235 protein-coding genes, 5 tRNA genes, 9 pseudogenes and 1 riboswitch (2 of these 250 only partly in view) are annotated in these 220704 nt (G+C 68.1%); of the genes and pseudogenes, 147 read left to right on the top strand and 102 right to left on the bottom strand.

Annotation, left to right across the window (positions count from 1 at the left end; genetic code table 11):
* A protein-coding gene (locus tag QFZ67_RS25350; RefSeq protein WP_307663375.1) for a hypothetical protein crosses the window boundary here: on the top strand, positions 1–316 show its final stretch. 374 nt of this gene lie to the left of the window's left edge; 316 of the gene's 690 nt are visible here — the last part of the coding sequence; its start codon lies beyond the left edge, outside the window; it ends in the stop codon at positions 314–316.
* Positions 317–362: 46 nt separating this feature from the next.
* Here QFZ67_RS25350 and QFZ67_RS25345 read toward each other — a convergent pair whose 3' ends face one another.
* A complete protein-coding gene (locus QFZ67_RS25345) occupies positions 363–1796 on the bottom strand; it encodes a S28 family serine protease (RefSeq protein ID WP_307663374.1) in 1434 nt (477 codons plus the stop codon).
* 108 nt (positions 1797–1904) lie between these two features.
* Entirely contained in the window at positions 1905–2249 is a 345-nt protein-coding gene (locus tag QFZ67_RS25340; protein ID WP_307665955.1) for a hypothetical protein, read from the bottom strand.
* Positions 2250–2356: 107 nt separating this feature from the next.
* Here QFZ67_RS25340 and QFZ67_RS25335 point away from each other — a divergent pair.
* Positions 2357–2659, top strand: a pseudogene (locus QFZ67_RS25335) (ATP-grasp domain-containing protein); the annotation flags it as partial.
* A 72-nt stretch (positions 2660–2731) separates the two neighbouring features.
* Here QFZ67_RS25335 and QFZ67_RS25330 read toward each other — a convergent pair.
* The 5 genes and pseudogenes from QFZ67_RS25330 to QFZ67_RS25310 form a co-directional block, all read right to left on the bottom strand.
* Positions 2732–4000 carry a hypothetical protein gene (locus QFZ67_RS25330; RefSeq protein ID WP_307663373.1) on the bottom strand — a complete coding sequence of 423 codons (1269 nt, stop codon included), beginning with the start codon at positions 3998–4000 and terminating at the stop codon, positions 2732–2734.
* Positions 4001–4126: 126 nt separating this feature from the next.
* On the bottom strand, positions 4127–4342 hold the full coding sequence (locus tag QFZ67_RS25325) for a hypothetical protein (RefSeq protein WP_307663372.1): 216 nt from the start codon (positions 4340–4342) through the stop codon (positions 4127–4129).
* 213 nt (positions 4343–4555) lie between these two features.
* Positions 4556–8275, bottom strand: a complete 3720-nt coding sequence (locus tag QFZ67_RS25320; protein ID WP_307663371.1) for an ABC transporter ATP-binding protein — start codon at positions 8273–8275, stop codon at positions 4556–4558.
* Between the two features lie 86 nt (positions 8276–8361).
* The gene (locus QFZ67_RS25315) at positions 8362–9330 is read right to left on the bottom strand and encodes a serine hydrolase (protein ID WP_307663370.1); all 969 of its coding nucleotides are present in this window, start codon (positions 9328–9330) and stop codon (positions 8362–8364) included.
* A 92-nt stretch (positions 9331–9422) separates the two neighbouring features.
* Positions 9423–10109 (bottom strand): annotated as a pseudogene (locus tag QFZ67_RS25310) (esterase-like activity of phytase family protein); the annotation flags it as partial.
* A gap of 78 nt (positions 10110–10187) precedes the next feature.
* Between QFZ67_RS25310 and QFZ67_RS25305 the strand changes: the two are divergent.
* Positions 10188–10694 (top strand): hypothetical protein, encoded by a 507-nt coding sequence (locus QFZ67_RS25305; protein ID WP_307663369.1) that lies wholly within the window; start codon positions 10188–10190, stop codon positions 10692–10694.
* A gap of 845 nt (positions 10695–11539) precedes the next feature.
* Here the strand turns inward: QFZ67_RS25305 and QFZ67_RS25300 are convergent.
* From QFZ67_RS25300 to QFZ67_RS25260, 9 genes are all read right to left on the bottom strand, one after another.
* Positions 11540–11662 (bottom strand): hypothetical protein, encoded by a 123-nt coding sequence (locus QFZ67_RS25300; protein WP_307663368.1) that lies wholly within the window; start codon positions 11660–11662, stop codon positions 11540–11542.
* A 4-nt stretch (positions 11663–11666) separates the two neighbouring features.
* Positions 11667–12356 carry a contact-dependent growth inhibition system immunity protein gene (locus tag QFZ67_RS25295; protein ID WP_307663367.1) on the bottom strand — a complete coding sequence of 230 codons (690 nt, stop codon included), beginning with the start codon at positions 12354–12356 and terminating at the stop codon, positions 11667–11669.
* Positions 12357–12368: 12 nt separating this feature from the next.
* Positions 12369–12674 carry an RNase A-like domain-containing protein gene (locus QFZ67_RS25290; RefSeq protein ID WP_100111247.1) on the bottom strand — a complete coding sequence of 102 codons (306 nt, stop codon included), beginning with the start codon at positions 12672–12674 and terminating at the stop codon, positions 12369–12371.
* A gap of 10 nt (positions 12675–12684) precedes the next feature.
* Positions 12685–13290 (bottom strand): hypothetical protein, encoded by a 606-nt coding sequence (locus QFZ67_RS25285; protein ID WP_307663366.1) that lies wholly within the window; start codon positions 13288–13290, stop codon positions 12685–12687.
* Positions 13291–13301: 11 nt separating this feature from the next.
* Positions 13302–15050, bottom strand: a complete 1749-nt coding sequence (locus tag QFZ67_RS25280; protein WP_307663365.1) for an RNase A-like domain-containing protein — start codon at positions 15048–15050, stop codon at positions 13302–13304.
* Positions 15050–15352, bottom strand: coding sequence for a WXG100 family type VII secretion target (locus tag QFZ67_RS25275; protein ID WP_307663364.1), 303 nt, complete (start codon positions 15350–15352; stop codon positions 15050–15052). The genes QFZ67_RS25280 and QFZ67_RS25275 overlap by 1 nt, the downstream gene beginning before the upstream one ends.
* Before the next feature lie 40 nt (positions 15353–15392).
* Positions 15393–15797 (bottom strand): WXG100 family type VII secretion target, encoded by a 405-nt coding sequence (locus QFZ67_RS25270; RefSeq protein WP_307663363.1) that lies wholly within the window; start codon positions 15795–15797, stop codon positions 15393–15395.
* A gap of 796 nt (positions 15798–16593) precedes the next feature.
* Positions 16594–16884, bottom strand: a complete 291-nt coding sequence (locus tag QFZ67_RS25265; RefSeq protein ID WP_307663362.1) for an ATP-binding protein — start codon at positions 16882–16884, stop codon at positions 16594–16596.
* Between the two features lie 241 nt (positions 16885–17125).
* Positions 17126–18310, bottom strand: coding sequence for a helix-turn-helix transcriptional regulator (locus QFZ67_RS25260; RefSeq protein WP_307663361.1), 1185 nt, complete (start codon positions 18308–18310; stop codon positions 17126–17128).
* A gap of 134 nt (positions 18311–18444) precedes the next feature.
* Here QFZ67_RS25260 and QFZ67_RS25255 point away from each other — a divergent pair, with 134 nt between their 5' ends.
* Both QFZ67_RS25255 and QFZ67_RS25250 read left to right on the top strand, forming a co-directional pair.
* The gene (locus QFZ67_RS25255) at positions 18445–19002 is read left to right on the top strand and encodes a flavoprotein (RefSeq protein ID WP_307663360.1); all 558 of its coding nucleotides are present in this window, start codon (positions 18445–18447) and stop codon (positions 19000–19002) included.
* Positions 19003–19020: 18 nt separating this feature from the next.
* Positions 19021–19263, top strand: a pseudogene (locus tag QFZ67_RS25250) (DUF4291 family protein); the annotation flags it as partial.
* A 7-nt stretch (positions 19264–19270) separates the two neighbouring features.
* Here QFZ67_RS25250 and QFZ67_RS39150 read toward each other — a convergent pair.
* From QFZ67_RS39150 to QFZ67_RS25235, 4 genes and pseudogenes are all read right to left on the bottom strand, one after another.
* A pseudogene (locus QFZ67_RS39150) lies at positions 19271–19462 on the bottom strand (sulfatase-like hydrolase/transferase); the annotation flags it as partial.
* 169 nt (positions 19463–19631) lie between these two features.
* Positions 19632–21314: a thiamine pyrophosphate-binding protein gene (locus tag QFZ67_RS25245; protein WP_307663359.1), complete on the bottom strand. Its 1683-nt coding sequence runs from the start codon at positions 21312–21314 to the stop codon at positions 19632–19634.
* Positions 21311–22273, bottom strand: coding sequence for an agmatinase (speB, locus tag QFZ67_RS25240; RefSeq protein ID WP_307663358.1), 963 nt, complete (start codon positions 22271–22273; stop codon positions 21311–21313). Before speB ends, QFZ67_RS25245 begins: the two co-directional genes overlap by 4 nt.
* 53 nt (positions 22274–22326) lie before the next feature.
* Positions 22327–23796, bottom strand: a complete 1470-nt coding sequence (locus QFZ67_RS25235; RefSeq protein WP_307663357.1) for a sodium:solute symporter — start codon at positions 23794–23796, stop codon at positions 22327–22329.
* A gap of 123 nt (positions 23797–23919) precedes the next feature.
* On the opposite strand from QFZ67_RS25235, the gene QFZ67_RS25230 reads away from it, so the two are divergent.
* The 3 genes from QFZ67_RS25230 to tesB all read left to right on the top strand — a co-directional run bounded on the left by QFZ67_RS25230 (position 23920) and on the right by tesB (position 27624).
* Complete coding sequence (locus QFZ67_RS25230; protein ID WP_307663356.1) at positions 23920–25389, top strand: PucR family transcriptional regulator; 1470 nt, start codon at positions 23920–23922, stop codon at positions 25387–25389.
* Between the two features lie 192 nt (positions 25390–25581).
* Positions 25582–26739 (top strand): acyl-CoA dehydrogenase family protein, encoded by a 1158-nt coding sequence (locus tag QFZ67_RS25225; RefSeq protein ID WP_307663355.1) that lies wholly within the window; start codon positions 25582–25584, stop codon positions 26737–26739.
* A gap of 9 nt (positions 26740–26748) precedes the next feature.
* A complete protein-coding gene (gene tesB, locus QFZ67_RS25220; protein ID WP_307663354.1) occupies positions 26749–27624 on the top strand; it encodes an acyl-CoA thioesterase II in 876 nt (291 codons plus the stop codon).
* A 64-nt stretch (positions 27625–27688) separates the two neighbouring features.
* On the opposite strand, the gene QFZ67_RS25215 is transcribed toward tesB, so the two are convergent.
* Both QFZ67_RS25215 and QFZ67_RS25210 read right to left on the bottom strand, forming a co-directional pair.
* On the bottom strand, positions 27689–28477 hold the full coding sequence (locus QFZ67_RS25215) for a phosphatase (protein WP_307663353.1): 789 nt from the start codon (positions 28475–28477) through the stop codon (positions 27689–27691).
* A 90-nt stretch (positions 28478–28567) separates the two neighbouring features.
* Complete coding sequence (locus QFZ67_RS25210; RefSeq protein ID WP_307663352.1) at positions 28568–29161, bottom strand: TetR/AcrR family transcriptional regulator; 594 nt, start codon at positions 29159–29161, stop codon at positions 28568–28570.
* Between the two features lie 107 nt (positions 29162–29268).
* On the opposite strand from QFZ67_RS25210, the gene QFZ67_RS25205 reads away from it, so the two are divergent.
* From QFZ67_RS25205 to QFZ67_RS25160, 10 genes are all read left to right on the top strand, one after another.
* Entirely contained in the window at positions 29269–30885 is a 1617-nt protein-coding gene (locus QFZ67_RS25205) for a carboxyl transferase domain-containing protein (RefSeq protein ID WP_307663351.1), read from the top strand.
* Positions 30886–30899: 14 nt separating this feature from the next.
* The gene (locus QFZ67_RS25200) at positions 30900–32864 is read left to right on the top strand and encodes a biotin carboxylase N-terminal domain-containing protein (RefSeq protein ID WP_307663350.1); all 1965 of its coding nucleotides are present in this window, start codon (positions 30900–30902) and stop codon (positions 32862–32864) included.
* Entirely contained in the window at positions 32861–33802 is a 942-nt protein-coding gene (locus QFZ67_RS25195) for a hydroxymethylglutaryl-CoA lyase (protein WP_307663349.1), read from the top strand. Before QFZ67_RS25200 ends, QFZ67_RS25195 begins: the two co-directional genes overlap by 4 nt.
* Positions 33803–33804: 2 nt before the next feature.
* A complete protein-coding gene (locus tag QFZ67_RS25190; protein WP_307663348.1) occupies positions 33805–34965 on the top strand; it encodes an acyl-CoA dehydrogenase family protein in 1161 nt (386 codons plus the stop codon).
* A 122-nt stretch (positions 34966–35087) separates the two neighbouring features.
* Positions 35088–36113: an ABC transporter substrate-binding protein gene (locus tag QFZ67_RS25185; protein ID WP_307663347.1), complete on the top strand. Its 1026-nt coding sequence runs from the start codon at positions 35088–35090 to the stop codon at positions 36111–36113.
* A 2-nt stretch (positions 36114–36115) separates the two neighbouring features.
* Complete coding sequence (locus tag QFZ67_RS25180; protein WP_307663346.1) at positions 36116–37030, top strand: siderophore-interacting protein; 915 nt, start codon at positions 36116–36118, stop codon at positions 37028–37030.
* A gap of 145 nt (positions 37031–37175) precedes the next feature.
* Positions 37176–38618 carry an aspartate aminotransferase family protein gene (locus tag QFZ67_RS25175; protein ID WP_307663345.1) on the top strand — a complete coding sequence of 481 codons (1443 nt, stop codon included), beginning with the start codon at positions 37176–37178 and terminating at the stop codon, positions 38616–38618.
* Entirely contained in the window at positions 38602–39867 is a 1266-nt protein-coding gene (locus tag QFZ67_RS25170; protein WP_307663344.1) for a lysine N(6)-hydroxylase/L-ornithine N(5)-oxygenase family protein, read from the top strand. Before QFZ67_RS25175 ends, QFZ67_RS25170 begins: the two co-directional genes overlap by 17 nt.
* A complete protein-coding gene (locus QFZ67_RS25165; protein ID WP_307663343.1) occupies positions 39864–40418 on the top strand; it encodes a GNAT family N-acetyltransferase in 555 nt (184 codons plus the stop codon). Before QFZ67_RS25170 ends, QFZ67_RS25165 begins: the two co-directional genes overlap by 4 nt.
* Positions 40415–42196, top strand: coding sequence for an IucA/IucC family siderophore biosynthesis protein (locus QFZ67_RS25160; RefSeq protein WP_307663342.1), 1782 nt, complete (start codon positions 40415–40417; stop codon positions 42194–42196). Before QFZ67_RS25165 ends, QFZ67_RS25160 begins: the two co-directional genes overlap by 4 nt.
* Before the next feature lie 295 nt (positions 42197–42491).
* On the opposite strand, the gene QFZ67_RS25155 is transcribed toward QFZ67_RS25160, so the two are convergent.
* A complete protein-coding gene (locus tag QFZ67_RS25155) occupies positions 42492–44099 on the bottom strand; it encodes a beta-N-acetylhexosaminidase (RefSeq protein WP_307663341.1) in 1608 nt (535 codons plus the stop codon).
* A gap of 177 nt (positions 44100–44276) precedes the next feature.
* Between QFZ67_RS25155 and QFZ67_RS25150 the strand changes: the two genes are divergently transcribed.
* The 3 genes from QFZ67_RS25150 to glmS all read left to right on the top strand — a co-directional run bounded on the left by QFZ67_RS25150 (position 44277) and on the right by glmS (position 47405).
* Positions 44277–45158 (top strand): DUF4429 domain-containing protein, encoded by an 882-nt coding sequence (locus QFZ67_RS25150; RefSeq protein ID WP_307663340.1) that lies wholly within the window; start codon positions 44277–44279, stop codon positions 45156–45158.
* A gap of 66 nt (positions 45159–45224) precedes the next feature.
* Complete coding sequence (locus tag QFZ67_RS25145) at positions 45225–45503, top strand: hypothetical protein (RefSeq protein ID WP_307665954.1); 279 nt, start codon at positions 45225–45227, stop codon at positions 45501–45503.
* Between the two features lie 84 nt (positions 45504–45587).
* Positions 45588–47405, top strand: coding sequence for a glutamine--fructose-6-phosphate transaminase (isomerizing) (gene glmS, locus QFZ67_RS25140; protein WP_307663339.1), 1818 nt, complete (start codon positions 45588–45590; stop codon positions 47403–47405).
* Between the two features lie 138 nt (positions 47406–47543).
* Here the strand turns inward: glmS and QFZ67_RS25135 are convergent, their stop codons facing one another.
* Positions 47544–48119 carry a GPR1/FUN34/YaaH family transporter gene (locus QFZ67_RS25135; protein WP_307663338.1) on the bottom strand — a complete coding sequence of 192 codons (576 nt, stop codon included), beginning with the start codon at positions 48117–48119 and terminating at the stop codon, positions 47544–47546.
* 242 nt (positions 48120–48361) lie between these two features.
* Complete coding sequence (locus tag QFZ67_RS25130) at positions 48362–48883, bottom strand: universal stress protein (RefSeq protein WP_215088845.1); 522 nt, start codon at positions 48881–48883, stop codon at positions 48362–48364.
* Between the two features lie 465 nt (positions 48884–49348).
* Between QFZ67_RS25130 and QFZ67_RS25125 the strand changes: the two genes are divergently transcribed.
* The 5 genes from QFZ67_RS25125 (at position 49349) to QFZ67_RS25105 (ending at position 53504) form a co-directional block, all read left to right on the top strand.
* A complete protein-coding gene (locus QFZ67_RS25125; RefSeq protein ID WP_373430123.1) occupies positions 49349–49717 on the top strand; it encodes a hypothetical protein in 369 nt (122 codons plus the stop codon).
* Positions 49718–50103: 386 nt separating this feature from the next.
* Positions 50104–51321: a GlxA family transcriptional regulator gene (locus QFZ67_RS25120; RefSeq protein WP_307663337.1), complete on the top strand. Its 1218-nt coding sequence runs from the start codon at positions 50104–50106 to the stop codon at positions 51319–51321.
* Positions 51322–51366: 45 nt separating this feature from the next.
* Positions 51367–51969, top strand: a complete 603-nt coding sequence (orn, locus tag QFZ67_RS25115; protein WP_307663336.1) for an oligoribonuclease — start codon at positions 51367–51369, stop codon at positions 51967–51969.
* Positions 51970–52061: 92 nt separating this feature from the next.
* A tRNA-His gene (locus QFZ67_RS25110) sits at positions 52062–52134 on the top strand.
* A gap of 110 nt (positions 52135–52244) precedes the next feature.
* Positions 52245–53504 carry a site-specific integrase gene (locus tag QFZ67_RS25105; RefSeq protein ID WP_307663335.1) on the top strand — a complete coding sequence of 420 codons (1260 nt, stop codon included), beginning with the start codon at positions 52245–52247 and terminating at the stop codon, positions 53502–53504.
* A 2-nt stretch (positions 53505–53506) separates the two neighbouring features.
* Here QFZ67_RS25105 and QFZ67_RS25100 read toward each other — a convergent pair whose 3' ends face one another.
* Positions 53507–53980 (bottom strand): hypothetical protein, encoded by a 474-nt coding sequence (locus tag QFZ67_RS25100; RefSeq protein WP_307663334.1) that lies wholly within the window; start codon positions 53978–53980, stop codon positions 53507–53509.
* Between the two features lie 162 nt (positions 53981–54142).
* Positions 54143–54553: an XRE family transcriptional regulator gene (locus QFZ67_RS25095; RefSeq protein WP_307663333.1), complete on the bottom strand. Its 411-nt coding sequence runs from the start codon at positions 54551–54553 to the stop codon at positions 54143–54145.
* A gap of 258 nt (positions 54554–54811) precedes the next feature.
* Between QFZ67_RS25095 and QFZ67_RS25090 the strand changes: the two genes are divergently transcribed.
* The 28 genes from QFZ67_RS25090 to QFZ67_RS24955 all read left to right on the top strand — a co-directional run bounded on the left by QFZ67_RS25090 (position 54812) and on the right by QFZ67_RS24955 (position 68708).
* The gene (locus tag QFZ67_RS25090) at positions 54812–55099 is read left to right on the top strand and encodes an XRE family transcriptional regulator (RefSeq protein WP_307663332.1); all 288 of its coding nucleotides are present in this window, start codon (positions 54812–54814) and stop codon (positions 55097–55099) included.
* On the top strand, positions 55096–55362 hold the full coding sequence (locus QFZ67_RS25085; RefSeq protein WP_307663331.1) for a helix-turn-helix domain-containing protein: 267 nt from the start codon (positions 55096–55098) through the stop codon (positions 55360–55362). The genes QFZ67_RS25090 and QFZ67_RS25085 overlap by 4 nt, the downstream gene beginning before the upstream one ends.
* Positions 55363–55453: 91 nt before the next feature.
* Entirely contained in the window at positions 55454–55672 is a 219-nt protein-coding gene (locus QFZ67_RS25080) for a hypothetical protein (protein ID WP_307663330.1), read from the top strand.
* Positions 55669–56238 carry a hypothetical protein gene (locus QFZ67_RS25075; RefSeq protein ID WP_307663329.1) on the top strand — a complete coding sequence of 190 codons (570 nt, stop codon included), beginning with the start codon at positions 55669–55671 and terminating at the stop codon, positions 56236–56238. Before QFZ67_RS25080 ends, QFZ67_RS25075 begins: the two co-directional genes overlap by 4 nt.
* Complete coding sequence (locus tag QFZ67_RS25070; RefSeq protein WP_307663328.1) at positions 56238–56381, top strand: hypothetical protein; 144 nt, start codon at positions 56238–56240, stop codon at positions 56379–56381. Before QFZ67_RS25075 ends, QFZ67_RS25070 begins: the two co-directional genes overlap by 1 nt.
* Positions 56378–56791 (top strand): hypothetical protein, encoded by a 414-nt coding sequence (locus QFZ67_RS25065; RefSeq protein WP_307663327.1) that lies wholly within the window; start codon positions 56378–56380, stop codon positions 56789–56791. Before QFZ67_RS25070 ends, QFZ67_RS25065 begins: the two co-directional genes overlap by 4 nt.
* Entirely contained in the window at positions 56788–57519 is a 732-nt protein-coding gene (locus tag QFZ67_RS25060) for a hypothetical protein (RefSeq protein WP_307663326.1), read from the top strand. The genes QFZ67_RS25065 and QFZ67_RS25060 overlap by 4 nt, the downstream gene beginning before the upstream one ends.
* Positions 57516–58553, top strand: coding sequence for a YqaJ viral recombinase family protein (locus QFZ67_RS25055; RefSeq protein WP_307663325.1), 1038 nt, complete (start codon positions 57516–57518; stop codon positions 58551–58553). Before QFZ67_RS25060 ends, QFZ67_RS25055 begins: the two co-directional genes overlap by 4 nt.
* Positions 58553–59335, top strand: a complete 783-nt coding sequence (locus QFZ67_RS25050) for an ERF family protein (RefSeq protein WP_307663324.1) — start codon at positions 58553–58555, stop codon at positions 59333–59335. The genes QFZ67_RS25055 and QFZ67_RS25050 overlap by 1 nt, the downstream gene beginning before the upstream one ends.
* A complete protein-coding gene (locus QFZ67_RS25045; RefSeq protein ID WP_307663323.1) occupies positions 59332–60042 on the top strand; it encodes a 3'-5' exonuclease in 711 nt (236 codons plus the stop codon). The genes QFZ67_RS25050 and QFZ67_RS25045 overlap by 4 nt, the downstream gene beginning before the upstream one ends.
* A complete protein-coding gene (locus QFZ67_RS25040; RefSeq protein ID WP_307663322.1) occupies positions 60039–60347 on the top strand; it encodes a hypothetical protein in 309 nt (102 codons plus the stop codon). The genes QFZ67_RS25045 and QFZ67_RS25040 overlap by 4 nt, the downstream gene beginning before the upstream one ends.
* 2 nt (positions 60348–60349) lie before the next feature.
* Positions 60350–60760 carry a DUF6205 family protein gene (locus QFZ67_RS25035; protein WP_307663321.1) on the top strand — a complete coding sequence of 137 codons (411 nt, stop codon included), beginning with the start codon at positions 60350–60352 and terminating at the stop codon, positions 60758–60760.
* Positions 60757–61257 carry a hypothetical protein gene (locus QFZ67_RS25030; protein ID WP_307663320.1) on the top strand — a complete coding sequence of 167 codons (501 nt, stop codon included), beginning with the start codon at positions 60757–60759 and terminating at the stop codon, positions 61255–61257. Before QFZ67_RS25035 ends, QFZ67_RS25030 begins: the two co-directional genes overlap by 4 nt.
* Entirely contained in the window at positions 61254–61976 is a 723-nt protein-coding gene (locus QFZ67_RS25025) for a WhiB family transcriptional regulator (protein WP_307663319.1), read from the top strand. The genes QFZ67_RS25030 and QFZ67_RS25025 overlap by 4 nt, the downstream gene beginning before the upstream one ends.
* Positions 61973–62227, top strand: a complete 255-nt coding sequence (locus tag QFZ67_RS25020) for a hypothetical protein (protein ID WP_307663318.1) — start codon at positions 61973–61975, stop codon at positions 62225–62227. Before QFZ67_RS25025 ends, QFZ67_RS25020 begins: the two co-directional genes overlap by 4 nt.
* Positions 62220–62591: a hypothetical protein gene (locus QFZ67_RS25015; RefSeq protein WP_307663317.1), complete on the top strand. Its 372-nt coding sequence runs from the start codon at positions 62220–62222 to the stop codon at positions 62589–62591. Before QFZ67_RS25020 ends, QFZ67_RS25015 begins: the two co-directional genes overlap by 8 nt.
* A complete protein-coding gene (locus QFZ67_RS25010) occupies positions 62591–62878 on the top strand; it encodes a hypothetical protein (RefSeq protein ID WP_307663316.1) in 288 nt (95 codons plus the stop codon). The genes QFZ67_RS25015 and QFZ67_RS25010 overlap by 1 nt, the downstream gene beginning before the upstream one ends.
* Complete coding sequence (locus QFZ67_RS25005; protein WP_307663315.1) at positions 62878–63165, top strand: hypothetical protein; 288 nt, start codon at positions 62878–62880, stop codon at positions 63163–63165. The genes QFZ67_RS25010 and QFZ67_RS25005 overlap by 1 nt, the downstream gene beginning before the upstream one ends.
* Entirely contained in the window at positions 63141–64958 is a 1818-nt protein-coding gene (locus tag QFZ67_RS25000; RefSeq protein ID WP_307663314.1) for an AAA family ATPase, read from the top strand. The genes QFZ67_RS25005 and QFZ67_RS25000 overlap by 25 nt, the downstream gene beginning before the upstream one ends.
* 19 nt (positions 64959–64977) lie before the next feature.
* On the top strand, positions 64978–65361 hold the full coding sequence (locus QFZ67_RS24995) for a hypothetical protein (RefSeq protein WP_307663313.1): 384 nt from the start codon (positions 64978–64980) through the stop codon (positions 65359–65361).
* A gap of 58 nt (positions 65362–65419) precedes the next feature.
* On the top strand, positions 65420–65650 hold the full coding sequence (locus QFZ67_RS24990) for a hypothetical protein (RefSeq protein WP_307663312.1): 231 nt from the start codon (positions 65420–65422) through the stop codon (positions 65648–65650).
* A gap of 85 nt (positions 65651–65735) precedes the next feature.
* Positions 65736–66188 carry an XF1762 family protein gene (locus QFZ67_RS24985; RefSeq protein ID WP_307663311.1) on the top strand — a complete coding sequence of 151 codons (453 nt, stop codon included), beginning with the start codon at positions 65736–65738 and terminating at the stop codon, positions 66186–66188.
* Positions 66185–66463, top strand: coding sequence for a hypothetical protein (locus QFZ67_RS24980; protein ID WP_307663310.1), 279 nt, complete (start codon positions 66185–66187; stop codon positions 66461–66463). The genes QFZ67_RS24985 and QFZ67_RS24980 overlap by 4 nt, the downstream gene beginning before the upstream one ends.
* Positions 66460–66981, top strand: a complete 522-nt coding sequence (locus QFZ67_RS24975) for a hypothetical protein (RefSeq protein ID WP_307663309.1) — start codon at positions 66460–66462, stop codon at positions 66979–66981. The genes QFZ67_RS24980 and QFZ67_RS24975 overlap by 4 nt, the downstream gene beginning before the upstream one ends.
* The gene (locus tag QFZ67_RS24970; protein WP_307663308.1) at positions 66978–67247 is read left to right on the top strand and encodes a hypothetical protein; all 270 of its coding nucleotides are present in this window, start codon (positions 66978–66980) and stop codon (positions 67245–67247) included. The genes QFZ67_RS24975 and QFZ67_RS24970 overlap by 4 nt, the downstream gene beginning before the upstream one ends.
* 97 nt (positions 67248–67344) lie before the next feature.
* Positions 67345–67491 (top strand): hypothetical protein, encoded by a 147-nt coding sequence (locus QFZ67_RS24965; protein ID WP_307663307.1) that lies wholly within the window; start codon positions 67345–67347, stop codon positions 67489–67491.
* A 181-nt stretch (positions 67492–67672) separates the two neighbouring features.
* Positions 67673–68470 carry a hypothetical protein gene (locus QFZ67_RS24960; RefSeq protein ID WP_307663306.1) on the top strand — a complete coding sequence of 266 codons (798 nt, stop codon included), beginning with the start codon at positions 67673–67675 and terminating at the stop codon, positions 68468–68470.
* A 61-nt stretch (positions 68471–68531) separates the two neighbouring features.
* Positions 68532–68708 (top strand): hypothetical protein, encoded by a 177-nt coding sequence (locus QFZ67_RS24955; protein ID WP_307663305.1) that lies wholly within the window; start codon positions 68532–68534, stop codon positions 68706–68708.
* A 66-nt stretch (positions 68709–68774) separates the two neighbouring features.
* Here the strand turns inward: QFZ67_RS24955 and QFZ67_RS24950 are convergent, their stop codons facing one another.
* Positions 68775–69071, bottom strand: a complete 297-nt coding sequence (locus QFZ67_RS24950) for a hypothetical protein (RefSeq protein ID WP_307663304.1) — start codon at positions 69069–69071, stop codon at positions 68775–68777.
* A 202-nt stretch (positions 69072–69273) separates the two neighbouring features.
* Between QFZ67_RS24950 and QFZ67_RS24945 the strand changes: the two genes are divergently transcribed.
* The 33 genes from QFZ67_RS24945 (at position 69274) to QFZ67_RS24785 (ending at position 92409) form a co-directional block, all read left to right on the top strand.
* Positions 69274–69438 (top strand): hypothetical protein, encoded by a 165-nt coding sequence (locus QFZ67_RS24945; protein ID WP_307663303.1) that lies wholly within the window; start codon positions 69274–69276, stop codon positions 69436–69438.
* A gap of 74 nt (positions 69439–69512) precedes the next feature.
* Positions 69513–69899, top strand: coding sequence for a helix-turn-helix domain-containing protein (locus QFZ67_RS24940; protein ID WP_307663302.1), 387 nt, complete (start codon positions 69513–69515; stop codon positions 69897–69899).
* Positions 69896–70066 carry a hypothetical protein gene (locus QFZ67_RS24935; RefSeq protein ID WP_307663301.1) on the top strand — a complete coding sequence of 57 codons (171 nt, stop codon included), beginning with the start codon at positions 69896–69898 and terminating at the stop codon, positions 70064–70066. The genes QFZ67_RS24940 and QFZ67_RS24935 overlap by 4 nt, the downstream gene beginning before the upstream one ends.
* Entirely contained in the window at positions 70063–70611 is a 549-nt protein-coding gene (locus tag QFZ67_RS24930) for a hypothetical protein (RefSeq protein ID WP_307663300.1), read from the top strand. The genes QFZ67_RS24935 and QFZ67_RS24930 overlap by 4 nt, the downstream gene beginning before the upstream one ends.
* Before the next feature lie 56 nt (positions 70612–70667).
* Positions 70668–71267 carry a hypothetical protein gene (locus QFZ67_RS24925; RefSeq protein WP_307663299.1) on the top strand — a complete coding sequence of 200 codons (600 nt, stop codon included), beginning with the start codon at positions 70668–70670 and terminating at the stop codon, positions 71265–71267.
* Between the two features lie 78 nt (positions 71268–71345).
* Positions 71346–71480 (top strand): hypothetical protein, encoded by a 135-nt coding sequence (locus QFZ67_RS24920; RefSeq protein ID WP_307663298.1) that lies wholly within the window; start codon positions 71346–71348, stop codon positions 71478–71480.
* A gap of 653 nt (positions 71481–72133) precedes the next feature.
* Positions 72134–72268: a hypothetical protein gene (locus QFZ67_RS24915; protein WP_307663297.1), complete on the top strand. Its 135-nt coding sequence runs from the start codon at positions 72134–72136 to the stop codon at positions 72266–72268.
* A gap of 50 nt (positions 72269–72318) precedes the next feature.
* Positions 72319–72843, top strand: a complete 525-nt coding sequence (locus tag QFZ67_RS24910; RefSeq protein ID WP_307663296.1) for a helix-turn-helix domain-containing protein — start codon at positions 72319–72321, stop codon at positions 72841–72843.
* Positions 72833–74116: a PBSX family phage terminase large subunit gene (locus QFZ67_RS24905; protein WP_307663295.1), complete on the top strand. Its 1284-nt coding sequence runs from the start codon at positions 72833–72835 to the stop codon at positions 74114–74116. Before QFZ67_RS24910 ends, QFZ67_RS24905 begins: the two co-directional genes overlap by 11 nt.
* On the top strand, positions 74116–74319 hold the full coding sequence (locus QFZ67_RS24900; RefSeq protein WP_307663294.1) for a hypothetical protein: 204 nt from the start codon (positions 74116–74118) through the stop codon (positions 74317–74319). The genes QFZ67_RS24905 and QFZ67_RS24900 overlap by 1 nt, the downstream gene beginning before the upstream one ends.
* Positions 74306–75847: a phage portal protein gene (locus QFZ67_RS24895; protein ID WP_307663293.1), complete on the top strand. Its 1542-nt coding sequence runs from the start codon at positions 74306–74308 to the stop codon at positions 75845–75847. The genes QFZ67_RS24900 and QFZ67_RS24895 overlap by 14 nt, the downstream gene beginning before the upstream one ends.
* The gene (locus QFZ67_RS24890) at positions 75847–76986 is read left to right on the top strand and encodes a phage minor capsid protein (protein ID WP_307663292.1); all 1140 of its coding nucleotides are present in this window, start codon (positions 75847–75849) and stop codon (positions 76984–76986) included. Before QFZ67_RS24895 ends, QFZ67_RS24890 begins: the two co-directional genes overlap by 1 nt.
* Positions 76987–77028: 42 nt before the next feature.
* Positions 77029–77799, top strand: a complete 771-nt coding sequence (locus tag QFZ67_RS24885) for a hypothetical protein (protein WP_307663291.1) — start codon at positions 77029–77031, stop codon at positions 77797–77799.
* Positions 77800–77815: 16 nt separating this feature from the next.
* Positions 77816–78820 (top strand): major capsid protein, encoded by a 1005-nt coding sequence (locus QFZ67_RS24880; RefSeq protein WP_307663290.1) that lies wholly within the window; start codon positions 77816–77818, stop codon positions 78818–78820.
* Positions 78821–78834: 14 nt separating this feature from the next.
* Complete coding sequence (locus QFZ67_RS24875) at positions 78835–79251, top strand: hypothetical protein (RefSeq protein WP_307663289.1); 417 nt, start codon at positions 78835–78837, stop codon at positions 79249–79251.
* The gene (locus QFZ67_RS24870) at positions 79248–79835 is read left to right on the top strand and encodes a hypothetical protein (RefSeq protein WP_307663288.1); all 588 of its coding nucleotides are present in this window, start codon (positions 79248–79250) and stop codon (positions 79833–79835) included. Before QFZ67_RS24875 ends, QFZ67_RS24870 begins: the two co-directional genes overlap by 4 nt.
* A gap of 15 nt (positions 79836–79850) precedes the next feature.
* The gene (locus QFZ67_RS24865) at positions 79851–80360 is read left to right on the top strand and encodes a hypothetical protein (RefSeq protein ID WP_307663287.1); all 510 of its coding nucleotides are present in this window, start codon (positions 79851–79853) and stop codon (positions 80358–80360) included.
* Positions 80361–80369: 9 nt separating this feature from the next.
* Complete coding sequence (locus QFZ67_RS24860; RefSeq protein WP_307663286.1) at positions 80370–80789, top strand: hypothetical protein; 420 nt, start codon at positions 80370–80372, stop codon at positions 80787–80789.
* Positions 80786–81100: a hypothetical protein gene (locus tag QFZ67_RS24855; protein WP_307663285.1), complete on the top strand. Its 315-nt coding sequence runs from the start codon at positions 80786–80788 to the stop codon at positions 81098–81100. Before QFZ67_RS24860 ends, QFZ67_RS24855 begins: the two co-directional genes overlap by 4 nt.
* Positions 81101–81111: 11 nt before the next feature.
* Positions 81112–81468, top strand: coding sequence for a hypothetical protein (locus QFZ67_RS24850; protein WP_307663284.1), 357 nt, complete (start codon positions 81112–81114; stop codon positions 81466–81468).
* A complete protein-coding gene (locus tag QFZ67_RS24845; protein WP_307663283.1) occupies positions 81461–81886 on the top strand; it encodes a minor capsid protein in 426 nt (141 codons plus the stop codon). Before QFZ67_RS24850 ends, QFZ67_RS24845 begins: the two co-directional genes overlap by 8 nt.
* 67 nt (positions 81887–81953) lie before the next feature.
* Entirely contained in the window at positions 81954–82412 is a 459-nt protein-coding gene (locus QFZ67_RS24840) for a phage tail tube protein (protein WP_307663282.1), read from the top strand.
* Complete coding sequence (locus QFZ67_RS24835; protein ID WP_307663281.1) at positions 82409–82897, top strand: hypothetical protein; 489 nt, start codon at positions 82409–82411, stop codon at positions 82895–82897. Before QFZ67_RS24840 ends, QFZ67_RS24835 begins: the two co-directional genes overlap by 4 nt.
* Positions 82898–83042: 145 nt before the next feature.
* Positions 83043–85571, top strand: coding sequence for a hypothetical protein (locus QFZ67_RS24830; RefSeq protein WP_307663280.1), 2529 nt, complete (start codon positions 83043–83045; stop codon positions 85569–85571).
* 15 nt (positions 85572–85586) lie between these two features.
* Positions 85587–88322, top strand: a complete 2736-nt coding sequence (locus tag QFZ67_RS24825; RefSeq protein ID WP_307663279.1) for a hypothetical protein — start codon at positions 85587–85589, stop codon at positions 88320–88322.
* Positions 88323–88332: 10 nt separating this feature from the next.
* Positions 88333–88776: a hypothetical protein gene (locus QFZ67_RS24820; protein WP_307663278.1), complete on the top strand. Its 444-nt coding sequence runs from the start codon at positions 88333–88335 to the stop codon at positions 88774–88776.
* A gap of 65 nt (positions 88777–88841) precedes the next feature.
* Positions 88842–89597 (top strand): PIG-L family deacetylase, encoded by a 756-nt coding sequence (locus tag QFZ67_RS24815; protein WP_307663277.1) that lies wholly within the window; start codon positions 88842–88844, stop codon positions 89595–89597.
* Positions 89598–89652: 55 nt separating this feature from the next.
* Positions 89653–89898, top strand: a complete 246-nt coding sequence (locus QFZ67_RS24810; RefSeq protein ID WP_307663276.1) for a hypothetical protein — start codon at positions 89653–89655, stop codon at positions 89896–89898.
* Positions 89898–90740: an N-acetylmuramoyl-L-alanine amidase gene (locus QFZ67_RS24805; RefSeq protein WP_307663275.1), complete on the top strand. Its 843-nt coding sequence runs from the start codon at positions 89898–89900 to the stop codon at positions 90738–90740. The genes QFZ67_RS24810 and QFZ67_RS24805 overlap by 1 nt, the downstream gene beginning before the upstream one ends.
* Positions 90741–90797: 57 nt before the next feature.
* Positions 90798–91055 (top strand): hypothetical protein, encoded by a 258-nt coding sequence (locus QFZ67_RS24800; RefSeq protein WP_307663274.1) that lies wholly within the window; start codon positions 90798–90800, stop codon positions 91053–91055.
* A gap of 30 nt (positions 91056–91085) precedes the next feature.
* Entirely contained in the window at positions 91086–91352 is a 267-nt protein-coding gene (locus tag QFZ67_RS24795; protein ID WP_307663273.1) for a hypothetical protein, read from the top strand.
* Positions 91353–91372: 20 nt separating this feature from the next.
* On the top strand, positions 91373–92026 hold the full coding sequence (locus QFZ67_RS24790; RefSeq protein ID WP_307663272.1) for a collagen-like protein: 654 nt from the start codon (positions 91373–91375) through the stop codon (positions 92024–92026).
* 101 nt (positions 92027–92127) lie between these two features.
* Complete coding sequence (locus QFZ67_RS24785) at positions 92128–92409, top strand: hypothetical protein (RefSeq protein WP_307663271.1); 282 nt, start codon at positions 92128–92130, stop codon at positions 92407–92409.
* Positions 92410–92516: 107 nt separating this feature from the next.
* On the opposite strand, the gene QFZ67_RS24780 is transcribed toward QFZ67_RS24785, so the two are convergent.
* Positions 92517–92666 carry a hypothetical protein gene (locus QFZ67_RS24780; RefSeq protein ID WP_307663270.1) on the bottom strand — a complete coding sequence of 50 codons (150 nt, stop codon included), beginning with the start codon at positions 92664–92666 and terminating at the stop codon, positions 92517–92519.
* Between the two features lie 390 nt (positions 92667–93056).
* Entirely contained in the window at positions 93057–93812 is a 756-nt protein-coding gene (locus tag QFZ67_RS24775; RefSeq protein WP_307663269.1) for a GntR family transcriptional regulator, read from the bottom strand.
* A 171-nt stretch (positions 93813–93983) separates the two neighbouring features.
* On the opposite strand from QFZ67_RS24775, the gene QFZ67_RS24770 reads away from it, so the two are divergent.
* The 4 genes from QFZ67_RS24770 to QFZ67_RS24755 all read left to right on the top strand — a co-directional run bounded on the left by QFZ67_RS24770 (position 93984) and on the right by QFZ67_RS24755 (position 95513).
* Positions 93984–94313, top strand: a complete 330-nt coding sequence (locus QFZ67_RS24770; RefSeq protein ID WP_307663268.1) for a hypothetical protein — start codon at positions 93984–93986, stop codon at positions 94311–94313.
* Positions 94310–94516 carry a hypothetical protein gene (locus QFZ67_RS24765; protein WP_307663267.1) on the top strand — a complete coding sequence of 69 codons (207 nt, stop codon included), beginning with the start codon at positions 94310–94312 and terminating at the stop codon, positions 94514–94516. Before QFZ67_RS24770 ends, QFZ67_RS24765 begins: the two co-directional genes overlap by 4 nt.
* A gap of 128 nt (positions 94517–94644) precedes the next feature.
* Positions 94645–95073: a hypothetical protein gene (locus tag QFZ67_RS24760; protein ID WP_307663266.1), complete on the top strand. Its 429-nt coding sequence runs from the start codon at positions 94645–94647 to the stop codon at positions 95071–95073.
* Between the two features lie 65 nt (positions 95074–95138).
* Positions 95139–95513, top strand: coding sequence for a hypothetical protein (locus QFZ67_RS24755; protein ID WP_307663265.1), 375 nt, complete (start codon positions 95139–95141; stop codon positions 95511–95513).
* 121 nt (positions 95514–95634) lie between these two features.
* Here the strand turns inward: QFZ67_RS24755 and QFZ67_RS24750 are convergent, their stop codons facing one another.
* Positions 95635–95871: a helix-turn-helix domain-containing protein gene (locus QFZ67_RS24750; RefSeq protein WP_307663264.1), complete on the bottom strand. Its 237-nt coding sequence runs from the start codon at positions 95869–95871 to the stop codon at positions 95635–95637.
* A 475-nt stretch (positions 95872–96346) separates the two neighbouring features.
* On the bottom strand, positions 96347–97396 hold the full coding sequence (locus QFZ67_RS24745; protein ID WP_307663263.1) for a LacI family DNA-binding transcriptional regulator: 1050 nt from the start codon (positions 97394–97396) through the stop codon (positions 96347–96349).
* Between the two features lie 225 nt (positions 97397–97621).
* Between QFZ67_RS24745 and QFZ67_RS24740 the strand changes: the two genes are divergently transcribed.
* The 4 genes from QFZ67_RS24740 (at position 97622) to QFZ67_RS24725 (ending at position 102393) form a co-directional block, all read left to right on the top strand.
* Positions 97622–98935 carry an ABC transporter substrate-binding protein gene (locus tag QFZ67_RS24740; RefSeq protein WP_307663262.1) on the top strand — a complete coding sequence of 438 codons (1314 nt, stop codon included), beginning with the start codon at positions 97622–97624 and terminating at the stop codon, positions 98933–98935.
* A 5-nt stretch (positions 98936–98940) separates the two neighbouring features.
* Positions 98941–99945, top strand: a complete 1005-nt coding sequence (locus tag QFZ67_RS24735) for a carbohydrate ABC transporter permease (RefSeq protein WP_307663261.1) — start codon at positions 98941–98943, stop codon at positions 99943–99945.
* A gap of 11 nt (positions 99946–99956) precedes the next feature.
* Complete coding sequence (locus QFZ67_RS24730; protein ID WP_307663260.1) at positions 99957–100886, top strand: carbohydrate ABC transporter permease; 930 nt, start codon at positions 99957–99959, stop codon at positions 100884–100886.
* A gap of 88 nt (positions 100887–100974) precedes the next feature.
* A complete protein-coding gene (locus QFZ67_RS24725) occupies positions 100975–102393 on the top strand; it encodes a GH1 family beta-glucosidase (RefSeq protein ID WP_307663259.1) in 1419 nt (472 codons plus the stop codon).
* Here QFZ67_RS24725 and QFZ67_RS24720 read toward each other — a convergent pair.
* Positions 102383–102826: an HAD family phosphatase gene (locus QFZ67_RS24720; RefSeq protein ID WP_307663258.1), complete on the bottom strand. Its 444-nt coding sequence runs from the start codon at positions 102824–102826 to the stop codon at positions 102383–102385. The two genes, QFZ67_RS24725 and QFZ67_RS24720, sit on opposite strands and share 11 nt — an antisense overlap.
* A 150-nt stretch (positions 102827–102976) precedes the next feature.
* Between QFZ67_RS24720 and QFZ67_RS24715 the strand changes: the two genes are divergently transcribed.
* The gene (locus tag QFZ67_RS24715) at positions 102977–103471 is read left to right on the top strand and encodes a hypothetical protein (protein WP_307663257.1); all 495 of its coding nucleotides are present in this window, start codon (positions 102977–102979) and stop codon (positions 103469–103471) included.
* Here the strand turns inward: QFZ67_RS24715 and QFZ67_RS24710 are convergent.
* The 3 genes from QFZ67_RS24710 to QFZ67_RS24700 all read right to left on the bottom strand — a co-directional run bounded on the left by QFZ67_RS24710 (position 103462) and on the right by QFZ67_RS24700 (position 107278).
* Entirely contained in the window at positions 103462–104946 is a 1485-nt protein-coding gene (locus QFZ67_RS24710; RefSeq protein WP_307663256.1) for a cellulose binding domain-containing protein, read from the bottom strand. The genes QFZ67_RS24715 and QFZ67_RS24710 overlap by 10 nt on opposite strands.
* A gap of 202 nt (positions 104947–105148) precedes the next feature.
* A complete protein-coding gene (locus QFZ67_RS24705) occupies positions 105149–106549 on the bottom strand; it encodes a HAMP domain-containing sensor histidine kinase (RefSeq protein ID WP_307663255.1) in 1401 nt (466 codons plus the stop codon).
* Positions 106550–106579: 30 nt separating this feature from the next.
* The gene (locus QFZ67_RS24700; protein ID WP_307663254.1) at positions 106580–107278 is read right to left on the bottom strand and encodes a response regulator transcription factor; all 699 of its coding nucleotides are present in this window, start codon (positions 107276–107278) and stop codon (positions 106580–106582) included.
* A 65-nt stretch (positions 107279–107343) separates the two neighbouring features.
* Between QFZ67_RS24700 and QFZ67_RS24695 the strand changes: the two genes are divergently transcribed.
* Positions 107344–107889, top strand: a complete 546-nt coding sequence (locus tag QFZ67_RS24695; RefSeq protein WP_307663253.1) for a hypothetical protein — start codon at positions 107344–107346, stop codon at positions 107887–107889.
* A 42-nt stretch (positions 107890–107931) separates the two neighbouring features.
* On the opposite strand, the gene QFZ67_RS24690 is transcribed toward QFZ67_RS24695, so the two are convergent.
* Together QFZ67_RS24690 and QFZ67_RS24685 are read right to left on the bottom strand one after the other, a co-directional pair.
* The gene (locus tag QFZ67_RS24690; RefSeq protein ID WP_307663252.1) at positions 107932–108807 is read right to left on the bottom strand and encodes a spermidine synthase; all 876 of its coding nucleotides are present in this window, start codon (positions 108805–108807) and stop codon (positions 107932–107934) included.
* Between the two features lie 48 nt (positions 108808–108855).
* Complete coding sequence (locus QFZ67_RS24685; protein WP_307663251.1) at positions 108856–109320, bottom strand: hypothetical protein; 465 nt, start codon at positions 109318–109320, stop codon at positions 108856–108858.
* 240 nt (positions 109321–109560) lie between these two features.
* On the opposite strand from QFZ67_RS24685, the gene QFZ67_RS24680 reads away from it, so the two are divergent.
* Positions 109561–110949: a tetratricopeptide repeat protein gene (locus tag QFZ67_RS24680; RefSeq protein ID WP_307663250.1), complete on the top strand. Its 1389-nt coding sequence runs from the start codon at positions 109561–109563 to the stop codon at positions 110947–110949.
* A gap of 76 nt (positions 110950–111025) precedes the next feature.
* On the opposite strand, the gene QFZ67_RS24675 is transcribed toward QFZ67_RS24680, so the two are convergent.
* A complete protein-coding gene (locus QFZ67_RS24675) occupies positions 111026–111622 on the bottom strand; it encodes a histidine phosphatase family protein (protein WP_307663249.1) in 597 nt (198 codons plus the stop codon).
* Positions 111623–111808: 186 nt separating this feature from the next.
* On the opposite strand from QFZ67_RS24675, the gene QFZ67_RS24670 reads away from it, so the two are divergent.
* The 7 genes from QFZ67_RS24670 (at position 111809) to QFZ67_RS24640 (ending at position 118139) form a co-directional block, all read left to right on the top strand.
* Entirely contained in the window at positions 111809–112687 is an 879-nt protein-coding gene (locus QFZ67_RS24670) for a phosphatase PAP2 family protein (RefSeq protein WP_307663248.1), read from the top strand.
* The gene (locus tag QFZ67_RS24665) at positions 112617–113750 is read left to right on the top strand and encodes a hypothetical protein (RefSeq protein WP_307663247.1); all 1134 of its coding nucleotides are present in this window, start codon (positions 112617–112619) and stop codon (positions 113748–113750) included. Before QFZ67_RS24670 ends, QFZ67_RS24665 begins: the two co-directional genes overlap by 71 nt.
* Positions 113741–115327 carry a hypothetical protein gene (locus tag QFZ67_RS24660; protein WP_307663246.1) on the top strand — a complete coding sequence of 529 codons (1587 nt, stop codon included), beginning with the start codon at positions 113741–113743 and terminating at the stop codon, positions 115325–115327. The genes QFZ67_RS24665 and QFZ67_RS24660 overlap by 10 nt, the downstream gene beginning before the upstream one ends.
* The gene (locus tag QFZ67_RS24655) at positions 115324–116673 is read left to right on the top strand and encodes an AAA family ATPase (RefSeq protein WP_307663245.1); all 1350 of its coding nucleotides are present in this window, start codon (positions 115324–115326) and stop codon (positions 116671–116673) included. Before QFZ67_RS24660 ends, QFZ67_RS24655 begins: the two co-directional genes overlap by 4 nt.
* Positions 116674–116934: 261 nt before the next feature.
* Positions 116935–117273 carry a hypothetical protein gene (locus QFZ67_RS24650; RefSeq protein ID WP_307663244.1) on the top strand — a complete coding sequence of 113 codons (339 nt, stop codon included), beginning with the start codon at positions 116935–116937 and terminating at the stop codon, positions 117271–117273.
* A 142-nt stretch (positions 117274–117415) separates the two neighbouring features.
* Positions 117416–118075 carry a bifunctional DNA primase/polymerase gene (locus QFZ67_RS24645; protein WP_307663243.1) on the top strand — a complete coding sequence of 220 codons (660 nt, stop codon included), beginning with the start codon at positions 117416–117418 and terminating at the stop codon, positions 118073–118075.
* A tRNA-Lys gene (locus QFZ67_RS24640) sits at positions 118066–118139 on the top strand. The genes QFZ67_RS24645 and QFZ67_RS24640 overlap by 10 nt, the downstream gene beginning before the upstream one ends.
* A 114-nt stretch (positions 118140–118253) precedes the next feature.
* Here the strand turns inward: QFZ67_RS24640 and QFZ67_RS24635 are convergent.
* On the bottom strand, positions 118254–119510 hold the full coding sequence (locus QFZ67_RS24635) for a M6 family metalloprotease domain-containing protein (protein WP_307665952.1): 1257 nt from the start codon (positions 119508–119510) through the stop codon (positions 118254–118256).
* A gap of 385 nt (positions 119511–119895) precedes the next feature.
* Here QFZ67_RS24635 and QFZ67_RS24630 point away from each other — a divergent pair, with 385 nt between their 5' ends.
* Positions 119896–121713, top strand: a complete 1818-nt coding sequence (locus QFZ67_RS24630; RefSeq protein WP_307663242.1) for a bifunctional diguanylate cyclase/phosphodiesterase — start codon at positions 119896–119898, stop codon at positions 121711–121713.
* Positions 121714–121824: 111 nt separating this feature from the next.
* Here the strand turns inward: QFZ67_RS24630 and QFZ67_RS24625 are convergent, their stop codons facing one another.
* From QFZ67_RS24625 to QFZ67_RS24610, 4 genes are all read right to left on the bottom strand, one after another.
* Positions 121825–123525 carry a glycosyl hydrolase family 18 protein gene (locus QFZ67_RS24625; RefSeq protein WP_307663241.1) on the bottom strand — a complete coding sequence of 567 codons (1701 nt, stop codon included), beginning with the start codon at positions 123523–123525 and terminating at the stop codon, positions 121825–121827.
* Between the two features lie 271 nt (positions 123526–123796).
* On the bottom strand, positions 123797–124915 hold the full coding sequence (locus QFZ67_RS24620; protein WP_307663240.1) for an LLM class flavin-dependent oxidoreductase: 1119 nt from the start codon (positions 124913–124915) through the stop codon (positions 123797–123799).
* Positions 124916–124970: 55 nt separating this feature from the next.
* Positions 124971–125711: a decarboxylase gene (locus tag QFZ67_RS24615; protein WP_307663239.1), complete on the bottom strand. Its 741-nt coding sequence runs from the start codon at positions 125709–125711 to the stop codon at positions 124971–124973.
* Positions 125708–126505, bottom strand: coding sequence for a decarboxylase (locus tag QFZ67_RS24610; RefSeq protein ID WP_307663238.1), 798 nt, complete (start codon positions 126503–126505; stop codon positions 125708–125710). Before QFZ67_RS24610 ends, QFZ67_RS24615 begins: the two co-directional genes overlap by 4 nt.
* Positions 126506–126600: 95 nt before the next feature.
* Between QFZ67_RS24610 and QFZ67_RS24605 the strand changes: the two genes are divergently transcribed.
* On the top strand, positions 126601–127554 hold the full coding sequence (locus QFZ67_RS24605; RefSeq protein ID WP_307663237.1) for a D-2-hydroxyacid dehydrogenase: 954 nt from the start codon (positions 126601–126603) through the stop codon (positions 127552–127554).
* Positions 127544–128953, top strand: coding sequence for an amidase (locus QFZ67_RS24600; RefSeq protein WP_307663236.1), 1410 nt, complete (start codon positions 127544–127546; stop codon positions 128951–128953). Before QFZ67_RS24605 ends, QFZ67_RS24600 begins: the two co-directional genes overlap by 11 nt.
* 118 nt (positions 128954–129071) lie before the next feature.
* Here the strand turns inward: QFZ67_RS24600 and QFZ67_RS24595 are convergent, their stop codons facing one another.
* A complete protein-coding gene (locus QFZ67_RS24595) occupies positions 129072–129572 on the bottom strand; it encodes a DUF3830 family protein (RefSeq protein ID WP_307663235.1) in 501 nt (166 codons plus the stop codon).
* Positions 129573–129614: 42 nt separating this feature from the next.
* Here QFZ67_RS24595 and ehuB point away from each other — a divergent pair, with 42 nt between their 5' ends.
* The 6 genes from ehuB to QFZ67_RS24565 all read left to right on the top strand — a co-directional run bounded on the left by ehuB (position 129615) and on the right by QFZ67_RS24565 (position 133640).
* Positions 129615–130496 (top strand): ectoine/hydroxyectoine ABC transporter substrate-binding protein EhuB, encoded by an 882-nt coding sequence (ehuB, locus tag QFZ67_RS24590; RefSeq protein WP_307663234.1) that lies wholly within the window; start codon positions 129615–129617, stop codon positions 130494–130496.
* Complete coding sequence (ehuC, locus tag QFZ67_RS24585; protein WP_307663233.1) at positions 130493–131167, top strand: ectoine/hydroxyectoine ABC transporter permease subunit EhuC; 675 nt, start codon at positions 130493–130495, stop codon at positions 131165–131167. The genes ehuB and ehuC overlap by 4 nt, the downstream gene beginning before the upstream one ends.
* On the top strand, positions 131164–131814 hold the full coding sequence (gene ehuD / locus QFZ67_RS24580) for an ectoine/hydroxyectoine ABC transporter permease subunit EhuD (protein ID WP_307663232.1): 651 nt from the start codon (positions 131164–131166) through the stop codon (positions 131812–131814). The genes ehuC and ehuD overlap by 4 nt, the downstream gene beginning before the upstream one ends.
* 25 nt (positions 131815–131839) lie before the next feature.
* Positions 131840–132580, top strand: coding sequence for an ectoine/hydroxyectoine ABC transporter ATP-binding protein EhuA (gene ehuA, locus QFZ67_RS24575; protein WP_307665951.1), 741 nt, complete (start codon positions 131840–131842; stop codon positions 132578–132580).
* Positions 132581–132747: 167 nt separating this feature from the next.
* A complete protein-coding gene (locus QFZ67_RS24570) occupies positions 132748–133506 on the top strand; it encodes an IclR family transcriptional regulator (RefSeq protein WP_307663231.1) in 759 nt (252 codons plus the stop codon).
* 60 nt (positions 133507–133566) lie between these two features.
* Positions 133567–133640 (top strand) — tRNA-Lys (locus QFZ67_RS24565).
* Between the two features lie 105 nt (positions 133641–133745).
* Here the strand turns inward: QFZ67_RS24565 and QFZ67_RS24560 are convergent.
* The 5 genes from QFZ67_RS24560 to QFZ67_RS24540 form a co-directional block, all read right to left on the bottom strand.
* On the bottom strand, positions 133746–134420 hold the full coding sequence (locus QFZ67_RS24560) for a response regulator transcription factor (protein ID WP_307663230.1): 675 nt from the start codon (positions 134418–134420) through the stop codon (positions 133746–133748).
* Positions 134378–135655, bottom strand: a complete 1278-nt coding sequence (locus QFZ67_RS24555; protein WP_307663229.1) for a sensor histidine kinase — start codon at positions 135653–135655, stop codon at positions 134378–134380. The genes QFZ67_RS24560 and QFZ67_RS24555 overlap by 43 nt, the downstream gene beginning before the upstream one ends.
* Positions 135656–135875: 220 nt before the next feature.
* Positions 135876–136463, bottom strand: a complete 588-nt coding sequence (locus QFZ67_RS24550; protein WP_307663228.1) for a lytic polysaccharide monooxygenase — start codon at positions 136461–136463, stop codon at positions 135876–135878.
* A gap of 132 nt (positions 136464–136595) precedes the next feature.
* The gene (locus QFZ67_RS24545) at positions 136596–137738 is read right to left on the bottom strand and encodes an SPFH domain-containing protein (RefSeq protein ID WP_307663227.1); all 1143 of its coding nucleotides are present in this window, start codon (positions 137736–137738) and stop codon (positions 136596–136598) included.
* A gap of 151 nt (positions 137739–137889) precedes the next feature.
* Positions 137890–139443 (bottom strand): peptidoglycan-binding protein, encoded by a 1554-nt coding sequence (locus QFZ67_RS24540; protein WP_307663226.1) that lies wholly within the window; start codon positions 139441–139443, stop codon positions 137890–137892.
* Positions 139444–139593: 150 nt separating this feature from the next.
* Here QFZ67_RS24540 and QFZ67_RS24535 point away from each other — a divergent pair.
* From QFZ67_RS24535 to QFZ67_RS24525, 3 genes are all read left to right on the top strand, one after another.
* Positions 139594–139667 (top strand) — tRNA-Lys (locus tag QFZ67_RS24535).
* Between the two features lie 393 nt (positions 139668–140060).
* Positions 140061–142016, top strand: coding sequence for a cellulose synthase catalytic subunit (locus QFZ67_RS24530; protein ID WP_307663225.1), 1956 nt, complete (start codon positions 140061–140063; stop codon positions 142014–142016).
* Between the two features lie 35 nt (positions 142017–142051).
* Positions 142052–143953, top strand: coding sequence for a kelch motif-containing protein (locus tag QFZ67_RS24525; RefSeq protein ID WP_307665950.1), 1902 nt, complete (start codon positions 142052–142054; stop codon positions 143951–143953).
* A 237-nt stretch (positions 143954–144190) separates the two neighbouring features.
* Here the strand turns inward: QFZ67_RS24525 and QFZ67_RS24520 are convergent, their stop codons facing one another.
* The 6 genes from QFZ67_RS24520 to QFZ67_RS24495 form a co-directional block, all read right to left on the bottom strand.
* Entirely contained in the window at positions 144191–145198 is a 1008-nt protein-coding gene (locus tag QFZ67_RS24520; protein WP_307665949.1) for a glycoside hydrolase family 6 protein, read from the bottom strand.
* A gap of 418 nt (positions 145199–145616) precedes the next feature.
* Positions 145617–146285 (bottom strand): class F sortase, encoded by a 669-nt coding sequence (locus tag QFZ67_RS24515; protein WP_307663224.1) that lies wholly within the window; start codon positions 146283–146285, stop codon positions 145617–145619.
* A 1-nt stretch (position 146286) separates the two neighbouring features.
* Positions 146287–147150, bottom strand: coding sequence for a hypothetical protein (locus QFZ67_RS39145; protein ID WP_373430122.1), 864 nt, complete (start codon positions 147148–147150; stop codon positions 146287–146289).
* 93 nt (positions 147151–147243) lie between these two features.
* Complete coding sequence (locus QFZ67_RS24505) at positions 147244–148023, bottom strand: HAD-IIA family hydrolase (protein ID WP_307663223.1); 780 nt, start codon at positions 148021–148023, stop codon at positions 147244–147246.
* A gap of 302 nt (positions 148024–148325) precedes the next feature.
* On the bottom strand, positions 148326–149363 hold the full coding sequence (locus QFZ67_RS24500) for a hypothetical protein (RefSeq protein ID WP_307663222.1): 1038 nt from the start codon (positions 149361–149363) through the stop codon (positions 148326–148328).
* A gap of 129 nt (positions 149364–149492) precedes the next feature.
* The gene (locus tag QFZ67_RS24495) at positions 149493–150602 is read right to left on the bottom strand and encodes an ROK family transcriptional regulator (protein WP_307663221.1); all 1110 of its coding nucleotides are present in this window, start codon (positions 150600–150602) and stop codon (positions 149493–149495) included.
* 55 nt (positions 150603–150657) lie between these two features.
* Here QFZ67_RS24495 and QFZ67_RS24490 point away from each other — a divergent pair, with 55 nt between their 5' ends.
* Together QFZ67_RS24490 and QFZ67_RS24485 are read left to right on the top strand one after the other, a co-directional pair.
* On the top strand, positions 150658–151812 hold the full coding sequence (locus tag QFZ67_RS24490) for a Gfo/Idh/MocA family oxidoreductase (protein WP_307663220.1): 1155 nt from the start codon (positions 150658–150660) through the stop codon (positions 151810–151812).
* On the top strand, positions 151809–152315 hold the full coding sequence (locus QFZ67_RS24485) for a heme-degrading domain-containing protein (protein WP_307663219.1): 507 nt from the start codon (positions 151809–151811) through the stop codon (positions 152313–152315). Before QFZ67_RS24490 ends, QFZ67_RS24485 begins: the two co-directional genes overlap by 4 nt.
* Before the next feature lie 182 nt (positions 152316–152497).
* Here QFZ67_RS24485 and QFZ67_RS24480 read toward each other — a convergent pair whose 3' ends face one another.
* The 4 genes from QFZ67_RS24480 to QFZ67_RS24465 all read right to left on the bottom strand — a co-directional run bounded on the left by QFZ67_RS24480 (position 152498) and on the right by QFZ67_RS24465 (position 155566).
* Positions 152498–153358, bottom strand: a complete 861-nt coding sequence (locus QFZ67_RS24480) for a fumarylacetoacetate hydrolase family protein (protein ID WP_307663218.1) — start codon at positions 153356–153358, stop codon at positions 152498–152500.
* A 126-nt stretch (positions 153359–153484) separates the two neighbouring features.
* Complete coding sequence (locus QFZ67_RS24475) at positions 153485–154219, bottom strand: YidC/Oxa1 family membrane protein insertase (RefSeq protein ID WP_307663217.1); 735 nt, start codon at positions 154217–154219, stop codon at positions 153485–153487.
* Between the two features lie 89 nt (positions 154220–154308).
* Positions 154309–154611, bottom strand: coding sequence for a DUF6412 domain-containing protein (locus tag QFZ67_RS24470; protein WP_307663216.1), 303 nt, complete (start codon positions 154609–154611; stop codon positions 154309–154311).
* 64 nt (positions 154612–154675) lie between these two features.
* The gene (locus QFZ67_RS24465) at positions 154676–155566 is read right to left on the bottom strand and encodes a class E sortase (protein WP_307663215.1); all 891 of its coding nucleotides are present in this window, start codon (positions 155564–155566) and stop codon (positions 154676–154678) included.
* On the opposite strand from QFZ67_RS24465, the gene QFZ67_RS24460 reads away from it, so the two are divergent.
* The 3 genes from QFZ67_RS24460 to QFZ67_RS24450 all read left to right on the top strand — a co-directional run bounded on the left by QFZ67_RS24460 (position 155565) and on the right by QFZ67_RS24450 (position 158166).
* On the top strand, positions 155565–156578 hold the full coding sequence (locus QFZ67_RS24460; protein WP_307663214.1) for an SEC-C domain-containing protein: 1014 nt from the start codon (positions 155565–155567) through the stop codon (positions 156576–156578). The genes QFZ67_RS24465 and QFZ67_RS24460 overlap by 2 nt on opposite strands.
* Before the next feature lie 67 nt (positions 156579–156645).
* Entirely contained in the window at positions 156646–157626 is a 981-nt protein-coding gene (locus tag QFZ67_RS24455) for a NaeI family type II restriction endonuclease (RefSeq protein WP_307663213.1), read from the top strand.
* A 66-nt stretch (positions 157627–157692) separates the two neighbouring features.
* Positions 157693–158166, top strand: coding sequence for a very short patch repair endonuclease (locus QFZ67_RS24450; protein ID WP_307663212.1), 474 nt, complete (start codon positions 157693–157695; stop codon positions 158164–158166).
* On the opposite strand, the gene QFZ67_RS24445 is transcribed toward QFZ67_RS24450, so the two are convergent.
* Together QFZ67_RS24445 and QFZ67_RS24440 are read right to left on the bottom strand one after the other, a co-directional pair.
* Complete coding sequence (locus QFZ67_RS24445) at positions 158077–159312, bottom strand: DNA cytosine methyltransferase (RefSeq protein WP_307663211.1); 1236 nt, start codon at positions 159310–159312, stop codon at positions 158077–158079. The genes QFZ67_RS24450 and QFZ67_RS24445 overlap by 90 nt on opposite strands.
* Before the next feature lie 92 nt (positions 159313–159404).
* On the bottom strand, positions 159405–159959 hold the full coding sequence (locus QFZ67_RS24440; RefSeq protein WP_307663210.1) for an HNH endonuclease: 555 nt from the start codon (positions 159957–159959) through the stop codon (positions 159405–159407).
* 286 nt (positions 159960–160245) lie between these two features.
* Between QFZ67_RS24440 and QFZ67_RS24435 the strand changes: the two genes are divergently transcribed.
* Positions 160246–161334 carry a DNA cytosine methyltransferase gene (locus QFZ67_RS24435; RefSeq protein WP_307663209.1) on the top strand — a complete coding sequence of 363 codons (1089 nt, stop codon included), beginning with the start codon at positions 160246–160248 and terminating at the stop codon, positions 161332–161334.
* 642 nt (positions 161335–161976) lie between these two features.
* Here the strand turns inward: QFZ67_RS24435 and QFZ67_RS24430 are convergent.
* The 3 genes from QFZ67_RS24430 to QFZ67_RS24420 form a co-directional block, all read right to left on the bottom strand.
* Positions 161977–163803, bottom strand: coding sequence for a DEAD/DEAH box helicase (locus QFZ67_RS24430; protein ID WP_307663208.1), 1827 nt, complete (start codon positions 163801–163803; stop codon positions 161977–161979).
* Positions 163800–165230, bottom strand: coding sequence for a transcriptional regulator (locus QFZ67_RS24425; protein WP_307663207.1), 1431 nt, complete (start codon positions 165228–165230; stop codon positions 163800–163802). The genes QFZ67_RS24430 and QFZ67_RS24425 overlap by 4 nt, the downstream gene beginning before the upstream one ends.
* Before the next feature lie 91 nt (positions 165231–165321).
* Positions 165322–166005 (bottom strand): HNH endonuclease, encoded by a 684-nt coding sequence (locus QFZ67_RS24420; RefSeq protein WP_307663206.1) that lies wholly within the window; start codon positions 166003–166005, stop codon positions 165322–165324.
* Between the two features lie 231 nt (positions 166006–166236).
* Here QFZ67_RS24420 and QFZ67_RS24415 point away from each other — a divergent pair, with 231 nt between their 5' ends.
* Positions 166237–167040: a hypothetical protein gene (locus tag QFZ67_RS24415; RefSeq protein ID WP_307663205.1), complete on the top strand. Its 804-nt coding sequence runs from the start codon at positions 166237–166239 to the stop codon at positions 167038–167040.
* 19 nt (positions 167041–167059) lie between these two features.
* Here the strand turns inward: QFZ67_RS24415 and QFZ67_RS24410 are convergent, their stop codons facing one another.
* Positions 167060–167698, bottom strand: coding sequence for an ATP-binding protein (locus QFZ67_RS24410; RefSeq protein WP_307663204.1), 639 nt, complete (start codon positions 167696–167698; stop codon positions 167060–167062).
* Positions 167699–167914: 216 nt separating this feature from the next.
* Here QFZ67_RS24410 and QFZ67_RS24405 point away from each other — a divergent pair, with 216 nt between their 5' ends.
* From QFZ67_RS24405 to QFZ67_RS24395, 3 genes are all read left to right on the top strand, one after another.
* Positions 167915–168760 carry a helix-turn-helix transcriptional regulator gene (locus QFZ67_RS24405; protein ID WP_307663203.1) on the top strand — a complete coding sequence of 282 codons (846 nt, stop codon included), beginning with the start codon at positions 167915–167917 and terminating at the stop codon, positions 168758–168760.
* Positions 168760–168969, top strand: a complete 210-nt coding sequence (locus tag QFZ67_RS24400) for a DUF397 domain-containing protein (RefSeq protein ID WP_307663202.1) — start codon at positions 168760–168762, stop codon at positions 168967–168969. The genes QFZ67_RS24405 and QFZ67_RS24400 overlap by 1 nt, the downstream gene beginning before the upstream one ends.
* A gap of 514 nt (positions 168970–169483) precedes the next feature.
* Positions 169484–169819: a hypothetical protein gene (locus QFZ67_RS24395; RefSeq protein ID WP_307663201.1), complete on the top strand. Its 336-nt coding sequence runs from the start codon at positions 169484–169486 to the stop codon at positions 169817–169819.
* Between the two features lie 173 nt (positions 169820–169992).
* Here QFZ67_RS24395 and QFZ67_RS24390 read toward each other — a convergent pair whose 3' ends face one another.
* The 6 genes and pseudogenes from QFZ67_RS24390 to QFZ67_RS24365 all read right to left on the bottom strand — a co-directional run bounded on the left by QFZ67_RS24390 (position 169993) and on the right by QFZ67_RS24365 (position 173874).
* Complete coding sequence (locus QFZ67_RS24390; RefSeq protein ID WP_307663200.1) at positions 169993–170526, bottom strand: DUF6879 family protein; 534 nt, start codon at positions 170524–170526, stop codon at positions 169993–169995.
* A 195-nt stretch (positions 170527–170721) separates the two neighbouring features.
* Positions 170722–171573, bottom strand: a complete 852-nt coding sequence (locus tag QFZ67_RS24385) for a helix-turn-helix transcriptional regulator (protein WP_307663199.1) — start codon at positions 171571–171573, stop codon at positions 170722–170724.
* A gap of 20 nt (positions 171574–171593) precedes the next feature.
* Positions 171594–172121, bottom strand: a complete 528-nt coding sequence (locus QFZ67_RS24380; protein WP_307663198.1) for a DUF6879 family protein — start codon at positions 172119–172121, stop codon at positions 171594–171596.
* A gap of 142 nt (positions 172122–172263) precedes the next feature.
* Positions 172264–173112 (bottom strand): annotated as a pseudogene (locus QFZ67_RS24375) (helix-turn-helix domain-containing protein).
* A gap of 14 nt (positions 173113–173126) precedes the next feature.
* Entirely contained in the window at positions 173127–173648 is a 522-nt protein-coding gene (locus tag QFZ67_RS24370; protein WP_307663197.1) for a DUF6879 family protein, read from the bottom strand.
* Complete coding sequence (locus QFZ67_RS24365) at positions 173614–173874, bottom strand: hypothetical protein (RefSeq protein WP_307665948.1); 261 nt, start codon at positions 173872–173874, stop codon at positions 173614–173616. The genes QFZ67_RS24370 and QFZ67_RS24365 overlap by 35 nt, the downstream gene beginning before the upstream one ends.
* A 313-nt stretch (positions 173875–174187) precedes the next feature.
* Between QFZ67_RS24365 and QFZ67_RS24360 the strand changes: the two genes are divergently transcribed.
* The 4 genes from QFZ67_RS24360 to QFZ67_RS24345 all read left to right on the top strand — a co-directional run bounded on the left by QFZ67_RS24360 (position 174188) and on the right by QFZ67_RS24345 (position 176499).
* A complete protein-coding gene (locus QFZ67_RS24360; RefSeq protein WP_307663196.1) occupies positions 174188–174496 on the top strand; it encodes a hypothetical protein in 309 nt (102 codons plus the stop codon).
* A gap of 57 nt (positions 174497–174553) precedes the next feature.
* On the top strand, positions 174554–174958 hold the full coding sequence (locus QFZ67_RS24355; RefSeq protein WP_307663195.1) for a hypothetical protein: 405 nt from the start codon (positions 174554–174556) through the stop codon (positions 174956–174958).
* Positions 174959–174972: 14 nt separating this feature from the next.
* A complete protein-coding gene (locus QFZ67_RS24350) occupies positions 174973–175140 on the top strand; it encodes a hypothetical protein (protein ID WP_307663194.1) in 168 nt (55 codons plus the stop codon).
* 597 nt (positions 175141–175737) lie between these two features.
* Positions 175738–176499 carry an excalibur calcium-binding domain-containing protein gene (locus QFZ67_RS24345; RefSeq protein WP_307663193.1) on the top strand — a complete coding sequence of 254 codons (762 nt, stop codon included), beginning with the start codon at positions 175738–175740 and terminating at the stop codon, positions 176497–176499.
* A 164-nt stretch (positions 176500–176663) separates the two neighbouring features.
* On the opposite strand, the gene QFZ67_RS24340 is transcribed toward QFZ67_RS24345, so the two are convergent.
* Entirely contained in the window at positions 176664–177167 is a 504-nt protein-coding gene (locus QFZ67_RS24340) for a hypothetical protein (protein WP_307663192.1), read from the bottom strand.
* Between the two features lie 173 nt (positions 177168–177340).
* Between QFZ67_RS24340 and QFZ67_RS24335 the strand changes: the two genes are divergently transcribed.
* The gene (locus QFZ67_RS24335) at positions 177341–178309 is read left to right on the top strand and encodes a CHRD domain-containing protein (RefSeq protein WP_307663191.1); all 969 of its coding nucleotides are present in this window, start codon (positions 177341–177343) and stop codon (positions 178307–178309) included.
* 133 nt (positions 178310–178442) lie between these two features.
* Here QFZ67_RS24335 and QFZ67_RS24330 read toward each other — a convergent pair whose 3' ends face one another.
* Entirely contained in the window at positions 178443–179885 is a 1443-nt protein-coding gene (locus QFZ67_RS24330; RefSeq protein WP_307663190.1) for a DUF445 domain-containing protein, read from the bottom strand.
* A 91-nt stretch (positions 179886–179976) separates the two neighbouring features.
* On the opposite strand from QFZ67_RS24330, the gene QFZ67_RS24325 reads away from it, so the two are divergent.
* Complete coding sequence (locus QFZ67_RS24325) at positions 179977–181221, top strand: SGNH/GDSL hydrolase family protein (protein WP_307663189.1); 1245 nt, start codon at positions 179977–179979, stop codon at positions 181219–181221.
* A 161-nt stretch (positions 181222–181382) separates the two neighbouring features.
* Here the strand turns inward: QFZ67_RS24325 and QFZ67_RS24320 are convergent, their stop codons facing one another.
* Both QFZ67_RS24320 and QFZ67_RS24315 read right to left on the bottom strand, forming a co-directional pair.
* Entirely contained in the window at positions 181383–182063 is a 681-nt protein-coding gene (locus QFZ67_RS24320) for a DUF1707 domain-containing protein (protein ID WP_307663188.1), read from the bottom strand.
* Between the two features lie 63 nt (positions 182064–182126).
* A pseudogene (locus QFZ67_RS24315) lies at positions 182127–182801 on the bottom strand (ATP-binding cassette domain-containing protein); the annotation flags it as partial.
* Between the two features lie 58 nt (positions 182802–182859).
* Here QFZ67_RS24315 and QFZ67_RS24310 point away from each other — a divergent pair.
* Entirely contained in the window at positions 182860–184443 is a 1584-nt protein-coding gene (locus QFZ67_RS24310) for a recombinase family protein (RefSeq protein WP_307663187.1), read from the top strand.
* A 312-nt stretch (positions 184444–184755) separates the two neighbouring features.
* Here the strand turns inward: QFZ67_RS24310 and QFZ67_RS24305 are convergent, their stop codons facing one another.
* On the bottom strand, positions 184756–185148 hold the full coding sequence (locus QFZ67_RS24305; RefSeq protein WP_307663186.1) for an Lsr2 family protein: 393 nt from the start codon (positions 185146–185148) through the stop codon (positions 184756–184758).
* Positions 185149–186360: 1212 nt separating this feature from the next.
* Between QFZ67_RS24305 and QFZ67_RS24300 the strand changes: the two genes are divergently transcribed.
* A complete protein-coding gene (locus QFZ67_RS24300) occupies positions 186361–193254 on the top strand; it encodes a PA14 domain-containing protein (RefSeq protein WP_307663185.1) in 6894 nt (2297 codons plus the stop codon).
* A 392-nt stretch (positions 193255–193646) separates the two neighbouring features.
* Positions 193647–193928: a hypothetical protein gene (locus tag QFZ67_RS24295; protein WP_307663184.1), complete on the top strand. Its 282-nt coding sequence runs from the start codon at positions 193647–193649 to the stop codon at positions 193926–193928.
* A gap of 130 nt (positions 193929–194058) precedes the next feature.
* On the opposite strand, the gene QFZ67_RS24290 is transcribed toward QFZ67_RS24295, so the two are convergent.
* Both QFZ67_RS24290 and QFZ67_RS24285 read right to left on the bottom strand, forming a co-directional pair.
* Complete coding sequence (locus QFZ67_RS24290) at positions 194059–194253, bottom strand: DUF397 domain-containing protein (protein ID WP_307663183.1); 195 nt, start codon at positions 194251–194253, stop codon at positions 194059–194061.
* Between the two features lie 8 nt (positions 194254–194261).
* Entirely contained in the window at positions 194262–195137 is an 876-nt protein-coding gene (locus tag QFZ67_RS24285; protein ID WP_307663182.1) for a helix-turn-helix transcriptional regulator, read from the bottom strand.
* A 222-nt stretch (positions 195138–195359) separates the two neighbouring features.
* Here QFZ67_RS24285 and QFZ67_RS24280 point away from each other — a divergent pair, with 222 nt between their 5' ends.
* The 4 genes from QFZ67_RS24280 (at position 195360) to QFZ67_RS24265 (ending at position 197241) form a co-directional block, all read left to right on the top strand.
* The gene (locus QFZ67_RS24280; protein WP_307663181.1) at positions 195360–195551 is read left to right on the top strand and encodes a hypothetical protein; all 192 of its coding nucleotides are present in this window, start codon (positions 195360–195362) and stop codon (positions 195549–195551) included.
* A 147-nt stretch (positions 195552–195698) separates the two neighbouring features.
* Positions 195699–196265: an ATP-binding protein gene (locus tag QFZ67_RS24275; RefSeq protein ID WP_307663180.1), complete on the top strand. Its 567-nt coding sequence runs from the start codon at positions 195699–195701 to the stop codon at positions 196263–196265.
* Complete coding sequence (locus QFZ67_RS24270) at positions 196258–196593, top strand: hypothetical protein (RefSeq protein WP_307663179.1); 336 nt, start codon at positions 196258–196260, stop codon at positions 196591–196593. Before QFZ67_RS24275 ends, QFZ67_RS24270 begins: the two co-directional genes overlap by 8 nt.
* 453 nt (positions 196594–197046) lie before the next feature.
* Entirely contained in the window at positions 197047–197241 is a 195-nt protein-coding gene (locus QFZ67_RS24265; protein WP_307663178.1) for a hypothetical protein, read from the top strand.
* Positions 197242–198724: 1483 nt separating this feature from the next.
* On the opposite strand, the gene QFZ67_RS24260 is transcribed toward QFZ67_RS24265, so the two are convergent.
* The 13 genes and pseudogenes from QFZ67_RS24260 to QFZ67_RS24200 all read right to left on the bottom strand — a co-directional run bounded on the left by QFZ67_RS24260 (position 198725) and on the right by QFZ67_RS24200 (position 207859).
* Positions 198725–199150, bottom strand: a complete 426-nt coding sequence (locus QFZ67_RS24260) for a hypothetical protein (protein ID WP_307663177.1) — start codon at positions 199148–199150, stop codon at positions 198725–198727.
* Positions 199137–199895: a ParA family protein gene (locus QFZ67_RS24255; RefSeq protein ID WP_307663176.1), complete on the bottom strand. Its 759-nt coding sequence runs from the start codon at positions 199893–199895 to the stop codon at positions 199137–199139. Before QFZ67_RS24255 ends, QFZ67_RS24260 begins: the two co-directional genes overlap by 14 nt.
* A 409-nt stretch (positions 199896–200304) precedes the next feature.
* Positions 200305–200430 (bottom strand): hypothetical protein, encoded by a 126-nt coding sequence (locus QFZ67_RS24250; protein ID WP_307663175.1) that lies wholly within the window; start codon positions 200428–200430, stop codon positions 200305–200307.
* Positions 200427–200708: a hypothetical protein gene (locus QFZ67_RS24245; RefSeq protein ID WP_307663174.1), complete on the bottom strand. Its 282-nt coding sequence runs from the start codon at positions 200706–200708 to the stop codon at positions 200427–200429. Before QFZ67_RS24245 ends, QFZ67_RS24250 begins: the two co-directional genes overlap by 4 nt.
* The gene (locus QFZ67_RS24240) at positions 200705–201076 is read right to left on the bottom strand and encodes a four helix bundle protein (RefSeq protein ID WP_307663173.1); all 372 of its coding nucleotides are present in this window, start codon (positions 201074–201076) and stop codon (positions 200705–200707) included. Before QFZ67_RS24240 ends, QFZ67_RS24245 begins: the two co-directional genes overlap by 4 nt.
* 552 nt (positions 201077–201628) lie before the next feature.
* Positions 201629–202414 (bottom strand): replication-relaxation family protein, encoded by a 786-nt coding sequence (locus tag QFZ67_RS24235; protein WP_307663172.1) that lies wholly within the window; start codon positions 202412–202414, stop codon positions 201629–201631.
* Positions 202411–204525: a type IV secretory system conjugative DNA transfer family protein gene (locus tag QFZ67_RS24230; RefSeq protein ID WP_307663171.1), complete on the bottom strand. Its 2115-nt coding sequence runs from the start codon at positions 204523–204525 to the stop codon at positions 202411–202413. The genes QFZ67_RS24235 and QFZ67_RS24230 overlap by 4 nt, the downstream gene beginning before the upstream one ends.
* Positions 204526–204605: 80 nt before the next feature.
* The gene (locus QFZ67_RS24225) at positions 204606–204977 is read right to left on the bottom strand and encodes a hypothetical protein (protein WP_307663170.1); all 372 of its coding nucleotides are present in this window, start codon (positions 204975–204977) and stop codon (positions 204606–204608) included.
* 2 nt (positions 204978–204979) lie between these two features.
* Positions 204980–205309 (bottom strand): hypothetical protein, encoded by a 330-nt coding sequence (locus tag QFZ67_RS24220; protein ID WP_307663169.1) that lies wholly within the window; start codon positions 205307–205309, stop codon positions 204980–204982.
* Complete coding sequence (locus QFZ67_RS24215) at positions 205218–205517, bottom strand: hypothetical protein (RefSeq protein WP_307663168.1); 300 nt, start codon at positions 205515–205517, stop codon at positions 205218–205220. Before QFZ67_RS24215 ends, QFZ67_RS24220 begins: the two co-directional genes overlap by 92 nt.
* A 407-nt stretch (positions 205518–205924) precedes the next feature.
* Positions 205925–206224, bottom strand: a pseudogene (locus tag QFZ67_RS24210) (ATP-binding cassette domain-containing protein); the annotation flags it as partial.
* Positions 206225–206250: 26 nt separating this feature from the next.
* The gene (locus QFZ67_RS24205) at positions 206251–207066 is read right to left on the bottom strand and encodes an ABC transporter permease (RefSeq protein WP_307663167.1); all 816 of its coding nucleotides are present in this window, start codon (positions 207064–207066) and stop codon (positions 206251–206253) included.
* The gene (locus tag QFZ67_RS24200) at positions 207059–207859 is read right to left on the bottom strand and encodes an ABC-2 family transporter protein (RefSeq protein WP_307663166.1); all 801 of its coding nucleotides are present in this window, start codon (positions 207857–207859) and stop codon (positions 207059–207061) included. Before QFZ67_RS24200 ends, QFZ67_RS24205 begins: the two co-directional genes overlap by 8 nt.
* 127 nt (positions 207860–207986) lie before the next feature.
* On the opposite strand from QFZ67_RS24200, the pseudogene QFZ67_RS24195 reads away from it, so the two are divergent.
* Positions 207987–210266, top strand: a pseudogene (locus QFZ67_RS24195) (transglycosylase domain-containing protein); the annotation flags it as partial.
* A gap of 85 nt (positions 210267–210351) precedes the next feature.
* Here QFZ67_RS24195 and QFZ67_RS24190 read toward each other — a convergent pair.
* The 3 genes from QFZ67_RS24190 to QFZ67_RS24180 all read right to left on the bottom strand — a co-directional run bounded on the left by QFZ67_RS24190 (position 210352) and on the right by QFZ67_RS24180 (position 211527).
* Positions 210352–210672, bottom strand: a complete 321-nt coding sequence (locus QFZ67_RS24190; protein WP_307663165.1) for a multidrug efflux SMR transporter — start codon at positions 210670–210672, stop codon at positions 210352–210354.
* Positions 210673–210704: 32 nt separating this feature from the next.
* Positions 210705–210764, bottom strand: a riboswitch (guanidine-III (ykkC-III) riboswitch).
* Positions 210765–210821: 57 nt separating this feature from the next.
* Positions 210822–211163 carry a co-chaperone GroES gene (locus QFZ67_RS24185; RefSeq protein ID WP_307663164.1) on the bottom strand — a complete coding sequence of 114 codons (342 nt, stop codon included), beginning with the start codon at positions 211161–211163 and terminating at the stop codon, positions 210822–210824.
* Between the two features lie 43 nt (positions 211164–211206).
* The gene (locus QFZ67_RS24180; RefSeq protein WP_307663163.1) at positions 211207–211527 is read right to left on the bottom strand and encodes a DUF3618 domain-containing protein; all 321 of its coding nucleotides are present in this window, start codon (positions 211525–211527) and stop codon (positions 211207–211209) included.
* A gap of 127 nt (positions 211528–211654) precedes the next feature.
* Between QFZ67_RS24180 and bcp the strand changes: the two genes are divergently transcribed.
* The 3 genes and pseudogenes from bcp (at position 211655) to QFZ67_RS24165 (ending at position 212613) form a co-directional block, all read left to right on the top strand.
* Entirely contained in the window at positions 211655–212122 is a 468-nt protein-coding gene (gene bcp / locus QFZ67_RS24175) for a thioredoxin-dependent thiol peroxidase (protein ID WP_307663162.1), read from the top strand.
* Positions 212123–212205: 83 nt separating this feature from the next.
* Positions 212206–212480 (top strand): annotated as a pseudogene (locus QFZ67_RS24170) (HNH endonuclease); the annotation flags it as partial.
* Positions 212481–212530: 50 nt separating this feature from the next.
* Positions 212531–212613, top strand: a tRNA-Leu gene (locus tag QFZ67_RS24165).
* A 50-nt stretch (positions 212614–212663) separates the two neighbouring features.
* On the opposite strand, the gene rdgB is transcribed toward QFZ67_RS24165, so the two are convergent.
* The 4 genes from rdgB to QFZ67_RS24145 all read right to left on the bottom strand — a co-directional run bounded on the left by rdgB (position 212664) and on the right by QFZ67_RS24145 (position 214913).
* Positions 212664–213266: an RdgB/HAM1 family non-canonical purine NTP pyrophosphatase gene (gene rdgB / locus QFZ67_RS24160; protein ID WP_307663161.1), complete on the bottom strand. Its 603-nt coding sequence runs from the start codon at positions 213264–213266 to the stop codon at positions 212664–212666.
* Positions 213267–213277: 11 nt separating this feature from the next.
* A complete protein-coding gene (locus QFZ67_RS24155; protein WP_307663160.1) occupies positions 213278–213661 on the bottom strand; it encodes a hypothetical protein in 384 nt (127 codons plus the stop codon).
* A gap of 123 nt (positions 213662–213784) precedes the next feature.
* Entirely contained in the window at positions 213785–214525 is a 741-nt protein-coding gene (rph, locus tag QFZ67_RS24150; protein ID WP_307663159.1) for a ribonuclease PH, read from the bottom strand.
* 154 nt (positions 214526–214679) lie between these two features.
* Positions 214680–214913, bottom strand: coding sequence for a PTS glucose/sucrose transporter subunit IIB (locus QFZ67_RS24145; RefSeq protein ID WP_307663158.1), 234 nt, complete (start codon positions 214911–214913; stop codon positions 214680–214682).
* A 240-nt stretch (positions 214914–215153) separates the two neighbouring features.
* Here QFZ67_RS24145 and QFZ67_RS24140 point away from each other — a divergent pair, with 240 nt between their 5' ends.
* Complete coding sequence (locus tag QFZ67_RS24140; RefSeq protein ID WP_307663157.1) at positions 215154–216449, top strand: PTS transporter subunit EIIC; 1296 nt, start codon at positions 215154–215156, stop codon at positions 216447–216449.
* A 266-nt stretch (positions 216450–216715) separates the two neighbouring features.
* Positions 216716–217969 (top strand): PTS transporter subunit EIIC, encoded by a 1254-nt coding sequence (locus QFZ67_RS24135; protein ID WP_307663156.1) that lies wholly within the window; start codon positions 216716–216718, stop codon positions 217967–217969.
* 104 nt (positions 217970–218073) lie between these two features.
* Here QFZ67_RS24135 and QFZ67_RS24130 read toward each other — a convergent pair whose 3' ends face one another.
* The gene (locus tag QFZ67_RS24130; protein ID WP_307663155.1) at positions 218074–218826 is read right to left on the bottom strand and encodes an MBL fold metallo-hydrolase; all 753 of its coding nucleotides are present in this window, start codon (positions 218824–218826) and stop codon (positions 218074–218076) included.
* Between the two features lie 178 nt (positions 218827–219004).
* Here QFZ67_RS24130 and QFZ67_RS24125 point away from each other — a divergent pair, with 178 nt between their 5' ends.
* Positions 219005–219469 carry a type II toxin-antitoxin system PemK/MazF family toxin gene (locus QFZ67_RS24125; RefSeq protein WP_307663154.1) on the top strand — a complete coding sequence of 155 codons (465 nt, stop codon included), beginning with the start codon at positions 219005–219007 and terminating at the stop codon, positions 219467–219469.
* 224 nt (positions 219470–219693) lie between these two features.
* Here the strand turns inward: QFZ67_RS24125 and QFZ67_RS24120 are convergent, their stop codons facing one another.
* Together QFZ67_RS24120 and QFZ67_RS24115 are read right to left on the bottom strand one after the other, a co-directional pair.
* Entirely contained in the window at positions 219694–220644 is a 951-nt protein-coding gene (locus QFZ67_RS24120; RefSeq protein WP_307663153.1) for a PLP-dependent cysteine synthase family protein, read from the bottom strand.
* Positions 220644–220704 carry the 3' portion of a MoaD/ThiS family protein gene (locus QFZ67_RS24115; protein WP_307663152.1) on the bottom strand. Its footprint extends 218 nt past the window's final position, so only the last 61 of its 279 coding nucleotides appear in the window; its start codon lies off the right edge, out of view; the stop codon is at positions 220644–220646. Before QFZ67_RS24115 ends, QFZ67_RS24120 begins: the two co-directional genes overlap by 1 nt.

Raw genomic sequence — 220704 nt, 5'->3', positions numbered from 1 at the left:
CTCCGAGAGCCGTCCGGCGGCCGACGAGGACGGCGACGGCGAGGTGGGCCGTGGCTACGCCTGTATGCGCAGTCTGGAGCCTCCGCATCCGGGCGACCCGGGCGAGGGCGGCGGCCCGCACACCGTCGTCGGCGACTGTGTGTACAGCGCGAGCAAGGGGCAGGTGAAGGAGACGGCCTGCGACGGATCGGGCGCGCGGGCGCCGGAGTTCGAGGTGGCGTCGGCGGTGCGGAGCAGGGCGCAGTGCCCGCCGTCGACAGCGCTCTATGTGCGGTTGGGCGGTGACAAGCCGGTGGGCTGCGCCCGCCGTGTATGAGGATCACTCAACGGCGGGCACAGCCCACTCACTACCTTGCGATGGGTTACGGCCGCAGGGCCGGCTCCCGCTCGATGTCCCGCTTGTCGAGCTTCGCGTCGTACTTCGTCAGCGGCTTCGCCTTCTCGGCGTCCTGCTGGACGGCGGCCGGGGCGACGCCCGCCCACTTCAGGATCGCGGCGGTGGCCTTCGCCTTCTGGTCCGGCACCAGGCCGGCGACGTTGGACGAGTGGTTTCCGCCGGGCGCGACGTACACATAGCTGTCACGACTGCCCTTGCCGACCCGGAACGGCTCGGCGCCCCACGGGTCGTTCTCGCCGTAGACGAACATCATCTGGTGGGCGTTGTGCCGGACCCACTTGTCGACGTCGTTCATCACCCACGGCTTGAAGCGCATGGGGATGTCACGCGGCACGAAGTTCCGCGGCGGCTGGTACCCGTACCGGCTCAGCCCGTCCAGATGCGGCTGCCTGATGTCGGGTGAGCCCAGCTCGGTGCCCGCCTGGTAGTAGTACGGCGTGTACGTGCCCAGGCCCTGGTCCGTGTAGAAGGAGAAGCCGGAGATCGCGTCGATGGAGTCGTAGATCTCCTGGTCGGTGGCGGTCGCGGCGGCCGGGATCGACTCGCAGTCGGCGAGCAGGCTGTACTGCCAGAACGCCCAGGTGTAGTCGAGGACCACGGCCTCGTACGCCTTGTCGAGGCTGCCGATGGTCTTGAAGGTGTAGCCCTCGGTGGTCGCGGCCTCCTGGTACTTGGCCTCCAGCGGCGCGCGGCGCACGAGAGCCTCGCGCTGGACCGCGTTGAGCTTGTCCCGGCACTCCTTGGTGCCGACCTTCTCGAGGAACCGGTCGTACGCCGAGTCCTCCTTGTTCACCACGTCGTTGGGGGCGACATACGCGACGACGCCGTCCATGTCCCGGGGGTAGAAGCGCTCGAAGTAGGTGGCGGTCATGCCGCCCTTGGAGCCGCCGGTGGAGAGCCACTTCTTGGCGTAGATCTTCTTCAGCGCCGTGAAAACGCGGTGCTGATCGCTGGCGGCCTGCCAGATGTCCAGCTTGGACCAGTTGGCGGGATCGGGCCGGGACGGGGTGAAGAACCGATACTCCAGGGAGACCTGGTTGCCGTCGATGATCGCCGTCGGCTCACTGCGGCGCGGCGTGGTGCTCACGTTGTAGCCGGAGGTGAAGAAGACGGTGGGACGGTTGGTGTCCTTGTGCAGCAGGGTGATCCGCTGCTTGAAGGAGCCCTTGTCCGGGTGCCGGTGGTCGACCGGCTGCGTGTAGTTGAGGACGAAGAAGCGGTAACCCGGGTACGGCTTCTCCTCGATGAGACTCATGCCCGGTATCGCGAGGATCCGGTCCTTGATGTCCGTGCCGGTCGTCGGCTCCGCGGCGGTAGCCGCACCGGCCGTCGCGCCGGCCGCGCTCACGGTGCCAATGAGCACCACGAGCGACAACAGCCATCTGAGCGCCTTGCGCATTCACCCTCCCCTTGATTCACCAGCGGTCGCGGTGAACCTAGCGGGGGCAATGCCCGGCCCGCCAGCCCCAGTTGGCGTGGGTCTCCGTCAAGTGGGCTCGGAGCCCTGTCAGCAGAGGATCCAGCCGGTCGAGCGCGCGACCCCGGAGACGGCGCCGGTGGCCCGTACGCAACGGTTGAGGGCGTGGACGGTGACGGGGCCGGCGTGACGGGTGAAGGTCCCTCTGTCCCCGGCCGGGTGGCCGCCGCGCGCCTGGAGGGAGACGGACATGGCGCGCCGGGTGCCGGGCGTGTTGGAGACGGTGACGGCGCAGGCGTACTGCCGCTTCTTGTAGACGCGCAGCTCGCCGGTGGCGAACTTGAGGGTCTTCAGCGGCCGCCCGCTGCAGACGGAGACGACAGCGTCGGCGCGCTGTGTGCCCGGGCCTGCCAGGGTGAGGGCGGCCACGGCCATGAGCACGGCGAGGCCCTGCGCGAGCAGCCGCCGCCCTAGCCGCCGCCCCAGTCGCTTGTTCCCCGCCCCACCGAACACTCTTGCGCCCCCTTGTCACAGCTCCGTACATGCGTACGACGCAGGCGGGAGCTGAACGGTTGCGACGCTCACGAATCCGTCACACGGTGGAGGGCTCCTCACAGGTTCGACATCAGGGGGGCGAGCTGTTCATCGTGCGCCAAGATCAGTGCTCGGGACTCTCGTTCTGCCACCTCGGCTCACCGCTTCCGCACAGGTTCTGCGCGACGCCGCTCGCCATCCGCCATCCGCCATCCGCCATCGTCGTGGATGCAGGGACAGCCGATGAACGCTGGTCCGTGATCGAAGCCAATGCGGCCTGGGCGAGCGGCATGTACACCGCCGACCCGCAACGAGCCTTGGCCGTCGTACTCCAAGCCGCCGGGCCGGCCGGCGCCATCACAGGGCGCTGGGTCAGCGCCCGGTCAGCCCACCACCTTGTACAGCATCTGGCCGTCGGGCCCGATGTCGACCAGGCGCAGCGCCGGGTCCTTCGAGGGCGGACCGCCCTCGACGTCCCACCGCAGGAGCCACTTCGCGTTGTAGCGGTGCAGGATGTCGATCTGGTCCTTGCGTGACGTGTCGTGCGCGAAGAAGCGCTCAACGGCGGCGTGCCGCTCCTTCTGGTCCGGCAGGAAGATGTCGTCGAAGCCAGGGGCGACGGTGTAGATGCCGTACGCCGGAAGCACCAGACTGGTGCGGTACGTCGTCATGACGGTGTCGCCGCGCTTCACCGCGCGAGCCACCCACTCGCGGCCCTGCCAGGACGGCCAGGACTTCTCCCGTACGGCCTGGGGCAGTGCGTCACCGATGAAGACATAACCGAGGGCGGTGGACTGGGTCCATGCCCCGAACAGCAGCGCGGCGCCCGTGACCGCCGCGAGGGCATTGCGGGCGAACCTGCTCCCGGCTTCCGCGATCGCGAGGGCGATGGCCAACTGCGCGGGGATGATCGCCGCGGGCAGCGCCCTGCCCCACGACCAGTGGCCGGTGAGACCGCCGGCCGCGACCAACAGCGTGCCCAGCGCGAAGAGGATCACCAGCGGGTCGCGCTTGTCCCGCCGCCACCGGAACAGCAGAGCGACGACCCCGATGAGGGCGAGACCGAAGCGTGCCGGCATATCGCTGTACAGCGACTGATGGATCTCCTCCAGCCCGTCGAAGGCGAACAGCGAGAAGAACGAGTAGTACGGCCACACGGCGATCACCGCGACGCCGAGCACGATGCCCCATCCCAGCCGCAGCCAGGTCTCCTTGGCCGGCCACGGCCGTGCGGAGAGCAGCACGGCCAGAGCCCCCAAGGTCGCGACGACCCCCGAGAACTGGTGGCTGAGCATGATCACAGCCCACATCAGGCCGAGCCCGAGGAAGGCCTTCCAAGACGCCGCCGTGCGCAGGGCCTTGGTGAGCAGTGCCCAGAAGTGGAAGGAGAGCGCGACGACAAAGGTGCTCGGGTACGAGATGACGAGCGCGAGCGAGCCGAGCTCCAGGAAACCGCTCCACGCGAGCAGCGGCGGGCCCCAGAGCAGCAGCAGGCAGAGCACGGCCAGCGCCGGCGCGAGCCGGCGTGTGCTGAGCGTCCGGGTGAAGTGCCGGATACCGGTGAGCAGCAGAGGGAGCGTGATCAGGGCCGCGATCCGCAGCACCGTGAAGGCGTTCGCTCCGGTCGCCTTGGCCACCAGGGCGAGCAGCACGGTCCACGGTGAGCAGTACGGGCTGTCGGTGTCGGCATCGACCTGCGGGCTGCCCGGGTGGAGCAGATCGGCGCGCAGCCGCTCGATCGTCGCGGCGTGGGGGCCGAGGTCGCCGTTCCACGGCAGTCACTGGATCAGCAGAAGCAGAAGCACGGTCAGCAGCAGCACCGCGGACTGTACGACTGCTCGCGCGACGGCGCCGGCGCGAGAGCGGACGGGTTCGGAGGAGGGAGGGACGGGGGCCGGGCGGGGGGTGGCGAGGCCGTGGGAGCGCTGTCGCCACCCCACGGCGGAGGACATGGTTGGCGGCGCCGAAGCGTCATCGATCTTGGGGGTGTTCACGTGCCTGCCCTTCACCGGATTCAGAGCCGCCGTCAGATTGATCCTGGTTTATCAGGCATTCGGCTCCGCCTGGCGGGCGCGGAAGGCGTGTCGCGGCAGTCGGCCAACTGTCCGGTGTGTAAGGCGCCTTCCGTGAGGTTGAGGCAGGCGGGCCGGGTCACACCGGCGCCGCCTCGTCCTCCTTTTATGAAGGTCCGCCAATATCGGGACCCCTCACACGGTGGCGGGCTCGTCCTCCCCTATGAAGGTCCGCCACAGCGTCGCGTACGTGCCACCCAGCGCCAGCAGTTCCTCGTGGGTGCCGTCCTCAGCGACCCGGCCGCCGTCCATCACGATCACCCTGTCCGCGCGTGCCGCCGTCGTCAGGCGGTGGGCGACGACCAGCGTGGTGCGGCGGCCGGTGAGGCGGTCCGTGGCCTGGTTGACCTGGGCCTCGGTGGCCAGGTCGAGGGCCGCGGTCGCCTCGTCGAGCAGCAGGATGTCCGGGTCGACAAGCTCGGCGCGGGCCAGGGCGATCAACTGGCGCTGGCCCGCCGAGAGGTTGCGGCCTCGCTCGGAGACCTCATGGAGGTAGCCGCCGTCGAGGGTCGCGATCATGTCGTGCGCGCCGACGGCGCGGGCTGCGGCCTCCACCTCGGCGTCGCTCGCGCCGGGGCGGCCGTACGCGATGGCGTCCCGGACCGTGCCCGCGAAGAGGTACGCCTCCTGCGGGACGACGCCGAGCCGGTGCCGGTACGCCGTCAGATCCAGCTCGCGCAGATCGGCGCCGTCGGCGGTGACCCGGCCGCTCGTCGGGTCGTAGAACCGCGCGACCAGCTTGACCAGCGTCGACTTACCCGCACCGGTCTCGCCGACGAAGGCGACCGTCTGACCGGAAGGGATGCGCAGATCGATGCCGGTGAGGGCGTCTTCCTCGTCGCCGTAGGCGAAGTCCACGTCCTCGAAGGCGATCTCGCCGCGCAGCGACAGCACATCGAGGGGCTCCTTCGCGGCGGCGGTCGACGTCGGCTCCTGGAGCAGTTCCTGGATGCGCCTGAGCGACACCGTCGCCTGCTGGTAGCCGTCGAAGACCTGGGACAGCTGCTGCACGGGCGCGAAGAACAGATCGATGTACAGCAGATACGCGACGAGCGCGCCGGCGGTCAGGGTGCCCGCCTCGATCCGGCCGGCGCCGACGATCATCACGGCCGCCGCGGCCACCGAGGACAGCAGCTGGACGAAGGGGAAGTAGACCGAGATCAGCCACTGGCCGCGGACCCGCGCCTGGCGGTAGCTGTCGCTGCGGGCGGCGAACCGGTCCGCGCCGTCGCGCTCGCGCCGGAACGCCTGGACGATCCGCAGCCCGGACACGGACTCCTGGAGGTCGCCGTTGACGACGCTGATGCGCTCACGGGCCAGTTCGTACGCCTGCACGCTCTGCTTGCGGAAGAAGTACGTGCCGAAGATCAGTACCGGCAGGGTCGCGAAGACCACCAGCGCCAGCTGTACGTCGATGACGAGCAGGGCGACCATGATGCCGAAGAAGGTGACCACCGAGACGAACGCGGTGACCAGTCCGGTCTGCAGGAACGTGGACAGGGCGTCCACGTCCGTCGTCATCCGCGTCATGATCCGGCCGGTCAACTCGCGCTCGTAGTAGTCGAGTCCGAGTCGCTGGAGCTGCGCGAAGATCTTCAGGCGCAGGGAGTAGAGGATCCGTTCGCCGGTGCGGCCCGTCATCCGGGTCTCGCCGATCTGAGCGGCCCACTGCACGATCACGCTCACCAGCGCGAGCGCGGAGGCCGCCCACACCGCGCCGAGCGCCATCTGGGTGACGCCCTTGTCGATGCCGTGCCTGATCAGTATGGGAAGCAGCAGGCCCATACCGGCGTCGACGGCCACCAGCAGCAGGCTGACCAGCAACGGCAGGCCGAAGCCGCGCAGCAGCCGGCGCAGCCCGTACTCGTGCTCGGGGCGCACGGCGCGGGCCTCGTCGATGGCGGGGGTGCCGTCGGCCGGGGGCAGCGCCTCGACCTGGGCAAGCAGTTCGGGGGTCGCGCCGGGGGCGGCAGACTCCTCGGCGTTCTCCTCGCGCTCCCACAGCCGGGGCGTGATGCCGCGCTCGGCGTCGAACTCGGCGTCCAGCTCGTCCCGTACGGAGTGGTCCTCTTCCGGTTCCGCGGCCGGCAGCGGTGTGTGCCCCGGCGAGACGCCGCCGAGCTCGTCCGGGTCGGTCAGCAGCCGCCGGTAGAGGGCCGAGCGGCGCGTCAGCTCCTCGTGCGTGCCGATGTCGGCGAGCCGTCCGCCGTCCAGCACGGCGATGCGGTCGGCGAGGCCGAGGGTGGAGCGGCGGTGGGCGATCAGCAGGGTCGTACGCCCGGCCATGACCGATCTGAGCGCCTCGTGGATCTCGTGCTCGACGCGTGCGTCGACGGCCGATGTGGCGTCGTCGAGGAGGAGCAGCCGGGGGTCGGTGAGGATCGCGCGGGCGAGCGCGATGCGCTGGCGCTGGCCGCCGGAGAGGGTGAGGCCGTGCTCGCCGACCCTGGTGTCGTAGCCGGCGGGCAGCTCGGCGATGAAGCGGTCGGCCTGCGCGGCGCGCGCCGCGGTCTCGATCTCTTCCTGAGTGGCGTCCGGCTTTCCGTACGCGATGTTCGCGCGCACCGTGTCGGAGAAGAGGAAGCTGTCCTCCGGCACGAGACCGATGGCCGCGCGCAGTGAGTCGAGGGTCAGCTCGCGCACATCGTGACCGCCGACCAGGACCGCGCCGTGCGTCACGTCGTAGAAGCGGGGCAGCAGCAGCGAGACGGTGGACTTGCCGCTGCCGGAGGAGCCGACGACGGCGACGGTCTCGCCGGGCCTGATCTCCAGCGAGAAGCCGTCGAGGACGGGGCGCTCCTCGTCGTAGCCGAAGGTCACATCGTCGAACTCGACGGTGGCGGGGGCGTTTGCCGGGAGCTCCTTCGTGCCGTCCTTCATGGTCGGCTCGGTGTCGATCAGCTCCAGTACGCGCTCCACGCCGGCCCGCGCCTGCTGTCCGACGGTCAGCACCACGGCGAGCATCCGGACCGGGCCGACGAGCTGCGCGAGATAGCTGGAGAAGGCGACGAACGTGCCCAGCGTGATCTGGCCGCGGGTGGCGAGCCAGCCGCCGAGCGCCAGCATCGCGACCTGTCCGAGCGCGGGGACGGCCTGGAGGGCGGGGGTGTACTTCGCATTGAGCTTGATGGTGCGCAGCCGCCCCGCGAAGAGCTTCCGGCTGACCTCGCGCAGCTTGCCGGTCTCCTGGTCCTCCTGCCCGAAGCCCTTGACGACGCGTACGCCGGAGACGGCGCCGTCGACGACGCCCGCGACGGCGGCGGCCTGGCTCTGCGCGTACCAGGTGGCGGGGTGCAGCCGGGTGCGGCTGCGCTTGGCGATGAACCAGAGGGCGGGGGCGACGGCGATCGCGATCAGGGTGAGCGGGAGCGACAGCCACGCCATGATCACCAGGGAGATGAGGAAGAGCAGGATGTTCCCGATGGTCATCGGGAGCATGAAGAGCAGGCCCTGGATGAGCTGAAGGTCGCTGGTGGCGCGGCCGACGACCTGTCCGGTGGACAGTTCGTCCTGGCGGCGTCCGTCGAGGCGGGTGATCGTCCCGTACATCTCGGTACGGAGGTCGTGCTGGACGTCGAGCGCGAGGCGGCCGCCGTAGTAGCGGCGGATGTAGGTGAGGACGTAGACGACGAGGGCGGCGGCGATCAGCAGGCCGGTCCAGAGGGCGAGGGAGTTCGTCCGGTCGCCGATGACGTCGTCGATGACGACCTTGATGATCAGGGGGACGAGCGCCATGACGGCCATGCCGACCAGCGAGGAGCCGAGCGCGAGTACGACGTTGCGCCGGTACCGCCAGGCGTATCCGATCAGCCGCCGCGCCCACCCCTGATCTGCCGACTGCTCTGCCGACGCCACGTGGTGCCTCCCGTTTTGATCTGGTCTACCGGAAGGCACCAACGCGGCGAGCAGCGGATTTCATCCCGCCGCAACAATTCGGTGGTTCAGCGGGTGGCGGGGACCGCATCCCTCGGGGCCGTCTCCGGGGTGCCCGGCAGGGCCTCCTGCGGGACGGCGGGCGGCGCGAAGACCTCGGCCGTCGCGGTGGCCGCGGGGGCCAGGTCCTTGTGGACCGCGCGGGCGACTCTCTGGATGGTGTCGACGCCGTACTGCATGGAGCTGTTGTCGTGCGTCAGCACGGAGATCGTGTAGCTGTGACCGCCGCTGGTGAAGGCGCCCACGCTGTGTACGCGCCAGCCGTGCGTGGCTCGCGAGAGCCAGCCGTTCTTGAGCTGGATGCGGGCGGTGCTCGGGGCGCCGGCCGAGACGCCCCAGCGCTGCGAGGGCACGACCTTGTACATCAGGCCGAGGGTGTAGCCGCGCGAGGCGTCGGTAAGGACGGTGTTCTTCAGGGCCAGCAGATTCAGCAGCAGCATCTGGTCGCCGGCGCTGATCTGGGTGAGGCCCCAGTAGCCGCCCGAGCCGGGGATGGTCCGGGACATCTTGGCGGCGCTGAGGAAGCCCTGGATCTTGGTGACGCCGAGTTGCTTCCACAGCGCGCTGGTGGCGGCGTTGTCCGACTTGGTGATCATGTCGGAGGCAAGCTGCTTCTCGCGGTCGGTCAGCTGACGACCGGTCTTCTGCGCGTCCCACAGGAGCGTCGTAAGGACGGTGACCTTGACGACGCTGGCGGAGTCGTAACGGTCGCCGATCCGCAGCCCGCAGGTGGTGTTGGTGGTGTTGTCGCGCACGGCGACGGCGGTGGTGGAGGCGCGGCCCGCGAGCGAGGCGGTGATGTCCTGGGTCAGCTTGGCGGCGAGTCCCGACTTGCCGGAGGTGCAGCTGACCGTCGGCGTCGCGGCGGCCGCGGGCGTCGCGCCCGCGGCCAGCGGCACGAGCACACCCGCGGCGAGGGCCGCGGCGGCAGCACGGGCGCGCCGGGATATGCGGCCCGTTATTCGGTGGTGAGTCATGGAGGCTTTCCGTCCCCTTTTGCTGAAGGGGGTGCGCTTTTTCAGCGCACCCGCTCCACATGACTCACGAGTGGCCGAAAAGTTGTACGGCGTCAGTGGTTGTACGGGAGCCGGACCGTCAGCCGGTACAGCCGGGTGATCTGGGCGGCGTTCTGGTTGTCGTCGCCGGCGAGCAGGAGCCGGAGCCGGCCGCCGGGGCCGTGCGCAGTGACGGCAAGGGCCTCGATGTTGTCGAGGAGGGGATTGGGCTGGGGCTGCTTGGCGGGCGCGCCGAGGGAGGGGCAGTCGACGAGGTCGGCGAGCAGTGTCTTGCGTACGAGCCGGACGCCTTCCTGCCCTGTGACGTACTCGACATCGCTGACGTCGGAGGCATGCCGCAGGTCGGCGAGGTAGAGCCGGACGGTGTTGCCGACCCCCGCGGTGAACCCGCGCTCGAGCACGAGCAGCCGTCCGTCGCCGGTGGCGGTGGTCTCGCTGATCCCGAGCTTGGCATCGGCTCGATACGCGTACTGCGCGGAGAGCCGGAAGTCATGTTGGGGGATGGCTCGCCGCCAGGTCTGCATCCGTACGATCCCCGTACCGTCTCCGGCGATCGGACTCTCCATGGCGGCGACGAGGGTCCTGCCGCCGGGCTGCAGGGTCAGCCCCTCGAAGGTGAGGTTCCGGGTGGCCCGCCCGGCCGGAGCGACCTTGAGAGCGCCGGGCACGGGCAGCCGGCCGAGGACGGTCCCGTCCCGTCCGTACCGGCGCACGGACGGCTCGCTCTCCGAGGTGAACACGGACCGGGGATAAACCCCACCGCGGACGCTCGTGCAGGCAGGATCGATCCGGCGTGCAACGACTGTGATCGTGGATGCATGGAGATCAGGCAACAGTCACATCGCCGTTCCGCCCGTTCGTTCGTTTCGAAGACCTTGGGCAGGCCCGGCCAGTCGTGGGTCCGGCGGGGGATCACGTTGCTGCCGGTGTCGGCTGCCCTGTTCATGCGCACAGTACCGAGGGGGCGCTTCGCCGACGCACCGGCGGCGCTCCTCGGGATGGGGCTGGGGCTCGTCGCCTGGTTCATCATCCTGATCAGCACACAGGCCGCCGTAAATGGCGCTCTCTACCCGTTCTTGGATGCGCACGACTACCAGAACTCCTGGGGCGGTCCTACCCTGGCGGGTGCCTGGGCAGCACACGCGGCGCTGGCAGTGCCGATTCTCGTGGCTGCCGTATGGCTACTGCGTGGCCTTGTCGCACTCGGCTCCTACGATCAGGAATCGTCCACCGGAGCGAGGTCCCACTGGTGGAGCAGGCCACTCGCCATCCTGTTGGCCGTAGCAGGAGCCGTGCTGTTCGTGGGATGGATCAATCAACTGTGAACCGGACGGCGTGTGGTTCCGGCTCAGGCGTCGCGCCAGTTCAGGGTTGATTCTGCGGCTCATGAGGTCGATCACCCCGAGGTGGCTCATGGCCTCGGAGCGATGGGGGTGGGTCTCGCCCGCACCGCCCTCCAGATGGCTGCACAGCGCACCAGGGGCAGAAACACGGGTTTGCCGGGCCCGGTGGGTCGGGTAAAGCGCTGCAACACCTAAAGGCCGACGGGCGATGGCACGCGAGCCTGCCGCATGCTGTGGTGGTGCCCAGGCCGGCACGTCCGGTGAAAGTGTGCGGACCCCACTGGAACACTGGCCGCATTCCGGTACTGACATCCACGGCTGACTTCAACGACGGCGCATAACCGTATCCGTGAGCGGCCGAGCACGACAGACACAGGCCGGTGCGTGAGGCAGAGGGTCAGCTGTCGAACTTGCAAGGCAGGTCGGCGACGGCGCTCGTGCCAGATTCGTGCCAGATCGAGCGGTCAACCACGGTCAATCGAGGCGTGCCCAGGTGCAGACAGCCGCAGACAGGACGAGCGCCGTTGCTCCACAGTTGACCAGCCCAGACCCGTCCGCGGGCGGCGCCAGGCTTACAGAGCAGATGTCGGCGGTTCGAAACCGTCCGCGCCCACCCCCCGGCACTGGCAGACGAGCCATCCATGCGGGCATGAACATCTGCCGGTAGAAGCCTTCGAAGACGACTGCGACCGTCTGCGCAGCATTTCTTCGGGCATTTCGTCCGAGAACGCGGTCTCTGAGGACTCTGCTGGTGACCGCATGACTTCCTTGATCGTGTTCACCACCTGGCCCTCCCGCCAGGAGTCCACGCCGTGCGCGAGCCGCCGCTACCGCAGCTCCTGCCACTCCAGCGGATCCACCGCCCCCGCGGACCGCCGGGCCTCGGCCGCGCAGCAGGCGAGGTGGTGGAGGGGGCCGGTGGCCAGGGCGAAGTGAGTGAAGACGGGCATGCGGTCAGCCCGCGGCCGGTCCGGGTCCGTAGTACGCCTTGAATCCGCCCAGACAGTCCGCGAGGTGGGCCAGCCAGCCGCTCGGGGAGTACGGCTGGGGCGGGTCGACCTCCATGCCCAGCTGCGCCACCGCGAGGGCGTATTCGGACTCTTCGAGGGCGAGGGCGAGCAGTTCGTGGAGCTCGCCCGTGAGGCGGGCAACCAGCTGCGGGTCCGTGGTGGCGGTGTAGTCGCGTACGGCCGCGTCGTGGTCCGGGAACTCGTCCGGCATGTCCTGCGAGAACCAGCCGCCGAGGAACTGGCCGAGCTCGGGGAAGCGGGCGTGCCACTCCCAGTGGGTGCGAGGGCCGGCCGGGGGCGGGACCTCGCCCTCCTCGATCGACCGCTTCAGGTGATCCGCGATCACGAACAGCCAGTCCTGAATTGCCGATTCAGGCAGGCCGACGTCCGGCACGGGGTAGAACTCACCGAGGCTCAGGCGCAGCCGGCCCGGTGGGTTGCGGGCGTACTCGCGGATCTGCTGTTCGGCCGTGGCCAGGGCCCAGGGGCGGGTGTGCCAGATGTGGCGGAGGTAGGCCTGGAGGGCTTCGCTCGGCTTGTCCGGCTCGTCGTCGGCCGCCATGCCGGTGTACGCGCTGATGACCTGGTCCAACTCGCCGTAGCGGCGGTCGAATTCGAGCGGCTTCATGGACACGGCGTTGGACCTCTACAGGTAGATCGGGACGGTGGTGAGCACGACGAAGCCGTGCGGGCTGTTCGGCTCACGCTTGAGGACGACACGTGCCGCGCGTACATCGACGGGCTCGCGCCCGGCGAGCATCATCGCCTGCAGCAGTACGCGGCCGACGGGCGCCTCACGGGAGGGCCAGGCGGCCTCGATGGCGAGGCGGGCGCGGGTGCCCTGGGCGAGCCAGCGGTGGATCTTCTGCTCGTTGCCGGTCACCACCTGCTGGGTGGCCCAGTGGGCGGTTTCGCGGTCGGGGTAGGTGGCGGATCTGGTGCGTACAGTCATGTCTTCCACTTCAGCTTGCGTCGAACGACCAGATGAGGCCGACTTCCTCACGGGACACCGCGAGAAGGCCGAAGTCCCAGGAGTACTGGGTCATAGGCCAGCAGCCGGTGACCCGTTCGTAGAAGTCGGGGTGGTCGCCGTGGCGGGTGTTCGTGAAGAACTGCGAGCCCTCCGGGAAGCGCGACAGGATCGCCTGCGCGCGTTCCTCCATGCTCGGCCTGCGTTCGGCGAAGCCGTACTGCCGCGACACGTCCATGGCGTCCGTCGCCAGCATGACGAGCAGCCGTACGACGGCGGAACGCGGGATCTCGAACAGCCGGCTGCGCCATTCCGCGGCCCCGGTCTCATCCGTCGGCGGAACCCGGAACGGGAAGGCGGGGTCCTCCTCCAGCTCCTCGTCTCCCTGCTCGGGATCCCTGCCGCTCCAGCCACGGGGATCGGCCACCTCGCGGTGCATCACCGCGGCCACATCGGGCAGCCAGTCCTCGTGGGCGCGCGGGCCGACCGCGACGAAGGAGTACCGGTTGCGGTACATCTCCACAGCCGCCGCCCAGGTCGCGGCATCCAGGGGCAGCTGCGGGCCGTCCTGCCGATCGGGCTCGGTCTCGCTGTCCATCCGGGTCTCCCTCACTTGGGCATCGAGCTGAAGACGACGAACGGCGGATCGAGGCTCGGGTCGTGCATGAGACGCAGCGAGACCCCCTTGGTGTCGCGCACCTCTGTGAGCTGTCCGTCGACCAGAGCCGTGCCGCGCCCGGTCACCGCGTCGCCGGCCAGGGGACCCTGGAGAGGAACGGACGCCGTATTGAATTCCGCGAACGGCTTCGGCGGATTCTCATTGAGCCACTTGTTGATTTCGTCCGTGTTGTCACGTAGAGCGTACTGGGTGTACCGCTGAGCGGATTCCATGTCGGTGTACGTAGATGCGCCCGGGATCTTGGGCGTCCCATCCGCCTTGCTCTCGTCCCTCATCCGCTGGAGCAGTTGCTCGTCGGTCTTCCCCACATGCTTGTCAAGGGTATGGCCATTGCCCACCCCTTCCGCCGCGGCGAGGTCCATCGAGTACATGTAGGGAAACTGGCTCTCCGGCAGCTGCCAGCGGTGCTCCTTCTTGAACTCATTCAGGGAGCGCGCACCGAACCCCTGCGCCCGGGCCCGCTCCGCCTGGAACGTGGGCACGCTCTGCAGCGCCTCGTCGAGCTCGAACTCAAGCATGGCCAGCTTGCCCGCGGCATCGCCGAACGCCTCGAGATAGGCCCCGACCGCCGCGTCCATGGCCGCCTTGTCCATATGGGACCGGAAGGTCAGGACGACCTCCGCGACCACGAGCCCGACCGCGAGTCTGGTGAGCTCGATGGGGTCGAGACCAGACGTGAGGTCCTTCACCGTCTTGTCCGCGGCCTCCTTGGCAAGGCGCGTGGTCGTCTCGGTGGTCTTCTCGCCCAGGTCGGCCAGGTCGTCGAACAGCTTCTGAATCGTGTTCGCGCTCTTGTCGAGGACCTCGATGATCGGGCGTCTCGTAGCGGGGTCGACCTTCCCGAGGGTCTTCCAGCTTCGGGCGCCCTTCTTGGCGGTCACCTCCGCCCGCTGGTCACGTACCTTCCCCCAGGCCGTGGTTCCCCAGATCGTCTGGCAGAAGGCCCTCATCGCGGACTGCCACTCACCATTCCCCGTGGGATCGGTGATGTAGGAGATCGCGTCCGTGAAGCCGTCGGCCGCCTTCTTCACGTCCTTTGAGACATCCCGCCAGGCCCCGGCGATGTCGCGGAACTCGTCTTCCTTGACGCCCGGCGTGATCTCGTGGACGCGGCCGAGTCTCAGCCCTTCGTCGACCACGGGTTTCATGATAAACATGAGGAAGTCCGGGACCTCGCCCAGGATTCCCGAGATCGCCCAGGAATCGTGGTACTCGCCCTCCCCTCGCCAAGTGAGGTCATTGGGCGGGCCGTACGTGGGATCGCTGTCGATCACCGCCGGAGGCTGCTTCTCCTCGGGCGGACTGCCCTTGCCCTTGTTCGCCGCCCAGTCCGCCTGCGCGTAGTTGTTCGCGGTCTGCGTGAAACCCACCGACACCCCGCCCACGGACACCACGCTCTTCGCCCAGAGCTTCACGAACTTCCCGGCGACGATGCCGTACCGGTCGGCGAAGGAGTCCGGACCCCAGCCCGTGCCCGCGGACTGGCTGTACTTGTTCACGCGCTCGATGAACTTCTTCGCGCTTTTGTCGTACGCGAATTGCTCGTCGCGAACGACAAGTGACGTCAAGTAGAGGTGCTTCGGCTGTACGTCGAAGCGCCCGACGCCCTGATTGGGCGGGGCGGTCTTCGCCTGGTCGCGCTCCTGCTTGCGCTGCTTGTCGGAGGGCAGATCGGCCATCAGGCGGCACCCCAGCCCCGGAGCACCGCTTGGTGCGCCGCCGCGTAATTGATCTCGCCGTTGACCACCACGTCGTGCAGCCAGGCCTGCGTGGCCTGCAGATCCGCCGCGGACCGGTCCCACTCGTCCAGCTTGTCGATGAACACCTCGCGGGCTTCGCCCTCCCAGGTCAGGACCACCTTCTCGGCGCGCCGGTAGAGCAGGTCCAGCTGCTCGTTGAGGCGCTTGAGAATGTCCTCGAGATCTCCGGAAAGGTCCTGCAGCGTCGCGAAGTCGACGGTTATGTGGTCGTCGTCCACCATGCTTCCCCCGTTCAGAAGTCGTCAGTTGGCGTATGGGCCCTCAGAGGTCGGAGAGGGTGCTGCGCGGCGCGGCGGGTACCTCTGTGTTCGGCGTCGACAGCGCGTCCGCTTCGCGCTTCACATCCGTCTCGACCTGGATCTTCCGTAGCTGCGCCATGATGTCCAGGTCCTGCTCCGAGAACCCGTCCCGGCTCAATCGCACTGCCTGTTCAACAGCTTGGATGATCATGCGGATACGTACGGCGTCCTCGGCCGCGCCCCGGTGGAGGTCCCGGTAGGCACGGGCGGCCGGCCCCTGCCATCCCGCCTCGATCCGGTCGACGATCGCGTCCATGCGTCTTACCTGCTTGTCCAGGTAGCCCTGCATACCGTCGAGGTCATTGGCCAGGTCCGTCAGCCGGTCGTCCTGCGCCCGAAGTCGTGGCTGTCCGCCTGCGCCACTCATCGCATCCCCCAGTCTGCGGTCGTCAACGCCGCTGCTCCGCTGGTTACTTGACACACCCGGGCCACCGTAACAACTTCACTTCAGACCCTGGCAGCAGCAAATCCTCCATGAATGTGGGGTCGCTCACCCCGCGCGGATCGGTGGATGCCACACCCGATACGGTCGGGGGCCGAGACCGGGACAACTGAAGCCAGCGTTCTCTGTTCCCGGAGGCCGTCTCAATGGGCTGTCCGCACCTGGCGCACGTATCCCGGTCGGGCTCGCTGTCCTCCATGGCCTCTGTGGCGTACTCCTGAGCCTCGTGAACAACGATCCCGAACGCGAATAATCGGTGTTTCATGAGTCGGCACCATTGCTCTCGGCTCGCGTTGCCCGGAAGAACGTGGTCATTACGGCCCGGAAGCCGGTGTGCCCGGAACGGCCCGCATGCCGCAGGCACCACACCTCTGGCTGCTCTTTGCCGTCGGCCGCTTCTGACGACTCCTGGCACGTCGTGCACTCGGCCTCGAAGATCGGGCCACTTCCAGAAGCATCGGGCTGCAACACCCAGTCCACGAAACGCAACACCGTCCGTGCCGCCATCACGTACGCCTTCCTCTCGGCTTGATTCGCAGAGTCCGGCCACGGCGATCCACCGTCAGCGCATCGGCCGCATTCACTCGCAGCGCGGGACCCACCTTGAAAACCAGGACCACCTGTGGACCGCCCGAGGCGTACCGCTCGGAGCGGACCGCCTTGACCTCCCGCCACCGTCCGTGTGCGCTCACCCAGTCCCCACGCCGCACCCGCAGCGCCATCACCCGAGCCATCGCGCCTCATCTCCGTCGGTAGCAGTCACCACGGCCCATACCGACTTGCCGACCCCATCCCGGTCGTCGACACCCCACCGGTCGGCTAGCTCGTCGACGAGGCCAAGGCCCCAGCCGCCGGACTCTCCGGGCAAGCGAGCTGCGGGACGTTCGTCAGCCGCGTCGTGAACCTCGATGCGGACGCCTTCTGCCTCACGCAGATACCGCGTCTCGATCTCGCGCCCCGGCGAAACATGCGCATGCCGAACCGCATTGGTCACTAGCTCAGACAGCACCACCAGTGCCGCGTCCTCGACCGCGTCTAGGCACCAATTGGCAAGCGCCTTCTTTAACTCGGCCGCGCTCTGCCAACGCTTGCAGGATGGCGAGTCCAGCGATGTACCAACGGCTGCTCTTTCGCCTGCATGTCGCCCACCTCGGTTCCGGTGATCGGTAAACCGGCTGTTCAACCATGCTGGCGACACAAGAAGCCCCCGACTTTCACACTTCAGTGAAAGTCGGGGGCCAGGTGTGAGAGTCCTACAGCCCCACCCAGGCGGCCAGGTGATCAAGGGTGTCGGGAGTGCGTCGGGCCAGATGCACCAGACCGCGGATGGTCTCCCGAGCTCCCGCGTGGTATCGGGTCTGCTGTGGAGCCAACCGCCGCGCCGTGATGAGGGACTTCAGCGCAGCCTCGGTGCGGCCGGCCTCCATCTGGACACGAGCCCGGTCCACGTGGAAGTGGGAAGCCCGGGACACCGCCCAGTCATTCGGTATGCGCACCTCTTCGGCTTGGCGCAGTGCTTCACCGAATTCGCCCATCTCGATATGGGCCGACACTGCGTGAACCCTCACATTGGTCGGACCGAACGACAACCACAGCACATCTGCTGCTTCGCCTACACGGGAGGCAAAGGCGCGTGCCTCCGCCAGGTGTGCCGTGACTTCACTGTGGTCATGAGCACGAGCAGCGATGATCGATGCCCCGAGGTGGAGCTGACCCGCCACGGCGAAGCGTTCCCGAGATGACTGGGCCTGCCCCAGAGTGTTTTGGCCAGCCACGATGAGGCGCTGACCGATGGTGTACTCGCCTTCCCGGAAGTACACGAGCGCCCGCATGTACTGGCGGACCGCTGCCAGCAGGGGATCAGAGGCACGCGTAGCGGCCCAGTCCATGCGATCGAGTGCCACGGTGGACAAGTCGTAGTAGCCGAGTTTCACCGTCACGTCGTGAGCAGTGCGATACGTACTGGACAGCGCCGCCCAGAGCTCCGAAGACGGCGCACGGTAGGCGGCAGTGGTGATCTCCCCTATGACATCAGGCAGTTCGAGCGCAGCGTCATGGAGCTTCGTCGCCCGCACCAGGCGGCACAGGTTCTCGGCCGCCGCCACGAGCTGAGGCGTGGGGCGGGGTGTGATCGCGGGATCTGGCCCCAGGTCGTAGAGATCCAGTGCTTCCCTGATGGGCCGGACCAGTTCTGCCAGCCGATCTTGCTGAAGTTCGGTCACGTACGGCTGACCGGTCAGTGACGTGACGTCAACACACAGCACCTTGGCGACCGTGGCGACCAGGTCAGGACTAGCAGGCTTGTGGCCGCTCTCCACCTGAGTGAGCAGGCTGTACGAGTACGGGATCTTCTGAGCCAGCCCGCGCTGGGTCAGCCCGGCTCGCTTGCGGTGGTACGCGATCCGGGTGCCTGTGTGCTCACCTTCGGTGAGAGGCATTGAAGGGGCTCCATTCCGTGGCGCGCTCACGGGAAACGCTACCCGTCCCACCAGTAGGGGGAACGGCGAACCGTCCCCAAGGCCTCAGCTAACTGCGGTTGCGCAAGCCCGAATATTCAAGATGAACTGCGGCCATGACTGCGAACCGAGTCCTGTACTTGCTGGGCAGCGCGGCCCCTCCGGTGCTCAATGTCGCCGGGGTCATCGAGAAAGCCCAGACGGCGGGGTGGGATGTCTGCCTGGGGCTGACACCCACCGCCGCCCGCTGGCTGGACGATCAATTGCCCGCCCTGGAGGAGCTGACCGGACACCCGGTGCGCAGCCGATACAAGCTGCCCAAGGACCCCGACGTGTGGCCGCCGGCGGATGTTGCCGTACTGGCCCCTGCGACGTTCAACACGATCAATCAATGGGCTCTGGGCATCACAGAGAAGTTCGTGGTCGGGTTCGTGGCCGAAGGCACCGGCAAGGGCATCCCCGTGATCACCATGCCCTGCGTCAACGCCGCATACGTGCAGCACACCCAGTTCAACCAGAGCATCGCGACCCTCCGCGCCATGGGCGTCCACGTGCTCTATGGGAAGGGAGGGTTCGTTCCGAACGAGCCGGGGCAAGGCCGACCGGACGCGTACCCATGGTTCCTCGCGATGGCCGCCGCAGAGTCAGTCGTCAGCCGACACGACACGCCGTAACGTGGCCGTCGACCCTATGTGTCCCACTTCAAAAAGGACTATGAACACGACTTGACGTGGATCAAGCCGTCATTCCTCTGGATGATGTATCGCTGCGGGTGGGGCGCCAAGGAAGCCCAGGAAACCGTCCTCGCCGTCGAGATCACCCGTGAAGGCTTCGAGTGGGCGCTGGAGCATGCCTGCCTGGCCCACTACGAGCACGGGCTGCACCCCGACCGCGCTACCTGGAAGCGCCAGTTGAAGCGGGCCCCGGCCCGAGTAGCGGTCATTAGCGCACCATCGCCGCGAACGGCACGTTCATGACGACGGGGTGAGCGATGCCACGGCCGTGGAATCCGTCGTCGCCGAAAGCGTCGCCATGGTCGGCGCACATGATGATCAGCCAGCGTTGCTTCGCGGTCAGAGCGGCGATCAGGCGCCCGAGGTGGTCGTCGGCGTAGGCGAGCGCGGCACGCTGGGACGCGAGTGTTGGGCGGGTAGGGCTACTCGATCGCGCCCCCGGGCACGAGCTCGCTCAAGCCGCGTCCCCCATGTCCTCGTAACTGTCCACGTTCCCCGGCCGTTCAGACATAACCTGGCCCCGCTGCCTCGGGGGATGGGGCAGCGGGGCCAGGGATCAGAGGGACGGCTCAGGCGTGCGTCGGGGCGAACATCCGCAGGACCGCGGGGAGCACGACCACCGACGGGCCCGGCTCCGTGAGCGCCTTGCCCAGGTCTTCCGTCAGGGACTCCGGGGTCGTACGCACCGCGGGCACGCCGAAGGACTCCGCCAGCGCCACGAAGTCCGGGCGGGACAGTTCCGTCGCCGTCGGCTCGCCGAAGGCGTCCTTCATGTACTCGCGCAGGATGCCGTAGCCGCCGTCGTCCACGATCAGCCAGGTGACCGGGAGGTCGTACTGGCGCGCCGTGGCCAGTTCCGCGATCGAGTACATCGCGCCGCCGTCGCCGGAGACCGCGAGGACCGGGCGGGAGCGGTCGGCCGCCGCGGCGCCCAGCGCCGCCGGGTAGCCGTAGCCGAGGCCGCCCGCGCCCTGGGCCGAGTGCATCGTGTTCGGGTGGCGGGCGTCGAAGGCGGACCAGGCCCAGTAGGCCAGGATCGTCATGTCCCAGAAGCTGGGCGAGCTGTCCGGCAGGGCCTCGCGTACGGACGCCAGCACCTGCTGTTCCAGGGGAAGGTCCTGGGACGCGAGTCGTTCGCGGACCTGCGTCAGGACCGTACGGACACGCTCCTCCGCCGCCCGGTCCTCGCGCTCCTCCACCGTCTCCAGCAGCGCGGACAGCGCGAGGCGCGCGTCCGCGTGGATGCCGAGGCCCGGGTGGTTGGACTCCAGCTTGCCCGCGTCAGCCTCGATCTGGATGACCCGGCCGCGCGGCGCGAACGTGTGGTAGTTCGAGGAGAGTTCGCCCAGGCCGGAGCCGACCACGAGCAGGACGTCCGCAGACTCGAGGAAGTCCGTGGTGTGGCGGTCCTCCAGCCAGGACTGGAGTGACAGCGGGTGCTCCCAGGGGAAGGCGCCCTTGCCGCCGAAGGTCGTGACGACCGGGGCGTCCAGCTTCTCCGCGAGGGCGAGCAGCTTGCCGGACGCGTCGGAGCGTACGACTCCGCCGCCCGCGATGATCGCCGGACGCGAGGCGCGGGACAGCAAGTCGGCCGCCACCGCGGTCAGTTCCGGGCGCGGCACGACCTCGTCCGGGGTCGCGTCCATCGCCGTGACGACCGGCAGCGTCGTCTTCGCCAGAAGAACGTCCTGGGGGATCTCCACCCACACCGGGCCGTGCGGAGCCGTCAGCGCCGACTCCCACGCGGCTGCGATCGCCGAAGGGATCTGCGAAGCCGTACGCACGATGTGCACGGACTTCACGATGTCGCGGAACGAGGCCTGCTGGTCGCGCAGTTCGTGAAGATAGCCGTGACGGCCGCCGCCAAGACCGGCCGTCGGCACCTGACTGCCGATCGCCAGCACGGGCGCGCTCGCCGCCGCCGACTCCTGGAGCGCGGCCAGCGACATCAGCGCACCCGGGCCGGTGGAGAGCAGCAGCGGGGCTACTTCACCCGTCAGACGGCCGTACGCGTCGGCGGCGAAGCCCGCGTTGTTCTCGACGCGCAGTCCGACGTACGAGAGCGAGGAGCGGCGCAGCGCGTCGAACATGCCCAGCGCGTGCTGGCCGGGCAGACCGAAGACCGTCGTCGCGCCCAGGCCCTGGAGCGTCTCGACCACGAGGTCGCCCCCGTTGCGGCCGGGCGGTGGGTTCAGCGCGGCCTCGGTCTGCGCCTCGGTCGGCCGCAGGACCAGGTCGTGATCGTGGGTCATCGGGTCTCCGCGATCTGGCGGGACATGATCGTGGTCAGCTCGTACGCCGTGTGGGACGCCGCGACCGAGGTGATCTCGGCATGGTCGTACGCGGGCGCGACCTCGACGACGTCCGCCGACACGAGGTTGCAGGAGGCCAGACCGCGCAGGATCTCCAGCAGCTCGCGGGAGGTCATGCCCCCCGCCTCGGGGGTGCCGGTGCCCGGGGCGTGGGCGGGGTCGAGGCAGTCGATGTCGATGGAGATGTAGAGCGGGCGGTCACCGATGCGCTGACGCAGCTGGTCGGCGACCTCGTCGGCGCCCCGGCGGTAGACGTCGGAGGAGGTGACGATGCCGAAGCCCATCTTCTCGTCGTCGGTCAGGTCCTGCTTGCCGTACAGGGGACCGCGGATACCGACGTGCGAGAGCGCCTCGGTGTCGAGGATGCCCTCCTCGACGGCCCGGCGGAACGGCGTGCCGTGGGTGTACTCCGCGCCGAAGTACGTGTCCCAGGTGTCCAGGTGCGCGTCGAAGTGGAGCAGGGCGACCGGGCCGTGCTTCTTGGCGACCGAGCGCAGCAGCGGCAGCGCGATGGTGTGGTCGCCGCCGAGCGTCATCAGCCGCGCGCCGGTGCCCAGCAGGTCGTCGGCCGCGGCCTCGATCGTCTCGACGGCCTCGTTGATGTTGAACGGGTTCGCGGAGATGTCACCCGCGTCCGCGACCTGCGCGAGAGCGAAGGGCGAGGCGTCCTGCGCCGGGTTGTACGGGCGCAGGAGCCTCGACGCCTCGCGGATCGCGTTACCGCCGAAGCGCGCGCCTGGCCGGTAGGAGACCCCGGAGTCGAAGGGAACGCCGACCACGGCGACATCGGCGCGGCCGACCTCGTCGAGCCGGGGCAGCCGGGCGAACGTGGCGGGTCCGGCGTACCGCGGGATACGGGACGAGTCGATCGGGCCGCGCGGTTGCTCGGTGCTGCTCATGTGAATTGCCTTCTTTCCTACGCTTCGTTGCGGTTTGACTCTAGCTGTGGGCGCTAGCTGGGGACAGCGGCGGGCTCGGCCGGGGCCTCAGCCTCGGCGCCCGGGAGGCCGGCCAGCCGCTCGCGCCAGTTCGCCAGGATCGCCTCGTCCGTCGGCCGGGTGCACAGGCTGACGATCACGTACGCGGCGAACGAGGCCAGCAGGCCGTAGTAGATGGGCTCGGTCGCGAGGATCGAGTACTTCGCCATCAAGGCAATCACGGCCCCGCCGCCGACGACGACTCCGGCGAGCGCTCCGTAGACCGTGCCGCGCTTCCACAGCAGACCGCCGAGGATGGGCACCAGCAGACCGGCGACGAGCAGGTTGTACGCGACGGTCAGCGCCTCGATGACGTTGTTCAGAGCGATGGCGATGCAGATGACGGCGACGCCCATGATGAGGATGAAGGCGCGGTTGCCCTTGACCTCGTCATGCGGATCGTCGCCGCCCGAGACCGCGCCGCGCAGCCGCGACCAGATGTCGTTGTTGGCGACGGTGGCGCAGGCGATGAGCGCGCCGGAGGAGGTGGACATCACCGCGGCGAGCGCGGCGGCGAGCACCAGTCCGCGTACGCCCATGGGGAGTTCGTCCTTCACGATGGTGGCGAAGGCGTCGTCCGCGTTGCCCAGCTTGGGGTAGAGCACCTTGGCCGCGGTGCCGATGACCGCGCCGGCCAGGGCGTAGGCGAGACAGTAGGTGCCGGCGACGGTGCCGCCCCAGCGGGCGACCTTGTCGGTGCGGGCGGTGAAGACGCGCTGCCAGATGTCCTGACCGATCAGCATGCCGAAGGTGTAGATCAGGACGTACGTGAAGATCGTCTCGCCGCCGATGCCGAGCGGCGCGAAGTACTCGTTCGGCAGCTGGGCCTTCATCTGGGCGAAGCCGCCCGCCTTGACGACCGCGATGGGCAGCAGGAGCAGCAGCACGCCGACGGTCTTGACGACGAACTGCACCATGTCGGTGAGGGTGATCGACCACATGCCGCCGAGCGCGGAGTACGCGACGACGATCGAGCCGCCGAGGATGATCGCGACGGTGCGGTTCATGTCGAAGAGGACGTCGAAGATCGTGGCGTACGCGATGGTCGAGGTGACCGCGAGCATCAGGGTGTACGCCCACATCACGACGCCGGTGATGATGCCGGCCTTGCCGCCGTAGCGCAGGTCGAGCATCTCGGAGACGGTGTAGACCTTGAGGCGGGCGATGCGCGCGGAGAAGAAGATGCTCAGCGCGAGCAGCCCGAGGCCGATGGCGAAGACCATCCAGGCGCCGGAGAGGCCGTACTTGTAGCCGAGGCCCACGCCGCCGATGGTGGAGGCGCCGCCGAGGACGATGGCGGCCATGGTGCCGGAGTACATCCAGGGACCGAGCCGACGGCCGGCGACCAGGAACTCGCTCTTGGACTTCGCGCGGCGCATGCCCCACCAGCCCATGCCGAGCATGCCGGCCAGATAAACGACGATTACTGCATAGTCGACAGCCATCGGCTTCCTTCCGTCTCGTCCCCCGGGGTTCTCAGGTCTTGTGCGACGACGGTAGGTGGCCGGAAAGCATCGATGAAGTGTACGTTTCATCCATTCTTGACACCGCCTATGGATGGACTGTCCATGCCGGAGATCGCAGCAGCCCCACCGACCCCACCGATCCCTCTCGCCGCGCTGCTCGCCCGCGAGGAACTCGGTCTGCGGCAGATCGCCGGGCCGATGGAGGCGGGCGCGGCGGTGCACTGGGTGCACACCTCCGAGATGGCGGACCCCTATCCGTATCTGCTCGGCGGCGAGCTGCTGCTGAGCGCGGGGGTGCTGCTCAAGGACCCCGACATGTACGTCTCGCGCATCGTGCAGGCGGGGGCGGCGGCGCTGGGCTTCGGGGTGGCGCCGGTGTACGACACGGTGCCTCAGGCGCTGATAGAGGCGTGCGACCGGCATGGGCTGCCGCTGCTCGAGGTGCCGCCGAAGACGACGTTCACGGCGGTGGCGCGTGCGGTGTGGCGCCTGATGGCGGAGGCGCGCCACCGGGAACTGCGCCGGGTGACCCAGGCCCAGCAGGGCCTCGCGGCGGCGGCGGCCCGCCCTGACCCGGTCCCGGCGGTCCTGCACCAGCTGGCGTCCCGCCTGGGCGGCCAGGCGGTGCTGCTGGCCCCGGACGGCATGGAACTCTCTTCGTCGGGCCGCGCGCCGAGCCCGGACGCGGGGGCGGCGCTGGGCCGCCTGGCGCGGGTGGTGAAACCCCTGCCGGGAACGCCGAGGGACGACCCGGGACAGGCCGTGCCCGTGCCCGCGTCCGCCAGTGACGCCATTCCCGGCGCGCAGCTCGCCGCCTACGCCCTCGGCGGGCACCAGGGGCTCGTGCTCGGGCTCGCCACCCCCGTGCGCGAGGCCGGCGACCACACCGTCGCCGGGGTCGCCGTCGTCCTCCTCTCGCTGCTGACCGCGCCCCACCAGGGCGCCGACAGCAGCGGGCGCAGCGCCGCGCTCGTACGGCTGCTGCTCGGGGCGGGGCCCGCCGAGGCAGCGGCGCTGCTGGGGGCCGAGCGGTGGACCGTCGTCCACGCACGCGGCGGGAGCGGCACCCCCTTCGCCGCGTCCGCGCTCGGCGCCGCGCTCGGCAGCGCGCTCGTCGACCCGGCCGACGACGGGACCGTACGGATCCTGCTGCCGGCCGACCGCGAGGTCACCCCGCAGCCCGGCTGGGTGCTCGGCGTGAGCGCCCCCGTCCTCCCCGAAGAGCTCGCCGCCGCCGACACCCAGGCCGCCAGGGCCGTGCACCGGGCCGCCGCCACCCGTACCGACCTGGTCAGGCACCGCGGCACCTCGCTCGCGGCGCTGCTGGCCCCCGAGGAGGCGGCCGCCCACGCCCGGCTGCGCCTCGCCCCGATCGCGGACTCCCCCGTCCTGCTCGACACTCTGCGCAACTGGCTCTCGCTGCACGGCAGTTGGGACCGTACCGCCGCGGCGATGGAGGTCCACCGCAATACCGTCCGCCAGCGCATCGCCCGCTGCGCGACCCTGCTCGACGAGGACTTGGACGACGCGGACGTACGCATGGAGCTCTGGTTCGCGCTGCGCTCGCTGTGACGCGTACGACCGTCCCCCGCCCTGGACAGCCACGGTGACCGTTGGGTAACTTAGTCTGAGCAAGCGCTTAGTTGCACCATCAATTGAGCAGCCACGATGGCGCTGAACCACCTCCGCGAGAGCGGCTGGGAGCACCTCCCAGCCCGCCAGGGCGAGGGGGAGGTTCAGCCGTAGAGGGAAGGGGGCGTCCCCGTGCGCCGTACCGTGTACAACGAGGACCACGAGGCGTTCCGCGAGACCATACGCGCCTTCATCGAGGCCGAGGTCGCCCCTGTCTACGACGAGTGGTTCGCCGCCGGCCAGGCGCCGCGCGACTTCTACTACAAGCTCGGCGAGCTGGGCATCTTCGGCATCAACGTCCCCGAGGAGTTCGGCGGCGCGGGCCTGGACACACACAAGTTCGAGGCCGTCCTCTACGAGGAGACCTCGCGCGCGGGCGTCAACTTCGGCGGCTCCGGCGTGCATGTGCTGCTCGCCCTGCCGTACATCAAGATGCTTGCCACCGACGAGCAGAAGAAGCGCTACCTCGAGAAGTTCGTCAGCGGCGAGGAGATGTGGGCGCTGGCGATGACCGAGCCGGGCACCGGCTCCGACGTCGCGGGCATGAAGACCACCGCCAAGCTCTCCGAGGACGGCACGCACTACGTCCTCAACGGCGCCAAGACCTTCATCACCGGCGGTGTGCACGCCGACCGCGTGATCGTGTGCGCCCGCACCTCCGCCCCGCGCGAGGACGACCGCCGCTTCGGCATCTCGCTGTTCGCGGTGGACACCAAGTCGGAGGGCTACTCGGTCGGCCGCAAGCTGGACAAGCTCGGCCTGCGCACCTCCGACACCGCCGAGTTGGCCTTCGTCGACGTCAAGGTCCCGGTCGAGGACCTGCTCGGCGAGGAGAACAAGGGCTTCTACTACCTCGGCGCGAACCTTCCCTCCGAGCGCTGGGGCATCGCGTTCGGCGCGTACGCACAGGCCAAGGCCGCCGTCCGGTTCGCCCAGCAGTACGTGCAGGAGCGCACAGTCTTCGGCAAGCCGGTCGCGCACTTCCAGAACACCAAGTTCGAGCTGGCCGCCTGCCAGGCGGAGGTGGACGCCGCCGAGGCGGTCGCCGACCGTGCCCTGGAGGCCCTGGACGCGGGCGAGCTGTCCGCCGCGGAGGCCGCGTCCGCGAAGCTGTTCTGCACCGAGGTCGCGCACCGCGTCATCGACCGCTGCCTCCAACTGCACGGCGGCTACGGCTACATGAACGAGTACCCGATCGCCCGCCTCTACGCCGACAACCGTGTCAACCGCATCTACGGCGGCACCAGCGAGGTCATGAAGTCCATCATCGCCAAGTCGATGGGCCTGTAGGTTCCGTCCGTGAACCAAGCGCTCGACGACCTGCTCGATCTGCTCGACCTTGAGCAGATCGAGCAGAACATCTTCCGCGGCCGGTCCCGGTCCGCGGTGGTCCCGCGCGTCTTCGGCGGGCAGGTCGCGGCCCAGGCTCTCGTCGCCGCGGGCCGCACCGTGCCCGACGACCGCACGGCCCACTCCCTGCACTCGTACTTCCTGCGCATGGGCGACCCGGGCGCGCCGATCGTCTACACGGTCGACCGGATCCGCGACGGCCGCTCCTTCACCACCCGCCGGGTGGTGGCCGTGCAGCACGGGCAGCCGATCTTCCACCTCTCGGCGTCGTTCCAGACGTACGAGGAGGGGCTGGAGCACCAGGCGGAGATGCCGGCCGCGCCGGACCCGGAGACGCTGCCGACGGCGGCCGAGATGCTGCCGCGCTACGCGGACCGCTTCGTCGATCCGGGCGTGGTCGACCGTTTCCTGGAGGCGCGGGCGGCGGTCGATCTCCGGTACGTCGACGCCCCGCCGTACGGAACGGTCGGCGAGGCGCGCGAGCCGCGCTCGCAGGTCTGGTTCCGGGCGAACGGCAAGCTCGCCGACGACTCGCTGCTGCACGTCTGCCTCGCCACGTACGTCTCCGACATGACGCTGCTCGACTCGGTGCTGCTCGCGCACGGCCGCGGCGGCTGGGCGGTCGGCGATGTGGTGGGCGCCTCGCTCGACCACGCGATGTGGTTCCACCGCCCCTTCAGGGCGGACGAGTGGCTGCTCTACGACCAGGAGTCACCGTCGGCGTCCGGCGGCCGGGGTCTGGGCCAGGCGCGGATCTACACGCAGGACGGGCGGCTGGCGATCACCGTCATCCAGGAGGGCGTCGTTCGCGTACCCCGCGCCTGAGGGCGGTCACGCGGCGGGCGTGTGCGGCACCCGCCGTAAACCCTGGGACGTCAGCCCTGGGACGTCAGCCCCGGGACGTCAGCCCCGCCGCGTCCAGCAGGTACTCGGCCATCGGGTCGTAGAAGCGGGGATCCGTGACGTGGTCGTCCAGGGGCACCACCACCTGGAGGGTTCCCTCCGCCTCCCCGATGAAGAGCGCGGGGTCGTTGCAGTCCGCGTACCCGACGGAGTCCAGACCCCGCTGCCCCGCGCACCCGGCCCAGCCGTGGTCCGCCACCACCAGGTCGGGCTGCGGGCGTCCCTCCCGCTCGAGCGCGTCCAGGATCGCGGCCATGGGCGCCGGGGAGTGCGTGTGCCACAGGGTCGCGCCGCGCTCCAGCATCGCGATGTCCGCGAACTGGACCACCATTCCCTCGTCGGCGGTGAGCCCGCCCGGAATCCGTACGATCTCGCACCCGGCGGCCCGCAGCGCGTCGGCGGTCTGTCTGTGGACATCCAGCAGCCCGCCGGGATGCCCGGTCGCGAACAGCACCCGCTCCTGCCCGGCGGCGGCCTTGCGCAGCCGGGCGGCCAGTCGGTCCAGGGCGTCGACGGTCAGCTCGGGGTCGATGGTGTCCTGCCCGGCCCGGTGCTGGGGATCGTCGTTGACACCGCACCGCTCGGCCATCACGGCGAGCACATCCTGCTCATCGGTCCACCGGTCGCCGAGCTCCAGGCCGAGCCAGAAGTGACGGTCGCCGTTGGCGAGCTTGCGGTAGTGGGAGAGGTTGTTGTCGCGGGGGGTGGCGACGTCTCCGGCGATACGTGTGCGGACGAGGTGGTCGACAAGGGCGGCACGGCTGGGTATCGGCATGTGCCCATTGTGCCGTCCGCAACGCCCGCGGCGCCCTGCGTCCCGAACGTTGGACGGCAGCGGCGGGCAGCTGGGCAGAACCCCAGGTCCTCAGCCCGCCAGTGACGCGAACGCCCCGTGTGCCAAGCGCCGCAGCAGCGTCTCCGTCGCCGCGCGGCCCGGCAGGCCGCCGCCGTACGAGCCCAGGTGCGGCGTGGAGTTGAGCAGGCCGAACACCGCGTGGACCGCCGCCCTGGCCTCCGACTCCGCGACATCCGGGTGGAGTTCGCGGACCGCCGTGACCCACAGCTCGACGTACTGCCGCTGCAACTGCCGCACCAGCTTGCGGTCGCTGTCGCGCAGCCGGTCCAGCTCGCGGTCGTGGAGCGTGATCAGCGGGCGGTCGTCGAGCGCGAAGTCGATGTGCCCGTCGATGAGCGAGGCGAGCAGCAACTCGGGGTCGGCGGCCGCCTCCTCGACGCGGAGCCGGCCGCCGCTGAGCAGGCGTTCACTGATGCCCACCAGCAGCTCCGCGAGCATCGCGTCCTTGCCGGGGAAGTGGCGGTACAGGCCGGGTCCGCTGATGCCGACGGCCGCCCCTATCTCGTCGACGCCGACGCCGTGGAAGCCGCGCTCGGCGAACAGGCGCGCGGCCTCCTTGAGGATCTGTTCGCGGCGCGTGGGGGCATCCGTCCTGGTGGTCATGACATTGATTCTAGACAACACTGTTAGCGGTCGTTAACCTGATGGAAACGCGTTAACGCTCATTAACTTTTCTCGTACGAAGGCGTACGGCAAGGGGGCTCACGACGATGCAGCAGGCACCCGTGCTGGCGAGCGCGGCGGACCCCGCCTCCCCGGCCTGGCAGGCCAACGAGGCGGCGCACCAGGAGCTGGCCGACGCCCTGCGCGCCAAGCTGGCCGCGGCCCGCCTCGGCGGCGGCGAAAAGGCCCGGGCCCGCCACACCGCCCGCGGGAAGCTGCTGCCGCGCGACCGCGTGGACACCCTCCTCGACCCGGGCTCGCCCTTCCTGGAGCTCGCCCCGCTAGCCGCGGAGGGGATGTACGACGGCCAGGCCCCGGCCGCCGGAGTGATCGCCGGTATCGGCCGGGTCAGCGGCCGTGAGGTGGTCGTCGTCGCCAATGACGCCACCGTCAAGGGCGGCACGTACTACCCGATGACGGTCAAGAAGCACCTGCGCGCCCAGGAGGTGGCGCTGGAGAACCGCCTGCCCTGTGTGTATCTGGTGGACTCGGGCGGCGCCTTCCTGCCCATGCAGGACGAGGTCTTCCCCGACCGCGAGCACTTCGGGCGGATCTTCTACAACCAGGCCCGGATGTCCGGCGCCGGCATCCCGCAGATTGCGGCGGTCCTCGGCTCCTGCACGGCCGGCGGGGCATACGTCCCGGCGATGAGCGACGAGGCTGTGATCGTGCGCAACCAGGGCACGATCTTCCTCGGCGGCCCGCCCCTGGTGAAGGCCGCGACCGGCGAGGTGGTCACGGCGGAGGAGCTGGGCGGCGGCGAGGTCCACTCCCGGATCTCCGGCGTCACCGACCATCTCGCAGAGGACGACGCACACGCGCTGCGGATCGTACGGAACATCGTGGCGACGCTCCCCGAGCGCGGCCCGCTCCCCTGGTCGGTCGAACCGGCCGAGGAGCCGAAGGTGGACCCCGCCGGGCTGTACGGCGCGGTGCCGGTGGACTCCCGCACCCCCTACGACGTACGCGAAGTGATCGCCCGGATCGTGGACGGCTCCCGGTTCGCGGAGTTCAAGTCGGAGTTCGGCACGACGCTGATCACCGGCTTCGCCCGGATCCACGGCCACCCGGTCGGCATCGTCGCCAACAACGGCATCCTGTTCTCCGAGTCCGCCCAGAAGGGCGCGCACTTCATCGAGCTGTGCGACCAGCGCGGCATTCCCCTGCTCTTCCTTCAGAACATCTCGGGCTTCATGGTCGGCCGGGACTACGAGGCGGGCGGCATCGCCAAGCACGGCGCGAAGATGGTCACGGCGGTGGCCTGCACCCGCGTGCCGAAGCTGACGGTCGTAGTCGGCGGCTCGTACGGCGCAGGGAACTACTCGATGTGCGGCCGGGCGTACTCCCCGCGCTTCCTGTGGATGTGGCCCAACGCCAAGATCTCCGTGATGGGCGGCGAGCAGGCGGCGTCGGTGCTGGCCACGGTGAAGCGGGACCAGCTGGAAGGCCGCGGCGAGCAGTGGCCGGCCGCCGAGGAACAGGCCTTCAAGGAGCCGATCCGAGCGCAGTACGAACAACAGGGCAATGCTTATTACGCGACGGCCAGGCTGTGGGACGACGGCGTGATCGACCCCCTGGAGACCCGGCAGGTGCTGGGCCTCGCGCTCACGGCCTGCGCCAATGCCCCGCTGACCGACCCCGCCTTCGGCGTCTTCCGGATGTGAGACGGACCATGACGATGTTCAGCACAGTTCTTGTCGCCAACCGGGGCGAGATCGCGGTCCGGGTCATTCGTACGCTGCGCGCCTTGGGCGTCCGCTCGGTCGCCGTCTTCAGCGACGCGGACGCGGACGCGAGGCATGTACGGGAGGCGGACACGGCGGTCCGTATCGGCCCCGCACCCGCGGCCGAGAGCTATCTCAGCGTGGAGCGCCTGCTGGAGGCCGCGGCCCGTACCGGCGCCGAGGCCGTCCACCCCGGCTACGGCTTCCTCGCGGAGAACGCCGGCTTCGCGCAGGCCTGCGCCGACGCGGGCCTGGTCTTCATCGGGCCGCCCGCCTCGGCGATCTCGCTGATGGGCGACAAGATCCGCGCAAAAGAAACCGTGCAGGCGGCGGGCGTGCCGGTGGTGCCTGGCTCGTCCGGCTCCGGCCTGACGGACGACCAACTGGCCGCCGCTGCCCGGGAGATCGGCATGCCGGTGCTGCTGAAGCCCTCGGCGGGCGGCGGCGGCAAGGGCATGCGCCTGACCCGGGTCGAGTCGGTGCTCCTGGAGGAGATCGCGGCGGCCCGCCGGGAGGCGCGTGCCTCGTTCGGCGACGACACCCTCCTTGTGGAGCGGTGGATCGACCGCCCCCGGCACATCGAGATCCAGGTGCTGGCGGACGGCCACGGCAATGTGGTCCACCTCGGCGAGCGCGAGTGCTCGCTCCAGCGCCGCCACCAGAAGATCATCGAGGAGGCGCCGAGCGTCCTGCTCGATCCGGAAACCCGTGCCGCGATGGGCGAGGCGGCCGTGCAGGCGGCGCGTTCGTGCGGCTACCGGGGCGCGGGCACGGTGGAGTTCATCGTCCCGGGCAACGACCCCTCCTCGTACTTCTTCATGGAGATGAACACCCGCCTCCAGGTCGAGCACCCGGTGACGGAGCTGGCTGTGTCGATCACGGGAAGGGGCGGCCTCGACCTGGTGGAGTGGCAGCTGCGGGTCGCGGCGGGCGAGCAACTGCCGTTCGCCCAGCGGGACATCAGCCTCACCGGCCATGCGATCGAGGCCCGTATCTGCGCGGAGGACCCTGCCCGCGGCTTCCTGCCCTCGGGCGGCACGGTGCTCGCCCTGCGCGAACCGCAGGGCGACGGCGTGCGCACCGACTCCGGCCTCAGCGAGGGCACGGAGGTCGGCAGCCTGTACGACCCGATGCTGTCGAAGGTCATCGCCCACGGCCCGGACCGCGCGACGGCCCTGCGCCGCCTGCGCGCGGCCCTCGCCGAGACGGTCACCCTCGGCGTCCCGACCAACGCGGGGTTCCTGCGCCGTCTGGTGGCCCACCCGTCGGTCGTCTCGGGCGACCTGGACACGGGCCTGGTGGAGCGCGAGGCGGACGGACTCGTGCCGTCCGGGATCCCGGACGAGGTGTACGAAGCCGCGGCCGCGGGACGGCTCGCCGAGCTGACCCCGCAGCGGGGCGCGGGCTGGACCGACCCCTTCTCCGTGCCGAGCGGCTGGCGCATGGGCGGCCGGCCTGCCCCTGTAACGCACTGGTTCCGTGTGCCGGGACTCGACGCGGTGGCCTATGAGGTACGGGATCGCAGCAGCCACCGTGTCGAGGCCGACCGGGTCTCTGTCACCCTCGACGGCGTGGTCCACACCTTCTGGCGGGCCGGCGACTGGCTCGGCAGGGACGGTGACTCCTGGCACGTCCAGGACCACGACCCCGTCGCCGCCTCCCTCACCGGCGCCGCGCGTGCCGGGGCCGACACGCTGGCCGCGCCCATGCCCGGGACCGTCACGGTCGTCAAGGTCGCCGTCGGGGACGAGGTCGCCGCCGGCCAGAGTCTGCTGGTCGTCGAGGCGATGAAGATGGAGCACGTCATCTCCGCCCCGCACGCCGGCACCGTCACCGAGCTCGATGTGACCGCGGGCTCCACCGTCGCCATGGACCAGGTGCTGGCCGTGGTCACCCCGCACGAGGAGGACGAGCGATGACCGGCCGACTGCCGATGGGGTTCCCGGCGCAGGACCTGCCGCCCCGGGTGCGCATCCACGAAGTGGGCCCGCGCGACGGTTTGCAGAACGAGAAGACGGTCGTACCGACCGAGATCAAGGCGGAGTTCATCCACCGCCTGGCCGACGCCGGACTGACCACCGTCGAGGCGACCAGCTTTGTGCACCCCGACTGGGTGCCCCAACTGGCCGACGCCGAGCAGTTGTTCCCCCTCCTCGGCGACATCAGGGGCGTCGGCCTGCCCGTCCTCGTGCCGAACGCCCGCGGGCTCGACCGCGCCATGGCACTCGGCGCGCGCCGTATCGCCGTGTTCGGAAGCGCGACCGAGACCTTCGCGAAGCGCAACCTCAACCGCACGATCGACGAGTCGCTCTCCATGTTCGCGCCGGTCGTCGCCAAGGCCCGCGCCGACAAGATCCACGTGCGCGGCTATCTCTCGATGTGCTTCGGCGACCCGTGGGAGGGGCCCGTCCCCGTCCATCAGGTCGTCCAGGTCGCCAAGCGGCTCATGGACCTCGGCTGCGACGAGCTGAGCCTGGGCGACACCATCGGCGTGGCCACGCCCGGCCATGTGCAGAGCCTGCTCGCCGAGCTCAACGAGGAGGGCGTGCCCACCTCCGCGATCGGCGTGCACTTCCACGACACGTACGGGCAGGCCCTCTCCAACACTTTCGCCGCGCTGCAGCACGGTGTGACCACCGTGGACGCCTCCGCGGGCGGCCTCGGCGGCTGCCCGTACGCGAAGAGCGCGACCGGAAATCTCGCCACCGAGGACCTCGTGTGGATGCTCAACGGCCTCGGCATCGAAACCGGGGTCGACCTCGGCCGGCTCACCGCCACCAGCGTCTGGCTGGCCGGACAACTGGGGCGACCGAGCCCCTCCCGCACCGTTCGCGCCCTCTCCCACAAGGAGTCGTAGCAATGTCGCTCGACCACCGGCTCTCCGCCGAACACGAGGAACTCCGCCGTACCGTCGAGGCGTTCGCGCACGACGTCGTGGCGCCCAAGATCGGCGACTTCTACGAGCGCCATGAGTTCCCGTACGAAATCGTCCGCGAGATGGGCCGCATGGGCCTGTTCGGACTGCCCTTCCCCGAGGAGTACGGCGGCATGGGCGGCGACTACCTCGCCCTCGGCATCGCCCTGGAGGAACTGGCCCGCGTCGACTCGTCCGTCGCGATCACCCTCGAAGCGGGCGTCTCGCTCGGCGCGATGCCCCTGCATCTGTTCGGTACCGAGGAGCAGAAGCGGCAGTGGCTCCCCCGCCTGTGCTCCGGCGAGATCCTCGGCGCGTTCGGCCTGACCGAGCCGGGCGCGGGCTCGGACGCCGGCGGCACCCGCACCACGGCCGTGCGGGACGGCGACGAGTGGGTGATCAACGGCTCCAAGTGCTTCATCACCAATTCCGGTACGGACATCACGGGCCTGGTCACGGTCACCGCGGTCACCGGCCGCACCGACGGGGGGAAGCCGCAGATCTCCTCGATCATCGTCCCGTCCGGCACCCCGGGCTTCACTGTCGCCGCCCCCTACTCCAAGGTCGGGTGGAACGCCTCGGACACCCGTGAGCTGTCCTTCGACGAAGTCCGGGTACCGCTCGCCAATCTGCTCGGCGAGGAGGGCCGTGGCTACGCCCAGTTCCTGCGCATCCTCGACGAGGGCCGGATCGCCATCTCCGCGCTCGCCACGGGCCTCGCTCAGGGCTGTGTGGACGAGTCCGTGAAGTACGCGCGGGAGCGGCACGCCTTCGGGCGGCCGATCGGCGCCAACCAGGCCATCCAGTTCAAGATCGCCGACATGGAGATGCGGGCCCATATGGCCCGGGTCGGCTGGCGCGACGCGGCGTCCCGGCTGGTGCGGGGCGAGCCGTTCAAGAAGGAGGCGGCGCTGGCCAAGCTGTACTCCTCGACGATCGCGGTGGACAACGCCCGCGAGGCCACCCAGATCCACGGCGGCTACGGCTTCATGAACGAGTACCCGGTGGCCAGGATGTGGCGCGACTCCAAGATCCTGGAGATCGGCGAGGGCACGAGCGAGGTACAACGGATGCTGATCGCACGGGAGTTGGGCCTGCCCGCCTGACGTACGGGCCCGCCGTCCGCACGGCCGGGGGAGGCACCCTCTGGACAAGTAGTGAGGTTAGGCTAACCTACCCTCGAACTGCCCAGTGGCCGACCCCGGCACGTACGAAAGCGGACACCATCATGCCCAACGCCCGAGCTTCCCATCTCACCCGTCGCGGCCTGCTCACCGCGGGCAGCGCCCTCGGGCTCGGCGTCGCACTGGCCGCCTGCAGCAAGAGCGACGACAAGGGCGGCGCGGGCAAGGGCGCCGAGAAGTCCGGCCCCTGGAAGTTCCAGGACGACCGCGGTACGGCGGTCGAGCTGAAGTCCGTCCCGAAGAACATCGTCGCCTTCACCGGCACCGCCGCAGCCCTCCACGACTACGGCGTCGAGGTCAAGGGCGTGTTCGGCCCGACCAAGACCAAGGACGGCAAGCCCGACGTCCAGGCCGGTGACCTCGACATCAGCAAGGTCAAGATCGTCGGCAATGTCTACGGCGAGTTCAACATCGAGCAGTACGCGGCCCTCGCCCCCGAGCTGCTGATCACCAACATGTGGGCCAAGAACGACCCGTGGTACGTCCCGCCGCAGTCCAAGGACAAGATCATGAAGCTGGCCCCCAGCGTTCTGCTGTGGGCGGCCGAGACCACGATGGCCAGGGCCCTGGAGCGCCACGCCGAGCTCGCCGAATCCCTCGGCGGCGACGTCAAGGGCAAGAAGGCCGCCGACGCCAAGGCGCGCTTCGAGAAGGCCGCGGCCCGGTTGCGCGCGGCCGCCAAGGCCAAGCCGAACATCAAGGTCCTGATCGGCTCCGGCAGCCAGGAACTCTTCTACGTCTCCGTCCCCAAGACGTCCGCCGACACCCTGTACTTCCAGGAGCTGGGCGTGAAGTTCGTGGAGCCGAAGCCGAACGCGCAGGGCTTCTTCGAGGAGCTCAGCTGGGAGAACGCCGGCAAGTACGGCGCCGACATCATCATCCTGGACAACCGCACCGGGACCCTTCAGCCCGACTCCCTGACCAAGAAGCCGACCTGGGGCAAGCTGCCCGCCGTCAAGGCCGGACAGGTCATTCCGCGCGTCACCGAGCCGATCTACTCCTACGACAAGTGCGCGCCGATCCTCGAAGACCTGGCCAAGGCCATCGAGACTGCGAAGAAGGTCGCCTGACCATGACGACAACGGCCGAGATCGCCCCGTTCCGCTTCTTCGACCTGAAGGTTGTACGGACCAGGCGGCTCGGCCCGTCCATGGTCCGCGTCACCTTCGGGGGCGAGGACCTCAAGCACTTCACCACCGGGGGCCGCGACCAGTCCCTGTCGCTGTTCCTGCCGCACCCGGGCCAGGAAGCGCCCGTCGTGCCCGTCGACGCCGGTGACGGCAGCGCGATATTCGCCGCCTGGCGTGCGCTGCCCGACGACGTACGGGCCGTGATGCGCTCGTACACCGTGCGCGAGCAGCGCCAACTGCCGGGCGAGGCAGGCGAGGTGGACATCGACTTCGCACTGCACGAGGACGGCGGTCCCGCCTGCCGCTGGGCCGGCCAGGCCACGCCCGGACACCGCGTGATGGTGCTCGGCCCGGCCGTCGCCGACAACACCGCAGTGCGCTGCCGGCCGCCCGAGGACACCGACTGGGTGCTGATCTGGGCCGACGAGACGGCCCTGCCGGCCGCCGCGGCGATCCTTGAGTGGCTGCCGGCCGGAATGAAGGCCCGGGTCTGGCTGGAGGTGCAGCACACCGAGGACCGCCAGGACCTGCGGACCGCGGCGGACGCCCGGATCACCTGGCTGGTACGGGAGGAGGGCGCGCCGTCCGCCCTGGAGGCGGTCAGCGCGGCCGAGTTGCCCGAGGGCACCGGGTACGCCTGGATCGCGGGCGAGTCGGGCAGCGTGAAGGCGCTCCGCCGCCATCTGGTGCGCGAGCGCGAACTCGACCGCCGCCGCGTCACATTCGTCGGCTACTGGAAGCGCGGCGTGAGCGAGGACGGCCTCCGCGAGGAGGCTGAGACCGGCGCGGTGGACGAGGCCGGTGCGGTGGACGAGGCCGACGACGCCACCGAGGCCGATAACGCCACTGCCATGTGAACAAGGCCAAACAATCGCGCCCCGAGGGGGCGAGGGTCAGCTGGCATCGAAAGTTAGGTTAGGCTAACCTAACTTCGATGTCGCCCCCTCGCCCCCTCTCCTGTCCTGAGGGGCGACCAAGTCCCCGCATCCGGGAGGACGTTGCATGCGCGCGCACCTGCTCAATGACGTTACGGCGGAGAGCTATCGGCTCTCCGTGACCGAAGGAGTCGAGCGGGTGGCGAACCGACTCGCCACAACCCGGCGGCCGTTCACCGGCGTGACCGCCGATGAGCTCGCCCCGGTGATCTCCGCGGTCGACCTCGACCAGCCGCTGGGCAACGTCTCCGCCGCCCTCGACGAGCTGGAGAGCGTCTACCTGCGGGACGCCGTCTACTTCCACCACCCCCGCTACCTCGGCCACCTCAACTGCCCGGTCGTCATCCCGGCCGTCCTCGGCGAGGCCGTGCTCTCCGCTGTCAACTCCTCGCTCGACACCTGGGACCAGAGCGCCGGCGGCACCCTCATCGAGCGCCGCCTCATCGACTGGACCGCGCAGCGGATCGGCTTCGGCCCGGCGGCCGACGGTGTCTTCACCAGCGGCGGCACCCAGTCCAACCTCCAGGCGCTGCTGCTCGCCCGCGAGGAGGCCAAGACCGCGGACCTGGCGAAACTGCGCATCTTCACCTCGGAGTGCAGCCACTTCAGCGTGCAGAAGTCGGCGACGCTGCTGGGCCTCGGCCGCGAGGCCGTCGTCTCGATCCCCGTCGACCGCAACAAGCGGATGCAGACCGTCGCTCTCGCCGCCGAACTGGCGCGCTGCACCCGTGAGGGCCTGGTCCCCATGGCCGTCGTAGCGACCGCGGGCACCACCGACTTCGGCTCCATCGACCCGCTGCCCGAGATCGCCGAGCTGACCGCGCAGTACGGAACCTGGATGCATGTGGACGCGGCGTACGGCTGCGGACTGCTGGCATCCACCACCCGCCGCCGTCTCCTCGACGGCATCGAGCACGCCGACTCGGTCACCGTGGACTATCACAAGTCCTTCTTCCAGCCGGTGAGTTCGTCCGCGGTGCTGGTACGGGACGGGGCGACGCTGAGCCATGCCACGTACCACGCGGACTACCTCAACCCGCGGCGTACCGTGGAGGAAGGGATCCCCAACCAGGTCGACAAGTCCCTGCAGACCACCCGCCGCTTCGACGCGCTGAAGCTGTGGATGACGCTGCGAGTGATGGGCGCGGACGGTGTCGGGCAGCTCTTCGACGAGGTCTGCGACCTGGCCGCGGCCGGCTGGGAGGTGCTCGCCGCCGACCCGCGCTACGACGTGGTCGTCCAGCCGCAGCTGTCGACACTGGTCTACCGCTACATCCCCGAGAACGTCACAAGCCCCACCGAGATCGACCGGGCCAACCTCTACGCACGCAAGGCGCTGTTCGCGTCCGGCGAGGCCGTGGTCGCCGGGACGAGGGTCGGCGGCCGCCAGTACCTGAAGTTCACCTTGCTCAACCCCGAGACGACGACCGAAGACATCGCCGCCGTACTCGATCTGATCGCCGGCCACGCCGAGCAGTACCTGGGAGAGAACCTTGTCCACGCGTCTTGAGCCCCTTGATTTCATCGGCATCGGGCTCGGGCCCTTCAATCTCGGTCTCGCCTGCCTGACCGAGCCGATCGACGAGCTGAACGGCCTCTTCCTCGAGTCCAAGCCGGACTTCGAGTGGCACTCGGGGATGTTCCTGGAAGGCGCGCACCTCCAGACGCCGTTCATGTCGGACCTGGTCACCCTCGCCGACCCCACCTCCACCTACTCCTTCCTCAACTATCTGAAGGAATCGGGGCGGCTGTACTCCTTCTACATCCGCGAGAACTTCTATCCGCTGCGGACCGAGTACAACGACTACTGCCGCTGGGCCGCCGCCAAACTGTCCTCCGTCCGCTTCAGCACCACGGTGACGCGCGTCGAGTACGAGAGTGAGCTGTACGTCGTCCACACCGCCGCCGGCGAGCAGCTCCGCGCCCGCCGCATCGTCCTGGGCACCGGCACCCCGCCGTTCATACCCGAGCCCTGCCAGGGTCTCGGCGGCGACTTCCTGCACAACTCGCGCTACCTCGACCACAAGGAGGCGCTGCAGCGGAAGGAGTCGATCACCCTCGTCGGCAGCGGGCAGAGCGCCGCGGAGATCTACTACGACCTGCTCTCCGAGATCGACGTGCACGGCTACCGGCTCAACTGGGTCACGCGCTCCCCGCGGTTCTTCCCGCTGGAGTACACCAAGCTGACGCTGGAGATGACCTCGCCGGAGTACATCGACTACTTCCACGCGCTCCCGGAGGCCACCCGCTACCGGCTGGAGTCACAGCAGAAGGGCCTGTTCAAGGGCATCGACGGGGATCTCATCAACGAGATCTTCGACCTCCTCTACCAGAAGAACCTGAAGGGCCCCGTCCCCACCAGACTTCTCACCAACTCGGCGCTCGAGAGAGCCAGTTACGAGGACGGCGCCTACACCCTCGGGCTGCGCCAGGAGGAGCAGGGCAAGAGCTTCGAGCTGCGTACGGAGGGCCTGATCCTGGCCACCGGCTACAAATACGCCGAGCCGGAGTTCCTGGAGCCGGTCGCCGACCGGATCCGCCGGGACGGGCAGGGCCGCTTCGACATCGCCCGCAACTACAGCATCGACACGGCCGGACGCGAGATCTTCCTCCAGAACGCGGGCGTGCACACGCACTCCATCACCTCGCCCGACCTGGGCATGGGTGCGTACCGCAACGCCTACATCATCGGCGAGCTGCTTGGTTCCGAGTACTACCCCGTCGAAAAGTCCATCGCGTTCCAGGAGTTTTCCGTATGAGGTTCACCGTCCGTCCCCTCGACCCCTTTGCCGACGCCCAGCTGGTGCACGGCTGGGTGACCCACCCCAAGGCCGCCTTCTGGCTGATGCAGGACGCGAAAATGCAGGACGTCGAGCGCGAGTACATGGCGATAGCCGCGCATGAGCACCACGACGCCTTCATCGGCCTCAAGGACGGCGAGCCCGTCTTCCTGATGGAGCGCTACGACCCGGCACATGTGGAGCTGAAGGGGCTGTACGACGCCGAGCCCGGCGATGTCGGCATGCACTTCCTGGTCGCGCCGACCGACAACCCTGTGCACGGTTTCACCCGCGCCGTGATCACCGCGGTGATGGAGACGCTGTTCGCGGACCCGGCCACCCGGCGAGTGGTGGTCGAGCCGGACGTACGCAACAAGGCCGTGCACGCGCTCAATGAGGCCGTCGGCTTCGTGCCCGCACGAGAGATCGAAAAGCCGGAGAAGGTCGCCCTGCTGAGTTTCTGCACCCGCGCCCAGTTCGAGGCTGCACGAGAGGTCGCACGAGAGGCTGCACGAGGAGTGACGGCATGAACCTGTCCGACGCCGTATCGCATCTGACGCCCGAACTGTGGGAGCAGGCGAACCGACTCCTCCTGCGCAAGGCGCTCGCGGAGTTCTCCCACGAGCGGCTGCTGGCCCCCGAGTCCCTCGGGGAGGACCGGTACCGCGTCCTCAGCGACGACTCCGCCACCGAGTACCGCTTCACCGCGCGCCGGTTCGCCCTCGACCACTGGCAGGTCTTCGCCGACTCCATCACCCGGCACCGGGACGGCGACGAGCAGCCGCTGGACGCGCTCGACTTCTTCATCGAGCTGCGCGTCTCGCTCGGCCTGAGCGAGACGATCCTGCCGGTCTATCTGGAGGAGATCTCCTCCACCCTCTCCGGCACCGCGTACAAACTGACCAAGAAGCCGGTGACCTCCGCCGAGCTGGCCACGGCCGGCTTCCAGGCCATCGAGACCGGCATGACCGAGGGCCACCCCTGCTTCGTCGCGAACAACGGCCGGCTCGGCTTTGGGGTGCACGAATATCTCTCGTACGCCCCCGAGACGGGCAGCGAGGTCCGCCTGGTCTGGCTCGCTGCCCGCCGCGACCGCACCACCTTCACCGCGGGCGCGGGACTCGACTACGAGTCGCTGGTCCGCGACGAGCTCGGCGAAGCGACCCTCGCCCGCTTCGGCGGGCAGCTGAACGCCCTCGGCCTCGACCTCGCCGACTACTTCCTGCTGCCCGTCCACCCCTGGCAGTGGTGGAACAAGCTGTCCGTCACCTTCGCCGCCGAGATCGCCCAGCAGCGCCTGGTGTGCCTGGGCCCGGGCGACGACGACTATCTCGCGCAGCAGTCGATCCGCACGTTCTTCAATACGAGCGCCCCGGCCAAGCACTACGTCAAAACAGCGCTGTCCGTCCTCAACATGGGCTTCATGCGTGGCCTTTCGGCCGCGTACATGGAGGCGACCCCCGCGATCAACGACTGGCTGACGGGCCTGATCGACAGCGACGACGTCTTCAAGGCGGCCCGCTTCTCGGTCATCCGGGAGCGGGCGGCGATCGGCTACCACCACCGCCAGTACGAGCAGGCGACGGACCGCTACTCCCCGTACCGCAAAATGCTGGCCGCGCTGTGGCGAGAGAGCCCGGTGCCACAACTGCAGGCCGGCGAGCGGCTGGCCACGATGGCGTCGCTCCTCCATGTGGACCACAACGGCGCGTCGTTCGCGGGAGCGCTGATCGACGAGTCGGGCCTGGCCCCCGCCGACTGGCTGCGCCGCTACCTGGACGCGTATCTCACGCCCGTACTGCACAGCTTCTACAAGTACGACCTGGTCTTCATGCCTCACGGCGAGAACGTCATCCTGGTCATCGGCGAGGACGGCACGGTCCAGCGGGCGATCTTCAAGGACATCGCCGAGGAGATCGCGGTGATGGACCCGCACGCGGTGCTGCCGCCGGCCGTCGAGCGCATCCGCGCGGACGTGCCCGAGGACATGAAGCTGCTCTCCGTCTTCACGGACGTCTTCGACTGCTTCTTCCGTCTCCTCGCGGCCACGCTGGTCACGGAGGAGCGGCTGGACGAGGAGACGTTCTGGCGGACGGTCGCGGAGAGTGTGCGCGGGTACCAGGAGTCGGTGCCGCATCTCGCGGACAGGTTCAGGGAGTACGACATGTTCGCGGACGAGTTCGCGCTGTCGTGCCTGAACCGGCTCCAGCTGCGCAACAACGAACAGATGGTGGACCTGGCGGACCCGTCGGGCGCGCTGCAACTCGTCGGCGCGCTGGAGAACCCGATCGCGCGGTTCGCCCACTGAGCGGGCGGGGGCGCCGGTGAATACGGTCCCTCACCGGCGCGCCCGTCTCTTGGGCGGGGCCTTTCCCTACCCGCCCCTTCCCGTAACTGGGGCTTCGCCCCAGACCCCGTAACGCCCTTCGGGCGTTGTCCTCAATCTCCCCCAGACTTCGTCCGGGGGGACCCCCAACGGGCTCCAATGGAGCCCCACCGGCGATTGAGGCGCGGGGTCCGGGGCAGAGCCCCGAAACCAGCCCCACCGGCGATTGAGGCGCGGGGTCCGGGGCGGAGCCCCGGGGGCGGCGCGCCCGGACGCCTCAGCCCGACTGCCAGGGCACCTGCGGCGACCGGTAGAAGTCGATCCCGAGCGCCGCCATCCTCGGCCCCTGCGCCCCCAGCCGCACCCTGTACGCCTCCCAGTCATGCGCAGACGCAGGCGACCAGCCCAGCTCCGCCACCCCCACCACCCGCGGGAACGCCATGAACTCGATGTGGTCGCTCGTCGAGATCGTCTCCGACCACAACGGCGCCTCGACCCCCGCCACCGCCGACGCCGGCGCGCCCGGCAGATACGCCGCCGGGTCCCAGTCGTAGGACCGCCGCACCTCCACGTATCCGGCCCAGGCCAGCCCCAGCGGGGTGTCCTTGTTGTACTTCATGTCGAGGTAGATCCGGTCCGCGGGCGACAGAATCAGCCCTGTACCGTTCTGCGCGGCCTTCGCGACCTGCGCCTTCTCCGCGGCGCTGGTGCTGTCCAGACCCCAGTACTGCGCGAGCGCCCCCTTCGCCGGGGTCGCGCCGGTCAGCTGGTGCCAACCGACCACCGTCTTCCCGTACTTGGCGACGATCGGCTGCACCTTGTCCATGAACGCCACATAGTCCGCGTGGCTGGTGGAGTGCGCCTCGTCGCCACCGATGTGGAGGTACTTGCCGGGGGTGAGCGCGGCCAGCTCGCGGATGACGTCGTCCACGAAGTCATACGTCACGGGCTTCGGCACGCACAGCGAGCTGAAGCCGACGTCCGTCCCGGTGTAGAGGGGCGGGGCGATGCCGGAGCAGTTCAGCTCGGCGTACGAGGCGAGGGCTGCGTTGGTGTGCCCCGGCATGTCGATCTCGGGGACGACCTCCAGATAGCGCGAGGCCGCGTAACCGAGGATCTCCTTGTACTGGGCCTTTGTGTAGTGGCCGCCGGGGCCGCCGCCGACCTGGGTCGAGCCGCCGTACGTCGCCAGCCGCGGCCAGGAGTCGATGGCGATCCGCCAGCCCTGGTCGTCGGAGAGATGCAGATGCAGCTTGTTGATCTTGTAGAGCGCCAACTGGTCGATATACAGCTTGACTTGGTCGACGGTGAGGAAGTGCCGGGAGACGTCGAGCATCGCGCCCCGGTAGCCGTAGCGCGGGCTGTCGGTGATGGTGCCGCCCGCGACCTTCCACGGGCCGCGCTGCCGGGTGTCCTTCTCCACCGAGGCGGGCAGCAGCTGGCGCAGCGTCTGCACGGCGTGGAAGAGCCCGGCGGGCTTGCGGGCGGTGAGGGTGAGCGCGCCGCGCGTGGACTCCAGCCGGTAGCCCTCGTCGCCCAGGGCGCGGTCCTTGGAGCTCAGGCGCAGCCGGATACCGCCGGGGCCGCCGTCGTCGGTGACGGGCAGGGCGTAGCCGGTCGACGGCCGCAGCAGCTGGGCGAGATACGTGCCGATCCTGCGGGCCTCGCGGGAGTCGCCGTCGACCCGGATCCGGGTCCATGGGGTGAGGGTGTACGCGGACCCGCCCGGGCGTACGGAAGCGGGCGCGGGGACGATCTGGCCGAGCGGCCGGACCTCGGGGGCGGCCGGGGCGGGGGCCGGGCCGGCGCCGATGCCGGCGATGCCGGCCGCCGCGACGAGCAGCAGCGAGCCGAACAGACGGGGGAACGTTCTGGGCTGTCTCACAGGCTGGGTCCCTTCGACGGGCGTCGCAACTGTGGTGCTGAGCAACCGAACGGCAGTCATCATGCGTACCGCGCGCCCCAACTCCGGTCAAGGTGTAGACCACGCTCGTGGGCCGACCCTTCGCCAACTCCCCCTGGGCGAGCCCACGTACGCCATCCCCGGTGCGAGAATTCCGGCATGGCGGAAATCATCCAGAAGGACGGCACCTGGACCTTCGACGGGGACACGGTGCGCATCGTGCCCGGCAGCGACAAGAGCGTGAGCCTGCTGCGCAAGACCCTCGGCGAGATCGCCGTACCGCTGGGGGCGCTCGCCGGGATCTCCTTCGAGCCGGGCAAGAAGTCGGGACGGCTGCGGCTGCGCCTGCGCAACGGCGCCGACCCGCTCCTGCAGATCACCGGCGGCAAGCTGGAGGACAGCTCCGACCCCTACCGGCTGACCGTGGACAACGACCGCACCGGCGTCGCCGAGTACTTCGTCGACGAGGTGCGCAACGCGCTGCTGCTGGAGCAGGTGGAGACAGGCCCGGTCGACAGCTATCTGCTGCCCGGCCCCGACCTGCCAATCACCGTGGGCGCGGGCGACGGCACCGCCACCTTCGACGGGGAGCGGATCCGGCTGGAGTGGAACTGGAAGACCGAGGAGTCCAAGTCGTCCGGCGGCGCGCGCACCCTCGCGGTTCAGGACGTGGAGTCGGTGGAGTGGCTGCCGTCGGCCGGTCTGGAGAACGGCTACCTCCGCTTCGCCGTGTCCAAGGCCCCGACCAAGGCTCCGCCCAAGTACGACCCGCACGCCGTGGAGCTGTGGGGTTTCCGCAAGGACCCGCTGATGGCGCTGGTCGGGGCCGCCGTGGTGGCCCGTATGCCCCATCCGTACGCCCCCTCCCCCATCGCCCCTCCCGCCCAGGCCGAGCCTGCCGACGCCGTCCCCGCGCCCGGCGGCAGCGATCATGACGCGCTGCTGCGCCGACTGCGTGAGCTGGGCGATCTGCATCAGGCCGGAATACTGACGGCCGAGGAGTTCACCACCGCGAAACAGGCCGTATTGAAGCGAATGTGAGCCCTACCTGCCCGCAATCGGGCAGGATTCTTGCAAATGCGGCAGGTGACCCCGCAATATCTACGGGTGCTCGACCGCCGCCCCTCGTCACACGACGACCTCATCGACCATCTGGTGCGCAGCACCGCGCTCCAGCGCGGTGAGGCGGGCCGGGTGGTGCTCGACGTGCTGGCGTACTTCGACGAGAAGACCGACGAATTCGTCCGCCGCCGCCACCGCGAGCTGCAGTCCGGTGGCATGGCGAACACGGAGATCTTCGAGCGGATCGCGGCCGAACTGCCGCACCGCGCCGTGGCGCCGCCGGAGCTCTCGCTCCGCCAGCTGCGCCGCATCGTATACGGCTGACCGGTCGACCGGCCCGATCGGCCGGGCGGCCAGACAGCCCAGGGGGACGAGCACACACCTGATCTATGGAGGGGTAAGAACTCTATGTGTGGAATTGTCGGATACATCGGCAAGCGTGATGTGGCACCGCTGCTGCTCGAAGGCCTGCAGCGGCTGGAGTACCGGGGTTACGACTCCGCGGGCATCGTGATCACGAGCCCCAAGGCCGCCGGACTGAAGATGGTCAAGGCCAAGGGCCGGGTCCGTGACCTGGAGGCCCGGATCCCCAAGCGCTTCGCCGGCACCACCGGCATCGCCCACACCCGCTGGGCCACCCACGGCGCCCCGAGCGACATCAACTCGCACCCGCACCTCGACCCCGAGAACAAGGTCGCGGTCGTCCACAACGGCATCGTCGACAACGCCGCCGAGCTGCGCGCGAAGCTGGAAGCGGACGGCGTCGTCTTCGCCTCCGAGACCGACACCGAGGTGCTCACCCACCTGATCGCCCGCTCCCAGGCCGAGAAGCTCGAGGAGAAGGTCCGCGAGGCGCTCAAGGTCGTCGAGGGCACCTACGGCATCGCCGTCATGCACGCCGACTTCAGCGACCGCATCGTCGTGGCCCGCAACGGCTCCCCGGTCGTCCTCGGCATCGGCGAGAAGGAGATGTTCGTCGCCTCCGACGTCGCCGCACTGATCTCCCACACCCGCCAGGTCGTCACCCTCGACGACGGCGAGATGGCCACGCTGAAGGCCGACGACTTCCGCACCTACACGACCTCGGGCACGCGCACCACCGCCACCCCCGAGACCGTCGAGTGGGAGGCCGCCTCCTACGACATGGGCGGCCACGACACGTACATGCACAAGGAGGTCTCGGAGCAGCCCGACGCGGTGGACCGCGTCCTGCGCGGCCGCATCGACGAGAAGTTCTCCACGGTGCACCTGGGCGGTCTGAACCTGGACGCCCGCGAGGCCCGCGGCATCCGCCGTGTGAAGATCCTCGGCTGCGGCACCTCGTACCACGCGGGCATGATCGGCGCCTCGCTGATCGAGGGCCTGGCCCGCATCCCCGCGGACGCCGAGCCCGCCTCCGAGTTCCGCTACCGCAACCCGGTCGTGGACCCCGACACCCTCTACATCGCGGTCTCCCAGTCGGGTGAGACGTACGACGTACTCGCCGCCGTCCAGGAGCTCAAGCGCAAGGGCGCCCGCGTCCTCGGCGTGGTCAACGTGGTGGGTTCCGCGATCGCCCGCGAGGCCGACGGCGGCGTGTACGTGCACGCAGGCCCCGAGGTCTGCGTCGTCTCCACCAAGTGCTTCACCAACACCGTCGTCGCCTTCGCGCTGCTCGCGCTGCACCTGGGCCGGATCCGCGACCTGTCGGTCTCCGACGGCAAGCGGATCATCGAGGGCCTGCGCAAGCTGCCCGGGCAGATCACCGAGATCCTCGAGAACGAGGCCGAGATCAAGAAGCTGGCCGAGGAGTACGCGGGCGCCAAGTCGATGATGTTCATCGGCCGGGTGCGCGGCTACCCGGTGGCGCTCGAGGCTTCGCTGAAGCTCAAGGAGATCTCCTACATCCACGCCGAGGCCTACCCGGCGTCCGAGCTCAAGCACGGCCCGCTGGCCCTGATCGAGCCGGCGCTGCCGACGGTCGCGATCGTCCCGGACGACGAGCTGCTGGAGAAGAACCGCGCGGCCCTGGAGGAGATCAAGGCCCGCAGCGGCAAGATCCTCGCGGTCGCGCACCGCGAGCAGGAGAAGGCCGACCACACGATCGTCGTGCCGAAGAACGAGAACGAGCTGGACCCGATCCTGATGGGCATCCCGCTCCAGCTCTTCGCGTACCACACGGCGCTGGCCATGGGCCGGGACATCGACAAGCCGCGCAACCTGGCGAAGTCCGTCACGGTCGAGTAGTTCGGCCCCGTACAGCCCCGTACAGGGCCGTACAGCCGACACAGACAGGGGCGGTCCCCCCGTGCGTTGCCACCTTTACGCGCGGGGGGACCGCCCTTTCGTCAGCCGGCGCAGCCCAGACGCCGGCTTGTGGCTGCCTCAGCCGGTGGCCGTCACTCCACGGCCGGCAGCACGTCCTGAGAAGGTCGGCCACTTGACGAGTGCGGCCGTCGCGCCGTACCAGGCGGCGAGACCCGCGACCGCGCCGATCCAGCCGCCCGCCTTGGCGAGACCGTCGTTCTCGGCGAACGACGCTATGCCGAGCAGCAGCAGCGAGACGAACAGCAGCCCGTACACGCCCTGTCCGAACAGTCCGCTGCCCGCGGACGCGGCCGTCAGGGTCAGTGCGAGCAGCGCCCAGAGCAGCATGAAGAGGCCTGCCGCCTCACCGGTGACTTCGGCGCCGACCCCGGTCCCCCAGGTGAACCAGAAGGCACCGAGGCCCGAGAACGCCGTGCCCGTACCGCCGTTGCCCGCGTGGAATTCGAGCAGCCCGACGATGAACAGCGCGACGCCGCCGACCCAGGTCGCAAGACCGGCCGCGTCTGCCGCCGCCACGTTGTCGATCACGCCTGTGTTGCCAACGCCGAACGCCAGCAGGGTCAGTCCGAGTGCGAGGTGGCCGAGAGTCTGTGTCGATGCGGTGGCGCTTCCCGCAGAGACTTCGTTGTCCACGGCGGGCTCCCTTCGTGTCCTGTGCAGTTGTGCTGCTTCCCAGCGACCGCTATGTACCCTTCACAAGCGCACAATCCACCTGTACGGACGGGTAGATTTCCATACCGAGGAAGGGAGTTGACGCTGCCTCACCTGGGCTGACGCCGGGATTACAGAATGGACACGACAAGGCGTACACCGGATTACGACGATCAGTGACGAGCAGACGACCGTGCGTCACGGGATCGCGCTACGGGGTCGCGCTACGGGATCACTACGACCGGGCGCTGCGCGCGCCGCGCGAGCCGCCCGGCCACCGAGCCGAAGATGCGTCCGACGATGCCGTGTGTCGAGCCGACCACGATCGCGTCGGCCGAATACTCCCGGCCGACCTCCTCCAGCTCGTGGCAGATGTCGCCGCCGCGCTCGACCAGGATCCAGGGCACCTCGGTGAGGTAGTCCGCGCAGGCCAGCTCCAGGCCGAGCACCTCGGTGCGGTGATCGGGGACGTCCACGAAGACCGGGGGCTCGCAGCCCGCCCAGACGGTGGTCGGCAGCCGGTTGGCGACGTGGACGATGATCAGGCCGGAACCCGACCTTCTGGCCATGCCGATGGCGTACGCGAGCGCCCGCTCACTGGAGGTCGAGCCGTCGAAGCCGACGACGACTCCGTGCCGGAAGGCTGGATCGCAGGAATGACATGTTTCTTCCGCCGCTTGCAGGTCCGACAGTGGGTCGGCTACCTGCTTGCGGTCCGCGGGTTCGGGAATTTCGTGACCGGCCATCGGTGTCTCGGCGAAGAAGGTCCTCTTGTGAGGGATCGTCTCAGGGGAGTCTCAGGGGAGGGTGCGTCGGTTGGCATCGCGGCGGAGCTGTGTCCGGGAATCATCTTCCCTGGCCCATACCCCAAGGGTACGGCGACACTCCTCTCCTGCCCAGAGCTGCTGCCCGTCCGCGGCGTTCCAGGGAGCATGCCCGAGCCTGCCCCGGATTGGCAATGCCGCTTGGCGTCTACAGCAGTCTGCTCCGGTCGTCCACTGGGCCGCTCGTGGACTGGGCCGGCCGTCGACTGGGCCGGCCGTCCGCCGTCCGTCGGCAGTCCACCGCCGCCCGCCGATCCGGCCGTTGATCCGGCTATTGATCCGGCTACTGATCCGGCTACTGATCCTGCCGTTGACGTCCGCGCCAGTGACCGGAAGGCTCCGCTCCTCGTTGCACCTCGGTCACCCCGCCGCCTCCAGGGAGCTTTTGTGCCCGCACGCCCGTCCGCCCCGGCCCCCGACCCTTCCCCGGCCCCGCAGCACGGACAGCGCGTCGAGGCCGCTCCGCGTCCCTCGTCCGATTCGGCGAGCGACGTGGTGCGCTGGGCGGCCTTCAGCTGCGTGGTCGTCCCTGTCGTGCTGGTCGTGTACGGGACGTCCGTCGGCGGGGCGGCCGCCGCTGCCCTCGGCCTCGCCGCCGTGACGGCCGCCTGCCGGGTGCTGTTGCGCCAGTCCGAACGCAGTGCGCCCCGCGCCCCGGCCGCCGAGTCGGCGCAGCCCCGCGGCCGGCGCACGCGGACCGCTCCCGGGGCGCACCGGGGCTCTCGGCGCGGCGCGGGAAGTGCGCCCGGCGACTGACGCGTTCACACACCCGCACCCGTATGTTTTCAGCCAACTTCGCGCCACCGGCCTTCCCTTGGCGAAATGGCCTGCCAACCCCCTTGCCACCAGGGAAGAAAGGACCATTCATGGCGCTCGCACCCTACGTGGACGGGCCATGCGTGCGAGGCGCACTTCCCTGTGGAGCCCCCGAGTGGAACGCTTCGTGATCGAATGCTTCGCGCCAAGTTGCCATGTCGACATAGCGGGGCATGCCGAACTTGTCACGTCGGCGCCACGGGACACAGTAGATTCGATCATGAGTATCGAAGGCTCGGGACTCGTGCGAAACCGAGGGGAAACGTGCAGGAGCGAAAGGCCCGAAACGAACGGGGAGACGCGAACACCGAGGGGGGCTTAGCGTCATGAGTCAGGACTCCGCCGCACCGGAGGCAGCACGGAAGCTCTCCGGGCGCCGGCGCCGGGAAGTCGTCGCGGTGCTGCTGTTCAGCGGCGGCCCCATCTTTGAAAGTTCCATCCCGCTCTCGGTGTTCGGAATTGACCGTCAGGACGCCGGAGTTCCCCGCTATCGCCTGCTCGTCTGCGGTGGCGAGGAAGGCCCGCTGCGGACCACCGGCGGGCTTGAACTGACCGCGCCGTACGGCCTGGAGGCCATCGGCAGAGCGGGCACCGTCGTCGTACCGGCCTGGCGGTCGATCACCTCACCGCCACCGCCCGAGGCGCTCGACGCGCTGCGCCGGGCGCATGAGGAGGGGGCCCGGATCGTCGGACTGTGCACCGGCGCGTTCGTGCTCGCCGCGGCCGGTCTGCTGGACGGCCGCCCGGCCACGACCCACTGGATGTACGCGCCGACGCTGGCCAAGCGGTATCCGTCTGTCCATGTCGATCCGCGCGAGCTGTTCGTCGACGACGGCGATGTGCTCACCTCCGCGGGGACAGCGGCCGGAATCGATCTCTGCCTGCACATCGTGCGCACCGACCACGGCACCGAGGCCGCCGGGGCGCTGGCCCGCAGGCTGGTCGTGCCGCCGCGCCGCAGTGGCGGGCAGGAGCGCTATCTGGACAGGTCTTTACCAGAGGAAATCGGGTCGGACCCGCTGGCCGAGGTCGTCTCGTGGGCGCTGGAGCATCTCCATGAACAGTTCGATGTGGAGACCCTGGCGGCCCGGGCGTACATGAGCCGGCGCACCTTCGACCGGCGATTCCGTTCGCTGACCGGCAGCGCGCCGCTGCAGTGGCTGATCACCCAGCGGGTGCTGCAGGCCCAGCGGCTGCTCGAGACCTCCGACTACTCGGTCGACGAGGTCGCGGGTCGCTGCGGCTTCCGCTCACCGGTGGCGCTGCGTGGCCACTTCCGGCGTCAGCTCGGCTCGTCCCCGGCCGCGTACCGGGCCGCCTACCGGGTCCGCCGCCCGCAGAACGACTCCGCCCCGCACGCGGTGGTGGAGGCGGTCGTCCCGACACAGGCCACCGCCCAGGCCAGACGGGCCGCCGCGGCGGCGGGAGCCTCGGGACCCGCGGCCACCTCGGCCGCTCCGCCGGAGCTGGGAAAGCCTCCGTCCGAGGCGTACGCGACCGGTCACGGCCGTCCGAGCCTGCCCGGCCAGCGCAGTGCGCCTTAGGCCGACCGGCGTCCCCCGATCGCCGGTCGGCCTAAGGTAGGACGCATGAACGATCGCATGGTGTGGATCGACTGCGAGATGACCGGGCTCTCGTTGACGGACGACGCACTCATCGAGGTGGCCGCACTGGTCACCGACTCGGAACTGAACGTGCTCGGCGAAGGGGTGGACATCGTGATCCGCCCGCCGAACGCGGCGCTGGAGACGATGCCCGAGGTGGTGCGGCAGATGCACACCGCCTCGGGCCTCCTCGACGAGCTGGCGGGCGGCACCACGCTCGCCGCCGCCGAGGAGCAGGTCCTGGCGTACGTACGCCAGCACGTGAAGGAGCCCGGCAAGGCCCCGCTGTGCGGAAACTCGGTCGGCACCGACCGCGGCTTCCTGCTGCGCGACATGCCGACGCTGGAGGACTACCTCCACTACCGGATCGTCGATGTCTCCTCGGTCAAGGAACTGGCCCGTCGCTGGTACCCGAGGGCGTACTTCAACAGTCCGGAGAAGAACGGCAACCACCGGGCGCTGGCGGATATCCGTGAATCCATCGCGGAGCTGCGCTACTACCGCGAGGCGGTCTTCGTGCCGCAGCCCGGACCCGACTCGGAGACCGCGAAGTCGATTGCGGCGAAGTACGTCCTGCCCGCGCAGTAGCCGCCGCGCGAAGGGGGCGTAAACCCGGGCGCGAGCACCCTCCCCGACCCTGTACACTTTTTCTCGGCCGGTCCGGAAAGAGACCGGTCGTGGTGGGTATAGCTCAGATGGTAGAGCACCTGGTTGTGGTCCAGGATGTCGCGGGTTCGAGTCCCGTTACTCACCCTGAATGATCAGCCCCTGACCTGGGACAACGGGTCAGGGGCTGATCTTGTTTCATCTCGGGCCAAACGCGGGCCTAACCAGGTCGCCAAATCGCCCGTACTCTCCCCTCCATGGCGACCATCAGAAAGCGTGAGCGCAAGGACGGGAGCTGCATCTACCAAGTCCGATGGCTTCAGGGCGGACGCGGCGGCAGTTGGGAGTCCGAGCCCTTCGGCGACGAGGCCAGCGCCGAGCAATTCAAGAAGCTCGTCGACGCGCACGGCCAGCAGTGGCCGCACGGCTGGGTCAAGGGCCAGGGCTTCGTCGAAGAGCCGGCAGTGCCCGGCGACGTCCCCCTCGACAGCTACGCGACGCGATACGTCGACCGGCTGACGGGGATCGACGAGCGGACTCGTGAGGACTACCACCGCGAGATCCGCATCCACTTCGCCGTGCTGAAGCACACCGACCACGCCGGACGCGAGCACCCCGCGACGATCTGCACCCTCACCCAAGACGACGTCACCGACTGGGTGCGCGCCGAGGAGGAGGGCGAGCGCGACCAGGCGGACCCCGAGAAGTGGGCCCGCAGGCCGGCCGACCCCAAGTCGATCGCGAACAGACACGGCTTGCTCTACTGCATCGTCCAGGCCGCCATCGACGCTGACCCGCAGCTGCGCACGATGAACTGCTGCAAGCGCACCAAGCTCCCCCGCGTGGACGACCACACGGTCGAGGAGATGACGTTCCTGGAGCGTGACGAGTACCAGCGGATCGCCGCCGAGATCACCGACCCGGACGCCCGGGACCTCGCTGACTGGCTGGTCGGTACCGGCATGCGCTGGAGCGAGGCGACAGCCCTGCGGATCAGCGACCTCAACCTCACCGCGGACCGACCCTCAGTGAACGTCCAGCGGGCATGGAAGAAGGCGAAGAAGGGGACCGCTGGCGGTGCGTTCTACCTTGGCCCGCCCAAGACGAAGAAGGCCCGGCGGCTCCTGCGCCTCTCCCCCGTGCAGGTCGAGATGGCTCGGCGCCTCGCGACCGGCCGTAAGGGCGATGACTACCTGTTCCGCGCGGCGATGGGCGGGGAGTGGCGGCACGCCAACTACTACAACAGGAAATGGAAGCCGGCCGTCGAAGCGGCGATGAAGAAGGGGCTGCCGAAGCGGCCCCGCATCCACGACCTGAGGCACACGCACGTGTCGTGGCTGATCGCTGCGCGCATCCCCTTGCCCGCGATTCAGATCAGGCTGGGGCACGAGAGCATCCAGACCACCGTGGACCGGTACGGGCATCTGGTGCAGGGCCTCGACGACGACATTGCTAGCGCCGTCGAGGCCGTAATGGGCGTACCTGCGCCGCGCCCGGGGCTGCGGCAGGTGGTCTAGGTCTAGTTGGCGCTGGGGTCGGTGTCTTCGCCGGCCCCGCGCTGGATCCAGACCTCTGCCCTGACCATGCAGCGCAGCAGCACGCTTATCTCCGCCACAAGTTGGGGCGTGGCGTCACCTTCCCGTACGAGCCAGGAGTGGCGTCCTATGCGCTCGATCGAGACGCAGTGCACGCCCTTGGGGATCTTGTGGGCTGGCGTGAGTTCCCAATTGGCGTCGAAAACGCGGCGCGGGTGTACGAGGTTTTCAGGAGTGGGCTCTAGGCGTGTCCACTGGCCGGTGCGGAAGGCGCTGCGCTGCTGCTCGCCGATGTCCTTGAGCAGGTCCGCGGTGGCATGGCCGGGCCGGACGATGACCTGCACCAGGAGGGAATCTTTGCTGCCGACGATGTCCACGACGCGATCGGGAGGAAGCTCGCCCGGCTCGGCGAACCGGTACCAGGTTTCGATCACGCTCTGGTTGGACTGGTTGCTCACGTCGTTCCTCCCTGCGCCGCACCCCTCAGTGCGCACGTCAGTTCGAACGAAACTGCGCATCGAGTGGCTGATTCCACCCCCCAGGCGGATGACTCATCATGCACCCGGCCTGCGGGGTTTCACCAGATGGAAGGCGAAAGTGACTGAGCGTGGCGCGAGGGGCTAGGGCTGCCTGAAGGTTTCGATGATCGCGAGCACCTTGCGCTGATCCTCGGGGCTCAGGTCCTCAAAGCCATGCACCATCGCCCGCACCTGCGCGTCGGGGCTATACACCGAGTCCATCCCGAAGAACTGGGCGGCCGCCGCATCCTGCACCGTCCGGAGAGGCACCTCAAGGCCGACATGCATGCCCCGCAGCGCCGCAGGGTCGGGAGGCTGGACGGGCTCGCGGGTGGCGATCCGGTGAAGCCATGACGACTTGACCGACTGCTCCCCGGTTTCGGGGTCGATGCACCGCGCTGCCAGCTTTTCGTAGCTGAGCCGGAGGGCTCCTTTACGCTCCAGCACCAGGTCGCTGAGCTCGTTCCTCCCGGTCGGCGCCGGGGCGCTCTTTCCAGCCGCCATGAGGCTCATCCTGCCACTCCGTGTCATGTCATGGGCTGTGGGGTGTCCATGTGACCAGCGAGGTGTGAGGCGGATCCCCCCTGGTGGCGCAGGGTCTGCCATCCCGTGCGCTGGACAGAGTGTCCATGCAATTAGGCATGCCTCGCTAGGGCGCACCGGGTTTTTGACCGAATCCCCACACTCTATCCAAGACGCTGGACGTCACGTCCAAGCTATGCAATGCTGCTCTCATCCAAGCAGTGCAATGAATCACCGCACGAGGTGGACGTGACCAGAACTGCCCTTCGCTACAAGCTCGTCAGCATCCAGCTCCTGGAACTGCTGATGGAGCGCATCGGAACCGGCGAGTCGGTGAACATCCGCGAACTCGCCGACCGCGCCGGAGTCCCTCACGGAACCATCGGCAACCTCCTCACAGGCGAGCAGGGAGGCGTCTACTCCGACGCCGCCGAGCGCATCGCCGCCGCCATCGGCGTCGACCTGCTCATCCTGTGGATCCCCGTCGAGCGTGCCGCATCGAGCGTTCCCCGGCCGCGCCTGTCGGTGCCGGCATGAGCCGCCGCTACACGTACGCCGAGGCCGCGGCTGAACTCCGCGTCGAGGAGCGCTGGTTGCGCCGCAACATCGGCCGCCTGCCGCACTCCAAGAAGGGCCGGGTCGTGACGTTCTCGGACGCGGACCTGGAGCGCATCGACGCGATGTTTCACCACGAGCCGACGACGGGCCCGTTGGCTGTCGTCTCCGCGCCGACTGCTGGCGCGCATCCGCTGCGTCACCTTCGGCCGCTGCCGCCCCGCGGTGCGGCTGTCCGTAGCTGACCCCCGCAAAACGTGCGGGGCCGCCCGGACCGGGCCTGGTCCGTGACAGCCCCTCGGCAATCCACACACCCCATAGAGAGAAGTGGACACCGTGAAGACAAACATTACCGCCCCCACCAGCACCGAACCGGAGCTGTACGAGTCCGAGGACGGGAAGCGCTGGAAGCTCGCCGGGACCGACTCGGCTGGCGGCCGGCTGTTCGTCCCGGAGTACAAGGACCCGGCTGACGTGCCGCGTTGGGTGTGGGCGAAGGAAGCCGAACTGGCGGCCGCTGTCGGCGCGCTGAGCCCGGTTGGCGGTGCGGCATGACGAACTCGCCTACGCCTGCTGAGCGCTTGGCGCTGAAGACCGCGCACGCGGCGCTCGAATCGCGGGACGCGTCGTATGACCTGGTGTCGACGGTCGTGTTCGCGCTTGGTTCGGCTGGTCTGCTGATGGACCCGGAGACCGCGGAGGAGCTGCGCAGGCTGCGGGGGTTGCCTGCCCGCGTCGCCGCGCTGGAGACGCTGCGGGATGCCGTGCTGGCGCTGCACCCGAAGTACGAGGACTCCCAGCACTGTCGGCGTGACGGCGAGCTGTGGCCGTGTTCAACGGTCACGGCGGTTGGGGGCCCTGCGGTTCAGGCTGTGCTCGTCGAGGCGTTGCATGCGTCGTCCGGTGCGGTCATCGACACCAGCCGCGCCGAGGACGTCCGCCCGCAGGTGCAGAAGCTGCGCGAGCTGATCGGCCGCCAGTCCGAGGACCGGCACGAGAGCCCGCTGCACCACGACTACCGGCTCCCCCGGGACTTCCCGGAGGCCTACCACCCGTTCGGCGAGCCCGTCGCGCACCTGGTCATCGACCTGACGACGGATGACCCGGAGGCGCGGCCGTGATGGACGACTTCCTGATCATCTTCGCCGCCGCGTGCATCGCATGGGGCCTCGGTGCCGCGCTCGTCGTCGCGATCGCCGACGACCGCCACCACCCCATCGCCTACCTCCTCGCCTTCCTCCGCACCATCAGGAGCGCCCGATGAAGTCCATCCGAGCCTGGCTCCACCGCTGGCTGCGGCCCCGCATCCTCGGCGGCGCCTACACCGGCCCGATCCGCGTCAACGTGTCCAGCATCCCCGGCGGTGCCCTCGTGCACCTCGACCACTTCCTCTTCTACACGGTGCTGGAGCTCGCCGAGCAGTTCGTCGAGGACCGCGAGACCGTGACGCAGCTGCTCGAAGAGATCCGAGAACTGTCGATCGTGGCCCGCGAGGACTCGTACGAGGAGCACGAGCGGGACCGGCTCGTCGACGAGCTGCTGGAGCTGACTGGCGGTAGCTATCTCCACCTGTACGGCAAGCAGGTCGCGCGTGTGGCTGAGCTGCTGCTGACGGCTGATGGGTCCAGCACGGTCGTCGCTCTGCCGTCGCAGCGTGGGGCAGGTGCCGCATGAGCGCCGCACGCGAGGCCGCGATCCAGGCCGTCAAGGATCACCCGTCCACCACGTTCATGGCCCCGTACGAGTCGCTGGCCGATGCGGTGTTGGCCGCAGCAAGGCCGCTGCTCCGCGCCGAAGTGCTGCGCGAGGGCGCTGACGCAGTCGTCGCGGAGAACGACCGCATGCTCTGGGCGACGAAGCCCGGCAAGCACTGGGCTGCCGACCGGCTGCGCCGCATGGCCGACGAGGCCGAGCAGGGCCAGCCCGCACCCCAGCCCGCGACGATCGAGAACTATCCAGGCGAGCTCGCCACGCTGCGCGGCGTCCTCGGTGTGGTCCGCACGATCGCCCGACACGGCGACTTCGCCGACACCGAGGGCGTGCGCGAGCTGCGGCGGATCATCACCGAGCACTACGCCGACGAACGCGCCGCCTACGCCGAGCAGGAGAAGGACACCCGCGAGGGCGAGTCCACTCCCCAGCCCGCCGAGCTCACCATCTACCGCGCCTCACACGAGTCCATCGTCTTCGGCCGGTACACCAACCGCGCGGCCGCCCGGGCGCACTGCGAAACGCTGGTGCGCCGCGAAGTCGGCGAAGACGTCTTCCTCGGCTGGGTCCCGGACCACGGTGGCGAGGATGCACCCGAGGAGCTGTGCACCGGCGAGGACGTCGAGTGCACCGGGTATGTCGTGACCCCGCTCACCGTCGCCTCCGAGTACGACGCGGAGGCCGACGAATGACGACGACCGCGCAGGCCGGGGCGAGCACCGCCCCGGCCGCCGGCCGCAGGGTCACCCCCACCGGCCGCCTCATCCTCCCCGCCACCGCCGACCGCGCCGACTGGCTCACCGCCCGCCGCTCCGGCATCGGCTCCAGCGACGTCCCCGCCATCCTCGGCCTCGTCGAGAAGAAACCCCCGCTGACCGTCTACTACGACAAGATCGGCCGCGACGTCGACGACGCAGGCGAAGCCGCCTACTGGGGCAACGCCAACGAGGAGAACGTCGCCCGCCGCTGGGCCATGCAAAACCGCTCCGTGATCCGCCGCATCGGCCTCGTCGCCCACGTCGATCACCCGCACTGGATGACCACCCTCGACCGCCGCGTAACCGAATGCCCCCTGGCTGAGGACCAGCGCATCCCCTGCGCCCTCGAAGTGAAGACCCGCTCCGCCTTCAAGTCCGCACAGTGGCACGCCGGAGCACCGGACGACGTCACCGCACAGGTGCTGTGGCAGATCGTCGTCAACGGCTACGAGCACATGCACTACGCCGTGCTGATCGGCGGCAACGAGTACCACCAGGGCACCATCCGCGCCGACCAGTACACGGACGTGATGGCCGACATCACCACCGCCGTCGACAAGTTCTGGGTCGAGCACGTACAGGCCGAGGTGCCGCCCGAGCCGACCGGTGACGGCGAGTCCCTGGTGAAACTCTTCCGCCGCCTGCACCCCACCCGCTCCGGATCCGTGGACGTCGACCGCCACGACGACGCCCTTGATGCGCTCTACGACTACGGCCGACACCAGCGCACCGAGGCGAACGCGAAGAAGGCGAAGGCCGCGGCGAAGGCCCGCATGGTCGCCGCCCTCGGTGACGCGCAGTCCGCGCTGATCGGCGGTGAGCGCGCCTACTCCCTGGAGCCCAGCAACGCGGCCCCGAAGGTCGACCTGGAGCAGCTCGCCGAGCGCTGGCCCGACGCGTACGCCGCGTGCGTCGCCCCGAACCCGACCGAACGCATCGACATCGCACCGAACTTCAAGGGGATCTGATGGGCTTGCGAGAGAACGCAGCCGCGGCCGCCGGCCGCACGCTCGACGACGAGCAGCACGACAGCCCGGCCGCAGCCGAGGATGCACCGCCCGCGCCGGACCCGATGGCCGACTACGAGCCCGGTGACGACGACCCCGACATGGTGCCCGTGCACCTCGCGTGGCTCCGCGTCCGCAAGGACGTCCGCGCCATCGGCAAGGGCGAGCTCTACAACGGCGGCGGCACGCGGTTCAACTTCCGCGGCGTCGACACCGTGGTCAACACCTTCGGACCGGTGACGCTGAAGCACGGCGTCAGCATCCTGCCCGTGGACGTGGAAGCGGAGTACCGCGACACCACGTCCAAGGGCGGCACGAAGATGCACGAGGCCACGGTGACCGTCACCTGGCAGATCATCGGGCCGATGGGCGACACCTTCCCCCTGCCGCTCAAGACGCAGGGTGAGGCGCTCGACTCGGCCGACAAGGCCACCGCCAAGGCGCAGAGCGTCGCGCTGCGGGTGCTCCTCCTGACGGGCGGTCTCACGCCGACGCACGACAAGGACCCGGACGCCTCGTACACCGAGCGCGGCAACGAGGCCCCGGTCCGGTCCGCCGAGTCGTACCGCGACGAGATCCTCGACAAGAAGACATCGCAGGGCCGCTTGCAGCAGATCGGGTACGAGCTCGGCAACCTGCGGATGCTGAACAACAAGGTCCAGAACGAGACCGGCGAGTGGGAGACCCTCGACGCGCTCGGTCAGCGGATCTACAAGGAGCGCGCTGCGGGTGGTGGCGCATGAGCTGGCACCTCGGCCGCATGTGCGGCTTCGACCTGGAGACCACCGGACCCGACCCCGAGACCGCGCGCATTGTCACCGCCTGCGTCGTCCAATGCGGCGGCAAGCAGCCCACCGACTCCGCGACATGGCTCACCGACGTGGACGGCGAAACCATCCCCGACGAGGCCGCCGCCATCCACGGCATCACGACGGACCGTGCCCGCGCCGAGGGCGCGCCGCTCGCCGAGGCGGTCGCCGAAATCGTCGCCGCGCTGACGCAGGTGATCGCGTCCGGGGTCCCGGTGGTGGCGATGAACGCCCGCTACGACATCACTCTGTTGGACCGTGAGGCCCGCCGCTTCGGCGTCGATCCGCTGCCCGAAGGCTTCCCCGTCGTCGACCCGTTCGTCCTCGACAAGCGGTTCGACAAGTACCGGCGCGGCTCCCGCAAGCTCACCGCCCTGTGCGAGCACTACGAGGTGCCGATCGGGGACGCGCACTCCGCGGACGCCGACGCCATCGCCGCGTGCCGAGTGGCATGGAGGCAGGGCACCCGGTACCGCGAGCTGTCCGGCCTGTCCCTCGACAACCTGCACACGGCGCAGGTCGGTTGGGCTGCCGAGCAGGCCGCGTCTCTTCAGGAGTACTTCCGCAAGAAGGACCCGGCCGCGGTCGTCGAGGGCGCTTGGCCGCTCATCCCGCACCAGCAGCGAGGTGAGCAGGCATGAAGCTCCGAACCAGCCGCCCGTCCGTGTACGCCCCGTCCGTCGAGCAGCTCATCGAGCAGCGCGACGAAGCCCGCAAGGCTGCCGACGCCCACATGGGCAACGTCGTCCGCATCGCCCGCAAGAACGCGCGGCTGTGCCGGATCGTCGCCGAGCACATCGTCAACGGCCAGCAGACCGAAGGCGCCGCCAAGCTGCTCGTCGACCAGCTCGCCGAGCGGCTCCTGATCGAGGGCGTGAACCTGTCGATCGAGTTCGCGCAGATCCGCAGGCAGCCCGCCACCAGCGCCACCACGAAGGGGGACTGACCATGGGCTACAGCACGCACGTAACCGGCGAGTTCGCCATCACGCCGCCGCTCACCTGGAACGAGATCAAGGCGAGCCCCTTCGAGCCGATCGGCCGACGCGGGTACTACGGCGCCGTAGACGTCGACTTGATGCTGCGCGTCGACGAGTCCTCCGTCGACACCGAGGAGGGGACCCTCGTGCGCCGCACGGGGACCGCTTTGGTGATGCGGGAGATCGACGAGTACCGCGCCCGGAACCTCGTCGAGCAGGTTCAGAGCCTCATCAGCATGTTCACCGGCCACACGTTCACCGGCCGCCTGGAGTGCGAGGGCGAGGAGAACACCGACCTGTGGCGCGTCGTCGTCCGCGACGGCCGCGCCGTCCGGATTGAGCCGCGCATCGTCTGGCCCGACGAGGACGGTGCCGCGTGACGATCCCGCTGTTCGCTCCTCAGACCCCCGCGGCCGGGCAGACCATGAGCCGCCCGGCCGCGGTGTCCAGCTACACCGTCACCCTCCCCGCCGGCCTCGTACTGCTCAACTCGAACCAGCGGCTGCACCACCACCCCAAGGGCAAGCGCACGGCCGCCATCCGTGCTGCCGCCCACGAGGCCGTCACCGAGTCGCCCGAGCTGATGGCCGCCCTCGCCGCGGCCAAGCCCGGACCGCTGTTCCACCGTGCTCACATCCTCGGCGTCTACCACCCGCCGACGAACGGACGCTGCGACCCGGCGAACTGGTACCCGTCGTTCAAGGCCGCAGTGGACGGGCTCGTCGACGCGGGCCTGTTGGACGACGACGACCACACCCGCGTTGCCGGACCAGACATGCGGCTCGGCGACAAGGTCAAGGGCGGGCAGATCGTCCTCGTCATCCGCGCCCTGGAGCAGGGCCAGGACTGGCCCGAGTTCGTGGCAGGTGCCCGATGAAGCACTACACCCGCCGGGCACCCGCCGGCCTCGACCGCCGAGACGACTGGCGCGACCACGCAGCCTGCATCGGCCTCGGTGACCTGTTCCTCCCCCGCGACGAACACCACGTTGACAGCACCGAGCCCAAAAGGATCTGCGCAGGCTGCCCCGTCAGACTGCCCTGCTTCGAAGCCGCCATGAAAGAGGAAGGCACCGCCGACCAGTTCCGGCGCGCCGGCGTCCGCGGCGGCCTCACCCCCGCCGAACGCGCCGCCCTCGGCCGCCGCACCGCCACAGGCGCGGTGGAGCGCCTCACCGCAGCCGAACAGGCCCGCGAGGAAGCACAGGCCAAGAACGGCCAAGCAATCGACATGATCCGCAAAGGCGTCAACGACGCCCAGATCGCTGAAGTCGTCGGCCTCGCCGCCTCCACGGTCGGCAAGATCCGCCGCGAACTCGGCATCCCCGTCCAGCCCGTCCCAAAGAGCATCGAGGAGACGTACGCCGAGCGGACCGCAACCGTCGACGGGGGCCACGTCCGCTGGACCGCCACTTCCCAGCAGGCCACGCTCAACGGCCGCACCTACACCCCTGCCAGGCTCGCGTTCCTCCTCGGCCACGGCCGGGAGCCCGAGGGATGGGTGTACGTGTCGTGCGACCGGCCGGGCTGCGTCAACCCTGAGCACCTGACTGACCGGCCGATGCGGGAGCAGGCACGTCAGGCGGTCAACGCGTGACCGCGGCCCGCGTCGAGCCCGTCGGCGCTCTGTTCGTCGACCTCGGCGAGGGCCGCGAAGACAAGGAACGCGGCGGGATCCGCTACACCCGCCAGCCCCGCGCCAAGTACGAGTGCCTGCTCTGCCACGCCACCGAAGGCCCCGTCACCGGCCCCATCGACGTCCGCCAGTTCGTCGCCACCATCCGCGACGCCCACAAGACCACCTGCCGACCCACCCACCCCAACCAGAAAGGCAACACCAGTGCCTGACATCAAGTTCGACTCCAAAGTCCTCGAAGACATCAAGGACGCCCTGGAGCCCTACACCGGCGACATGTTCCGCCAGCGCAAGGGACGTTGGATGGCCGTCGTCGAGCTCGCCCACGTCGAGCGCGTCGAACCCGGCCCCGACGAGGACAAATTCCCGAGCGTCAAGCTCCGCATCGTCGCCATCGAAGTAGCCCCCGAAGAGTTCTCCGACGAGCGCCTGCGCGAACTCCAGCGAGGCCTCTACAGGCTGCGGACTAAGGGCGGCACCCTCGACGCCGAGATGCACCCGGACGTGCAGCAGGCGAACGACATCCTGCGGCACGGCTCCGGGCTCCTCACCGGCGCCAGCAGCGAGCAGAACTGATGGCCTACATCGGACACCGCTGCGGATGCGGACACACCGACCTCAGCCACACCGGCGACGGCACCACCGGAGCCTGCCACGCCCGCTTCGGCTCCTCCTGTGGCGGCAAGTGCGCTCCCGCTCAGCCCGAGGTGATCACCAGCTTCGACTCCAAGGGCAGGCCCATCGAGCAGATCACCCCGCCCGGTGAGGGCCTGAAGTCGCAGAGCGGCGCACCCATCGTCCGCACCTGCACCTGCGACGAGTGCGCGGCGCTGTACCAGCAGCTCACCGGGGCGAACGCCTGATGACGCGGGCCGGCAGGGCGAGCGACGAACACCGCTGCCCGTCCTGCCGTGCCCGCATCCTCACCCAACTCGTCGGCCGCATCGCCGCCCTCAACGTCACCGCCGACCTCACGCCCCTCAGCCCCGCACAACAGGCCGAGCTACGCGAACCCAACCGCCTCATCTGGTGCCTCGTCACCACCGCCCTCGGAACCCACCGACTCCGCTGGACAGGCCGCGACCACCCGGACACCTGCCCCCACCAGCACGTCACGGAGCACCGGTGCCCACCGACGACACTCTTCTGAACGGAGCCCACGTGGAGAACGTCCACCCCTTCCCGCGCGACCAGCAAGGGGACCACGACGGCTTCACCATGACGTCACCGCACGACGCCGAAGCCGAAGCCCTCGTCATCGGCGCCGTCATGCACGACGCAGCCGCCTACCAGGCCTGCGCCGCCATCATCGACCGCGACGACATTTACATCCCCGCCCACCGGCTCCTGTGGGACACCGTCGCCGGACTCGTCGCCGCAGGCACCCCACCCCACCCCGTCCTCGTACGCGCCGAGATCGAAAAACTCGGCAGGCTCCGCGAAGTCGACGGCGGCAACCTCATCAACCTTCTCGGCGCCGACTACCTCCCCGCCTCCAGCGCCCCCCACTTCGCCGAACAGATCTACGAGACCGCCCGCCAACGCCGCTACGACCAGCACGCCAACGAACTCAAAGCCGCCATCATCCGCGGCGCCACCGGCGAAGACCTCGACGCCCTCGTCACCAACTTCAACCAGGGCGAGCAGCTCCGCGAAACCACCGGCCGCGGCCCCGCCCACCTCGTCGCCGCCCTCCTCGACTGGGGCACCTTCTACGCCACCGACTTCGGCGCCATCCAACTCCTGCCCGGCAAGCTCATGGGCCCCGGCCAGCAGATCACCGTCGTCGGCGACGGCAAGGCAGGCAAGTCCCTGTTCGTACAGGAGTGGGCCTGGCGCATGGCCACCGGCCAGTCCTTCCTCGGCGACAAGCCGCAGGACCCCGTCCGCATCCTCTACCTCGACGCCGAGAACGGCCAAGAGCAGGTCCAGGAACGGTTCCTGTCCTTCGGCGCCGGGCCCCTCAGCATGGGCGAACTCCGCTACGCCTCCTTCCCGCCCGTACGCCCCCTCGACACCGCCGGCGGCGGCGCGGACCTGATCGCCCTCGTCAAGGCCACCAACGCCGAACTCGTCGTCATCGACACCGTCAGCCGGTTCATCTCCGGCCCCGAGAACGACGCCGACACATGGCTGAACCTGTACCGGCACACCCTCCTGCCGTTGAAGCGCGACCGCATCGCCTCCGCCCGCCTCGACCACTTCGGCAAGGACAAGGACCGCGGCGGCCGCGGCTCCTCCGCCAAGACGCAGGACGTTGACCACGTGTGGGAACTCGCCGCGCAAGGCGGCGGCGCCCTCACTCTCAAGCGCACACACACCCGCACCGGCATCGGCCCCGAACACTTCAGCCTGCTGCGTCAGGCCCGCCGCGACGGCGACAACTGGGCAGTCGGCGGGACCCGTCACGTCCTCATGACCTATGAGCACGACACCGGCATGGCCGCCATCCCCGGCACCGTCGAGCACATCATCGCGACCCTCGACAAGGCCGGGCTTCCCAACGACGCCGGCAACCGAGTGGTCCGCGGCAAGCTCACCGAGCTCCAGATTTCCGCCGGAAACGACAAGATCGCTAAGGCCGTCGCCACCCGCAAAGCCCGGACCGAAATGCCCGGTTCCGACGTTTCCGGAGAAGCGTTCCGCGACCCCCTCCCACAGACGTTTCCCGGAACGCGTTCCCGGAACACCCCCGGAACAGACGAAACCCCAGGTCAAACGTTTCCCGGAACGCTCCCGGAAACACCCGGAACGCCCCCCGTTCCGACTGTTCCCCCCTCGAAGAGGGGGAACGGTCAGGGAACTCCCGGAACAGACGACACCCCAGACCCCCTCTGCACCGTCTGCGACAAGCCCCTCCACGGCTACCGACTCGACCGCGGATACGACACCTGCCTCAGCTGCGACCCCGAAACCGGCAGCCACCCAGACCCCGCCGCCTGACACCCCAGAAAGGACCACCGTGCTCACCACCCAGACCGTCCGCACCAACCCCCACCTCACCGACGACCAAGCCGCCCACATAGTCGCCCTCTGGACCGCGGCCTACCCGGCGATGCGGGAGACCCTCGACACCGTCATCCACGCCCAACGAGGAGCGGACCGACGGACCGTCGACATCCCCCGCCTGGAGCGAACCCGACGCGCCCTCGGGCAGATCGACCGTGGCACCTACCGCCCCTGCACCCGATCAACACCCGCCTTCAGCCCAACGTCGGCGTACTTCCTGGTCCGCAACGTCCTCAACGTGACATCCCTCGGCAGCCCCCACGTCGGCGCCATCCATCGCCTGGCCGCCGAACTCGCCGATCTATCCGCCGCCGCGAGCACCCGACACGCCGCATAAGCCGGACCGCGCCCATCCGGTTCCAGCCAGCCCCGCGCATACCCGAGGAGAGATCCACATGCCATCGAACGACCAACCCACCAGCCACACGTACCCGGTCACCATCCGCGTCAACTGCGACAACGACCGCACCAGCTTCGAGGGCGAGTTCACCGTCAGTGACGACATGACCCAGGAGCAGCGATTCGACGTCGTCCGCAAGCACCTCACCGACGTCGAAGGCTGGTCGTGCACGGACGACGGCTACTTCTGCCCGGCCTGCAAGCCCACCGAGGAGCAGCCGTCGTGATGTTCCTCGCCTGCTTCGTCGTCATGACCGCCGTCGCCGCCGGCCTGTTCCAACTCCTCACCGCCCGCGCACGAAAGGCACAACGATGACACTCCACCTCGTGCCTGTACGGTTCCGCGACGCCGCGGCGTTCGTAGCCATGTGGCACCGGCACAACCCGCCGCCCGTCGGCATGATCTTCGCCGTCGGCACCGCAGACGACGACGGGATCCTGCGCGGCGTCGCCGTCGTCGGCCGCCCCGTCGCCCGCCACCTCGACGACGGACACACGCTCGAAGTCACCCGCACCGCCACCGACGGCACCCGCAACGCGAACTCGATGCTCTACGGAGCAGCATGGCGAGCAGCGCGCGCCCTCGGATACCGGCGCCTCATCACGTACACGCAGGCGAGCGAGACCGGGGCAAGCCTGCGCGCAGCTGGCTGGCGCGTCATAGCCCAGCGTCCGCCGCGTCCCGGCTGGCATTGCCCCTCACGGCCGCGCACCCCTGCCCGCTCTGAGTACATGCCGCGCACGCTGTGGGAGGCCGTGTCATGACGCCCCGTGTGTTCGCCCTCTACGGAGCAGGCACCCTCACCGCAGCCGCAGCGTTCCTCACCGCGGAAGTCGCCCTCTGGCCCCTCGCCACCGCATGCGTCGCCATCGCGACAGTCCTCTACGGCCTCGCCGACTGGCTACGCGACCAGCAGCACGCCCGCGAGCAAGCCGCGCGACCCCGCGGACCCAACGTCCCCTCATGGGCCGCCTGCTGCCCCTTCTGGACCACCGACGCCGTGCACGCCGACGAGTGCAACAGGAGCAACGCCGCATGACCGAGCCCCGCCTCACACTCTCCACGCCGTGTGCCGCCTGCCCGCACCCGTACAACTGGCACATCCCCGGCGGACAGTGCCAAGCAGGCGACGAGGAGAAGCACTGCGGCTGCATCGCGTTCGCCGTGCCCGCGCCCGCCGCGACGCGTCTCACCGTCGACAACATCACCAGCGACCAACTCGACCAACTGCAAGACCGACTGAAGGCCGAGCAGGAGACAAGCCGCCGACTCCTTGCCCAGCGGCAGGAGATGGCCGCCGAGCGATACGCATGGCAGGAGCGCGGCGACCGCGCCGAAGCCGAGCTGCAACGCCTCCGCGAGGAATCGCCCTGGCTCCGAGCCACAGCCGAAGACCTCGCCGACGCCAAGGCCGCCATCGCCCGCGTACGCGCCCTCCGCACCGACTGGCTGAGCACCGGCGCACCGCCCATCGGCACGAGCATCGCCCGCTGGTGGGACAAGCGGCTGATCGAGCTGGACGCCGCCCTCGACGAGCCCAAGGAGCCCACCACATGATCCCCGCACCCCAGCTCACCGACGAGCAGCGCGAGCAGCTCCAAGCCAGCATCACCGAGACCCTCCGCGGCATACAGGCCGCCCTCGAAGCCGTCGCGCAGGCCATGGCCAACGCCGCGAAGGGCTTCGCCAGCTTCCAAGCCGCCTTCGAGCTCGCGCCCCCGCCCGCGCAGTGCGAGCAGCACCCCGACGCGCCCCGCATCGGCTGCATGTGCGGCGGCTGCACCCAGTACCCCACCGACATGACCAAGGAGCCCCGCACGTGAACACCCACGCCCTCTTCGCAGTGATCGCCGTCTGCCTCACCGCCATGTTCTGCGTAGCGCTCTGGGCAGCCGTCCGCATCAACCAGACCAAGGACAAGTGACCATGCTCGCCCTCGCCCTGGCCTGCGTCGCCCTGGCCGTTTCCCTCGGCTCCGTCTACTACGCGCTCAAGGCCGCGAAGTACCGCCGCGAGACCGAAGCGATCTACCGCAGCATCAACCAGAGCAAAGGGCGCGACCAGTGAACGAGAACACCGTCATCGCGATCATCGCCGTCTGCATCACCGCGATCGTCATCGCCCACATCTGGGCCTCGGCCAAACGCAAGTACCCCCGCTGAGCATGCGCGAGGGGCGCCCGCATGTCTCCCCAGACCGGACGCCCCCAGGTGCGATCACCGTACCGCTTGAGCACCAGGAGCACACGATGACCACCAGCCAACACCTCCGCACCATCGCAACGTCATGGACGGACCTCCGCGACGCCCTCGGCACACCCAACGTCGTCGGCGCCTTCGGATTGGGCCTCCGCGGCTACCTCGCAGCCCTGGAGCAGTACGACGCCGAAGAAGCCACCGCCTACCACGTGCAGAGGCTCGTCACCGTCGCCCGCCAGGACGGGAACACCGCCTACGAATGCGCCCACTGCGATCACGTCGGCCCCGGCCACGACCACGGAGTGTCCGAGGACCGCAGCCCCGACCAGCTCGGACAACGCCCCGTGCCGATCAGCCTCCGCGTATACGCCACCATGCGCACCATCGAAGCCGCCCTCGCCGAATGCGCCGACGCCATCGCCGCCGTAGCGCAGATCGAACCCACCCCCTTCGCCACGAAGGATTGGCCGGCCGCCGACCGGGCGCGCCGCGACGCACGCGCCCGCGCCGACCTCGCCGACCCGAGGCGCTGGCGCTTCCGCGGCAACACCCCGCCCGCCCCGTACACCGCGCTGTGGCTCTTGGCCCGTGTCGAGCGCCGCCCCGGACCGTTCCGGGCGCTCACCGAGCAGCAGCTGCGGCACATCGGCAACGTCGCACTCGGAGCGGTCGCGCGTATGGAGGCCGTGCTGGACCTGGCCGACGGCAAGCGGGAGTTGTCCGGGCAGCACACCTGCGCGTGCGGTGGCATCATCGTCGTGTACGGCGGGGCCGGAGCCACCCCGTGCGCCAACTGCAAGAGCTGCGGCGCGCTGTGGACCGAGCAGGGCATCATCGTCGCCGCGTAGGGAACCAAAGCTCCTGACGCACCCGTCAGGGTGGTCACAACCCCAACAGCGCGGAGGGAACATGAGCAACACCGAAGAGGGCAAGAGCCCGCAAGACGCAGCCCGCGACGCGCTCCTGCGACAGATCGCTGCCGCAGCAGACGCCGCACCGAAGCTGAACCCCGGCAACGCCGCCGAGGCGCTCAAGAACCTGGCTGAGGCGTACGCGTACGTGATCAGCCCGGCACAGTCTCACTGAGTAAGCCAGGCCCGAAGCAGCGGTGAGCCCCCGACCATGACGGCCGGGGGCTCAGCTGTGCGCGGGCTACTCCTCGGCCGGCTTCTTCGGCGGGCGCTTGACCCCACGCAGCCCAGCACCGATCTGCTGCGCACGCGAGGGAGTCACCCCGCCGAGGATCACCCCAATCTCCGCCCACGTCTTGCCCTGCGCCTTCAGCGCCTGAACACGCTTCTGCCTGATCTCACGCAGACGAGAGTGATGATCCGGCCACTGCTCCAGCAGCCTCGACACTGCGCCCGCACAGGTGGCGTCGTCCTCGATGGCTTCGAACGCCTCGATGGCTTCCAAGAGCCGCTTCACCTCCTCGGGTTCGTCTGCCACTCCCGCTCTCCCTTCTCGCGTTGAGAGCGCGGCTGAGCCCAGATTAAACCCTAGGGTTGCATCGCCTCAACCCTAGGGTTTAGCTTGGACTCGGTGAGGCCGCCCCTCGGTCTCGTGTCCCAACAGAAACGGCCCCGGTCGGTGTGTGAGAGCCCGGCCGGGGCCAGGGGCCCACCTCGAAGCGATCGAAGGAGCAGGCCCGATGCCTGAGGTTACCGATCAGCCCCCGGAGCAGCCCAGCCCCGCGCAGCCCCGCCCTAACCCCATTGTTGACGCGCCCGCGACGGTCGAGGCCTGCGCCGAGGACTTCGCCAGCGGCGCCAGCGTCCGCGCACAGATGTTCAAGCAGCAGGCCCGCCAGCGCTGACCACCCCACAGACCGGCCGGGCTCGCGAACATCCCCCCGCGGGCCCGGCCTCCTTCCGCTCCAGGAGGAGCACCGTGACCGGATCACCGACAGTGGATCAGCGCCGCGCCACAGTGCGCCAACTGGCGCAGACCGGCGCATCGAACCGGCAGATCGCGGCGCAACTGAACGTCTCGAAGGACACCGTGCGCCGCGACCTCGAAGCCCTCGACGCACCACCCGAGACACCAAGCGCACGCATCGCGCAACGCGCGGCGCAAACCCACAGCGCCATGCGCCAACTCAGCGCCGCAGGTCAAGCCATCGACGACGCCCGGCCCGCGTACACCATGACCGACGATGCGACAGCGGCGCGCTGGTGCGCCGAGCTCCGCGCCACCGCCGCGCGCCTCGTGGCGCACGCCGACGCATTCGCCGAGTACTACCCGAGCGCCACCAGTGCGACAGGGCGGCTCACATGATCCTCGGACTGATCGTCTTCGGCATGCTCGCGATCATCGGCGCTGCCGGTCTCGTCGCCATCGCACCCCGCCGCACCCCCGGCGCGTACTTCCTGCCCGCGGTGCGCACCGTCGCCCTCATCTCCGCCGCCGTGGTCTACGTGGCCGCGATCTGGAGCCACACATGAACCTCGGCAGCCCCGCCGTCAGCCTCGGCGGCATCACCTTCGGCACGATCATCGTCGCCCTCGTCGTCCAACGCTGGTGGAAGAAGGCCGGCGGAGGAGGCGGAGGCAAGGGCGGAGGAGGCGGAGGCTCGCGCGACTGGAAAGGCCTGCTGCCCTTCACGCTCGCCATGTCGTACGGCATCCTCGCCGTCCTCGCCGCGAGCAGCGACAGCTTCCTCGGCCTCATCACCCGCTTCAGCCTCTGGTCCGGCGACACCATCGGCACCCTCTACCTCGTGTACGGCGTCGGCGGCTCCAGCCCCTCCGTCACCCGCGCCGCACCCGTAGTCCTCACCCCGGGCGGCTACGCGGTCTACGCCATCCTCACCGCGGTCATGGTCGGCCAGTTCCTGTGGTCCAAGCGCATCCCCAAAGCCCAGACCGGCCTCGGGGTCCTGGCAGGGATCTGCCTCGGCCTGTCCCGCGGTATCGCAGGGCTCGCCGCGGTGCCGCTCGCATCGCTGGTCAACGTGCTGGGCTCCTGGTACGCGGGGTTGATCCAGTGAACGCATCACGGCCTGTTGAGAACATCGCGCGGGGGAGTGCGCGTATCGCCCGCGGCGTGGGCCCGGCACTGTGGCCGGGGGAGCGGTCCGAGGCGGTCGCCCGCTGGATCCTCCTCGGCCTGGTCGGCTCGGTCGCGGTCACCGCGTTGTCGGTGCACCGCTGGCTCATGTGGATCGCCCTCGGCGTCGGCCTGTTCGTCGCGCACCAGGCCGGCCGCTCCCCCGAAGCCGACGCCGAGCCGGACGACGACGAGCAGCCCGAAGAGTGGCATCCCGACGACGTGATCGAGCTGGTGTGGGAGCTGGTCGGCGACCGCAAGGGCGTCCACCTGTCCACGCTGCGCACCGAGTTGGAGGCCGAGACCGCACGCGCGTGGACGCCTGCGGATGTGCGCGCGCTGCTCGCCTCCGCCGGGGTGCCCGTGCGCGATGGCGTGCGGGTGCGTGGGGTGGGCAACACCACCGGCGTCCACCGCGATGACCTCCCGCCGCTCCCCTCCCCTGCCCCTCCCCCGGGCCCTGTTGGTGTTGTTGGTGCAGGTCATGACGCCAACGCCAACACCAACAACAGTCCGCAGGTGGAGCGCGAAGAGTGGGGCGTGAAGATCACCGACCCCACGGAGCAGCACCGCCGGCACCACGTGCCGCGCGCCTAAGACCCCGGGGCGGCCGATCGCTGCCAGGCATCCCGACCGCCCCGGTCCCATCACCCATCAGGAGACAGGACCGCCAGCATGGCACTCAAGCGACCGAAGATCGAGAAGGACGACCCGCGCCTGAAGGGACACGAGACGACGTATCAAGCGTCCCGCGGCGGCTACTACCCGACCAAGAAGAAGCCCGTCCCGGGCACGCCGAAGAAGGGATGATGGCCACCATGAGCGAGGACTACGACGACATGAGCATCGACGACGTGATCAGCGCATCCGAGCTGTACCGAGATGGACCAGGCCGGTGAGGCGCGTCTCGACGCCGAGGACGACGCCCGGAACGCGGCGCTGGTGACAGCGGAAGACGCCGACGCTGTCAGCGCCCGCGAGTAGCGTGAAACCTGGAGCCCCTGCCGTTCGTCCCCCCGTCGGCAGGGGCTTCGCCATGCACAGGGGTTTCCCCCGCCCCAACACCGCGCGTACCGTGACGGATCCGGCGACGGCTCAGTGAGGGCCCACGCGCACTTGGTAGGTGCGTCCCGAGATATACGGGTCGCTGAGTCGCCGCCCCCGGGGCCCCGCTTGCTTCCACCCAGGCGGGGCTTCACTACGTCTGTAGTTGCAATCCGAGCGATCGTGCCTCACCATGGGCCGCAGATCTGGCGTGCCCGGAAACGGTGAACCTCCCCGATCCCTTCACGCCGCTCTCACCCCCGTGCAACGCTGGCCCCCACCGCTCCAAGGGGGGACCGGCAATGGGCAAGTCACAGCGCTACGTCGAACGCCGCGGCGCAAACCACGGACTACACGTCTTCCTATCGATCATCACCTGCGGCCTGTGGGCCATCACCGGATGGCCAATCGCCGCAGCCATGGGACGCAAGACCGTGACGAAGGTGCCGGTCTACCAGCCGCCGCCGCAGGCCTACCCGCCGCAGCAGTACGGGCCACCGCCCGGACCGTACGGCCACCAGCCGCCACCGGGCCAGTACCCGCCCCAGCAGTAAGCCGAAGCCCCGCCAACTGCGCGGGGCTTCCTCATGCCCGGAGGTGACCCGTGGGGGCAAACCAGCACACCAACCCCGTCACCGACAAGACCCGCGCCGACGTCCGCCGACTGCACGCCGAAGGCAAAGGCCGCAACGCCATCGCGAGAGAGCTCAAGCGCAGCCCGCGCACCATCAGCGTCCTCGCCGAAGAGCTCGGCCTCGACTTCGACCGCACCATGACCGCCGTAGCCACGCAGGCCCGCGTCATCGACTCCAAAGCACGCCGCGCCGGCATCATCTCCGGCTTGTACGACGTCGCCGAGGACGACCTCACGTACCTCAAGGACGACACGTACGACCTTGTCGAAGTGTCCATGGGCGCACCCGTGCGCTACGAGACGAACCGACTCCCCGCGCAGGACCGTAAGGCGTTGATCACCGGCATCAGCACCGCGACGACAGCAGCGGCGCGTCTCGAAGCCCTCGACACGAACAACGGAGTCGACGACGCCACGAGCATGCTCGGCCGGCTCGCCGTTGGCCTCACCGCGGCGTACGACGCCATGAACGAGGGGGCGGGTGATGCTCCGTGACGTCCCCCTGCCCCTGTCCCCGGCGCAGATCCGCTCGATCGTCGAGTCGCAGGATGCGCCGATAGCGCTGTGGTCGGGGGCAGTGTCCAGCGGCAAGACCATCGCCAGCCTGCTGGCGTTCCTGCTGCGCGTCGCGGTAGCACCCGATCATGGGCTGATCGTCATCGTGGGCAGGACGCTCCAGACCATCGAGCGGAACCTCCTTGACCCGTTGCAGTCGACGCACCTGTTCGGCCCCCTGGCCAAGCACGTCAAGCACACCACCGGCTCAACGACGGCCGTCATCCTCGGCCGCACGGTGCACCTCGTGGGCGCGTCCGATGCCCGCGCTGAGGGCCGGATCCGCGGTGCGACGATCGCTCTCGCCTACGTGGATGAGGCGACGCTCGTGCCGCACGCGTTTTGGATGATGCTGCTGTCCCGGCTCCGCGTCGGCGACAAGTCGAGGCTGCTGGCCACGACCAACCCGGATGGGCCGTTCCATTGGCTGCGTAAGGATTTCGTGCTGCGCGGCGCTGAGGTGGGCCTGCATCACTGGCACTTCACCCTCGACGACAACCCGAGCCTTGACCCGAAGATGGTCGCCCGGCTGAAAAGGCAGTACACGGGGCTCTGGTACCGCAGGTTCATCCTCGGCGAGTGGTGCTTGGCGAGCGGTGCTGTCTACGACATGTTCGACGAGGACCGGCACGTCGTGGACCTGCTGCCGTACATGAGGCGCTGGACCGCGGTCGGCATCGACTACGGCACCGTGAACCCGTTCTCGGCAGTGCTGATCGGGCATGGCGAGGACGATCACCTGTACGCCGTGTCCGAGTACCGGTACGACTCGGTGCGCTCGTTCCGGCAGCAGACTGACGCGCAGTACTCCGCAGACGTCCGCCAGTGGCTGGCCAACGTCCGCCGGCCGGGCGAGATCGGGAACGGGCGCGGCGTGCAACCCGCCTGGATCTTCGTGGACCCCTCCGCGGCGAGCTTCATGAACCAATTGTGGAGCGAAAAGGTGCCGAACATCGCCCCAGCGGTCAACGACGTCCTCGACGGGATCCGCTCCGTCGGTGTCGCCCTGGGCTCCGGGCTGCTGCGTATCCACCGCTCCTGTGAGGGCCTGCTCGGTGAACTCCCCGGCTACGCATGGGATGAGAAGGCCGCTGAGCGAGGCGAGGACAAGCCGCTGAAGCTCGAGGACCACTCCGCGGACGCCCTGCGCTATGCCCTGCATTCCACCGCGCACGAGTGGCGCGGCCTGATCGACTACGAGGAGGCCGCGTAATGCCCGCAAAGGCGACCGTGCCCGTGTTCATGCGCGTCGGGACCTCTGGCGACATGTTCAAGGCAGGCGAGATCGAGTTCGACATCAACGTCACCGGCACCGAGGCGCGGGCCGAGCCCCTCGACCTCCCCGGCTTCCTGCGCGCCATGGCCGACGAGATCGAGAACGCCAGGCAGGAGGACGCGCCCGATGCCCCTGCCTGAGAACAACACCGCATGGCCCCCTCAGCAGTACGCGGCACAGCTCGCGGACATGCGCATCGATGACGCCTGGTACGCCGGCGACAAGACCAAGCTGCGCAAGGTGTACTCGTTGCAGGGCTACGACAACGGCAACAACGAGCGTGACGGCAACGGCCGCCCCTGGCGATTCTGGGAACGCCCCCGGCCAGTCGGACGCCGAGACAACCGCCTGCACGTCCCACTGCCGGCCGACATCGCCGCCAAGAGTGCGGCGCTGCTGTTCGCCGAGGCGCCCACATGGACGTTCGAGAACGACACGGCGCAGGACCGGTGGGCACAGATCGCCGAAGCGGGCGGGCTCGACTCGACGCTCCGTGAGGCAGCCGAGGTATCCGCAGCACTCGGCGGCGTCGCCCTGCGCGCCACCTGGAACCAGGACCTGGCGAAGCGGCCCCTCATCACGGCCGTGCACGCCGACGGGGTCCTGCCCGACTGGCAGTTCGGTGTCATGACTGGCATCACGCTGTGGCGGGAGGTCGCGCGCAGCGGGAACACGGTGCTGCGGCACCTGGAACGCCATGAGCCTGGGAAGATCCTGCACGCCCTGTACGAGGGCACCCTGATCAACCTCGGTATGCGGGTGCCGCTCACGGAGAGCCCCGACACTGAGGGCATTGCCGAGTCGCTCGACGCTGACGGGCCCGGCGACACCATCACCACGGGCGTGCAGGGTCTGACCTGCGTCTACATTCCGAACATGAGGCCCAATCGGAAGTTTCGGGGCAGCATGCTTGGGCGCAGCGACTGGCAGCACGACGGAATCCGCGACCTGTTCATGAGCCTGGACGAGACGTACACGTCGTGGATGCGCGACATCCGGCTCGCGAAGGCGCGTCTCGTCATCCCCTCCGGGTTCCTGACCAGCCAAGGGCCAGGCAAGGGCGCGTCGTTCGACGAAGACCAGGAGCTCTACTCCGAGATCAACGCCTCGCCCACCAGCGGCGAGGGCCTGACCCTGGTCCAGTTCGCGATCCGTGTCGCCGAGCATGAGCAGTCGTGGCGGTCCTTCAGCCGCAAGGCCGTGGAATCCGCGGGCTACGCCGCGCAGTCGTTCGGCCTCGGCGACTCAACGGCCATCACCGCGACCGAAGTTGTGTCGCAGGAGCGGAGTTCGCTGCTCACCAGCGACCAGAAGGGCGGCTACTGGCTGCCCGGCCTTGGCGACCTGGCAGACGTTGTGCTCCAGCTGGACAAGCGCTTGGGGTTCTCCAGCGTGGCGGCGGAGCGGCCTCAGATCGAGTTGGCCGACTCGGTCTCCGAGGACGCGCAGACGAAGGCCACCACAGTGGAGCTCTTCTCCCGCGCGCAGGCGATGTCCACAGAGATGAAGGTCCGCTACGTACATCCGGAGTGGGAAGACGCCGCGGTCAAGGAAGAGACGGACCGGATCCTCAAGGAGACCGGGGCGCTGGTCAACGATCCGGCGATGACCGGCGCCGAAGGACCCGGGGCACCGGGGTTCGGTGAGGGTGGTGGGGAGGCGGACTGATGCCCGTCTCCCCGACCCTCGCTGAAGACCTCGCTGCCGCGATCACGCTGCTGTACGAGGACGCAGAGCTTGCGATCTTCGACAAGCTGCGGGCAGCGCTCGCCGAGGGAATCGACTCGCCGCGCTGGGCTGAGATCAAGCTCGGCAGTATCGGCGACCTGCGGCAGGCCATCGAGGCAATCACCGACGCGCTCCAGACCGACGCCAACGGGGCCGTAGCCCGGGCGCTCGCTGAGGCGTACGGGCGCGGCCGACAGGCTGCTGTGGCAGAGCTCGGCGGGCTGGACATTGGCCGTGAGCTCCAGGCGCGCCGCGTCCTCCCGAACGCGGCTGCGGTGGACCGGCTCGCAGCGTCGTACGCGAGCGATACGCGGCCGCTGTACGTGCGCATCACGCGCGCTGTGCTCGACGTGTACCGGTCGATCGTGACCCGTGCTTCGACATCCACGCTCCTCGGCTCCCTCACCCGCAGGCAGGCGTCCCAAAGGGCGCTGGATCAGTTCGCGCAGCGCGGGGTGACCGGCTTCGTCGACTCGGCCGGCCGGTCTTGGGAGCTCGCGGCGTACGCGGAGATGGCCGTCCGGTCCGTCACCGCACGCGCTGCGATCGAAGGGCATATTGATGCCCTCGCGGAGATCCGCGTCGGCCTGGTCATCGTCTCCGATGCGCCCCTGGAGTGCCCGCTCTGCCGCCCGTGGGAGGGCGAAATCCTCACCCTCGGCAGCGAGTCGGGCCCGCGCACCATCCGGGCTGAGCACACGATCCAGCCGTCCGGGCTGTTCGAGCCGACCCGCACGGTCGCGGTGCACGTCGCGGGCTCACTGGTGGAGGCGCGCGCGCAGGGGTTGTTCCATCCAAATTGTCGACACTCGCTGTCCGCGTACCTCCCAGGCGTGACCACGCGGCCGCCGCACCATGCGACGCCCGGCACGACGTACGAGGACACCCAGCGGCAGCGGGAGATCGAGCGTCACATCCGCGCGTGGAAGCGCCGCCAGTCGGTCGCCATCGACGAGCAGGCCCGACGTGCGGCCGGGGCGAAGGTCCGCGCGTGGCAGAAGGCAGCGCGCGAGCACGTCGCGGCACACGAGCACATCCGCAGGAAACCGCAGCGCGAGCAGATCGGCTCCGCACGGTAGAACGCCCGCCAGGCGCGGGCCTGATGCGCCCCTGGAGGGCACATGCACACGCTCCCTTTCCGCCACCCGCTCGCCATGCACGCCGCGGGGACGGTTCTTGGCCGTCGCCGCAACGGCTCGCTGATCTACGCCATCGCGGGTGGCAGCGGCGAGGGCGGCGCCGGGTCCGGTGGCAACCCGCCCGCGCCGCCCGCCGGTAACCCCGCCCCGCCCGCTCCGACACCGCCCGCTCCGACACCGCCGGCCCCTGCGCCTGCGGCCGACCCGTGGGCAAGCTTCCAATGGGACGGCAAGGTCGAATCCCTCCCCGCACCCGTCGCGAAGGTCATCACGGACGCGCGCGCCGAGGCGGGGAAGGCGCGCACCGTCGCCAAGGAGAACGCCGCGACGGAAGCCCGCGAGCAGCTCCTCAAAGACCTCGGACTTCTCAAGCCCGACGAGACTCCCGACCCGGCCAAGCTCGCCGCCGAACTCGGGGAGAAAGATACGCGCCTCGCCGCACTCGCGGAGTCCGCGCGTACGCAGGCGATCGAGCTCGCTGCCTACAAGGCTGCGGGCAAGCACGAAGCGAACGCGGCCGCGCTGCTGGACAGTCGGTCGTTCCTGGAGTCGGTGAAGGGGCTGGACCCCACAGCAGACGACTTCGCAGACAAGCTCGACACCGCGATCAAGGCGGCCGTCGAGGCAAACGCACAGCTCCGCACAGGCCAGGCGCCGAGGCGGGGCGGGGGCGAATTCCCCGGTGGACCCGGGACAACAGGCCGCCCCACCTCTCTCGGATCTGCCGTAGCCGCTGCCCTCGGCGGCGGCTGACACCTAGGAGCAACCCATGCCCATCACCCTCGCCCAGGCGCAGGTCAACGCCGCGAATGACGTTGACTACGCCGTGATCGACAACCTGCGCCGCAGCTCATGGCTGGTCGACCAGATGGTGTTCGACGACACCGTTACCCCGGGCACCAACGGCGGCAGCCTCACCTACGCCTACACGCGGCTCACCTCCGCCGCGCCCGCCGGCTTCCGCGCGATCAACACCGAGTACACGCCCGGCCAGGCAGCGCGCGCGCAGGCATCGGTGAACCTCAAGCCGATGGGTGGCAGCTTCACCCTCGACCGTGTCCTGAAGAACCTGGGGCAGGCGGCCACCAACGAGGTCACGTTCCAGCTCCAGCAGCTCCAGACGTCGATCCCGATCCGCTTCGCGCAGGAGCTGATCCTCGGCGACACCGCTGTGGACGCGAACGGCTTCGATGGCCTGTCGAAGATCCTCACCGGTACGACCACGGAGAAGACCGCCGTAGTCGCGGACTGGACCGCGGCGACTGTCATCACGCAGCCGCTCGCCATGGCCCGTCTGGACGAGGTCGACGAGTGGCTGTCGAGCATCGTCCCGTCCCACACCGGTGGCGGCGACGCGGGCACCATCGGTGCTCTGCCGCCCGGCCAGAAGGCCATCCTGGGCAACACCAAGAGCATCACCCGCTTCAAGGCGCTGGCCCGGTGGGCTGGGATCTACACCGAGGCCAAGGACGACCTGGGTCGCACGATCATGCGGTACGGCGACTGGACCCTCGTCGACATCGGCGACCGCCTCGACGGCTCCGCGCCGATCATCCCGGTTTCCAGCTCCAGCACGGACCTGTACGCGATCACCTTCGGTCTGGACTCCGTCCACGCCGCATCGGCCGCGGGCAACCCGCTGGTTCAGACGTGGCTGCCCGACTTCAGCACCGCGGGCGCGGTCAAGACCGGCGAGATCGAAATGGGCCCGGCGGCGATGGTCGTGAAGAACACCAAGGCTGCGGGCGTCCTCCGTGGCATCGACGTGGTCTGAGGGGAGTGAGCAGCATGAGGTACCGCATCAGCACGCCCGTCATCGGGTTCACTGGCGTTTCCGCCGGGGTCAACTTCACTGACGGCGTCGCCGAGATTGAGGCGCCTGTCCTCCCGGACCTGCCTGAGGGCAAGGAGCTGGGACGTAAGGAGCGGGCGGAGCGCGAGGAGATCGCGCAGGACGCGAACCTCCGCAAGGTCGCCTACTTCCGCTCGCAGGGCTACGTCGTCGAGGAGCTCGACGAGCGCGAGCCCACCGAGGAGCGCGAGCAGGAGCCGAGCGACGACGAGCCGTTCGACCCAAGCAACCACGACGTTTCCGAAGTCCTCGCCCACCTCGCCGACGTCGACGAAGACGAGCAGGCCCGCGTCATCGCCGCCGAGCGGGACGGCAAGAACCGCAAGACCATCACCGAGAGGAGCGCGTCATGACGCAGCTCGGCGCTTACGGGCGCAACGTCCGCGACGCACTCGCCCACTTCAACCTGTCCGACCCCTCCGGCGCAGACACGTTCTTCCGCCGGAACCAGCCGCGGCACGGCCTGTACGACTCCGCCGGCGACACCGGACAGGTCGCCCTCGTCACCGAGGTCATGACGTCCGTGCCGATCTACCTGCACGCTGGGGACGTCATCACGAACCTGTCGTTCCGCTCCGGAGCGACGGCGGCCGGCACTCCCGTCAACTGGTGGTTCGCGCTGTACAGCGACGCCGCTACTCCCGCGCTGCTCGCACAGACCGCGGACCAGACGTCGACTGCTTGGGCGGCGAACACCACCAAGACGCTGGCGCTCGCCTCGGCGTACACGGTGCCGAAGTCGGGCATCTACTGGGCTGCGATCATGGTCAAGGCGACCACCGTGCCGACCCTCCTCGGAGCGTGCGCGGCCCCGGCGATCGTCACCGGTGAGCGGAACCTGTCCCAGTCCTCTGGCTCTGCGCTGGCTGCCACGGCTCCGGCCACGATCGCGACGCCGACGGCAAAGCAGTTCGTGCCGTACGTCGTCGCTACGTGAGGGGGGTGACAGCTGATGCCTCTGACTAGTGACTTCAGCATGTCTGCGAGCGGCCTGTACACGAAGGCTGGGGACCTCTCCACACCGTCCGACGAACTCAATTGGCGGCGGACGGTCCATCTCGACACGGGCACCGCGGTGGGCAAGGCCGACCTCCGGTTCACGGACACCCGCACGTTGGGGGCGTCGGCGACTGAGGATCTTGACCTCGCGGGTGTGCTCACCGATGCGTTCGGCGTCGCGCTGACGTTCGTGCGGATCAAGGGGCTTTTCATCAGTGCGGCCGCGGCGAACACGAACAATGTGATCGTCGGCAACGCTGCTGCGACCGCGTGGGCGGCGCTCCTCGGCGCTACGGGCACTGTGACGCTCCGCCCGGGCGCGAGCATGGGCGTCATGGCGGGCGCGGCGGACGCTACCGGGTACGCGGTCGCGGCAGGGTCAACAGACCTGCTCAAGGTCGCCAACTCCGGTGCCGGTACGGGCGTCACGTACGACATCCTGATCATCGGCGCGTCTGCGTAGGGGGTGGCCATGGCCCGGATCTACGCCACCTCGGCGCAGTACGTGACGTACACCGGGCTGGCCGCGCCCGCGGACATCGCGAAGATGCTCGCGGACGCCTCCCGCATGCTCGACAGCAAGGTGTTCCAGTACTGCTGGTTCGCCGCCGACAGCGTCACCGGGATGCCGACCAACGCGCTCGTACTCCAGGCCTTCGCGGACGCCACGTGTGCGCAAGCCGAGTGGGGCGACGAGACCGGCGACACCACCGGCGCCGCCGGGGCCGGTTGGGGCACGGCGGAGCTTGGCTCCGCGAAGCTCGGCCGCTCGGTGACTGCCGTGTCTGGGGCTGATGCTCCGGGTCGGCAGATCGCTGACAAGGTGTGGGACAGCCTCCGGAGCCCGGATCTGACGCCGGACATCTTCGTTCTGGGGATGGTGTCGTCGTGAAGCTGCCTGGCATGTGGCTGCGGCACGAGGTCACCGTCGAGGCGTACGAGGGCAACTCGGCGAACGGCCCCAAGTACGGGGTGGCTTTCACGGTCCGGTGCTTCGCAGAGGACAAGACCCGCCTGGTACGGAGCCCGACCGGGGAGGAAGTCACCTCCATGTCGACCTTCTACGCCCGACGGGGAGTGACGATCCCCGCCAAGTCGAGGGTCACCCTCCCCAGCGGCAGGAAGACGACCGTCATCGCCGTCCTGGACCATCACGGCGGCGGGCTGCCGACTCCTGACCATCTGGAAGTGCAGCTCATCTGAGGGGGTGTGCGGTGCCGCAGTACACGCGGTTCGAGCCCGGCAACGCCCGACTTCAGTGGACCAGCCGCGGCCGCCGACTCGCCTCGGAGGGCCTGGAGAAGGGCCTGGAGCACGTCCTCAAGGTGTCCAAGCAGCAGGTCCCCTTGGACGAATCCACCTTGGAGAGGTCCGGGAAAGTCGTGATGAACGGCCCTCTCGATGGGGCGATCTCCTACGACACGGTGTATGCCGTCCGGCAGCACGAGGAGCTCACCTGGAAGCACCTGCCCGGGCGCAAGGCCAAGTATCTGGAAGACCCGATGATGTCCGAACGGGACATCGTGCTGCGGATGATGGCCGTCACGCTACGGAGGTTCTTCCGTGGCTGACCTCCTGGACGGGCTGGCCCGTCACCTCCAAAGCCAGGGCCTCGTGGCCTACGAACCCGACGTGGCCGGCGGTGACTGTTTCCTCGAGGAGATGCCGCCGGAGCCTGACGAGTGCGTCGTGTTGACCCTGTACGGGGGTCCGGAGCCGGACAGCCTGTCGGGCTACAGCGAGCCGCGTCTACAGGTGCGCACCCGTGGCGGCCGCGGTGACCGGCGCACCTCCCGCACTCGCGCGGAAGCCATCTTCAACGAACTGGAGGGCCTCGGCACGCTCACTCTCCCCGACGGCACCCATCTGCTCCTGTGCTACGCCCTCCAGGCCGTGCCCGCGTCGATGGGCGTGGACGAGAACAACCGGCATGAGCACAGCTGCAACTACCAGCTGAGCGTCCGGCATTTGACGAAGCACCGCGTGTAGTCCCCCCACCCCCTTTCTGGCCCGTCACGAACACCGTGACGGGCCTTTCGCATGCCCGGAGGAAGAGATGGCAGCAGAGCAGTACAACGCCCGAGACGTCGTATTCCAGATCGAGGACTATTTGAATCCGGGGGTGTGGACGTCGATCGGCCCCAAGGGCATCGAAACCTTCTCCAAGTCCAAGGAATACGAGACCGCCGATACGACAACTTTCGGCAGCAACGGCCAGGCCGAATCGCAGAACATGCAGATCGGGCAGGCGATGCAGCTGGAAGGCAAGCGGCTGCGGGACTCTGCCACCGGCGCGATCGACGCCGGGCAGCTGATGGTGGAGACGCAGTCCGAGCGGCTCGGCGACGCGTCCAACACCGGCTTCCGCTTCGCCCACAAGGACGACACCACGTGGACGGTATGGGCCAAGGCGAACTTTCAGATGGGCGAAGAGGGCGCCGGCACGAACGAGAAAGTCACCTGGTCCGTCACGGTCACCCGGTCAGGTGCGTCGTCCACGGCGGCGAAGGTATGACCGCGCCTCGCGCCCGCAAGGCGCCCGCGGACAGCTTCGATGCGTTCTGGGCTGAGCAGGCCCGGAGCGGCCGTACGACGGTCATCCGCGGCGTCACCGTGCCCGTCCCGGCGGACCTTCCGCTGGCGCTTGAGCTGCGTGCCCAGGAGCTGTCCGAGTCGACCGCAGAGACCGACATTCGCGAGCTCCTGGCCCTGCTGTTCGGCGTCGACGTCCTCGACGAGTGGCGCAACAAGGGCATGGGCCTGCTGGAGCTGAAGACCGTCCTCGCGTGGGCCAGCGCGCAGGGCGCGGGGCGTGACATCTCCTTCGCCGAGGCGCTGGAGGCCGTGCGCGCCGAGGAGGCCGAGGGAAAAGCCCCGAGCGGCCAGAACAGGGCCGCCAGGCGAGCCGCGCCCAAGAAGCGGTCCGCGAGTACTGGTGGGCGGTCCGCGCGGACTTCCGCCGGGAGTACGGGATCGGCTCGCAAGACCTCGCGCGCATAGGCCGCGGCGAGTTTTGGGCCCTGCTGTCCGGCCTCTCTGCTGAGGCGATTTTCCGCAAGGTCGCGGGCAAGCAGCTGGCTGTCATCGACGACGACGAGCAGATCCGCGCCGCACTGCACAGCTAAGGGGGGTCTTCGTGTCGTCCATGACCATTGGCACTCTGACCGGTTTCCTCCGCGCGGACGACTCGGGGATGCGCCGCGGCCTGTCGGATGCCGAGCTGCGTATGCGTGGCTTCCAGCGCGACGTGGAGGGCCGGATCAGGCACCTCGACGGCAGGTTCGCCACTATGGGCGAGCAGCTCGCGGCCGGGTTGCGGACCGCGGACGGGGAGGGTCGCCGGTTCAACTTCAGCCTCGGCCGGCTCGTCAGCATGGCGGGCGGTCTGGGTGGCGTCGCCATGTCTGTGGGCCGTATCGCGGCGATGCTCGGGGCTGCGGCGCCGCTGGCTGCTGGGTTGGCCGCGACGATCGCGAACATCGCGCCGGCGGCCGGGCTGGCGGCTACGGGCATCTTCGCAATGCTGCTGGCCACCCAGACGCTCAAGTTGGGCATGCAGGGCGTCGGGGATGCGGTGAAGGCCGCTTTCGACACGTCGAATCCCGAGGCGTTCAACGAGGCGATCAAGAAACTGTCGCCGAACGCGCGAGCCTTCGCCATAGCGATCAAGGAGATGGCGCCGGAGTTCAAGAAGCTTCAGCAGCAGGTGCAGGACAGGCTGTTCGCGGGCTTCGACACGCTCGCTAAGAACATGGCGTCGGCGACCCTGCCGCACCTGCGTAAGGGCCTGACGCAGACCGCTGACGCGCTCAACCTCATGGGCAAGGGCGTCGGGAACGCCGCGGTCCGCATGGGCAAGAACGGCACGCTCGGCCAAGCCATCGGCGGTGCCACCGCCGGCCTGAAGAACCTGTCCCGCATCCCCGGGCAGCTGACGGTGGGCCTCACGCAGGTTGCGGCCGCCGCGGCCCCGGCCTTTGCGCGCCTCACGGCGGGTGTCGGGACCGCCATGGACGGCATCGCCGACAAGATTTCCAAGGCTTTCGAATCCGGGGCGATGGAGAAGGCCATCGAGCAGGCCATCACCCTGATCGGCCAGCTGGCCAACATCGCGGGCAACGTCTTCTCGGTCATCGGCTCCATCTTCACTGCGGCGCAGGCGTCCGGCGGCGGTTTCATTGGCGTACTCCAGCAGATCACCGCGGCGCTGGCCGCGGCGTTCGCGTCGCCTGCGGTGCAGGACGGCCTCAGGGCGATTTTCCAGACGATGGCGGTGGTCGCGAAGACGGTCGCCCCGCTGTTGATCAGCGCGTTGCAGGGCATCGCCCCTGTGTTCACGGCTCTTGGCCCGCCTATTCAGACCGTGGTCAAGGCGCTCGGTGCGGCTCTCGGCCCGATCATTAAGGCGCTTGGTCCCGTACTGGAAGCAGCCGCGAAGGCTGTTGGCGCACTGCTGGTGGCGCTCTCGCCGCTGCTCCCCGTGATCGGGCAGCTGGTCGCCGCGCTCCTGCCCGCGCTGACGCCTCTTTTCGACGCGTTGAACAAGGTGTTCGTGGCTCTCGCCCCGGTCATCTCTCAGATCGCGACGACCCTCGGCGCGACACTGGCCCCGATCATTGCCGGACTAACGCCGATCATCGCGATCCTCGCGAAGACCATCGGCGACCAACTCGTCATCTTCATCGGCATGCTCGGCGACCTGATCATTGCGCTGTCGCCGACGCTCATCCAACTCGGCGGGATCTTCGGTGAATTGCTAGTTGCCGTGGCGCCGCTCATCAAGACGCTCGGTGACCTGGCGACCAAGCTCCTCACGGAGCTGATGCCTTTCATTCAGCCGCTGATTGAGCTGATCGCGAAGCTGGCCGCAATGTTCGCGGACGAACTCGCGGCGGTCATCAGGACCGTCGTCATCCCCGCCATTCAGATGATCGTCGCCCTGCTGCAAGGTGACTTCTCCGGGGCGTGGGACGCGGCGAAGCGGATGGTCTCGGGCGCGATCGACACCATCGTCCGATGGCTCACGCAGTTCCCACAGAAGGCGTGGGCGGCTCTGTCGAGCTTCGCCAGCAAGTTGGGGCAGCGGGCTCAGGAGGCGGGCGGCAGGCTCAAGGACGCGATCGCACGGAAGGTCTTGGAGGCGGTAGCGAAGGTCCGCGAGCTGCCGGGTAAGGCCGTGTCAGCGCTCGGCAACCTCGGCAGCCGGTTGTTCGAGTCGGGGAAGGCGCTGATCCGGGGCTTCATCGACGGCATTAAGAACATGGCCGGCCGTGTCGGGGACGCGGTCAGTGGCGTGCTGTCGAAGGCCCGGAACCTGCTGCCGTTCTCGCCCGCGAAAGAGGGACCTTTCAGCGGTAAAGGCTGGACGCTCTATTCCGGACAGGCCATCTCACAGGCTCTCGCGGCTGGTATCGCCAGCGGTGAGGGGAAGGTGCAGAGCGCCGTGGGGTCGGTGCTCGCGGGTGCGCAGAGCGCGATTGCGGGCTCGCCGTTGGGCCTGTCGATGGGTGGTGCGGTGCCCGGCATGGCGCTCCCCGGGGGCGGCGGCGCTGCGGCGAGCGGCAGGCGCCAGCGGGTGGAGATCGTGCTGTCCGGGCCGGAGGAGTTCCGGCGTCTGATCCGCCGCATCGTGCAGGACGGCGGCGGCGACGTGCAAGAAGTCTTCGGAATGTGATGAGGGGAGGCCCTAATGCCGGTCCCGGACGCCAAGGTTGAGATGCAGATCGGCGGCGTCTGGACCGACACCACGAACGATGCCCTGATGGAGGAAGGGGTCAGCCATACGCGGGGGAGGACGCGTCCAGGCGCGCGAGTGGATGCCGCGAAGATGGCGTACGGGCTGCTCAACCCGGACCTGAAGTACTCCCCGCGGCACCCCATGTCGGCCAACTACGGACTGATCGGCCGGAACACCCGCACCCGCTTGTCCGTCGCCGGGCCGGTGCACCTGGCCATGACGGGCACCGCCGGCTTCAGTACCGGTGCGTCCACCCCGGACGCGGCAGCCCTGGACATCGTCGGCGACATTGACATCCGCTTCGACGCGACCCTCACCAACTGGCTCGCGTCCGGCTCGGTGGAGCTGTGCGGCAAGGGCACCCCAACCGGCAATCAGCGCTCCTGGCTGCTGCTCATGAGGGACAGGCGGCTGCACTTCGAGTGGTCCACGGCGGGTACGTCGACCATCTCGACGGATTCGACCGCCGAGGTGGTCGTGCCGCCGTCGGACCGTCTCGCGGTGCGGGTGACGCTCGACGTCGACAACGGCGCGGCTGGGAACACGTGCCGCTTCTACACCGGCCCGAGTATCTCGGGGCCGTGGACTCAGCTCGGTGCTGACGTGGTCACCGCGGGCGTGACGAGCATCTTCAACAGCACGGCGCCCCTGCGGGTCGGCCAAGGCTGGGACGCTCTCGGCTTCCCCTCCGCAGACGGCCAAGTCCACGCCTTCGAACTCCGTAGCGGCATCGCGGGCTCGGTGGTCGCCAATCCTGATTTCACCGTGCAGACCGCCGGCGCCGCGTCCTTCACGGACAGCACGGGCAAGGTGTGGACGATCGGCCTTGCCACCAGCCTCAGTGACCGGCATTACCGCTGTGTCACGGAGATCCCGGTGTGGAAGCCCCGCTGGCACGTGAGCGGGAACAAGGTGACGGCGCGCATCGAGTCGTCGGGGATCATGCGACGTCTGGGGCAGGGCCGTAAAGCCCTCGCTTCCACGCTGAGGCGGCGTATCCCGAGCTTCTCGCCGCTGGCCTATTGGCCGATGGAGGACCAGAACGGCGCCACCCGCGCCGCATCCGCCCTCACCGGCGGCAGCCCGCTGTACACCCTCGGCCTGGATTTCGGCTCCGACGACTCCCTGCCCGGGTCGAAGGCTCTGCCGGTCGTGTCGACCGGAGGCCGCCTCAATGGCCGCGTGCCCGCCCCGGCCGCGGGGGTGACGGAGTGGCAGACGGAGTTCGTGTTCTTCCTGGCGACCGGCCCGGGCGCGGAGTCCATGGCGCTCGGCTACTGGTCGACAGGCACCGTCAAAAAGTGGCACCTCTCCTTCAACGACGCGACCTCGGCCCGCATCCAGGGGTTCGGCGCCGACGGCCTGTCCGTCGTAGACACGATCGTGGGCCCGACCACAAGCCTGTACGGGCAGTGGAACCGCTGGCAGCTCTACGCCACACAGAACGGCGGAAACGTCGACTGGAACGCGTTGTGGATCGGCGTTGGCGGCAGCGCCGGGGCAACCAGCGGCTCCTACGCGGGCACCGTGGGCCGCATCACGGACGTGGTGGGCCCTCCGGCCGCGTACGCGGCTGGCGCGGACGGTTTGAGGTTGGGCCATATCGCCGTGTTCGCCGACATCGATACGGCCTACTACAACTTCGCCGACCACGGATTCAGCGGCGAGTCGGCCGGTACCCGGCTGCGGCGTCTGTCGGGTGAGGAGTCCATCCCGGTCGTTATCCACGAGACCGCAGGCGCGATTCCGGAACTCCTCGGCGCGCAACGCCCGGACACGGCGCTGAGCCTGATGGGTGAGGCCGCGGACAGCGAGTCGGGCATCCTCTCCGAGGACCATCGCACGGTGGCTCTGGCCTACCGGGACCGGTGGTCTCTGTACAACCAGACGCCGAAGCTGGTCGTGCCCTACGCGAAGTTGGGGCCTCCGCTGGAGCCGGTCGATGACGACCTGACGACCCGCAACGACAATGAGGTCGGCCGCGCTGGCGGCTCCTCGTCGCGGGTGGTGCAGGAGACCGGCCCCATGTCGGTGGAGGCCCCGGAAGACGGCGGCGTCGGCATCTACGACGAGTCGGTGACCCTGTCCCTGGCGGCGGATGAGCAGACGTTTCAGCAAGCCGCGTGGCGAACCCATTTGGGCACGTGGGATGCGTCGCGCTTCGAACGTGTGCGGATCATGCTGCACAAGCATCCGGAGTTGATCACCGAGGTCCTCGCGATCCGGGAGGGCGACGTCATCCAAATCACGGACGGGCCCGACTTTCTGGAGCCTGGCCCGTTCAATCTGATGGTGCAGGGCTTCGAGGAGGAGCTCAAAGAGTTCGCGTGGGAGATCACCTTCTACTGCTCCCCGGCTGATCCGTGGACGGTCGGGGTGGTCGGAGACACGATCCTCGGCAGGCCGGACACGGACGCGTCGGAACTGGCGTCCGGGGTGGACGCGGACGACCTGTCGTTCTCGGTCGCGGTCACCGCAGGCCCCCTGTGGATCACTTCGGCTGCGTTCCCGACACACTTCCCGCTGAACGCGATGATCGGCGGGGAGCGGGTGAGCGTCTCGGCGATCTCGGGTGGCGCGTCGCCGCAAACGTTCACGATCAGCGCCCGCAGCGTGAACGGCATCGTCAAAGCCCACTCCGCCGGGGCTGCCCTGTCCCTCGCTGATCCGATGCGACCCGCACTGTGAAGGGGGCCTAATGCCGATCCTCGCTGGCCAGATCGTCACTGCCGGACAGCTCAACCGGCTCAGGCCGACTGTCTACTTCGCTCAGGAAAGCTCCACCCTCACCAGGACCACGACCACCGCGGCCGACATCCCCGGCGCCACGGTCACCTTCAACACCGAGGCCGCGAACGCCGTGTACCGGGTCGACGCGTCGTTTGACTCGGCGGTCGGCACATCGAGCGCCTCCACGGACATGATCGGCACGATCGTCGTCGACGGGGCCACCGCGCCCGTGTCCGGCCGGCACCAGATGGACAACCTTGACCGGGACTCGGTGTACGCGATGGCGACGGGGACTCTCGCCGCGGCCGGTAGCCACACGATCAAGCTCCAGGGTGCGCTCAGCGCGGCCGCGGGGTCTGGCACCTGGCAGGCGTTCACCAGCCTCATCGTGACCATCTACGAAGTCCCCTGACCCGCGCCTCACCCCATCCGCCCGCCCCCATGAGGGGCCTTTTTTATGCCCTGAGGAGTGCTCCTGTGACCACGCCTGCCGCTGATCCCATACCTCTGGCGACCGGACGCGACGTTGATTTCGTCACCGGCCACCAGGATGACGAGCTGGTGATGATGGGCTGGGCTTTCGTGCATCACGTCCTCGCCGGGCGTAGGGCGAATCTGCTGCTCGGCACCGACGGGTCAACGACCTCGGCCCTGCGGATGGTTAACGGCGAGCTCGCGTCGGGCTGGTGGGGCGGCTTCCACTACCCGGAGCGCGAGGGGTACGAGCGGCTCACCCCACAGGACATGGCCGAGGCGCGTGACCTGGAGTACCTCGGCTCGGGCGCGGAGGTTGGCCTGTCGACCGATCGTATCCACCTGAACCTGGAGTACCGGGGCCCGAACATCGACGAGGATCAGGCGACGGCGCTGCTCCTACGCAGGCGCGAGCAGGCGCCTGACGCGGGCGTGTACACGCACCACTGGCTCGACATAGACCCGAATCACGCCGCCCTCGGCACGGCACTCAAGGAGCTGCACACCCAGTCCCCCTCGGACTGGTCGGACGTCCGGTGGATGGTGCGCCCCGAGCAGATCGGGCAGATAGCGGGCGCGCAGCAGTACGGCGTGCCCGGCACGTACTACGACGGGGCGAAGGTACTGCTGACGAAGGCCGCACGCCATTACGCGTCGTGGGCTCCGCGGCAGGGCCGGGTGGCTGCCGGGTATCACGGTGTTGGCCTGTCCTTGTTCTCGAAGCTGTTGACGCAGCCGAATTACTTCGTCAAGCCCTGACTTTGTCCGCCTCGTGCCTGTTGGCCGGGGCTTTTTTGCTGCCCTGGAGGGCCTCATGCCTCAACCTGCGCCGAGCGTCGGCCGGATCGTCCACTACGTCAGCTACGGCACCCCGGGCGGCGAGTACACCTCGCAGTGCCGCGCGGCCATCATCACGGGCGCGCCAGAGTGCGACGCCCACACCGAGTGCGTTTCCCTCGCCGTTCTCAACCCCGAGGGCATGTTCTTCAACCAGCACGTCCCGCACAACGAGACCAGCCAGCAGCGCGGCGGTACGTGGCACTGGCCGGAGCGTGTGTGATGAAGCTCGTAACCCGCTCCCAGTGGGGCGCGCCCGCCAAGTCCCCCGCAGCCGACCTCCGCGCCGCCCGCGGGGTGAAGTTCCACTACCTCGGCTCCGCCTACGCCAGCCGCTCCCACGACAAGTGTGACGAGCAGGTACGGGCGATCCGGGCCGCGCACCTCGCGAACAAGAAGGAGGGCTACGTCGACGTCGCGTACAACTTCCTCGTCTGCGAGCACGGGCACGTCTTCGAAGGCCGCGGCGTCCGCAAGCGCACAGGGGCGAACGGCAACCAGGCGCTGAACCTCCAGGACTACGCGGTGTGCGCCCTCTTGGCGAAGAAGGGCGGCGGCCTCGACGAGCCCACTGACGCGATGCTCGAAGGCCTCGCGGACGCGCGGCAGCTGCTGCGCGAGAACGGGGCCGGCGCCTGGGTCGGCGGGCACCGCGACGGGCACAACACGGCCTGCCCGGGGGACGCCCTGTACGACTGGGTGAAGCGCGGCGCGCCTCGCCCTGGTGGTACGCCGCCGCCTCCGGTGGAGACGAAGCCTTCCACGCCGAAGCCGGTCGTGGACCTGTCGAAGCTGGTGGCCGCGGCCAAGTTGGATCCGCCGAAGCGGGGTACGCCGATCTCGTACTACGGGGTGAAGACCGTAGAGACCGCGCTCGTCGGCGAGGGCCTGCTGCACCGCGAGCTCGCGGACGGGCACTACGGCACTGCGACGAAGACCGCGTATGCCGCGTGGCAGCGCTCCGCGGCCGGGGGCGGCTTCAAGGGTGCCGACGCGGACGGTATCCCCGGTAAGGAGTCCCTCACTCGCCTCGGCAAGCGCCGCGGCTTCACCGTCACCGCCTGAGCCCCTCGAGGAACAGGTACGGACCAACGTTCCCAACTCGCAGAATGGATGACCGCCATGCCTGACTTCCCCCTGCCCGATGCCGAGACCGTCCTCAAGACCCGCAAGACCTACGGCCGCGACCTCCTGGAGCGCGTCCTCACCACGTTCCTCCAGGCGGGCATCGCGGGCATCGTCGTCACGCAGCCCCTCGACGGCAGCATGTGGTACGCCGCGGGCGCTGGTGGTGTCGGAGCTGTCCTGTCGCTGTTCAAGGGCCTCGTCGCGCGCCTGCGGTCGGTGACCAACTCCGCGTCCCTCGCCAAGGGCGTCTGACCCTGCCCGCCAGCACGACCGGGAGGGCGCATGGATGCCGCCACCGTCACGGCCATCGGGGTACTCGGAAGCGCCCTGGTGGCCGGGCTGGCAGCCATGTACGGCTCCCGGATCGCGGGACGGGCGCAGCAGGAGGGCCACGTGATCACCGGATACGACAGCCTCGCCGCGAAGCTCGTCGCCGAGCGGGACAAGGCCGAGCGAGACCAGGCGACCGCGGAGGCCAAGGTGACGGCGCTTGAGCTCGAAGTCGCGCGCCTGCGGCTGCTGGTGACGACGCTCGGGGGGACACCGTGACGCGCACGGAGAGAGCGTTCGTGCGACGCCGTCACCTGCTGTGGGTGGTTGCTGCTCTGCTGGCTCTGGCGGGGGCGGTCATCCTGGGCTGGCAGCGCATGGACGACGAGGCCGCGGCACGCGAGCAGCAGCTCGCCGCAGAAGCTGACTTGCGGGGGAAGGCCGTGTCCACGCTGACAGGCGATGTGCGGGTGCTGCGCGCGCAGCTCCAGGCGGCTGGGAAGACTCCCGCGGTTCCGGACCCGGAACAGGCCGTGGAGGATCTCCCGGAGCGGGCGGAAGTGCCGGTGTCGATTCCCGGAGAACCTGGCCAGCCGGGGCGGGACGGGGCTCCGGGGAGCGCCGGGGAGGACGGCCTGGACGGGAGCGACGGAGCGGACGGAACCCCCGGCGCGGACGGGAGCCCCGGCGCCGATGGTGTCGACGGCCGTGACGGAGCACCAGGCGAGAAAGGCGACCCCGGAGAGAAGGGCGAGAAAGGCGACAAGGGGGAGCCGGGGGAGCGCGGACCCGAGGGACCTGCCGGCGCCAGCTGCGAGGACGGGTACAGCTGGCAGACCCCCGACTACGACCCCGACGCGCGGATCTGCCGCAAGAACGGGGCTCCCCCGCCCGACAGTCCCGGCCTGCTCTCCTCTGCCGCGCTCGATCCGAACCGCCGCCAGTACCCGTGACCCCCGCCCCTGCTGCTTGCCCTCGACGGGCAGGCGGCAGGGGCCTTTCTCTATGCACTGCTGAGGTAGCGCCGCACGGGACGACTGGCCGACACTGCGGCATGAGCAACGACGACACCGCAGACGTGATCCCCCTCTTCAAAGAAGACCCCGAGGCCGACAAGCGACAGAGGATGATCGAGTACTGGGAGGCCCTGTACATGCGCCATGGGCAGACGCTGACGGACGCCACATCCGCTGCTTCCCTGCACGTCGCCATGGAGATGGTGATCCTCCTCCTCAACGGCGCTCACGCATCCGACGTCATTGACGAGACGCAACGGGATCAGCTCGCAGCCATCGCCCACACCGGCCATGCGGCGGCCGATGAGTTCCAGAAGTGACGCCCGCCTGACCCTGCCCCGCTGTCAGCCCCTCGTGCCACACTGAGGTCGCTGCCCTCCCCGTCGCTGAACGCCCGCCCCTGCTACCGGGGCGGGCGTTCGTGCGTCTACTGCTCCTTGTCGCGCTCCTTGAGGATGCCGTCCACCTCCTCGTACAGCGCGTTCCGGACCTTCGCCTTGAAGTGGTCGATGCCTACCTTCAGGCCGATTCCGACAACGATGCCGAGCCCGAAGGCCCCTGCCGCGAGGTACATCATTTGGAACTGCTCCTTGCCAGGACGAATTCCCAACCGTCCGGTCGGAGCGGCGGGCTTCCTCTTCTTCCTGGCTTCCTGGAGCTTCCTAGGCTGCCGTCTGCTCGGGCCCGCCGTCCCTGAGGGGACTGGCGCAGAAGGCCGTGCTGGCAACACCGCTAGGCTACCATCGGTCACGGTGCGCTTCGCACCGTGACCGTCACCCCACGATCCCCAACGCGTTGTCACCCCCGCCCCACAGCATGAGGTGTCCCCGCTTGCTGCGGACTCTGCCCCCGCCGCCGGGACAGCGCCCGGAGGTGGGGGCGTTCAGCCCGCCGCCAATACCCCTGACGTACAACGCCCCCTGTTCTCCCTTCGGGGAGGGCAGGGGCGCTTTCGTCATGTCCGGGCTCAGTCGTCCAGGTCGATGGCGAAGTCCACGACAGTGGTGTCACCGCGGCGCACGATCGGATGCGCCACTTCAACGACTCGCCCGGTGTCCACGATGTGCCGACGGGTGTAGCGGATCACCGGAACACCCGCACCTACGCGCAGTGTTGCAGCCTCAACCTCGGTTGGCATGGCCGCGGTGAACGACTCCGTGATCCTCGTGACCCGAATGCCGAGGCTGGTCATCTGCGCCCGCGTGCCGCCCGGCCACGGTTCGTTGATCGGATCGGCCACCGGTGTACCCGCCACGTCGGACCAACGCAGGTAGCTGGTGCTCATCTGCGTGGGCTGGTCGTTGTCGTAGAACACGAAGTGCCGGGCGAGGAGCCGCTCACCGGGCTCGCACTCGAACAGCGCGGCCAGCTCGGCGTCCGCCTCGACTTTCTCGAACCGCTTGTCGAGCCGGTACTCGGACCAGCCGATGCCCTGATCCCTGGTGTACGGCGTGGCCTTGGTACCGGGCACGGTGCGGTATCGGTCTGCGGCCATGCGGTGTACCGGCGGCCGCGACCGGACCAGGGTCCCGGCGCGTGCTTTGGTCTCGATCAGCCCCTCGTTGCGGAGCAGGCCGAGGGCGTTCCGGATCGTCGTCTCGGAGACGCGGTATGTCTCGCACAGGGCGGGGAGGGTCGGCAGCCGGTCGCCCGGTTGCCATTCGCCGGAGGAGATGCGGCGCCGCAGGTCAGCGGCGATCCGCAGGTACTCGGGCTGTGCCACTGCCGCACCACCTTGCCGAATGATCGCGTCAATCTGTGCACACATAGTCTCGCTTCCCCCTTGACCTGCGCCAACTCCAGGGACAATCTGAGTACAGAAAAGCACTATCCGTACTCAGATAGCGACGGGATCCGGGGTACAGCCGTGTCCGAATCGGGGCATACCTGGCGCGTGGCCTTCAAAGGCCACCCCGCCGAAGCCGCCCGCGTCCGCCAATGGACCCGAGGCCGCCTCACCCACGACGACGCCCCGGCCATCGCGAACGAGCTGTTCATCGCGATCCTCGGCAGCCGCACCGAACGGCGCCCCGACGTCATCGAGATGACCATCTCGACCGCCGGCAGTCGCGCCCGCATCAGCGCGACCGGATACCGCCCGCTGCCCGTCCTTCAGATCCACGGGCCGGGCGCCCTCATCGTCAACCAGCTGTCGCACTCGTCTGGCGTCTCCATCGACGGCAGCGGCTTGTGGGCGCAGCTCCGCCCGGAGGTGGCGAAGTGACACGGAGATGCGACTGGTGCGGCTTCGACACCGACGAGCCGATCGCCGTGGGCATCGCCCACGCGAACTCCGGGCCCGGACGGACCATGTACGCCTGCCCGCCCTGCAAGACGACGAAGCGGCTCCTGCCGCTCGACCAGCACCCGGCGGATTCCTTCGGCTTCCCGCGGTTCGACTACGCGGCCGCAGCTTCCGCCAACTGATCCCCGCCTCGGCCGATACATCCCGCCAGGAAAACCGGCCGAGGCGGTGACGGGCCACTGAGGGCCCGGCACGTGCACGACGGCGTGAGGGAAGGCCTCCCGCCGAGGACGCACCCAAGGAGCATCGCATGACCGCTCTCGCAACAGAACAGATCACCGGGCGCCAGCTCGTCACCGCCGAACTCTTCGACCGGCTCGCCGACTTCTGCGCCGACGAGTACGGCCTGGAACGAGGCGTCGCCGAACGCGTGATGGACGAGGGCCTCGCGTTCCTCGACGTCATGGGGCGCACAGGTGAAGCCCTGTCGCCCAGCAAGCTCGTTGACCCGGCATGGCACACGTTCATGCTGCACAGCACCGAGTACACAACCTGGTGCCAGGAACGCTACGGCCGGTACATCCACCACGCCCCGAACTCCCGCTACCGGGACAAGGCGGCGATGGTCGACGTCGTCGGGAAGATTCGCGCGGCCGGCTACGCGGTCGACGAGTCCCTGTGGGGCGTGACGGCGGACTGCAACGAGCCGACCTGCTGCGGCGACGGCCCCTGCTGCTAGCCCGAACCCCTCGCGCGCGCGGTCGTCGAGAGGCGGCCGCGCGCCACTCACAGAACGGAGCCGCTGTGGTTGCCCTTCTCTCCGCTTGCAGCCGTCTTACGGTCTTCCCGCTGGAGGGCCTGACCGTCGCGTACACCACGCAGTCGAGCGACTCCCGCGGACTCGGGGATGTCGCGATCGTCGGTGTGGTCGCCCCGGACAGTGCGACTGGCGACCACTTGTGGCGGCTGGCCGCGAGCATGTACACCAACCCGCCCCCTGGTCAGACGGAAGCGCGCTGGATCCTCACCCAGTGCACGCGGGCCCGCATGGTCAAGGCGTCGACATACCGCGATCTGCCCGACGCGAAGTGGACTGGCGACCTGACCAAGGAGTTCCGCCTGGACGGCCTCTTCGCTAACCACACCATCCTGCGCACTGGTCGTCTCACCGTTGAGTGACACGACGGCCCAATGCCGCCCCGGTCTGCCACCCGTCCCCCGTCATGGGGCAGGCCGGGGCTCTTCTCAGCCGCGTCGCGACGGACGGACCTGTCTCCCGCGTAGAGCAGGGAGAGGAGCCCTACCGCATGAGGTCTGCGAGGTCCACACCGATGGCGTCGGCGACGAGGAGCAGCGTGTCCAGAAGCGGCGAGACGTGGCCCTGCTCGATGCGGTTGTACGACGGCCGGTCCATCCCGATCTGGTTGGCGACTGCCTCTTGCGTGAGGTTCGCGTACAACCGCGCTGCCCGAATCTGGTCACCGATCTGTCGCCTTCGATTCAGGACCCAGGTGTCGGGTGGGGTGGAGCGTGGCACGGGTCCACGTTTACGGGTCCATGATCGAATAGCTGTGGGTTAGAACCTACATTGTTTGATCTATGAGCGGTCCGGGCACCTAGCCGGAACCCCCCATTCCAGACCGGCCCTCCGTGTCCTCCCCCAGGCGGATCGGAGCGGTCGGCGACGCCCCCACCTTCGGGTGGGGGCGTTGTCAGTTGGCCACGATCGCGATTCGGGTTTCTTCTACTCACCCCGCCCCGCCGTTGGGCATCGCCGCCCGCCCGCTTGGCCATGGCCAAACCGAGCGGCATTCAGTGAACCCGAGTGACACTCACTGGCATCGAACAGTCCCGATTTGGCACGGTTTTCAGCATCACCGCAGGTCAAATATGGGTAACAAAACAGGTTCGAGTCCCGTTACTCACCCTGAATGATCAAGGGCCCCGGTCTTCGGACCGGGGCCCTTGATTCTTTTCCGCGGAGCCATGGATCTGTGGATCTGTGGATCCCGCTACGACGACTCGCGTACGACCAGCTCCGTCGGGAGCACGATCTGCGGCCGCTCGCCCGTGCGCCCCTCTATTTCCTGAAGCAGCACCTCGGCCATCGTCCGGCCCATCTCCTCTATCGGCTGGCGCACGCTGGTCAGCGCCGGGTCCATGTGGCGGGCCACCGCCGAGTCGTCGAAGCCGACCAGCGCCACGTCCTCCGGGATCCGGCGGCCCGCCTCGCGCAGCACCTGGCGGGCGCCCGCCGCCATCACGTCGGAGGCCGCGAAGACCGCGTCCAGCTCCGGGCAGCGCTCAAGCAGCTCCCGCATCGCGCGGCGGCCGCCCTCCTCGGTGAAGTCGGCGGGGGCTGTCAGTCGGGCGTCGGGTGGCAGGCCCGCCGCCGCGAGAGCCGCGCGGTAGCCGTCCAGGCGGCACTGGGCGCCGTACACATCCAGGCGTCCGGTGATCGTCGCTATCGCACGGCGGCCGCGGGCCGCGAGATGCGCGACCGCGCTGCGGGCACCCTCGAAGTTGTCGGAGTCGACCGCGGCCAGCGTCTCGGCGGCCGACCTGCGGCCGCTGATCACGGCCGGAATCGAGAGGTCCTCCAGCATGTCGGGGATCGGGTCGTCGGCGTGCACGGAAACCAGCAGGACGCCGTCGACGCGGTGGGCCGCCAGATACTGCGCGAGCCTGCGGCGCTCGCGGTCGCTGCCGGCCAGGGTCAGCAGCAGCTGCATCTCGGTGTCGGCGAGGGCCGCGCCGACACCGCGCACCATGTCGGAGAAGTACGGCTCGGCGAAGAACCGGTCCTCGGGCTCCGGGACGACGAGGGCGATCGCGTCGGTGCGGTTGGCGGCGAGCGCGCGGGCCGCGCGGTTGGGTACGTATCCGAGTTCGGCGACGGCGGCCTCGACGACGGCGCGGGTGCGGTCGCTGACCCGCGGCGAACCGTTGATCACGCGGGAGACCGTGCCTCGTCCGACACCGGCGCGTGCGGCGACCTCTTCGAGGGTGGGTCTGCCCGTGCCCCGCCCTCCGTTGCGCGTACGGATTGTCCGAGACACCATGTCCGCCTCCCCAGGCTTCCCCGTCCGAGAACATAACGTGCCGGGTGCCTTGACACCCCCTCAGGGAGCGGCGACCCTTCAACACATCACATATGGGAGCGCTCCCACCGTACCTGACTCATACACAACCCGCACGTTCCCCGCCCGAGCCGCGGAGCATCAACGGCACTGCGCTGCACGCCAGTTGGCCGGGGGGTCGGCACGTCAGGGCACAAGGAGGACGCAATGCGCAGGGCAGTAATCCTCGCGGTCGTCGCCGCGCTCGGCGCCGGTCTGCTGGCCGGCTGTGCCGAGGACAGCGACGAACCCACCGGCAGTGCGTCGAACGGCGGCGGGGGAGGCAAGGGCAGGACCACGCTCACGGTGGGGGTCTTCGGCGCCTTCGGTCTCAAGGAGGCCGGCCTCTACGACGAGTACATGAAGCTCAACAAGAACATCGAGATCAAGCAGACCTCGATCGAGCGGAACGAGAACTACTACCCGCAGCTGCTGACGCATCTGGGCAGCGGCAGCGGTCTCGCCGACATCCAGGCCGTCGAGGTCAACAACATCGCCGAGATAACCGCGACGCAGGCGGGCAAGCTGGTCGACCTGGGCAAGACCGAGGGGGTCCAGAAGGACGCGTTCCTGCCCTGGAAGTGGGCGCAGGCCACCACCAAGGACGGCAAGACGATCGCGCTCGGCACCGACATCGGTCCGCAGGGCATCTGCTATCGCAAGGACCTCTTCGCCAAGGCCGGGCTGCCCACCGACCGGGAGGCAGTCGGCAAGCTGTGGGCGGGCGACTGGAACAAGTACCTCGACACGGGCAAGCAGTTCAAGGCGAAAGCGCCGAAGAGGACGGCGTTCGTGGACTCCGCCTCCGGAGTGATGGCGGCGATCACCGGCAGCAACGAGAACCGCTTCTACGACAAAGACGGCAAGATCGTCTACAAGGCCAACCCGGCCGTGAAGGAGGCCTGGGACATCGCGGCCCAGTTCGCGACGGAGGGTCTGACCGGTAAGTTCCAGCAGTTCACGCCGGCCTGGGACCAGGGCTTCGCGAACGGCACGTTCGCTACCGTCTCCTGCCCGGCCTGGATGCTCGGCTACATCCAGGACAAGGGCGGGGCCGCGGGCAAGGACAAGTGGGACGTGGCCGCGGCGCCCAAGCCCAGCAACTGGGGCGGCTCCTTCCTGACCGTCCCCGATGCGGGCAAGAACAAGGACGAGGCGGCGAAGCTCGCGGCCTGGCTGACCGCGCCCGAGCAGCAGGCAAAGCTCTTCGCCGAGCGCGGCAGCTTCCCGAGCGCCAAGGCCGCGTACTCCCTGCCCGAAGTCTCCGGCGCCAAGCACGCCTACTTCGCCGGCGCGCCCATCGGACAGATCTTCTCGAAGGCAGCCGAGGGAGTGCCGGTCCAGATCATCGGGCCGAAGGACCTGATCATCGCGCAGAACCTGGCGGACATCGGCATGCTCCAGGTCGACCAGAAGGGCCGGTCCTCCCAGCAGGGGTGGGACGCGGCCGTGAAGGCGATCGACAACGCGCTGGACCAGTGACCGGTATGGCGAGTGACGCACCGGCCGCCGCGCCCTCCCAGGGGGAGGAGGGCGCGGCCCCACGCGACCGGTCCGACGGCGCGGCCGACGATCGCCGCCGGGCCCGGCGCAGCCGCCGCTACCGGCTGGACGTCAAGTGGAGTCCGTACGCCTTTGTGGCGCCGTTCTTCGTGTTCTTCCTGGCCTTCGGGCTCTTTCCGCTGCTCTACACCGGCTGGGCCTCGCTCCACCGGGTGGAACTGACCGCGCCCACCGACATGGAGTGGGTGGGGCTGCGCAACTTCTCCCGCCTGCTCGAGGACGAGTTCTTCTGGAACGCTCTGAAGAACACCGTCACCATCGGCCTGATCTCCACCGTGCCGCAGCTGCTCATCGCGCTGGGCATCGCGCATCTGCTGAACTACCGGCTGCGCGGCTCGATGTTCTTCCGGGTGGCCGCGCTGACTCCGTACGCCACCTCAGTGGCCGCCGCGACGCTTGTCTTCGTCCTCCTCTTCGGACGCGACTACGGAATGATCAACTGGGCGCTCGGACTGGTCGGCATCGACAACATCGACTGGCAGAACGGCGAATGGACCTCCCAGCTGGCCGTCTCCACGATCGTGATCTGGCGGTGGACGGGGTACAACGCGCTGATCTATCTGGCCGCGATGCAGGCCATCCCGAACGATCTGTACGAGTCGGCCGCGCTCGACGGGGCCTCTCGCCTGCAGCAGTTCATCCATGTCACCGTCCCCTCGCTGCGGCACACGATCCTGTTCACCTGTGTGGTCTCGACGATCGGCGCGACCCAACTGTTCGGCGAGCCACTGCTGTTCAACGGCAGCGCGGGCGCGACCGGCGGCGCCGACCATCAGTTCCAGACGCTCGGGCTCTATCTGTACGAGCAGGGCTGGGTGAATCTCCACCTCGGCCGGGCCTCGGCGATCGCCTGGTCGATGTTCCTGATCCTGCTGGTGATCGGCGCGGTGAACTGGCTGCTCGCCCGCCTGCTGAGCAAGGGCGCGTAGGGGGTACGACGATGACGACACTGCTCAGCGCCAAGCGCGCCAAAGGCCGCGCCGGTCGCGCCGGAGACACAGGCCGCACCGGAGGTGCCGGAGGCGCCCGAGGCGCCAAACGTGCCGGACGTCAGCTGCATGGCGGCCGGATCACCTATGCCGTGCTGATCGTGTTCACGGTCGGTTCCCTCTTTCCTCTGGTGTGGACGGCAGTCGCCGCCTCCCGCAACAGCTCCCGGCTCGCGCAGACTCCCCCGCCCTTCTGGTTCGGCAGCAATCTCTTCAAAAATCTCGAGATCGCCTGGACCGACGCCAACATGGGCACCGCCCTGCTCAACACCACGATCGTCGCCGGGTCGATCGCGGCCGGGACCGTGCTCTTCTCGACCCTCGCCGGCTTCGCCTTCGCCAAACTCCGCTTCCGCTTCAAGAACCTCCTGCTCCTGTTGGTGATCGGCACGATGATGGTGCCGCCGCAGCTCAGCGTCGTACCCCTGTACATGCTCATCGCCGAGCTGTCCTGGACCGACCAGCTGCAGTCCGTCATCCTGCCCACCCTGGTCAGCGCCTTCGGGGTGTTCTTCATGCGGCAGTACCTGATCGAGGCGCTGCCCACCGAGCTGATCGAGGCGGCGCGGGTGGACGGCGCGAGCAGCTGGCGCGTGGTGTGGCACGTCGTCCTCCCCGCTGCGCGGCCCGCGATGGCGGTGCTCGGGATGCTGACCTTCGTCATGGCCTGGAACGACTTCTTCTGGCCGATCATCGCGCTGACCCAGAACGGCAACCCCACCGTGCAGGTGGCGCTGACCGGGCTCGGCCGCGGCTATATCCCCGACCAGTCGGTGATCATGGCGGGCGCGCTGCTTGGCACCCTTCCGCTGCTGATCGCCTTCGTCGTCTTCGGCAAGCACATCGTCGGCGGCATCATGCAGGGCGCGGTCAAGGGCTGACACCTCCTCGCATTCCCGTACCTATGCATTCGTACCTATGCATTCGTACCTGCGCATACGTTCCTACGCACATGTTGGGAGCTCACCGATGTCCATGACCTTTCCGCCGGTCTTCCTGTGGGGCACCGCGACCGCCGCGTACCAGATCGAGGGCGCTGTACGGGAGGGCGGCCGCACGCCGTCGATCTGGGACACCTTCAGCCATACGCCCGGCAAGGTGGAGGGCGGTGACACCGGGGACACGGCGGTCGACCACTTCCACCACCGCGCCGACGACGTCGCGCTGATGGCGGGCCTCGGCGTCAACGCGTACCGCTTCTCCGTCTCCTGGTCCCGGGTGCAGCCCACCGGCCGCGGCCCCGCCGGCCGGCGCGGCCTCGACTTCTACCGGGGCCTCGTCGACGATCTGCTCGACCACGGCATCCGTCCGGTGCTCACCCTCTACCACTGGGATCTGCCCCAGGAGCTGGAGACGGCGGGGGGCTGGCCCGAGCGGGACACCGCGCACCGCTTCGCCGACTACGCCCGTATCGTCGCGGACGCGCTCGGCGACCGCGTGGATATGTGGACCACCCTCAACGAGCCCTGGTGCAGCGCCTTTCTCGGGTACGGCTCCGGAGTCCACGCGCCGGGCCGCACCGACCCGGTCGCCGCGCTGCGCGCCGCACACCATCTCAACCTCGGCCACGGGCTGGCCGCCCAGGCGCTGCGCTCCGCCCTACCCGCCGGCGCCCAGCTCTCCGTCAGCCTCAACCCGAGCGTGGTCAGAGCGAGCAGCCAGAGCCCCGCGGACCTGGACGCGCGCCGCCGTATCGACGCGCTCGCGAACCGCATCTTCGCGGACCCGATGCTCAAGGGCACGTATCCGCAGGACCTATTCGCGGACACCGCGGCCCTGACCGACTGGTCGTTCGTCCACGGCGACGATCTGGCCGTCATCAAGCACCCCCTGGACTCGCTCGGACTGAATTACTACGCACCTGCAGTTGTATCGGCTGCCACTGACAATCGCCCCCGCAGCGACGGCCACGGCGCGAGCAAGCACTCCCCCTGGCCCGGCGCGGACTCGGTCTCCTTCCACCAGCCGCCGGGCGAGCGCACGGAGATGGGCTGGTCCATCGACCCGACCGGCCTTTACGACCTGCTGCTGCACTACACCCGCGAGGCCCCGGGCCTGCCGCTGGTGATCACCGAGAACGGTGCGGCGTACGTCGACAAGCCCGCGGCGGACGGCTCGGTCCACGACCCCGACCGCATCCGCTATCTGCACGGCCATCTCTCCGCCGTTCACCGCGCGATCGCCGACGGCGCGGATGTGCGCGGGTACTTCCTCTGGTCGCTGATGGACAACTTCGAATGGTCCTACGGCTACGGCAAGCGCTTCGGCGCGGTGTACGTGGACTACGAGACGCTGGCCCGTACGCCCAAGTCGAGCGCGCACTGGTACGCGGCGCTGGCCCGGTCCGGGGTGCTCCCGGAGCCGCCGGCCGGCGACCTCACTCGCTGAGCACCGGCCACGTACCCCGTCGGGCGTGACTCAGCAGCACGGGGTCATCGCCCACGACCACCGGGTTGCCGACCTCGGTCAGCAGGGCGAGGTCGGCCGCCTCGTCCGCGTACGCGTGGCAGTCCGCCGGGTCGAAGCCGTACTCCCGCATCAGCGTGCGCGCCGCGTACCCCTTGCCGTGGCCCCGCATGCAGGTGAGCATCTCGTCCGCGCCGAGTCGCGCCGCCAGCGGGGCCACCACGGGCAGCGGGGAGCTGGAGACCAGCACCATCAGATCGCCCGCCACCGCGTGCCGCAGATACGCGGCGAGTCCGGGCTCGTTCCACAGTGCCTGCCGCACCAGCGTGCCGCCCACATCGAAGAACGCGGCCCTGCGCGGCGCCTGGCGGATTTTGGCGGTGATGGGAGTGATGGGGGCAACCGTGTCCTTCATGCCCTTCAGTACGGACTGACGGCTTGCACCACTCAATGGCCGCGGGGGTTTTCCCCACCCCGCACTGACCGGACAGCGGGATGTTCCGGAAGACGCGTCGAGCCGATCGTGGTGGTACGAGATCGACGACGTACGGGGAAGGCACTGACCATGCAGCTCAGGAGTGGATCGGGCACCATCTGCAGGACCGTCGCGGCGGCCGCGCTGCTGGCTGTCACCGCGGGCATGGCCCTGCCGCTCGCCCCGGCGGGCGCTGAGCCGGCCCGGCCGCCGTCCGGAGTGTGGCGGGTGGACGGGTACGGCGAGGTGCTGACGCTGGACGCGGGGCATCTACAGGAGTACGAGGTCACGGGCGTCAGCTGCGTCAAGGGCGTCGCCGCCGAGCGCGCGGGCGGGCAGGGCGGGACGGCGCGGTACGCCGGCGACGGCGGCTTCGTCTTCACCGTACGGTCCAAGGGCCGGCCCGACCGGGCGGCGATGCACATCGACGGCTCGCCCGGCGACCGCGGGCTGCGGCGGATCGACGCCCTGCCCGCCGACTGCCTGAGGCCGGCGCCGAGCGGTCCCGTCGCCCCGGCCGGGTGGGGGGCAGTCCGGCCGGGACGCGCCGCCGGGGGGTGGCGGCTTGGTGGGACCTACTTGTAGGCGGAGAACGCCTTCGTGAAGGCCAGCGGCTCCTGGAGGATCGAGCTGCACGTCGCATCCGCGGCCGGCTTCTCGCCGCCCGCGCACTGCTTGTCGCGGGTCGAGGACCACATGGCCAGCCAGCCCAGACCCTTGGACTTGGCGAAGTCGACCAGCTGCGTGGCGTCGTCAACCTTGAAGATCTCGGTCACGACGTCGTTGACGCCGATCATCGGGGTGACGGCGACGGCCTTCCACGCGGCCGCGTCCGACAGCCCGAGCACGCCCTTGATCTGGCCCTGGGTAGCGGTCGCCGCCTGGATGGCGTACTGGCCCATGTCACCGCTGTAGGCAGGTCCGTAGTCCATCGCCATGATGTTGACCGCGTCGACCTTCACGCCGTTCTTCTTGGCGTCGGCGATCAGATCCACGCCGGGCTGGGTCAGCCCCTCGGGCATGACGGGCAGCGTGAAGGAGACGTCGAGGCCCGGGTGGGACTTCTGGAGCTGCGCGATCGCCTGCGAGCGGCGGGAGTTGGCGGCGGTGTCCGGCAGGGCCGCGCCCTCGATGTCGAAGTCGACCTTGGTGAGCTTGTACTCGTCGATGACCTTGCCGTACGCCTTCGCCAGGTCGTCGGCGGAGGAGCAGTTCAGCGCCAGCTCGTGGCCGGCCGCGCCGCCGAAGGAGACCCGGACGTCGCCGCCCTTGGCGCGCAGCGCGCCTATCTGGGCCGCGACCTTGTCGTTGGCGAGGTCGGTGACGCCGCCCCAGAGCGGGGCGCAGCTGCCGCCGGAGGTGATGAAGGCAAGGTTGAACTCCTTGACCCCGGTCTTCGTGACGGTGTCCAGCAGGTCGTACGCCGGGTAGAGCGAGGTGTCGATGTACGGCGCGAAGCCTGCGGCCGCGCCCGTACCGCCGCCGGGCGTCTCGGTGGGGGTGGGTGTCGGGGTGGGGGTCGGCTTCTGCGTGGGCGTGGCGCTCGCCGTCGGGCTCGGGGTCTTGGTGGGTGTGGGCTGCTCGGTGGGGCGGCCGCTCGGCTGCGGCGTCGCGCCCTCGTCGACGGAGCACTTGACCTTGTTGATGAGACAGGAGGTCGGGTCGGCGATGGTCGCCGTACCGCTCGCGGAGGTGACGAAGCCGACGGTCACCGACTTGCCGGGGGCGAGCTCCTTGTTCCAGCTCGCGGGCTTCACGGTGATGTGCTGCCCGTTCACGGTGTGCTCGCCGTTCCACAGCGAGCCGATCGTGGTGCCCTCGGGCAGATCGAACTCGAGCGTCCAGTCCGACTGCGCCTTGTCGGTGGCATTGGTGATGACGTACTGGCCGGTGTAACCACCGGTCCAGGAACTCGTCTTGGTGTACGCGGCGCCTACGGCTGCGGCCTGCGCGGTGCCCGTGAGGGCGAACGCCGCGCCGCCGATGACGGCGGCGGCGACGACCGCGCCGACCGCCTTGGTCTTCGCGCTCGCCCTGCGCCGGTGCGTACTGCTGCCCATTGCGTGCCTGCCTCTGCGTTACGGGGGGTGGGGGTGTGGCAGCACGCTAGCGGCCCGGAAACGGACAAATGACCTGTTCGGGGCGGGGGTTGAGCTTCTTAGGGCGCCCTTAAGGAGGGCATCGGAACGGATTAATGGTCGAGACCACTTGCAACCAAGCCCGTCCGGCGATTGAGGACAAACCGGCCACCGAAGGTCCCGGTCACTTCATCAGGCGGACGCCCTTGCGGCGTCTGACCGTTCCCCGGTGGCCCCGTCTCCGCTCCCCCGGCAGCCCCTCGCGCGGGTCGAGCCCGATCCAGATCCGCACCTCCGTGCCGCCGAGCACCGAGCTGCCTATCCGCACGTCCCCGCCCGTCGACTCCGCCACCCTGCGCACGATGTCCAGGCCGAGCCCCGTCGAGCCGTCCCTGCCCCCGCTGTTGCCGCGGGCCATCGCCGCCTCCGGGTCGGTGATGCCCGGGCCCGCGTCCGACACCAGCACGATGACCGCGTCCCCGCCGTTGTGTACGTCGACCGAGAAGGCCGTGCCTTCCGGGGTGTGCCGGAAGACATTGCCGAGCAACGCGTCGAGCGCGGCGGCCAGTTCGGGGCGCGCGACCGGGATGCGTACGGGACGGTCGACGCCCGCGACCCGCACCTCGCGGCCCTCGTCCTCCGCCAGAGCCGACCAGAAGTCCATCCGCTCCCGGACAACCTCGGAGGCGTCGCAGCCCGCTCCGGGGCCGGGCGACGCGGTCTGCGGCTTGGCCTCGCGCGCCGTGCGGATGATCGTGTCGACCTCGCGCTCCAGCTGCTCGACCGCGGCCCTGGTCTGGTCGGCGGCGGGTCCGTCGCCGAGCGAGGCGGCGTTGAGGCGCAGCACGGTGAGCGGCGTACGCAGCCGGTGCGACAGGTCGGCTGCCAGCTCGCGCTCATTGGCGAGGAGCTGGACCACCTGGTCCGCCATGGAGTTGAAGGCGATCGCGGCGGAACGCAGCTCGGTCGGCCCCTCCTCGGGGACACGCGCCCCCAGCTTGCCCTCGCCCAGGTCGTGCGCCGCGCCCGCGAGGCGCTGGGCGGGCTGCACCATGCGGATGCCGAGCCGGTCGGCGACCGCGACCGAGCCGACGATCAGCGCGATGCCGACACCGGCGAGCACCAGCCAGGCGGTGTCCACGCCGTTGGATACCTCGCCCTCCGGCACGAACACCTCGACGACGGCGATCTGTCCGGTGCTGATCGCGGTGGGCTGGAGCAACGCGGAGCCGCCGGTCACTTCGGTGATGGAGGCGCGGCCGAGCCGCTGCGTGGTCGCCAGGTCCTTCTGGGTGGCCCGGCGGGTGCCGATGTTCACCGGCTGGCTGCCCGGCTCGCCGGAGGCCGGGATGTGCACGGCCATCCGCCCGGCCGATCCGGCCTGGGTGGACATCACCGCCCGCTCCAGCGGATCGCGGTCGGCGGTGATGGAGAGGGTGGGGCCGATGGCGGCGGCCTGCCGCTCGGCGTTGGAGAAGGCCCGGTCCCTGGCCATCTCCTTGATGACGAGCCCGAGGGGTATCGCGAAGGCGACCACGACCATGGCGGTGACGGCCAGCGAGACCTTGACCAGCGCCCATCTCATGACAGGTGTCCGTTCATGGCGTGCGTCCGTTCATGGCATGCGTCCGTTCGGCGGCTCCAGCTTCACGCCGACGCCGCGGAGGGTGTGCAGATAGCGGGGCCGGGCCGCCGTTTCGCCCAATTTCCGTCGCAGCCAGGACAGATGGACGTCGATGGTCTGGTCGTCGCCGTAACTCAGCTGCCAGACCTCGGCGAGCAGCTCCTTGCGCGGTACGACGACGCCGGGCCGCCCGGCCAGGAACGCCAGCAGGTCGAACTCCCGGCGGGTCAGGTCGAGTGCCGCCCCGTCCAGCTCGGCCTGGCGGCGCAGCGGGTCGATGGAGAGCCCGCCCACCTGGATGACGCCCGAGGGCGGGGCGTCCCCGGCGGCGCGCGAGCGGCGCAGCACGGCCGCCATCCGCGCGGACAGGTGCTCCACCGAGAAGGGCTTGATGAGGTAGTCGTCGGCGCCGTCGTTGAGCAGGCGGACGATCTCCGCCTCGTCGTCCCGCGCGGTCGCGATGATCACTGGTACGTCGGTGAGTCCGCGCAGCATCTTCAGCGCCTCGGACCCGTCCAGATCGGGCAGGCCGAGATCCAGGATGACCAAGTCGAAGCGGAAATGGGCCACCTCGCGCAGCGCCTCGAGGGCTGTGCCGACGCTCCGTACGGTGTGGGAGGCCTCGGTCAAGTGCCGGATGAGGGCGGAGCGCACGAACTGGTCGTCCTCGACCACGAGCACACTTGCCATGGGCGGCACCGTACGCCATTGGACGCCGGTCCCCCTAGGGACAGTTGTGGGGTGCGTGGTGCAGTATGGCCCCGATGCATCGAGGACTCGTACATGCCATGGCGTGGTCGCTGTCCACTGGCGCGGCGGTCACGCTGTCCTGGTGGGGCGTCCACACGGTCATGTCCGGGACCGCCTACGACCGGCCGCGCGCGCTGCCCATCACCGCGGACGGCGCCACCACGCAAGGCGCGAAGCCGCAGGCATCGTCGACGCAGCGGTCGCCGAGCCCGACGCCGTCGAAGCCGGGCAGTGCGGACAAGACCCGCAAGCCGTCGGCCACTGGGTCGGCCGGAAAGCCGAACAAGACCAAGCCGCCGTCGCCGCCGCCCGTCTCGGGCCCGCCGTCCGGGAATGTGAAGGGCTACACGGTCGACGGCGGCCGGGTCGTCTTCGACATCGGCGAATCGTCGGCGGAGCTGGTCTCGGCGACGCCGGACGCCGCCTGGCAGATGCAGGTCTGGAAGCAACCGACGTGGATCCGGGTGACCTTCACCAAGGACGGCCGCGAGGTCTCGGTCTTCTGCACCTGGAACGGTCACCCGCCGATGGTCGAGTTCGACGATCGCTAGGTTGTCTGTTCTGTCCTCAAGTGCCGGGTCCCGGTCACCGCGCTAACGGAACGTCGCCGGCGGCGGTACGGGTGAGGGCTTCGCGCTCGCGTCGGTGACCGCGGCCGCGCCGCCCGTGAAGTCGGTGAGCGCCCTGCCGTGTTCGACCCGACCGGGGTGCGGGTCGCTCGCGACGCGGCGGGTCAGCTCGGCGACGGGCAGCGGAACGTCGGACGCGAGCAGCACCGCATTGCCGAAGCGGCGGCCGCGCAGGACCGTCGGGTCGGCGGCGAGCGCGAGCTCGGGGAAGACGGCGGCGGCGGTGGCGACCTGGGCGCGCAGATGGGCGAGCGGCGGCCCGTCTGCGAGGTTGGCGGCGTAGTGCCCGCCCCGCTTCAGGACCCTGCATACCTCGGCGAGGAATTCCGTACTGGTCAGATGCGCGGGGGTGCGGGCTCCGCTGAACACGTCGGCGATCACCAGGTCCGCCCAGTCGTCCGGGAACTTGCCGAGCCCGGCGCGGGCGTCGGCCGACCGGACTCGTATTCGTGCGCCGGGATCCAACGGGAGCTGCTTGCGGACCAGTTGGACCAGCGAGGCGTCCAACTCGACGATCTGCTGGGTGGAACGGGGGCGGGTCGCCGCGATGTAGCGGGCGAGAGTGAAGGCCCCGCCACCGAGATGCACGACCTGGAGGGGGCGGCCGGGCGGGGCGACGAGATCGGCGACATGGCCGAGGCGGCGCTGGTACTCGAAGGAGAGATGGACCGGGTCGTCGAGGTCGACATGGGACTGCGGGGCGCCGTCGAGGAGCAGCGTCCAGCCGCGCGGCCGCTCGCGGTCGGGTATCAGCTCGGCGAGCCCGCCGTCGACCTGCTCGACGACGGGTTCGGGGCTGCCTGCCCCGCCCGTACGGCTGCGCCGCTTGCTCTTTGCCACCAGCCCATTATCGGCGCAGTACCGATGGGGGGGCTCAGCGACCGGGGCTCAGCAACAGTTGTCGGCGGCCTCGATGAGGCGGGCCGCCTCGCCGAGCGCCTCGCGCAGCACCACCGGGTCGGTGACCGGGCCGGCGCCGTCCGGCGGCAGTAACCAGTCGGCGCCGGTGTCGGCATCGGCATCGGCGCCGGTGACCGGGGGTTCGGCAGGGATCCGCAGACCGCGTCCCGACGTCTGCGTACAGGCGCTGCCCGGCATGTCCCAGCCGTCCGCGGTGCCGGGCGGCACCAGGAAGCCGAGGGTGTCGCAGGTGCCGTCGTGGAGCACGGGGCCGACGGCCGGTACTGGGCCGCGGCGCAGGATGTCGACGGCCTCGAGCCCCTGCCTGGCGGGGACGGTCACCAGATCGCAGGGCTCCGCGTCGTCGCCGGGCGGTGCGCTGCTGTCCGGGGTTGGCCTGTGGCGAGCAGTCGTCGCAGTCGTACGTGAGCCGCCGTTGGCGCTGGACTCCATGCCGATCTCCAACAAGGGGATCCCCTCCTCGCTCGAGTGGAGACACGTATCGCGCCTCCGGATGGTTCAACGCCCGTTCGCGTCAAGGGCTACGGCGGCTCGCCGCCGCAAAGGATGGCAGTTCATGGCAGATCGAGGGAGAGATATCCCTTTTGTAGCTAAACCCTGTGTGTGCGGCCCATCACAGCAGGTACGTTCTTGCTCCGCCGGAACACGGCTGCACCAAGAGAGGGCTCGGCCATGGCGTCATCGTCACAGGCATCACGGGCAGTTCCCAACCGGGCGGTTCCCAACCTCGCCTTCCGCCGGCTGCGGGGGCAGCGCTCGCCGGGGGAGTTCGCGGCGAGCGTACGCAAGGCGGCTCGAGAGATCGGCGAGCAGGTCTCGTGCGACGCCCGCTACATCGGGCGCGTCGAGGCAGGTGAGATCCGCTGTCCGAACTATGCGTACGAGCGGGTGTTCGTGCACATGTTCCCCGGTCTGACGCTGGCGGACCTGGGGTTCGCGGCGCGGGAACAGGTGCGGGGCGGCGGCCGGGGGCGGCCGCCCGAACCCTGCGGCCCCCTCGGCCCTCTCGACCTTTGTGACGGCAACAGTGACAGCGACATCGACGAGGAGAGCGACGTGCTGCGTCGCGCATTCATGACGAGCGGCTCCGCCACCGTGGCGGCCGCGTCCCTCGGGCTCGGTCCCGGTCCCGGCCTCGTGCCCGCACAGCGACGACTCGGCGAGGCGGAGGTGAACGCCGTCGAGGACGCGGTACGGCGGATCCGGCTGCTCGACGACCGGCACGGCGCGGACGGGCTCTACAAGCGGGCCGCGCAGCCGCTGCGGGCGGCGTACGCACTGCTCGACGCGGGCACGGCCACGCGCCCCTCGACGGCGGACCGGCTGCACGCGGGGGCGGGCGAACTCGCCATCTCGGTGGGCTGGCTGGCGCACGACTCGGGCCGGTTCGACGATGCGCGCTCGCACTACGCGGAGGCGCTGGCGACGGCTCGGGTGGCAGGCGATCCGGCGCTGGAGGCGCACGCGTTCTGCAACACCTCCTTCCTGGCGCGGGACGCGGGCCGCCACCGGGAGGCGGTCCGCTCGGCCCAGGCAGGCCAGCGGGCGGCGGGGCACCTGGCCTCGCCGCGGCTGCTGTCCCTGCTATCGCTTCGGGAGGCGGGCGGCTGGGCGGGGCTCGGGGACCGTACGGGCTGCGAGAAGTCCCTGGGGCGGGCGTACGCGTACTTCGACCGGGGGCCGGCGGACGCGGATCCGGAGTGGATGTCCTTCTTCGGCGAACCGGAACTGGAAGCGCTGCAGGCGCAGTGCTGGTCGGCCCTCGGCGACTGGCCCCGGGCCGCCCGCCACGCCCGCCGGGCGGCGACCCTCCAGGACAACCGCTTCACCCGCAACCTGGCCCTGTACCGGGCGGAACTGGCGGCGGACCTGGCCCGCGCCGGAGCCCCGGACGAGGCGGCGGAGGCGGGCCATCAGGTGCTGGACCTGCTGGCGGGGGTCCAGTCGTCACGCATCCAGTCGATGCTGTCGGACACGGCGAGGGTGCTGCTGCCGCAGCGGAGGACGGGGGGTGTGGGTTCGTTCCTGGAGCGGCACGGGGAGTCGCTGCGAAGGGCGTGATGCGGGCGCCGCCTCCGGCGGGGTCCATGGCGCGGGTCGCGGGCGCCATGGGTGCGCGGCGCCTCCGGCGGGAAGCTCACCCCTCCAGATGGCCCGTGTCGTTCCAGCGATCCACCGCCGGCGCACCGTACGCCCACCCGAGCACCGACAGACTCGTCGGGTCCAGCTTGATCCGCGCCGCGAACGACGGGTCCATGCCCAGCCACCGCGCCCCCAGCACCCGCAGGATGTGGCCGTGCGCGAAGACCAGCACGTCGCGGTCCGCCGAGCGCGCCCACTCCACCACCTCGTCCGCCCGCGCGCCGAGCTCCGACAGGGTCTCGCCGTCCGGGACGCCGTCGCGCCAGATGAACCAGTCCGCGCGGTCCGCGTGGATGTCCGCCGGGGCCAGGCCCTCGTACGCCCCGTAGTCCCACTCCATCAGGGCGTCCCACCCGGTCGCCCGGTCCCCGAACCCCGCCAGCGCACACGTCTCCGCCGCCCGCCCCAGCGGGCTCGTACGGACCTCGACGCCCTCCAGGCCCGACCACGGCGCCCGGTGCAGCCGCTCCCCCAGCAGTTTCGCCCCGCGCCTGCCCTCTTCGAGCAGGGGGATGTCCGTCCTGCCGGTGTGCTTGCCGAGCAGCGACCATTCCGTCTGGCCGTGCCGGGCGAGCAGGATGCGCGGTGCCATGCGGGGTCTCCCTCAGGTTCACATCGGGTGGCCTTCCATCATCTCGCACCTGAACACGAGGCAACCTCCAAGTCGATCTCAGCGTCCTGCTAGCAGGCGGGACCTGCCGACGGGACGTCGCCTTATACACCGTACGGTCGAGCGGTGGCCGATGGCCGCCAGAACACAAACTGGAGAAACGTTCGGATGCCGTACACCGCGCCCCGCCATCGGCCCCGCTGGTGGACCGAACTGACGCTGATCGCAGTGGTTTACGCCGCCTACTCGGCGGGCCGGCTGCTCGCCCGCGGCGATGTGTCGACCGCAGTCGACCACGGTATGGCGATACTCCGGGCCGAGAAGGCCCTCCTCCTCAACGCCGAGCACCCGCTCAACCGTCTCTTCAGCCAGACCCCCGCCCTCGGCATACCCGCCGACTTCGCGTACGCCTCGCTGCACTATCTGGTCACCCCGGCCATCCTCGTCTGGCTCTTCCGCCGCCGCCCCGCCCGCTACCACGCCGCCCGCACCTGGCTGATGCTCTCCACGCTGCTCGGCCTCGTCGGCTTCACCCTGCTGCCGACCTGCCCGCCGCGGCTGCTCGACGCCGGTCAGGGGTTCGTCGACACGATGGCGCAGTACAGCTCGTACGGCTGGTGGGGCAGCGAGGCGAGCGCGCCGCGCGGCATGGGCGCGATGACCAATCAGTACGCGGCGATGCCGAGTCTGCACGTCGGCTGGGCGCTGTGGTGCGGTGTGATGCTGTGGCGGCACGGGCGCACGCCGCTGATGAAGGTCCTCGGCGTCGCCTACCCGCTTCTCACCACGCTCGTGGTGATGGGCACGGCTAACCACTACTTCCTGGACGCGGTCGCCGGCGCCGCAGTGATGGGCGTCGGCGCGCTGCTGACGCGGCCCGCGATGCGCCTCGCCGACCGGGTGCGCACACGTGTCCTGTCCGCTCCTTCCGGCTCGAAGTCCCCGATTGTCAGTGCCGGATGCGAGACTTCCGCGGGTGAGCGAATCCCTGGACAGCGGACCTCCTCCGCAGGCGCCGACGACAGCACTCCGGCAGCGGCTCGCTGAGCTGCGCGGCCCCGCCGCCCAGCCGCATCCGCTCGACGCCCGCGCGCTGGCCACCCTCGCCGCGAACCCCGGCTGCAAGCGGCGCGCGCTGCTGGACGGTGCCGGGGTGGACAAGGCGGCGCTCGCCTCCGCGCTGGGGTCCCCTGCGGCGTTCGGGCAGTCGCAGTTCGCGTTCATGCGCGGCAATGCCTTCGAGGCCAGGGTCAAGGCCGACGGCGGTACGGAACTGATGCGGCTGCTGGGCGTGGACGCCCCGGCCGAGGTCCGGGTTCCCGATCTGTCGGCGGCCGGTCCCGAAGGCCGGGCCGCGCGTACGGCGCTGGCGCTGCGCGAGGCGACCGCGGCCGGTGCCCAGGACAGGGTGTGGACGCTGCTCGACCATCCCCTGCTGGCGCTGGAGGTCGCGGGCTCCCCCGCCTATCTGGAGCCGGACGCGGTGGTCGTCCACCCCGGCGGGCGGTGGACGGTCGTCGAGATCAAGTCCTTCCCGATGATCGACGCGTCGGCGGACGCGGCGAAGGTGGGCGCGGCCGCGCGCCAGGCCGCGGTGTATGTGCTGGCGCTGGAGCGGGTCGCCGCGCTGACGGAGGGCGCGGACGTGGCGCACTCGGTGCTGCTGGTCTGCCCCAAGGACTTCTCCAATCTGCCGACCGGGTCCGTCGTCGACGTGCGTAAGCAGCTGTCGGTCACCCGCCGTCAACTGGCCAGGCTGACCCGGATCGAGGACATCGCCGCGGCGCTGCCCGAGGGCACGACCTTCGACCTGGAGCGGTCGGCTGAGGAGCTGACGGCGGCGGTCGAGTCGGTGTCCGCGGCGTACGCCCCCGAGTGCCTGGCCGCGTGCGAGCTGGCCTTCCACTGCCGTGACCGGGCCCGCGAGTCGGGCGCGGTCGAGGCGCTGGGCCGTGGGGTCCGCGGCGAGCTGGGCGGGTTGACGACGATCGGCGACGTCCTGGCGGCGGCGCGGGGGGCCGCGGGCGATCCGGACGATCCGGCGGTCGCCGCCCTGCGCAGGGCGGCGGCGCTGCGGGCCGAGGCACTGGAGGCGGCCGGATGTCGCTGATCTCCACGCTTGCCCGGTTGGAGGCCGTGGAGTCCGGGCGCGCCCGGCCGCTGGCGACCGTGCGGCACCGGCATCTGTCCGATCGGCCGCTGGTCTTCGTACCGCTCACCACGGCGGGTGAGGCGGGGGCGCCGCTGGGCGCGCTGGTCGGCACCGATCCTGAGGAGCCGCGGCTGCTGGTCGTGGCGCAGCCGCGCGACCGCGATCTGCGCTTCACGTTCCTCGCGGAGCTGGCCGACGCGGTGCTGCCGCATCTGGATGCGTACGCCGACGACATCGAGCTCGTCGAGCGGGCTGAGACGGATGCCGAGACCGGCAAGAGGGTCAAGGTTGAGGCCGAACTGTGCGCGGACGCCCCGCAGTTGATCGTGCCGGGGCGGGCCGGCATCGACTTCGTACGGCTGCTCGGCCGGTCGATGCGGTTTCGGCGTACGGCGGAGGAGGAGCCCGACGCGCCCTACCCCGCGCCGCCGCGCGTACCGCTGCTCGGCCGCTGGCTCACGCACTACGGCGAGCGGGCCCGGGTACCCGGCTCCTCGCTGCTCCTCGCCGCGACCGATCTGCTGAACCGGCACTGGGCGACGGGTCAGTCCTCGCTGGAGGACCAGCATCTGGGGGCGCTGCTCGCCTGGATCGATCCACCGGAGGGTGAGTCCGGCGCGGATGCCGCGCTGCGGGCCGAGCTGGCGCGGGGCCGGGACGGGCAGCTGCTCTGCCCGCCGGCCGGGCCTGCCACCGACCCGGCCTTCGACAACAGGCTGCTGGCCCCGGCCGTGGAGCGCTACGACCGGGCGCGGCAGGCGCTGGGCGCGGCGGAGGACGGCGCGGCGGCGGATGCGCGGCTGGGTGAACTGAGTGTCGCCGAGCGGGAGATCCGCCGACTCGTGCTGACCCAGCTGCGGCCCACCTGGCACGCGGTGTGGCGCAGCCTGGAGCTGTTGCGTGAGCTGCCGGAGGGTTCCAGGGCGGCGGACCGCTGGACGCGGGACCGGTGGTCGTTCACCGGGCACCGCGATCGCGTACGGGCGGGCGAGCCGCCGCAGCCGCGCCGCGACGACGCTGTGACGGCCGCGCAGAAGCTCGCCTCCCGCGAGACGGCCCAGGCGCAGCTGGAGGCCCAGGAGGCGCTGGACGACCCGCTGGTGCTTGCGGGGCGCAGGCTGGCGGGCGAGGCGTTCCTGAGTGAGGTGACGGAGGTCGTGATGGCCTGGTCGGACTCGAAGCGCCCGAGCCCGCGTCCGCTGCTCACGGTCCGCACGGACGACCGCCCGCAGCTCGCCGAGCGGACGAAGGTGTACCGCTCACTGGGGGGCAAGCCGCAGACGGCGGAGTTCGTACGGTACGACGCGGAGGGGACGCTGGTGCTGCGGCTGACGGACCGCATGGGCCGCGCCAAGGACCCGGCGGAGGGCTCGGTCCCGGGGAAGGGCGACCGGATCGCCTGGACCCTGTTCGAACACGACCAGCGGGGCGGCCCGAAGCTCCCGCCCCCGGAGGAAACCCCGTGGACCCATGGCGGGCCCCCGGGCACATCGGCTCAGAGCCCGGACCCTGTGACCCCGGAGGACGTGCTGTGACCCGGCCCGAGCAGGGCGGCGGCTTCGAGCCGTCCGTCGAGGCCGCCCGGGCCACGGACGCGATCCTCGACGACACGCTGCACGGCTCCCACCGCGGTGTCGTCGTGGACTCGCCGCCCGGGGCCGGGAAGTCCACGCTCGTGGTGCACGCCGCGCGGGAACTGGCCGCCGCCGGGCGACCGTTGATGGTCATCGCGCAGACCAACGCCCAGGTCGACGACCTCGTCGTCCGGCTTGCCGAGAAGGAGCCCACGCTGGCGGTCGGGCGGCTGCACAGCAATGAGCCCGATCCGTACGACAAGGCCCTCGACGAGCTGGGCAACGTCCGCAAGTCCGCCAAGGCCGGTGACCTCGCCGGGCTGGAGATCGTCATTTCGACCGCCGCGAAATGGGCGCACGTCCAAGGCGTCGAGCCCTGGCGGCACGCCATCGTCGACGAGGCCTACCAGATGCGCTCCGACGCGCTGCTCGCCGTCGCCGGGCTCTTCGAGCGTGCCCTGTTCGTGGGCGACCCCGGTCAGCTGGACCCGTTCTCGATCGTCGGCGCGGACCAGTGGGCCGGGCTGTCGTACGACCCCTCCGCAAGCGCCGTCTCCACGCTGCTGGCCCACAATCCGGAGCTGCCGCAGCACCGGCTGCCCGTCTCCTGGCGGCTCCCGGCCTCCGCGGCGCCGCTCGTCTCCGACGCGTTCTACCCGTACACCCCCTTCCGCAGCGGTACCGGCCCCGGCGACCGGCGGCTCGCCTTCGGTGTGGCGTCGGACGGCTCGGGCCCCGACCGGGTGCTCGACGAGGCGGCCGAGTCGGGCTGGGGCCTGCTGGAGCTGCCCGCCCGCCACACGCCCCGTACGGACCCCGAGGCGGTACGGGCGGTGGCCCTGGTCGTCCGCCGGCTGCTGGACCGCGGGGGCGCGGCGACCAGCGAGCGGTCCGCGGAACCCGTCCCGGTCACCGCCGACCGGATCGCCGTCGGCACGGCCCACCGCGACCAGGCGGCTGCGGTGCGGGCGGCGCTCGCCGAGCTGGGCGTCGCGGACGTCACCGTGGACACGGCGAACCGCCTCCAGGGCCGTGAGTTCGACGTCACGGTCGTCCTCCACCCGCTCTCCGGCCGCCCTGACGCGACCGCGTTCCATCTGGAGACGGGCCGGCTGTGCGTGCTGGCCTCCCGCCACCGGCACGCGTGCATCGTGGTGTGCCGCGCGGGCGTCACCGACCTGCTGGACGAGCACCCGTCGACGGAGCCGGTCCAGCTGGGCGTCACGGTTAAGTTTCCGGACGGCTGGGAGGCCAACCATGCGGTCCTGGCGCACCTGGCGGAACACCGGGTGAGCTGGCAGCCATGAGCCACGAGCGCCGGACGGAGTCCGGCACGCCGCCCGAAGCCTGCGAAGCAGTGCGAGGGCGGCCAAAAGAAACAGCCCGGACGGCTGGGAGGCCAACCACGCGGTCCTGGCGCACCTGGCGGAACACCGGGTGCGCCGGCAGCCATAGGCACACTTGCATACGCCGCGACAATGGAAGGCGGCGATGGGTATGCGATGGACACAAGGTCAACGGAGGGCGGCCCGGGAAGGGGCTCGCACCTGGGCGAGGAGGAGAACCACATGGCGGAACCCGAGCGGAGCGAGCGGAAGCTGCGACCGGCCCCGCTGCTCTTCGAGCCGTCGGAGGCTGCCGCCGACCCCGAGCACTTCTTCGATCTGGAGTCGATAGAGGACCCGCGGGAGCTGCTGGCGCGGTCGACCGAACTGACCCTGGCGTTCCGCGCGGCCACCGACCGCGCCGTGGAGTTCCAGGCGCTCGCGGCCGCCCAGCTCGCCGACCCGCGCCGGTTCGACCGGCTGACCCCCGCGGACATCGCCGAGCGGGCGGAGTGGACCGAGGACTACGCGAAGAAGATGATCGAGTTCGGCCGCGGCCTGCTCCGCAACACCACGCCCTAGCCCACCGGCCGCCCCGCCCCGCCCCGCCCCAACATCGCGCATGGCATATGCCGGGGCGCAAGATACGCCTCCCCGACCGGCCCTGTCCCCGTTTCCGCCAACTCTCAGAAACGGAACGGTCACTCCGGGTAGGTCTTGTTCCATGAGTGCATGGCTGCAAGACGACTCTCTGCCGGCCCCCGGCTCCGGTGACGACGAGCGCCGGACCCACACCTTGGCCCTCCTGCGGGACGAGGGCAGGCACCAGGTCGCCCAGGTCACGTCGCCCGGCGCGAGCTGGCTCGTCTCGGCCGTCGGTCATCCGCGCTCGATGCTGGCCCTCTGGGAGACCCACCCGTACGCCCCCGCCGTACTCCCCTGCGGCTCCGTCTTCGACGTTGTGAACGTGCCCACGATCTTCGGCCGCCGCATGCTCGACCGCCTCTGGGAGGAGGGGCCGGGGTCCGGCCCGGTCGCCATGCACCGCGGCCGGATGCTGCTCTTCGCCGCCCCCGGCACCGCGCACCGGCTGCCGTCCCTGCTCGGCTGGGAGGAGTGCGGCGACTCCGTACCGCCGATGCTCTGCCACGGCACCGGCGACGCGGTCACCGTTCCGCCGCTGGCCAAGGGCCACGCGGCGACGGGCGGCCCGCGCTGGCTGGTGGCCCCCGACACCCGGCACCCGTGGCTGCCGGGGCCCGAGGTGGTGCTCTGGGCATGTGTGCGGGCGGTCCGCGCGGCCTCGGCCCCCAGCGTCCGTATATCGATTTTTCCTGGCGCCGATCAGGATGCTAAGGTCTACGACGTCAGCAGGCGCCGCTAGCTCAGTTGGTTAGAGCAGCTGACTCTTAATCAGCGGGTCCGGGGTTCGAGTCCCTGGCGGCGCACAGACGGGAAAAGCCCCTCGCGAGAGCGAGGGGCTTTTTCGTACGCCGGACGCCGGGACCCGGACGACCGCGCCCCGCACCCGCAGACGCACCGCAGACCCCCCGGACGCACCGCTACGTCGTCGTGACCTTGACCGTCCACGCGCCCGACCGCGTACGGTCCGCCACCTCCACCCTCGCCCGCCCCCCCGGCGCCCCCGGCATCGTGAACGTCTCGCCGACCCCCAGCGGCGCGTCCGCCAGCGGCGGGTACACCGAGGTGTCCCAGCACGCCGAGCTGTGCGGGTGGGTGTCGACGACTTCCGCCGGGCCGCCACCCGAAGCCGTCTCGGCCTGCACGCGGTAGAGCAGCACCCCCTCCCTGCAGGTCGACTCGTCGTTCCCCGTCGAGCCGCGCACCTCGATCGCGAGCGCCGTGTCCGCGCCGGTCCGGACGACCGCGAGCCGCGTGCCGAGGCTCCCGCCCGGGGCAGGCGCGGCCGAGATCGGCTCCAGCGTGATCCACTCGGCCTTCGTCACGCACCGCACGGCCCGCCTGTCCAGCCAGCCCAGCTTCCACTTGTGCCAGCCGAAGAGATCCGGGGCAAGGCCGAACTGGCTGCCCATCACATCCCAGTCCCCGACGTACGTGTCCCAGTCGCCCTTGCCGTCCGTCGGCCGGTGGTAGAGGTCAGGCAGGTCGAAGACATGCCCGGTCTCGTGGGCCAGCACATTGCGGTCCGGAGGGTGGCGCTCGAAGACGGTGACGACCCGGTCGACGTCAGTGCCGTCGGCGTGCAGGGGCTCGTCGAAGTTCACGACCTTCGTCGCGTCGGAGTCGACGCCGGGCGCGTCCGGGTCGGCGACCAGATAGACGATGTCGAAGCGGGAGAAGTCGACCGTCGGGTCGGCCGCGTTGATCGCGTCGCGCAGATATCCGGCGCGCTGCCCTGGCTTCCAGTCACGGCTTATCCCGTACGCCGTCGAGGCCTTCGGCATCGCCACCCACTTGCGCTGCGAGTGCGGGCGCAGCACGAACTTCCCGTACGAGGCACGCGCGAAGAAGGTGCTGGTGGCCGGGAAGTGGTCGGCCACAAGCTCGCGCGGCGCGTTCAGCGGCACGGAGTCCGGGAACGACAGGAAGATCATCACCGCGTCCAGCTGCCGGGCCGGGCGCGGATAGTCGGTGTTCCACGTGTCCACGCCCAGGGAGTGATGCGCGGCCGTCCGGGTCAGCGCGCAGGGCCCACCCGCCGTCTTGGCCACCGCGGGGCCGGCCACGAGCGAAGTGGCGGCGAGCGCCACGAGGGAAGTGAGGGCAGCAGCGGCGCTCCGCAGGCGCACGGGTTCCACTCCCTCGGGTGTTCCCTCGGACGACTGCTGACCCTCCACGTGGACCTCCGGCTGCGGAATGGGCGACACCTCCACCACCTTGTGATGGTTTTTGGCAGTACGCCCTGTTCCGCTGCCCCACCCGGGTGACCGACCCGACACCGGCCCGACACCGACCCGAGACCCGACGACACTCCGATGGCTCACGGAACGTCACATTCGGTCAGCACGGATCGACCCCGGCTCAGACCTGTGCAGAAACGATCGACCGAAGGCCGTGAATGGGCCGCCTCGCGGCGGCTTAGCTGGAACGGCCCATGGGCCAGCCTCTATGATCGGCAGACTTTCCCGGCCTCTTCCCTTTACTGCCGGGCTTCTTGCCGGATTTCTTGCTGATCACATCGGTACGACCCTGTACGACACGACTGCACTGCGGGAGCGAGCGGTGAGCGGAACCTCCGAAGGAACAGGGCCCGCGGGAGTCGCAGCCGACCCCAGAAAAACCGGGCTTTCGATCACAGAGCGTAACCGCTTCGGCCGGACCACCGCCGAACTGCGCGACTACCGGGCCGCGTTCAACGTTGCGCACCTCGCGATGGCGGTCGTCGACCACGAGGGCCTCGTGGTCACCGCCAACGCGGCCCTCGCCGCGCTGCTGGGCACCGAACCCGAGACCCTGCGGGAACAGTTCGCGGCGGACCTCGTCGACCTCGCATCGGACCGTCGCACCTGGCACGCGTACCGCGAAGTGCTGCGCGGCCGCCGGTCCCGGTTCCGCTGTGCGCGCCGCCTCAAGCACCCGGACGGGCGCACGCTGTGGGCGGAGGTGACCGTCGCGCCGGTGCCCGACAGCCGCAATGTGCTGCTCTCCATCGCGGACATCAGCGACCGGCGCGAGCTGCACGCCCGGCTGCGCCATCTCCAGATGCACGACCCGGTGACCCGGCTCCCCAACCGCACGCTGTTCTTCGAGCGATTGTCGACGGCGCTCGAGTCATCGGCGTACGACCACGGCTCGACCGGCCGGATCGGCCTCTGCTATCTCGACCTCGACGGCTTCAAGGCGGTCAACGACACGCTCGGGCACCGGCTCGGCGACCGGCTGCTGGCCGCGGTCGCCTCGCGGCTCACCGAGTGCGCGGACAGCTACGGATACACGTGCAGCGGCGGGCACCTGGTGGCGCGGCTCGGCGGCGACGAGTTCGCGATCCTGGTCGAGGACTCCACCAGTACGGAGCAGCTCGCCGATCTCGCCAAGTCCGTACTTGCCGCGCTGCAGCAGCCGTTCGACCTGGCCGGTCAGCGTCTTTCGGTCTCGGCGTCGATCGGGGTGGTGGAACGGACTGTGTCCGGGACGAATGCCACCGGGCTGATGCAGGCCGCGGACACGACGCTGTACTGGGCGAAGGCGGACGGCAAGGCCCGCTGGACGCTCTTCGACCCCGAGCGCAACGCGCACCGGATGACCCGTCAGGCGCTGTCCTCGACGCTCCGTCCGGCCGTGGAGCGCGGGGAGTTCACGCTGGAGTACCAGCCGCTGGTGGGGATGGCGGACGGGGTGACTCGGGGCGTGGAGGCGCTGGTGCGCTGGAACCACCCGCAGTTCGGCACGCTCGCGCCGAATCGGTTCATCGGCATCGCGGAGGAGGACGGCTCGATCGTCCAGCTCGGGCGGTGGGTGCTGCGTACGGCGTGCCTCCAGGCCCGCCAGTGGCAGAAGGACCACCCTGACGCGCCGCCGCTGTTCGTGAGCGTCAATGTCGCCGTACGCCAGGTCTGGGACTCCGACCTGGTGGCGGACGTGGCGGGGATCCTGGCGGAGACGGGACTCGCGCCGCATCTGCTGCAGCTGGAGCTGACGGAGTCGGCGGTGATGGGCTCGGCGGGCCGCCCGCTCCAGGCGTTGCAGGCGCTGAGCGACATGGGCGTGCAGATCGCGATCGACGACTTCGGGACGGGGTACTCGAACCTGGCGTATCTGAGCCGGCTGCCGGTATCCGTACTGAAGCTCGACGGATCGTTTGTCCGCGGCTTCCAGGACGAGGCGCATCCGAACCCGGCGGACGAGACGATCGTCGAGGCGATGGTGCAACTGGCGCACCGGCTGGGCCTGACGGTCACGGCGGAATGCGTGGAAACGGCGGGCCAGGCGTCGCGACTGCGGCGGATCGGCTGTGACACGGGCCAGGGCTGGCTCTACTCGCGGGCGGTGGCGCCGGAGCAGATCGCGGAACTGATCGGCGTCGGCGCGCTGTCGGTCTGACGCCCGGTCTGACGCCCGGATCCGGGCGACCGGGTGGGACGCCGACCGCCCCCGGCCGGAAGGACGTTCCGGGCGGGGGCGGCGGCCTGTGGGGGGTCGGGGGTCAGCGGCTCAGCAGGCGCCCAGGTCCTGCCAGACGCCCCATTCGCCCGTCGTGCCCGGCTCTTCGCCCTGGGTCCACCACTTCGCCTTCCAGAGGTGGCCCTTGTGGGAGACCTGCGCGCCGCCGGTGTACGCCGGGGTGCTGGACCAGGCCGCGGCCGTGCAGCCCGCCGACGGGTCAGAGGGGGACGGAGTCGGGGTCGGGCTGGAGGGCGACGGGGTCGGGTCCGAGGGGGAGGGGTCCGGGGTCGGGGAGCCGCCGACCGCCGTCACGATGTCGTTGAACAGTGTCGTGTTCGCGTCCAGGCCGAGCAGCGAGTACATCATCGCGCCCGCCAGGCCCCGGCTGTGCCCGTAGTCCGCCCGCGCCTGGATCGCGCGCTTGTCGAGGCCGGTGAAGAACTCCCCGTCCTTGTAGAAGTACGCCGCCTTGGCCTCGTCGTCCCAGAACGTCGTCGCCGCGTTGTCGACGACCCCGCCGAGCTCCTTGTAGTGCGCGATGCCCGCCTGCTGGCTCACCGGTCGTGCGCCCGATGCGCCGGTCGCGGACTGCGCGAGGCCGTTCTTCGCGCCGGCCGGGACGCCCTTCCAGCCGCGGTAGTAGAACTCGTACCCCAGCGTCAGTTTGTTCGCCGGGAAGCCGCCCGCGATGCCGTACGCCGCGTTCCCGTCGAGCCAGGAGTCGATGGCGTTGTCGATCGAGTACTTCTGTGTGCCGGGCGCGATGGGGTCCGTCGGGTCGGAGGCCGGCGAGTACAACGGCGACTGGTGGTACGTCGGGCCGTCCGCGTCCCAGGCGCCGTGCATGTCGTACGTCATGATGTTCGCGTAGTCGAGGTACGCGCCGATCTTGTCCGTCTCGATGTGCTTGATCTTGTCCTGGCCGGCCGGGAGCGCCGACGTCAGCAGGTACTTCTTGCCGCCGTGCGCCGCGCCGTACTCGTCCAGCTGCTTACGGAACTCCGCAAGCAGGAGAGTGAAGTTGGCCTTGTCCTCGGGTCCGTAGTGGTTGCCGAGGTGGCCGCCCTCCGAGCCCGGGTACTCCCAGTCGATGTCGATGCCGTCGAAGATCCCGGCGGCGGCGCCGGGGCCGCCGTAGCCGCCCTCGACCGGCAGGTCGCCCGCGATGTACTGCTTGACGCAGGAGGCGACCAGCTTCTTGCGGCTCGCGTCCGTCTTGGCCGCGTCGTGGAAGTACTTGGAGTACGTCCAGCCGCCCAGCGAGATATTGATCTTCAGCTTGGGGTGCTTGGCCTTCAGCTCCTTGAACTGGTTGAAGACCCCCACGATCGGCTGGTTCCAGGTGTCGGCGACACCGTCGACGCTGTCCGCCGCCGCGAAGGACTTCTGGTAGTCGGCGTACGCATCGCCCGCGCCGTCACCGGCGTTGGGGTTGGCATCGTCGCCCGCGGCCTTGTTCGCCTCGAAGCAGGTCAGCTCGGTCGGGTGGATGTTGCCGAACGAGTAGTTGAGGACGTCGAGCTTGGCCGCGATGCCCCGGGTGTCCAGATGCTTGGGGTAGAAGGCGTTGCCGTACACGCTCCACTGGTCGTAGTACGCGATTTTCACCCCGCCGGTGGACGCGGCGGCGGTCGTGACGTCGTCGCCGGCCGCCTCGTCGGCGGTGCCTGGGCCTACCAAACCGGCCAGGACGCCTGCGGCGAGGGCCGCGGTCGTCAGGGCCGCGAGCAAGGGTCTGCGGGAGCGCACGGGACAGCCTCCGGGGGGATGTGCGGAACGGGACCTGGAACAGGAATGCGAACGCGAGTTGGAGAAGAGATAGCGATCAGGCCACCACCGCGTCAATGGCCTGAACCAAATTGAGGACTAGACCAATTTTGGCGAGAAATCGCTTGTCAGGCACCCGCACCCCGCACGCAGAACCGCTCGCCACCAACGGTGACGAGCGGTTTAAGGCCCCATTAAGGGCCTGGGGACGGACAGTTCAGCAGTGAACCACTCCGCCCGCGAAACCCAGGTTTTACTCGGACCCCGGCAAGTCGTAGGCGTCCGCGATCAGTTCGTAGGAGCGCAGCCGCGCATCCCCGCCGTGCGCATTCGCCGTGATCATCAACTCGTCCGCGCCGGTGCGCTTCTGGAGGTCGTCAAGTCCCGTCCGCACCTCGTCCGGAGTGCCGTGGACGACGTTCGTCAGCCAGCTGTCCACGAACTCCCGCTCCATGGGGCTGAATTCGTACGCTGCCGCCTCATCGGGCGTGGGGATCAGCCCGGGACGGCCGGTACGCAGCCGGACCATGGACAGTGCGCCGGTCAGGACCTGGCGGCGGGCCTCCTTCTCGTCGTCCGAGGCAAGGGCCGAGACACCGATCAGCGCGTACGGGGCGTCCAGTACCGCGGACGGCCGGAAGGACTCGCGGTACAGGTCGAGCGCCGGGATGGTGTTGTGCGCCGAGAAGTGGTGGGCGAAGGCGAAGGGCAGTCCGAGCACGCCGGCCAGCCGGGCGCTGAAGCCGGAGGAGCCGAGCAGCCAGATCGGCGGACGGGCGGAGGGGCCCTGAACCGGTCCTGGCACCGCGTGTATGCGGGAGTACGGATGCCCGTCCGGGAAGTCGTCGTCCAGGAAGCGGGTCAGCTCGGCGAGTTGCTGCGGAAAGTCGTCGGCGCCCTCGTTCAGGTGGTCTGTGCGCCGCAGGGCCGCGGCGGTCGGGCCGTCGGTGCCGGGCGCCCGCCCGAGGCCCAGGTCGACGCGGCCCGGCGCGAGCGCCTCCAGCGTGCCGAACTGCTCGGCGATGACGAGCGGCGCGTGGTTCGGGAGCATCACGCCGCCCGAGCCGAGGCGGATGCGCTCGGTGTGGGCGGCGAGGTGGGCGAGGATCACGGCCGGGGACGAGGAGGCGACGCCCGGCATCGAGTGGTGCTCGGCGACCCAGTGGCGGTTGAAGCCGCGGCTCTCGGCGAGCCGCGCGATGTCCACGCTGGTGCGCAGGGCGTCGGTAGCGGTGCGGCCGACGCCGACCGTCACCAGGTCGAGTACGGACAGGGGCACCGGAGCCGTTCCGTTCGCCGTGCCTCGAATCGCGTCACGCCGAATCGCGTCACCCTGAATCGCGTCGTCCACCGGTGCAGCCCTCCTGCGCATGAAATACGTACAGCAAGAGCTAACAGGAGGGCCTCTCCGCTTTATTCCCGCCCGGTCACTGCAGTCGGGACTCATCCGGCTTCGCGAACAGCGTGCCGAGCTTCGGCCCGAACACCCACGCCTTGCGCTCCGCCAGCCGCAGCCCCTCCCACACCGTCACCTGGTTCGCCGTGAGGACCGGCTTGCCCAGCAGGTCCTCCAGGTCACGGAGGTACGCCGCGGTGTGCAGGGCTGTGTCCGGCAGCAGCACCACCTCCGCGTCGGGGTGGTCGCCCGCCCTCGCCAGTTCCAGCACCTCGTCCCGGCCCCAGGTGCCGACCTCGGCCGCGGTGACGATCCCGCTCGCCCGGTCGGAGACCACCTCGGCCCCGGACGCCTTGAGGAAGGCGGTGAAGAGGGCCGTGACGTCCTCCGGGTAGGTCGCGGCGACCGCGACGCGCTGGGCGCCCAGCGCCCGTACCGCATGCACGAAGGCGAACGACGTGCTCGACGCCGGCAGCCCCGCGGCCAGCGCCAGCGAGCGGATCTGCTCGCGCGCGCCCTCCCAGCCGTAGACGAAGCTTCCGCTGGTGCACGCCCACACCACCGACTCCGCGCCCTCCAGCCGGAGCTCCTCCACACCCGCGGCGAGCCGCTCCGCCGAGCCCATCCGCAGCAGCGCGTCGACGCGGTGGGCGTCCTCGCCGATGTCGGTGTGGACGACGGGCAGTCTGATGTCGCTGTCGAGCAGCACCTCGAACCGGGGGTAGTCGTCCTCGGCGGAGTGCCCGGGGTAGAGAAGTCCGACTGTCGTCATGTCCAGCCTTCCTGTTCTTCGGGCTCGGTCGTCGGCGCGGTCGTCTGCTCGGCTGTCGGCTCGGGGTCCAGCAGGAGCGCCTGGTACGGACCGACCGCGTGCACCCCGATCCGGCGCAGCGCGGCCCACATCGTCACCTGGTTCGCGGAGAGCACCGGCATCCTCAGTTCGGCCTCCAGCTGCGGGATCGCGTCGTACGTCGGCAGGTTGGTGCAGCTGATGAAGAGCGCGTCGGCCGCGCCCACCACCGCCTGCCGCGCCATGTCCACCACCGACCGGTACGGCACCTTCCAGATGTGCCGGGTCAGCCCCAGAAAGGCGCGGCCCGTGACCGTTACCCCAGCTTCTCCCAGATACACCTCCAGCGCCTGGGTCACCGACTCCGTATAGGGCGTGACCAGGGCGATACGACCGGCGCCCAGCTCCTCGAGTGCTTCGAGCAGGGCGCCGGAGGTGGTCAGCGATTCGACTTCCCCCGCCGAGCTCAGCGCCTCGCACATGGCCCGCTCACCGGCGAGACCGCCGACGAAACTGCCCGACGTGCAGGCGTACGCGACCACCTCGGGCTCGGACACGGTTAGCGCCTGGACCGCCTCGCGCAGCGTCTCGTGCTCGCTCACCAGGCGGGCGAGGTCGAGGGAGACCTCGACGGGCACATAGGGCGTACGGGTCAGGCGCAGCGATACATCGTCGGGGACCCAGCGCCACAGCTCACGGTCCAGGGCGAAATCGAACGGAGCGACCACCCCGACACCGCGCTGGGGCTGTGGTCCACCGAGGAAGGAGACATCCATCGCAGGCCCCCTATACGTGTTGTTGACGACGGTAGGTTCGGGTGCGAGCGTGGTCAATCCGTACATGTCAGACGTTACGAAACGGCTTCCGCTTGATGTCCGAACCCACTCTTCTCGTGCTGGCAGCAGACCCGGCGCCCCGTCTCGGGCGGCTGACCGGACGGGTCCGCGTCCAGTACGCCGACGAGCAGACGCTCGCCGCCCGACTCCCGTACGCAGACGTCCTGCTGGTGTGGGACTTCCTCTCCGAGGCGGTGCGTGCCGCCTGGCCGGGCGAAGGGCCGCGCCCGCGCTGGGTGCACACCCCGAGCGCGGGGGTCGACCGGCTGCTCTGCCCCGAGCTGATCGCTTCCGACACGGTGGTCACCAACGCCCGGGGGGTCTTCGAGGAGCCGATCGCCGAGTACGTCGCCGGTCTGGTCCTTGCCATGGCGAAGGACCTGCCCGGCACCCTGGAGCTCCAGCGGCAGCGGCGCTGGCGCCACCGCGAGGGCCTGCGGGTGGCGGGCACCCGGGCGGCGGTGGTGGGCGCGGGCCCGATCGGCCGGACCGTGGCCGGCACGCTGGAGGCCCTCGGCGTCACCGTGGCGGTCGTGGGCCGCACCGAGCGGCCCGGCATCCATGGCGCGCAGGACCTCGATCCGCTGCTCGCCCGCGCCGACTGGGTGGTGTGCGCCGCGCCGCTCACCGATGCGACGCGCGGAATGTTCGACGCGCGGCGCTTCGGTCTGATGCAGCCCTCGGCCCGGTTCATCAATGTGGGGCGCGGCCCGCTGGTCGTCGAGGACGATCTCGTTGCCGCGCTCAACAAAAGGTGGATCGCGGGCGCGGCCCTCGATGTCTTCAGCTCCGAGCCGCTCGTGCCCGACAGCCCGCTTTGGGACGTGCCCGGGCTGATCGTCTCCCCGCACATGAGCGGCGACACGGTCGGCTGGCGCGACCGGCTCGGCGAGCAGTTCGTGGAGTTGTACGAACTGTGGGAGGCCGGAAAGCCGTTCCCGAACGTTGTCGACAAGAAACGTGGGTACGTCCCCATGCATGACGTCTGAGCTGACTGACCTCACCGCACGCCAACTGCTCACCGGCTACGAGAAGGGCGACTTCTCCCCCGTCGACGCGACCCGCGCCGCGCTGGAGAGGATCGAAGTGGTGCAGCCCCTGGTGAACGCCTTCGTCCGGGTGGATGCCGAGCAGGCACTGGCCCAGGCCCAGGCGTCCGCCGAGCGGTGGCGCAGAGGAGAGCCGCAGGGGCTGCTCGACGGGGTGCCGGTCACCGTGAAGGACCTGCTGCTGCAGCGCGGCGGCCCGACCCTGCGCGGCTCCATGTCCGTTTCCGCGGAGGGGAGTTGGGACCAGGACGCGCCGTCCGTGGGGCGGCTGCGCGCACACGGCGCGGTCTTCCTCGGCAAGACGACGACCCCCGAGTTCGGCTGGAAGGGCGTCACCGACTCACCGCGGCACGGGGTGACGGCCAATCCGTACGACATCACTCGCACGGCGGGCGGCTCCAGCGGCGGCAGCGCGGTGGCGGTGGCGCTCGGCGCGGGTCCGCTGTCGATCGGCACGGACGGCGGCGGCTCGGTCCGTATTCCCGCGTCCTTCTGCGGGATCTTCGGGTTGAAGCCGACGTACGGACGCGTGCCGCTGTATCCGTCGAGCCCGTTCGGGACGCTCTCGCACGCGGGCCCGATGACGAAGGACGCCGCGGACGCCGCGCTGATGCTCGATGTGATCAGCGGTGAGGACTGGCGGGACTGGTCGCACCTTGGACCCGCGGACGGAGTCCGCGGCACCCTCGCGGACGGGGTGAAGGGGCTGCGGATCGCCTATTCGCCGTCCTTCGGCGGACAGGTGGCGGTGCGCCCGGCGGTCGCGTCCGCGGTACGGCGGGCGGTAACGGCGCTGGCGGGCCTCGGTGCGTACATCGAGGAATGCGACCCCGACATCGCCGACCCGGTGGAGGCCTTCCACACCCTGTGGTTCAGCGGCGCGGCCCGGGTGCTACAGCATCTCGGGCCCCGGCAGCGCGAGGCACTGGACCCGGGACTGCGGGAGATCGCCGAGGCCGGGGCGCGGCACAGTGCGCTGGAGTATCTGGCGGCCGTGGACGTCCGGATGGACCTCGGCCGGCGGATGGGCCGCTTCCACACGTCGTACGACCTGCTGGTCACCCCGACGCTGCCGATCACCGCGTTCGAGGCGGGGGTGGAGGCCCCGGCGCACTCGGGGCACCGCCGCTGGACGGGGTGGACGCCGTTCACGTACCCCTTCAACTTGACCCAGCAGCCCGCCGCGACGGTGCCGTGCGGGGTGGACGAGGACGGGCTGCCGGTCGGCGTCCAGCTGATCGGCGCGCGCCACGCGGACGCGCTGGTGCTGCGGGCGGCGCATGCGCTGTACGAGTCGGGCGCGGCGACGATTCCCGCGCCTACGCTCGCGCCCCGGTAAGCCCGGGGCTCCGCCCCGGACCCCGAACGCGCTTCGCGCGTGTCCTCAATCGCCGGACGGGCTCAAAATAAGCCCCGCCGGCGATTGAGGCGCGCGGTCTGGGGCGGAGCCCCAGCTCCTACGCTCGGCGGAATGACAGCGTCTCCCCAAGCGCGCCCGCCCGCCACAGGTCCTGGCAGGCCTCGGCCATCCGGTCGAGGCCGTCGACCACGGTGCCCCAGACGATGCCCGGGACCCAGCCGGTGTCGCCGTTGAGCAGCAGGTTGTTGCGCTCGTAGAAGAGGGCGAGGTCGACGACGGTGGTCCGGCCGTGATGGGCGGCCTGCTCGCCGTACCCGTACGACGCCGTGCCCAACTGCACGTCCGAGAAGGTGAAATAGCATAGATCGCCCGGAATGGGGGTCACCGTCGGGTTCTCCAGCGGCGGTTCCTGCTCCGCGAACGCCGGAAAAAGTGCATAAATCTCATTACGGGCATACTTCGCGTGGTAGACGTCCCCGGCGAGCGGCAGCGCGTCCCACACGGCCGCGCAGGTCAGCGGGGCCTTGTCGGTGAGGAGTTTCGCGGTGCACCGCACACCGCGCTTCTCAAGGGCAACGGTCATGTATCGGTCGGCCATTTCGTACGCATACCCCGCGTGGACGCGGGTAGCCGCGCGGCCATGGCTCGAACACCACTGACAGGATCGATTCGCAGACGCACAGTGCTGCTTGGCACCGCTGCCGCCGGCGCGCTCGGCGCCGCGGGCGCGGCCGGCTGCAGCCGGGTGCCGTCGGGTGATGCCCTGGCCCGGCTCAAGTCCCAGCGCACGGTGCGCCTGGGCATCGCGGGCGAGGTGCCCTACGGCTATGTAGACGACCAGGGCGAGTTCACCGGTGAGGCTCCGGAGCTGGCCAGGGTGATCTTCAAGCGGCTGGGGATCGACAACGTCCAGCCGGTCGCCACCGACTTCGCCTCTCTCATACCCGGGCTGAACTCCGAGCAGTTCGACGTCGTCTCGGCCGGGATGTACATCAACAAGGAGCGCTGCGAGCAGGTCATCTTCGCCGACCCCGAGTACCAGATGCTCGACGCTTTCATCGTGCGCAAGGGCAATCCCAAGAATCTGCACACCTATGAGGACGTGGTGAAGGCGAAGGCGAAGTTCGCCACCGGCACCGGCTATGCGGAGATCGAATACGCCGTCGCCGCCGGCTTCCCGGAGAAGGACATCGTCATCCTCCAGGACCAGGTGGCTGGGCTGAACGCGGTCGAGTCGGGCAGGGTCGACGTCTTCGCGGGCACCGCGCTGACCACCCGCGAGGTGGTCAAGAAGAGCCGGAAGGCGGAGGCGACCGAGCCGTTCGCGGCCGTCGTCGACGGCGAGAAGAAGATCGACGGCGGTGGCTTCGCCTTCCGCCCCACCGACACCGAGCTGCGCGACGCCTTCAACGTCGAGATCCACAAGATGAAGAAGAGCGGCGAACTCTTCCGCATACTGCGGCCGTTCGGCTTCACCAAGAACGAGATGACCACGCTCACTGCCAAGGAGCTGTGCCGATGACAGCCGGACTCTGGCAGAACTGGGTGCTCCCGGGCATCTGGATCACCGTCCAACTGCTGGTGTACAGCGCGGCGCTGGCCGGCGTCGTCGCCTTCGCGGTCGGCATGGCCCGCACCCACCGCTCGCGGTTCGTCCGCTTCCTGGCGGGCTTCTACACCGAGATCTTCCGCGGCACGTCCGCGCTGATCCTGATGTTCTGGCTGTTCTTCGTGCTGCCGCCGCTGCTGGGCTGGCAGCTGGTCCCGATGTGGGCGGCAGTGCTGGCACTGGGCCTGTCCTACGGTGCGTACGGCGCGGAGATCGTGCGCGGCGCGCTGAACTCGGTGGCTCCGGCGCAGCGTGAGGCGGGGGTCGCGCTCAGCTTCACGCCGTGGCAGCGGATGCGGCTGATCCTGCTGCCGCAGGCGGTACCGGAGATGCTCCCGCCGTTCTGCAATCTGCTGGTCGAGCTGCTCAAGGGCACGGCGCTGGTGTCGCTGCTGGGCGTGGGCGACGTCTCCTTCGCGGCGTACCTGGTGCGGCTCGCGACGCAGGAGAGCGCGCAGATCTACACCATCAGCCTGGTCATCTACTTCGTGCTCGCGTTCGGCATCACGCGCTCCATGAAGGCTTTCGAGAAGAAGGCCAAGAGCAATATCGGCGTCGCGATCTCCGGAGGTGGCGCGAAGTGAACTGGGACTGGTCCGCGGTCGCGGACTTCATGCCGCGCTTCTGGGACGGCGTGCTCATCACGCTGCAGATCCTGGTGCTCGGCTCGCTGATCTCCTTCACGCTCGGCCTGGTCTGGGCGATCGGATTCAGGGCGCCGACCCGTTTCGTACGGTGGCCGGTGAACCTCGTCACGGAGTTCATCCGCACCACGCCGCTGCTGGTGCAGCTCTTCTTCCTCTTCTTCGTACTGCCGGAGTGGGGCGTGCAGTTCTCGGCGCTGACCACCGGCACGATCGCGATCGGGCTGCACTACTCGACGTACACCGCACAGGTCTACCGGGCCGGCATCGAAGCCGTGCCGGCCGGTCAGTGGGAGGCGGCGACGGCGCTGAGCCTGCCCGCCCACCGCACCTGGTTCGCGGTGATCCTGCCGCAGGCGATCCGGCGCATCACGCCGGCACTGGGCAACTACGTCATCGCGATGCTGAAGGACACACCGCTTCTCGCCGCGATCGGCGTACTGGAGATGCTGCAGCAGTCGCGGCTGGAGAGCGCGTCGACGTTCCAGTACACCGAGCCGCTGACCGTGATCGGCATCGCCTTCATCCTCATCGCCTACCCGGCTTCTCTTCTCGTACGAACCTTGGAGCGCCGCCTTGTCCGCTGACACCCGCCCCGACACTTCTCCCGACATGTCCAAGGAACTGATCCGCTTCGAGAATGTGACGAAGCGCTTCGGCGACAACACCGTGCTGGACGACCTCTGTTTTTCCGTACAGCCCGGAAAGCATGTGACGCTGATCGGCCCGTCCGGCTCCGGCAAGACCACGATCCTGCGGCTGCTGATGACTCTGGAATCGCCCGAAGAGGGCACGATCCAGGTGAACGGAAACCGGCTGTTTCCAGCCGCCGAGAAGGAGCGCCGCGAGGCGCGCAAACAAATCGGCATGGTCTTCCAGCAGTTCAACCTGTTCCCCAACATGACCGCCCTGCGGAACATCACCGAGGCGCCGGTGAGGGTGCTCGGCATGTCCAAGGACGAGGCGGAGGAGCGCGCGAAGGAGCTGCTCGACCTGGTGGGCCTCGGCGACCGCTGCGACGCGAAGCCGACCCAGCTGTCGGGCGGCCAGCAGCAGCGGGTGGCGATCGCGCGGGCGCTGGCGATGCGGCCGCAGGTGCTGCTCCTCGACGAGGTCACATCGGCGCTCGACCCTGAGCTGGTCGCGGGTGTGCTGGACGTGCTGCGGGACATCGCCCGCTCCACCGACATCACCATGCTGTGTGTGACGCACGAGATGAATTTCGCCCGGGACATCTCGGACGAGGTGCTGATGTTCGACGCCGGAAAGGTCATCGAGTCCGGATCGCCGGAAAAAATCTTCTCGGAGCCGGAGCATGATCGTACCCGCGAGTTTCTCGGCGCGGTGCTCTGACCATTCACTCCGATAAATAGGTGTGACTGTGGCATATGCCAGGGTGCTGAGCCCCAGCCCATAAGGCTGGGGCGCAGCATGAAACTCGCCAACAGCCGCCCCCGAAACGGCTCTTGGCCGCTATCGTGGTACGAAAGCTTGCGGTCACAACCTGCTAGGGGGAAACCGTGGCGCTGAAGCCCGAGCCGACCGCGCCGTTCCACTCGGTGCAATACGTCTTGCGCGTCCTGGAGACGGTCTCGAAGCACGGTGACGGTGTCACCGATGTCCAGGTCGCACGCGAGACAGGTCTGCCGACCGGCCACCTGGCCCCCATGCTGGCGATGCTCCGCCGCGAGGGCTATGTGGAGCAGGTCGCGGACGGCGCCTATGTGATCGGCGACTCCCTGATACTCCTCGGCTCAGGGGTCACCCGCCAGCAGGCGCTGGAGGCGAAGATCCAGGAGACGCTCACCGAGCTACGGGACTCGGTCGGGGCTGCGGTCTACATAAGCCGGTACATCGACGGCGAGGTCAAGATCACGCAGTACGCCGACGGTCCACGCGCTCCCAAGGTCAACGAGTGGGTCGACTTCCGCTCGGCCGCGCACGCGAGCGCGGTCGGCAAATGCCTGCTGACCCAGCTGGACGTCAACGGCCGCCGCGATCATCTCTCGCGCCACAAGATCGCCCGACTCACATCGCGGACGATCACCAGCGAGAAGCTGCTCTTCTCGAAGCTGGACAGCCAGCCCCCGACGGTCCCGATCCTGGACCTCCAGGAGTACGCGGTGGGCACGGTCTGCGCCGCGGTCCCGCTGACGGCGGGCTCGGCGGTGGGGTGCCTGGCACTCTCGCTCCCGATCGAGCATGCCCACCGGCTGCGCGCGGCGGCGGACACGCTGAACCGCAAGGCGGCGCCGGTGGTGCTGTCGCTGGCGATCTAGCCGGGCGGCGGCGGTGTCACGAGCACCCCTGCGGACCAGGTAGTATTTTCGAGTCAGCAGGCGCCGCTAGCTCAGTTGGTTAGAGCAGCTGACTCTTAATCAGCGGGTCCGGGGTTCGAGTCCCTGGCGGCGCACAGACGGGAAAAGCCCCTCGCGAGAGCGGGGGGCTTTTTCGTGCGCCCAGACGCCCGGGCCGTCTCCACTGCACCGCCTCCACGCACACTGGGCGCGGAGGCACCCTAGGCGCGGAGGAAGGCCAGCACCGCGAGCACCCTGCGGTGGGTGTCCTCGGCGGGCGGCAGGTCGAGCTTGCCGAGGATGTTCCCGATGTGTTTGCCGACGGCCGCCTCGGTGACCACGAGCGCACGGGCGATCGCCGCGTTCGACCGGCCCTCCGCCACCAGGGCGAGGACTTCGCGCTCGCGCGGGGTCAGCGCGGCGAGCGGGTCGCGGCGGCGGCGCAGCAGCTGCCGTACGACCTCGGGGTCGACGACCGTGCCGCCCGCGGCGACCCGGGCGATCGCGTCCAGGAACTCCTCGATCTGGCCGACCCGGTCCTTGAGGAGGTAGCCGACGCCGGCGCCGTCGCCCGCGTCGAGCAGTTCGGCGGCGTACGAGCGCTGGACGTACTGGCTGAGCACCAGCAGGGGCAGCGACGGGCGCTCGGCGCGCAGGGCGAGGGCGGCGCGCAGGCCCTCGTCCTGGAAGCCGGGCGGCATGCGAACGTCGGTGACCACGATGTCCGGGTCGTGCTCCGTGACCGCGTCCCGCAGTGCGTCCGCGTCGCCGACCGCCGCGACGGTCTCGTGGCCGAACCGGGCCAGCAGGCCGATCAGGCCCTCGCGCAGGAGGACGCTGTCCTCGGCCAGAACTACTCGCAGGGGCCGGTCGGTTCGCTCTCTCTCGGTTCGCACGGGATCTCCACACGCAGCACGGTCGGCCCGCCCGGCGGGCTGGTGATCGTCAGTGTGCCATCGAGGACGGCGATACGGTCGCCGAGGCCGACAAGCCCGCTGCCCTTGGCCGCGGCCGCGCCGCCGCGGCCGTCGTCCCGCACTTCGATCTCCAGCACCCCGCGCAGTCGGCGGGCGGTGAGCCGCGCCCGGTCCGCGCCGCTGTGCTTGGCGGCGTTGGCGAGTGCCTCGCAGACCGCGAAGTACGCCGCGGTCTCGACGGACTGGTCGAGCCGCGGCAGCTCGACGTCGGCGTCCACGGGCAGGGCCGAGCGGTCGGCGGCGTCGGCGAGCGCGGGGCCGAGCCCGTAGTCGGCGAGCACCTGCGGATGGATGCCGTGGATGAGCCGGCGCAGCTCGGTGAGGACCTGACCAGCCTCATCGTGCGCGGCCGCGATGCGGTCGGCGAACGGCCCGGCGGGCGCGTCGAGGCGGGCGAGCCCGAGGGTCATCGTCAGGGCGACGAGCCGCTGCTGCGCACCGTCGTGCAAGTCCCTTTCGATACGCCGCCGTTCGGCCTCGAATGCAGCGACCAGCCGGGCCCTGGACCGGGTCACCTCGCTCAGCCGGTCGCGCAGCTCGCCCTCGCTGGGCGCGAGCAGCAGCCGGGTGAGCTGCGCCCGTGCTCCGGCCAGCGCGGCGAGCGGATGGAGGAGTACGGCAAGGAGTACGAGCCCGGCCGCGGCCGCCGCCAACGCCTGCGGGTACGACGTGACAAGGAAAGCCTTGGCGACCCGCGCCTCCTCACCGTCGAGCGCGAGCTGCACGGGCGCGGCGGCCATCGCGACGGGCAGCCCGATGGCGACGAAGACGGCGACCAGGTCGAGCGGCCACAGGACGAGCGCGTGCAGGAGCCCGTACGCGAGCTCCCGCCAGGTCGCCTGCTCACTGAGCCGCAGCCGCACCCAGGCGCCGAGACCGGGTTCCGCGGGAGTGCGGTGCGGGCTGGGCGCGGGCCCGGCGTCGACGATCCGCAGCCTGCGCCGCTCGACGACGGCGAGGGCGACGCCCGCGAGGATCAGCAGCGGCAGCCCGACGAGGACGAGCGAGAACGCCACAAGCACGACGAGCGCGAGAAGAGCCGGAACGCCGGTGAGCGCGCTGGTCACCAGATACCCGCCCGAACGCCATGGCCAGGCACTGCGCAGAAAGTCGCCCCTGGTCAGGGCCTGCCAGGGGCTGTGGGCGGCGGTCATGCGCCAACGGTAGGCGCCGACGCGCGCCCACGACCATGGGCCCTGCGGGCGGACGGGGGGTATGCCCAGCCCTACCCCTGGGCCGCGCCCGGGGGCACCCGGCAGTCGATGTGCAGGATGTCGCGGGCCGGCTCGGTCCCGCGCCGGAGCGGGTTGATGCCCGCCACGGCGGCCCCGGCCAAAGCCGCCGCGCGGGAGCCGCACGGTAACTGACTAACTGTCAGAACTGAACGTCCGAGCAGGCGTAGAAGGCGTTCCCCGTGTCGTGCACGGTCCACACCGCCAGGATCAGATGCCTCCCCGAGCGCTGCGGGAGATTACCGGAGTGAGAGAGGGTTTCCGGCGGCTGGTTGCCGCCGTAGGGGACGGTCAGGAACGGCTGCGACTCGAGCGCCGCCCTGGTCAGCGGCTGGTTGGAGTTCCACCCGCTCTTGGTGATGAAGTACTTGAAGTCGGTCGTCCGGTGCCTGGCGGTGAACCGCCAGCGGAACGTGTAGTTCTGGCCGGACGAGACCTTGGTGGTGGGCCATGCCCCGCCGCGCGGATCGTCGAGCTGCGCGAACTGGCCGAGGCCGCCCGCGCAGATCCTTCCGTCTGCGGGACCCGCGCCCGGGAACCCCTTCGGGCCCTCGACGCTCTGCGGTTCCCATTGGATGGGGCCGCAGTTGGTGACCGTACCGTTGGCACAGAGCTTCTGGCGGCTGATGGGGGACTCGGTGTAGCCGTGGCTGCTGGCGCTGCCGCTGGCGAGCACGGTGGTGCCCGCCACGACGAGGCCGACCACGGCCGCACTTATCTTCTTGCGCATGCTTCGCTCCAGGAGAACGTGGGGGTGTTCTGTGAGCCGTGCCGCACGCGTGCGTGTTGTACGAGAGTGCTTGTTCCGGTCTAGACCAAGTCCCAATGTATTGACGTGCGTTCATCATGTCCAGACCAATCGCTAACCCTCCACCGCCCCGGAGCGCCCGTTGTAGAAGGCGACGGTGAGGTCCTTGACCAGAGCGTTGCGCTCATAGGCGTCGAGCTCGACGAGCCCGCGCGCGGTCAGCCTGTTCACCGTGTCGTCCACCGCGTCCACCACCGAAGTGAGCACGCTGTCCTGGTGCTTGGCATCGATCGCCGCGAACCGCCGGCGCTGCATCGCGGCCGCCACCTCCGGCGCGTACTCGATCCCCGTCGGCTGCGCCGAGAAGACCTCGATCCCCGCCGGCACGCACTCCGCCGACAGCATCCGGGTCAGCGCGTCGCCGACCGCCTCGGCGTTGCGCAGCGTGGGGGCCCCTTCGGCGGACGCAGAGGGAGCGTCCTCGTGAAGCACGTCGGCCGTCAGCTGCGAGAGCACCCGCGCCACCGCCGACTCGACCTGCTCGGTCAGATAGCGCTCGTGATCCTCGACGCCGAGCGCCGCCAGTGCGGTGTCCTGGACCCGCCACACCACGAGCACGACGACGCGCAGCGCGGTGCCGTTCGCGTCGACCGCGGGCATCGGATTGCTTCGCCAGTGCCGCAGCCGTACATCGACCCGGCGGCGCAGCACCAGCGGGCTCATCCACACCAGGCCCGTACGCCGCACAGTCCCGCCGTAGTCGCCGAAGATGGTGAGCACCCAGGCGTATCCGACCTGTGCGCGCCCGAGCCCGCCGAGGGCGAAGAGTGCCAGTAGCACGCCGAGCGCGAGCAGGCACCACACGCCGAACCCGATGCCGTGGTACGGGTATGAGGTCAGCCCGAGCAGCCTGGTCACCCGGCCGGGCAGCGCCCCGGAACCCCACAGCAGCGCGCCGATCCCGGCGAGCGAGCAAGCCCCGGCGACCGCCCCGGTCCAGCCGGGCAGCGCGGGCGCGGCCCGCTCTGCCAGGTCGGGGTCGACCGGGGGGGCGGACCGCTGCGGGACAGGGCGCGGCGGCGCGGGTCTGCCGGCCTTGACCTTCGGCTGCTCGCCGGTCCCCTGCCGCCGCGCCACCATGGCGGAGCGCAAGTCGATCTGCTGGGTGTCGTCGTCACGGAAGAGGAGGTGCACCGGGATCTCGGTCGTCACCTCCTGGGCGATGACCGGGGTGCGCCGCGGGCTGTCGGACGGCACGCCGCCCTCCGGTTCCGACGTAGTTGGGTTCACTGCGATTCACCTCGCAAGAGTGGTCTGTTCGGCCCCGCCGACCTGCTTTCGGCGGAGGTCCGCCCCATGGCGGAGCCGCTGTCGATGGCAGCGGCCCCCTGGGGCTCAGGCAAAGAGCTCAGGCAAAGAGCCGTCGCCAGGTCTCGGGCCCGGGAATGCCATTGGCCATGCCGCCGCTCCAGCCCTGGGCCCGCTGGAAGGCCTCGACATTGCGCCGGTCCTCCTCGCTCCACCGCGGTTCGGGGCTCGATGTGTAGTACTTGCCGAAGCCGCGCTTCACCAGCTGCCGGCCGAGCTGGGTGACGTACGCGTTGGACTGTCCGGGCCTGAAGAACCCGCGTCCCGGGTACTCCGGCATCGCTGCCCTCGTGGTGCCGGGGCCGCCCGCGCCCACGGCCGGGATGTTCCTGCCCTGCTTGCTCGCCAGCCGCCGCCAGGTCTCAGGTCCCGGCAGGCCGTCCGCGTCCCTGCCTGCCCAGCCCTGGGCGAGCTGGAAAGCCTGGGTGGCCCGCCGGTCCGACTCGCCCCACTGCGTCCCGGGCCCGTTGGGGTAGAAGTGCTTGCCGCCGCGCCCGGCGAGCATCTCGGCGAGCTGGGTGATGTACGTGTTGCTCGCCCCGGGGCCGAAGGCGGTCAGGCCCGGATAGGCGTCGGCGGACGTCGCCCCGCTCACGGCGGCGGCCCCGCTCGCGGTCGCGGTGCTGGTGGCGATCGCGGTGTCGGTGTCCGTGTCGGTGTCGGTGTCGGTGTCCGTATCGGTGTCGGTGTCGGTGTCGGTAGAAGTCGCGGCGAGGCCCTTGTAGCGGTAGGGCACATACCGGTCGGCGTTCGTCCAGTACCCCATGGGCGTGGACTGCCTGCGGGTGTGCGGCTTCGTCTGTTCGTACGCGATGTAGTAGGTGTGCGTGTAGTCGGTCCAGCCGCCGAAGATCGTGACGTGCGAACCCTTGGTCGGATTGTCCGGGTTGTGGAAGAGCAGGATGTCGCCGGGCTGCAGCTGCTCGCGCGTGATCCTGTTGGCGAATGACGCGAGGCTGCCGGTCCACTCGTTGTCGGCCAGATTCCAGACCATCGAGACATAGCCCGAGCAGTCCTGGCGGTACCCGTCGGACCAGTACTTCTCCATGCTGTACGGGACCTTGGCGGTCAGCCATCGCTTGGCGCGGTTGATGATCTGGGCCCGGGTCATCTTGCGCAGCTTGGCGGGCGCGGTGCCCTGCGTGCCCGCGGGACCGCCAAGCGTCCCGCCGTGCAGCGGCCCGGAGCCGCCCTGCTCGGTGGCGGGCTCCGGGTCGGCGGCGGTGCGCGCGGGTGCGACCCCGGCCTTGGAAGGAGCGGTGCGCGCGGCCTTCGGTGCGGCCTTCGGTGCGGCCTTCGGTGCGGCCTTCGGTGCGGCCTTCGGTGCGGCCTTCGGTGCGGCCTTCGGTGCGGCGGGGGCCGCGTCGGCAATGGCGTGCGGGCGCGCGTGCCCCGCCGGGATGTCGGCCGCGGCCGCCGCACCCGTTCCCCCGCCGCCGAGCACCACGCCCGCCGCGGTGAAAAGGACGAGCGCACGGCGGCAGCCGTGCGCCGTCGGGTGGCCTCCGGCGGCAAGAGCCCGTCGCTGCTGGGCGCACCCGGCGCAGTCGCAGTCGGCAGCGGGCTCGAACTCCTCGAATACCGGCACGGTCATACGTAAACCCTCCGCAGTAATGTCCAAACTGTCCCTTCTCGGCATATTTTGACGGTATGAAGGTAGTAAAAGAGGATCCGACAGGCCGGAATGATCAGATAATGGTCGGGAGCACTTCTCCCCGTCCGGTAAAGTTCGCCAGGTCAGCAGGCGCCGCTAGCTCAGTTGGTTAGAGCAGCTGACTCTTAATCAGCGGGTCCGGGGTTCGAGTCCCTGGCGGCGCACGCAGTGTCGAGGCCCTCTCACCACAGGTGAGGGGGCCTTGGTCGTTCCCGCGGCCATTTCCGCCCACCCCCGCACTCCCGCACACCCCTTCGGCAAGGGTCTCGTAAATCGCTTGTTTGACCGATTACACACCCATTTCCACCCTTGCGGTCACAGCGGGGGTCGGAGAACCTGTTGGGGGTCAATGCCACCAATAGGCCACCCGTTAAGCGTAGTTGGGGGTGTTTTGGATGCCGCAGGTATCGCTGCAACCGGCAGGTGACTGCTCTATGTCTGTAGGGATGGTGGCCCGCCACTGATGCGTCCAGGGCCGCGGGTCCAGGGGGACCGCGCTCAGGACGGACCGACCGACCACATAACACGCAGCCAGCATGCGTGCGGGGGGATGACTCATGACGTCGACACCACGCGGCGCCCGGCAGCCCAACAACCCTTCCAGAACGGTTCAGCTCCGGATACCCGCGCATCTGCGCACCGGCGGCCACCGGCTGCGCCCCAAGAAGGCGCTGTCCCGGTACGACTACGAGCACTACAGCCGGCTCGCCGGCCCCCTCACCGAGCCCGACCCGGCCAAGCCGTACACCGTGCAGTATCGCTCGCTGCTCTCGCAGGAGCCGCACCGCATCCAGGCAGCCCTGCTGCTCAGCGCGGCGCCGCTGGTGTCACTGGGCCTGTTCGCCTGGCTGATGCAGCCTCAGCACTGGACCGAGCGCGACCCTAACCTCAAGAACGACACGCTGCTCATCCTCGACATCGTCATGCTCGTCTCGATCGGCCTGATCGAGCTCTTCCGCACGATGAACGTCCTGTCGAACGCGCACGCGACGCTGGTCGCGCGTGACCCCGTCCCGGTGGTGCCCGAGCCCGGAACCAAGGTCGCCTTCCTCACCTCCTTCGTACCGGGCAAGGAGCCCCTGGAGATGGTGACCAAGACCCTGGAGGCGGCCGTCAGGCTGCGCCACCGCGGGCTGATGCACGTCTGGCTGCTCGACGAGGGCGACGACCCCGACGTCAAGGCGGTCTGCGCGCGCCTCGGCGTCCACCACTTCTCCCGCAAAGGCATCCCGCACTGGAACCAGGCCAGGGGCGCGCACAGGGCCAGGACCAAGCACGGCAACTACAACGCCTGGCTCCAGGCGCACGGCGACGACTACGACTTCTTCGCCTCCGTCGACACCGACCACGTCCCGCTGCCCAACTACCTGGAGCGGATGCTCGGTTACTTCCGCGACCCGGATGTCGGCTTCGTCATCGGGCCGCAGGTGTACGGCAATTACGACACGTTCGTCACCAAGGCCGCCGAGTCGCAGCAGTTCCTCTTCCACGCCCTGATCCAGCGCGCGGGCAACCGCTACGGCGCGCCCATGTTCGTCGGCACCTCCAACGCCGTACGGATCAAGGCGATCAAGCAGATCGGCGGCCTGTACGACTCGATCACCGAGGACATGGCGACGGGCTTCGAGATGCACCGCGCCCGCAACCCCGAGTCGGGCAACAAGTGGCGCTCGGTCTACACCCCGGACGTGCTCGCCGTCGGCGAGGGCCCGACCGCCTGGACCGACTTCTTCACCCAGCAGCTGCGCTGGTCCCGCGGTACGTACGAGACGATCCTCAAGCAGTACTGGAAGGGCTTCTACTCGCTGCCCGCGGGCAAGCTCTTCAACTACACGATGATGATCATCTTCTACCCGATGTCGGCCCTCAACTGGATCCTGGCAGCGCTGAGTTGTGCGCTGTTCCTGGGCGTGGGCGCCTCGGGTGTGCAGATCGACCCGGTGATCTGGATGATGCTGTACGGCAATGCCTCGGCCCTCCAGATCGGCCTCTACATCTGGAACCGCCGCCACAATGTCTCGCCGCACGAGCCCGAGGGCTCCGGCGGACTCGCGGGCATGATGATGTCCGCGCTCTCCGCGCCGGTCTACGCACGCTCGCTGATGGACGCCGTACTGCGCCGCAAGAGCTCGTTCGTCGTGACCCCCAAGGGCGACTCGTCCAGTCCGGACACGCTCTTCGGCACCTTTCGGATCCATCTCTTCTTCATCCTCGTCTTCGGCGGATCGCTCGGCTCCTCCTTCTATTTCGGGCACAACCATCCGGCGATGATCACCTGGGCCACGCTGGCGCTGCTGATCACGGCGGCTCCCATCGTCGCGTGGCGGCACGGCGTCCGCGCGGAGAAGAAGAAGCGCGGCAGGCAGGAGGACGGCGAGTGGGAGGACGGCGGGCAGCCGCCGGCCGGGCATCCTCAGGCCCATGTGCCGCAGCAGCGGCAGGGCGCCGCTGCCGAACAGACCGCCGCTGCCGAACAGACCATGCAGGTCGCCATTGGGGGACGTGAAAAGTGAACTACTACCCTCCAAGCGGCCGCCGCGCCCGCCGCATGGCGACAGGTGCGGCGGTTGTGGTGACGCTGGCCGCGTTCAACGGGCCCGCGCTGTGGCGGTTCGGCTCGGAGCAGTACCACGACTTCAAGATCAACCAGCCGGACTACAAGGCCGAGAACGGCCATTGGGACTATCTCGACGTCCCCTCCGAGTACCGCGTCAACACCATCCACGCGGCCCTGCTGCACACCGGCAAGGTGCTGCTGATCGCCGGCTCGGGCAACAACCAGAAGAACTTCGACGCGAAGAAGTTCGAGTCGGTGCTGTGGGACCCGGAGACCGATGAGTTCAAGAAGATCCCCACACCCAAGGACATGTTCTGCGCCGGGCACACTCAGCTGCCCGACGGGAAGCTGCTGGTCGCGGGCGGCACAAAGCGGTACGAGAAGCTCAAGGGCGATGTGACCAAGGCCGGCGGCCTGGTGATCGTCCACAACGAGGACCCGGACGAGCCCAAGACACTGCCCGCGGGCACCAGGTTCACCGGCAAGGAGAACGGCAAGACCTTCGTCTCCAGGGACCCCGTCCTGGTGGAGAAGGCGAAGAAGATCTTCGACAAGAACACCGGCAGGTTCCTGCGGACCGAGGCGGGGCTCGGCCGGATCTATGTCGAGGCCGAGGCGTCGGGCAAGGACTACGAGACCGGCACCGAGGACAACTACCGGGTGCAGGGCCTGAGGGGCTCCGACGCCCGCAATGTCTACGGCATCGCGCAGAAGCTCGCGCTCGACAAGAAGGACTTCCAGGGCATCAAGGAGGCCTACGAGTTCGACCCGGTGGCGGAGAAGTACATCACCGTCGACCCCATGAACGAGGCCCGCTGGTACCCCACGCTGACCACCCTGAAGGACGGCAGGGTCCTCTCGCTCTCCGGTCTCGACGAGATCGGGCAGATCGTCCCCGGCAAGGACGAGATCTACGACCCGAAGACCAGGACCTGGAAGTACACCGGGATCATCCGGAAGTTCCCCACCTACCCGGCGATCTTCCTGATGGACAACGGCAAGCTCTTCTACTCCGGCTCCAACGCCGGATACGGACCGGCCGACGTGGGCCGTGAGCCGGGCGTCTGGGACCTGGCAACGAACGAGTTCGACAAGATCCCCGGGCTGAGCGACCCCGACAGGATGGAGACCTCCGCGACGGTCATGCTGCCGCCCGCCCAGGACCAGCGGTTCATGGTCATCGGCGGCGGCGGGGTCGGCGAGTCCGAGAAGTCCAGCGAGAAGTCCCGTGTGGTGGACCTCAAGGAGAACAACCCCCGCTTCACAGAGGGCGCTTCCCTGGAGAAGGGCACCCGCTATCCGAGCGCCTCGCTACTGCCGGACGACTCCGTCCTGGTCACCGGGGGCTCGTCGGACTACCGGGGGCGCGGCGGCTCCAATGTCCTCCAGGCGCGTACGTACGACCCGAAGTCCGGTACGTACAAGCGGGTTGCCGACCCCCAGGTGGGGCGCAACTACCACTCGGGCTCGGTGCTGCTCCCGGACGGCCGCGTCATGGCCTTCGGCTCGGACTCGCTGTTCGCGGACAAGACCAACACCAGGCCGGGCGTCTTCGAGCAGCGCATCGAGATCTACACCCCGCCGTATCGCTACCGGGGCTCCAGGCCCGAGGTGAGCGGCGGCCCGAAGTCGATCGAGCGCGGAGAGAGCGGCGAGTTCAAGGTGAGGGCGGGCGGCCCGGTGAAGTCGGCCAAGCTGATGCGGCCGAGCGCTGTCACGCATGTCACCGACGTCGATCAGCGCTCCATCGCGCTCGGCATGAAGAGAACGGCGGACGGCGTCCAGGTCACCGTGCCCAAGAACCGGGCGCTGGTGCCGTCGGGCTGGTACATGCTCTTTGTGACGGGCGAGAAGGGGACGCCGTCCGAGGGCGTGTGGGTCGAGGTCCCATAACTGGGGCTCCGCCCCAGACCCGTGCCTCAAACGCCGGCGGGGCTTGTTTTCGGGGCTCCCCCCGAACCCCGCGCCTCAATCGCCGGCCAGGCTTGATTTGCCCGGGCGGGCTTCAAGTTTCCGCCGGACGGGCGGGAATTCAAGCCCGTTGGGGGTCCCCCGGACGAAGTCTGGGGGAGTTTGAGGCGCGGGGTCCGGGGGCGGAGCCCCGGTTACGGGAAGGAGCCCGCGCGCCGCCTAGTTCGTCGCGCGGGCCAGGCCGAGCGCGTACTCCGGCCACCACTCCCCCGCCTTGGGCCCGCCCCTGCAATCCCCGTCCGACTCCCCCGGGCGCTTCACCCACAGATACGCGTCGACCAGCGGGTCACCGGTGTCCGTGGTCGGCGCCTCGCCGAGCGCGCGGCCCGGCGGATTGCACCAGTTCTCCTTAGGATCGCCGCTGGTGTACGGGCCATTGCCGTTGCGGCTTGTGTCGATGACGAAGTGCTTGCCGCCGACCTTCGCGGAGAGCTTCTGGCCGAACTCCTTGCTCGCCGCGGTCGGATAGAAGTTGGAGACATTGACGGCGAAGCCGTCCGCCGCCTCGATGCCCGCCCGCTGGAGCGGATCGAAGAGCGCGTCGGGCTGGGACCAGCCGGCGTTGCCCGCGTCCAGGTACACCTTGGTGTTCGGCTGCCGCTTCAGCCGCTCCACAGCGTCCTTGAGCAGGTCGAAGCGCTCCTCGTGGAACTCCTGCGGCGTACAGGAGTCCACCAGATGCAGCACCGCGTCCGGCTCCAGGATCACCGTGGCCCGCCGGTCGCCGATGCCCGTCGCGACCTGGTCGACCCAGGCGCGGTAGGCGCTGCCGTCGGCCGCGCCGCCCTTGGAGAACTGTCCGCAGTCGCGGTGCGGGATGTTGTAGAGCACCAGCAGCGCGTCCCGGTCGGCCTTTGCGGCCGCCTCGGTGTAGCCCTTGGCCTCGGCCCCGGGGTTGTCCGGGCCGATCCACTCGCCGACCGGCTGATCGGCGATCTTCTTGATCAGCTCGGCGTTCTTGTCGTCGCCGTCGTTGCGGTAGGCGGCGACCTGCTTGGCGGCGTTGCCGTCGGGGTTGACCCAGTACGGATCGTTCCCCTTGGGCTGCTGGCTCGCCGCCGGTCTCCTGTCCTTGCCGTCGTCGGAGGAACAGCCTGCGAGCAACAGCACCGCCCCCGCCGCGACCGCCCCCGCCCTGGCACGTCGGCCGGACCAACTGCCGTACATCCGCTCCCCCTTGCAGCCGGACAAGTCAGGTCGAATCCATCGTGGCACACCCCGGCGGAGGGTCACGAGCCCCGCCGGAGCACCGTGGACAGGCTGTGACAACGCGGCGGACGGGAGCGGACGGGGAACGTGGGGCACAGGGGAGGCACGAGGGTCACGGGGGAGGCGACGACTTCCCGACATGGCGTCATTCAGCCTCTAGGCCGGGCCCGTTCGCGGCCCTAGAGTGTCCGGCAACCGCCCCGGCCGCTGGCGGGACCGCAACCGGACCTTCCGCACCTCCCGCGCCGGCGCCGGGCTTCTCCCGCAGCCCGAGCACCCGCGGTTGAGGACCCGGCTCGGCCGGCGGCTCTGGGGGGAGCATGTCGTCGGCCGAGCCGGGTTGCAGACAGCGCCCGTCCGGCGGCGGAGGACTCCGCTAACCCTTGGTGACCCCGGTCAGGTAGGCAGAGACGACCACGTTGGCGGTGTACGCGCGGGTCTCGCGGTCGAAGGTGCCTCCGCAGGTGATCAGCCGCAGTTCCGCGCGCCCGTCCTTGCGCGGGCCGTAGACCTTCTGCGCGTCGAACCGGTCCTGGTCGACGACCTGGACGTCGTCGATGGTGAACTCCGCGACCGAGCCGTCGGCCCTGGTCACCTGGACTTTCTCGCCCGGCCGGGCCGAGCTCAGACCGTAGAAGACGGCCGGTTTCGTCTCGGTGTCGACATGGCCGACGAGCAGCGCCGTGCCCGCCGCGCCCGGCTGCGTACCGCTGTCGTACCAGCCGACCGTGTGCGGCATGGCGTACGGCGGCGGATCCACGGCGCCCGTGACGTCCAGGCCGCGCGGGACGACCGGGGCGGTGATCCCTATCGACGGAATGGACACCTGGTCCGGCCTGGCCGGGTCCAGCGGGTCGTGGGCGGGCGGCAGCGGCACGCCCAGCGGCCGGCCGACCGCGGCCACGTCGCCGGTGGTGGGCGCGGAGCTTCCGCCGGGGCCGTCGGTCATCTCACGGCCCCAGAGCCAGAGCCCGAGCAGGAGTACCGCCCAGGCCACTCCGGTGAGCAGCCGGCCGTTCCCGGCCGGGCGATCGGCGGAGGACATGTCAGTCCGAATCCGATCGGCGCCGCCGTGAGCTGCGGAAAGCCACGGCGACCGCTGCCGCGCCCGCGAGGACCAAGCCGATCACGGTGTGCGGGATGCCGGGGCCGGCCTCGGCCGGGTCCGGCGGGCCATCGGCCGCGAGGGCGGCCGTGCCGCCGCCGCCCGCGCGAACCGGCGCGAAGGGCGTCGAGTCGTCGGTCGACTCGTCCGACTCCTCCTCGTCCGACTCCCCCTCGTCCGACTCCTCTGTGGGCTCGTACGACTGCTCCGTCGGATGGTCTCCCCGCTTGGACGACTCGTCCGGCCGCTTGGACGACTCTTCCGACTGCTTGGTCGACTCGTCCCGCCGCTTGGTCGACTCCTCTGCCCGCTTGGTCGGCTCGTCCCGCCGCTTGGCGGGCTCATCAGCCCGCTTGGTCGGCTCGTCCGGCCGCTCCGTCGAGTGGTCCGGCCGTTTCGTCGGCTCGTTCGGCCGCTTGGTCGGCTCGTCCGGCCGCTCCGTCGGCTCGTTCTGGACGACCTGGACGCGGGCCGATACCGGGTGCTCACGGCCGTCGCAGGTGACGCCGATGTTGTACGTGCCGGGCTCCACGGAGGATTTCACGGTCGTCTCGCCGAACAGCTGGGTGCCCGCACCATTGCGGCTCGCCAGCGCGGCGTACGCGACGAACCCCTGGGACCTGGCAGCTCCGGTCATGCCCTGGCAACCGGAGACGAGGACCTCCACCTCGCCGCCGGGGGCGACCTTGGACGGGACGACCGTGACCTTCACAGAATCGGCGGCGTACGCGGCCGCGGCGGTCGGCGCCAGGACGAGTACGGCAGCCACCCCTGCGGCACGGAAAGTAACCAAACCTGAACGCATCGTGAACCTCCTGATACGGAAAGATTCACGCGTCCGGGCCGTTTTCGCATCCGCAGGAGCGGCTCAGTAGTCCGATTGTGCCCTCTGACGTGCTCAGATGCGGTCGACGAGATCCGCGATCGAGTCGACGACCGTGGAAGGCCGGAAGGGATACCGGTCGACGGCCTCGGGGGTGGTGAGCCCGGTGAGCACCAGGAAGGTCTCCATACCCGCTTCCAGTCCGGCCAGCACGTCGGTGTCCATCCGGTCGCCGATCATCGCGCTGGTCTCGGAGTGCGCGCCGATGGCGTTCAGCCCGGTCCGCATCATCAGCGGGTTCGGCTTGCCCGCGAAGTACGGGTCCTTGCCGGTCGCCTTGGTGATCAGCGCCGCGACCGCGCCGGTCGCGGGCAGCGGGCCCTCGGCGGAGGGGCCGGTCTCGTCCGGGTTGGTGCAGATGAACCGGGCCCCGGCGTTGATCAGCCGGATCGCCTTGGTGAGCGCCTCGAAGCTGTACGTACGGGTCTCGCCGAGCACCACATAGTCGGGGTCGTGGTCGGTCAGGACATAGCCGATGTCGTGCAGGGAGGTGGTCAGACCCGCCTCACCGATGACGTACGCCGTGCCGCCGGGACGCTGGTCGTCCAGGAACTGCGCGGTGGCCAGCGCCGAGGTCCAGATGTTCTCCACGGGCACGTCCAGGCCCATCCGGGCGAGCCGTGCGTGCAGGTCGCGCGCGGTGTAGATGGAGTTGTTGGTCAGCACCAAGAACGGCTTCCCGGTCTCCCGCAGCCTCTTGATGAAGGCGTCGGCGCCCGGGATCGGCACGCCCTCGTGGATCAGGACACCATCCATGTCGGTGAGCCAGGATTCGATCGGCTTGCGCTCTGCCATCAGACGGACTCCTGCCGTACGCAGTGTGCTGTGGACGCCGGAGGCACGGCCCTGTGAGTCTCCGGCATCCCCAGCCTAGTCAGGCTGGGCTGATCTTGACCCCGTCGATGACCGGACGGGCTCGGCACGGACCTGAACTGACCAGACGCGTCGCGGAGTTGGAGTCGGCCCTCAGTTCCGGTTGCCCAGGTGCACCGTCCCGCATCTCCCGGGGGACAACCCCCGGACCCCCAGCAGAACCACCCGCGGGCGGCCCTCAGCCCCCGTTGCACCAGGGGATGTTCGCAGATGTACGAGAACGATCAGCGTCGGCCCTTGGGCCGCCACCGGGACGCGAGCACCAGAGCCCCGCTGCCCAGCAGGACCGCGCCGAAGGCGGCGCCGAGGAGGACCAGGGAGCCGGTGCCGGTGCCGGTGGCGGCGAGCTCGTCAGGGGTGACGCCCGCGTCGATGCCGGAGTCGTCGCCGCCGAGGACGGCGAAGCGGTAGTCGCCGGACTCTCCGACCCAGTCGCCGTCGTCGCCCTGCCGCTGGACGACCGCGGCGTTGACCGTGACCTCGTTGGGCGGGGCGTCGGTGGCGAGCCTGAGCCGGACTTTGGCGGTGACGGACTTGCGGGCCGGGACGGCGAAGCCGGGGAAACGGCCCTCGCCGTCGAGTACGCCGACGACCTCGCCCTCGGCGGTCGTCTCGAGGACGACGGGGCGCCAGAGGGCGGCCTCGTCGTCGTAGAACTCCAGCGTGATCCGGGGCGGGGTGAGACCGGGGTCGCGTCCGGTGAAGATGATCACGGGGTGGATGTTCTGGCAGGCCTCGCCGGTGGTGTTGGCGAGTTCGACGGACCAGGGCTCGAAGCCGCCGCCGGGGCGGTGGACGGACGCGCCGCCGAGGACGCGGGTGTCGATGGGGAAGTCGGGGTCGGATGCCTTGCCGCAGGTGGGCTGCCGGCCGGCGGGGTTCTCCTGCTGGGTGGGGAGGGCGGTGGCGGCGGGCGGCTCGCCGGGTTTGTCCGCGGGCGGGGCCTGCGGTGTGGCCGCGGGCGCGGCGATGGCATCGGCGGCGGGGCGTGCGGCCAGGCCCCGGGTCATGAAAGCCGCCGCCGTCCCAGTCATCGCGGCCGTCCCAGTGATCGCCGCCGTCCCAGTCATCGCGGCCGTCGCCGTCGAGCTGGTGAGCGCCGTGTCGGCCGCGGGGCGCGGGGCTGCGGGGCGCGGGGCCACGGGAGCGGCTGCCGTCACTGCCGTCGCCGGCGTCGCCGCTGTCGCGGTCGCGGCGGTGAGCGCCGCGGGCGCGATGGCGGCTGCGGTGACGCCGACGGTGAGGGCATAGCGCAGTCGCATGAGGGGCCTTTGCTGATCGCCTACGGCTGGGGGATCGCCCGGCCGTGCCCCAAAACCTTCCCCCCGCGCGCGCGTGGGGACACGGCTCCGGCTCTCCTTGGGGCCGAACAGCCGCGCAACTCCGCCCTATCAGCGTATTTTCGGTCCGGTAGGTGACGCCTCGGCGTGGCCGAACAGGGGCGCGAGCACCAGCTGCGCGGCGCCCTCCGCGACGATGTGCGTGCCGCCTTCAGCGAGGGCCACGGGGACGCGGACGCGCTCGCCGACTCCCCGTACGAACGGCTCGGCTGCCGCGGTCACGGCCCGGCCGCCGAGCAGCACCCGGTCGATGTCGAGCAGCTCGACGAGGTTCGCGGCGCCGATCCCGAGGACACCCGCGGCCCGGTCGATGTCGCCGCGCCCGACGGCGGCGAGGCAGAGCGCCTCGATACAGCCGCTCCTGCCGCAGCCGCACTCGGGCCCGTCGAGCTGGATGACCTGATGCCCGAACTCCCCCGCCCCGGTGCGCGCACCCCGGTAGAGCGCCCCGCCGAGTACGAGGCCCGCGCCCAGCCCCGTACCGAGATGGAGATACGCGAACGAGCCCCCGGGCCCACGCAGGGCGAGTCCGAGGGCGGCGGCGTTGGTGTCCTTGTCGAGCACGACGGGCAACCCGAGCCGCGCACCGAGAGCGTCCCGGAGCGGGAACCCGTCCCACTCGGGAAACCCGGTGACGCGGTGGGGCACGCCGGCCCAGTGGTCGAGCGGCCCGGGCATGGCAACACCGACACCAAGCACGCGCCCGGCCGACGGGACCGCCTCGGCCTCCGCCGTCGCCGTCGTCGCCAGGACCGCCTCGATCTCCGCCGCCGCAGCCTCCAGGACCGCCTCTGCCCCCGCCCCCAGGTCCAGCGGCACCGTACGCGCCACGACCAGCGTGCCCGACAGGTCCAGCAGGACCGTCGTCAGCTCGTCGCGGTCCAAGTGCAGGCCCATCGCGTGCCCCGCCGACGGGACCAGGCGCAGCAGCGTGCGCGGCTTGCCTCCGGTCGACGCGCGACGGCCCGTCTCCACCACCAGGCCACCCTCCCGCAGGCGCGCGGTGATCTTGCTGACCGCCTGCGGAGTGAGCCCGGTGCGCTCGGCCAGTTCGATCCGGCTGATGCCGCCCTCCCCGGCCGTACGCAGCAGATCGAGCACCAGCGCCGCGTTGCGGCTGCGCAGCACGGGCAGATTCGCTCCGTTGACGGTCCTGTTCACGGACCCATTGTCCCCTGCGCTTGCACTTTGGCAACACCGTTGTTTAAGTGGAACCATGACTGGCACCGACACCCGCAGCCCTCTCCGCGTCGGACTCGTCGGCTACGGCCTGGCGGGCTCCGTATTCCATGCCCCGCTGATCGCCGCCACCGAGGGCCTCGCCCTCGACACGATCGTCACCTCGAACCCTGAGCGGCGGGAGCAGGCCCGCGCCGAGTTCGGCGACGACATGCGCTTCGCGGCCTCGCCCGACGAGCTGTGGAAGCGCGCGGGCGAGCTCGACCTCATCGTCATCGCCTCCCCCAACAAGACGCACGTCCCGCTCGCCACCGCCGCGCTCAAGGCTGGCCTCCCGGTCGTCGTGGACAAGCCGATCGCCGGCACCACCGCCGAGGCGCGCGAGCTCGCCGCCCTCGCCGAGGAGCGCGGTCTGCTGCTCTCGGTGTTCCAGAACCGCCGCTGGGACAACGACTTCCTCACTCTCCAGCAGCTGATCGCGGACGGCGAGCTCGGCGACGTACAGCGCTTCGAGTCCCGCTTCGAGCGGTGGCGTCCGCAACTCAAGGGCGGCTGGCGCGAGTCCGGCGACCCGGAGGAGATCGGTGGTCTGCTGTACGACCTGGGCAGTCATGTCGTCGACCAGGCGCTGACCCTGTTCGGCCCGGTCGTGCGGGTCTACGCCGAGGCGGACGTACGCCGCCCGGGCGCCCAGACCGACGACGACACCTTCATGGCGCTCACGCACGCGAACGGAGTGCGCTCGCACCTGTACATGAGTGCTGCGACCGCGCAGCTCGGCCCGCGCTTGCGGGTGCTGGGCTCGACGGCCGGATATGTGAAGTACGGGCTGGACCCGCAGGAGGCCGACCTGCGCGACGGCAAGCGCCCGACGCCGGGCAAGAGCTGGGGCGTCGAGCCCAAGTCGCTGTGGGGCCGGATCGGCGCTGGGGGCACCTCCCAGGGCGAAGCCTCTGGGGGAGAGTCCCCGCAGACCGGCATGGGGTCTCCCCAGGGCGAAGCCCGAGGGGAAGGCAGCCCGGTCGAGACGGTGCCGGGCGACTACCCGGCGTACTACGCGGGAATCGCCACGGCCCTGCGCGACGGTACGCCCCCGCCGGTCACCGCACATGAAGCGGCGGCAGCGCTGGACGTCCTGGAGGCCGCGCGCCGCTCAGCCCGCGAGGGCGTCACGGTGGAGGTCTCCGCATGACCGCGCCCAAGCCCGCGACGCCCGGGCCCGCGCCCACGCCCACGCCGCTCACCGTCGACGAGTTGGTCGCCCAGGAACGCAGGCTGACAGTGCGGCGGTTCACGAACGACGACGGCTGGGCGCTCGGCAGCATGCTGGTCGAGATGGGCTACTTGCGGCAGGCGCCGGTCGCCATCGACATCCGCCGCGGGGCGCAGCAGCTCTTCCACTGCGCGCTGCCGGGGTCGAGCGCGGACAACGACGCGTGGATCGACCGCAAGCGCCGGGTCGTCGAGCGGTACGGCGAGAGCTCGTTCCTGGTCGGCGCCCGCCACCGCGCGAAGGGCACGACGTTCGAGGAGTCCTCGCGCCTGGACCCGGATCTGTACGCGGCCCACGGCGGATCGTTCCCGATCTCGGTCGCCGGCGTGGGCGTCGTCGGCACGGTCACGGTCTCGGGCCTGCCCCAGGCGGAGGACCACGCGATGGTGGTCGAGGCGTTGGAGCGGTTCATCGCGACGTGACGGCGGCGGGCGAGCTGCGGCTCGCTCAAAGACCCACAGACCAGGGCCGCGGGGACATCCCCCGTACCTCCGCGGCCCTTCCCCGACCCGCGGCTGCGGACTCCCCCGCCCGCAGCCGCGGGTTATGCCTCCGCGCCCTTGCCTCCGCGCCCTTGCCTACGCGTCCTTGCCTACGCGTTTGCCTACGCGTCCTTGAGCTCCTGGCGCTGGCGGCCCAGACCCTCGATCTCCAGCTCCACCACATCCCCGGCCCGCAGGAACGGCTTCGGCTCCGGCTGCCCCAGCGCCACCCCCGCCGGCGTCCCGGTGTTGATGACGTCCCCGGGGTACAGCGTCATGAACTGGCTGACGTACCGCACGACCTCCGCCACCGAGAAGATCTGGTCCGCGGTCCTGCCGTTCTGCTTCAGCGCGCCGTTGACCCACAGCTTCAGGCTCAGCGCCTGCGGATCCGGGACCTCATCGGCCGTCACCAGCCACGGGCCCAGCGGGTTGAACGTCTCGCAGTTCTTGCCCTTGTCCCAGGTGCCGCCGCGCTCGATCTGGAACTCACGCTCCGAGACGTCGTGCGCGACCGCGTACCCGGCGACGTACGACAGCGGGTCCTCGTCGTCCTCCACATAGCGGGCCGTACGCCCGATCACGACCGCGAGCTCGACCTCCCAGTCGGTCTTGCGGCTGCGGCGCGGCACCAGCACGGTGTCGTTCGGCCCGACCACCGTGTCGGCGGCCTTGAAGAAGACGACCGGCTCGGCCGGGGCCTTGGCGCCCGTCTCCGCCGCGTGATCGTGGTAGTTCAGCCCGATGCACACGACCTTGCCGATCCGGGCGACCGGCGCTCCCGTACGGAGACCGTCGGCGTCCAGCACGGGCAGCTCGCCCGCGTCCGCCGCGGCCCGTATCCGGGCGAGGGCGGACGCGTCGGCGAGCAGCTCCCCGTCGATGTCCCTGACAAGGCCCGACAGGTCGCGCAGGGTCGTCCCGTCCTGGTCCAGCAGGGCGGGTCGCTCGGCGCCCGGTGTACCGACACGTAGCAGCTTCATGGTCTGTCTCCCCTGGTCGAGATTGTGAGCCCGGGCGACGGGTAGCGGCCATCGAGGGATCGGAGGGTTGGCTGATCCTCCAAGACATCGGACCACCCTGCAAGACCCCGTTCACAACCTGGACCTTTACACCGCGGTAGCAAGGGAACCCGCGACCGGCATGTCCCGGTAGAGGAACGCCCGCTCGACCGCCGTCCAAGTGGTGCTGGTGACGACATAGAGCGCGGCGGCCAGCGGCACCCACGCCACGGTGAGGAGGGTCGCGAAGGAGAGCAGCGGCATGACCTTCACCATCGCCCCCATGCCGGGCACCTGCTGGTCCATGGTCGCGCCCGCCATCTGCTGCTTCGTACGCCGGTAGTTGTACGTCGCCACGGCCGCGACGATCACGAACAGCGCGACGTACACCAGCCCCGCGCCCCCGAAAACCCCGCCGTGCGCGAGCGCGTCGGTCCACCTGTCCCCCAGCGGCGCGGCGAAGAGGGTGTGCGTGAGCAGGCCGTTCGGCTCGCCGCCGATCTGTCCGCTCGAGAACAGGTGGTACATCAGGAAGAACGCGGGCACCTGAAGCAGGCTCGGCAGGCAGCCGGAGAAGGGCGAGACCTTCTCCTTCGCATGCAACTCCATGAGCGCCTGCTGCATACGGTCCGGGTTCTTGGCGTGCTTCTTGCGCAGCTCGGCAATCTGCGGCGAGAGCCTCGCCTTGGCCTTCTGGCCGCGGGCGGCCGCCCGCGACAGGGGATGGACGGCCAGCCGTACGAGCGCGGTGAAGACGACGATCGCGGCGGCGGTGGCGGATGCGTGGAACAGCGGCTGGAGCAGGTCGGCGAGGTGCGCGACCAAGCTGGCGAAAACGGACATGGGTGAGCCCTCCGAGGGTCTCGTCGTGCCGGGATGAGGACATGGCGGCATGACGACCCGCGAGGGGTGTGTGGTGCGAGTGGGTGCCCCTACGCGGCCGTCGGAACGGCACGCCCGGGCGCTCGGGGCCTGGTCCGGCCCTTCGCGTCGGGATCGCGCTGCGGCAGGAAGGCGGTGCGCTGCTCACGGTCGCGGATGGCGGTGCGAACCCGGGTGCGCGGCACGGCGGGTGCGCAGCGCGCGCTGATCACGGCGCAGACGACGAGTGCGGAACCGGCGGCAGCGGTGGCGGTCGCGGCGAGCGCGACCGCGGCGGTCAGGCTGCCGCCGTCGATGAGCAGGACCTCGAGGAGAAGCAGCAGCAACGCGGCGGGACGGAGCAGCCGCGTCATACGACCGACCATGATCCCCCCTCGCCTTCCTTCGCTGCTTTCCTCACTGCTTCGAACCCTCAGCCTAGCGCGGGCTCATCGACTTCAACGTCCCCCATACGACAAGCCGGTACTTGGAGCTGTACTCGGGCGTGCAGGTGGTGAGTGTGAGGTAGTACCCGGGCTCGCTGTACCCGGCGTCCGGTTTCACGATGCTGCGCGGCACACGCGCGATCACTCCGGTGTCCCGGGGCGAGGTCTGCGACACCCCCTGGTCGACCACGTACACATAGACCCCGTTGCGCGTCTCGACCTTGATCTCGTCGCCGCCGCGCAGCCGGTTGATGTACCGGAAGGGCTCGCCGTGCGTATTGCGGTGCCCGGCGACGGCAAAGTTCCCGGCCTCACCGGGCTGGGCGGTCTGCGGATAATGCCCGATATACCCCTTGTCGAGGACACCCTTCTTACCAATGCCCTGCGCGACGGGAGCGACGACGCCCAGGCGGGGTATGCGGAGGACGGCGTAGGCCTGGTCCCAGCGGGGCGCGGTTCTCCGCGCGGCGGGTTGATCACGGACGGGGGGCTCGGCGGCTCCGCCCGGCGCGGTCTCATCGACCACGTCCCCCGTGTCCTGAGGAACGTCCTCCCCCCTATCCCCCGTATCGCCGGCAGGGCCCTCCCACTCCCGCTCCAGAGCCTGGACCCTGTGCTCGGCGCCCTCCCGGGCCTGCCGATTGGTCCACCACAACTGATGCACGACGAGGAGGAGTACGACGACCCCGAGGGTGACGGCGACCTCGGCCCCGGCCCACAGCCCATGGGCGAGCGTGGCCCGCCGCCGCGAGCTGCGCCCTTGCACCACGACCGGTATCCGCTCCCGCACGGCGGCACGATAGGTGCTGATCCCCCAAGTCACCAGACCCGTGAATCGGCTCATCCCCGCCGAACCCCCGTACAGCAGTACGGTGTCCACCATGCGCCCCGACACGCCTGCTGATCACATCACCGAAGCCGAGCGCCTGCTGCGTACCGCGGAGCAGTACCCCGCGGACCATGAGCCACTCCTCCTCCAAGCCGTGGCCCATCTCGAGCTGGCAGGCGACCGCGAACGCGCCTCGACCCTCTACGACCGCATGCTCGCGGCCGACCCCGAGCACCCCCTGCTGATCAAGGCCCTCCAGGCGGCGAACCTCTGGGAGTACGGCCACGAGGCCGAGGCCCGCGCCCTGATCAACGGCATCCGCACGGCGGCCCCGGCGGACGCCGCGCCCTGGGAGATCATCGCCGAGACGCTGGAGTCCCACGACGAGCTCGAGGCGTCCCACGACTGCTTCACGACAGCGCTCACCCTGCTCCTCCCCGCGGGCGACGACGAGCCCGTCCCGTACAACATCCAGTCCCTCCTCACGGGCCGCCACCGCGTCCGCCGCCTGCTGGGCCTGCCCCACGACGAGTGGGACGCCCTGGCCGACCGCGGCCACGCGTCGAACATCTCCCTGGACGAACTCCACGACCCGAAACGCCTGTGGGCCCTCGGCTCCGACAACCCGGCAGAACTCCAGGCCGAAATCGCCCGCCTGCGATCCGAACTGGGCTCGTACCGCTCGGCGCTGTCCCGCCCCTTCCCGGTGGCGGTCCTCCACTGGCCGGAGTCCGAACTGAACGAACTCCTCGCGGCCTACCCGGAGTTGGAATCGGAATACCCGACGCACACGGCCCACCTGACGGACCTCGAGGCGTCGCTGCGAGACCTGTCCTCCACGGGCACGGGGAATCTGGGCATCGTGACGGGGACGGTCCCGTCGTACGAGGCGTTCGCGGCCTCGGAACAGTCATCCCCGGCAAACGCGGACCTGCTCCCGCAGTACGCAACGACGCTGGCGGCAAGAGGCCGGGCGGTGGCGTGGCCGCCGGCGAAGGGGGCGTCTTGCTGGTGCGGGTCGGGGGCGGCGTACCGGGACTGCCATGGGGGGCCGGTGCAGGGCTGAGGCCGCCAGGCCGGGATGCCTGCTGTCCTCCCAACCGGTCCCCCGCGGAGCCGGCTTAGATGACCCCGTGACAGATCTGACTGAAGATCCCTCTCGCGGTGTCCACGACACCGAACTGGAGTTGGTAGCCGCCCATCTGGCCAGCCTCGACCATGACGGCCAGCGGTTTGCTGACGTCCTGCGAGCGACGCTCGACCAGCTACTGGACGGGCGCCGCAACGGACGCTACGAGTACCAAAAACTGCACAAAACCGAGAAGACCCACATGGGGACTCTCGTTGAAATCAACCTGCACAGAGAGTTCGAGTTCGACGACGGAGACGTCACCGACTACCGCATAGCTGGGGTCGAGGTGGACTGCAAGTTCTCCCAGCGCATCGGGGGCTGGGAGATGGGCCCAGAGATGGTTGGCCACCTATGCCTGGTGGTAACAGCCAGCGATCAGAACAGTTCGTGGCGGGCCGGGCTTGTCCGCGCCACCGAAATGCATCTTCGCTCCGTTCAGAACCGCGATGCTAAGCGAAGGCTCAATGAGGCTGGTGTAGCCGCCATCCGCTGGCTCTGGCCCGAGCACGGGAAACTTGCGGAAAACCTGCTTCTACACCTTGATCCCGAAACATGTAAGCGCATCATGAATGCGGAGGGTCGCAATCAGCGGCACGGTCAAGCCAGAATCTTCCAGCTCTTTAGAGAAGTCCGAGTCCAAGGGATCATTCTCCGGAGAACGATCATTGAGACTGTTGGCCACGGCCTCGACGATCCGATGAAGCGTGCCCGAGGTAACGGGGGCGCCCGCGACGCACTGCGGCCAGACGGAATTCTGGTTCTCGGCCATCAAGATAATGATCCTCTGGTGGCTCGGGCATTAGGTTTGCCAGTTCCAAAGAAGGGTGAGCTTGTTGCCGCCCGCGTTACACCGGCCCCGGCGATTCCAGACGAACGGCCCACGGCTGAAGTCAATGGCACTTACTGGGTAGTTGCGAGGTCGGAAGATGAGCCGATTGCAGCGCCCGTCATTCCTCGGAAACGGGCTGAAGGTAACCTGTGAGGCAGGCTCGTGGCTGGCCTGCCTGAAACCGCCCTTTGCAGTGGGAAGCATCGCTAGGACTGAACAGTGACCGACCCATGGAATCCTCCAGCTGGCTCGTGGGCCTCATCCGCTGCCCGTCGCCGCAACATGCAAGCGATCCGCAGCCGGGATACTAAGCCGGAGCGGCTTCTTCGCCGCCTGCTCCACGCCCAGGGTTTGCGGTACCGCGTAGCCGCTAAGCCGCTCCCCGATCTGCGCCGGACGGCAGACATCGTCTTCGGGCCAACGAAGGTGGCCGTATTTATCGACGGCTGCTACTGGCACGGCTGCCCCGAGCACTACGTCCCACCGAAGACCAACCCTGGTTACTGGTCAGGCAAGGTCGCGGGCAACATGGCCCGCGACCGTGACACTGACCGCCGTCTCACTGAAGCCGGCTGGACGGTCCTGCGCTTCTGGGAGCACGAGTCACCCGACAAGTGCGCGAGCGCAGTCCTCCGCGTCGTCCTCGATCGCCGGAAGCGCCTGCTGGAGCGGAAGCTCAGGAGCGACGAGTGACGGGTCATCTTCCGGCTCGAAGTCCGGCCTTGGGTCTTCGCGCAGTGGCCCGGTGCGAGTCAGCGCCTCCTTGATGCATTCGCCGACCGCAGCCGCGACAGGCGGCGGGAACGCGTTGCCGACCTGCCTGTAACGAGCGGTTTTACCGCCGCCAGTGAACTTCCACTCTTCAGGGAAGCCCTGGATGAGAGCAGCCTGTTCAACGGTGAGCTTTGGCCCTCTCTTCAGGGTGCCGAGGTCACGATCAGGGTCGATCATCTTGTCCTCGTCGTTGGCTACGCCCATAGCATCGACGCCGAGTGCAGCCCATGCCTTCTTTGCCCTCGTGGGACCAAGATCCGCGCCACCGTGCTTTTTGGATCCACCGACGAGCGTGGGAGCGACTGTGCCAAGTTCCGCCTGGCTAAGCCACTTTCTGAAACGCGCAGAGTCTTCGCCAAGCCTCCGCTTCATAGAGGGCGTCAGCGTTTCCGCTACTGTCACGATCTTTCCCTGCGGCTCCGGCCAGTCAAAGCCCCGGTATTCGTCCTCGCGGATTGCGACCAGGATGGCCCGCGGCCGGAGCTGAGGCACGCCAAAGTCACGAGCTTCCAAGACCCGCCAACCACAGATGACATAGCCAGCCTTGCGCAGCCGGTTTTTGATGTGGTTGCGGTAGTAGCGGAACTTACGCTCTGGCTCAACCAGCCCTCGCACGTTCTCGATCATGACCGCACGCGGCTGGAGCTGCTCCACAAGGGCGAGCATCCTGGGGAACAGATCACGATCGTCCTCACGGCCGAGCTGCTTCCCTGCCGTCGAGAACGGCGGGCAGGGCACGCCACCAGCGAGGAGATCAAGTTGTCCCGGCTTGATCAGCTCCACTTCATCAGACGTGGCACGTTTGCCCTCGTCGTAGGGGTCGGGAGCGGGCACTTCCTCGAGCGGGTGGAACTCCTTCACGTCGGCCTCACGGATCAAGCAATGATCCCTCTCCCAGCGCCACTTGGGATGGTTTTTGATGTTCTCCCTCAGCGTCTCCGCGGCATGCTTGTCGATCTCAACCAGCGCAAGGTGCCGGAAGCCAGCCTGGTGAAGCCCTACAGCTTGGCCACCGGCACCCGCGCAGATCTCAATCGAGGTCAGCTTGTGGTCGGTGGTACCCATCGGCTCCTCCTGGGGCGGTGATGACAGACACGCAAGTGTCGCATCCCGCACCGACAGGAACCACGAGACCAGCCGTAAGCCACAGGGGACGCTCAGCTCCTCATGAGTGCTTCCAGGTCCTTCTCGAGCTCCTCACGCACAGCAGCCGGGAGCTGCCGGTACATTCCCCACGCCTTCTCCGCTGGGCTCAGAGGACGATGGTCGACCTTCATCCATGCCAGCAGGTCGCGCTTGCCACGTAGTGGGAGCTCCTTCATCCGGTCCCAGACCTGCTCCTTGGTCATCTGCACACCAGTGAGGTGTTTCACTGTCTCGTTGCAGCGGGCGCACTCCGTGATCAGGTCTTCGGCATTCGCCCCATTGCCCGACTTGTGCGGATTGACGTGGCCGAGCGTAAGACGCGCATGGACCCCCGGATCGTCGGCGTACTCCTCGCCTGCGGCGACTCCGCAGCGACGGCACATGTGGCCGTCGCGTTCGTACACGAAGCGCCTCGTCTTCGCGCTGATCTGGCGCAGGCCGGCAGCGCGGTGTTCCGCCTCCCAGATCGGCAGCCCGATCTTCTCCAGATACAGCTGGTCCGGCTGAAGGCTGGGCTTGTCGCGATACGTGAGGATCACCCAGCCCGCGGGACGCAGATCCCGCATACGACGGTCAACCTGCTCGGTCCCCCTGACCGCCTCCCGGATTCGGGCCTTGGAGAACGTTCCCCCTTCGCCAACCTCGTCACGCAGCCATAGTGCGACTCGGACGCGGGCCCCGAGTGACTCGTTCTGCCAGCTCAGCCCCATGTCGACCACAGTTCCACCAATCGCTCAAACATCCGAATGCTACCCCCTTCGAGGGAGCACAGTAGCTTGCCGCCACTTGCCGCGGCAAGTGGCGGCAAGCTGTGAGCGATAGCGATCGCAGCACCAAAGCGGGAGGAACACCATGCGGAACCAGCTCGGCACCGCCACCCAGAACCGGGCGCTCACATGCATCGAAGTCTGCGCCGGCGCCGGAGGTCAGGCCCTGGGTCTAGAGCGTGCCGGTTTCGAACACATCGCACTTGTCGAAGTGGATGCAGACGCCGCGAACACCCTGCGCATAAACCGTCCGCACTGGAACGTTCTCCACACGGATGCCCGGAATCTCCTCGCTCACGATCTCCGTCCTGCCGACCAGAGCGTCGATCTGCTCGCTGCGGGCGTCCCCTGCCCGCCGTTCTCGCTCGCAGGCAAACAACTCGGCGCAGACGATGAGCGAGACCTGTTCCCCGTCATGCTGGCGCTGGCCGCCAGGCTCCGGCCGCATGCCGTCCTGATCGAGAACGTCAAAGGGATCCTGCAGAAGAAATTCGACAGCTACCGCACGGCTATTCTTCGCCAGTTAGAGGATCTCGGCTACGCCACCAGCTGGCGCCTGCTGCGCGCCTGTGACTTCGGGGTGCCTCAACTCCGGCCACGCTCGGTCCTCGTTGCCATGCGGCCGACCGCATTCACTCGCTTCAAGTGGCCAGAGCCGACGTCCTGCCCAGATACCGCGCCTTCAGTGGGCAGCGTCCTCTTCGAGTCCATGGCTTCGCGAGGCTGGGAACAGGCCCGCGAGTGGGCGGACTCCGCGAGGCGCATCGCGCCCACTCTCTGCGGTGGCTCACGAAAGCACGGCGGTCCCGACCTTGGCCCTTCCCGCGCCCGGCAGGCCTGGGCCCAACTCGGCGTCAACGGATCCAGCGTCGCCGACGCTCCGCCCCTGCCCGGAGCACTGCTGCCGGTAAAGCTCACCGTGGCCCAGATAGCGCTGCTTCAGGGCTTCCCTCCAGACTGGGCATTCACCGGCCGCAAGACTTCGGCTTATCGGCAGGTGGGAAACGCGTTCCCACCGCCGGTTGCAGAGGCCGTTGGCCGCAGCGTTGCCAGCGCACTGACTCAGACCAGTACCCCGGAGGTCTGCATCCCCCACACCGGGCGGCTCGGAAGCGAACTATCCGGCAGGAGCTTCCAGCCAGCCTCCATTGAGAGTCCCGGCGTGATGGCCTGAGCCGGAACGGCAAGACGCGCAGATTCCCAGCTGCCGTTCCTGGTCCGGTCTTCCGGGACAGCCGCGTGAAGCCACCGTCGGCTGACGGTGGCCACGTTCAATGCGCTGCCGTCAGCGCCAACGAGGACGGCAGCCATGCTCCACTCGGCATCCGTCAGCATGACCTCGTACTCGTGACGCGTGAGATGGACCAGCAGCCGGGTCGGGTCGGTCGTGGACTTGACCTCCAGATGCGCGAATTCTGAGCCGGACAGGGCCGCCTCGATGTCGTATCCGTACGCGTCCGAGAGTGCTGCCACATGTCTGACCCGCAATAACCCGCCCCGGAAGAGCAGTCCGAGGAGCGCCTGCTCGCCGACTGTCCCAACCTTTCTTCTCGCTTCCTCAGCAGCGCGGCTCCACACGACGTGGGGAATGGCAGAGGGCGCCCCCGTGCCCCGCAGCTCAGTCTCGCTGATTGCCACGACTGGACGACCGGCCGCTGTCACCATGCCCGTCTTCCTCAGCCAGGCAAGGCCCTCGGCGTACTGGGACGGCGTGAGGTCCGCATAGCGGGGGTGGTGGGTGAAGAGCACCTGTGTCCGGGGAACACCCGCCACGCGGAGCTGTGCCAGCCAGCGCAGCGCCGCACGGCGGGTGGCCTCACTGGGCAGCGACGGCATCGACGTGCCTCAGCAGCGCGCGAACATCAGCCATATCCATGCCAGCCGCAACGGAGGGCTCGTCCTCAAGGTCAGCCAGCTGCTGGACGGATGGATCGTCCAGTATTCGTCCCATGAATTCCAGCTTCGCTTCGAGCCGCATTGCCACCACATCGTCAATAGTCCCCTCGACCGCGAGGACCGTGACCCGGGTCTCCGTACCGGGCGCAAGACCCAACCGGTGAATTCGGTCCAGGCTCTGGAGAAAGCGACCCGCCATGAAGTCACGGTCCACGTAGACCGCGTCATGGCATACGTGGTGCAGGCTGATGCCCTCGCCAAGGGTCGCCGGGTTAGACAGCAGCACCTGGCAGTCGGGGTCTTCGCGGAAGCGGCGGATCTGCTCCTCGCGGTCGGGTGTACCGCCGTGCACCACAGCAGGCTGATACGCCGCGAACATGTTCTCCATCGTGGTGATGCTACGTACGAAGGTCGTCCAGACCAGGGTCTTGCGGCCCATCGCGGCGTTCTCCGCGACGATCTTCAGCGTTTCCTGGTACTTCGGGGAGAGCTCGTGCCGTGGCAGGTTCCGCATCAGCGAATACAGCGATTCGTCCTCGGGGACTTCAAGCGGCGGCACCTGGTACGTCAGGGGCTCATAGCGGCTTCCTCCCTCAACGAGCAGCGCCGGGCTCGTGGCCGCCATGAGCAGGCGCAGCATCGCCTTGCCGAGGGCATCGAAGTCAGCGCGCGAAGCCTCAGCCCGGGCAGTAAAACGCCCTACGAGGGCGTCGTACACCTCGCGGTGCAGATCGGGCATCCTCAGGCGCCTGATGCGGGTCTCGAACGGTGGAAGTCCCAGCTCGTTCTTGGTCGTCCGGGTGAACAGGGGACGGAGCACTGAGCTGGCGTGCGCGAGATCGCCTCCTGCGACGGCCTGAGTCACCACCCGGCGGCCGTGCCCCGGCCACACGAACGAAAGCAGGTTCTCCAAGTCCCGTGCCCCGTTCGGGGCCGGCGTTCCAGTCAGGATGAGCCGACGGCGACTGAGCGGCCCGAGGGCCATGCAGGCACTTCCGTAGATCCCCTGAGCCCCGAGCTTCATGCGGTGCGCCTCGTCGAGGATCACCATGGAGGGCATGGCCCGAAGCCAAGAGGCAAGCGCGGCAAGAGACTTGTCCAGCCTCTCGTAGTTCACGATCAGGATCTCTGCCCTGGGGTCGGGGCTCTTCCCCATGACCGTGGTGATAGGAGGCCTCTCGAAACACTGCCCGCTTTCGAACAGCCAGGACTCGTAAGCGGACTTAGGGCTCACGACTAGCAGCCGCCGGACCTCCTTGCGCTCCCGCATAGCCGCGTATACCGCGAGACCGACGCGCGTCTTCCCAGCGCCAGGGACGCTGAAGTTGGCGCCGTGCTGCAATGACAGCAGCCGTGCGATGTCGCGCCGCTGGAATTCAGTGAGATCCGCGCACCATTCGGATCCCAGCGCCGCTTCCACCGCGCTACAGTCCCAGGCAGGCGCGCCGCCAGGTTCCTGGAGCCGCTGCTCGGCCAAGTCGGCGTCGTCAAGAACTCCCCCGACCAGCGCAGCTAGTTCGTCCTCCCACGCAACGGAATCCGGGTGTGGCCAGTCAGCGAGGACGTCAATGCCCACCAGGAAGTCATCGAGGGTCAGCTCCATAGCAAGGGGGCCGCGCTGGCCACCCGCGGGAAAGCGGGCAGCCAGCCTGGTCAGCTCACGGCGGTACTGCTCACCCACCCGCAGCACAGCCTTAGTCCGCGATACGTCGAAGCCGATCCGCAGGGACGGTTCTGTCTCGGTCACGCCTCCTCCTGACGCACGGCATCCAGCAGCCACGCGACACCGTCACCGGGCACTTCGATGCTCTGGGCAGCCGCCAGAGCGAGCTTGCGCATGGTGGCCTTCAGCTTGAGCACCGCCTCATCGAGAGCCTCCTCATCAAGGCTGCGCGACGCCTGGGCCAGCGCCATGTCGGTGATGCACTGCTCAATGTCCTTGCAAGCATCGTTGAGCCGGTCGGGTGCCGCCTGCTTGCGCTTGCGCACCCGGGCATCCTTGCCAGCCGGCTCCAGCGCGTCCTCTACAGTCCGGTGCGCCTGAGTGAACACAGCGGCGGCCTTCTCAGCTTCGGCTGCCGGGACCTTGTCGCCTGCGCGAATAACGGCCTTAGCCCGAAGGAGAGTGTCCGTGAAGGCCCGGGCAGCGGCTACTTGGGGCACCTCGGCCCTCACGGGCCGGTTGATCCCGGGAATCCTGCGCTCTGCGGGAGCCGTGGCAGCGGGAGCGGCTTTGAGTTCCTCCGGCAGCCTGTGCTCCAGATACCGCGTCCGGAAGTCGGCTTCGATGAGGCGCACGTCGGTCTTGGAGAAATCCATCACGATAGCCGCCAGGCGGTTTTCCTTGAGCAGCTCGGCCTTCTCCTTGTTTGCCTTGGACTCCTTGCCGTAGGCGCGGTGCACTTCGCGGAGCTTCTCCTGGGCGTCCTCGAAGTCCAGCAGGCGCAGCTCCGCCTCGGCGGTGATGGACCTTTCCCTCAGGTCACGAAGACAGGCCAAAACCCAGAGGTCCTGTTCCGCAGTCTCCTTCCGAATGCGGAAATCCCTCGCAACGTCACGCAGGGGTCGGCCGGCCCCTACCTGCTCATCGATGGTTAGCAGCCGGTTGATGTACGAGTACGGGCGGCGGGTGTCATGCCTCAACTGGAGGGAGAGTTCGACTTTGTTGACGTCCGCCCAAGTGCAGGACTCCGGCAGCACACCCACCCGGATGTTCGGGACACCAAGCTCGCGCAGTGCTGCCGCACGGGTGTTGCCGTTGACGAGTACGCCGTCGCGCGTGATCAACCCGGCCTCGTTCTGCTTGAAGTCCTTGAGGCTCGTCTTGAGCTCCTCAAAGTCCTTGTCACGCTTGGCCGGATCAGAGGGCTCGGCCTGGAGCAGGTACTGCAGGTAGTCCTGGCTCTCCTCGCTCCAGGGGTCCTCATCCAGCAGCCGGTCGCGGACCGGGTCAAAGCTGCGCTGAGCACGGATGCGGTGCGTACCAGGGTTGTAGTAGAGCGACTCGACCGGCACGTCGATGACCTGTACTACCAGCGGCTTCGTGCGCCACTCAACTGTCAGGGTTTCTTGGAGCCCCGTACCCGCAGCCGCCTCCAGGAGGCGCTGCTCCACCAGATCCTGGTTCTCAACAGCGAGCGGCGGCCGACCGAAGTCTCCGAGATCCTTGCTCACGGTGTTTGTTCCCTTCCAATCGCAGCGGCGTAGCGGTGTGTGCGGTGGGGTCGCCGACGCTGGCAGCCCCAGCGCTTCTTGCGGATGCGACTCAGGCGGGCGGCAATCCAAGGTCGCCGCGGACCTGGTCCCTGGCCTCCGTCGGCAACGTGCGGAAGTCGGCCCAGAGGCGCTCTACCGCGCCGAACTCCCGCTCGTCCGCGGCAACCCACTCGGTGAGCATCTTCCGCTCCAGCCCTCCGAGCTTGGCAATGCCCGCAAGTACGGCCTCAAGGTCGGCGTCCAGTCCACGGCCGCCGACACGACAGCGATTGCACTCGGCTACGAGTTCCAACTTGCTGCTGCCGCCAGGCTGCTTCACCTGGCGCCGGGCGATGTCGATCTGCGCCGATTCAAACGAGCCGGCGTAGACCTGTCCGGGAGCGATCCCGCAAGACCTGCAGCGGTTGCCGTCCTTGGCCAGCACCTTCCGCCGCTGGGTATCAGTGATCGCAGTACTGGTCTTAGTGGCCTTCCCCGGCTCCCAGACCGGCTGACCCTGCGCGACGAACCGCTGCTCGTGCTGCCCCAGTGAGGCGTCTTCCCTGTGCGTGTCGATCTGCCATCCGTAATCACGCAAGTCACGCACCCGGCGATCGGCCTGACTGATGCCTGGAAACGCCGTCTTGACGTCCTCCTTCGTGAAGACGTTGCCCTCCCCCACCACCGACACCAGCCACAGCGCGGCGCGCTTCATCGTGCCGAACTGTCCATCTGTCCAAGACGGCAGAGCCATCACAGGTTCCCCCTAACGTCAGGTACACGGAAGCCCGTACTGGAGCTGGGTGAGCCCCCAACCAGCTGCCGCTACGAACAACCTCCACTCTTCAACTGTGACGACCCATTGCGCCAGCCTCAGCACGATTTCGAGGGGGAACGGAAAACATCCGTCGCTCCCTCAGAGTGCAGGCCATGCAGCAGAATTGGGGCTTACTCGCCTCCCCCTCCAGCGGAACGGAGCCCGTTTGTGACGCCCTATCCCAGGAAGTGGAAAGAGCTTCCAAGTGGCATCTCCGCCGCACACCAGGCGCTGGTGGCAGCAATGCGTCAACTCCGGGAGTGCAGTCCGCGTACCCAGCACGAGATAGCCCGCGACGCGCACCTGGCGGCAACCACTCTCTCGAACCACCTCAACGCTGGCCGCGTCCCGGAGAAACACCTCCTACGGGACTTTTACAAGGTCGTAGAGAAGGATGCCGCCTCCCCGGGCCTCCAACTGCCGCATGCCCTGGATGCCTTGCTGGAGATGCGCCTCGATGCGCTCGAGAAGCACTGCCACTGCTGTCATGTCGGCTACCCGCCCACACCCAGGGAGGGCGGTGAGCCGGCCTCTCGTACTGTCCAGAGTCGGCACGGTCGGCGGCAACTCCGCCTCCGTCGGCATGCCCGTCGGCTCGAGAATCAAGTGCTGGCGGCACAGATGAGGGTGCCGGTCCCCCTGCAGGCGGGGGACCGGCACCCTGCAGAAGCTGCCGAAGTCGTCTGGACGGAACTCGGGGTAGTAACTCGCTACCTTGCCGAGGGCAGGAAACGCGACGCGGACCTCATGCTCTGGAGGGCAGGAATGTCATTCTCCGCGGGCGATGTCCTGAATGTCGTCGCCTCCTGCCGTTCTGCAGGCCTGACGGAGGCTGCGGAGACCGTACTCGTCAATGCTGGTGAACGAGCCGACAAACAGGCCGTCCTGGACATCACAGCAGCATTGCACCGGGCCGGCCGGCATGAAGATGCCGCCCTCATCCTGGCCGCCGCCACCCGTGGCACTGGCTGAGCACTGGAACCGCACAACATCACGCCGCCTCCGCTTCGGCCTCGTAGTGCATCAGCGCTCGGTCCAAGAGTTCGTCTGGGTCGCCGCCTTGAGCGGCGACCCAGTGCAGGAGGTCGGCGATGAGGTCCGTGGCCGCGTCCTCGAGGATCACCAGGTTTCGGACCTGGCGCATTCCCACAGGGCCGGCCTCACCCCGGTAGTGCTCCAGCGCCGCGACCGCACGGCGCAGTTGGCGAAGGCGCGGAACAGAGCCGAGCGCGATCTCACACCACACGCCCTTGCCGACCGCCGTGACAGCGGTGCCCCATTCCGCTGCCAGGGCTTCCAGCAGATGCAGGCCCCGGCCGAATTCGCCTTCGCAGTCCGGATCCCTCAACGTCGGCACCGCACTGCTCTTGTCATGGAGCTCTACGCGAAGCCTTGCCTCGCTGTGCTCCATGACGAGGGTTGCCGGCGCCCCTGCACCTACATGCTTGATGACGTTCGCCGCGAGCTCCGTGACCGCAAGTTGCACCTCGTCTTCAAGCGCTTGGAATCCCCAGTGAGCGAGCTGCTCTCGCACGGCGGTTCTGAGTACGTGGAGTTCAGCTGGTTCCGCCACGAAGGGCAGAACAAAGCGAAGCCGAGATCGAGTAATAGCGACTTCGTTGCCGCACATGGCCACTCCCTCCTGCGCCACAGCAGCCCTGCGCCCACCGCGTCCGTACGGCTGCGCTGCGTAGCGATGCACGTGGAGTATTGCATCGAGAAGTCTCACCATGAAACTTCTCACAGGAATCGATCGAGTGAACCTGGTGGTTCCTCAACTTCACGTCTGCATAGCCTTGCTGGCGGCCACAAGGCTGGCCCGTACGAAACGGAAGGTCTCTCTGCCATGTCCGCGAGGGCCACAACCCGGCGCCGCCAGCTCGGCGTGACGATGCGCAAGCTGCGCGCCCGGAAGGGCATGACCTTGGAGGAGGCCGGCCGTCTCGTTGGGGTCTCGAAGGCCACCGTCAGCCGGTACGAGACACAAGAAGGGCCAGTGAAGTGGCCCATCGTGGACGCGCTCTGCCGTGAGTACGACGCGAGCGAAGCCGAACGTAAGGCGGTTGTCGCACTCGCCAAGGACGCGAAGCAGCAGGGGTGGTGGAGCTCGTTCGCCGAATCCATCCCGGAGACGATGAATCTCCTGCTCACCCTCGAAGACGAGGCCGTACGCGAGGATCACTTCAACTGCCTCTACGTACCCGGGCTCTTGCAGACCCGCAGCTACACGGAGGCCGTGCAGCACGCCTCCGAGATGCGGTTGCTGCCCGAAGAGATCGAGCGCCTCGTTGACATCCGGATGAAGCGCCAGGAAATCCTCACCCGGGCCAAGCCCTTGCACCTCTGGGCCATCCTCGACGAGTCGGTGATCCGCCGCGTGGTCGGTTCGCGCGACGTCATGAGGGAGCAGCTCACCCATCTGCTCCAGGCCAACGAGTCCCCGGACATCACGCTCCAGGTGCTGCCTTTCTCCAAGGGTGCCCACTCGGCGGCGATGGGCAGCTTCGTGATCCTCGGGGGCGCGGAGCCCAGCCTGGATGTCGTCTACGTCGACATTCACCTGGGCTCGCTCTTCATGGAAAAAGAGGAAGAACTGGATCGATACCGACTTGCGTTCGACTACCTCCGCGCACAAGCGTTGGATATGGCTGCCTCATCAGCCATGATCGAGCGTGTCCGTGAGGAGATGTGATGCAGAGCCGCACCCCTGAGATACAAGCCGACGCCTGGTTTAAGTCCTCGCACAGCGGGGCTAACACCAGCGAGTGCGTCGAGGTCGCCGCGTCGGCCGTGGACGTCGCCGTGCGGGATTCCAAGGTTCCGCACGGTGCGCGACTCGACATTCGACCGGCCGCCTGGGGTGAGTTCGTGGGCGCCCTGCGCGAGGGACGCCTCAGCTAGGCCGTTCCTTTCGGATGATCGGATCGTTGGCCTGGTTGTGTGGTTGGCTGACGTGCAGTGGGCCAGGATCGAGCCTCTGCTACAGGACCGGACGCCACAGCGGGGCGGGCAGCGGCGAGAGCACCGACCTCGTCATCGCGTGGCGGCCGGCGCGGCCTCCACGGGCCGGCCCTCCCTTCACCGGCCGGTTCTGTCGTGATCGCTGGCTGGAGCCTTTTCCACTCTGTGCCATGTAAGCGTGATGTCAAAGCCAGTCCGTAACGCCCCAGTCGCGCTGGGGAGAACGGGCCTTGGGCCCGTATTCGGTTCGGGCGGCGGGGCCCGGTCACCGGTCGACACCTCGGGCCGGGCGGGGGACGATGGAAGCGACGGACACCTTCCGGCCCCCGGCCGCCCGCCGACGCAAGCCGACGGCCCAACCGAAGAGTGCGGGGCCCCGAGGGGGGCTCACACCGCGGGCGTGTGCCCGTGCCTCCCGTTACTGCTTTTCCCTTGGCTCCCTTCGGGAGGAAGAATGATGCACCGACGTGTACGTCTCTCTGTGCTCACCCCCCTCTTGGCCGGCGCACTCATCGCCGCCCCGGCCGCCTTCGCGTGGGGCCCGTCGGCCGCCGCCGCCCCCGCCGCCACCTGCTCCATCTCCGGTGTCCTGCCCAACGGAAAGGTGCACCTCTCCGGTGGCGGCTTCAAGCCGGGGCCCGCGTTCGTGTCCTCGCCGACCGCCGCGGGCGGGTCATTCACCATCAGTGACAACGGCGGGTTTCAGATGCTGAACGTGGAGAACGCCAAGTACACCGTGTCGCAGGGCAACGAGCGCACCGAGTGCAGCGGCTTCAAGGGGACGGACTAGAACAACGAGGAGAACCAGGCCGTTGCTTTCGGATCACCTCTCGGCCCAGATGAGGATGGCTGCGAGGTGGAGTCCGGCCCGGTAGACGATCGCGGTCCGTAGGCCTCTCGGGGGCAGCCTGGGCCGAGGACGACGGGGAGATGGGCAGGAGCTGACCTGTCCGGTACTTCCTGTTAGCGGATCTCGTACTGGTCGTGCGGGATGGCTCGGTCCCATACCGCCTCGAAGGAAGCCACGCACTGCTTGACGATGCCGGGCTCGGTACGCAGTTCGAGGGGCGGTGACGCCCAATCTCCTGGGCCGGTGAAGTGGTTGAACAGCACCTGCGCCCCATCGCAGATCCACAGGTCGCAGCCTGGATGCAGCAGATCGGCTGCCCGCCGGCGCGTCAGCCAACGCACCTGCTCTCCGGCATACACGTTGACGTGAGTCCCGGCGTGCTCGTATCGGATGTAGTCGGTGACCGGCTCGGACACGATGCGCGCCCGTCGCACGGCGACACCGCGACCCTTCGCCCGGGAGATCAGGTCGACCCAGGGTGCCCAGTAGGCGGAGCCGGGGTCGCCGTCTGGTCGCCCGGTCTCTTGCCACTGGGTGAAGTCGTCGGCCTCGTCGCCAACTCCGTACACGTCGCGCATTTCCAAGTGGACAGCGGAGTTCTGCACCGCTTCCAGCAGGTCGTTAAAGCGCAGCTCGTTCTGCGGCATCGCAGGCCTCCCTCAGCATGGGTACCAGGCGGGCGGGGATACGGATCACCGACTCATGAGCGGGAATCCCTTTGTCGTGTCCCGGCCCGGTGTTGCTGACGCACCGGTCTCCTGTCACAACTCGACCTCCGACCGGCCGCTGGGGGAATTCGTGGACGCCCAGCGCGAGGGACGCCCACCTAGGCGTGTCCGGGTTCAGTTGAGGGCGTCGATTGCCTTCACGATCAGCGCCCGTGCCGCCTGCCCGTACACCGCCATGGCGCGCAGCTCCTCGAACGCCTTCAGGTACAGGGCGATCTCACTCGGCTGCGTGATGTCCACCTGCGCCGAGAGCAGCTCCACCGACACGAGGCTGTCGTCGTACATGTTGAACGTCTCCTGCGGCCAGAGCCGACGCTGCGGGGTAGCCATCGGGATCACGCCGAGCGACACAGACGGCAGAACGCTGGCTGCGAGGAGGTAATCCAGCTGCTCGGCCATCACGTCCCTGCCGCCGAGCTGGTAGTACAGAGCGGCTTCCTCAACGAGGAGAACAAAGCGGTGTCCCTGCTCATGGATGACACGGGAGCGCTCGACTCTCGCAGCCGCGGCCTCAGCCCCGTCGTTGGGGATCTCGCGGAAGTCGGCGATGGAGCTCAGCAACGCGGCTGCGTAGCCCTCGGTCTGCAGGAGGCCGGGCACCAGCGTCGACGAGTAGATGCGGAACAGTTGGGTGTGGTGAAAGAGCTCCACCCAGCTGTCCTGGAGTTGCTTCAGCCCGCTGCCCACCTGGTGGCGCCACTCGCTATACATCGACTCTGTGTTGGGGGACTTGGCGATGAGGTCGCTCGCCTGGTCGGCGTCCCCGCACGCACGGCACCACAGGTGGATGTCCTTGGCAGAGGGTGCGGTGCGGGCATTCTCGATGCGGGACGTCTTCGCGAGCTGCCAGCCACATCGGTCGGCCAGCTCGGAAACCGTCAGCCCTGACGCCTCGCGTAAGTCGCGCAACCTTCGGGCGACCGATTCGCGGACAGACTGCGCGGATGACGACGGGAAAAAGGTCACGGGCCAGCCGATCCTTCCTGCTAATGGATCTCGTATTGGTCGTGTGGGATCGCGCGCGACCACACGGCCTCAAAGGCCTCGGCACACAGTTTCGCGGCCGTAGGGGCGCCGCAGATCTCCGCGCCCATGGACGACCCGTCGCCGGCAAAGTGGTTCCAGCGCACGAACTGTTCGTCGAAGAGCCAGAAGTCATTGCCTGGAAGGGCGATGTCCGACGCGTGGCGGCGCGGCAACCACCGCACCTGTTCCCCGGCCGCCACGTTGGTGAAGGTGCCCGAGTGTTCGTAGCGGATGTACTCACTCACCGGCTCGGACACAATGCGGGCGCGCCGCACTACGACACCGCGCGACACCGTCTGGGACATCAGGTCGAGCCACGGCCGCGACCAGGACGCCCGGTCGGCCGGATCGTGGCGAAACCCGTTCTTCCAGGCCGCGTACGGAGCCTTTTCGTAGTCAACGGCATAGGAGTCACGCATCTCCAAGTGCACGGCGGAACGCGTGCAGCGGTGAATCATTTCATCGAATGACGGAGCGCTCGATGGCATCGCTTGCCTCTCTGATCACTTGCACCATCCTGGTCGGGATCCCGATCACTGCCCCGTGGCCGCTTCGAGTTTGGAGGCTCGGCTTCCAGCCCTGGGCTGGAAGCCGCTCGCACAGGTCCGTGTTCGCTGCCTCGTATGCCTGTCATGTCAGGGCCTCGATGGCTTTCACTATCAGTGCTCGCGCCTCCGCCCCGTACACAGCCTGCTGGTGCAGCGCCGCGAACGCCTTCAGGTACTGGACAACCTCGTCCGGTGCGGTGATCTTCACGGACGCCGACAACGGCTCATGGTGTACCCGCTCGTCGTCGAAGACTGTGAACGTCTCGATGGGCCACATGGAGCGCTCTGCACCGGCCGGGATGACGCCCAGCGACACGGACGGCAGATCCATCACCGACAGTAGTGAGCCGAGTTGGCCAGCCATCATTCCGGCATCTCCGATGCGGTAGCGCAGGACGGTTTCCTCGATGACGATCGCGAAGCGCCGATTCCCTTCCCGAACGAGACGTGAGCGATCCATACGGGCGCTGACGGCTTCGGCCACATCGTCCGGGAAGCCGCGGAAGGTGGCGATGGCCCGCAGCAGCGCCGTGGCGTAGCCGGGCGTCTGCAGGAAGCCGGGCACCACGTTGGAGCAGTAGACCTTGAAGTGTTTGGTCCGCTTGTACAGCGGAAGGCTTGCCTGCTGGAGCCGCTTGAGCCCGGTGCGCTGGAGCCGCCTCCACTGGACGTACATGGAGTCGGCCTGCCGGTTCGCCGCAATGAGGTCGGGTGCCTGCCTGTCGGCTCCGCAGACGAGGCATCACAACCTGATGTCCGCATCGGACGGTGGCGTCTTGGCGCTCTCGATGCGCGACGACTTCGACTCGTGCCATCCGCACCGAGCAGCCAGCTCCCGCTTGGTGATGCCCGCGTCCAGCCGTACCTCCCGCAGCCGCTCGGCAAGCGCGGCGCGTGCGGATTGCACGCTGGACGATGCGGACTCGGTCACGTGTCTACGGGCTATCAGATCCGGTACTGATCGTGCGGGGTTGCGTGATCCCAGACGGTTTCGAACGCGGCGGCACAGAGCTTCAGTATGGCCGGGGCATCAGTGAGTTCGTCTTCCACCACGGCGCCGTTGCCGTCGAAATGGTGGACCCGAAGAAGGGCGCCGTCGAAGAGCCAGAAGTCATTACCAGGAAGGGCAATGTCTGTGGCCAGCCGACGTGGCAGCCAGCGCACTTGCTCGCCTGCGGTGACGTTGGCAGTCGTGACGTAGTGCTCCCACTGGATGTATTCGCTCACAGGCTCGGAGACGATACGAGCCCGGCGGATGACGACGCCGCGGGCGACCGCGTCCGCGATCGTCTGGTCGTAGGGATGCCACCACGTCGCCCGGTCCTTCCAGTCGATGCGGTCTCCGCGCCGCCAGGCTTCGAAGCGCTCGTTGTCGGCGTAACTGTCGCGCATTTCAAGGTGCGCGGCGGACGTATGGCAGCTTGCCAGCAGCTCAGCGAAGCTCGGGATTTCCCCGCTCGATCGCATCGCACGCCTTCCTGATCATCGGCACCATGCGCGCCGGAATCCTGATGATGGCCTCAGTCTCCGGCACGGATCCGTTCGCCGGGCTGGCCGCCTCGCATTCGGCAACTGTTCCGGCGTCAGGCTTCCAGCCCTGGAAAAGCAACTCCTGCTTTTCTTTATCGGTCCACACTGTCGGGCAGTGATCGCGGTCCGTATCTGGATCGATGCCGATGAACCGTAACGCCATGCCGGTCTCCAACGCCTGTTTGTTTGCTCGGACTTGCATCACTGTCAGGCTATCGCCGCGGACCGTCAAGGTCGCGAATCGGCCAGGTACAGGTCAAATCCATTGCCGTGCAAGTTGGTGCAGGTTTGTGGTGGGCGCAAAGGCGCGATTCCTACCGTCGGCATCGGAGCTGATCGCCGACGAGGGGCCAGGCCGTGATGATGTTGAAGGTGTACCGGGTGGATGCCGCGTCCCGCCGACGGCGGGAGGTCTGGAGGCTCACGGTCCCGACGGGCGACCCCGCGCGGCTCCCAGACCCCCTCGCCTTCCCGCCGTGCTCCTGCCCCCGCTGCAGGGCCGTCCGGTGACCGCGTCCACGGCCGATGCGCGCGTGCTGCCCACGGCCGGAGACCTCAGCTGGGAGCAGTACGCGGGACGTGCCTGCGTCTGGTGCGACCAGCCCCTCACGACCGGCGCGCGCAGCGTCGGAATATCGTGCGGCCGGCTCGGCGTCCACGTCCTCGACATCGAGTGTACGCGGGCGCGTGCTGCCCGTAGCCACCAACCAATGAGCCCCGCCTCGGCCGACGACTCCGGTCAGGAAACCCCGGCCGAGGCGGTGACGGGCCCCTCAGGGCCCTGACGTGCACGACGGCGTGAGGGAACGCCTCGCGCCGAGGACGCACCTAAGGAGCATCGCATGACCGCTCTTGCAACCGAACAGACCACCGGCCGCCGACTCCTCGACCCCGAACTCCTCGAACGGCTCGTCACCTTCCTCGAGTTCGAAGAGGACACGGACCGGCCCCAGGCCGAACGCGTGATGGACCAGGCCCTCGCCTTCATCGACATGGCCGGGCACCGCACGGACGTACCGCTGTCCCCGTCACGGAAGGTCGACCCGGGCTGGCACGCCTTCATCCTGCACAGCCGCGAGTACGCCGACTTCTGCCGCCGCCGGTTCGGCACGTTCCTGCATCACAACCCGCTGAGGGGCCGGCGCCTGCGCGACGGCATCGCCATCAAGCGCACCGTCCAGGCCATCGAAGAGATGGGCTACGCCGTCGGTGCGCAGGGCAGGCCCTCAATCGGCAGGCGGCGGTAGGAGTGTTGCGTCCGGTGGACGCGGACGTACGCACGGCTTCGGGGGTTGCGTTTCCCGGATACGAGTACATCCACCGGGCCCACGCGCGTCAGCGGGCCCGTCGCCCGAACCCCGTACAGCGCGAGCGCAGCCGCGCCAGTGAGCAGTGCACCTTCGGCGGCGTACAGGAGCGCGGCGCGTAAGCGTTGGCGGGGGCTCGGGGCTCCCGTCTGGAGAAGGATCACGCGTGGGAGTACGCGTTGCCAAGGGCCGCCAGAGGTGCAGCGATGGGCAATGGTCGAAGCTGCCCAGCCCAGGGCGGCCAGTTGCCTTGAGGTGGCGAGGCCGTCCTGGGCCGCGATGAGCGGGGCGGTGGATGTGCGCATGTGGGAGCCATGCCCACACGGGTCGTTCCGCTACCCGCTGTTACGAAGTCAGGGCCGTGCTCGTTTGCTGTACCCGCATTCCAAGCTGCTCGGAATTCGAGTACACGACTCCGGCGAGTACGACGAGGATCTATGCCCGGCCCCGCCCGCGCGGTTGGTCGACCGCCGGCGTGACAGGGTCACCGCCCCCGCCCCCGCCCGCGCGGTCCCGGCGGTCCCGGCGGCCGAGCACACACTCCGTACTCGACCGTGCACACTTCCATCACAACTCGGCCTCGATATGCCCCAATTCAGGCGATCACTTAACCGGAATGTCATGCTCAGCCCCTCAAGTCGGACACATAAGCTTTTGGGGGGCGCATGTCAGTGAGAGGTAGAGGCAGCCACGGGGGCGTCGCGTGGGCCGCAGGTGCCGTGGTGTTGACCGTGGGGCTCGTGGGGTGTGGGGGCGACACCGCGGATCCCAAACCCGTCGCGGCTACGTCCAGCCCGGCTACGACGTCCGCGTCACCCACGCCTTCCGTCAAGGCGGCCCTCGGTCTCGTCGACGACGAGGAGAGCGTCGACGCCGGGAAGGAGATCGAGGTGAAGGTGCTGGACAACGACAGCATCACACTCAAGGACGGCACGACCGGGAGGGTCGAAGTAGCTCTGGCCGCCGGTGAGTTCACCGTGGCCGTGGACACCGCGCCGGCGCACGGGGCCGCGCGAGTCGACGGATCCGCCATCTTCTATACGTCCACCCCCGGGTACGGGGGCGAGGACGAGTTCACGTACCGCGTGGACGTCGCGGGGCAGCAGTTGACCGGGACCGCCGTCGTGCGGATCACCGTCGCCGCGCCGACGCCGACGCCCAAGCCCGCGCCCAGGCCCGCGAAGCCCAAGGTCTCGTACGCCAATTGCGATGCCGTACGGTCCGCCGGCGCCGATCCCATTCACGAGGGAGAACCCGGCTACGGACCGCACCTCGACCGCGACGGGGACGGGGTCGGCTGCGAGCCCTCCGGCGGAGGCAGTGGCGGAAGCACCGGCGGCTCCGGGGGCAGCGGAGGCGGGAGTACGTACTACGCCAACTGCGCCGCCGTACGCGCGGCCGGCGCCGATCCCATTCACGCCGGGGAGCCCGGATACGGACGGCACCTCGACCGCGACGGCGACGGCGTCGGCTGCGAGTAACTGAAATGGGCATGACTGCGGCGGCCGTGGAGTGGCTACGGCCGCCGCAGGTTTTCTGGAGCTGGATCAGGAGCGGGAGCAGGAGGAGCAGATACGGAATTGAATCCGATGGATCAGGTCCCGCTTTTATGAAGGACTGATGAATTCCGCAATGCGCACGGAAGTCACGCCGTCTTCTTGATGAGCTTGCCGTCCGCCGCGATCACGAACCACTCCCCGTCCAGCCCCTGCCCGTTGACGTCCCCCGCCGTCGCGTCGCCCACGTAGTAGTACAGCGGCCAGTCCCCGTACACCGCCTGTTCCGCGCCCTCGCCGAGCTTCGCCTCCTTCAGCAGGGCGGCGTCGGTCCCCGCGCCCGCCTTCACGTCCTTCGCGGAGGTGAGGGCCGGCCAGACCGCGATGCAGTCGGCGTCGCACTTGCTGGCGCCGGGCTTGTCCTTGGTGAATCCGTACAGCGTACGGCCCGAATCGTCGACGAGGATCTTGCCGAGGGGCGAGTCCGCCGCCCTGACGGACACAGTCGCCGCGGGCTTCGCCCCCGGCTTCCCCGCGGCGTCCTTGCCGCCGTCCTTGGAGTCCTCGGTCGAGCCGCCGCAGGCGGCCAGAGTCAGCAGCGCCAGCGATGCCAGCGGTGCGGCGAGCAGAGGTGTCCTACGGGTGCTGCGCATGATTGTTCCCCCGGTGTGGTGTGGTTGATGGGTACATCGAGTGGTACGGCGGCAACTGAACCGGGGTTCAAGCGAATTCAAGAAATTTTTCTATTGAACGAGTCGACTGCGGGGCGCGTACTTCATCGCGACCGGCCCAGTACGGAGTCGGCCTCAACGGGAGGATCAAAACAATGCAGAAGCGTTATGTTGCTGTTACCGCCGCCGCAATTGTGCTTGGTGTTGCGGGTGTTACTCCGGCCCTCGCCCACGGCAGTCACAGTGGTCATGGGGACGGCCACAGCACTGGACAGGGATCAGCCGCGAGCGGCAACGCCGGCACCACCTTCACCAAGGCCTCCAGCGGGCACGCCGTCACCTTCGCCGCCCAGCTCTCCGGCGCCAACGAGGTCGCCGTTCCCGGCGGGCCCGCCGTCAACGACCCCGACGGCAAGGCCGTCGCCCTCGTCAAGGTGAAGGGCGACCGTGTCACCTTCGCCCTCCAGTGGAAGGGCTTCGTGCCCAGCCTCGGGCACATCCACGAGGGCGTCGCCGGGAAGAACGGCGGCGTCAAGGTCCCGCTCTTCGGGACCGCGATGCCCGACACCGTTCACTCGGCGGCCGGTCAGGTGGCCGTCACCGACGCCAAGCTGGCCAAGAGCATCCGTACCAACCCGTCCGGCTTCTATGTGAACCTGCACAGCGCCGAGTTCCCGGGCGGAGCCGTACGAGGGCAGCTCAAGCCGCTCCACAAGAACATCAACCCGCTCGACATCATCAAGGGCGGGAAGCTGCGGGCGCTGTCCAACGGCGACCAGGAGGTCCCGAAGAACGACACCTCCAAGGTGGGCGACCCGGACGGGCACGCCGTGACGTTCCTGCACCCGAAGGGTACGAACGTCGACTACTCCTTCGCCTGGGTCAACATCAAGAGCCCCTCCAAGGGCCACCTCCACAAGGGCGCGTTCGGCAAGAACGGCGACGTCGTCTTCGACTTCTTCAACCGGCCCGTGCCGGACGGGATCTTCGCCGTCTCCGGGAAGCTGGCAGGACAGAACCCCGACGTGGTCAAGCGCGTCCGCGCCAACCCGCAGAACTACTACTCCAACATCCACACCGCCGAGTTCCCCGACGGGGCCGTCCGCGGGCAGCTCTTCCGCTGAACAGTCGGCCACGGAAGACGTGGCCACGGAAGACCCACGTAAGACGTGGCCGCTGAACGCGTACGGCTCGCCGTACGTACTCAACGACACCTCCCCCAGGTGGCTGGGCGCGTGACCGTACCGCAGGGACCGGTCACGCGCCCAGCGCGTGTGCCACCGTGTAGATCAGCAGGCCGGCCAGCGCGCCGACCACCGTGCCGTTGATCCGGATGAACTGCAGATCCCGGCCGATGTGCGCCTCGATCTTGCGCGAGGTGTGCTCCGCGTCCCAGCTCGCGACCGTCTCCGAGATCAGCGAGGTGATCTCGGCACGGTACGTGGTCACCACGTACACCGCCGCGTCCTCCAGCCACCCCTCCACCTTCGCCTGCAGCCGGCTGTCCGTCGCCAGCCGCGCGCCCAGCGACAGCAGCGAGGCGCGGGCGCGCAGCCGCAGTTCGCTCCGGTCGTCCTCGGCCGCCGAGATGATCATGGTGCGTACGGAGGACCAGGCCGAGGCGATCACGTCCTGCACCTCCGAACGCGACAACAGGTCCGACTTCATACGCTCCACCCGCGCCCGGGTGTCCGTGTCCGACTGAAGGTCGGCCGCGAAGTCCGTCAGGAAGCGGTCGATCGCGCCGCGCGCCGGGTGGGCCGGCATGTCGCGCATCTCGGTGACGAAGCGCAGCAACTCCTTGTAGACGCGCTCGCCGACCTTCTTGTCCACGAACCGCGGGGTCCAGCCCGGCGCCCCGCCCTCGACCGCGACCATCACCGAGTCCCCGTGGAGCACCAGCCAGTCGGCCGCGCGGGCGCAGATCAGGTCCACCGCGCGGTGGTGGGCGCCGTCGGCGACGACCTTGTCCAGGGTCTTGCCTATTCCGGGGGCGATCTCCGCACTGTCCGCGCGGCGTGTGATCGCCTCGCCGACGACGGCCTGGACGTCGGAGTCGCGCAGCACCGTCAGCGCGCCGCGCAGTGCGGTGGACAGCTCGGCGGTGACCCGGTCGGCGTGGGCGGGCTCGGCGAGCCAGGCGCCGAGGCGGCCGCCGATGCTGAGTGCGTGCAGCCGGGCGCGGACGACATCGCCGGAGAGGAAGTTCTCACCGACGAAGGAGCCGAGCGTGGAGCCGAGCTGGTCCTTCTTGTTCGGGATGATCGCGGTGTGCGGGATGGGCAGGCCCAGGGGGTAGCGGAACAGCGCCGTGACCGCGAACCAGTCGGCCAGTGCGCCGACCATGCCCGCCTCCGCGGCGGCCGCGACATAGCCGGTCCAGCCGCCCAGCCCGGCGTTCTTCCCCCAGGTGGCGAGGATGAAGATCAGCGCGACGAACAGCAGCGCGCCGGTCGCCGTCGCCTTCATCCTGCGGACGCCGCGCATCTTCTCGGCGTCCGCCTCGGTGAACGCGAAGGAGGGGAGGGGCGTGCGTGCGCGCACCCCGGCAGACCGGTCATCGGCAGACCGGCCATGGGCAGACGGGTTCGCGTCGGCGCGGCCGCCCTCCGTCAGCACCGGCCGTTCCGGTCCCGTCCCTTCCGGTCCTGTCCGTTCCCGTTCTGCACGTTCCGGTCCTGTACGTTCCATCCGCTCCACCCATCCGCGCGCGTCCCGTACGCAATAGTGCCTACCTCAGGTACTCCCGGGGCGCACATCGAGTTCCCACGACATGTCGCATGATGTGCTCATGCACAAACGCCGCGGGTACGCGACCCTCGCTGCCCTCACCGCCGTCGTGGTCCTCATTTGCGGCGCGATATACCTCGGAGTCGGGTCCGCACAGGGCCGGACAGCCGTCCGTACACCCGCCGCCGCGCCCGCGGTCTGGGTCGGCACCTGGTCCGCCGCCCCCGTCGAGGCCGCAGCCACCACGACCGGCACGGCTCGCACCACCGCCGGCCGCTCCATACGCAATGTCGTCCACACCAGCATCGGCGGCGTCGCCGCCCGGCTCACCCTCTCCAACCTTCTCGGCCGCCGCCCGCTCGAGATAGCCCACGTCTCGCTCGCCGTCCGCGCGGGCCGCGGCCCCGCCGCCGTGCCCGCCACCCTGCGCCGCGTGACCTTCCAGGGCGCCGAGGCCGTCACGATCGCGGCAGGCGGCCAGTGGGTCAGCGACCCCGTCGTGCTGGAGATCCCGCACGACAGTGATCTGCTGGTCACGGTGCATGCCGCCGACGGGCCCGTCACCATCCACCCACGCGCGCGCCAGACGTCGTACGTCGCGGACGGCGACCGTACGCAGGACGTCAGCGGGGACGCGTACACCGGCAGGACCCGCGCCTGGCACCACCTCACCGCCGTCGACGTGCTGACCCGGGACGCACGAGGCGCGGTGGTCGTCGTCGGCGACTCGATCACCGACGGGGTCACATCCACCGCCGACGCCAACCGCCGCTGGCCGGACGTCCTCGCCGACCGGCTGGCCCGCCGGGGCGCGAGCCACTACGGCGTCCTCAACCAGGGCATCAGCGGCAACCGCCTGCTCGCCGAAGGCCGCGGCCCCAGCACCCTCGCCCGCTTCGACCGCGATGTGCTCGCCCGGTCCGGGGCCAGGACCGTGATCGTCGCGATCGGCATCAACGACCTGCTGCACTCCCCGCGTACCCCCACCGCCGACACGATCACGACCGGGTTCGCCGAACTCGCCCACCGGGCACACGCACGCGGCCTGCGCGTCATCGGCGCGACGCTGCTGCCCTGCGGCGGACACCGCCGCTGCACGCCCGCCGTCGAGTCCGTACGCGACCAGGTCAACGCGATCGTCCGCGCGGGTGGGATCTTCGACGCGGTCGTCGACTTCGACCGGGCGCTGCGCGACCCGTACGCACCGAACCGGCTGCGCCCGCGCTACGACTCGGGCGACCATCTCCACCCGAGCGACGCGGGTTACGCACGGATGGCCAAGGCGGTGGACCCGGCGCGGCTGTGACGGCGGGCTCACGCCGCCCCCAGCAGGCACTCCCGGAGCGGCCCCGGCTCACCCCCGCAGGCACCCCCGGAGCGAGCCCCGGCTCACCCCCGCAGGCACTCCCGGAGCGGGCCCGGCTCACCCCCGCAGGCCTTCACCCCGGACGACGGCACACTCCCCGCTCAGTCGAGCTCCTTGCGGTCGCCCTTCTCCAGCCGCCCCCGCTTCTCCTCTTCGCGCTCCGCCTTGAGCCGCTGCTTCTCCGCCCGGGTGCGCTTGCGCTCCACGCCCACGCCGCCCATCAGCGCGAAGCCGGAGACGATCACGCGCGGCGCCGCCGGGTCCGGTCTGCCCTCGCCCTGTTCGCCGAAGCCGCCCATGAAGCCGATGCCGTTGACCTCGACGTTCAGGTCGGGCGGCACGACGATATTGACCCCGCCCATGATCGCGATGCAGCGGATCACGGTCACCCGGTCCTCGAAACGGGCTTCCCGCAGGTCGAGTTCGCCGCCGCCCATCATCGTGAAGCTGGTGAACCTACGGGCCACCGTCCAGGTGCCCTTGCGTACGAAGCCGCCCCAGAAGGCGAAGGCCCCCTTCGAGGTGGCCGGGCCGCCGACGCGCTCGGCCCAGCTGCCCGTCCCGGCGGCGACCGCCGGTGACGCCAACACCGTGCCCGCCGCGGGAAGGTCGCTGACCAGTGGCTCCAAGTCGCCGTGCGTACGTGCCTTGTAGGCCGCGTCGAGGCGCTGCTCGAACTCCTCCATGTCGAGCCGCCCCTCCGCCACCGCATCGCGCAGCCGCTCGGCCACCCTTTCGCGCTCGGAGTCCGAAGCGCGCATTTCAGGGAGTTCGCTCGTCATGGTCAGCAGCCTAGTCAAGCCCGCGCCACGCTTACAGCCCCGGTTACAGCCCCGACCTCTGCGCTAAAGCCCCGACCTCTCCGCGTACATTTTCGCGATCACCGCCTCGATGTCCGGCTCCCGCACCGACAGGTCCACCAGCGGATATGTGTCGGCGAGCGCGGCCACCAGCGGCGCCGCCGACTGGGAGGCGGGGAAGGCCAGCCACTGGCGGGGGCCTTCGACCTTCACCGTACGAGCGGAGTCGAGGACGATCGGCGGCAGCTCGCGCTCCAGGTCCACCACCAGCGTCCGCTCGCTCTCCCCCACCTCATGGAGCCCGGCGAGCGCCCCGTCATACATCAGCCGCCCGTGGTCGATCACCATCACGCGCTTGCACAGCTGCTCGATGTCGGTCAGATCGTGCGTCGTGAGCAGCACCGTCGTGGCCCGCTCGGCGTTCAGATCCCGCAGGAAGTCCCGGACCCTCGCCTTGGAGATCACATCGAGACCGATGGTCGGCTCGTCCAGATACAGCACCTCGGGGTCGTGCAGCAGCGCCGCCGCGATGTCGCCGCGCATCCGCTGCCCGAGCGAGAGCTGGCGCACCGGAACGTCCAACAGCTCGGCCAGGTCCAGGAGTTCGACACAGCGGTCGAGATTCTCGCGGAACCGCTTGTCGGGGATCCGGTACATCCGGTGCACCAGGCGGTACGAGTCCTTCAGCGGCAGGTCCCACCACAGGGTCGTACGCTGCCCGCAGCACATTTGCACAGAAAGTGGTCAATTGTTACACTAAGTAACAGGAGATCACGCAGTGCAACCACAGCTCAACATCATAGAAAGGGTCCAGCGGCGTGACCTCACCGGCCTAAAGATAGCCGGATTGGTGCGTCTCTCCTTTGAGCTCCTGGACGATGCTGACTACAACGGCCCGGTACTTACTGGCGCTGACATCAACAACCGTGAAGAGCAAGAGCGGTTGTGCCGCGAGTACATCGAGCGGTTCGGCGGAACCTATGTCGGCACGTACAACGAACCTGATACGTCCGCTTGGAAGAAGCGGCGCATCAAGCAGCCGGACGGCAGTCACAAGTACCGTGTCATCCGGCCCATTCTCTATGGGGCACTGGATGACCTCAGGGCCGGACGGCCGGTTTCCAAGCACTTCATCCCGGCCGAGGGCTTCGACAAGCTCACCGCCGCAGACGGCATCATCGTCTATGACCTGGACCGCCTGACGCGCGATCAGCGCACGCTAGAAGACATCATCGAGGTGGCCGAGAACTACACCCGGCCGTTCATCGACATCACTGGATCGCTTGACCTCCTGACGGAAAACGGCCGGGACAACGCCCGGATGCTCGTCACCATGGCGGGTAAGTCGTCCAGCGCTTCAGCCCGTCGCGGTAAGACCAGCCATCTAGCGCGTGCCATGCGCGGCATACCCGTTGGTGGTAACCGGCCCTTTGGCTGGGCAGACGACAAGCGCACGGTCATCCCCGAGGAAGCCGAGCAGATCCGGCAAGCCGCTAAAGACGTGCTCGCTGACATCAGCCCCACAACCATCGTGAACAAGTGGAACGCAGCTGGTAAGCGGACAACCCAAGGCAATGAGTGGCGCCGCCGGACTCTGATCCTGATGCTTCTCTCGCCCCGTATGGTCGGTTGGCGCGTCCACGGTCCTGCTGAAATTCCACCCCACAAACGCTACCTCACGGGTCCGGATGGCGAACCAGTCAAAGGTCAGTATGACGGCATCCTCAAAGAAGAAACGTGGCATGCCGTCGTCGACAAGCTCACTAGTGATGACCGGCCTGGAGCTGGTGTCTATGTCGGGCGGCTCAAGTATGAACTGTCCGGCATAATCCGCTGTGGCAACTGCGGACGACCCATGACCGGACAAGCCAAAGCCAATAACCGCTTCGACTACGTCTGTAAGCCGCCCGCCTATTACGGCGGGTGCGGCAAGGTCGCGGGATCCGGCATAGCCATCGACAAGCTGGCTCAGGATCTGCTTTTCGCCCGGTACGACGAGCACAAGGTAACCGTTGAAGTTGGGCCATGGCCGAAGGCCGGTGAGCTAGAGCAAGCCAAGACAAAGAAGGCTGGCCTACTGGCTCAGTTCAAGGAGAACGCCGACATGGGCGCGTACATCTGGCCGGAGATCCGGAAGCTAGACAGCGAAATCGCGGACCTTATGAAGGACCGCAGCAAGTACATCCGGCAAACCGCCGGGCCCAAGGTAACGAGTATCGCCGAGCAATGGCCCGATCTGGCACTAGAGCAGCGTCAAGCCATCTACAGCGAGACCTTTGCGGCCATCATTCTCAACCGAGCCACCCGAGGCAGTAACCGGTTTGATCCGTCCAGGCTTCAGGTTATTTGGCACCAAGAATAGTGGCTACGCGCTTCCACCGCTTAGGACTGATAGCGGGTGCATTAGCTAGCTGCTGCTTGATCCAGTCCTGAGACGTTGGTATACCCTGCGCCTCATCGCTTCGGCGGTGGGGCGCTTTTTCTGTCTGCTGCTTCATGCCGGGGCTCTATTAACTGCCCTTATTTTACACCGGAGTAGCTTCTATTCCCAGGGGCCGGCTCGCCGTGAGCACTAGAGTTGTTCAGGCATGAAAAGGGCCTCCGTAAGTGAACACCTACGAAGGCCAAGTCCCGGGGAAGGGTAGGGGATGCCCTCCCCCGGGACGACTGGGGATCAGCTAGAACCGGAGCCATTGGCGGCGGCGGCCTGCTGCTGTTGCTGCTGCTGGGCCGCGAAGTACCGCCGGACGATGTCGTCGGGCACACGGCCCTTGGGGTTGACCTCAAGTCCGTTTTCTTCGGCCCAGGCCCGGACGGCTTGCGAGTCGTAGTCGCCATAGGCGAGGCCGAGTTGACCGTTACCGCCGTTGGCATAGCGCCGTGCGCCGACCTTGGGGTCTACCAACCGGGCTACCTTGTTGTACGGAGCCAACGCGTCGCGCAGCTTCTTGCCGTTGGGGGCGGACAGGTCGATCTCATAGAACTGACCATCTATGCCGTACGTGATGGTTTCGGCCGCCTCCACTTTGGGGTCGAGGTCGTCAAGCGTTACTACCTTCTTCGCCATCTTCCGTTCCTAACGGGTAGAGGGGGAAAGCTTCAGCGTCGGGTTCGTCGTTCAGGTAGTCCCGCATATGGGGATCGCAGGACAGCATGCCCAGGTCCATATAGGTGATGAGCCATACGGCCGCGAACGGGCATAGGTAAAGGTCTACCGAACCGGGGATCACCCCGATGTATTCGCATCGTTGTCTACTCTCAGCCATTGCTCATGGTGCCGCCTTGACGGGAGAGAACACGCGGACTGGTGCCGGTTAGCGGTCGCCATGACGCCAAGGCCGGCGGACGCCTAGATGAAGCGCTAGCGCCGTTGATACGGGCCGCAGTTCCAGCCCTTTGAAGGTGCTACCGCCCGGCGAAAATGGATCCACGGGACGGCCATACTTGCCACTTGTCAAGAACGTTTAACACTAGTGACGCTATAAATAGTAAAGTACCTAGCTAGGAAAAACCTTAGCTTCGAGTACCAAACATATACCGAAAACGCGACTCATTTTCAGCAGTACTTCTAATGAATACCTCAGCTGGACGAGTCACGATGAAAGGCTACAGTTGGCTTGGGTAGGGGATTTTAACGGCCGCCTATCTGTTGACTGATCGGGACGGCGCCAGCGCCGAGTCAGCAGTAGCGCGCAACTGACTTAGCAGCGCCTCTTGCGGCGAGTGATGTATAACTGGACTGCGGCCCGAATAATCTCGCTGATTAGCCTGACCCAGTCGTGAGCATTTAATGAATCCATGCCCTTCTCCTGCTTATTTTCTATGACGCAGGGAGTATGTGAAGGGCTGGACTACTTTGTTGTGTGACTGGCTTCAATCGGCAGTTCTTACGCGTCCAGATGATTGCTAGGCCTGAAAATGTGCAATGTACGACGTAGATTTGATGGCTTTCTAAAGCCCCTATCCGAGTTTCTACGACCAAAAAGAAAAACGCCGATGTGTGGTCGGCGTTTTTCGCGTGGTTATTGCCGCCATCGTCCCTATGCAGGGTGGAGGTCGCGGCAACATCTCTACGTTATCAATCTGCCTACGCCTTAACAAGGGCATTTTTCCACAGGTCGATGATGCCAGTGAATCATAACCGTGTTCAGTTTTAGTCCCCGCCATCTGTTGAATACCGGTTTTTGACTTACCTGAGTAAAAAAGTATTGCAACGCTTCCACTCACTAACTTAGAATTAGTTTAGAGAGAGTGGAATAATAACTTTGTGGAGGCTCGAATGAGCATGAAGCGATCGGTCCGCAGGTATGTCGCCAAATCTAGGGCGGCATTTAATTTTGCCAAATTTGGCCGTACTCGACGGCCACTGACGGAGCCGGCCGGGCCGGTTGCTAGCGGCTTACGCCGCTTCGTTCTGGTCGCGATGACGACCCTCGTGCTGCTGTCTGACGGTGGCACCGCGCTGGCCTTCAGCTTCGACGCCTTCAACAGTAAGCCCAATCTCAAGCCACTGGCCGTTGATGCAGCAACACCCTCTGATTCCCCTGCTAGTACGGGCGTTACCAAGAAGGACCATGACACTTCCGTGGGCGGCGGCCTAAGTGCGGATGCGGAAACTCGTCCTGGTCCTGGAGCTAAGCAGGCTCATAAAGAGCGGACGCCGGTGAAGGAGCTCAAGAATGAGTACACCCCACATGACAAGGTGACTCTCAACAGCGATGGCACCAAGACGGTTAAGCACAGCGTTGGCGTAACTAACTTCCGTTCGTCGGACGGCGCTTGGCATGACGTCGATACCACTCTCCGCCAAACCAACCTATTCCCTGCTACTTGGCAAACCACTTCCAACTCATGGACCACGACCTTTGCCCCGGCTGGCCTCGGCAGCGGCATCACCATTTCTGATAATGGTAGCTCGGTCACCTTTGGTCCCAAGACCAAGAAGTTAGTGGACCCGGTCGTGACGACTGAAGGATCGATGCAGCTGGTCACCTACCACGAGGTTTGGCCTGGCGTTGACCTCGAATTCCTGGTTACGAGTACTGATCTCAAAGAGACCATCATCATCAAGCGCCCCGGTACCGCCACGAGCTTTGACTTCAATGTTGACGGCGCAACCCTCGCAGCCATAGCCGACAAGCCCGGCTGGTTCCAGGTAAAAGATGCCCTACAGGGCCAGTTCATTATTCCCGCCCCCACCGTGGCTACTGCCACGGGAGGCGTGATTGGTGACGCCCCCTATGCAACCCAGTCAGTTCAGGGCTCGACCCTCAGTGCCACGTTGAGCGAGTCATGGCTTGCCGAGCAACCGAAGAGCGTTTACCCGTTGCGGGTAGACCCAAGCTTTACTGGCTCGACTGGTAACAACTACGTCAGCTACAAGTCAGACGGCTACGTTTGCAGCCCCGGTCAGGGTTGCGGAAATAGTGTTGGAACTGTGACGGGGCCGCTCAATCACTGGCGCTTCGTTACCTCGATGAGCTTCCCGTCGAGCACCTTTTCCGGTAAGTACATCCAGTCCGCCTACCTCCACGTAGAAATGCCGAGTTGCGGCAATAGCTACGGCATCTGTGATCCGACCAACACCTACGTTAATAAGGCGGCCTGCTGGGGTTACAACTGCGTGGATACCGCCTACGGCGAAGGCTACCTCTGGACCGGCACCTGGGGGAATGTTGATGTAACCACTCTTTACCGCAACTTGCAGGCAGCTGGCCAGTGGGATGCGCCCCTGATCGTACGCGGCATGGAAGCCACTTGGACTACCTACAAGCTATTTGCTCACGACCGCACTTTTACCACGATCACTTATGACACTCAGCCACCGATGGCGACTCCTGCCAGTGACGCGCCTGGCGATGGCTCCGCCGTTGTAACCACGCAGCCTATGCTTTCGGTGAATCCAGTCAGCGACGCCGAGGGCGAGCAGGTCTATTACTACTACCGCGTCAGTCCCAATCCGGACGCCGAGAAGGGCCCCGTTGCTAACTCTGGTTGGGTGACCACTCCTAACTGGACCATCCCCGACAACATCCTTGAAGACGGAACTACCTACTACTGGCATGTCTACACTTGGGATGGGTATACCAATGTGCCCAATACCGCTCCTAACTGGGTACGTTCGTTCAGAGTGGATATGCGCAATGGAAAGAACGCTACCCAGGTATCTGATGACTTTGGTGGTGTAAGTACCGACCTTGCCACAGGGAACTTGGCAACGAGCGCCACTACACACGGCTCGGCTGCATTGGGTGGTTCGTTGGGCGTGGGCTTGAGCTATAACTCCCCGCTTAGGGCTCGCTCTGGTCTGACGGCCCAATACTGGAACGATACGGCCCACAACGGCACCTTCTCGGGTAATCCACTGGTGACGCGAGTTGAGCCCAATATCAATACCTACTGGGGCAACGGTGCTAGCAGCTCGCCCGACCCCGCTATCACTGCTGACTACTTCTTGGGTCGTTGGACGGGATACTTTGTAGCCCCACAAACTGGCAACTACCAGTTCAACTGCTCCGCGGACGATGGCCAGCGCCTATGGGTGAATAACACTCAACTCCACGACCAATGGACTTCGTGCAATACGCCGTGGAGTGGCAACATCGCGCTGACCGCCGGCCAGGTTGTACCTATCAAGGTTGAGTTCCGGGAGATCGGCGGCGGTGCAGGTATCTGGCTCCGCGTAAAGACGCCAGACAGCGTCGATCAGGTAGTGCCTAACGCCTGGCTGCGAACCGATCCTCAACACATAACCAACAACCATGGGCTCGTGGGCCGCTACTTTGCCGACAGTGGAAGCCATACTTTCCCGGCTGACAACAACGCCTTCATGGTGCGTAATGATCCGCTGGTGAGCTTCGATTGGGGCAGCGGTGGCGCGACTTCAGGTGCACCAACCGACAGCTTCATGGTGCGCTGGACTGGTTACTTTATGCCGCCCACGAGCGGCAACTACACCTTCGGCAGCACAGCCGATGACGGTACGCGCATTACGGTAAACAACACCCAGGTGCTCAGCAACTGGAGTGACAGCCCTGGTACCAACTACGGCTCGGCTATTGGCCTGACGGCCGGTGTGGCTGTACCGGTTACATTCGAGTACTACGAGAATGGCGGCGCGGCTACGGCGAACCTCCTAGTGAAGACGCCCGATAACAGCACCGGCCAAGTAGTACCTAGCAACTGGCTTCTGACCAAATCATCGGTCGTGCCGGACGGTTGGAACCTATCTACGAGCGCAACTGGCAACCTCAGCTATGACCGCCTGAAGGTTAACCAGAACAGTGTGGTGTTGACTGACTCGACCGGTATGACGCACGAATACACCGCGCTCGGCGGAGGTGCCTACAAGCCACCAGTGAACGAGGCCGGTGTACTGACTCGTAATTCAGACGGCACACTCACCTTGCAAGACAGCGACGGTAGAACGTATGTCTTCAACACCGATGGCACGCTTCAGTTAGCAACCACGGCACCGGATGACCGGCAGCCGGCCGCACTCCAGTACACCTACTCAGGAACGCCGTCTCGCCTCAGTCAGATCACTGATGGTGTGTCCTCATCCCGCTGGATGAAGCTCTACTACAGCGGCGACTCCAACTGTCCATCCGTGCCAAGCGGCTTCACCGCCTACTCCTCGACGGCAGGCATGATGTGTGCCGCGGCGACCAATGACGGCAACGTCACGCAGCTGCTCTATGTGGTAGATGGCAGCGGTAACCCGCGCCTGTCGCGCATCGTGAGGCCCGGCAGCGAGCTGACCGACTACGGCTATGACGCCTCCGGCCGCCTCACCCAGGTGCGGACGAGCGTTGCCAATGACGCAGTACTGGCGAGCATCCGGAGCCAGGATGGCACCGAAGTGACGCAGATCGCCTATGACGTCTTGGGGCGTGTTTCCGGAGTGACTCTGCCTGCCGCCACTGGTGGGGCCACTCGCCAGGCTCACAGCTATGACTACCAAGTCGGCCACACCAAGATGAATGTAGCCAATGCCACCGAGCCCAACGGCTTCAGCCGCAAGGTGGCTTATGACGCCACTTACCGCACCACCACCGATACCGACATCGCCAACCTGACTGCCACCACCGAGTGGGATGCGTCCAAAGACCTGGTGCTGTCGACAACTGACACGACTGGCCTCAAGAGCACCACGATTTACGACTACGCCGATCGAGCCACCGACCAATACGGGCCAGCTCCAGCCTCTTTTTATGGAACGAACCGCATTCCTACCAGCTACTACCCACTCGTTGTTCCCCATGTCAAGACTGGCTATGACGAAGGCATTAATGGCCTGGCGGCTGCCTACTTCGATGTAGCCACTTCAGCCAATGGCACTGGAACTACATCTAAGTTGCTGTTTGGCGCCCCCAAGAGCCACCAGACCGGCGTCGGAACGAGTAACGGCGATGTGGTGAAGACCTGGGGCACAAGCCAACCGATTACGCCAAGCCAGTCAACTTACGGCTGGGGCGTAAGTCTGACGGGCTCCATTAAGTTGCCAGAGACTGGCAGTCACACATTCAAGGTTAAGTCCGATGATGGTGCCCGACTCTGGGTTGATGACACGCTCGTAGTGGACGACTGGAATGACGGAAGCTATGAGGACCATGCTGCAATCCAGACGTTCAATAATGCCACGGCCAACTCATGGCACCGCGTCCGGCTTGACTACTACAACAAGGCGGTCGGATCAACCTTAGATACGGATGCCCATTTGGAGCTGTTTAAGACCGCTCCCGGTGGTAGCGAAACGAGCGCCTTGGGCTCCCTCTTAACGCCTCGCTATGGTCTGACCACAAGCCGCACGGTATATGATTCAAGCTCATCTGTCGGCACTGTTACGACGAGTACCAATTATGGCGCTAACCCTGAGCTCAGCTTGGCCAGTGCTACGACTCTCGACCCTGCAGGCTTGAGCTACACCGGAAATAGCAACTATGAGGTCCAGGGCGCTACCGGCAGCTTCCTTCGCCAGACAAACAAAGTACTCCCTGGCGGTACTACGACCAGCTACACCTACTATGGCGCGACTGATATACGGGATAACCCCTGTACTACCGGCACGACTGAAGCCTTTAAACAGGCGGGCATGCTGAAGCTGAAGACCGAGGCTGACCCGGACGGTGCCGGTTCTCAAACCAGCCGGTTAACTGAAACAATCTACGATGACGCGGGTCGGACGGTAGCCACTCGCTACAATTCCGATGCCTGGACATGCACCACATATGACAGCCGCGGGCGTATTACTCAGGTGGCCGTTCCTTCACTGGGCGCAGGCAAGCCGGCTCGGACGATCACAAACAACTATGCCGTTAGTGGTAATCCACTCGTGATAAGTGCCTCCGACTCGGAGGGCACCATCTCGACCACCGCTGACCTGTTAGGCCGGACGGTAAGTTACACCGATGCCGAAGGCAATACGACTACAACCACTTATGACACCCTCGGCCGCCTCAGTAGCCGAACCAGTCCACTTGGTCTTGAGGAGTTCACCTATGACAGCTACGGTCGCCTGTCGGCCCAGAAGCTCGACAGCACCACTTACGCTGTGCCGTCATACGACGCGTACAGCAGAATGAGCGGTGTCACCTACCCCACGGCTGGCTCATTGGCGCTGGCCATTAGTCGCGACAGTTTTGGCCGCGTGGCGGGTAAGGACTACACCTTGGGTAACGGTACGACCCATATTACAGATTCGGTCACCCGGAGCCAGTCAGGCCAGATCATCTCTGGAACTGAGCTCGGCGCATCCAAGTCCTACGCCTATGACAAGGCGGGCCGCCTAACCTCTGCCACCGTTGGCGCAAACTCCTGGAGCTACGGCTTTGGCACTCCGACCGCTTGCACTGGTACCTACAACGTTAATGCGGGCAAGAACTCGAACCGTACCAGTCAGACGGCCACTGTGGGCGGTGCCACGACTACCACAACCTACTGCTACGACAACGCCGACCGGCTAGTATCGTCCAGTGACGCATTGGTAAATGGCGCTGTCTATGACGCTCACGGCAACACGACAACTATTGGTACTGGCACGACGCCACTGCAGTTGATCTATGATTCCTCTGACCGGAATACTGGCCTTGAGCAATATGACGCCAATGGCTCTGGTTTCGCTGAGTATTACAGCCGCGACGTCCAAGGCCGGCTCGTCTGGCGAGGCCGAGACAACATCACCAACTGGGATTGGGTATCGCAGCAGTACTACGCATTTGGCTACACCGGATCCGGTGATGCTCCTAGTTTTGTGAAGAACGATTCTGGAAGCACCATTGAGAAGATTCTCCAGCTGCCTGGCGGCGTGACCTTCAATATCCGAAGCAACTACACGGTGTCCCTGCCCAACTTGCATGGCGACGTCATGGCCACCACTAACGCTAGTGGAGCCCAGACCGGCACCTTCCAATACGACCCATTCGGCAAAGTGTTAAGCAGTATGCCGAGCAACGCGACAGGTACGACTTATGGCTGGGAGGGACAGAACCAGAAACTCACTGAAAGTGATTTTGCCCTCGCCCCAACACAGATGGGAGCTCGGGTTTACCTGTCTAGCATTGGCCGCTTCCTGCAAGTTGACCCAACGGATGGCGGCGTGCAGAACGCCTATGTCTATCCGCCTAACCCGTTGCGCTCCCAAGACCTTGACGGTAATAGTAGTACGGCCGAAGAGGTGTTTGCAAATATGGGTGAAAACGCCAGTTCCATGGGCTTATGGCTCGACGGCGGGTTGGTTGGTCTTGGCATTTTTGCCTGTGTGGTCGGAGCGATTGCCTGTGCAGCGGGTGCCGCATTGGGCATAGCAGTGGCATCGTCCATAGCATACAGCAGTACCAGAGACTGGGCGTGGGCTGGTTTCGCAGGCGCAACAGCTTATGGTTCTGGCTTGTTCGGTGGCTATATCGGCAAAAAGATGACAGAACATTTAATCGGTGCCATTGCGCCAAGTATTGCGTCCAAGGCTGGACAGGGGGCAAGTCAAAGTGCCAAAAGCAAGCGAGTCGTGGCCGCCAAGCAACGGATAAATGCAGTTGCGGGAGGAGTAAACTCATATGCGATAGGCAAACTACCACCAAGTCCACCATCGCGTCGACCGCCAAGCATTTTGAGCGGCAATAAAGGATCAGCGTACAATAACATGGTGCTTATAATTTCCGGCCGCTACTTCTAGACCCCAGACCGCCTCACCCGCAGGTGTTAGAATAGAGCATTTAAGAGTAAGAATAGGTAAACCATTGAAGCTAGCTCCCAATTTATCACCCCACGACTCGATTCGAGCCTGTATCTGCGGACATTCAAACGAAAAGATGAATGTAAATCTGAGCTCAAAGAGGCGTGGAGCCGTCTTGCTCATCGGCTCGTTAGTAGTAGTGGTGGGTATGGTATGGATCTTTGGCTTCGACATGGTTTTTTCCCGTATTTGGTGGGTCATTGTTGGCCAAGGGATAGTCGCTGCGGTCATTGCCTTTATGGCCGCGCGGCAGATGAGGCAAGGCCACGCGCTGAAGTGCGGACTTCGCAACGCGGCCATCAGAGCGTTCTAACCAAATAACGGAAAGCATTATGAAACTTGCACCCCCCTTCTTAACCAAACTTCCACTTGATCGCGCATACAAAGAGCTCAAAATCTTTTTATATGCTGGCTATGGCGTGGCCCTGTTTGCCCTCTTTGTTAGCGCCTCTTTTGCTACGGTCGCCTTGATCTGTAGTGTTCGGCCTCTCGCGATTAGTGTCCTTCATCCTGGCGTGAAGCGGGCCAAGAATGGGCGCCGGTATTTGATGGCAAGCGTTGCGCTGGCCCTGATCAGCGTCCTTGAGCTACTGATCTACGCGAACGCTCAGTAGCTGTCTTCGACCCGGGCCATTGCTCATCATCGGCTTAGGTCATCGCGCCGCCGGCGCGGCCTTGATGTTCGCTACTCAGCACAGAGCCCCGACCGTCATCAGACGGCCGGGGCTCTTGTTGGTCGTAGGGCTACTGGTCGAACTCGCCAGCCTTAACGCCTTGGATGAAGGCGGCCCACTCGCCCGCGGTGAAGCGGAAGAAGCCACCATCCCGGTTCTTGGAGTCGCGCACGGCCCGGCCACCGCCCGGCAGTTCGCCTATCTCCACACAGTCATTGGTACTGCCGCTGTAGCTGGACGTGCGCCAGTTCGTCGGGGTGTCCATCGCTGCCTCTAGCTTCCTTGAGTCCCGAGTTCATGATTGATCCTGGCGATGTATTCCAGGGAGTCGGCGGGGTTGAGTGCGCTTGAGCGCAGGTCATCGAAGACGAGGGTGTAGCCGTCCACTTCTTCCTTGGTCTCCAGGTAGAGGCTGGATGACAGGTTCTCCAGGAAGACCACGCCGGTGTCATTGGGCACGGCGAAGCCGAAGATGACGAACGGGCCGCTCAGCCCAGCATGAGCGCCAACCTCGTACGGCAAGACCTGAAGTGTGATGTTCGGCCGCTTCACCATCTCGGCCAGGTGGTCGAGCTGGTCGCGCATGATGTCAGCGCTACCGATGGGAGTCCGCAGCGCGGCCTCCCCGATGATGCTCCAGAAGCGGACCGGTTCAGCGTCGCGAGTCAGGATGGCTTGCCGCTCGGCCCGGACCTTTTGCAGGGTGTCGATGACCTCATCCCGGACCAAGGCCGGGTTGGCTCGGATGACGGCCCGGCTGTACGCCTCGGTCTGAAGCAGGCCCGGAATCAAGATGGATTGGAAGGTTCGGATGTAGTTGGCGTCCGACTCAAGCCCCAAGTAGTTGGCGTACGCGGGCTGGATGATCTGGCCGTACTTGTCCCACCAGCCACGCTTGTTGCCGTCGCGGGCCAGCGCCATCAGGTGGTTGCGGACCTCTTCATCATCGACGCCGTAGTCGTCCAGGAGGTCACGCACGTCTCGGGCGCGAATGCCGAGGTAGCCCAGTTCGATGCGGCTGATCTTGGAACGATGACACTCCAAGACAACGGCTGCTTGCTCCAGAGACTTGCCCGCTTCTTCGCGCAGTTTCCGCAGCTCAGACCCAAGACGCCGCCGCCTGACGGTGGGGTTCTGCTCGGCCGCCATGGTCCTCCCTCTCCCTCTGATGCTCAGTGTGCCCGTTTTCGCAGCTCAATGGTACTTAATGATCTTGGAACGGTTCCATTCGAACGGAACCGTTCTATTGGAACCGTTGCGAGCGGAACCGCTTCCGGTCTACCGTAGGTGGCCCGTCACTGTCGGTCGGTTCGCCGAACACCAGCCGTAGTGATACCTCCCCGCACCCCACGGCCAAGGAGTCACCCATTCATGGAAGCCGGACAGACGCCGGGCCTGCGGGTACCGCTCAAGCGCGCGGAGTCCGGTCATGGCTTCCTGCTCTACTTCGGCCCCGGCGGCATCCGGGTTGAAGAGATCACCGAGTCCCAAGCCATGACGCTCTTAAGCGAGTTGGCGCGTGGCCTCGGTCTGGTCATCACGAGCCCGCCGCGACCGTCGTAAGTCCCCCGGCGGTCGGACCATCACGGCCGCATCGTCCAAGCGCAAGGCCACGCCCATGACAGTCAGGAATGAGAGCCCCACCCAAACCCATCATCCGGCCGACCACATGCGGTTGCTGCTCGCGCGTCAGTTCGCGGGGGTGGCGTCATGACCGCCAGTCCCCAACCTTGGTGCAGTCGCCTCGACCTGGCTTGTGAAGAAGCAGGCGTTCGCTTCGCTCGCGCCCATGCCCGTGACGTGCTGGCCAAATGGACCGTTCCTGATGAGACGGCCGATACCGCCGTACTCATCGTTTCCGAGCTGGTGACCAACGCCGTCCGCCACGCCAAGAAGCCGACCCAGGCACCGCCATGGGCGACAACACCGCCGCCTGGTCAGCTCATTCTGACGCTCTGGCACTACCCGCAATACCTGCTCATCTACGTCTACGACCAGGACCGCACACCGCCGATGCTGCGGCCCACCGCAGCGGACGGGCAGAGCGGCCGAGGTCTTCATCTGGTGGACCGGCTCAGCGCTGAATGGGGCTACCTCTACCCGACGCCGCACTCAGGGAAGACCGTCTACGCCAAGCTCATACTGCCGGGCAATCCGGTGCCTTCAGACGTAGTGCGAAGCGCGGCCGAGCTCCAGTTGCCCCGTCAACAAGGACCGGGCTACCGCCACGGTCCCCACATGACCAACCGCGCCATGATGGGACTGCCTCATGGATAAGCCGCTGGGCACCAACTACCGGTGCCAGTACATCCGCTCCATTGGGCGGGGCGAGATCAAGCGCGAAGTGGCGCTGTCGTACCAGATCGTCAGCTCACCGTATGAGGGACTGCGCTGGCTCTACAACGCACTCAGGAGCCTGCCCGCCCACGGCAAAGGCGACTTCTTCGAGCGGCGCGGCTGGCTCGGGATGCGCGACGACTTCCGCCAGGCCGTGCGGACCATACAGCTTGGTGGCGAGTGCTCGATGGCGTTCCTCACCGAGGACGGACAAGTTCAACTGACCATCAGTGAAGTGCCGTTGCTGGCCATAGCGGCCGACGACTAGCGCCACCTACAAGCGGCACCCCTGACGCGGTTAACGGACCCTTCCCCGTGCGGTCCTGAGCCTTAGCTCCTGCGTCAGGGGTGCTTTTCTCGCCGGTCATCCCGCTTGATGACGGAGGCCGGCCACACCCCCACTACTTGCGAGCCAACGGCATGAAACCTCAGCAACTCTGGGCCATCTTCGACTGGTACCGGGGCTCCTGCTTCCGCTGTGAAGCGGTCGGCATACCCGTGGCCATGGTCGGTGAGATGACCGTTCATGGCGACACCGTGCCCCTCTTTGGATGCCATCGCTGCGTCTTCCGCCTGCAACAACTCCACTGGGTGGCCACTGGTCGCCGGGCCTTCCCGCTGCACCAGTTGCAGCTTCCGCCCAGTCATACGCCGAGGGCTCATCGTCCTCAAGCGGCGACATGGTGGCGCTATCGGAAGCAGAGTCGGGGGAGGCATCGCCATGGTGCCCGTTGATGACCAGGACGGCCCGGCCCCCAATGAGGTGGTCACGCTGCTGTGCCGAGCCGTCATCGCGCACGTTCGCACGTGCCCCCACTGCGGCGATGATGGCGTGGAGTGCTACCGCCTGGCCGTGATGCGCCGAGCCCTACGGGCAGCTCGTCGTGATGCCGAGCGGATCCAGAAGCCCAAGTAATAGAGGGGCTGTCAGCCGCGTAGAGCCGTTGTAGTACGGCGGCTGACGACGGCATGACCAAAGGCCCACTCCCGTACTCCAAGTACGTTCATGGGGCTCTGATTGAGCTGGGCTACCCACCATGCCGACGAGCCCGCGGCCGTCATCATGCGGTCATGGTGAGCCGCGCCGGCGGAGCGATGACCTAAGCCGCAGTCCGGGAGTACAAGCGGATTGAAGCAAGCGGAGGGCCGCCGTGGCGGTCGCCGGGCGGCTGGACGACCAAAGGCCCAGTCCCCCATCACAAGCAGGTTCCGCGGGCTCTCATTCCGCCTCGATGACGCATCACCTCAGCGAGGCCGGCCACGGCCTGAGACTGGCACTACTGCCAGCAGTACAACGGGCCCGCGGTCGAGGCCAGTCCGGCAGTACTAGCAGCCTTCGGGCCGCTCCCCCATCGGCAGAGCGCGGGCACAAAAAAATTCGCCGCGAAAAAATGACGCGGTCGCTTACGCGACACGCGGACATAGTTATGGGCTTACTCCGTCCCCTACTGCTTAGCCTGGGGTTAATCGGAGTCGCCACCGCGACGGATTGTTGTCTTGCCTCTGGCGCTTCGGGTCACTGTCTTTGAACCCTGAGCCGTAACGTCCTGGCTTGTATGGGTTGATAGGCTTGACAAAACGTCACTTTGATTGTGTCGCCCGCCATCCCTTACCAGCCGTCTTAGACTTATTCGGTGGTTGAATGCTCGGCCGGCGCTTGGATGAGCCAAGCGGCCTTGGAGCAAGAGAAGAAGTGAATCCACCGAGGCGAAGCGTTTCTAGACGCTCCCGACGACTCCGCTTTAGCGGCAGTCGAGGGACAACAAGCGAAGCGCGTTAGCTGTACTGGTATGAGCCCCAGGAGGGCATAGCGGGGGCCACTCCAGCCAGTCTTACTGCCCTACCTGCTCGGCCTTCTGCCCGAGTGCGATCTATTCGATAACTGCGCTTGTGGGGGAGATCGTAGCTACTCCGCGCCCAGGTCCGGCATTACCGCGAAATATCTTCACTACGATGGGTTGTATGGCCGGGACGCACTCGTCTGGGGTGCTCCATTTGACTACGGGGGTCCGTTTTTGAAGACGTTTACCCGAAGTTTCTCCTCGTCGTTTTACGCCCACGCGCGTGTTCTTGATGGCAGTGGTAGAGGCCAGGTTATCGACGTTGACCGGCATTCCAGACCCAGAGGGTCGCCATTGTCAGGGCAAAGTTAAAGCCCCGATCTGCTTTCGCTCGGGGCTCTTCGTCGGACAGAGAAACGGTATGTATTGAGTCGTTAGATCAAGTTTAACACACCGCTTATGCTAGTCAATACCCTTTTGGGGCATCTCCACATAAGACGCTAAAAGCCACCGAGATTTGGTAGCTAATGCGTAAAGCAACGACTCAATACACACTAGCTTGTAAGCATCATAATGGTATTGGTTGCGACAATCAAGCCGCTTATGTTGTTTTCTTCACTACGATTTAGGGCGCTTGGCCTTCTTCCCATACCTGCGCTCAAAATATTCATCGAGAGCGACGTCTACGATCTCCCAAATGTCGTCACCTGTTGCTATGGCCTCTAACTTCAATTGTCGCTTGCGCTCCTGGTATGCATAGGTGCTAAACGGCTCGGTGGCGCGTGACCGATCAATGTCCATGAGCGGATTCAGATCGAGCTGAGGACGCTTTGGCTCACTGACAATCGGCTCATTCTGCGGCGCGGCCGGCGCGGGCACAATGATGGCTGTCTCTGTGGCGATCTCTTCGTTAGAGGGTGATGGTTGGCTTAAGGGCGCCTCATCTTGAAGCAGCTCAGCAGGATCAATCTGGGGGACGCCTGACGGCTTCCGTCCAGCCCTACGGGCCGCCATTAGCTCTTTCACATCCTTACTCGACGGCATCAATCAATCTCCTTGCTAATGACATATACACCTCAGACGCCCGGTGCTTTGGATCAAAGATGACACCAGGTATGCCAACCATGTTGCCCTTGTCTAGCGAGGCGGCTTTGGGAACTGAGAAAGGCAGCAATGCGTCAGGGTGATCTTCCTGTACGTTAGCCAAGACGCTAGAGGACACCACAGTCCCCTTTTCGACGTTGGTGAACAAGATACCGGCAATGGTGAGCTTGGCGTTATAGCTCTTACGGGCTTGGGCCACACCATCGAGGGTCTGTGATAGACCCTCCTCCGAGAAGCCTTTGGTGGCTACCGGGATGAGAACCTGATCGGCTGCGGCCAGCGCGTTATACGTCATGTAGCCCTCATTCGGCGGTGTGTCGATGAGGATGAAGTCATAATGCTCATCGAGCTTGGCCACGATGTCGCGAAGCATAAACATATCCGCCGGGGACATGTTCATCGCGGTTTTGGCTAGGCCGCGCGTGGCAGCCATGAAGTGCAGGCCGAAATCTGTTTGGATGATCGCCGACCGTGGGTCTTTGCTGGGATCGGCAAAGAGGTCATTGACACTGGCCTCTATGTCATTCAGGTCGAAGCCCACGCCAGTAGTGGCGTTTGCCTGCCGGTCGAGGTCAATCACCAGCGTGCGCTGCTTCAATACGTGAAGTGCCGCACCCGTGTTGTTGATGGTCGTCGTCTTGCCCGATCCCCCCTTATACATCATTACCGCAATAACTTGTGCCACATCATAAACCCGTTATGCATTCATTTTATCAAATGCAGGTTTGTTTGCAATCAAGCATGTAAGCCCGCAGGCATGCATTCATGCAATCAAGTTTGTTTGCATACATGCTTGCAAGCATGTATGCAAACATGCTAATTTAAATACATAAGCGGAGTTCATCAATGGAATCATTTGGCTCAACGCCGATTGCCAAGCTGCGGGCCAAAGTCGCCTACCGCCTCCATCTGCGAGCCGGGGTAGGGAAGGCCGTACCAGATGAGGTCATAGAACGGCTGGCAAGGCAGATCGACCGGCAGGAGCGGCGGACAGCTCGCCCGCTCTCGCGCTGCCGGTATCGAGGCGGCCAGTAGGGGAGTGGGTTACCCGATATGGGCGGCGTCTTCGGTGAACTCGATCCAATAGAGCTTCTTCATGCCACCACCTCTTGGAACCAATCGGTAAAATCGGCATAGCTCAACGTTCCGTCGACCACCTGTTGCCACTTGGCTTTGTACACTTTGGTGCGTTTGAAGTCGCGGGTTTCCTGGAGTGTCATGATTGCTGATCCTGTTTAGTTTCTAAATGCTTCTTCGCCTCATCCCAGTCGGCGAACTCTCTCATGCAGTTGGTGCATTCGTAGTCGGTGCCGTCATCGTAGGCAGGGCCGTGGTCCTCAAGCTGCTCGGTTGGTGTGCCGTTGCTATCTACTCGCCAGGTCTGCGTCACGTCTATGAATGCTCGGAGGTCTTCAAGGATGCAGAGGACTTGACCGCAATCGTTGCACTTACCGAAGTACTCATTGAAATCCAGGTGCTGGCAGGGGGCGGCGCTCATGCCGCCTCCCTTTGCCGCTGTTCTAGCTTGCTTTGAAGCCACTCGGTGAGCGAGAGGCACTGTTGGGCGATGCCCTCATACGACTCGATCAGCTCCTGATCTACTCCAAGCTTTTCCGCTACGCCAATGCTGTGCTTGATGGATATGGCTTCGCGACGGGCATTGTCGAGTGCGTCAATCTTGTGGCGGTAGCTGACGAGCCGGTGTGTCTCCATGATGTGGTGGCAAACAGCAGCACTCTCACGGCGTAGGGCATTGCCTAGATCGTAGAACTCATCAGCAGGGAACTGCTTTACCACTTCGTAGATGTGGTCTTCTAACTGACGGGCCTCCTTGTAGATTCGTAGGTGTTGGATTGATTCTGCCATGTGTGATCTCCTCACTTATTTACCTAAGCAGCTAGCAGCAAGCGAAGCATGGTTAAGCACAACCAGAGCGGTTATCGCCAAGACGACCAGCGGGCCTAGATGCGCTATGAGCTTGTACGCCCACCTGGAGCGAGCCTGACGCGTCTTACTCGCCTTGTACGCATACCGCATAGGCTGAGCCTTCACAGGGCGTCTGTGTGCCATTCGGGCAGTCTGAATACGCCTTGGTGGATATGGAACCAACTCAATGATCTCCCCAGTCTGGGTGTCTACATAACGCATGTTGTTCGGGCCTCCTGCTAACTACACACCAGATGGCATCCAGCAGACGCTGTCGTCAAAGGTGGAGCACCCTGCCCCGTGAGCGAGTAAATGCGGTAGGGGAAGGATGAACGACCTTGATGACTAAGCGGCTGATGGATAACTATCGGTGGGTAGTTAGCAGGAGGCCCGAAGGGTGTCACTGCTGTTTTGGGGTCGTTCTCCCTGGCCAGGGACCCAAACCGCTTGCACGATGCGTAGCCCGACACGTAGGCCGAAGCGTAGGCATCATCAGCGGCCCAGGAGGACCGCCAGCGGGTCATCCAGCAGTCCAACCCGGAACAAGTGGCGGGCGTCCGGGCGCTCATCGACGAGCCCTTGGAGGTACGTCACGCGGCACTCATCCGGTGCCAGAAAGACGATCCTCGGGAAGGCTCGTGGCGACGGTTGAAGCTGCTCATGGTTGTAATAGTTGAGGTACTGCGGGAACTTAGTGGCTATCTTCGTCCCGCGTTGATTCGCTCGGTCTACCTCAATGAACATGCTTCTCTGGTACCCGCGTCCGTCCGGACCGGACACCCCGACGCGGGCAAACGCATCTGGCTCCAGCCTGCGTTGCCCGTATATGCGCCAGGAGTACGGTTCTGGATCGAAGTTCAGCACGACCAGGCGGCCGGACTGCTCAGCCTCTTTGAGGACGACGTACAGCTCGGCCACAGCCAGGAAGTGAGCGATGGTCGGCTCATACCAGGAATACTTGCGGCGGGGTTGCCTGCTATGGGTTTGGGCGAGGTGCTGGCCTGCAATGTCGAGGGCGTACAGGTGAGAAGCTGAGCCGCGCCTAGCACCCCCGATCCGCCGTTCGCCAACGTGCGCGATGACGCCGTTGTCCTTGAGTCTTTTGAGGACGGCTTGCCGGTTACGCGCCCGGCTTTTATCGGAGCCATGCGCAAAGTACAACCGCTCGACCTGGCCGCCCGTGAGGAGCTTGAAACGGCCGATGTCCTCGATGATGGAGAGGTCACGCTCGCTCAGTTGGGGCTTTATGTGGTTGAGGTACCTGGTAGTCACGGTCATGACTCAATGCTCCCGTCCCATGGCTCCCAGCCAGTTTCTTCGGCAACCGGCAACGGGGCCGGCGGTGGCGATGATGGTTTATCCGGCGTCGGCACCACAGCCCGCGGCGTGGTTCTACTACCGGCATAACGCCGCTCAATCTCGGCTTCTACTTCTGCCATGGGGCGGCCGTATGTGGCGCGGGAAGCTGCCAGGACTTCCTTACCCAGACCAACGGGCGTGGGTGGGGGATAGGCGTGACCCGTGACCGGCAGACTGGGGACGCCATCCACTTGGAAGCGCATCATCAGTTCACGAGAGCCCAGACTCATCAGGTGTTCTTCGGTCACGCCATTGCCCATCTCTCGGGCAAGGTGGCGGGCATCCCGGGGAGCCGGACGGTAGAAGAACATGTTGCGGGCATTGTTCATCAGTTCGGCCCGCTCCCGCTCACCGAAGCGTTCTACGTCCTGGACGGCCGCGAGGATGGGCAGCTTGTACCCACGGGCCTGCTCGAACATTTCACCGTAGGGCACCGGCACGTTGGCCATCTCGCGGAACTCATCGATGTAGAGGTGAAAGTTCTGCTTGAGCTCCACTGAGCGAGCGGCATTCCAGACGGCGTTGAGTACCAGGGTGGCTACTACCCGAGCGGCTTCCTTGCCGATGACGCCCTTATTGAGCGGCACTACGATGATCTTTTGGCCGTGGAGCGCTTCTTCGATGTCGAAGCCCGAGACTGATTGCCCGAAGGTGGCCGTTAGCTCAGGGTGGTTATGAAGCGGGCGCAACCGTCGCTCTAGGGTCGACGCTACCTCGGCTTGCTCTCTGGTACTGAGGTTGTCGTACCAGGCAATAAAGCTCAGCATGGGGCGCTTCGTAAGTTGGGCTGCCACCTTGTCCCGGAAGGGCTGCCCTCGTGGGCCTGGCTCCAAGAACGGCAGTACATCCAGAATGGTGTACCCGCATTCGGCCAGACACATCAGTGAGGAGCGCAGTACGTCAAAGGCCCTGTGGGCGTTGGACAGGTCATAGAGCTTGTTGAAGCTGTCGGTGAGGTCGGCTGCAATACGGTCTGAGCGACCGCCTGTCAGCAGGTTAAGACCAATCGGGTAGTTGAGGTCTGACACGTCAAAGTAGATGACATCCCGGATGCGCTCACGCGGTACGAGGTCCGCCACTTTCCGAGCGGAGTCGCCCTTGGGGTCGATGTAGAGCAGACCCCGGCCGTTCCTGATGTCGTCGACTATCAGGTTCTCGATGAGCGTGCTTTTACCGGAGTCGGTCGGTGCCACCACGAGCGTATGGGCGGCCCTGCCTACTGGAGTGAGCGCCAATGGCCGCTCTGCACCGTGGAAGTTGGCTTCAGCGACTCGTGCACCATCACTTGAGATTGAGTGGTCGGGAGCGAGTTGCAGGCCACGGTTGTATCTCATTCCGCCAAGCTGAGGGGTTCCAATGGGCATGGCGTAGGCCAGGGCAAGTGATTCAATGACGGGGGCCTGACGCCATTCGATGATGGGCGCAGACCTGAGACTGACCCGGTTGATAATGGCAGCCGGCACCGGTCGCACGATGGAAGCATGAAGGGACTTGAAGCCGTTACTCAGTGCTTTCATGATCTGCCGGGCTCGGATTTGGTGAGGCGCAGTCGTTGCCACTCGGGCGTGATACAAGACGCGGCCTTGACCGCCACCCGTGACAATGAGCTGAACCATGGCGGCTTCATCGACGGCCAGGCCGCTCAAGCTGTTGAGTAGTACCGGAATGTAGGCCGCGTCCTTGGCGGCTTCTTTGGCTGCCTCCTCGGGTTCCGTCTGCGTCAGCCTGAGCTCACCTGCCACCAGCCAACGGCGCGGTTGGTGGGCTATCTCGGTCACTCGGAGCATGGGCATGATGCCGCGCAGGTGTTTGCCGACCGCTTCGGCAATGTCATCCGGGACGCTCATCAGGTGATGGACGCCAGTCGGTGATAGCAGTAGCTCAAAGGCGACCGTACGGCGGGCGATGACTAATGGACCGCGATGGATGGGGCTGAGTAGCCCGTCGAGGGCCGTGAAGACACGGGCGGCTGCGGCTAGATTCAAGCCTGCCGGAAAGGTGAGTTCGTAGGTCTTGTGGCTGCTGTCCATGCGCCGCTGTCCTCGGAGTCGCACCCAAAGCAGACCCACGATGAGTAGGCCGCTACCGGACGTAAAGATGGTGAACCAGGTCAGTCCTTCCACTTCTTGATCCTGTTAATGCTCTTGTCGAATTGTTTGGTCGCGCGGTGCAGCTTCCGCTTAGTCTCATGAACGCGCTCAAGCTCTCGCTGCTGCCGCTCCTGGGCCTCGCGCTTGAGTGTCCGCATGGTCTTCCAGTGCTGGACCCGGTCATCCAGGAAGTAGGCATAGCCGAATAGGGCACCCAGCAACACGGCGACGCCGCCGAGACTAAGACCCAGGTACAAGAGAAGTTCTGCCCAGTGAGATGCGACGCCCTTAGCAAGTGCTACCGCACCGTAGATGGCACCGTTGATGGCAAGGACGACCAGCAGCACAATCCCGCCGATCAGGTACCAACCGCCATCGTCACTGCCGCTCATGACTACGAGTTATGTTCGCGGAGGATGGCGGTGATCTGGTGCATCCAGCGTTCCATGGCCTCTTCGATGTAGCGGCGGCGCATGGGGTTTTCTGACTTGCGGTACTCCTCCTCCAGCCGGTCTATCCGGTCGAAGGCGAGCCCTTCGGCTACGTCTTCCAAGTGGTTGTAGCCGCGTACCTTCAGCTCAGTCAGGAGAATCCGCCCCCGCTCCTGCAAGAGCATGATGGCCGAGGCCCGGTCAATCTCCTTCCGTTGCCACCTGTTCAGGGGGCCCGCCGTCGTCGGGTTCTGCTTCGCCAGGTCCTTCGGGCGCGGCAGTTCCATCGCCATGTTGGCCTGCTTTCTCGATGTACCGCCTGAACTCATCCAGGCTGGCACCAGGTGCCTTAGTACTGAAGTACTTGTCGAGGTCTTCCCGCAGGCGGTCGCGGTCGGCTTTGGCCCAGTCGGCCATGGCTTCGACGGCGTGCATGTGGCGTTGCGCCCGCCACTCGGCGAGCATGTAGTCGAACCACTCGTCGCCGAAGTCAAGTTCCATGCCGCCCCCTCTGCCGCTCAAGTCGCGCCATCGTGCGCAGTGTCGGTGCCGCTGCGGTGGGGGACTAGACAGGGCAAGACCGCCCCAAGTGGCGCTTTGCCATGGGGTGGTCTGATGGTACGGCTGGTCATGCTCCGGGCCTATACGTCTGCAACGTCCGATCTGTAAGCGCTAGTACTGGCCAACGAGTAGGGGAATGCGTCCCCGCACAGGCGCTTTAGATAGCCGCCGCCCTGGGCCGGATGACGCATCATCACCCGAGATCCGCAGCGCTGGCCGTGAGCCAAGATCATCCGGCCCAGGGCCAGGGTGCCAGCAAGCGCGCGAACGCACGTCCGCGCAGGTCAGCGGCCCTGCCGGGGGTCGCTCCAGGCCGGTAGACTGGTCGCGTCCGCACCACTTTCTGAAGTGATGTGCTGCCCGAAGACCACGCCGATCCGCTGCGCCAGCCTCGTACGCTCCCGGGACGGGTCGATGCCCGCGACCCGCAGCCGCCCGCCGCTCGGGGTCAGAATGCCCGTCAGCATCTTGATGGTGGTGGACTTCCCGGCGCCATTCGGGCCGATGTAGCCGACCATCTCGCCGCGCGGCACCCGGAAGCTGATCCCGTCGACGGCCCGCACCTGCTGCTTCTCGCGGCGCAGCCGGCCGGTCTTGCGTCGTACGTCGAAGACCTTCTCGACTCCGTCGAGTTCGATGAAGTCCATGAAGTCCCCCTCGGCGAGATCCACCCTCAGCTCCCTGTGCTCCGGTACGAACGAAGGCCGACGCGCCAGGCGAGGGCGGCCAGCCAGCAGCAGAACCCGGCGACCACGGGCGGCAGGAAGGCGAGCCACTGCGGCAGGTCCAGCGGGTAGGGCCGTCCCAGCACATACAGCGCGGGCAGCCAGTTGACGAAGGCCAGCGGCACCACGAAGGTCACCCCGCGCACCAGGTCCTTCGCGAAGAGCGTCGGCGGGTACTGGAGCAGCGTGTTCCCGCCGTACGTGAAGGAGTTCTGCACCTCGGAGGCGTCCTGCGCCCAGAACTGGAACGCCGCCCCCGCCACGTACAGCGCCGAGAAGATCGCCGCCCCGCTGAGCAGCATCATCGGCACCATCAGCAACCGCAGCGGCGTCCACTCGATGTCGAGGACGCGCACTCCGTAGCCGAAGATCAGCAGTCCCTGGGTGATCCGGCCCAGCCGGCGCAGGGCGAACCGGTCCGCCGCCACCTGGGCGAGCACCGGCACCGGACGCACCAGCAGCGTGTCCAGCGTGCCGTCACGCACCCGCCGCCCCAGCCGGTTCATCGAGCCCATCACCAGGTCGGCGAGGCCGAAGGCGGTGCCCGACGCCCCGTACAGAAAGGCGATCTCGCCCAAGGTGTAGCCGCCCAGCGCGTCCACGTGCGAGAACATCAGCAGGATCGTGACGAAGTCGAAGGAGGTCGCCGCGAGGTTCCCGAACGCCGTCATCACGAACGACGCACGGTAGGCCATCGTGGAGCGGATCCACATCGCGGCGATCAGGCCGTATGCCCGCAGTCCGTTCGAGAGCGCGTCAGCCACCCTGGACCACCACCCGGCGGGTCGCGACGGTCTGCAGGGCCCGCCCGGCGGCCAGCAGCGCCAGCGCCCAGCCGCCCTGGAAGGCGTACGCCTGCACCAGCCCCCATCCGGTGTGCCTGCCGAGGAAGACGTCCGCCGGGACCTGGAGCAGCGAGGACCAGGGCAGCGCCCGGGCCACTTCGCCCAGGGCGCCGGGGAAGAGGTTCAGCGGCAGCAGCATCCCGGAGAAGAACAGCCCGGCCAGCCAGCAGATCTGCATCACCCCGGCCCCGTCCATCAGCCAGAACGCGGAGAGCGCCACCAGGAACCGGACCGCGAAGCTCACCACCACGCCCAGCGCCACCGACACCAGGAAGGCGAGCCAGGTCAGCGGCGAGCTCGGCAGCGCAAGGTCGAAGGCGAGCGCGCCGAGCGCCATCGGCACGATGCCGCGGCCCATGAGGTGGAAGGCCGCCCGCCCCAAGTCGCCCGAAAGCCACCACAGTTGAAGGTCGGCCGGCCGGTAGAGGTCGATCGCGATGTCCCCGGTGCGGATCCGCTCCATCAGCTCGTCCTCGAAACCGCCGCCCATCATGGCGCAGGTCATCAGCAGCGCCTGTCCCAGCCACACATAGGTGAGCGCCTGGGAGAGGTCGTACCCGCCGAGCTGCGGGCGCTCGTCCCACAGGGCCGTATAGGTGTACGCCATGATGAAGCCGAAGACGGTGTTGGTGAACACCCCCGCCGCCGTCGCCATCCGGTACGTCGCATAGCGCCGGAACCCACCGGCGGCGACGACCACGTACAGCCGCACGTCGATTCCCCCCTCCGCACGCCGGCACCAAAGCGCACGACCCTAGCCCAGCGGGGCGAGCCGCCGCGAGCGCTTTTACGCCTGCCGGGTCCGCGGGTTGACCCGCCGAAAAGTGCAGTATGTGCGTATGAGCGAGGAGCCAAAGCAGCAGGGCTGGAAACCCCGGGACGCGACCGTCGTCGGACCGCCGGCCGCACTCGAGAAGAAGGGCTTCGGGCCCCGCCGCAAGCGCACCGGCTGGCGTCGCGCCATCCCCACCTGGCGGATGGTGCTCGGTACGTTTCTGATCGTCGCCCTGCTGCTGATCGGCGGCTTCCTGGCCGGCTACAAGCTCGTCGGCATCCCGCCCGCCAACGCCACGGCCACCGCCCAGTCGAATGTCTACCTCTACGAGGACGGCACCCAGATCGCCCGTGACGGCGAGGTCAACCGGGAGAACGTGCCCCTCGCGCAAGTACCCCTTTCGGTACAGCGTGCCGTACTGGCCGCCGAGAACCGGGACTTCTACTCCGCGCGCGCCGTCGACCCCAAGGCGATGGTCCGCGCCGCCTGGAACACCCTCACCGGCAAGGGCAAACAGTCCGGCTCCACCATCACTCAGCAGTACGTCAAGAACTACTACCTGGGCCAGGAGCAGACCATCTCCCGGAAGTGGAAGGAGTTCTTCATCGCGATCAAGCTGGGCCGCGAGGAGAGCAAGAACGACATCCTTCAGGGGTACCTCAACACCAGCTACTTCGGGCGCAACGCGTACGGCATCCAGGCCGCCGCCCATGCCTACTACGGCGAGGACGTCCAGGACATCGACACCGCGAAGGGCGCGTACCTGGCCTCGCTGCTCAACGCCCCCAGCGCCTACGACATCGCCACGCACCCGGAGAACCGGGCGGCCGCGCTCGGCCGCTGGAACTACACGCTCGACGGCATGGTCAAGAAGAAGTGGCTCAGCCCCGCCGCCCGAGCGGCCATGAAGTTCCCCGTGCCGCAGACGGCGAGGCCCCCGACCGCGCTCTCGGGCCAGCGCGGCTATATCGTCCAGGCCGTCGAGGACTACCTCACCAGCAACGAGATCATCGACGAGCACACCCTGGCCACCGGCGGCTACCGGATCACCACCACGCTGGAGCGGCAGAAGCAGGACGCGCTCGGTGAGGCCGTCGACGACCAGGTGATGTCCAAGCTGGACTCAGGCCGCAAGGCGGACCGCAATGTCCGCGTCGGCGGAGCGTCCATCGACCCGGACGGCGGCAAGGTCGTCGCCATGTACGGCGGCGTCGACTACACCAAGCAGTACGTCAACAACGCGACCCGCCGCGACTACCAAGTCGGCTCCACCTTCAAACCGTTCGTCTTCACCGCGGCCGTCGAGAACGGGTCGAGCACCCAGGACGGCAGGACCATCACCCCCAACACCGTCTACGACGGCACCAACAGGCGTACAGTCGACGGCTGGAGCGGCAACCCGTACGCCCCCGAGAACGAGGACGACGTCTCGTACGGCCCGATCACGGTCCGCACCGCCACCGACAAGTCCGTCAACGCGGTGTACGCGCAGATGGCCATGGACGTCGGCCCCACCAGGGTCAGGCGGACCGCGATCGACCTCGGGATCCCCTCGAGCACCCCGGATCTGAACGCCTCCCCCTCCATCGCGCTGGGCCCCGCCACCGCGAGCGTCCTCGACATGACGGAGGCGTACGCGACGCTCGCCAACCACGGCAGGCACGGCACGTACACCCTCGTCGAGAAGATCACCAAGAACGGCCTCGACGTCCGGCTGCCCAAGGAGGACAGCGAGCAGGCCGTCAGCCGGGAGGCCGCCGACACCACGACCTCGATCCTGCAGAGCGTGATCGACGAAGGCACCGGCACCGCGGCCCGGTCGGCGGGCCGTCCAGCCGCGGGCAAGACAGGCACGGCGGAGGAGGACAAGGCGGCCTGGTTCGCGGGCTACACCCCGACACTGGCGACGGTGGTCGCCGTGATGGGCCAGGACCCGGTCACGGGCGTGCAGACGCCGCTGTACGGCGCGCTGGGGCTGCCGCGGATCAACGGCGGCGGGGCGCCGGCGAAGATCTGGGGCCAGTTCACGGGCGCCGCGCTGGAGGGCTCCGAGATCGAGGAGTTCGACCTGGACCTTCAGGAGGGCGCGGAGGAGGAGGAAGAGGAGGAGCCGGTGGAGGAGGAGCCGCCGGACGAGTCGTCGCAGGAGGAGGAGCCGGAGCCTGAGTCGCCGGACGAGACGCCAGGGGAGACGCCGGGCGAGGACGAGGGGCAGACGGATGGGGGCACCACCGACGGGGAGACGACGGACGGCGGTGAGACCGACGGGGGCGCGGACGACGGCGGTGAGACCGAAGGGGGTGAGGCCGACGGGGGCGCGGACGACGGCGGTGAGACCGAAGGGCGCGCGGCCGACAGGGGCGCGAACGACGGGCGCGGGCAGCTGGCCCACACCCACCCGTACCGCCCGGCCCCAGTGAGCCGGCAGGTCAGTGACCCGAGGTCGCCTTCAGCCCCACCACGGCAACCAGCAGCAGACAGACGAAGAAGATCCGCGCGGCGGTCGCGGGCTCGTTCAGCGCCATCATGCCGACGACCGCCGCACCGGCCGCGCCGATGCCGACCCAGACGCCGTACGCCGTACCGATCGGCAGTGTCCTGGCGGCGTGGGAGAGCAGCATCATGCTGGCGACGATCCCTAGTCCGGTGAACACGCTCGGCCACAGCCGGGTGAACCCGTCGGTGAACTTCATCCCGATCGACCAGCCGACCTCGAGCAGACCGGCGGCAACAAGCAGAACCCAGGCCATGACGGCACCTCCGAGACGCGGAACTTCAGCGGGGTGCGTCGTCTTTGCATGACCCGGTACGACGCGTCTCGTCGGGATCAGTCAACGATAGCAAAGGCCTGACCTGCGCCTTTACACGTCTCCAGGCGCAGGTGCTCAAGGCGCGGGCGCTACAGGTACAGCCCGGTGGAGTCCTCGGAGCCCTGGAAACGGTCCGCCGCGACCGCGTGCAGATCGCGCTCCCGCATCAGTACGTACGCCACACCCCGCACCTCGACCTCGGCGCGGTCCTCGGGGTCGTACAGCACCCGGTCGCCCGGCTCCACGGTGCGTACGTTCTGCCCGACTGCCACCACCTCGGCCCAGGCCAGACGCCTGCCGACCGCCGCTGTCGCCGGAATGACGATGCCGCCGCTGGAACGCCGCTCGCCCTCCGGGATGTCGGTCCTCACCAGCACGCGGTCGTGCAGCATCCGGATGGGCAGCTTGTCGTGGTGGGTATTGTCGCTCACGCCTTGAACCTACCTGCCCGGGAGCATTCCGTACGCCCGAGGGTCACGCCCGTCGCCTTCTCGCCGACACGGCGAGCAGGCTCACGAGCCCCACGGCCAGCAGCGCCACCGGAACCACCCGCTCCAGCCGGGGCGCGCCTTTTTCCGTAACGAACTGCGCCTTGATGTCGGACACCGTGCGGTTCACCGCGACGAAAGCACGACCCGCGGTCTGGTCCACAGCCGAGGCGACCCTGGCCTTCGCGTCACCGATGACCGTCTTCGGGTGCATGCGCACCCCGATCTCGTCGAGCGTCTCGGCAAGCTGGTCGCGCCTGCGGACGATGTCCGCCTCGATCTGCGCAGGGGTCCTGGCATCCGACACCGCGCTGCCTCCGTGGTCGTGTCCGGTAGTCCTTCCTCGACAGTCTGTCAGCTCGGCCGTCCCCGCACCCCATGGCACCCCTATTACGCTCGACGACGTACACCCTCACGTCCCCCCGAGGAGAACCATGAGCGAGCGACTCCAGCCCGGCGACACGGCCCCGGCCTTCACCCTGCCCGACGCGGACGGCAACGAGGTCTCGCTCGCCGACCACAAGGGCCGGAAGGTGATCGTCTACTTCTACCCGGCGGCTCTGACGCCCGGCTGCACCAAGCAGGCCTGCGACTTCACGGACAACCTGGACCTGCTGGCGGGCGCGGGCTACGACGTCATCGGCGTATCGCCGGACAAGCCGGAGAAGCTGGCGAAGTTCCGCGACAAGGAGAGCCTGAAGGTCACGCTGGTCGGGGACCCGTCCAAGGAGACCCTGGAGGCGTACGGCGCGTTCGGCGAGAAGAAGCTGTACGGCAAGACGGTGACCGGTGTCATCCGCTCGACGGTCGTGGTCGACGAGGAGGGCAAGGTCGAGCGTGCGCTGTACAACGTGAAGGCGACGGGCCATGTGGCCAAGATCATCAAGGACCTCGGGGTCTGACGTCTTCCGCACCTGTACGGAACGGGCGCACCGCGCGACAAGCGGTGCAGCCCGTTCCGCATTTCGGACGTGACCATCCGATAAACAAGCCCGAGGACGTGCTCACTAAACGCGAAGGGAAGCGCCGCACAAAGACGGTTCAACTGCGCCGGGCGCTTCGCGAAATCGGCGTCGCCGAGGAGTGCGCGGAGTGCGGCACCGGTCCCGATTGGAACGGGAGGCCCATGACACTGGAGATCGACCACATCAACGGCGACTGGAGCGACGACCGTCCCGACAACCTCCGGCTGTTGTGCCCCAATTGCCATGCGATCACAGACACATGGTCAGAGGAGGCAATCGCCGCAGCTCCCGGTAAGAACACCCGCGCCACGACAGCCGCCCGCCCGCTACGATGGCTAGCGGCAAGCGGCCGTTGCTGAATGGTATAAGCGCGACACTTAGGATGTCGTGGGAGAAATCCCATGTGGGTTCGAGTCCCACCGGCCGCACACAAGCAGAGGGCCGTCCCGCAGCATGCGGAACGGCCCTTCGGCGTGGGTCAGCCCAGCAGCTCCCGCACCACCGGCACCAGCGCCCTGAACGCCTTCCCCCTATGGCTGATCGCGTTCTTCTCCGCCGGGGTCAGCTCCGCGCACGTACGCGTCTCGCCCTCCGGCTGCAGGATCGGGTCGTAACCGAAGCCGCCCGTGCCCGAGGGCGCGTGGCGCAGGGTGCCCAGCAGGCGGCCCTCGACGACGCGTTCGGTGCCGTCCGGGAGGGCCAGGGCCGCCGCGCACGCGAAGTGGGCGCCGCGGTGGGCCTCGTCGATGTCGGCGAGCTGGGTCAGCAGCAGGTTCAGGTTGGCCGTGTCGTCGCCGTGGCGGCCCGCCCACCGGGCGGAGAAGATGCCGGGCGCGCCGCCGAGTACGTCGACACAGAGGCCGGAGTCGTCGGCGACGGCCGGCAGGCCGGTGGCCCGGGCCAGGGCGTGCGCCTTGAGCAGGGCGTTCTCGGCGAAGGTGACGCCGGTTTCCTTGACGTCGGGGATGTCGGGGTAGGCATCCGCGCCGACGAGGTCGTGGGTGAGGCCCGCGTCGGCGAGGATGGCCTTGAGTTCGGTGATTTTCCCGGCGTTGCGGGTGGCGAGGATCAGACGGGTCATGCCCCCGATTATCAGGGTGTGCAGACCTTGCCGATCTCGCCCGCGGCGTCGGTGACGGGCTTGATGTCCGGTGTGGTGTCGCCGTTCTCGATCGCCTTGCGGACGTTGTCGACGCCGGCGTTCAGGTCGTCGACGGCCTTGCTCAGGTCGGCGTTGTCGGTCTTGTCGCCGAGGTTCTTCAGTTCCTTGTCGATGTCGTCGAGGGCCTGCCGGGCCTGTGTCGGGTCGTCGCCGGCGCTGGAGACGGCCCGCTGGAGCTTGTCGACGCTGGTGGCGATCGCGTCGGCGGTCTCGACGCAGTCGAGTGCCTTGTCGATGGCGGCGCAACCGACGGTGATCGGGACGATCAGAGCAGCGGTGGCGAGCGTGAGGGCTATTCGGCGGCGCGCAGACATGGAACGGTCCTCCCGGATACGGACGGGCGCACGGTTCGGCCCGTGCGCCCGTGACTCTATCGACGCCCAGTGGCGCGTTCTTGGTTGCTTCTTTACCCGATCGGTCCGAGCGGCTCGCTCGAACTATCCGAGCGGCTCGCTCGAACCGAGCGCTTCGAGCTGGAGCGCGGCCAGGTCGGCGCAGCCGCCGGTCGCGAGGTCGAGGAGCGCGTTGAGCTCCTTGCGGTCGAAGGGCTCGGCCTCGGCGGTGCCCTGGACCTCGACGAAGCGGCCGTCGCCGGTGCAGACGACGTTCATGTCGGTCTCGGCGCGCACGTCCTCCTCGTAACAGAGGTCGAGGAGCGGAGTGCCGTCGACGATGCCGACGCTGACTGCGGCGACGGTCCCGATGAGAGGCTTGCGGCCGGCCTTGACGAGCTTCTTGGCCTGGGCCCAGGCGACGGCGTCGGCGAGAGCGACGTACGCGCCGGTGACGGCGGCGGTGCGGGTGCCGCCGTCGGCCTGGAGGACGTCGCAGTCCAGGACGATGGTGTTCTCGCCGAGCGCCTTGTAGTCGATGACGGCGCGCAGCGAGCGGCCGATGAGGCGGCTGATCTCGTGCGTACGGCCGCCGATCTTGCCGCGTACGGATTCGCGGTCGCCGCGGGTGTTGGTGGAGCGCGGCAGCATCGAGTACTCGGCGGTGACCCAGCCTTCGCCGCTGCCCTTGCGCCAGCGCGGGACGCCTTCGGTGACCGAGGCGGTGCAGAAGACCTTCGTGTCGCCGAAGGAGATGAGGACGGAGCCCTCGGCGTGCTTGCTCCATCCGCGTTCGATGGTGACCGGGCGGAGCTGTTCGGGGGTGCGGCCGTCGATTCGAGACATGGCGTCGAGCCTAGCCGCTGTGCGCACGGGCCTCGTTCCGCGTGTACGAGGACGCCGTTCCGCATGCGCGAGGGCGCCGTTCCGCATGCGCGAGGGCCCCGGTCCGGCCGGAACGGGGCCCTTCTCGTACGACCTCGTACGGTGGCTCAGCGGCTCACATCATGTCTTCGATGTCGGCGGCGATCGGGTCGGCGTCGGTGCCGATGACGACCTGGATCGCGTTGCCCATCTTGACGACGCCGTGGGCTCCGGCCGCCTTGAGGGCGGCCTCGTCGACCTTGGCCGGGTCCACGACTTCGGTACGGAGGCGGGTGATGCAGCCCTCGATCTCTTCGATGTTGTCGATCCCGCCGAGCCCGGCGACGATCTTCTCAGCCTTGCTGGCCATGTCTTCTCCCTGCGTTCAAGAGCGCGTTTGCTGGGCGCTCAGCGCTGCCTCGGCCTACATCGGTCCGCTTTGTCACGGTAACGCACGGTTGGCCCATCTTCACGGGCGAGTAACCATCTCGTACCGAATGATGACGATCACGGGAACCCTCTCCCGCGACTGGTCCCCGGGACCGTACCGCGACTGGTCTACACCAGTCTGCAACACCTGCCAAACCAGGCACCTTCCGGGAGGACGCCGATGAGTTCGGAAAGTGCTGCCGCGCCACAGCACAGCTGGCGGATCGGTGCGTTCCAACAGCTCCAGAAAATGGGCCGCAGCCTGCAGCTGCCGATCGCCGTCCTCCCCGCGGCCGGCATCCTCAACCGGCTCGGCCAGCCCGATGTCTTCGGCGCGGACGGACTGGGCTGGAACGACGTCGCCAAAGTGATGGCCGGCGCCGGCGGCGCGCTGCTGGACCCCAACATCGGTCTGCCACTGCTGTTCTGCGTCGGCATCGCGATCGGCATGGCCAAGAAGGCGGACGGCTCCACCGCGCTCGCGGCCGTCGCGGGCTTCCTCGTCTACTACGGCGTCCTGCACCAGTTCCCCAAGGACTGCGAGGGCGCGGCGAAGGCGGTGACCGTCGGCTGCCAGTCGGAGGGCGGCATGATCGTGCCGTACGCCTATCAGAACCCCGGCGTCTTCGGCGGCATCATCATGGGCCTGCTGGCCGCCTACTTCTGGCAGCGCTTCCACCGCACCAAGCTGGTGGACTGGCTCGGCTTCTTCAACGGCCGGCGGCTCGTCCCGATCATCATGTCCTTCGTCGCGATCGGGTTCGCGGCCCTGTGCCTGTGGATCTGGCCGCCGGTCGGCGACGCGCTGGAGAGCTTCAGCGACTGGCTGGCGGGCCTGGACGCGTGGGGTGCGGGCATCTTCGGTGTCGCGAACCGGGCGCTGCTCGTCATCGGCCTGCACCAGTTCCTGAACGTGCCCATCTGGTTCCAGTTCAGCAGCTACACCAAGCCCGACGGGACGGTCGTGCACGGCGACATCAGCATGTTCCTGGCGGGCGACCCGAACGCGGGCCAGTTCACCACCGGCTTCTTCCCGATCATGATGTTCGCCCTCCCGGCGGCGGCGCTGGCGATCACGCACTGCGCCAAGCCGCACCGCCGCAAGGAGATCGGCGGTCTGATGCTGTCGGTCGCGCTGACGTCCTTCGTCACCGGCATCACCGAGCCGATCGAGTACTCGTTCCTCTTCGTCGCGCCGCTGCTGTACGTGATCCACGCGCTGCTCACCGGTGTCTCGATGGCGCTGAGCTGGGGCCTCGGCGCCAAGGACGGCTTCAGCTTCTCGGCGGGCCTGATCGACTATGTCATCAACTGGGGCCTGGCGACCAAGCCCTGGCTGCTCATTCCGATCGGCCTGGGCTTCGCGGTGGTCTATTACGCGATCTTCCGGTTCGCGATCACCAAGTTCAATATCCCGACGCCGGGGCGTGAACCGGAAGAAGTCGAGGGCGAACTGGAGCGTGACATCGTCAAGTAGGGCAGTGGTTCCTGGGCCCCGCGGCCCCCGGCGTAATGCCTCATAAGGCCCCATGGACCTGTGGTCCGGGGGCCTTATGTCGCGCATTTCGCGCTATGGCCCAGCCCACAGAAATCGAAGGTTCCTTATCTCGCCCTCACCGTGCTAAAACTGGTCTACACCACTGAGTGGTGTAGACCACGTGGCGCTTCGCCGCGTTCCCCTTGAGATGCCGCCCTCCCCCGTGTATTGCCCCCTGGCGGCGCCTTGCCCACTGGAGGAAGTTGATGAGTACGGCTACCGCTACGGCGGCGTCGCCCACCAAGAAGTGGGGTTCGGGTCTGTTCCAGGGCCTGCAGAAGGTCGGCCGAAGCCTGCAGCTGCCGATCGCCGTCCTGCCGGCGGCAGGCATCCTGCTGCGTCTGGGCCAGGACGACGTGTTCGGCAAGGACGGCCTGGGCTGGAACAAGGTCGCCGCGGTCTTCGCCACGGCCGGTGACGCGGTCTTCGCCAACCTGCCGCTGCTGTTCTGTATCGGCATCGCGATCGGCTTCGCCAAGAAGGCCGACGGCTCCACCGCGCTCGCCGCGCTGGTCGGATTCCTGGTGTACAAGAACGTCCTCACGGCGTTCCCCATCGCCGAGGCCAAGGTCCAGGGCGGCGCCGACATACCCGCGACCTACAACGACCCGAAGGTCTTCGGCGGCATCATCATGGGCCTGCTCGCTGCCGTCATCTGGCAGCGGTACCACCGCAAGAAGCTCGTCGACTGGCTCGGCTTCTTCAACGGCCGCCGACTCGTGCCGATCATCATGGCCTTCGTCGGTACGGCCATGGGCGTGCTGTTCGGCCTCGTCTGGGAGCCCGTCGGCAACGTCATCACCGACTTCGGCCAGTGGATGACCGGTCTCGGCGCCGTCGGCGCCGGCATCTTCGGCGTCATCAACCGGGCGCTGCTGCCCATCGGTATGCACCAGTTCGTGAACACCGTGGCCTGGCAGGAGATCGGCTCCTTCAAGGACTCCGCGGGCCAGATGTGGCACGGTGACCTGCCGCGCTTCTTCCACGGCGACCCCACCGCCGGTCAGTTCATGTCGGGCTTCTTCCCGATCATGATGTTCGCCCTCCCGGCCGCCGCCCTCGCCATCGCGCACACGGCTCGCCCCGAGCGCCGCAAGGCCGTGATGGGCATGATGATGTCGCTGGCGCTGACGTCCTTCGTCACCGGCATCACCGAGCCGATCGAGTTCGCGTTCATGTTCATCGCGCCGCTCCTGTACGCGATCCACGCGGTTCTGACCGCCGTCTCGATGGCTGTCACCTGGGCGCTCGGCGTGCATCACGGCTTCAGCTTCTCGGCCGGTGCGATCGACTACTTCCTGAACTGGGGGCTCGCCACCAAGCCATGGATGATCATTCCGATCGGCCTGGCGTTCGCGGCGATCTACTACACGGTCTTCCGCTTCGCGATCGTCAAGTTCAACCTCACCACCCCGGGCCGTGAGCCCGAGGAAGAGGTCGAGGACCTGACGAAGGCGTAGTCAGCGCTGACGACGTCCGCTGAGGACCGTCCACTGAGGACCGAAGCCCCTGCCTTTCCGTACGGAAGGGCAGGGGCTTCGGCTCTCTTCGAGTTTCTTCGGGATCAGACCTCGTAGATCGCGCCCGCGGCAGCCAGTTCGGCAGGGCCGCCGTAGACCATGCGGGCATCCGCCAGATTCTGCTGCCCGTCCGTCCACGGCGGGATGTGGGTGAGCACGAGCCGGCCGACGTTCGCACGCTGGGCGTGGGCTCCGGCCTCACGGCCGTTGAGGTGGAGGTCGGGGATGTCCTCCTTGCCGTGCGTGAAGGACGCCTCGCAGAGGAACAGATCGGCGCCGTCGGCGAGTTCGTGCAGGGTCTCGCTGACGCCGGTGTCGCCCGAGTACGTCAGCGACTTGCCGGCGTGCTCCAGGCGGATGCCGTACGCCTCGACGGGGTGTCTCACCTTCTCCGTACGGACGGAGAACGGGCCGATGTGGAAGCTGCCTGCCTTCAGCGTGTGGAAGTCGAAAACCTCGCTCATGGCGGTGGCGGAGGGGATGTCCGCGTACGCAGTGGTCAGGCGCTGCTCGGTGCCTTCCGGGCCGTAGACCGGGAGGGCGTCGCAGCGGCCGCCATCGTGGCGGTAGTAGCGGGCCACGAAATACCCGCACATGTCGATGCAGTGATCCGCGTGAAGGTGACTGAGGAAGATCGCATCGAGGTCGTAGAGACCGATGTGGCGCTGCAGCTCGCCGAGGGCGCCGTTGCCCATGTCGAGAAGCAGCCGGAAGCCGTCGGCCTCTACGAGGTAGCTCGAGCAGGCCGATTCCGCGGACGGAAACGACCCCGAGCAGCCGACGACGGTGAGCTTCATGGAGCTTGAACCTCCGTTGACGGGGAGGGCTGGGAGAGGGTCGTGCGGTCTGTCGAGCGTAAGGCGCGAAAGGGCTGGTCGCTCCTCGGTGGCGAGGGGTTGTGGGGGAACTCACCTGCTCTGTCACCGGTTCGGACGGAGCGCGCGCGTGTGGCGGCGCGCCGGTACCGTCTGGGGTATGGACACGTCGTGGTGGCTCGCTGTGCTCGCCGTGGTGGTGATCGCGCTGGTCGCCACGGTGATGGACGGGCGCGGCCGGATCGCGGCCCGCCGCCCGGGCGGCCGCGCCCGCCCGCCGGGCCGCCCGACGGGTCCCCGGCGCGGCCCGAAGCTGCGCCCGCGGCCGGGCGAGATCTGGTGGGCGGAGGTCCCGTACGAGAACGGCCCCGGGTCGAAGGACAGGCCATGCCTGGTGCTGTCGGTGCGGGGCGGGACGGCGCAGGTCGCGAAGATCACGAGCAAGTACCACGACGAGAGTCAGGGCGTGATCTCGCTGCCACCGGGGACGGTGGGGGACGCGCGGGGGCGGGCGAGTTTTCTGGAGACGGACGAGCTGCGGGATGTGGGGGTGTGGGAGTTCCGCCGAAGGGTGGGGGTGGTGGACCCGACGGTGTGGGACCAGGTGCGGCATCTGTCGGCGTGACCCAGAGGTATGTGGGCGCCCGCGCCCTCACTGACCCGGGGGTACGGCCGCCCACGCCTCGCTGACCCGCGGGTACGTGGGCGCCCGCGCCCTCACCGCCCCGGAGGTACATGGCCGCCCACGCCTCGCTGACCCGCGGGTACGTGGGCGCCCGCGCCCTCACTGACCGGGGGTAGGTGGGGGCTCACGCCCCCACACCCTCGCCGCAGCGTCGGCCGGCGCTCCTACGCCCAGAGCTGGCCCTGCAGTGCTTCGATCGCCGCCTCTGTCGTCGGGGCCGTGTAGACGCCCGTCGACAGGTATTTCCAGCCGCCGTCCGCGACCACGAAGACGATGTCCGCCTGTTCGCCGGCCTTCATCGCCTTCTTGCCGACGCCGATCGCCGCGTGCAGCGCCGCCCCCGTGGAGACGCCCGCGAAGATGCCCTCCTGCTGGAGGAGTTCGCGGGTGCGGGTGACCGCGTCCGCCGAGCCCACCGAGAAGCGGGTCGTCAGGACCGACGCGTCGTACAGCTCGGGGACGAAGCCCTCGTCCAGGTTCCTGAGGCCGTAGACCAGGTCGTCGTAGCGCGGCTCCGCGGCGACGATACGGATGCCCGGGACGTGTTCGCGCAGGTAGCGGCCCACTCCCATCAGCGTGCCGGTGGTCCCCAGGCCCGCCACGAAGTGGGTGATGGAGGGGAGGTCCGCCAGGATCTCCGGGCCCGTCGTGGCGTAGTGCGCGCCCGCGTTGTCCGGGTTGCCGTATTGGTAGAGCATCACCCACGAAGGGTTCTCGGCCGACAGCTCCTTGGCGACCCGTACCGCCGTGTTCGAGCCGCCCGCCGCGGGCGACGGGATGATCTCCGCGCCCCACATCGCCAGCAGCTGACGGCGCTCCTCGCTCGTGTTCTCCGGCATCACGCACACGATCCGGTAGCCCTTGAGCTTCGCTGCCATCGCCAGCGAGATGCCGGTGTTGCCGGACGTAGGCTCCAGGATCGTGCAGCCCGGCGTCAGGCGGCCGTCCTTCTCCGCCTGTTCGATCATGTGGAGCGCCGGGCGGTCCTTGATCGAGCCGGTCGGGTTGCGGTCCTCGAGCTTGGCCCAGATGCGGACCTCGTCCGACGGGGACAGGCGCGGCAGGCGGACCAGCGGGGTGTTGCCGACCGCCGCGAGCGGGGAGTCGTAACGCATCAGACCATGCCGCCGGCGACGGCCGGGAGGATCGTGACGCTGTCGCCGTCGGCGAGCTTG

The organism is Streptomyces sp. V1I1 (assembly GCF_030817355.1).
Taxonomy (GTDB): domain Bacteria; phylum Actinomycetota; class Actinomycetes; order Streptomycetales; family Streptomycetaceae; genus Streptomyces.
The sequence above is the reverse complement of the archived record's forward strand: the minus strand, read 5'-3'. Positions and strand labels throughout refer to the sequence as shown.

What these genes read in the sequence shown, in the direction of transcription:
- QFZ67_RS24470 (WP_307663216.1), bottom strand. Translation starts at nt 154,611, where the DNA reads ATGACGCGGCTGCTCCGTCCCGCCGCGTTGCTGCTGCTTCTCCTCGAG.
- QFZ67_RS24260 (WP_307663177.1), bottom strand. Translation starts at nt 199,150, where the DNA reads ATGCCGTCGAGTAAGGATGTGAAAGAGCTAATGGCGGCCCGTAGGGCT.
- QFZ67_RS25340 (WP_307665955.1), bottom strand. Translation starts at nt 2,249, where the DNA reads ATGGCCGTGGCCGCCCTCACCCTGGCAGGCCCGGGCACACAGCGCGCC.
- QFZ67_RS24395 (WP_307663201.1), top strand. Translation starts at nt 169,484, where the DNA reads ATGATGCACCGACGTGTACGTCTCTCTGTGCTCACCCCCCTCTTGGCC.
- QFZ67_RS24700 (WP_307663254.1), bottom strand. Translation starts at nt 107,278, where the DNA reads ATGGCAAGTGTGCTCGTGGTCGAGGACGACCAGTTCGTGCGCTCCGCC.
- QFZ67_RS24890 (WP_307663292.1), top strand. Translation starts at nt 75,847, where the DNA reads ATGCCCGTCTCCCCGACCCTCGCTGAAGACCTCGCTGCCGCGATCACG.
- QFZ67_RS24675 (WP_307663249.1), bottom strand. Translation starts at nt 111,622, where the DNA reads ATGGCACCGCGCATCCTGCTCGCCCGGCACGGCCAGACGGAATGGTCG.
- QFZ67_RS24250 (WP_307663175.1), bottom strand. Translation starts at nt 200,430, where the DNA reads ATGACACTCCAGGAAACCCGCGACTTCAAACGCACCAAAGTGTACAAA.
- QFZ67_RS25120 (WP_307663337.1), top strand. Translation starts at nt 50,104, where the DNA reads ATGAGTCAGGACTCCGCCGCACCGGAGGCAGCACGGAAGCTCTCCGGG.
- QFZ67_RS25165 (WP_307663343.1), top strand. Translation starts at nt 39,864, where the DNA reads ATGAGGTTCACCGTCCGTCCCCTCGACCCCTTTGCCGACGCCCAGCTG.
- QFZ67_RS24190 (WP_307663165.1), bottom strand. Translation starts at nt 210,672, where the DNA reads ATGGCCTGGGTTCTGCTTGTTGCCGCCGGTCTGCTCGAGGTCGGCTGG.
- speB (WP_307663358.1), bottom strand. Translation starts at nt 22,273, where the DNA reads ATGAGCAGCACCGAGCAACCGCGCGGCCCGATCGACTCGTCCCGTATC.
- glmS (WP_307663339.1), top strand. Translation starts at nt 45,588, where the DNA reads ATGTGTGGAATTGTCGGATACATCGGCAAGCGTGATGTGGCACCGCTG.
- QFZ67_RS24610 (WP_307663238.1), bottom strand. Translation starts at nt 126,505, where the DNA reads ATGGATGTCTCCTTCCTCGGTGGACCACAGCCCCAGCGCGGTGTCGGG.
- QFZ67_RS25190 (WP_307663348.1), top strand. Translation starts at nt 33,805, where the DNA reads ATGTCGCTCGACCACCGGCTCTCCGCCGAACACGAGGAACTCCGCCGT.
- QFZ67_RS24355 (WP_307663195.1), top strand. Translation starts at nt 174,554, where the DNA reads ATGACCGCTCTTGCAACCGAACAGACCACCGGCCGCCGACTCCTCGAC.
- QFZ67_RS25270 (WP_307663363.1), bottom strand. Translation starts at nt 15,797, where the DNA reads ATGAGTGGCGCAGGCGGACAGCCACGACTTCGGGCGCAGGACGACCGG.
- QFZ67_RS25285 (WP_307663366.1), bottom strand. Translation starts at nt 13,290, where the DNA reads ATGGACAGCGAGACCGAGCCCGATCGGCAGGACGGCCCGCAGCTGCCC.
- orn (WP_307663336.1), top strand. Translation starts at nt 51,367, where the DNA reads ATGAACGATCGCATGGTGTGGATCGACTGCGAGATGACCGGGCTCTCG.
- QFZ67_RS25215 (WP_307663353.1), bottom strand. Translation starts at nt 28,477, where the DNA reads ATGCCGATACCCAGCCGTGCCGCCCTTGTCGACCACCTCGTCCGCACA.
- QFZ67_RS24745 (WP_307663263.1), bottom strand. Translation starts at nt 97,396, where the DNA reads ATGGTGTCTCGGACAATCCGTACGCGCAACGGAGGGCGGGGCACGGGC.
- QFZ67_RS25235 (WP_307663357.1), bottom strand. Translation starts at nt 23,796, where the DNA reads ATGGCTGTCGACTATGCAGTAATCGTCGTTTATCTGGCCGGCATGCTC.
- QFZ67_RS24920 (WP_307663298.1), top strand. Translation starts at nt 71,346, where the DNA reads ATGGCACTCAAGCGACCGAAGATCGAGAAGGACGACCCGCGCCTGAAG.
- QFZ67_RS24555 (WP_307663229.1), bottom strand. Translation starts at nt 135,655, where the DNA reads ATGACCGCCGCCCACAGCCCCTGGCAGGCCCTGACCAGGGGCGACTTT.
- QFZ67_RS24530 (WP_307663225.1), top strand. Translation starts at nt 140,061, where the DNA reads ATGACGTCGACACCACGCGGCGCCCGGCAGCCCAACAACCCTTCCAGA.
- QFZ67_RS24935 (WP_307663301.1), top strand. Translation starts at nt 69,896, where the DNA reads ATGATCCTCGGACTGATCGTCTTCGGCATGCTCGCGATCATCGGCGCT.
- QFZ67_RS24725 (WP_307663259.1), top strand. Translation starts at nt 100,975, where the DNA reads ATGTCCATGACCTTTCCGCCGGTCTTCCTGTGGGGCACCGCGACCGCC.
- QFZ67_RS24135 (WP_307663156.1), top strand. Translation starts at nt 216,716, where the DNA reads ATGAGTACGGCTACCGCTACGGCGGCGTCGCCCACCAAGAAGTGGGGT.
- QFZ67_RS24600 (WP_307663236.1), top strand. Translation starts at nt 127,544, where the DNA reads ATGACGTCTGAGCTGACTGACCTCACCGCACGCCAACTGCTCACCGGC.
- QFZ67_RS25085 (WP_307663331.1), top strand. Translation starts at nt 55,096, where the DNA reads ATGAGCCGCCGCTACACGTACGCCGAGGCCGCGGCTGAACTCCGCGTC.
- QFZ67_RS24515 (WP_307663224.1), bottom strand. Translation starts at nt 146,285, where the DNA reads ATGTCCTCCGCCGATCGCCCGGCCGGGAACGGCCGGCTGCTCACCGGA.
- QFZ67_RS24140 (WP_307663157.1), top strand. Translation starts at nt 215,154, where the DNA reads ATGAGTTCGGAAAGTGCTGCCGCGCCACAGCACAGCTGGCGGATCGGT.
- QFZ67_RS24320 (WP_307663188.1), bottom strand. Translation starts at nt 182,063, where the DNA reads ATGACGAGCGAACTCCCTGAAATGCGCGCTTCGGACTCCGAGCGCGAA.
- QFZ67_RS24465 (WP_307663215.1), bottom strand. Translation starts at nt 155,566, where the DNA reads ATGGTGGACACCGTACTGCTGTACGGGGGTTCGGCGGGGATGAGCCGA.
- QFZ67_RS24125 (WP_307663154.1), top strand. Translation starts at nt 219,005, where the DNA reads ATGGACACGTCGTGGTGGCTCGCTGTGCTCGCCGTGGTGGTGATCGCG.
- QFZ67_RS24670 (WP_307663248.1), top strand. Translation starts at nt 111,809, where the DNA reads ATGCCGTACACCGCGCCCCGCCATCGGCCCCGCTGGTGGACCGAACTG.
- QFZ67_RS24605 (WP_307663237.1), top strand. Translation starts at nt 126,601, where the DNA reads ATGTCCGAACCCACTCTTCTCGTGCTGGCAGCAGACCCGGCGCCCCGT.
- QFZ67_RS24500 (WP_307663222.1), bottom strand. Translation starts at nt 149,363, where the DNA reads ATGCGACTGCGCTATGCCCTCACCGTCGGCGTCACCGCAGCCGCCATC.
- QFZ67_RS24870 (WP_307663288.1), top strand. Translation starts at nt 79,248, where the DNA reads ATGACGCAGCTCGGCGCTTACGGGCGCAACGTCCGCGACGCACTCGCC.
- QFZ67_RS25255 (WP_307663360.1), top strand. Translation starts at nt 18,445, where the DNA reads ATGACTGCGAACCGAGTCCTGTACTTGCTGGGCAGCGCGGCCCCTCCG.
- QFZ67_RS24305 (WP_307663186.1), bottom strand. Translation starts at nt 185,148, where the DNA reads ATGGCGAAGAAGGTAGTAACGCTTGACGACCTCGACCCCAAAGTGGAG.
- QFZ67_RS24120 (WP_307663153.1), bottom strand. Translation starts at nt 220,644, where the DNA reads ATGCGTTACGACTCCCCGCTCGCGGCGGTCGGCAACACCCCGCTGGTC.
- QFZ67_RS24370 (WP_307663197.1), bottom strand. Translation starts at nt 173,648, where the DNA reads ATGCGATCGAGCGGGGAAATCCCGAGCTTCGCTGAGCTGCTGGCAAGC.
- QFZ67_RS25150 (WP_307663340.1), top strand. Translation starts at nt 44,277, where the DNA reads ATGGCGGAAATCATCCAGAAGGACGGCACCTGGACCTTCGACGGGGAC.
- QFZ67_RS24620 (WP_307663240.1), bottom strand. Translation starts at nt 124,915, where the DNA reads ATGCGCAGGAGGGCTGCACCGGTGGACGACGCGATTCAGGGTGACGCG.
- QFZ67_RS24960 (WP_307663306.1), top strand. Translation starts at nt 67,673, where the DNA reads ATGACCACCAGCCAACACCTCCGCACCATCGCAACGTCATGGACGGAC.
- rph (WP_307663159.1), bottom strand. Translation starts at nt 214,525, where the DNA reads ATGTCTCGAATCGACGGCCGCACCCCCGAACAGCTCCGCCCGGTCACC.
- QFZ67_RS24970 (WP_307663308.1), top strand. Translation starts at nt 66,978, where the DNA reads ATGATCCCCGCACCCCAGCTCACCGACGAGCAGCGCGAGCAGCTCCAA.
- QFZ67_RS24695 (WP_307663253.1), top strand. Translation starts at nt 107,344, where the DNA reads ATGGCCCCGATGCATCGAGGACTCGTACATGCCATGGCGTGGTCGCTG.
- QFZ67_RS25300 (WP_307663368.1), bottom strand. Translation starts at nt 11,662, where the DNA reads ATGCCCGTCTTCACTCACTTCGCCCTGGCCACCGGCCCCCTCCACCAC.
- QFZ67_RS24860 (WP_307663286.1), top strand. Translation starts at nt 80,370, where the DNA reads ATGGCCCGGATCTACGCCACCTCGGCGCAGTACGTGACGTACACCGGG.
- QFZ67_RS24445 (WP_307663211.1), bottom strand. Translation starts at nt 159,312, where the DNA reads ATGGGTACCACCGACCACAAGCTGACCTCGATTGAGATCTGCGCGGGT.
- QFZ67_RS25275 (WP_307663364.1), bottom strand. Translation starts at nt 15,352, where the DNA reads ATGGTGGACGACGACCACATAACCGTCGACTTCGCGACGCTGCAGGAC.
- QFZ67_RS24550 (WP_307663228.1), bottom strand. Translation starts at nt 136,463, where the DNA reads ATGCGCAAGAAGATAAGTGCGGCCGTGGTCGGCCTCGTCGTGGCGGGC.
- QFZ67_RS25065 (WP_307663327.1), top strand. Translation starts at nt 56,378, where the DNA reads ATGAAGTCCATCCGAGCCTGGCTCCACCGCTGGCTGCGGCCCCGCATC.
- QFZ67_RS25060 (WP_307663326.1), top strand. Translation starts at nt 56,788, where the DNA reads ATGAGCGCCGCACGCGAGGCCGCGATCCAGGCCGTCAAGGATCACCCG.
- QFZ67_RS24410 (WP_307663204.1), bottom strand. Translation starts at nt 167,698, where the DNA reads ATGTGCGGCAACGAAGTCGCTATTACTCGATCTCGGCTTCGCTTTGTT.
- QFZ67_RS25130 (WP_215088845.1), bottom strand. Translation starts at nt 48,883, where the DNA reads ATGGCCGGTCACGAAATTCCCGAACCCGCGGACCGCAAGCAGGTAGCC.
- QFZ67_RS24420 (WP_307663206.1), bottom strand. Translation starts at nt 166,005, where the DNA reads ATGGCTCTGCCGTCTTGGACAGATGGACAGTTCGGCACGATGAAGCGC.
- QFZ67_RS24720 (WP_307663258.1), bottom strand. Translation starts at nt 102,826, where the DNA reads ATGAAGGACACGGTTGCCCCCATCACTCCCATCACCGCCAAAATCCGC.
- QFZ67_RS24990 (WP_307663312.1), top strand. Translation starts at nt 65,420, where the DNA reads ATGCCATCGAACGACCAACCCACCAGCCACACGTACCCGGTCACCATC.
- QFZ67_RS24710 (WP_307663256.1), bottom strand. Translation starts at nt 104,946, where the DNA reads ATGGGCAGCAGTACGCACCGGCGCAGGGCGAGCGCGAAGACCAAGGCG.
- ehuC (WP_307663233.1), top strand. Translation starts at nt 130,493, where the DNA reads ATGACAGCCGGACTCTGGCAGAACTGGGTGCTCCCGGGCATCTGGATC.
- QFZ67_RS24865 (WP_307663287.1), top strand. Translation starts at nt 79,851, where the DNA reads ATGCCTCTGACTAGTGACTTCAGCATGTCTGCGAGCGGCCTGTACACG.
- QFZ67_RS24805 (WP_307663275.1), top strand. Translation starts at nt 89,898, where the DNA reads ATGAAGCTCGTAACCCGCTCCCAGTGGGGCGCGCCCGCCAAGTCCCCC.
- QFZ67_RS24270 (WP_307663179.1), top strand. Translation starts at nt 196,258, where the DNA reads ATGGATAAGCCGCTGGGCACCAACTACCGGTGCCAGTACATCCGCTCC.
- QFZ67_RS25095 (WP_307663333.1), bottom strand. Translation starts at nt 54,553, where the DNA reads ATGAGCCTCATGGCGGCTGGAAAGAGCGCCCCGGCGCCGACCGGGAGG.
- QFZ67_RS24390 (WP_307663200.1), bottom strand. Translation starts at nt 170,526, where the DNA reads ATGCCGCAGAACGAGCTGCGCTTTAACGACCTGCTGGAAGCGGTGCAG.
- QFZ67_RS25210 (WP_307663352.1), bottom strand. Translation starts at nt 29,161, where the DNA reads ATGACCACCAGGACGGATGCCCCCACGCGCCGCGAACAGATCCTCAAG.
- QFZ67_RS25260 (WP_307663361.1), bottom strand. Translation starts at nt 18,310, where the DNA reads ATGCCTCTCACCGAAGGTGAGCACACAGGCACCCGGATCGCGTACCAC.
- QFZ67_RS24215 (WP_307663168.1), bottom strand. Translation starts at nt 205,517, where the DNA reads ATGGAACTTGACTTCGGCGACGAGTGGTTCGACTACATGCTCGCCGAG.
- ehuB (WP_307663234.1), top strand. Translation starts at nt 129,615, where the DNA reads ATGGCTCGAACACCACTGACAGGATCGATTCGCAGACGCACAGTGCTG.
- QFZ67_RS25005 (WP_307663315.1), top strand. Translation starts at nt 62,878, where the DNA reads ATGACGCGGGCCGGCAGGGCGAGCGACGAACACCGCTGCCCGTCCTGC.
- ehuA (WP_307665951.1), top strand. Translation starts at nt 131,840, where the DNA reads ATGTCCAAGGAACTGATCCGCTTCGAGAATGTGACGAAGCGCTTCGGC.
- QFZ67_RS24280 (WP_307663181.1), top strand. Translation starts at nt 195,360, where the DNA reads ATGGAAGCCGGACAGACGCCGGGCCTGCGGGTACCGCTCAAGCGCGCG.
- QFZ67_RS24830 (WP_307663280.1), top strand. Translation starts at nt 83,043, where the DNA reads ATGACCATTGGCACTCTGACCGGTTTCCTCCGCGCGGACGACTCGGGG.
- QFZ67_RS25105 (WP_307663335.1), top strand. Translation starts at nt 52,245, where the DNA reads ATGGCGACCATCAGAAAGCGTGAGCGCAAGGACGGGAGCTGCATCTAC.
- QFZ67_RS24810 (WP_307663276.1), top strand. Translation starts at nt 89,653, where the DNA reads ATGCCTCAACCTGCGCCGAGCGTCGGCCGGATCGTCCACTACGTCAGC.
- QFZ67_RS24525 (WP_307665950.1), top strand. Translation starts at nt 142,052, where the DNA reads ATGGCGACAGGTGCGGCGGTTGTGGTGACGCTGGCCGCGTTCAACGGG.
- QFZ67_RS24615 (WP_307663239.1), bottom strand. Translation starts at nt 125,711, where the DNA reads ATGACGACAGTCGGACTTCTCTACCCCGGGCACTCCGCCGAGGACGAC.
- QFZ67_RS24405 (WP_307663203.1), top strand. Translation starts at nt 167,915, where the DNA reads ATGTCCGCGAGGGCCACAACCCGGCGCCGCCAGCTCGGCGTGACGATG.
- QFZ67_RS24225 (WP_307663170.1), bottom strand. Translation starts at nt 204,977, where the DNA reads ATGAGCGGCAGTGACGATGGCGGTTGGTACCTGATCGGCGGGATTGTG.
- QFZ67_RS24130 (WP_307663155.1), bottom strand. Translation starts at nt 218,826, where the DNA reads ATGAAGCTCACCGTCGTCGGCTGCTCGGGGTCGTTTCCGTCCGCGGAA.
- QFZ67_RS24365 (WP_307665948.1), bottom strand. Translation starts at nt 173,874, where the DNA reads ATGGCGTTACGGTTCATCGGCATCGATCCAGATACGGACCGCGATCAC.
- QFZ67_RS25205 (WP_307663351.1), top strand. Translation starts at nt 29,269, where the DNA reads ATGCAGCAGGCACCCGTGCTGGCGAGCGCGGCGGACCCCGCCTCCCCG.
- QFZ67_RS24975 (WP_307663309.1), top strand. Translation starts at nt 66,460, where the DNA reads ATGACCGAGCCCCGCCTCACACTCTCCACGCCGTGTGCCGCCTGCCCG.
- QFZ67_RS24490 (WP_307663220.1), top strand. Translation starts at nt 150,658, where the DNA reads ATGACTGGCACCGACACCCGCAGCCCTCTCCGCGTCGGACTCGTCGGC.
- QFZ67_RS24440 (WP_307663210.1), bottom strand. Translation starts at nt 159,959, where the DNA reads ATGCGGGATCTGCGTCCCGCGGGCTGGGTGATCCTCACGTATCGCGAC.
- QFZ67_RS24730 (WP_307663260.1), top strand. Translation starts at nt 99,957, where the DNA reads ATGACGACACTGCTCAGCGCCAAGCGCGCCAAAGGCCGCGCCGGTCGC.
- QFZ67_RS24680 (WP_307663250.1), top strand. Translation starts at nt 109,561, where the DNA reads ATGGCGTCATCGTCACAGGCATCACGGGCAGTTCCCAACCGGGCGGTT.
- QFZ67_RS25050 (WP_307663324.1), top strand. Translation starts at nt 58,553, where the DNA reads ATGGGCTTGCGAGAGAACGCAGCCGCGGCCGCCGGCCGCACGCTCGAC.
- QFZ67_RS24840 (WP_307663282.1), top strand. Translation starts at nt 81,954, where the DNA reads ATGGCAGCAGAGCAGTACAACGCCCGAGACGTCGTATTCCAGATCGAG.
- QFZ67_RS24735 (WP_307663261.1), top strand. Translation starts at nt 98,941, where the DNA reads ATGGCGAGTGACGCACCGGCCGCCGCGCCCTCCCAGGGGGAGGAGGGC.
- QFZ67_RS25195 (WP_307663349.1), top strand. Translation starts at nt 32,861, where the DNA reads ATGACCGGCCGACTGCCGATGGGGTTCCCGGCGCAGGACCTGCCGCCC.
- bcp (WP_307663162.1), top strand. Translation starts at nt 211,655, where the DNA reads ATGAGCGAGCGACTCCAGCCCGGCGACACGGCCCCGGCCTTCACCCTG.
- QFZ67_RS24145 (WP_307663158.1), bottom strand. Translation starts at nt 214,913, where the DNA reads ATGGCCAGCAAGGCTGAGAAGATCGTCGCCGGGCTCGGCGGGATCGAC.
- QFZ67_RS24895 (WP_307663293.1), top strand. Translation starts at nt 74,306, where the DNA reads ATGCCCCTGCCTGAGAACAACACCGCATGGCCCCCTCAGCAGTACGCG.
- QFZ67_RS24915 (WP_307663297.1), top strand. Translation starts at nt 72,134, where the DNA reads ATGGGACGCAAGACCGTGACGAAGGTGCCGGTCTACCAGCCGCCGCCG.
- QFZ67_RS25040 (WP_307663322.1), top strand. Translation starts at nt 60,039, where the DNA reads ATGAAGCTCCGAACCAGCCGCCCGTCCGTGTACGCCCCGTCCGTCGAG.
- QFZ67_RS24785 (WP_307663271.1), top strand. Translation starts at nt 92,128, where the DNA reads ATGAGCAACGACGACACCGCAGACGTGATCCCCCTCTTCAAAGAAGAC.
- QFZ67_RS24705 (WP_307663255.1), bottom strand. Translation starts at nt 106,549, where the DNA reads ATGAGATGGGCGCTGGTCAAGGTCTCGCTGGCCGTCACCGCCATGGTC.
- QFZ67_RS25045 (WP_307663323.1), top strand. Translation starts at nt 59,332, where the DNA reads ATGAGCTGGCACCTCGGCCGCATGTGCGGCTTCGACCTGGAGACCACC.
- rdgB (WP_307663161.1), bottom strand. Translation starts at nt 213,266, where the DNA reads ATGACCCGTCTGATCCTCGCCACCCGCAACGCCGGGAAAATCACCGAA.
- QFZ67_RS25305 (WP_307663369.1), top strand. Translation starts at nt 10,188, where the DNA reads ATGGAGATCAGGCAACAGTCACATCGCCGTTCCGCCCGTTCGTTCGTT.
- QFZ67_RS39145 (WP_373430122.1), bottom strand. Translation starts at nt 147,150, where the DNA reads ATGCGTTCAGGTTTGGTTACTTTCCGTGCCGCAGGGGTGGCTGCCGTA.
- QFZ67_RS24220 (WP_307663169.1), bottom strand. Translation starts at nt 205,309, where the DNA reads ATGGCGATGGAACTGCCGCGCCCGAAGGACCTGGCGAAGCAGAACCCG.
- QFZ67_RS24290 (WP_307663183.1), bottom strand. Translation starts at nt 194,253, where the DNA reads ATGGACACCCCGACGAACTGGCGCACGTCCAGCTACAGCGGCAGTACC.
- QFZ67_RS24520 (WP_307665949.1), bottom strand. Translation starts at nt 145,198, where the DNA reads ATGTACGGCAGTTGGTCCGGCCGACGTGCCAGGGCGGGGGCGGTCGCG.
- QFZ67_RS24650 (WP_307663244.1), top strand. Translation starts at nt 116,935, where the DNA reads ATGGCGGAACCCGAGCGGAGCGAGCGGAAGCTGCGACCGGCCCCGCTG.
- QFZ67_RS24460 (WP_307663214.1), top strand. Translation starts at nt 155,565, where the DNA reads ATGCGCCCCGACACGCCTGCTGATCACATCACCGAAGCCGAGCGCCTG.
- QFZ67_RS25070 (WP_307663328.1), top strand. Translation starts at nt 56,238, where the DNA reads ATGGACGACTTCCTGATCATCTTCGCCGCCGCGTGCATCGCATGGGGC.
- QFZ67_RS24335 (WP_307663191.1), top strand. Translation starts at nt 177,341, where the DNA reads ATGCAGAAGCGTTATGTTGCTGTTACCGCCGCCGCAATTGTGCTTGGT.
- QFZ67_RS24900 (WP_307663294.1), top strand. Translation starts at nt 74,116, where the DNA reads ATGCCCGCAAAGGCGACCGTGCCCGTGTTCATGCGCGTCGGGACCTCT.
- QFZ67_RS24685 (WP_307663251.1), bottom strand. Translation starts at nt 109,320, where the DNA reads ATGGAGTCCAGCGCCAACGGCGGCTCACGTACGACTGCGACGACTGCT.
- QFZ67_RS24340 (WP_307663192.1), bottom strand. Translation starts at nt 177,167, where the DNA reads ATGCGCAGCACCCGTAGGACACCTCTGCTCGCCGCACCGCTGGCATCG.
- QFZ67_RS24645 (WP_307663243.1), top strand. Translation starts at nt 117,416, where the DNA reads ATGAGTGCATGGCTGCAAGACGACTCTCTGCCGGCCCCCGGCTCCGGT.
- QFZ67_RS24985 (WP_307663311.1), top strand. Translation starts at nt 65,736, where the DNA reads ATGACACTCCACCTCGTGCCTGTACGGTTCCGCGACGCCGCGGCGTTC.
- QFZ67_RS25175 (WP_307663345.1), top strand. Translation starts at nt 37,176, where the DNA reads ATGCGCGCGCACCTGCTCAATGACGTTACGGCGGAGAGCTATCGGCTC.
- QFZ67_RS24595 (WP_307663235.1), bottom strand. Translation starts at nt 129,572, where the DNA reads ATGGCCGACCGATACATGACCGTTGCCCTTGAGAAGCGCGGTGTGCGG.
- QFZ67_RS24400 (WP_307663202.1), top strand. Translation starts at nt 168,760, where the DNA reads ATGCAGAGCCGCACCCCTGAGATACAAGCCGACGCCTGGTTTAAGTCC.
- QFZ67_RS24300 (WP_307663185.1), top strand. Translation starts at nt 186,361, where the DNA reads ATGAGCATGAAGCGATCGGTCCGCAGGTATGTCGCCAAATCTAGGGCG.
- QFZ67_RS24285 (WP_307663182.1), bottom strand. Translation starts at nt 195,137, where the DNA reads ATGGCGGCCGAGCAGAACCCCACCGTCAGGCGGCGGCGTCTTGGGTCT.
- QFZ67_RS24715 (WP_307663257.1), top strand. Translation starts at nt 102,977, where the DNA reads ATGCAGCTCAGGAGTGGATCGGGCACCATCTGCAGGACCGTCGCGGCG.
- QFZ67_RS24325 (WP_307663189.1), top strand. Translation starts at nt 179,977, where the DNA reads ATGCACAAACGCCGCGGGTACGCGACCCTCGCTGCCCTCACCGCCGTC.
- QFZ67_RS25280 (WP_307663365.1), bottom strand. Translation starts at nt 15,050, where the DNA reads ATGGCCGATCTGCCCTCCGACAAGCAGCGCAAGCAGGAGCGCGACCAG.
- QFZ67_RS24795 (WP_307663273.1), top strand. Translation starts at nt 91,086, where the DNA reads ATGGATGCCGCCACCGTCACGGCCATCGGGGTACTCGGAAGCGCCCTG.
- QFZ67_RS24275 (WP_307663180.1), top strand. Translation starts at nt 195,699, where the DNA reads ATGACCGCCAGTCCCCAACCTTGGTGCAGTCGCCTCGACCTGGCTTGT.
- QFZ67_RS24820 (WP_307663278.1), top strand. Translation starts at nt 88,333, where the DNA reads ATGCCGATCCTCGCTGGCCAGATCGTCACTGCCGGACAGCTCAACCGG.
- QFZ67_RS24825 (WP_307663279.1), top strand. Translation starts at nt 85,587, where the DNA reads ATGCCGGTCCCGGACGCCAAGGTTGAGATGCAGATCGGCGGCGTCTGG.
- QFZ67_RS25290 (WP_100111247.1), bottom strand. Translation starts at nt 12,674, where the DNA reads ATGACTGTACGCACCAGATCCGCCACCTACCCCGACCGCGAAACCGCC.
- QFZ67_RS24245 (WP_307663174.1), bottom strand. Translation starts at nt 200,708, where the DNA reads ATGAGCGCCGCCCCCTGCCAGCACCTGGATTTCAATGAGTACTTCGGT.
- QFZ67_RS24240 (WP_307663173.1), bottom strand. Translation starts at nt 201,076, where the DNA reads ATGGCAGAATCAATCCAACACCTACGAATCTACAAGGAGGCCCGTCAG.
- QFZ67_RS24485 (WP_307663219.1), top strand. Translation starts at nt 151,809, where the DNA reads ATGACCGCGCCCAAGCCCGCGACGCCCGGGCCCGCGCCCACGCCCACG.
- QFZ67_RS24885 (WP_307663291.1), top strand. Translation starts at nt 77,029, where the DNA reads ATGCACACGCTCCCTTTCCGCCACCCGCTCGCCATGCACGCCGCGGGG.
- QFZ67_RS25230 (WP_307663356.1), top strand. Translation starts at nt 23,920, where the DNA reads ATGCCGGAGATCGCAGCAGCCCCACCGACCCCACCGATCCCTCTCGCC.
- QFZ67_RS24955 (WP_307663305.1), top strand. Translation starts at nt 68,532, where the DNA reads ATGAGCAACACCGAAGAGGGCAAGAGCCCGCAAGACGCAGCCCGCGAC.
- QFZ67_RS24475 (WP_307663217.1), bottom strand. Translation starts at nt 154,219, where the DNA reads ATGTCCGTTTTCGCCAGCTTGGTCGCGCACCTCGCCGACCTGCTCCAG.
- QFZ67_RS25055 (WP_307663325.1), top strand. Translation starts at nt 57,516, where the DNA reads ATGACGACGACCGCGCAGGCCGGGGCGAGCACCGCCCCGGCCGCCGGC.
- QFZ67_RS24235 (WP_307663172.1), bottom strand. Translation starts at nt 202,414, where the DNA reads ATGACCGTGACTACCAGGTACCTCAACCACATAAAGCCCCAACTGAGC.
- QFZ67_RS24540 (WP_307663226.1), bottom strand. Translation starts at nt 139,443, where the DNA reads ATGACCGTGCCGGTATTCGAGGAGTTCGAGCCCGCTGCCGACTGCGAC.
- QFZ67_RS24880 (WP_307663290.1), top strand. Translation starts at nt 77,816, where the DNA reads ATGCCCATCACCCTCGCCCAGGCGCAGGTCAACGCCGCGAATGACGTT.
- QFZ67_RS24660 (WP_307663246.1), top strand. Translation starts at nt 113,741, where the DNA reads ATGTCGCTGATCTCCACGCTTGCCCGGTTGGAGGCCGTGGAGTCCGGG.
- QFZ67_RS25160 (WP_307663342.1), top strand. Translation starts at nt 40,415, where the DNA reads ATGAACCTGTCCGACGCCGTATCGCATCTGACGCCCGAACTGTGGGAG.
- QFZ67_RS25245 (WP_307663359.1), bottom strand. Translation starts at nt 21,314, where the DNA reads ATGACCCACGATCACGACCTGGTCCTGCGGCCGACCGAGGCGCAGACC.
- QFZ67_RS25185 (WP_307663347.1), top strand. Translation starts at nt 35,088, where the DNA reads ATGCCCAACGCCCGAGCTTCCCATCTCACCCGTCGCGGCCTGCTCACC.
- QFZ67_RS24980 (WP_307663310.1), top strand. Translation starts at nt 66,185, where the DNA reads ATGACGCCCCGTGTGTTCGCCCTCTACGGAGCAGGCACCCTCACCGCA.
- QFZ67_RS24760 (WP_307663266.1), top strand. Translation starts at nt 94,645, where the DNA reads ATGACCGCTCTCGCAACAGAACAGATCACCGGGCGCCAGCTCGTCACC.
- QFZ67_RS24875 (WP_307663289.1), top strand. Translation starts at nt 78,835, where the DNA reads ATGAGGTACCGCATCAGCACGCCCGTCATCGGGTTCACTGGCGTTTCC.
- QFZ67_RS25200 (WP_307663350.1), top strand. Translation starts at nt 30,900, where the DNA reads ATGTTCAGCACAGTTCTTGTCGCCAACCGGGGCGAGATCGCGGTCCGG.
- QFZ67_RS25180 (WP_307663346.1), top strand. Translation starts at nt 36,116, where the DNA reads ATGACGACAACGGCCGAGATCGCCCCGTTCCGCTTCTTCGACCTGAAG.
- QFZ67_RS24505 (WP_307663223.1), bottom strand. Translation starts at nt 148,023, where the DNA reads ATGGCAGAGCGCAAGCCGATCGAATCCTGGCTCACCGACATGGATGGT.
- QFZ67_RS24835 (WP_307663281.1), top strand. Translation starts at nt 82,409, where the DNA reads ATGACCGCGCCTCGCGCCCGCAAGGCGCCCGCGGACAGCTTCGATGCG.
- QFZ67_RS24380 (WP_307663198.1), bottom strand. Translation starts at nt 172,121, where the DNA reads ATGCCATCGAGCGCTCCGTCATTCGATGAAATGATTCACCGCTGCACG.
- QFZ67_RS24905 (WP_307663295.1), top strand. Translation starts at nt 72,833, where the DNA reads ATGCTCCGTGACGTCCCCCTGCCCCTGTCCCCGGCGCAGATCCGCTCG.
- QFZ67_RS24435 (WP_307663209.1), top strand. Translation starts at nt 160,246, where the DNA reads ATGCGGAACCAGCTCGGCACCGCCACCCAGAACCGGGCGCTCACATGC.
- QFZ67_RS25315 (WP_307663370.1), bottom strand. Translation starts at nt 9,330, where the DNA reads ATGACTCACCACCGAATAACGGGCCGCATATCCCGGCGCGCCCGTGCT.
- QFZ67_RS24945 (WP_307663303.1), top strand. Translation starts at nt 69,274, where the DNA reads ATGCCTGAGGTTACCGATCAGCCCCCGGAGCAGCCCAGCCCCGCGCAG.
- QFZ67_RS25345 (WP_307663374.1), bottom strand. Translation starts at nt 1,796, where the DNA reads ATGCGCAAGGCGCTCAGATGGCTGTTGTCGCTCGTGGTGCTCATTGGC.
- QFZ67_RS24230 (WP_307663171.1), bottom strand. Translation starts at nt 204,525, where the DNA reads ATGGACAGCAGCCACAAGACCTACGAACTCACCTTTCCGGCAGGCTTG.
- QFZ67_RS24480 (WP_307663218.1), bottom strand. Translation starts at nt 153,358, where the DNA reads ATGAAGCTGCTACGTGTCGGTACACCGGGCGCCGAGCGACCCGCCCTG.
- QFZ67_RS24295 (WP_307663184.1), top strand. Translation starts at nt 193,647, where the DNA reads ATGAAACTTGCACCCCCCTTCTTAACCAAACTTCCACTTGATCGCGCA.
- QFZ67_RS25075 (WP_307663329.1), top strand. Translation starts at nt 55,669, where the DNA reads ATGACGAACTCGCCTACGCCTGCTGAGCGCTTGGCGCTGAAGACCGCG.
- QFZ67_RS25010 (WP_307663316.1), top strand. Translation starts at nt 62,591, where the DNA reads ATGGCCTACATCGGACACCGCTGCGGATGCGGACACACCGACCTCAGC.
- QFZ67_RS25035 (WP_307663321.1), top strand. Translation starts at nt 60,350, where the DNA reads ATGGGCTACAGCACGCACGTAACCGGCGAGTTCGCCATCACGCCGCCG.
- QFZ67_RS24800 (WP_307663274.1), top strand. Translation starts at nt 90,798, where the DNA reads ATGCCTGACTTCCCCCTGCCCGATGCCGAGACCGTCCTCAAGACCCGC.
- QFZ67_RS24740 (WP_307663262.1), top strand. Translation starts at nt 97,622, where the DNA reads ATGCGCAGGGCAGTAATCCTCGCGGTCGTCGCCGCGCTCGGCGCCGGT.
- QFZ67_RS25025 (WP_307663319.1), top strand. Translation starts at nt 61,254, where the DNA reads ATGAAGCACTACACCCGCCGGGCACCCGCCGGCCTCGACCGCCGAGAC.
- QFZ67_RS24930 (WP_307663300.1), top strand. Translation starts at nt 70,063, where the DNA reads ATGAACCTCGGCAGCCCCGCCGTCAGCCTCGGCGGCATCACCTTCGGC.
- QFZ67_RS24780 (WP_307663270.1), bottom strand. Translation starts at nt 92,666, where the DNA reads ATGATGTACCTCGCGGCAGGGGCCTTCGGGCTCGGCATCGTTGTCGGA.
- QFZ67_RS24265 (WP_307663178.1), top strand. Translation starts at nt 197,047, where the DNA reads ATGGTGCCCGTTGATGACCAGGACGGCCCGGCCCCCAATGAGGTGGTC.
- QFZ67_RS24155 (WP_307663160.1), bottom strand. Translation starts at nt 213,661, where the DNA reads ATGTCTGCGCGCCGCCGAATAGCCCTCACGCTCGCCACCGCTGCTCTG.